General features: G+C 39.5%; 166 protein-coding genes, 1 rRNA gene, 1 other RNA gene and 2 pseudogenes. 87 read left to right on the plus strand and 83 right to left on the minus strand.

The features are described from left to right. Positions 1 to 210 precede the first annotated feature (210 nt). Positions 211 to 1,008, minus strand: a complete 798-nt coding sequence (locus ABN236_RS05825) for an energy transducer TonB (protein ID WP_349473566.1) — start codon at positions 1,006 to 1,008, stop codon at positions 211 to 213. A gap of 171 nt (positions 1,009 to 1,179) precedes the next feature. Between ABN236_RS05825 and ABN236_RS05830 the strand changes: the two genes are divergently transcribed. The 5 genes from ABN236_RS05830 to ABN236_RS05850 all read left to right on the plus strand — a co-directional run bounded on the left by ABN236_RS05830 (position 1,180) and on the right by ABN236_RS05850 (position 10,158). Further along, on the plus strand, positions 1,180 to 1,728 hold the full coding sequence (locus ABN236_RS05830; protein ID WP_099074135.1) for an RNA polymerase sigma factor: 549 nt from the start codon (positions 1,180 to 1,182) through the stop codon (positions 1,726 to 1,728). Next, entirely contained in the window at positions 1,718 to 2,746 is a 1,029-nt protein-coding gene (locus ABN236_RS05835; RefSeq protein WP_227718950.1) for a FecR family protein, read from the plus strand. The genes ABN236_RS05830 and ABN236_RS05835 overlap by 11 nt, the downstream gene beginning before the upstream one ends. Positions 2,747 to 2,849: 103 nt before the next feature. Continuing rightward, positions 2,850 to 5,597, plus strand: coding sequence for a secretin and TonB N-terminal domain-containing protein (locus ABN236_RS05840; protein ID WP_349473567.1), 2,748 nt, complete (start codon positions 2,850 to 2,852; stop codon positions 5,595 to 5,597). Positions 5,598 to 5,660: 63 nt separating this feature from the next. Then, entirely contained in the window at positions 5,661 to 7,370 is a 1,710-nt protein-coding gene (locus ABN236_RS05845) for an ABC transporter ATP-binding protein/permease (protein ID WP_349473568.1), read from the plus strand. After that, the gene (locus ABN236_RS05850) at positions 7,360 to 10,158 is read left to right on the plus strand and encodes a M16 family metallopeptidase (protein WP_349473569.1); all 2,799 of its coding nucleotides are present in this window, start codon (positions 7,360 to 7,362) and stop codon (positions 10,156 to 10,158) included. The genes ABN236_RS05845 and ABN236_RS05850 overlap by 11 nt, the downstream gene beginning before the upstream one ends. Positions 10,159 to 10,284: 126 nt before the next feature. Here ABN236_RS05850 and ABN236_RS05855 read toward each other — a convergent pair whose 3' ends face one another. Further along, positions 10,285 to 10,701 (minus strand): DoxX family protein, encoded by a 417-nt coding sequence (locus ABN236_RS05855; protein WP_075671373.1) that lies wholly within the window; start codon positions 10,699 to 10,701, stop codon positions 10,285 to 10,287. Between the two features lie 269 nt (positions 10,702 to 10,970). Here ABN236_RS05855 and ABN236_RS05860 point away from each other — a divergent pair, with 269 nt between their 5' ends. After that, entirely contained in the window at positions 10,971 to 12,989 is a 2,019-nt protein-coding gene (locus tag ABN236_RS05860) for an oxidoreductase (RefSeq protein WP_349473570.1), read from the plus strand. 114 nt (positions 12,990 to 13,103) lie between these two features. On the opposite strand, the gene sstT is transcribed toward ABN236_RS05860, so the two are convergent. After that, positions 13,104 to 14,357, minus strand: a complete 1,254-nt coding sequence (gene sstT, locus ABN236_RS05865) for a serine/threonine transporter SstT (protein WP_349473571.1) — start codon at positions 14,355 to 14,357, stop codon at positions 13,104 to 13,106. Positions 14,358 to 15,093: 736 nt separating this feature from the next. Between sstT and ABN236_RS05870 the strand changes: the two genes are divergently transcribed. The 5 genes from ABN236_RS05870 (at position 15,094) to ABN236_RS05890 (ending at position 17,601) form a co-directional block, all read left to right on the plus strand. Beyond that, positions 15,094 to 15,753: a DedA family protein gene (locus tag ABN236_RS05870; RefSeq protein ID WP_088493778.1), complete on the plus strand. Its 660-nt coding sequence runs from the start codon at positions 15,094 to 15,096 to the stop codon at positions 15,751 to 15,753. Between the two features lie 262 nt (positions 15,754 to 16,015). Beyond that, positions 16,016 to 16,321 carry an ElaB/YgaM/YqjD family protein gene (locus tag ABN236_RS05875; RefSeq protein ID WP_088493779.1) on the plus strand — a complete coding sequence of 102 codons (306 nt, stop codon included), beginning with the start codon at positions 16,016 to 16,018 and terminating at the stop codon, positions 16,319 to 16,321. Positions 16,322 to 16,327: 6 nt separating this feature from the next. After that, positions 16,328 to 16,738 carry a phage holin family protein gene (locus tag ABN236_RS05880; protein ID WP_088493780.1) on the plus strand — a complete coding sequence of 137 codons (411 nt, stop codon included), beginning with the start codon at positions 16,328 to 16,330 and terminating at the stop codon, positions 16,736 to 16,738. Beyond that, complete coding sequence (locus ABN236_RS05885; RefSeq protein WP_270754392.1) at positions 16,719 to 17,024, plus strand: YqjK-like family protein; 306 nt, start codon at positions 16,719 to 16,721, stop codon at positions 17,022 to 17,024. Before ABN236_RS05880 ends, ABN236_RS05885 begins: the two co-directional genes overlap by 20 nt. Positions 17,025 to 17,208: 184 nt before the next feature. Further along, a complete protein-coding gene (locus tag ABN236_RS05890; protein WP_088493781.1) occupies positions 17,209 to 17,601 on the plus strand; it encodes a DoxX family protein in 393 nt (130 codons plus the stop codon). An 87-nt stretch (positions 17,602 to 17,688) separates the two neighbouring features. Here ABN236_RS05890 and ABN236_RS05895 read toward each other — a convergent pair whose 3' ends face one another. After that, positions 17,689 to 18,591: a LysR family transcriptional regulator gene (locus ABN236_RS05895; RefSeq protein ID WP_036933024.1), complete on the minus strand. Its 903-nt coding sequence runs from the start codon at positions 18,589 to 18,591 to the stop codon at positions 17,689 to 17,691. A 113-nt stretch (positions 18,592 to 18,704) separates the two neighbouring features. Between ABN236_RS05895 and ABN236_RS05900 the strand changes: the two genes are divergently transcribed. Next, positions 18,705 to 19,409, plus strand: coding sequence for a pirin family protein (locus ABN236_RS05900; protein ID WP_194951799.1), 705 nt, complete (start codon positions 18,705 to 18,707; stop codon positions 19,407 to 19,409). 67 nt (positions 19,410 to 19,476) lie between these two features. On the opposite strand, the gene rnpB is transcribed toward ABN236_RS05900, so the two are convergent. Both rnpB and rsmI read right to left on the minus strand, forming a co-directional pair. Then, positions 19,477 to 19,852, minus strand: an RNA gene (rnpB, locus tag ABN236_RS05905) — RNase P RNA component class A. Between the two features lie 60 nt (positions 19,853 to 19,912). After that, positions 19,913 to 20,791 (minus strand): 16S rRNA (cytidine(1402)-2'-O)-methyltransferase, encoded by an 879-nt coding sequence (gene rsmI / locus ABN236_RS05910; RefSeq protein ID WP_194951798.1) that lies wholly within the window; start codon positions 20,789 to 20,791, stop codon positions 19,913 to 19,915. Positions 20,792 to 20,852: 61 nt separating this feature from the next. On the opposite strand from rsmI, the gene ABN236_RS05915 reads away from it, so the two are divergent. The 4 genes from ABN236_RS05915 (at position 20,853) to dolP (ending at position 24,281) form a co-directional block, all read left to right on the plus strand. After that, complete coding sequence (locus ABN236_RS05915; RefSeq protein ID WP_349473572.1) at positions 20,853 to 22,622, plus strand: penicillin-binding protein activator; 1,770 nt, start codon at positions 20,853 to 20,855, stop codon at positions 22,620 to 22,622. A gap of 80 nt (positions 22,623 to 22,702) precedes the next feature. Beyond that, positions 22,703 to 23,080, plus strand: a complete 378-nt coding sequence (locus ABN236_RS05920) for a YraN family protein (RefSeq protein WP_194951796.1) — start codon at positions 22,703 to 22,705, stop codon at positions 23,078 to 23,080. Between the two features lie 22 nt (positions 23,081 to 23,102). Continuing rightward, positions 23,103 to 23,693, plus strand: a complete 591-nt coding sequence (gene diaA, locus ABN236_RS05925) for a DnaA initiator-associating protein DiaA (protein ID WP_088493786.1) — start codon at positions 23,103 to 23,105, stop codon at positions 23,691 to 23,693. Positions 23,694 to 23,702: 9 nt separating this feature from the next. Further along, positions 23,703 to 24,281 carry a division/outer membrane stress-associated lipid-binding lipoprotein gene (dolP, locus tag ABN236_RS05930; RefSeq protein WP_036933029.1) on the plus strand — a complete coding sequence of 193 codons (579 nt, stop codon included), beginning with the start codon at positions 23,703 to 23,705 and terminating at the stop codon, positions 24,279 to 24,281. 110 nt (positions 24,282 to 24,391) lie between these two features. Here the strand turns inward: dolP and ureG are convergent, their stop codons facing one another. Genes ureG through ABN236_RS05965 form a run of 7 tightly spaced genes read right to left on the minus strand, consistent with a single transcriptional unit; the run spans position 24,392 to position 29,428 of the window. After that, complete coding sequence (ureG, locus tag ABN236_RS05935; protein ID WP_006535303.1) at positions 24,392 to 25,009, minus strand: urease accessory protein UreG; 618 nt, start codon at positions 25,007 to 25,009, stop codon at positions 24,392 to 24,394. A 9-nt stretch (positions 25,010 to 25,018) separates the two neighbouring features. Then, on the minus strand, positions 25,019 to 25,684 hold the full coding sequence (locus tag ABN236_RS05940) for an urease accessory protein UreF (RefSeq protein ID WP_194951795.1): 666 nt from the start codon (positions 25,682 to 25,684) through the stop codon (positions 25,019 to 25,021). A 24-nt stretch (positions 25,685 to 25,708) separates the two neighbouring features. After that, a complete protein-coding gene (gene ureE, locus ABN236_RS05945; protein WP_088493788.1) occupies positions 25,709 to 26,206 on the minus strand; it encodes an urease accessory protein UreE in 498 nt (165 codons plus the stop codon). Between the two features lie 26 nt (positions 26,207 to 26,232). Next, a complete protein-coding gene (gene ureC / locus ABN236_RS05950) occupies positions 26,233 to 27,936 on the minus strand; it encodes an urease subunit alpha (protein ID WP_349473573.1) in 1,704 nt (567 codons plus the stop codon). Then, entirely contained in the window at positions 27,933 to 28,259 is a 327-nt protein-coding gene (locus tag ABN236_RS05955) for an urease subunit beta (RefSeq protein ID WP_088493790.1), read from the minus strand. Before ABN236_RS05955 ends, ureC begins: the two co-directional genes overlap by 4 nt. An 8-nt stretch (positions 28,260 to 28,267) precedes the next feature. Beyond that, entirely contained in the window at positions 28,268 to 28,570 is a 303-nt protein-coding gene (locus tag ABN236_RS05960) for an urease subunit gamma (RefSeq protein WP_023582851.1), read from the minus strand. Between the two features lie 21 nt (positions 28,571 to 28,591). After that, complete coding sequence (locus ABN236_RS05965; RefSeq protein WP_349473574.1) at positions 28,592 to 29,428, minus strand: urease accessory protein UreD; 837 nt, start codon at positions 29,426 to 29,428, stop codon at positions 28,592 to 28,594. Positions 29,429 to 29,922: 494 nt separating this feature from the next. On the opposite strand from ABN236_RS05965, the gene ABN236_RS05970 reads away from it, so the two are divergent. Beyond that, positions 29,923 to 30,813 (plus strand): AraC family transcriptional regulator, encoded by an 891-nt coding sequence (locus ABN236_RS05970; protein WP_194951791.1) that lies wholly within the window; start codon positions 29,923 to 29,925, stop codon positions 30,811 to 30,813. A 2-nt stretch (positions 30,814 to 30,815) separates the two neighbouring features. Here the strand turns inward: ABN236_RS05970 and mtgA are convergent, their stop codons facing one another. From mtgA to arcB, 3 genes are all read right to left on the minus strand, one after another. Continuing rightward, positions 30,816 to 31,517 (minus strand): monofunctional biosynthetic peptidoglycan transglycosylase, encoded by a 702-nt coding sequence (mtgA, locus tag ABN236_RS05975; RefSeq protein WP_194951790.1) that lies wholly within the window; start codon positions 31,515 to 31,517, stop codon positions 30,816 to 30,818. Positions 31,518 to 31,536: 19 nt separating this feature from the next. After that, complete coding sequence (elbB, locus tag ABN236_RS05980) at positions 31,537 to 32,187, minus strand: isoprenoid biosynthesis glyoxalase ElbB (RefSeq protein ID WP_311755446.1); 651 nt, start codon at positions 32,185 to 32,187, stop codon at positions 31,537 to 31,539. A 237-nt stretch (positions 32,188 to 32,424) separates the two neighbouring features. After that, complete coding sequence (arcB, locus tag ABN236_RS05985; RefSeq protein WP_088493795.1) at positions 32,425 to 34,761, minus strand: aerobic respiration two-component sensor histidine kinase ArcB; 2,337 nt, start codon at positions 34,759 to 34,761, stop codon at positions 32,425 to 32,427. A gap of 672 nt (positions 34,762 to 35,433) precedes the next feature. On the opposite strand from arcB, the gene gltB reads away from it, so the two are divergent. From gltB to ABN236_RS06015, 6 genes are all read left to right on the plus strand, one after another. Then, positions 35,434 to 39,894, plus strand: coding sequence for a glutamate synthase large subunit (gene gltB / locus ABN236_RS05990; protein ID WP_349473575.1), 4,461 nt, complete (start codon positions 35,434 to 35,436; stop codon positions 39,892 to 39,894). Positions 39,895 to 39,903: 9 nt separating this feature from the next. Beyond that, complete coding sequence (locus ABN236_RS05995; RefSeq protein WP_349473576.1) at positions 39,904 to 41,301, plus strand: glutamate synthase small subunit GltD family protein; 1,398 nt, start codon at positions 39,904 to 39,906, stop codon at positions 41,299 to 41,301. A 509-nt stretch (positions 41,302 to 41,810) separates the two neighbouring features. Beyond that, positions 41,811 to 43,085: a C4-dicarboxylate transporter DcuC gene (gene dcuC / locus ABN236_RS06000; protein ID WP_088493797.1), complete on the plus strand. Its 1,275-nt coding sequence runs from the start codon at positions 41,811 to 41,813 to the stop codon at positions 43,083 to 43,085. Positions 43,086 to 43,099: 14 nt separating this feature from the next. Continuing rightward, positions 43,100 to 44,368 (plus strand): amidohydrolase, encoded by a 1,269-nt coding sequence (locus ABN236_RS06005; RefSeq protein WP_088493798.1) that lies wholly within the window; start codon positions 43,100 to 43,102, stop codon positions 44,366 to 44,368. Between the two features lie 436 nt (positions 44,369 to 44,804). After that, positions 44,805 to 45,344 (plus strand): hypothetical protein, encoded by a 540-nt coding sequence (locus ABN236_RS06010; protein WP_349473577.1) that lies wholly within the window; start codon positions 44,805 to 44,807, stop codon positions 45,342 to 45,344. Between the two features lie 93 nt (positions 45,345 to 45,437). Then, positions 45,438 to 45,608 (plus strand): hypothetical protein, encoded by a 171-nt coding sequence (locus ABN236_RS06015; RefSeq protein ID WP_349473578.1) that lies wholly within the window; start codon positions 45,438 to 45,440, stop codon positions 45,606 to 45,608. Positions 45,609 to 45,719: 111 nt separating this feature from the next. Here the strand turns inward: ABN236_RS06015 and sspB are convergent, their stop codons facing one another. From sspB to zapE, 5 genes are all read right to left on the minus strand, one after another. Continuing rightward, positions 45,720 to 46,229 (minus strand): ClpXP protease specificity-enhancing factor, encoded by a 510-nt coding sequence (gene sspB, locus ABN236_RS06020; protein ID WP_349473579.1) that lies wholly within the window; start codon positions 46,227 to 46,229, stop codon positions 45,720 to 45,722. 6 nt (positions 46,230 to 46,235) lie between these two features. Next, the gene (sspA, locus tag ABN236_RS06025; RefSeq protein ID WP_023582862.1) at positions 46,236 to 46,877 is read right to left on the minus strand and encodes a stringent starvation protein SspA; all 642 of its coding nucleotides are present in this window, start codon (positions 46,875 to 46,877) and stop codon (positions 46,236 to 46,238) included. Positions 46,878 to 47,533: 656 nt separating this feature from the next. Then, positions 47,534 to 47,926: a 30S ribosomal protein S9 gene (gene rpsI, locus ABN236_RS06030; RefSeq protein ID WP_004245284.1), complete on the minus strand. Its 393-nt coding sequence runs from the start codon at positions 47,924 to 47,926 to the stop codon at positions 47,534 to 47,536. Positions 47,927 to 47,941: 15 nt separating this feature from the next. Continuing rightward, on the minus strand, positions 47,942 to 48,370 hold the full coding sequence (gene rplM / locus ABN236_RS06035; protein ID WP_006535327.1) for a 50S ribosomal protein L13: 429 nt from the start codon (positions 48,368 to 48,370) through the stop codon (positions 47,942 to 47,944). A gap of 434 nt (positions 48,371 to 48,804) precedes the next feature. After that, positions 48,805 to 49,920 carry a cell division protein ZapE gene (gene zapE / locus ABN236_RS06040; protein ID WP_349473580.1) on the minus strand — a complete coding sequence of 372 codons (1,116 nt, stop codon included), beginning with the start codon at positions 49,918 to 49,920 and terminating at the stop codon, positions 48,805 to 48,807. Positions 49,921 to 50,123: 203 nt separating this feature from the next. Between zapE and zapG the strand changes: the two genes are divergently transcribed. The 3 genes from zapG to degS all read left to right on the plus strand — a co-directional run bounded on the left by zapG (position 50,124) and on the right by degS (position 53,428). Next, positions 50,124 to 50,528 (plus strand): Z-ring associated protein ZapG, encoded by a 405-nt coding sequence (zapG, locus tag ABN236_RS06045; RefSeq protein WP_075671429.1) that lies wholly within the window; start codon positions 50,124 to 50,126, stop codon positions 50,526 to 50,528. Positions 50,529 to 50,758: 230 nt separating this feature from the next. Then, on the plus strand, positions 50,759 to 52,150 hold the full coding sequence (gene degQ / locus ABN236_RS06050; protein WP_088493801.1) for a serine endoprotease DegQ: 1,392 nt from the start codon (positions 50,759 to 50,761) through the stop codon (positions 52,148 to 52,150). Between the two features lie 207 nt (positions 52,151 to 52,357). After that, the gene (degS, locus tag ABN236_RS06055) at positions 52,358 to 53,428 is read left to right on the plus strand and encodes an outer membrane-stress sensor serine endopeptidase DegS (RefSeq protein WP_349473581.1); all 1,071 of its coding nucleotides are present in this window, start codon (positions 52,358 to 52,360) and stop codon (positions 53,426 to 53,428) included. A 26-nt stretch (positions 53,429 to 53,454) separates the two neighbouring features. On the opposite strand, the gene ABN236_RS06060 is transcribed toward degS, so the two are convergent. The 9 genes from ABN236_RS06060 to mlaF form a co-directional block, all read right to left on the minus strand. Beyond that, positions 53,455 to 53,700, minus strand: coding sequence for a CPCC family cysteine-rich protein (locus tag ABN236_RS06060; protein WP_349473582.1), 246 nt, complete (start codon positions 53,698 to 53,700; stop codon positions 53,455 to 53,457). Between the two features lie 33 nt (positions 53,701 to 53,733). Further along, positions 53,734 to 54,795 carry a DUF2157 domain-containing protein gene (locus ABN236_RS06065; protein ID WP_349473583.1) on the minus strand — a complete coding sequence of 354 codons (1,062 nt, stop codon included), beginning with the start codon at positions 54,793 to 54,795 and terminating at the stop codon, positions 53,734 to 53,736. 193 nt (positions 54,796 to 54,988) lie between these two features. Continuing rightward, positions 54,989 to 56,251: a UDP-N-acetylglucosamine 1-carboxyvinyltransferase gene (gene murA, locus ABN236_RS06070; RefSeq protein WP_349473584.1), complete on the minus strand. Its 1,263-nt coding sequence runs from the start codon at positions 56,249 to 56,251 to the stop codon at positions 54,989 to 54,991. Between the two features lie 48 nt (positions 56,252 to 56,299). Continuing rightward, positions 56,300 to 56,554 (minus strand): BolA family iron metabolism protein IbaG, encoded by a 255-nt coding sequence (gene ibaG, locus ABN236_RS06075; RefSeq protein WP_006535338.1) that lies wholly within the window; start codon positions 56,552 to 56,554, stop codon positions 56,300 to 56,302. Between the two features lie 140 nt (positions 56,555 to 56,694). Next, positions 56,695 to 56,988 carry a lipid asymmetry maintenance protein MlaB gene (gene mlaB / locus ABN236_RS06080; RefSeq protein WP_088493806.1) on the minus strand — a complete coding sequence of 98 codons (294 nt, stop codon included), beginning with the start codon at positions 56,986 to 56,988 and terminating at the stop codon, positions 56,695 to 56,697. Between the two features lies 1 nt (position 56,989). Then, positions 56,990 to 57,619: a phospholipid-binding protein MlaC gene (gene mlaC / locus ABN236_RS06085; protein WP_075671443.1), complete on the minus strand. Its 630-nt coding sequence runs from the start codon at positions 57,617 to 57,619 to the stop codon at positions 56,990 to 56,992. A 96-nt stretch (positions 57,620 to 57,715) separates the two neighbouring features. Then, on the minus strand, positions 57,716 to 58,252 hold the full coding sequence (gene mlaD, locus ABN236_RS06090; protein ID WP_349473585.1) for an outer membrane lipid asymmetry maintenance protein MlaD: 537 nt from the start codon (positions 58,250 to 58,252) through the stop codon (positions 57,716 to 57,718). Positions 58,253 to 58,255: 3 nt separating this feature from the next. Further along, positions 58,256 to 59,035 (minus strand): lipid asymmetry maintenance ABC transporter permease subunit MlaE, encoded by a 780-nt coding sequence (mlaE, locus tag ABN236_RS06095; protein ID WP_075671447.1) that lies wholly within the window; start codon positions 59,033 to 59,035, stop codon positions 58,256 to 58,258. Between the two features lie 3 nt (positions 59,036 to 59,038). Beyond that, a complete protein-coding gene (mlaF, locus tag ABN236_RS06100; protein ID WP_072063774.1) occupies positions 59,039 to 59,851 on the minus strand; it encodes a phospholipid ABC transporter ATP-binding protein MlaF in 813 nt (270 codons plus the stop codon). A 239-nt stretch (positions 59,852 to 60,090) separates the two neighbouring features. Between mlaF and ABN236_RS06105 the strand changes: the two genes are divergently transcribed. From ABN236_RS06105 to rnk, 12 genes are all read left to right on the plus strand, one after another. Continuing rightward, the gene (locus ABN236_RS06105) at positions 60,091 to 61,071 is read left to right on the plus strand and encodes a calcium/sodium antiporter (RefSeq protein ID WP_098941209.1); all 981 of its coding nucleotides are present in this window, start codon (positions 60,091 to 60,093) and stop codon (positions 61,069 to 61,071) included. A gap of 18 nt (positions 61,072 to 61,089) precedes the next feature. After that, positions 61,090 to 62,064 carry an arabinose-5-phosphate isomerase KdsD gene (gene kdsD / locus ABN236_RS06110; RefSeq protein ID WP_075671453.1) on the plus strand — a complete coding sequence of 325 codons (975 nt, stop codon included), beginning with the start codon at positions 61,090 to 61,092 and terminating at the stop codon, positions 62,062 to 62,064. Positions 62,065 to 62,091: 27 nt separating this feature from the next. Further along, the gene (gene kdsC, locus ABN236_RS06115) at positions 62,092 to 62,649 is read left to right on the plus strand and encodes a 3-deoxy-manno-octulosonate-8-phosphatase KdsC (protein WP_088493809.1); all 558 of its coding nucleotides are present in this window, start codon (positions 62,092 to 62,094) and stop codon (positions 62,647 to 62,649) included. A gap of 16 nt (positions 62,650 to 62,665) precedes the next feature. Then, positions 62,666 to 63,244 carry an LPS export ABC transporter periplasmic protein LptC gene (gene lptC / locus ABN236_RS06120; RefSeq protein WP_075671457.1) on the plus strand — a complete coding sequence of 193 codons (579 nt, stop codon included), beginning with the start codon at positions 62,666 to 62,668 and terminating at the stop codon, positions 63,242 to 63,244. Continuing rightward, complete coding sequence (lptA, locus tag ABN236_RS06125; protein ID WP_075671459.1) at positions 63,225 to 63,758, plus strand: lipopolysaccharide ABC transporter substrate-binding protein LptA; 534 nt, start codon at positions 63,225 to 63,227, stop codon at positions 63,756 to 63,758. Before lptC ends, lptA begins: the two co-directional genes overlap by 20 nt. A 6-nt stretch (positions 63,759 to 63,764) precedes the next feature. Continuing rightward, positions 63,765 to 64,490 carry an LPS export ABC transporter ATP-binding protein gene (gene lptB / locus ABN236_RS06130; RefSeq protein ID WP_006535352.1) on the plus strand — a complete coding sequence of 242 codons (726 nt, stop codon included), beginning with the start codon at positions 63,765 to 63,767 and terminating at the stop codon, positions 64,488 to 64,490. A gap of 59 nt (positions 64,491 to 64,549) precedes the next feature. After that, positions 64,550 to 66,031, plus strand: a complete 1,482-nt coding sequence (gene rpoN, locus ABN236_RS06135) for an RNA polymerase factor sigma-54 (RefSeq protein ID WP_318620108.1) — start codon at positions 64,550 to 64,552, stop codon at positions 66,029 to 66,031. Positions 66,032 to 66,054: 23 nt separating this feature from the next. Further along, entirely contained in the window at positions 66,055 to 66,342 is a 288-nt protein-coding gene (gene hpf / locus ABN236_RS06140) for a ribosome hibernation promoting factor (protein ID WP_036913954.1), read from the plus strand. 149 nt (positions 66,343 to 66,491) lie between these two features. Continuing rightward, complete coding sequence (gene ptsN / locus ABN236_RS06145) at positions 66,492 to 66,959, plus strand: PTS IIA-like nitrogen regulatory protein PtsN (RefSeq protein WP_023582879.1); 468 nt, start codon at positions 66,492 to 66,494, stop codon at positions 66,957 to 66,959. A gap of 79 nt (positions 66,960 to 67,038) precedes the next feature. After that, positions 67,039 to 67,893: an RNase adapter RapZ gene (gene rapZ, locus ABN236_RS06150; protein ID WP_023582880.1), complete on the plus strand. Its 855-nt coding sequence runs from the start codon at positions 67,039 to 67,041 to the stop codon at positions 67,891 to 67,893. Beyond that, the gene (gene npr / locus ABN236_RS06155; RefSeq protein ID WP_006535359.1) at positions 67,890 to 68,162 is read left to right on the plus strand and encodes a PTS phosphocarrier protein NPr; all 273 of its coding nucleotides are present in this window, start codon (positions 67,890 to 67,892) and stop codon (positions 68,160 to 68,162) included. Before rapZ ends, npr begins: the two co-directional genes overlap by 4 nt. 175 nt (positions 68,163 to 68,337) lie before the next feature. After that, positions 68,338 to 68,748, plus strand: coding sequence for a nucleoside diphosphate kinase regulator (gene rnk / locus ABN236_RS06160; RefSeq protein ID WP_075671465.1), 411 nt, complete (start codon positions 68,338 to 68,340; stop codon positions 68,746 to 68,748). A gap of 117 nt (positions 68,749 to 68,865) precedes the next feature. On the opposite strand, the gene pmbA is transcribed toward rnk, so the two are convergent. Further along, positions 68,866 to 70,194, minus strand: a complete 1,329-nt coding sequence (pmbA, locus tag ABN236_RS06165; RefSeq protein WP_311755440.1) for a metalloprotease PmbA — start codon at positions 70,192 to 70,194, stop codon at positions 68,866 to 68,868. Between the two features lie 187 nt (positions 70,195 to 70,381). On the opposite strand from pmbA, the gene yjgA reads away from it, so the two are divergent. Beyond that, positions 70,382 to 70,942, plus strand: a complete 561-nt coding sequence (yjgA, locus tag ABN236_RS06170) for a ribosome biogenesis factor YjgA (protein ID WP_088495963.1) — start codon at positions 70,382 to 70,384, stop codon at positions 70,940 to 70,942. Between the two features lie 73 nt (positions 70,943 to 71,015). On the opposite strand, the gene ABN236_RS06175 is transcribed toward yjgA, so the two are convergent. From ABN236_RS06175 to mreB, 10 genes are all read right to left on the minus strand, one after another. Beyond that, entirely contained in the window at positions 71,016 to 71,297 is a 282-nt protein-coding gene (locus tag ABN236_RS06175) for a barstar family protein (RefSeq protein ID WP_088493812.1), read from the minus strand. Next, a complete protein-coding gene (locus ABN236_RS06180; protein WP_088493813.1) occupies positions 71,297 to 71,797 on the minus strand; it encodes a ribonuclease domain-containing protein in 501 nt (166 codons plus the stop codon). Before ABN236_RS06180 ends, ABN236_RS06175 begins: the two co-directional genes overlap by 1 nt. An 86-nt stretch (positions 71,798 to 71,883) precedes the next feature. Further along, the gene (gene tldD / locus ABN236_RS06185; protein ID WP_349473586.1) at positions 71,884 to 73,329 is read right to left on the minus strand and encodes a metalloprotease TldD; all 1,446 of its coding nucleotides are present in this window, start codon (positions 73,327 to 73,329) and stop codon (positions 71,884 to 71,886) included. Then, positions 73,326 to 74,186 carry a deaminated glutathione amidase gene (nit1, locus tag ABN236_RS06190; RefSeq protein WP_088493815.1) on the minus strand — a complete coding sequence of 287 codons (861 nt, stop codon included), beginning with the start codon at positions 74,184 to 74,186 and terminating at the stop codon, positions 73,326 to 73,328. Before nit1 ends, tldD begins: the two co-directional genes overlap by 4 nt. Next, positions 74,183 to 77,983 (minus strand): AsmA2 domain-containing protein YhdP, encoded by a 3,801-nt coding sequence (gene yhdP, locus ABN236_RS06195; protein WP_349473587.1) that lies wholly within the window; start codon positions 77,981 to 77,983, stop codon positions 74,183 to 74,185. Before yhdP ends, nit1 begins: the two co-directional genes overlap by 4 nt. Before the next feature lie 45 nt (positions 77,984 to 78,028). Next, positions 78,029 to 79,498 carry a ribonuclease G gene (rng, locus tag ABN236_RS06200; RefSeq protein ID WP_088493817.1) on the minus strand — a complete coding sequence of 490 codons (1,470 nt, stop codon included), beginning with the start codon at positions 79,496 to 79,498 and terminating at the stop codon, positions 78,029 to 78,031. Beyond that, a complete protein-coding gene (locus tag ABN236_RS06205; RefSeq protein ID WP_088493818.1) occupies positions 79,495 to 80,082 on the minus strand; it encodes a Maf family protein in 588 nt (195 codons plus the stop codon). Before ABN236_RS06205 ends, rng begins: the two co-directional genes overlap by 4 nt. Before the next feature lie 52 nt (positions 80,083 to 80,134). After that, positions 80,135 to 80,623 (minus strand): rod shape-determining protein MreD, encoded by a 489-nt coding sequence (mreD, locus tag ABN236_RS06210; protein WP_088493819.1) that lies wholly within the window; start codon positions 80,621 to 80,623, stop codon positions 80,135 to 80,137. Positions 80,624 to 80,628: 5 nt separating this feature from the next. Next, a complete protein-coding gene (gene mreC / locus ABN236_RS06215; RefSeq protein WP_349473588.1) occupies positions 80,629 to 81,681 on the minus strand; it encodes a rod shape-determining protein MreC in 1,053 nt (350 codons plus the stop codon). Between the two features lie 91 nt (positions 81,682 to 81,772). After that, positions 81,773 to 82,816 (minus strand): rod shape-determining protein MreB, encoded by a 1,044-nt coding sequence (mreB, locus tag ABN236_RS06220; RefSeq protein WP_023582893.1) that lies wholly within the window; start codon positions 82,814 to 82,816, stop codon positions 81,773 to 81,775. 688 nt (positions 82,817 to 83,504) lie between these two features. Between mreB and acuI the strand changes: the two genes are divergently transcribed. From acuI to accC, 4 genes are all read left to right on the plus strand, one after another. Then, positions 83,505 to 84,479, plus strand: a complete 975-nt coding sequence (acuI, locus tag ABN236_RS06225; RefSeq protein WP_349473589.1) for an acrylyl-CoA reductase (NADPH) — start codon at positions 83,505 to 83,507, stop codon at positions 84,477 to 84,479. 430 nt (positions 84,480 to 84,909) lie between these two features. Next, positions 84,910 to 85,353, plus strand: a complete 444-nt coding sequence (aroQ, locus tag ABN236_RS06230) for a type II 3-dehydroquinate dehydratase (protein WP_006535378.1) — start codon at positions 84,910 to 84,912, stop codon at positions 85,351 to 85,353. A gap of 33 nt (positions 85,354 to 85,386) precedes the next feature. Then, positions 85,387 to 85,857 (plus strand): acetyl-CoA carboxylase biotin carboxyl carrier protein, encoded by a 471-nt coding sequence (gene accB / locus ABN236_RS06235; RefSeq protein WP_075671489.1) that lies wholly within the window; start codon positions 85,387 to 85,389, stop codon positions 85,855 to 85,857. Positions 85,858 to 85,869: 12 nt separating this feature from the next. Then, the gene (accC, locus tag ABN236_RS06240) at positions 85,870 to 87,219 is read left to right on the plus strand and encodes an acetyl-CoA carboxylase biotin carboxylase subunit (RefSeq protein ID WP_088493822.1); all 1,350 of its coding nucleotides are present in this window, start codon (positions 85,870 to 85,872) and stop codon (positions 87,217 to 87,219) included. A 73-nt stretch (positions 87,220 to 87,292) separates the two neighbouring features. Here accC and ABN236_RS06245 read toward each other — a convergent pair whose 3' ends face one another. Then, the gene (locus tag ABN236_RS06245) at positions 87,293 to 87,751 is read right to left on the minus strand and encodes an Lrp/AsnC family transcriptional regulator (RefSeq protein ID WP_088493823.1); all 459 of its coding nucleotides are present in this window, start codon (positions 87,749 to 87,751) and stop codon (positions 87,293 to 87,295) included. 343 nt (positions 87,752 to 88,094) lie between these two features. Here ABN236_RS06245 and ABN236_RS06250 point away from each other — a divergent pair, with 343 nt between their 5' ends. From ABN236_RS06250 to ABN236_RS06285, 8 genes and pseudogenes are all read left to right on the plus strand, one after another. Then, positions 88,095 to 89,318: an aromatic amino acid transport family protein gene (locus ABN236_RS06250; protein ID WP_370992967.1), complete on the plus strand. Its 1,224-nt coding sequence runs from the start codon at positions 88,095 to 88,097 to the stop codon at positions 89,316 to 89,318. Positions 89,319 to 89,346: 28 nt separating this feature from the next. Next, positions 89,347 to 90,549 carry a MalY/PatB family protein gene (locus tag ABN236_RS06255; RefSeq protein ID WP_349473590.1) on the plus strand — a complete coding sequence of 401 codons (1,203 nt, stop codon included), beginning with the start codon at positions 89,347 to 89,349 and terminating at the stop codon, positions 90,547 to 90,549. A gap of 332 nt (positions 90,550 to 90,881) precedes the next feature. Continuing rightward, positions 90,882 to 91,130: a YhdT family protein gene (locus ABN236_RS06260; protein ID WP_088493826.1), complete on the plus strand. Its 249-nt coding sequence runs from the start codon at positions 90,882 to 90,884 to the stop codon at positions 91,128 to 91,130. Next, positions 91,120 to 92,565, plus strand: coding sequence for a sodium/pantothenate symporter (gene panF / locus ABN236_RS06265; RefSeq protein ID WP_088495964.1), 1,446 nt, complete (start codon positions 91,120 to 91,122; stop codon positions 92,563 to 92,565). Before ABN236_RS06260 ends, panF begins: the two co-directional genes overlap by 11 nt. A 23-nt stretch (positions 92,566 to 92,588) precedes the next feature. Next, positions 92,589 to 93,470 carry a 50S ribosomal protein L11 methyltransferase gene (gene prmA / locus ABN236_RS06270; RefSeq protein WP_088493827.1) on the plus strand — a complete coding sequence of 294 codons (882 nt, stop codon included), beginning with the start codon at positions 92,589 to 92,591 and terminating at the stop codon, positions 93,468 to 93,470. A gap of 321 nt (positions 93,471 to 93,791) precedes the next feature. Next, positions 93,792 to 94,763 carry a tRNA dihydrouridine synthase DusB gene (dusB, locus tag ABN236_RS06275; RefSeq protein WP_349473591.1) on the plus strand — a complete coding sequence of 324 codons (972 nt, stop codon included), beginning with the start codon at positions 93,792 to 93,794 and terminating at the stop codon, positions 94,761 to 94,763. 20 nt (positions 94,764 to 94,783) lie between these two features. Further along, positions 94,784 to 95,080: a DNA-binding transcriptional regulator Fis gene (gene fis / locus ABN236_RS06280; protein ID WP_004245342.1), complete on the plus strand. Its 297-nt coding sequence runs from the start codon at positions 94,784 to 94,786 to the stop codon at positions 95,078 to 95,080. Between the two features lie 99 nt (positions 95,081 to 95,179). Beyond that, a pseudogene (locus ABN236_RS06285) lies at positions 95,180 to 95,413 on the plus strand (DUF3307 domain-containing protein); the annotation flags it as partial. Positions 95,414 to 95,417: 4 nt separating this feature from the next. Here ABN236_RS06285 and ABN236_RS06290 read toward each other — a convergent pair. Next, positions 95,418 to 95,945, minus strand: coding sequence for an SMI1/KNR4 family protein (locus ABN236_RS06290; protein ID WP_349473592.1), 528 nt, complete (start codon positions 95,943 to 95,945; stop codon positions 95,418 to 95,420). A gap of 137 nt (positions 95,946 to 96,082) precedes the next feature. On the opposite strand from ABN236_RS06290, the gene ABN236_RS06295 reads away from it, so the two are divergent. From ABN236_RS06295 to ABN236_RS06305, 3 genes are all read left to right on the plus strand, one after another. Beyond that, positions 96,083 to 96,838, plus strand: a complete 756-nt coding sequence (locus ABN236_RS06295; protein ID WP_349473593.1) for a hypothetical protein — start codon at positions 96,083 to 96,085, stop codon at positions 96,836 to 96,838. 341 nt (positions 96,839 to 97,179) lie between these two features. Next, a complete protein-coding gene (locus ABN236_RS06300; protein ID WP_194951766.1) occupies positions 97,180 to 98,418 on the plus strand; it encodes a hypothetical protein in 1,239 nt (412 codons plus the stop codon). Between the two features lie 250 nt (positions 98,419 to 98,668). Next, entirely contained in the window at positions 98,669 to 99,862 is a 1,194-nt protein-coding gene (locus ABN236_RS06305; protein ID WP_088493833.1) for a cyanate transporter, read from the plus strand. A gap of 95 nt (positions 99,863 to 99,957) precedes the next feature. Here the strand turns inward: ABN236_RS06305 and ABN236_RS06310 are convergent, their stop codons facing one another. Together ABN236_RS06310 and ABN236_RS06315 are read right to left on the minus strand one after the other, a co-directional pair. Further along, the gene (locus ABN236_RS06310) at positions 99,958 to 100,905 is read right to left on the minus strand and encodes a carbamate kinase family protein (RefSeq protein WP_349473594.1); all 948 of its coding nucleotides are present in this window, start codon (positions 100,903 to 100,905) and stop codon (positions 99,958 to 99,960) included. 323 nt (positions 100,906 to 101,228) lie between these two features. Beyond that, a complete protein-coding gene (locus tag ABN236_RS06315; RefSeq protein WP_088493835.1) occupies positions 101,229 to 101,963 on the minus strand; it encodes a glycerophosphodiester phosphodiesterase family protein in 735 nt (244 codons plus the stop codon). A gap of 174 nt (positions 101,964 to 102,137) precedes the next feature. Here ABN236_RS06315 and ugpB point away from each other — a divergent pair, with 174 nt between their 5' ends. The 5 genes from ugpB to loiP all read left to right on the plus strand — a co-directional run bounded on the left by ugpB (position 102,138) and on the right by loiP (position 107,589). Continuing rightward, positions 102,138 to 103,445: a sn-glycerol-3-phosphate ABC transporter substrate-binding protein UgpB gene (gene ugpB, locus ABN236_RS06320; RefSeq protein ID WP_194951762.1), complete on the plus strand. Its 1,308-nt coding sequence runs from the start codon at positions 102,138 to 102,140 to the stop codon at positions 103,443 to 103,445. Between the two features lie 62 nt (positions 103,446 to 103,507). Further along, the gene (gene ugpA, locus ABN236_RS06325) at positions 103,508 to 104,392 is read left to right on the plus strand and encodes a sn-glycerol-3-phosphate ABC transporter permease UgpA (RefSeq protein WP_088493837.1); all 885 of its coding nucleotides are present in this window, start codon (positions 103,508 to 103,510) and stop codon (positions 104,390 to 104,392) included. Beyond that, positions 104,392 to 105,240, plus strand: a complete 849-nt coding sequence (gene ugpE, locus ABN236_RS06330; RefSeq protein ID WP_088493838.1) for a sn-glycerol-3-phosphate ABC transporter permease UgpE — start codon at positions 104,392 to 104,394, stop codon at positions 105,238 to 105,240. Before ugpA ends, ugpE begins: the two co-directional genes overlap by 1 nt. 1 nt (position 105,241) lies before the next feature. Then, positions 105,242 to 106,342, plus strand: coding sequence for a sn-glycerol-3-phosphate ABC transporter ATP-binding protein UgpC (ugpC, locus tag ABN236_RS06335; RefSeq protein ID WP_349473595.1), 1,101 nt, complete (start codon positions 105,242 to 105,244; stop codon positions 106,340 to 106,342). Between the two features lie 494 nt (positions 106,343 to 106,836). Continuing rightward, positions 106,837 to 107,589, plus strand: a complete 753-nt coding sequence (gene loiP / locus ABN236_RS06340) for a metalloprotease LoiP (RefSeq protein WP_088493840.1) — start codon at positions 106,837 to 106,839, stop codon at positions 107,587 to 107,589. Between the two features lie 50 nt (positions 107,590 to 107,639). Here loiP and ABN236_RS06345 read toward each other — a convergent pair whose 3' ends face one another. Continuing rightward, a complete protein-coding gene (locus ABN236_RS06345; protein ID WP_088493841.1) occupies positions 107,640 to 108,110 on the minus strand; it encodes a MarR family winged helix-turn-helix transcriptional regulator in 471 nt (156 codons plus the stop codon). Positions 108,111 to 108,226: 116 nt separating this feature from the next. Between ABN236_RS06345 and ABN236_RS06350 the strand changes: the two genes are divergently transcribed. The 4 genes and pseudogenes from ABN236_RS06350 to ABN236_RS19335 all read left to right on the plus strand — a co-directional run. Beyond that, positions 108,227 to 109,414, plus strand: coding sequence for an MFS transporter (locus ABN236_RS06350; protein WP_349473596.1), 1,188 nt, complete (start codon positions 108,227 to 108,229; stop codon positions 109,412 to 109,414). Positions 109,415 to 109,425: 11 nt separating this feature from the next. Beyond that, positions 109,426 to 109,833 (plus strand): aspartate 1-decarboxylase autocleavage activator PanM, encoded by a 408-nt coding sequence (gene panM / locus ABN236_RS06355; protein WP_349473597.1) that lies wholly within the window; start codon positions 109,426 to 109,428, stop codon positions 109,831 to 109,833. Positions 109,834 to 109,983: 150 nt separating this feature from the next. Next, complete coding sequence (locus tag ABN236_RS06360) at positions 109,984 to 110,271, plus strand: type II toxin-antitoxin system TacA family antitoxin (protein WP_349473598.1); 288 nt, start codon at positions 109,984 to 109,986, stop codon at positions 110,269 to 110,271. Between the two features lie 61 nt (positions 110,272 to 110,332). Beyond that, positions 110,333 to 110,578 (plus strand): annotated as a pseudogene (locus ABN236_RS19335) (hypothetical protein); the annotation flags it as partial. On the opposite strand, the gene ABN236_RS06365 reads toward ABN236_RS19335, so the two are convergent. From ABN236_RS06365 to ftsY, 7 genes are all read right to left on the minus strand, one after another. Continuing rightward, on the minus strand, positions 110,565 to 110,840 hold the full coding sequence (locus ABN236_RS06365) for a type II toxin-antitoxin system YafQ family toxin (protein WP_349473599.1): 276 nt from the start codon (positions 110,838 to 110,840) through the stop codon (positions 110,565 to 110,567). The pseudogene ABN236_RS19335 and the gene ABN236_RS06365 sit on opposite strands and share 14 nt — an antisense overlap. Beyond that, positions 110,840 to 111,097, minus strand: coding sequence for a type II toxin-antitoxin system RelB/DinJ family antitoxin (locus tag ABN236_RS06370; RefSeq protein ID WP_088493845.1), 258 nt, complete (start codon positions 111,095 to 111,097; stop codon positions 110,840 to 110,842). Before ABN236_RS06370 ends, ABN236_RS06365 begins: the two co-directional genes overlap by 1 nt. 209 nt (positions 111,098 to 111,306) lie before the next feature. Next, positions 111,307 to 112,470 carry a glycerate kinase gene (locus ABN236_RS06375; RefSeq protein ID WP_349473600.1) on the minus strand — a complete coding sequence of 388 codons (1,164 nt, stop codon included), beginning with the start codon at positions 112,468 to 112,470 and terminating at the stop codon, positions 111,307 to 111,309. Positions 112,471 to 112,564: 94 nt separating this feature from the next. Then, entirely contained in the window at positions 112,565 to 113,419 is an 855-nt protein-coding gene (rpoH, locus tag ABN236_RS06380; RefSeq protein ID WP_023583733.1) for an RNA polymerase sigma factor RpoH, read from the minus strand. A 365-nt stretch (positions 113,420 to 113,784) separates the two neighbouring features. After that, entirely contained in the window at positions 113,785 to 114,762 is a 978-nt protein-coding gene (gene ftsX / locus ABN236_RS06385) for a permease-like cell division protein FtsX (protein ID WP_349473601.1), read from the minus strand. Continuing rightward, complete coding sequence (gene ftsE, locus ABN236_RS06390; RefSeq protein ID WP_023583735.1) at positions 114,755 to 115,420, minus strand: cell division ATP-binding protein FtsE; 666 nt, start codon at positions 115,418 to 115,420, stop codon at positions 114,755 to 114,757. The genes ftsX and ftsE overlap by 8 nt, the downstream gene beginning before the upstream one ends. A 5-nt stretch (positions 115,421 to 115,425) precedes the next feature. Continuing rightward, positions 115,426 to 116,940, minus strand: a complete 1,515-nt coding sequence (gene ftsY / locus ABN236_RS06395) for a signal recognition particle-docking protein FtsY (protein WP_349473602.1) — start codon at positions 116,938 to 116,940, stop codon at positions 115,426 to 115,428. Between the two features lie 228 nt (positions 116,941 to 117,168). Between ftsY and rsmD the strand changes: the two genes are divergently transcribed. Together rsmD and ABN236_RS06405 are read left to right on the plus strand one after the other, a co-directional pair. Then, positions 117,169 to 117,753, plus strand: coding sequence for a 16S rRNA (guanine(966)-N(2))-methyltransferase (gene rsmD / locus ABN236_RS06400; protein WP_194951750.1), 585 nt, complete (start codon positions 117,169 to 117,171; stop codon positions 117,751 to 117,753). A 17-nt stretch (positions 117,754 to 117,770) separates the two neighbouring features. Continuing rightward, the gene (locus ABN236_RS06405) at positions 117,771 to 118,073 is read left to right on the plus strand and encodes a DUF1145 family protein (RefSeq protein ID WP_075672964.1); all 303 of its coding nucleotides are present in this window, start codon (positions 117,771 to 117,773) and stop codon (positions 118,071 to 118,073) included. A 74-nt stretch (positions 118,074 to 118,147) separates the two neighbouring features. On the opposite strand, the gene ABN236_RS06410 is transcribed toward ABN236_RS06405, so the two are convergent. Beyond that, positions 118,148 to 118,534, minus strand: a complete 387-nt coding sequence (locus tag ABN236_RS06410; protein WP_349473603.1) for a DUF2500 domain-containing protein — start codon at positions 118,532 to 118,534, stop codon at positions 118,148 to 118,150. A gap of 147 nt (positions 118,535 to 118,681) precedes the next feature. Here ABN236_RS06410 and ABN236_RS06415 point away from each other — a divergent pair, with 147 nt between their 5' ends. Beyond that, positions 118,682 to 119,308 (plus strand): lysoplasmalogenase, encoded by a 627-nt coding sequence (locus ABN236_RS06415; protein WP_194951748.1) that lies wholly within the window; start codon positions 118,682 to 118,684, stop codon positions 119,306 to 119,308. A 180-nt stretch (positions 119,309 to 119,488) separates the two neighbouring features. Next, entirely contained in the window at positions 119,489 to 121,900 is a 2,412-nt protein-coding gene (locus tag ABN236_RS06420) for a zinc/cadmium/mercury/lead-transporting ATPase (RefSeq protein ID WP_349473604.1), read from the plus strand. Between the two features lie 87 nt (positions 121,901 to 121,987). Here the strand turns inward: ABN236_RS06420 and tusA are convergent, their stop codons facing one another. Beyond that, complete coding sequence (gene tusA, locus ABN236_RS06425) at positions 121,988 to 122,242, minus strand: sulfurtransferase TusA (protein WP_036933135.1); 255 nt, start codon at positions 122,240 to 122,242, stop codon at positions 121,988 to 121,990. A 205-nt stretch (positions 122,243 to 122,447) separates the two neighbouring features. Between tusA and ABN236_RS06430 the strand changes: the two genes are divergently transcribed. The 3 genes from ABN236_RS06430 (at position 122,448) to ABN236_RS06440 (ending at position 125,796) form a co-directional block, all read left to right on the plus strand. Beyond that, a complete protein-coding gene (locus ABN236_RS06430) occupies positions 122,448 to 123,122 on the plus strand; it encodes a 7-cyano-7-deazaguanine/7-aminomethyl-7-deazaguanine transporter (protein WP_088493853.1) in 675 nt (224 codons plus the stop codon). A gap of 365 nt (positions 123,123 to 123,487) precedes the next feature. Continuing rightward, positions 123,488 to 124,591, plus strand: a complete 1,104-nt coding sequence (locus tag ABN236_RS06435) for a glycerol dehydrogenase (RefSeq protein ID WP_349473605.1) — start codon at positions 123,488 to 123,490, stop codon at positions 124,589 to 124,591. A gap of 59 nt (positions 124,592 to 124,650) precedes the next feature. Then, complete coding sequence (locus ABN236_RS06440; RefSeq protein WP_270756875.1) at positions 124,651 to 125,796, plus strand: phosphoenolpyruvate-utilizing N-terminal domain-containing protein; 1,146 nt, start codon at positions 124,651 to 124,653, stop codon at positions 125,794 to 125,796. A 180-nt stretch (positions 125,797 to 125,976) separates the two neighbouring features. On the opposite strand, the gene glpC is transcribed toward ABN236_RS06440, so the two are convergent. The 3 genes from glpC to glpA are packed head-to-tail and all read right to left on the minus strand — an operon-like array spanning position 125,977 to position 130,122. Next, entirely contained in the window at positions 125,977 to 127,170 is a 1,194-nt protein-coding gene (gene glpC / locus ABN236_RS06445; RefSeq protein WP_088493856.1) for an anaerobic glycerol-3-phosphate dehydrogenase subunit GlpC, read from the minus strand. Beyond that, positions 127,167 to 128,474, minus strand: a complete 1,308-nt coding sequence (gene glpB, locus ABN236_RS06450) for a glycerol-3-phosphate dehydrogenase subunit GlpB (protein WP_349473606.1) — start codon at positions 128,472 to 128,474, stop codon at positions 127,167 to 127,169. Before glpB ends, glpC begins: the two co-directional genes overlap by 4 nt. Then, on the minus strand, positions 128,464 to 130,122 hold the full coding sequence (gene glpA / locus ABN236_RS06455; RefSeq protein ID WP_171455253.1) for an anaerobic glycerol-3-phosphate dehydrogenase subunit A: 1,659 nt from the start codon (positions 130,120 to 130,122) through the stop codon (positions 128,464 to 128,466). Before glpA ends, glpB begins: the two co-directional genes overlap by 11 nt. Positions 130,123 to 130,502: 380 nt before the next feature. Between glpA and glpT the strand changes: the two genes are divergently transcribed. From glpT to ABN236_RS06485, 6 genes are all read left to right on the plus strand, one after another. Next, positions 130,503 to 131,855 (plus strand): glycerol-3-phosphate transporter, encoded by a 1,353-nt coding sequence (gene glpT / locus ABN236_RS06460; protein ID WP_349473607.1) that lies wholly within the window; start codon positions 130,503 to 130,505, stop codon positions 131,853 to 131,855. Positions 131,856 to 131,990: 135 nt separating this feature from the next. Further along, a complete protein-coding gene (gene glpQ, locus ABN236_RS06465) occupies positions 131,991 to 133,070 on the plus strand; it encodes a glycerophosphodiester phosphodiesterase (RefSeq protein ID WP_349473608.1) in 1,080 nt (359 codons plus the stop codon). A 299-nt stretch (positions 133,071 to 133,369) separates the two neighbouring features. Further along, positions 133,370 to 133,927: a LemA family protein gene (locus tag ABN236_RS06470; RefSeq protein ID WP_088493860.1), complete on the plus strand. Its 558-nt coding sequence runs from the start codon at positions 133,370 to 133,372 to the stop codon at positions 133,925 to 133,927. A gap of 51 nt (positions 133,928 to 133,978) precedes the next feature. Further along, positions 133,979 to 135,052: a hypothetical protein gene (locus tag ABN236_RS06475; protein WP_227718952.1), complete on the plus strand. Its 1,074-nt coding sequence runs from the start codon at positions 133,979 to 133,981 to the stop codon at positions 135,050 to 135,052. Positions 135,053 to 135,061: 9 nt separating this feature from the next. Next, the gene (locus ABN236_RS06480) at positions 135,062 to 135,604 is read left to right on the plus strand and encodes a LemA family protein (protein ID WP_088493861.1); all 543 of its coding nucleotides are present in this window, start codon (positions 135,062 to 135,064) and stop codon (positions 135,602 to 135,604) included. Next, positions 135,601 to 136,014, plus strand: coding sequence for a hypothetical protein (locus ABN236_RS06485; protein WP_088493862.1), 414 nt, complete (start codon positions 135,601 to 135,603; stop codon positions 136,012 to 136,014). Before ABN236_RS06480 ends, ABN236_RS06485 begins: the two co-directional genes overlap by 4 nt. 45 nt (positions 136,015 to 136,059) lie before the next feature. On the opposite strand, the gene epmA is transcribed toward ABN236_RS06485, so the two are convergent. Then, positions 136,060 to 137,037, minus strand: a complete 978-nt coding sequence (epmA, locus tag ABN236_RS06490; RefSeq protein WP_349473609.1) for an elongation factor P--(R)-beta-lysine ligase — start codon at positions 137,035 to 137,037, stop codon at positions 136,060 to 136,062. Positions 137,038 to 137,980: 943 nt separating this feature from the next. On the opposite strand from epmA, the gene frdA reads away from it, so the two are divergent. From frdA to frdD, 4 genes are read left to right on the plus strand one after another with little or no spacing between them, the layout of a single operon-like run. Further along, complete coding sequence (frdA, locus tag ABN236_RS06495; RefSeq protein WP_088493864.1) at positions 137,981 to 139,777, plus strand: fumarate reductase (quinol) flavoprotein subunit; 1,797 nt, start codon at positions 137,981 to 137,983, stop codon at positions 139,775 to 139,777. After that, the gene (locus ABN236_RS06500) at positions 139,770 to 140,507 is read left to right on the plus strand and encodes a succinate dehydrogenase/fumarate reductase iron-sulfur subunit (RefSeq protein WP_075672948.1); all 738 of its coding nucleotides are present in this window, start codon (positions 139,770 to 139,772) and stop codon (positions 140,505 to 140,507) included. The genes frdA and ABN236_RS06500 overlap by 8 nt, the downstream gene beginning before the upstream one ends. Positions 140,508 to 140,521: 14 nt before the next feature. Beyond that, entirely contained in the window at positions 140,522 to 140,914 is a 393-nt protein-coding gene (gene frdC / locus ABN236_RS06505) for a fumarate reductase subunit FrdC (protein ID WP_088493866.1), read from the plus strand. Between the two features lie 14 nt (positions 140,915 to 140,928). Continuing rightward, on the plus strand, positions 140,929 to 141,288 hold the full coding sequence (frdD, locus tag ABN236_RS06510; RefSeq protein WP_088493867.1) for a fumarate reductase subunit FrdD: 360 nt from the start codon (positions 140,929 to 140,931) through the stop codon (positions 141,286 to 141,288). 65 nt (positions 141,289 to 141,353) lie between these two features. On the opposite strand, the gene sugE is transcribed toward frdD, so the two are convergent. The 4 genes from sugE to hydN form a co-directional block, all read right to left on the minus strand. Next, the gene (gene sugE, locus ABN236_RS06515) at positions 141,354 to 141,668 is read right to left on the minus strand and encodes a quaternary ammonium compound efflux SMR transporter SugE (protein WP_069368216.1); all 315 of its coding nucleotides are present in this window, start codon (positions 141,666 to 141,668) and stop codon (positions 141,354 to 141,356) included. A gap of 131 nt (positions 141,669 to 141,799) precedes the next feature. Beyond that, positions 141,800 to 142,090, minus strand: coding sequence for a hydrogenase maturation factor HybG (gene hybG / locus ABN236_RS06520; RefSeq protein ID WP_036933156.1), 291 nt, complete (start codon positions 142,088 to 142,090; stop codon positions 141,800 to 141,802). Between the two features lie 8 nt (positions 142,091 to 142,098). Further along, positions 142,099 to 142,440 (minus strand): hydrogenase maturation nickel metallochaperone HypA, encoded by a 342-nt coding sequence (gene hypA / locus ABN236_RS06525; RefSeq protein WP_088493870.1) that lies wholly within the window; start codon positions 142,438 to 142,440, stop codon positions 142,099 to 142,101. Positions 142,441 to 142,512: 72 nt separating this feature from the next. Continuing rightward, a complete protein-coding gene (gene hydN / locus ABN236_RS06530; protein ID WP_349473610.1) occupies positions 142,513 to 143,070 on the minus strand; it encodes an electron transport protein HydN in 558 nt (185 codons plus the stop codon). 417 nt (positions 143,071 to 143,487) lie between these two features. Here hydN and ABN236_RS06535 point away from each other — a divergent pair, with 417 nt between their 5' ends. Together ABN236_RS06535 and ABN236_RS06540 are read left to right on the plus strand one after the other, a co-directional pair. Next, positions 143,488 to 145,101, plus strand: a complete 1,614-nt coding sequence (locus ABN236_RS06535) for a sigma 54-interacting transcriptional regulator (protein WP_194951738.1) — start codon at positions 143,488 to 143,490, stop codon at positions 145,099 to 145,101. Positions 145,102 to 145,268: 167 nt separating this feature from the next. Further along, a complete protein-coding gene (locus ABN236_RS06540) occupies positions 145,269 to 146,156 on the plus strand; it encodes a 2OG-Fe dioxygenase family protein (RefSeq protein ID WP_349473611.1) in 888 nt (295 codons plus the stop codon). 20 nt (positions 146,157 to 146,176) lie between these two features. Here the strand turns inward: ABN236_RS06540 and ABN236_RS06545 are convergent, their stop codons facing one another. The 4 genes from ABN236_RS06545 to fdhF form a co-directional block, all read right to left on the minus strand. After that, positions 146,177 to 146,953, minus strand: coding sequence for a MurR/RpiR family transcriptional regulator (locus ABN236_RS06545; RefSeq protein ID WP_088493874.1), 777 nt, complete (start codon positions 146,951 to 146,953; stop codon positions 146,177 to 146,179). A gap of 109 nt (positions 146,954 to 147,062) precedes the next feature. Next, positions 147,063 to 148,424, minus strand: coding sequence for a 6-phospho-alpha-glucosidase (locus ABN236_RS06550; protein WP_099660037.1), 1,362 nt, complete (start codon positions 148,422 to 148,424; stop codon positions 147,063 to 147,065). A gap of 14 nt (positions 148,425 to 148,438) precedes the next feature. Further along, positions 148,439 to 150,016, minus strand: a complete 1,578-nt coding sequence (locus tag ABN236_RS06555; RefSeq protein WP_311755423.1) for a PTS transporter subunit EIIC — start codon at positions 150,014 to 150,016, stop codon at positions 148,439 to 148,441. Between the two features lie 300 nt (positions 150,017 to 150,316). Beyond that, positions 150,317 to 152,461: a formate dehydrogenase subunit alpha gene (gene fdhF / locus ABN236_RS06560; protein ID WP_194951734.1), complete on the minus strand. Its 2,145-nt coding sequence runs from the start codon at positions 152,459 to 152,461 to the stop codon at positions 150,317 to 150,319. 531 nt (positions 152,462 to 152,992) lie between these two features. Here fdhF and eptB point away from each other — a divergent pair. Beyond that, entirely contained in the window at positions 152,993 to 154,684 is a 1,692-nt protein-coding gene (gene eptB / locus ABN236_RS06565) for a kdo(2)-lipid A phosphoethanolamine 7''-transferase (RefSeq protein WP_349473612.1), read from the plus strand. A gap of 83 nt (positions 154,685 to 154,767) precedes the next feature. On the opposite strand, the gene ABN236_RS06570 is transcribed toward eptB, so the two are convergent. The 7 genes from ABN236_RS06570 to ABN236_RS06600 all read right to left on the minus strand — a co-directional run bounded on the left by ABN236_RS06570 (position 154,768) and on the right by ABN236_RS06600 (position 165,251). Further along, positions 154,768 to 155,964 (minus strand): lactate oxidase, encoded by a 1,197-nt coding sequence (locus tag ABN236_RS06570; RefSeq protein ID WP_270756858.1) that lies wholly within the window; start codon positions 155,962 to 155,964, stop codon positions 154,768 to 154,770. 122 nt (positions 155,965 to 156,086) lie between these two features. Next, positions 156,087 to 156,710 carry an isochorismate family cysteine hydrolase YcaC gene (gene ycaC / locus ABN236_RS06575; protein WP_023583682.1) on the minus strand — a complete coding sequence of 208 codons (624 nt, stop codon included), beginning with the start codon at positions 156,708 to 156,710 and terminating at the stop codon, positions 156,087 to 156,089. 380 nt (positions 156,711 to 157,090) lie between these two features. Continuing rightward, positions 157,091 to 157,768, minus strand: a complete 678-nt coding sequence (gene narI / locus ABN236_RS06580) for a respiratory nitrate reductase subunit gamma (RefSeq protein ID WP_088493880.1) — start codon at positions 157,766 to 157,768, stop codon at positions 157,091 to 157,093. Continuing rightward, complete coding sequence (gene narJ / locus ABN236_RS06585; RefSeq protein ID WP_193775133.1) at positions 157,765 to 158,490, minus strand: nitrate reductase molybdenum cofactor assembly chaperone; 726 nt, start codon at positions 158,488 to 158,490, stop codon at positions 157,765 to 157,767. The genes narI and narJ overlap by 4 nt, the downstream gene beginning before the upstream one ends. Then, entirely contained in the window at positions 158,490 to 160,043 is a 1,554-nt protein-coding gene (narH, locus tag ABN236_RS06590; RefSeq protein WP_088493882.1) for a nitrate reductase subunit beta, read from the minus strand. The genes narJ and narH overlap by 1 nt, the downstream gene beginning before the upstream one ends. Next, the gene (locus ABN236_RS06595) at positions 160,043 to 163,804 is read right to left on the minus strand and encodes a nitrate reductase subunit alpha (protein ID WP_349473613.1); all 3,762 of its coding nucleotides are present in this window, start codon (positions 163,802 to 163,804) and stop codon (positions 160,043 to 160,045) included. Before ABN236_RS06595 ends, narH begins: the two co-directional genes overlap by 1 nt. Before the next feature lie 52 nt (positions 163,805 to 163,856). After that, a complete protein-coding gene (locus tag ABN236_RS06600; RefSeq protein WP_194951730.1) occupies positions 163,857 to 165,251 on the minus strand; it encodes a NarK family nitrate/nitrite MFS transporter in 1,395 nt (464 codons plus the stop codon). A gap of 297 nt (positions 165,252 to 165,548) precedes the next feature. Between ABN236_RS06600 and narX the strand changes: the two genes are divergently transcribed. Together narX and narL are read left to right on the plus strand one after the other, a co-directional pair. Then, positions 165,549 to 167,354, plus strand: coding sequence for a nitrate/nitrite two-component system sensor histidine kinase NarX (gene narX / locus ABN236_RS06605; RefSeq protein WP_088493885.1), 1,806 nt, complete (start codon positions 165,549 to 165,551; stop codon positions 167,352 to 167,354). A gap of 25 nt (positions 167,355 to 167,379) precedes the next feature. Further along, positions 167,380 to 168,033: a two-component system response regulator NarL gene (gene narL / locus ABN236_RS06610; RefSeq protein WP_082239485.1), complete on the plus strand. Its 654-nt coding sequence runs from the start codon at positions 167,380 to 167,382 to the stop codon at positions 168,031 to 168,033. On the opposite strand, the gene ABN236_RS06615 is transcribed toward narL, so the two are convergent. Beyond that, the gene (locus ABN236_RS06615) at positions 168,030 to 168,932 is read right to left on the minus strand and encodes a LysR family transcriptional regulator (protein ID WP_023583674.1); all 903 of its coding nucleotides are present in this window, start codon (positions 168,930 to 168,932) and stop codon (positions 168,030 to 168,032) included. The genes narL and ABN236_RS06615 overlap by 4 nt on opposite strands. Positions 168,933 to 169,042: 110 nt before the next feature. Here ABN236_RS06615 and ABN236_RS06620 point away from each other — a divergent pair, with 110 nt between their 5' ends. Next, a complete protein-coding gene (locus ABN236_RS06620) occupies positions 169,043 to 169,483 on the plus strand; it encodes a PACE efflux transporter (protein ID WP_194951727.1) in 441 nt (146 codons plus the stop codon). Positions 169,484 to 169,521: 38 nt separating this feature from the next. Here the strand turns inward: ABN236_RS06620 and ABN236_RS06625 are convergent, their stop codons facing one another. The 7 genes from ABN236_RS06625 to ABN236_RS06655 form a co-directional block, all read right to left on the minus strand. Further along, positions 169,522 to 169,752, minus strand: a complete 231-nt coding sequence (locus tag ABN236_RS06625) for a hypothetical protein (RefSeq protein WP_075672928.1) — start codon at positions 169,750 to 169,752, stop codon at positions 169,522 to 169,524. Positions 169,753 to 169,855: 103 nt separating this feature from the next. Continuing rightward, entirely contained in the window at positions 169,856 to 170,653 is a 798-nt protein-coding gene (locus ABN236_RS06630; RefSeq protein ID WP_088493887.1) for a sulfite exporter TauE/SafE family protein, read from the minus strand. A gap of 202 nt (positions 170,654 to 170,855) precedes the next feature. After that, positions 170,856 to 172,601 (minus strand): acetyl/propionyl/methylcrotonyl-CoA carboxylase subunit alpha, encoded by a 1,746-nt coding sequence (locus ABN236_RS06635; RefSeq protein ID WP_349473614.1) that lies wholly within the window; start codon positions 172,599 to 172,601, stop codon positions 170,856 to 170,858. 16 nt (positions 172,602 to 172,617) lie between these two features. Next, the gene (locus ABN236_RS06640) at positions 172,618 to 174,195 is read right to left on the minus strand and encodes a 5-oxoprolinase subunit B/C family protein (protein ID WP_349473615.1); all 1,578 of its coding nucleotides are present in this window, start codon (positions 174,193 to 174,195) and stop codon (positions 172,618 to 172,620) included. Between the two features lie 14 nt (positions 174,196 to 174,209). After that, a complete protein-coding gene (locus tag ABN236_RS06645) occupies positions 174,210 to 175,016 on the minus strand; it encodes a putative hydro-lyase (RefSeq protein ID WP_349473616.1) in 807 nt (268 codons plus the stop codon). Further along, positions 175,009 to 175,803, minus strand: coding sequence for a LamB/YcsF family protein (locus ABN236_RS06650; protein ID WP_349473621.1), 795 nt, complete (start codon positions 175,801 to 175,803; stop codon positions 175,009 to 175,011). The genes ABN236_RS06645 and ABN236_RS06650 overlap by 8 nt, the downstream gene beginning before the upstream one ends. A 13-nt stretch (positions 175,804 to 175,816) precedes the next feature. Then, entirely contained in the window at positions 175,817 to 177,067 is a 1,251-nt protein-coding gene (locus ABN236_RS06655) for an NRAMP family divalent metal transporter (RefSeq protein WP_194951722.1), read from the minus strand. 468 nt (positions 177,068 to 177,535) lie between these two features. On the opposite strand from ABN236_RS06655, the gene ABN236_RS06660 reads away from it, so the two are divergent. Continuing rightward, positions 177,536 to 178,195, plus strand: a complete 660-nt coding sequence (locus ABN236_RS06660) for a GntR family transcriptional regulator (protein ID WP_088493892.1) — start codon at positions 177,536 to 177,538, stop codon at positions 178,193 to 178,195. Positions 178,196 to 178,322: 127 nt separating this feature from the next. On the opposite strand, the gene rrf is transcribed toward ABN236_RS06660, so the two are convergent. Then, positions 178,323 to 178,438 (minus strand): 5S ribosomal RNA (rrf, locus tag ABN236_RS06665). Positions 178,439 to 178,604 lie beyond the last annotated feature (166 nt).

Below are 178,604 nucleotides of genomic sequence, written 5' to 3' on the forward strand. Positions count from 1 at the left end.
CTGTTATATTTTTAACATGATAATCTTATTTCGTTGGTGGGGATAAAAGAGGCGGCAATCTTCCCCGCGACGCTGAAAAATCGCGATGCCGACGAACACAAAGATTAAAACTAAAAAACCACCTTACGGTGGTTTTTTAGTTTCTGTTTCTTTAAATTATTTATTTTTAATAGTTAGTTCATTATGTAGTAAATAATTATAAATAGTAACTTAACTCTCTTGCCTATAATCAAAACTTAAAGGCGCTGTAAATGAAATATTCCCATTAACTAAACGGTAGCTCTCAGGTGCAGGAAATGGCGAAGCGCGTTTAATTGTATTTAAAGCCTCTTTATCAAGAAGGCGATTACCTGATGATGTTTCCACTTTCGCATCTAATAACTCACCTTTTGCATTTAACACAATAGAAACTTGTGTCACGCCCGTTGCTTTAAAGCGCAATGCTGTTCGAGGATAGCGTTTATAGGCATTAATATGGCTATGAACCAAGCTTTCCCATCCCATTTGCCCACTTACAGAAGAGGAAGATAAACTATTAAATTGAGCACTACTGCTTGTATTAGAGCCAGAAACAGGTGCGCTTGTTACATCTGATGGCGCTTCTGAGACAGGAAGATCATCAGGGACTTTTACCGCAACCGGTTTGGGTTTAACCACGGGCTTTACTTTCGGTTTTTCTGGAATGCGCTCATAAGTGCCTTGTGCTACTACTGGCATTTTAGGCAAATCTAACACTTCTTTGATAGGTTCAGGTTCTGTCTCTGCTGGCTCAGGAACAGACATCACTTTCTCAGGCCCAACAGGAACTTCTTTTGTTTCTGCCTGTGCTAATTGATAGATTCCGAGATCCATTGTCATCGCGGGTGGTAAAACGCCATGGCGTTCATCTTTAGATGTTATCCAGCCAATAGCAACAACAACTAACGTTGCATGAAATAAAATACTGGCGGTTAATCCACCAATAGAAAATGAACCACGGCGTGAAAAAGTCGCCGACATACTACTCATAATTCTTGCCTCTGATTTTCTTTCTTGTGAATTATAGGCATAATATAAACACAAATGATATTGCTTATTATTAATAATACAATAAAAAATTAGCTTGATAATTATCATAACTTGTTCGCATGAGAAGCAGTAAGAGCTTATTATTTCACTCTTTTTTAGACACCAGAGATTATGGCTAGCGATAAATCATTGGCACAAAAAATTAGTTGTGCCTATCAATCAACCTATGGACAACTTGTGCGTTTTTTCCACAAACGTACGGGTAATTACCATGACGCAGATGATTTGTCTCAAGATGTGTTTACACTATGGCTAAACAGAAAAGAACAAACACCTGTACAAGAACAGCGTGCTTTTCTGTTTAAAATAGCGAACCACGTTTTGATTGACCATTGGAGAAAAAATCAAAAGCAAAAAGATATCTATCAGGATGATTGTGAACTAGATGACGCCGCTCAAAGCTATACCACGGAGCTTGATCCGGGATATGTCCTTGAGCATCAACAGCGTTTAGATCTACTTAGCGAAGCAATTGAAACATTACCTCCACGCCGTCGAGAAGCATTTGTTCTTTATCGTTTTGATGGACTATCACAAAGCGAAATTGCAGAGCAAATGGAAATCTCAATCAGCATGGTGGAAAAACATATTGCTGCTGCCCTATTACATTGCAAAAGATATGTCGATGCAGGACAGGAGAAATGCACGAATGATGAGTAAGCCGGAGAAAAACATACCGGAAACGAAACCTCACACAGATGAGGATCTAGACTCCCATTTTTTGGAGACTAATGATGAATTACTCAATGAATCGACTGATGAGCAAGCAGCCCTTTGGTTCACCCGACAACACAGCCAAAGGATGACTCCCAAACAACGCCAAGCATTTAAAATATGGATAGAAAATGATGTAAACCGGCAAGCGTATCAAGATATTGCGGGGATCTGGCGTCAATGCGATGCATTACCACGACCAACGATAGCCACAGTTGAAAAGAAAAAACGCTCTCCTTGGCGTCCAATGATCCACACCTCTGCTACTCTTTGTTTGCTCACTGTTTTATATCTTCCTTATAGTCATTTACCTGCATTACTGATGGATAATATGACGCTTGCAACCAGCGACTTACCAAAAGAAATGACCTTAGCTGATGGCTCTAAAGTCTATTTAGACAGAAACACACAGGTAAGAGTGGCTTATGTGCAAGAAGAAAGACGGCTATGGCTAGATAAAGGACAAGCCTATTTCAAAGTTAAATCAAATCCTTATCGCCCTTTTTATGTTCATGCGGATACTCGATTAATTAAAGTTGTCGGCACTGAATTTGAAGTTAGTCGCTATGATAACCACCAAGTTAACGTTGCTGTCCATGAAGGGATTGTTGAAGTAAAAGCAGCACCAAAATCTTCCCCAGCCTATTTGTATGCAGGCTCTCAAGCCACCAGCACATTAGCAAATGACAGTTTTGTTATCTCTTCGGTCAACATTGATTCCGTGGGAAGTTGGCGTTTTGGTCAACTGCATTTTTTTGAGCGTCCATTGAATGAAGTGATAGCCAAACTCAAACCTTATCTTGATATCAATATTCAAATTTCCTCACCCGAAATTGCCAAAATGAAAGTCTCGGGGATCGCTAATATAAATAATGCCAAAGACTTTATTACCGCAATTCCACTTATATTGCCAGTTAATGTCGTTTTTACCGATAAAAATAATGCGTTAATTATCAACAAGTAAAAAGAAATATGAAAAATATTCTTTTTTACAGGTGAGGATAATTCTCATTTCACCCTCTTCCCTAGTAACAACAATTATTAAGTTAGTGAATGGGATTGGTGAAATGAAAATGAATAACAAAAAAGGGACCCTTAAGAGGTCTCTACTAGCATTGCTAATAAGTACGACTATTGCCGCACCTTGTGCTTATGCATCTACAGTTTCGGTGGCTTTACCAGAACAGTCTTTGGCTGATTCATTAAGTGCCATTGCAAAACAAGGGCAAGTACAAATTTTATTTGATGCAAGTTCGGTCAAAAACCTGCGTGCTCCAGCACTTTCAGGTCAATTTGAAACTCAAACTGCATTACAAAAAGTCTTAATTGGTAGCGGGTTAGAAATTATTCCACAAGGTAGTGGATTTGTTATTCGTCCCCTTGCAACAACTAACGCGATTGTTATTCCTGAAGTTAAAGTCACAGGTGTTGGTAGTACTTATCACCCAGCTACCGATGTCGTTTCCGCACCACAATACATCACCGCAGAAGAGATAAAACAGCGTAATACCGGTGATGGAAACGTAACTGACTTACTGAAAAGTAACCCTGCTGTTCAATTTTCCAATAATGACAGCACATCAATGAATCAGGGTGAAATTAAACCTTCACGTATTTCTATTCATGGCTCTAGCAGTTATCAAAACTCTTATAAGCTTGATGGTGTCAGCTTTAATAATGACTTTGACCCAGCAAACTCAGGTAATGGAGAAACCAACACTCGTATTAGTAGTGATGAGCAAGGTATGTATCTTGATAGTCGCTTAATTGATAGCGTCGCGGTTTACGATAACAACATTCCTGTTGAGTTTGGTGGTTTTACTGGCGGGACTGTCGAAGTACAAAGCCGTCGCTGGTCAGGCGAAACTCATGCCAATGCCTATTACCGCACAACACGCTCAAGCTGGAACAATATTTTTACTGATCCAAAGCTGAATTTTGATACAGCTAATAATGATTTTAGTAACCCTGCTCGTTTCCAGAAAAAATATGATAAACAAAACTTTGGTGGTTGGTTTGAAACGAGTCTAACTGACAATACGGGGCTAATTTTCTCTGCATCACGTCGTGAATCAACCATTCCGATGATGATTAGTGCAGAGGGTGGAATTATCCTTACGCCAGATGGCCAGTTAGAACAAGTTGAACAAACTCCACATTATCGCGACCAGACCCGTACTTCCGATAACTATTTTATTAAATATTCATGGGATATTTCAGAAAAACAAACCTTTGATTTATCAACAAATATCGCACGATACAAAAGCTATTTATTCTCAGGTTCAGTCTATAACTCAGGCTATGATAATGAGCATAATGGTTTAAGTTTTACTGCACTCTATAAACATCAGCTTGATCTTGGTTCATTAGAATTAACTGCAGGTTATCAAAACCTTGAAGACAAGCGTTCTAATGATCAAGACTACTTTGTCACCATAAAAGACTATACCGATTGGCAAAACCCACAGCAGATAAGCAGTGGTGGTCAAGGCGATTTGAAGAGCAAACAAGAAACCTACAATGCCAAAAGTATCATGCGATTTAACCCAATTGAATGGGGCTCGGTTAGCCATCAGCCAACAACAGGTTTTGAAGTTAGCCGTACTAAAGGCTCTTATGTTCGAGATAAAACCTATTACAACCATACCTATACTGGCTCCACATGGGATGATCAGTGGATGGGTTCATTACAACAAACAACCCGTTTCTTAGCGGGTACACATGATGCTTCATATACCAACTACGCAATTTATGTTGACGATAATCTCCAATATAAGCGCTTAACTCTGCGTCCAGGTATTCGTTTAGATAGAGATGATTTTGTTCAAAAAAATAATATCTCTCCACGTTTAAGTGGTACCTATGATATTTGGGGTACAGGTAATACCTTAATTATTGGTGGTATAAACCGTTATTATGGCCGTTCAATGCTGACTTATGCACTTTATGGCGCACAGAACGCAGGCTTACAGCATTGCTACTACTCTTGTGATAACGATAATCCAAATGATTGGGAAAACCGTACCGACTTTGAAGGTGTTGATTCACTAAAAACACCTTATAACGATGAGCTGACACTAGGCTTGCAACAAGAAATTGCATCAACCACTTGGCGTTTACAATACGTTCATCGTGAAGGTCGTGATGAAGTTCGTAGTGATACCAAATATCCAAATGACAAAGATAAAATAAGAATTCGCCATTTTAATAATAATGGACGCAGTACTCACGATACCTTAACGCTTTCTGTGAAAAACAGTCAGCCTTGGGAACTAGCACACGCCGATCATGTTTTTAATGCCTCTATTAGCTGGCAAAAAAGTAAAACAAATACGCCTAAAGACTCTGGTTATGCCAACTTCGATCCTAGTGCACAAGGGATGAACTACGACAAAGTATGGTATGACGGAAAAATCATCAATGCCAAAGACTTACCTTCTGGCAATTTTAACTCACCATTAAAAGTTACCGCTGAACTTACCAGTGTTTGGGATGATTTGGATTTGACTTGGTATAACCGTCTTCAATGGAATGGCGCTCGTTCACAAGCGGAGAAAGCCAATAATGGCTCCCCAAGACCAAGTGAATATGGCCCATTATTCGAATACAAAAAACGTAATTACAGCAGTCGTTTTTCTTGGGATACCAAATTGGGTTGGAAACCTGAATTTGCTTATGGCGTAGGTATCTCTGTTGAAGTGAATAACGTCCTTAACACTAAAAATGTAACTGACTACTTCACTTATCAAGATAAAGATTACAAATCGTATGAACCAGGTCGTCAGTTCTGGTTACAAGTCAGCTACGACTATTAATAAATTGACGAAGTTAATGTGAGCAACCAAGTCGATACACAATAAAAATATGACCAATAAGCAATGAAAACAATAAAACAATTTTTCTATTTAGTTTCACCTTTTTGGGGGCGGCGTGCCGCCCTTTACTGCTGGTTTCTATTGATTGTCTCTTTGACCTTAACCCTGTCATCCGTCTGGTTTAACGTCAAAATGAATGAATGGAATGGTGGTTTTTATAACGCATTACAACAACTTGATGGGCAAGCGCTCTACAAGCTTCTTCAACAATTTGTCATTATCATTGCGGGATTAATTACTGTTGTGGTAATGGGCGATTTCTTACGCCAAAAAATGGTTATTCGCTGGCGAGAAGGTATGACTGAACAAGTGCTTGATCGCTGGTTATCAAAAAACAGTAAGCACTACATGTTAAGACTAACTTCTCAAGAGCCTGATAACCCGGATCAGCGTATTGCAGAAGATATTCGTTTACTGATTGAATCAACAATGCGTTTAACCGTGACATTTTTGCACTCGTTACTCACGCTTATCTCTTTTGCTACCATTCTTTGGTCACTGTCTGGCGCTATCTCTTTCACATTAGGAGGTAGCGAGTGGACAATTCCTGGCTATATGTTCTGGGCTTGTATTATCTATACCATTATCGGGATCACCATTACGCAATTAATTGGTTCACCATTGCGTAAAATTAATATGGATAAACAGCGCAAAGAAGCTGATTACCGTACTGCGCTCATCACCCGAAAACAACATGGCGATGCGATTGCAGGTCAACGTGGCGAAATCAGTGATCGCAACGAATTAATGAGCCGTTTTCTAGGGGTTATTCATAACTGGAATAACCTTATTCGCTACGAAAGAAATCTCGCATTCTTTACGGTGGGCTATCAACAAGCTACTGCAATGGCGCCAATTATTTTCGCCTTACCTAAATTCCTTGCTGGTGAATTAATGCTAGGGGGATTAATGCAGTTGAGACAAGCATTCTCTAGTGTTGCAGGTGCATTGAGTTGGTTTATTTTCTCGTATAAAGAGATTGCCGCATGGCAAGCAACAGTGACACGTCTTTATAATTTTGTGGTGCTGTTAGAACACGATCATGAACCGGAAGTCGCTGATTTAAATGATAAACAGACTAAATTAAAAGCCAATCTTTCCCTATTTATGCAAGATGATAGCTTGTTAATCCAAGACATTAACTTCTCGGTAAAAGCGGGTGAGTTAACTGTTATTGAAGGTTGCTCTGGTTTAGGCAAATCAACACTGCTTAGAGCATTAAGTGGACATTGGCCTTATTTCAAAGGGGATATTCAACGCTCGCCAAATGTATGTTGGGTCCCACAACGTATGTATCTGCCTTTTGCACGTTTAGACAGTTTGCTCGCTTATCCTTGTCAGCCTAATCAGTTCTCCGCCAAAGAGTACGAAGAAGTGCTTCATTTAGTGGGCTTAGACAAAATAAAAAATCAACTTTCACTAGAAACTGATTGGACAACACGCCTATCCGGTGGTGAACAACAACGCCTTATTTTTGCTCGTTTATTACTCAATAAACCTGAACTTATTTTATTAGATGAAACCACTTCTGCACTTGATGAACAAAATGCATTAAACATGTTGCGGTTACTAAAACAACATCTGCCAACCGCAGGTATTGCCTTAGTCAGCCACCAGCGCTTTACACATGTGATTGCAGATAATGTGATTTCACTTAAAGCCCCTACCGTGTCCTCCTCTCAACCTGCTGGAGCTACCGAATATGTATCGTAAATTACTGATTGTTTCAGTCAGTCTTTCACTTTTAGGGTGTGCAGCAAGCACCCCTAATCAAAATGACAAGAATACGCTATTACTGCGCCCTGATGTTCGCCATTTTACGCTAGATAATGGTTTAGACGTCTACTTACTACAACGCCCACAAACCGGTGTTGAAATGCGCCTCCTAGTAAAAAGTGGCTCGGTTCAAGAAGATGAAAAACAGCTCGGTTTTTCACACTTTACTGAACATATGGCATTTAAAGGTACAACCCATTTTCCGGGTACAACGGGCTTTAAACAGCTTGAAAGCCTAGGCATGAAATTAGGTAGTCACGTTAATGCCGCGACAAGTTTAAATGCGACAACGTATAAACTGTCATTACCGAATGCAAATCCGATCCAAATTAAAACAGGGTTAAAAATCTTATCAGACTGGGCTTTTGAAATGACATTTGACCCGATTGAGTTTGATAAAGAGCGTCCAGTTATTGTTGAAGAATGGCGATTACGTCAAGGCATTGGTTTTCGTATTAATCGCCAGTTAGAAGAATTGCGTTATTACGGTAGCCGTTATCTGGATCGTGATCCTATTGGCGATTTAGAAATTGTTAAACATGGCGATGTGAAAGATGCAAAGCGTTATTACGATACTTGGTATCAACCAGAAAGAATGGCATTAGTACTGGTCGGTAACTTTAATCAGGGCGATGCTATTGCTGATATAAAGCAATTGTTTAATGCTAAAAATAGCGAGAATAAAGGGATTGATGATCCATCTTGGCACAACTTTATCGATCATAAAGATCTACTGGTCAAAACGATTTTCGACAAAGAGCAAGGTTCGCGTATTTTACAGTTCACCTTGCAACGTACTTTGCCAGCCCCTTTAAATAGTCGCCAAGGCCAATATGAAGATTTAATGGATTCATTATGGCTATCTATTTTAAATCAACGTTTCTCCACTATCGTTGATAATGGATTAATGGCTTCTATTAGCGCCAATGCTCAAGGTGCAATGTTAGACTCTCGCCGTTCACAACAATTGATGATTGCGCACCCTAAAGGTAATGATTACCAAGGTGCATTAGATATCTTATTTACAGAAGTTCAACGCCTCGCTTCCGTTCCAGTAACTCAAGAAGAGTTAGATAATGCTCGCAACGCGATGCTAAAACGTCTAAGCCAACAAGCAGCTGGTGAAGAGCGTTACGAGCACGATTATTTAGCCAATCAAATCACAACAGCTATTGAATTGGATATGCCAATTCAAACGAAAAAACAGGCGCTAAATTTAAGCTATCAATTAATCAATAAAGTGACTCCTGAAACATTGTCAGCTTATTTTGCTCAATATCTAAAACAATCATCACCACGAGTTGCTGTGATTGGCCCTGATAATGATGCTAATGTGTTTAATGCAACTAAAGCTGCGCAACGTTGGCAAGAAATTAGACAATCAAATCCGGGTGCATTTACCCTAGAAACGCAAGCCGTTGTACTCGATATTAAACCTGAGCTCACAGGTTCAGTCGTTTCAACGCAATCACTTCCGATTGAAAAAACGCAAGAATGGACACTGAGCAATAATGTAAAAGTGATTGTGAAAAATGACAGTTATCTCAAAGATAATATTCAAGTTTCACTGCGTATTCCGGGTGGCTCTTCACTTGAAACAAACCAAAGCTTAGGCATGGTGCAATGGGCATTAAAATTACCGGAAGTAAGCGGATATGGTAATTATAATGCGCGTGAATTAGCGTTATTTACCAAGCAACACCAGATCAGTTTGCACCCTTATAGCGAACTGTTATTTCATGGTTTTCGTGGTGAAGCGCCAATTGATGAATTAGAAACCTTGCTAACACTGATGCATCTAAAAATTACGTCGCCACAGTTTAACGGTGAGAAATTAGAGCAACAAAAGCAAGCCATGGCATTAGGTATTTCAAAAACACCTGTTGAACGTACTTTCTTGGATAATATCAATAAAGAAAGCTATCAAAATGGTGATCGCTTAGTGGTTTCTCCACAAGGTGCTTGGAAACAGTTTACTGCTCAACAATTACAGCAAACAAACCAAATGATCTTAGGTCAACCTGCTGATATGACATTAGTTATCAGTGGTCCTGTCAATCTAAATCAAGTTAAACCTCTGGTTGAACGCTGGATTGCGAGTCTGCCAACACGTTCAGAGCAACGCTTATTTTGGGCAGATCCCGCCATTAATCCTAAACTCACTTCATTTAGCAAAACATATCCTATTGCAAGTAGTGATAAGAGCATGATTAGCATTCAATATGCGGCACCTGCTCAATGGTCACAGCAACAAGTATTAGCGCTAAATTTACTGGATACGGTGATCAGCCAACGTTTAAGACTCAACCTACGTGAAAGAGCAGGCGGTATTTATTCACTTGGTTTCTCTGAAATGTTAACGAAAGTGCCTACAAGCTACTATACTGGTCGTTTAAACTTTACAGCATCACCTGAACGTGCAGATGAATTAATCACTCTCGCTCGCAAAGTCGTGAATGAAGTTAAGCAATCAGGCATTACAGATAAAGAGTTACAAGAGGCTAAAAATATCTGGCTAACTGAAAATTCACAGGTAAATGATAGTGCAAGTTATTGGACAGAGGCTCTTGCTCAAGTTGCAACGGATGACCAACAGTATCAGCGTTTACTCACTGATCCTGCCATTATAAAAACATTAAGTGTTAACGATATAAACCAAGTAGCTCGCCAATGGTTAGGTGAAAATGAAAAGGTCTTTAAGTTAACGCCAGCAACTCAAAAATAAGCCATCAAGTTGCTTAAAATAAAACGCCCAGATCGAGTCTGCATATAGCGTGAGATCTGGGCGTTTATTCATCTATTTTAATCAAGTTACAGCAATAATATTCAAATTTATTGATTATTAAATTTATTAATCTTTTTTCACTGCAAAACGGCCACTACCTAAAAACATCACCGCAATCGCAGCAAATAGGTAAAAACCAGCGCTTTCTGGTGCCCATCCCCCTGTTTTAGGATTTAATGCAAATAAATCACCAGAGTGAACCATTAAGACAGCAACAAACATTGTACCTGCTAAAACAAGTGCTGATGCACGAGTAAATAGACCTATAATCAGTAAGATAGGTGCAACCACTTCCCCAATCACCGTACCATAGGCAATAAAGGCAGGTAGATTAAAATTAGCCAACATGCCCTGAATACCAGCTAATCCGCCCGGTTCCATTTTATGAAGCCCATGTAATAACATTAAAACGCCAAGAGAAACACGTAATACAAGTTTACCCAAGTCAGAACAGTCAACAAGTTGATTAAATTTATTAATCATAACGTCTCCAAATTCAAAATAGTGATGTATGTTTTTAATACGTATTAATAGGTACACTACATTATATGATGAAATATTATGAATGAGTGTGATTTTTATTATCACTATTTGTTCTCATTAACTAATCACTTAGATTATTATTGCTTTATAACGTGCTATTCACCTTTTCCATGATTAAGATCACAACTTTTTAACATAATAAACTCTTAATCACTCACTTCTCGTTATGCTATAGATATCTCATCTGACCAGTCTAAAAAGGGTATCTGATGGCACATTATTCTCATCTATTTTCGCCGCTTGATTTGGGGTTCACTGTACTTAAAAACCGTATTCTTATGGGCTCTATGCATACTGGACTCGAAGAAAATATAAATGATGCTCCAAAACTTGCACAGTTTTATGCCCAACGTGCAGCAGCAGGTGTTGCACTAATAGTGACTGGAGGGATCTCTCCCAATAAACAAGGTGTGTTATTACCACATGCTGCGACATTGATGTCCGAAAGCCAACTGGCGACTCATCAGCTTGTTACTAATGCAGTTCATCAGCAAGGAGGTAAAATTGCTTTACAGATCTTGCATACTGGTCGTTATAGTTACCAACCGAACTTAGTTGCCCCTTCTGCTATTCAATCTCCAATAACCCCTTTTATGCCAACAGAAATGAGTCATGAACAAATCGAACAAACTATCGATGACTACATTCACTGTGCTCAATTAGCCCAAAAAGCGGGCTATGATGGCGTTGAGATAATGGGCTCTGAAGGCTATTTAATTAATCAGTTTTTAGTCAGACATACTAATCAGCGAGACGATCAATGGGGTGGAAATATTGAAAATCGTTGTCGTTTCGCTTTACGTATTCTTGAAGGTATAAAAAAAGCAGTCGGTGAGCAGTTTATTATTATTTACCGTCTTTCTATGTTGGATTTAATTAAAGATGGCTCAGATGCATCAGAGGTACTTTATCTTGCCAAAGCCGTAGAGAAGGCAGGTGCTACAATGATCAATACAGGGATCGGTTGGCACGAAGCGCGAATTCCAACTATTGCCACGATGGTACCAAGAGGTCAATTTGCGAATGTAACACGCGAATTAATGGGAAAAGTGAATATCCCTCTTATTACATCAAACCGCATTAACACACCACAAACCGCAGAAGCTATTTTAGCAGAAGGCTGTGCTGATATGGTTTCTATGGCTCGCCCTTTTCTTGCTGATCCTGAATTCGTACTTAAAGCACAACAAGGACGTGAAGATGAAATCAATACTTGCATTGCTTGTAATCAAGCGTGCCTTGATGAAATATTTTCAGGTCAAACAGCCTCTTGTTTGGTTAATCCTTTTGCTTGCCGAGAAACCGAACTTCTGGTTATTCCAACCCAACAGCCTAAAAAATTAGCGGTTGTTGGTGCTGGTCCTGCGGGATTATCTTTTGCAGTAACTGCTGCGAAACGTGGCCATCATGTCACGCTGTTTGAAAAAGAAGATGTTATTGGTGGGCAACTGAACATTGCTAGCCAAATCCCCGGTAAAGAAGAGTTTCAAGAAACCCTACGTTACTTTAAACGGCAACTACAACTCACGGGTGTCATTGTTAAAAATAATACTGAAGCCACTCCTCATCATCTTAAAAACTTTGACGAGGTTATTTTAGCCAGTGGTGTTACTCCTCACAGCCCAGACATTGAAGGGCAAGATAATGAGATAGTTAAAACTTACCTTGATGTTTTAAAACACCATCAACCTGTGGGTAAAAATGTGGTGATTGTTGGTAGCGGAGGTATTGGCTTTGATACTGGTCTTTATCTTACGCAAAAAGGGCAATGCAGTAGCTTAAGTCCTTGTGCTTTTAACAAAGAATGGGGCATTGATCCGACGCTTTCATCTCGTGGTGGCATCAAGCCCGCAGATCACTTTAAAGACGATACTAAACACATTGTGATGACACAGCGTAAAGCCGGAAAGATAGGTTTAAGTTTGGGTAAAACAACAGGTTGGATACACAGGCTAACATTAGAGAAAAAAGGCGTTAAATTCTTAACACACTGTCATTATCAAAAAATTACGCCAGAAGGTCTTGTGGTTGAACAAGATGGCAAACAACAACTTCTTATGGCTGATAATATTATATTGTGTACAGGACAACGCGCTTATCACCCTTTATTTTCACCTTTAGAAAAAGAAAACAAAATAGTTCATCTTATTGGCGGAGCGAAAGATGCCAGTGCATTAGATGCAAAACGCGCTATTAGACAAGGAACTGAGCTAGCACTCGCCATTTAAATCGTGAACATGACGATAAAATAGCAAAAAGAAACCCCACATAAATGTGGGGTTCTATTTTTTATTATTGATTATTATTTTTACAGCATCTTCCTGTCTTACTACTTACCCTTTTTACCCATTATTTTTTTCAGTTAATGGATTATCTGAAATACGATTATCTTCAGCAATACAGACTGTTGCAGTAAAGAGAACGTCTGTTGATGAGTTAAGTGCCGTTTCTGCTGAATCTTGTAATACACCAATCATCACACCTACTGCAACCACTTGCATAGCGATATCATTGCTAATACCGAACATGCTACAAGCCAGTGGAATTAACAGTAAAGAACCCCCAGCAACACCCGATGCACCACATGCACAAATTGCAGCAACAAGGCTTAATAACAATGCAGTTGGTACATCAACAGGCATACCCAGTGTATTTACTGCGGCTAATGTCAAAATAGTGATAGTAATCGCCGCACCACCCATATTGATGGTTGCACCTAATGGAATTGAAACAGAATAAGTATCTTCGTTTAAATTCATACGACGACACATTGCCATATTCACAGGAATGTTTGCTGCTGAGCTACGTGTAAAGAAGGCTGTTACACCACTTTCCCGCAAACATGCCCACACTAATGGATATGGATTACTGCGAATTTTCCAAAATACAATCAATGGGTTCACGACTAAAGCAACAAACAGCATACAGCCAAGTAGTACCACAAGAACTTGTAAGTAACCTGCGAGAACTTCAAAGCCTGTTGTTGCGATAGTTGATGACACTAGACCAAAAATACCGATAGGTGCTAAACGAATAACAACACGTACTACGTTCGTTACTGCGTCAGCTAAATCTTGCGTTAAGGCTTTAGTGGTATCTTTTGCGTGGCGTAATGCTAAGCCCAGCCCGATAGACCACGCTAGAATACCCATATAGTTACCATTGATAAGTGCATCAACAGGGTTTGCGACCACATTAATTAATACGCCTTTAAGCACTTCAGCAATATTTTCAGGTGGTGACAGTTGTGATTCATTAACAACCAGCGTTAAAACGGATGGGAACATAAAGCTTGCAACAACTGCGGTTAACGCAGCAAAGAACGTTGCTAACAGATATAAAATTAATACTGGGCGAATATTCGATTTTTGCCCTTGACGGTGATTAGCAATCGAAGCCATAACCAGTACCCATACTAAGACAGGTGCTACAGCTTTCAATGCACTAATAAACAGGGTACCTAGTAAGCTCATCATCTTGGCAGCTTCTGGTGCTAACCAAGCAAGTAAGATCCCTGCAACTAAACCAATGAGTATTTGTTTGACGAGGCTTCCCTTAAAGAACAGGCTGAAGACTCTGGATTGTTGTTTATCCATAGCTATTCCATTACTTAAAATAATATTTAAAAAAGGCATTATTGAGTGTTTGCAATGCCAGTATAAGGAATTGAATCGCGCTGAAAAGCTGATTATGCAAAATATACAGCATTAACCGTTTTTGTTAACAATAAAATAACATAACTGTGATCATAATAGGATTTTGTTCTTTTTAGCATACCAACGCGAAATGAAAGAAATTATTATTATCAGTAAGTTATACTTCGTTATCTTACTTACTTTTTATTTTATTTCTTTTCTTTTTGGTTTTTTTAATCAACTGATAGTCTTTTTTGTTAACATTATAACTAACAATTATCCGCTCTAATCACCCTTGTTTTGAATAAATAATAAACAGTAAAAGACGAACAATATAAACAAGATAACGTTTTATTTTCTCTCAATTAATATTAAAAATTTATCTTTTATCATCTAACTAAGACATGAAACGCCGTTTTTTATTATCCATTGTCTTAAGGTTTTCTTTTAAAAAATTCCCTACCCTGAACTCAAAAAGAGATTAGATGTCTATTTTTGAAGACTCAATACCTATATGTAACTCGTGTAGTCATCGAGTTGAAAAATTTTCTGTCTAGTTTTTCCTGATTTTGTTAGAGTGTTGCTGTTTTAAACAATGAAAAATAGACCCTATGAAGTAGAAAACGGGTAAATAGATTACAACACCTATTGATTTTATATTTACCCCCAAATGACTCAGTTTTAGGAAGCCTTTTATATGGAAATCGTAAGAGAGCTATTCTTGGCGCTATGGCATCAAGATTACGAAACCTTAGCTAATCCTTCATTAATATGGATTATCTACATTTTATTATTCACCATACTATTCCTAGAAAACGGAGTATTGCCCGCAGCTTTCTTACCAGGAGATAGCTTATTAATTTTAGTGGGCGTGTTAATTGCTAAAGATACAATGGATTTTCCATTGACCTTACTTATTTTGACCGCAGGAGCGAGCCTAGGTTGTTGGTTGGGCTATCTTCAAGGGCGATGGCTTGGAAATACGAAATTAGTACGCAGTTGGTTATCGCATCTACCTGAACATTACCACCAACGCGCACATGGGCTTTTTCATCGTCATGGCTTAGCTGCATTACTTATTGGTCGCTTTTTAGCGTTCGTTAGAACATTGTTACCAACAATTGCTGGCCTTGCGGGGTTAAATAATACTCGCTTTCAAATTTTCAATTGGTTAAGTGGACTTTTATGGGTCGGTATACTGACCACATTGGGTTATATATTAGGTAACAGCCCACTATTTCGTCAGTACGAACACCATTTAATGAATATCCTTATGCTATTACCTGTTTGCCTATTAGTGATGGGATTAATTGGTAGCATCTGGGTTGTTATTAAAAAGAAAAAAGCGAAAGTGTAAAATCTTCAAATAATATAAAGATATTCCGACTACCATAAAAAGCAGTAAGAAAAAATGACAAAGGCCTGTTTCATTTAATTGAACAGGCCTTTATTTTATTTCGCTATACACTCGCCTTAACCCCCTCTCACTCTTTTAACTGCGGATATCTATTAAGATTTATCTCTTTTTTTTACCAATAAGTCGTTATTTAATTTCATTAAGCGGTAAAATTAGTCTATTGTTATAAGTATCACATCTATCTCTATTAAAGGAGTTAATTATGTCTCATCAACGTTCAAATGAAGATCTGCGCGGTGAATTAAAATCTCTTGCTGATACTCTAGAAGAAGTGCTGAACTCCTCTGCAGATAAATCCAAAGAAGAAATCCAAAGCCTGCGTGCAAAAGCAGAATCGGCGATAAAAGGCTCTCGTGCAAAACTTAGCGATGCAGGTCGAGAAATTGTCGATAACACCAAAGAAATTGCCGGAAAAGCGGATAACTATGTTCGTGAAAACCCATGGACAGGTGTCGGTATTGGTGCGGCTGTTGGTGTTGTTCTTGGTGTTCTACTAGCAAAACGCTAATTTATAATGAGTGATACTCAAAGACCACAGGGCCCCGCATCCGGGGTTCTGAATTCTCTCAGTAAAATTGGCGCTATTATGATAGGCATGGTTGAAACTCGCCTACGACTAATCGCCATTGAACTGGAAGAAGAAAAAACGACCCTGATCCAGCTTATTTTAATGGCTGGTGTCACACTGTTACTCACCGCCTTTGGCCTAATGAGCCTGCTTATACTGATTTTTTGGGTTATTCCACCTGAATATCGAGTCTATGCTTTAGCCATCACAACCGCTACTTTACTTTTCTGTGCACTGATTGGTGCCATCATGACATTAAGAAAAGCACGAAATTCCACCTTGTTGGGCGATACTCGCCAGCAATTGGAATTAGATAAACGTCTTTTGGAGCAATATCATGATGAACAGACAAAATAAGCAAGCGATCCTCGCAAGACGTAAAAAGCTGTTGTTGAATAAAATTCAGCAACAGCGCTCTGATTTAGGGCAAAGCACACAAACTTGGCTTGATGTGACAGAACCTTATGATAAAGCGTGGCGAATTTTAGTCTCTTTAAAACCCGTATTTCTAGTCGGTGCGAGTGTTATCTCGCTTTACAGTATTAAACACCCTAAAAAAATCATACGGTTGGGACAACGTGCCATCGGTGCAATTGGCCTCATTCGAGCAATACAGAAGTCCTTCAAAAAAACCTCAGATTGAACATCAATTTTTTTGTCTAAGAATGTTAATTCTTCTTAATATCCTCTTTTTCAGTTTGCCATTATTGTATATCTCACACCGTAGCCGTGGTTATTAATTCTAAAAATAGAAAATTAACCAACGAAAATACAAATATAAACAAATATACATTGCAGATAATAGAGTTTGATTAGGAATAAACATCATGAAAAAATTTGAAGACATTGCGTTATTAGTTGCCCGTATTTTAATGCCGATTTTATTTATCAGCGCAGGCTACGGAAAAATTGGTGGTTACGAAGGTACACAGCAATATATGCAAGCAATGGGCGTTCCCGGTTTCTTATTACCACTAACTATTTTATTAGAATTAGGCGGTGGATTAGCCATCTTATTTGGTTTCTTAACTCGCACCACAGCAATCTTTACCGCGGTCTTTACTCTCTTAACCGCATTACTGTTCCACAGTAATTTTGCTGAAGGCATGAACCAATTAATGTTTATGAAAAACATGACAATTGCAGGCGGATATTTATTACTGGTTGTGACAGGTCCGGGTAAATGGAGCTTAGATCGTATTTTCAATAAAAACTGGTAATAACGAATTTAGAAACAAAAAAGATCCCCTAGGGGATCTTTTTTGTTTGCTTAAAATAAAACTTACTCATTATTTATATTTTTTTAATTATTTTTTATCGCTTGCAAAGAGTTTAGGTATTTCACGCAGACACCACGATTTAGCTTCGCCCATGCTATCTCTTCGCCATGCCATAATAATATTATTTTCATGGTGATATTCAGGGCCAACAACACGTAAGCGCCCTTCTTTGATATCATCTTCAATTAAATCAATCGGCATTGTCGCCACACCTAAACCTGCAATTAATGCTCGGCGTTTGTCTTCAATAGAACTGACCGTCAAACGGCGCTGTTTATCTAACAGCAATACTGTCAATACAGGGCGTTCTCTTGCTGTATCTGCAATCGCGATACCCCGATATTTTAAGCGAGTTTCTTCTGCTAATGGCTCTGGTTCGTTATGAATTGGGTGATCTGGGCTGGCAACGTAAACACTGGTGGTATTGTATAAAGGGCGAAAATTAATTTCAGACGAGGTACGAAAATGCATATCCGGTGAAATCACAATATCACATTTACCGCTTTCTAAGCTTTCCCATGCGCCCGCTAAGACTTCTGTTACTAAAGAGAGTTGCGTATTGGATTTTTCAGCTAATTTATCGACCAACGGAAAGAGTCGAGATGCAGGAGTGAGCGCTTCACAAACAATCGTGATATGTGGCTCCCAACCTCTTGCTAAGGCTTCTGCATCTGACGTTAATTTGTCAGCAGCCTCAAGTAATATGCGCCCTCTATCAAGAAGCATTCTGCCAACATTGGTAAATTTAGTTCTATGGCCAGAACGGTCAAAAAGGACAACATCTAAATCTTCTTCTAATTTTTGCATGGTATAACTGAGTGCCGATGGAACTCGATTTAGTTCATCAGCCGCAGCTGCAAAACTCCCTCTACGATCAATGGCATCCATGACTCGTAAAGATTCCAACGTAATTGCTTTGTCTTTACTCATTATACTTATCTCTATCAAATAATTTGATTATAGGCACCAGATTAACTTGCTAACAATAGACAGTCCATACCTCTATGATAAATATATTGATAATCTACTCGAAAATTACCGCTATGATAAAATACAGAACAGCACAACAATGTGGTAAAGCGGATTATGGTTGGCTACAAGCTCGCTACACATTTTCCTTTGGCCACTACTTTGACCCTCATTTTTTAGACTATGGCACGCTAAGAGTACTCAACCAAGAAGTGCTTGCCCCAAATTCTGAATTTAAAGCAAAGACCTATCCTCATGTGGATGTGGTTAACCTTATTCTTCAAGGGGAAGCAACATACCTTGATAATATGGGGCGTACAGTAACGGCAAAAGAAAATGAGTGCTTACTTATTTCACCCCATAATACTGATACGTATATAGAGAAAAACAGTAGTCCTGATACGCCATTAACTCGTATCCAGTTGTGGTTAAATGCGTGTCCACAACAAGAAAGCGTCGCCTCACAAAAATTGGTATTAGATGAAAATTTAAAATATCAATTATTAGCCTCACCTACCGGTGATGATGGCTCGTTAATGTTAAGGCAAACCATCTGGCTTTATCATATTCATTTGCAAGCAGGTGATGAAATTACACTGCCAATAAAAGGACAGAAAGGCTTTTTGCAATCCATAAAAGGTGGCACCTATTTGCAAACATCAACACAAGAAAATGGGCAAATTCAGTGTGGTGATGGGGCTTTTATTCAAGATAGCCATAGTATTACATTGAAAAGCTCGGCTGAGTTTCGTGGCTTATTTATTGATATTATCTCGTGATAATCAATTTAGATGGGCTTAAAAACAGAAAACCCTCGAAACACAATGTGAATCGAGGGTTTTTTATGAGGTGAGTTGACCGTTAAGCCGGGTTCTGTCGTGGACAACCATTCATCTAGGCCAGAACTTGCGCGCTGGCTCCAGCAACCTACCCGGGTTCAATGCGGGCCGCACCATAAGAACCCCTATTTGGTCTTGCTCCGGGTGGAGTTTACCATGCCACAAACTGTTACCAGTTGCGCGGTGCGCTCTTACCGCACCCTTTCACCCTTACCTGATCCTGTAAACAGGCCATCGGCGGTTTACTCTCTGCTGCACTTGTCGTAGGCTCGCGCCTCCCAGACGTTATCTGGCACCCTGCCCTGTGGAGCCCGGACTTTCCTCCCCTCTATCCGTCTCCCCCGAAGGGACAACGATAAAGCAGCGGTTGTCTAGTCAACTCAGGGTGCGGATTATAGGGATTTTGGTAGAAAATGTATAGCAAAAGAAGCTAAAAAATCACTTTACTCGTCTTGAGCTTCACCATTTTGCTCAATGACATGTTTATAGAGTGCGTTTTTCTTCACGCCATAAATCTCAGCTGTGACTGCGGCTGCTTTTTTCAGTGGTAACTCTTTTTGTAAAATCGCCAATGTCCGTAATACTTCTGGAGAAAAATCGTCATCAACAGGTTTGTCATAACCCTCAACAATTAATACCATTTCACCTTTACGGCGGTTTTCATCTTCAAGAACCCATTTAAGTAATTCACCAACAGGCATGCCTTGAATAGTTTCCCACGTTTTTGTGAGCTCTCTCGCTAATACTACATAGCGATCTTCACCCCAAACTGTCACCATATCAGCTAAACTATCTAACAGCCGATGTGTTGATTCATAAAAAATCAATGTACGAGGCTCTTCTGATAATGCACGTAAACAGTCCTGACGACTTTTGGTTTTTGCAGGTAAAAAGCCTTCGTAGCAGAAACGATCTGAAGGAAGCCCAGCAGCAGACAGTGCCGTAATAGCTGCACAAGCGCCGGGTAATGGCACGACATTTATGCCATTCTTACGACATTGATTGACTAAATGATAGCCAGGATCGTTAATTAATGGTGTACCTGCATCAGAGACTAATGCGATACTTAGCCCCTGTTGTAATTTGCTAATTAATTGATCTGCTTTTTGCTGTTCATTATGATCATGTAACGCATACAAACGTGCGTTAATGGCAAAGTGCTGTAATAGAAGCCCTGTATGACGGGTATCTTCTGCAGCAATTAAATCGACATGAGACAGCACATCAAGTGCCCGCTGGGTGATATCGCCCAGATTACCAATAGGTGTGGGTACTATGTACAGTGTGGATGTCGTTACCGCTGCTCGATTAGGTTGATTCATTGTTTATTCCGAATGACCGATTTAAAATTGAGCATAATTATAAAACATCACTGGGTACAGTATGCTTTCCTCAATTTTTGTGCGTTTTAAAACAGGTTTATCCTATACTGCGATACTCTCTGCGCTGATTATGTCAGGTTGTACCCTGACGGGGCAACAAGAACAACCTCTCACTCCCGCTGCAAAAGCAGAAATGGAGATGAAACAATTTCAAAAAGTGATTGATGACGCTCAAGGGCTGGCATCTTTAGATGTTATTAGAGCCTATATTGGGTTAGAAACATTAATTACTGATCCTCAACTGCATCAGAAAAATATTGATGATACATGGCTCACGCTAACCAAACTTACACCAGAACAACGCCGTGGTGTTGTTATCAAAGCAGATGAAAATACGCTGCAAGGTTGGTTAGACTTACTGAATACCTATGAATACAACAAAGACGATGCTGATAAGTTATCAACAGCGGTCAGAGAGTGGCAAACTCGCTATCCTCGTAATCCAGCTGCATTAACACTTCCAGCATCATTATTACGTCTTTCACAGCCTTCTGTGAGTGCAAGTAGCCAAATCGCATTATTGTTACCTTTAACTGGGCAAGCGAAAGTTTTTGGTGAAGCTATTCGTCAAGGCTTCCTTGATGCGCAAAGTGGTTTACCACAGCCTCAAGCAATGCCAGCGCCACAAGCGCCTAAAAATGACGATAGCCTTAATTCAATTTTAGAAGAATTAGGTATCAAAAATACTGAAACACCAACAACTGATACAGCAACAACAGATACGGCAAAAGAAACAACAGAAAATATGCCAGCGACTCAAGATCAAGAAAAAGAGAGCTCAACATTTTCTGGTGATACGACATTACGCTTAGATCCTGTTGCACAAAACTCTCGCCAAGTGATTGTTTATGATACCAATAGCCAATCTATCGACGTTTTACTGAAAAAAGTACAGCAAGATGGTGCTAACTTAATTGTCGGCCCTCTGCTAAAACCTGAAGTCATGAAGACGATTGAACTTCAAAGTGGCTTACCTGTATTAGCATTAAATGAATTAGACAGTGTTCCTTCAGCAACAACTGTTTGTTTCTTCTCTCTTTCACCAGAAGATGAAACCCGTAATGCGGCACAACATTTACGTCAGCAACAAAAATCAAATCCATTAATTATTGTTCCTGATAATAAATTTGGTCAAAGAATGGCACAAACATTTGCTGATGAGTGGCAACGCACTGGTGGTGGCACCGTTTTACAACAAGCTTTTAGTTCTGTTGAAAGCTTAAAAGCCTCTATCAACCGTGGTGTAGGTATTCGCATGACAGGTACGCCTGTTCTACCAACGGCTAATGCACCTTTACCATTAGAGACTCAATCTATTCCATCAGCAGGTGGTGCCATTGATTCTGTTTATATCATTGCGACTAGCGATGAATTAACCTTAATTAAGCCAATGATTGATATGGCAATCAGCACCAAGAAACGTCCACCAATTTATGTGAGTTCACGCAGTAACCAAGGTGGAACAGGTCCTGATTTCCGTATGGAAATGGATGGTATTCAGTTTAGTGATATTCCATTGATGACTGGTGCTAATTTGCCGTTAATGCAAAAAGCATCAAGCAAATTTGCGAACGATTACTCATTAATGCGTCTTTATGCTATGGGAATTGATGCATGGTCATTAGCAAACAATTACAATGATCTGACAAAAGGCACATTGCGTTTTAATGGTATTTCAGGCTCATTACGTGTTGAAAATAACTGTACTGTTTATAGACAACTTCCTTGGATGCAATTTAAACAAGGTAAGATTGAACCTGTTGCACAGTAATGCACGCATTTAGTTATCATTAAAATAAACCGCCATTATGGCGGTTTATTTTATGAGTGAGATAAAGAAGGAAATCATGGATGATTTTTTCTAAAAGCCCTTATTTTTTAGGGCTATACTATGAGCAAAAAGCGCTAAAATATTTGCGCCAACAAGGATTAGTATTGATTGAGCGTAATGTCCGATTTCCCTGTGGAGAAATTGATCTTATTATGCAGGAAAAGAGGACATGGGTATTTGTTGAGGTTCGTTTTAGACGTAACATCTTATTTGGTGATGCAATAAGCTCTATTACCACCTCAAAACGGCGTCGCTTATGGCGTACAGCAAAATATTGGTTAGCACAACGCCAAGAAAGCATCGAGACATCAGACTGTCGTTTTGATATTTGTGCATTTAATCAACGCCAGTTAATATGGTTAAAAAACATTCTCGATTATACGGAATTTATTCGTTAAATTAGATTATATAGGTCTTAACGTGCTTGATAGAATCAAAGTCTGCTTTACAGAGAGTATTCAAACTCAAATTGCAGCAGCAGAAGCATTACCAGATGCCATTTCCAGAGCCGCCATGATGATGGTTCAATCTTTGTTAAACGGCCATAAAGTATTAAGCTGTGGAAACGGTAGCTCAGCAGCAACAGCACAGCGATTTGCCGCAAGCATGATCCATCGTTTTGAAACAGAGCGCCCAAGCTTACCTGCATTATCGTTAAACACAGATAGCGTTGTGATGACTGCAATTATGGGGAATCAGCAGCACGATGAAATCTATGCAAAACAAGTGCGTGCATTAGGACAAGCTGGAGATGTGCTACTTGCTATCTCAACTCACGGTAACAGTAGAAGTATTATTAAAGCCGTTGAAGCCGCTGTTACACGAGATATGACCATTGTTGCATTAACAGGCTATGATGGCGGAGAGCTTGCCGGATTATTAGGCCCTCAAGACGTTGAAATTCGTATTCCATCTCAACGCACCGTCAGAATACAGGAAGTTCAGATGCTAACAGTCAATTGTCTCTGTGATTTAATTGATAATACATTATTCCCACATCAGGATGACTAAGGAGTTACTATGAAATTGCTTCCTATCACCGCAGTGCTGTGTTCTGCACTTTTACTGCAAGGTTGTATCGGCGCAGCGGTTGTCGGCACTGCCGCAGTTGCGGGTAAAACTGCAACCGATCCTCGCTCATTAGGGCAACAAGTTGACGATGGTACCTTGGAAGCACGTGTTTCTGGTGCTCTAAACAAAAACGAACAGATCAAGAAAAGCAATTCACGTATCGTAGCTACGGCTTATCAAGGCAATATCCTGTTAACCGGTCAAAGCCCTGATATGTCTGTTGCGAATACTGCAAAACAAGTTGCAAGTAAAGTTGAAGGCGTAAATAACGTCTACAACGAAGTGCGCCAAGGCGAGCCTGTGACATTAGGTACAGCATCTTCAGATACATGGTTAACAACCAAAGTTCGCTCTCAGATTTTAGGCAGTGATTCAGTAAAATCTTCTTCTGTAAAAGTGATCACTGAAAATGGTGAAGTGTTCTTATTTGGTATTTTGACTCGCCAAGAAGGGGCCGCGGTTGCGAAAATTGCCAGTGAAACCAAAGGTGTAGTAAAAGTAACCACTGCATTTACCTACCTTAACTAATCTGATTACTAATATCGTTTTTATATTATCCTGACAGTATCGGTCTTTATTAAATGACCGATACTGACTGTTTCTTTCTTGATTAAAACTCGCCTTTACTCAGCAAGCTATTAGCGTCTTAGCATGCCTTTATCAATGATAAAATCGATAATAGTTTCCAAGCCAACTTTTTCTTTTAGATTTGTGAAAACATAAGGCTTCACTGGACGCATTCTTGCTGTGTCTGCTTCCATCACTTCTAATGATGCGCCAACATAAGGTGCCAGATCGATTTTATTAATGACTAATAGATCTGAGTGTGTAATACCGGGGCCACCTTTACGTGGAATTTTTTCCCCTTCAGCCACATCAATCACATAAATGGTTAAATCAGCAAGCTCTGGGCTAAATGTCGCACTTAAGTTATCACCACCACTTTCCACAAAAACGATATCAAGATTTTTGTGGCGCATTGCTAATTCTTCAACCGCGGCAAGGTTCATTGATGCATCTTCACGAATAGCAGTATGAGGACAACCGCCCGTTTCAACACCAATAATACGATCCGCATCTAATGCCTCAGCACGCGTTAAGATCTTGGCATCTTCTTGAGTATAAATATCATTAGTCACAACCGCGATTTCATAGGTGTCGCGCATCGCTTTACAAAGAACTTCTAACAGTGCCGTTTTTCCTGATCCAACAGGGCCACCAACACCAATACGGAGTGGTTGATTATATTCTTGCATATAGATTTCTCATGAACGAAAAAGTCGAGTGTATTGTGTTTCATGGCGACTACTGGCAATAATTTGCGCAGGTGTAAAACTTCCAATATCTTCAGTGGGCCAATGTGCGGATTGCTCAACAATTACAGGGATCTGCTCTGCTAATGTAAACAATATTTTCTGTCCTGCACTTTGCCCTAAAGGGATCAGTTTTACTCCTGACATCACCGTATTTTCAAGCCAACCCCAAGCGTAAGCACAACATAACTTCTCAGCAGAAATATTCCATTTCACAGCAGCTAACGCAAATGCCATGAGTTGTGTCTGTTTTACACAAGCTTGTAAGGTTTCATCTAACTCAATATCTAATTGAGGAAGTAAACGAGCAAAAGCAATACCTCGTTGGCGCTCTTCTTGTCGCAACTCTTTAGTTTCACGGCTTGCGACAATAAAATCACACCAATACTTCACTTCACTCATTTTGGCTTGAGCCAAATTTTCTTGTAATCGCCGTAAGATAGGGAGCTCTAACGTTGCTAAAGTGCCGGCCATTTGGGTACTTAGCCAGTCCGCTAATGTTTGAGGACAACAAACCCAGCCCTTTTCAATCGCCCACTCTAACCCTTGAGAATAAGTAAACGATCCCACTGGTAAAGAAGGACTGACTAATTGATATAAGCGCAGATCTGCAAGCATCAATAAGCTCCCTTGTTCAAATAATTAGTGATGATGGTGATGATCGTCATGAGAGTGATGATGATGACCACCTGACGATCCACCATAAGCGCCCGGCTCAGGCTGGTATTTCTCTAACTCCACAACCACATTGGCGCCTAAACCTCTCGCCATATCATCTAAAACATGATCGTGAAAATAACGACACCAACCCGCTTCGATTTGTAATGGAACATGACGATTACCTAAGTGGTAACAAACACGAGCCAACAACAGCGGATCGTCACTATATACTGTTGAAACTTGCTCTTTTGCCGCTTCAATTGTGACTAGCGTATTATCTTCTGACAGTAAGATATCACCCTCTTTTAGCACCGTACCGCGAGGCAAAAATAGCCCTGCTTCTTGTCCATCACTTAACGTCACTTTTAAACGACTTTTGGTTCTTTCATCCATCGTTAGGCATAAAGTAAGAGCCTGTGTTTCTGGCGTTACTATTTGAAGTGCTTTTTGCTTATCAATAAGTTGAGTAAATCTTTTCATTCTCTACAGTCTCGGTAAAACACTAATCAAAAGAGGAAATAGCGTTGTGCCATTGGTAATTGCGTTGCAGGTTCACACACTAATGGCACGCCATCAGCTTTCACAATATAGGTTTGAGGATCAAGCTCGATATGTGGCACATAGCTATTGTGGATCATCGAAGCTTTAGTGATATTACGACAGCCTTTAACACGACCAATTAAACTCTTTAAGCCTAGTTTTTCAGGTACACCTGCGTCGATACCCGCTTTTGACATAAAGATCATCGACGTCTGATATTTCGCTTTACCTAAGCAAGCATACATTGGGCGATAATGCACCGGCTGAGGTGTTGGAATAGCCGCATTAATATCACCCATTGGCGCATAAGCCACCATGCCACCTTTCATGATCAACGCTGGTTTCACACCAAAGAAAGCCGGGTCCCATAAAACCAGATCCGCTAATTTACCTTTCTCAATAGAGCCGACTTCGTGTGCAATACCATGTGCTAAAGCAGGATTGATAGTGTATTTCGCCACATACCGCTTAATGCGATGGTTATCACTTTCAGCGGTATCACCTTCTAATGTGCCACGCTGTAATTTCATTTTGTGCGCACATTGCCAAGTACGAAGAATAACTTCACCTACGCGTCCCATTGCCTGTGAGTCTGACGACATAACAGAAATAGCACCCATATCATGTAAGATATCTTCTGCTGCGATGGTTTCACGGCGAATACGAGATTCAGCAAAAGCCACATCTTCAGGAATAGACGGATCAAGGTGATGGCAAACCATCAACATATCAAGATGCTCATCAACGGTGTTAATGGTATAAGGCATTGTTGGATTAGTGGAAGCAGGTAGAATATTCGGCTCACCAACTGACTTAATTACGTCAGGTGCGTGCCCGCCACCCGCGCCTTCTGTATGGAAAACGTGGATCACACGACCTGCTATCGCTTTCACAGTTTCTTCGTAGAAACCACCTTCATTTAAGGTGTCAGAGTGAATAGCGACTTGCACATCCATTTCATCGGCAACATTAAGGCAGTTATGAATTGCCATTGGTGTTGCGCCCCAGTCTTCGTGAATTTTTAGACCAATAGCACCGGCTTCAATTTGCTCGCGAACCGCTTCAGGTTTACTCACACAACCTTTACCGAATAAACCCACATTGATAGGTAATTCATCAACGGCTTCTAACATGCGGTGCATGTTCCAAATACCCGGCGTTACTGTGGTTGCATTTGTTCCTGCAACGGGTCCTGTACCACCACCAATAAACGTGGTGACACCAGACACTAAACCTTCTTGTGCTTGTTGAGGGCAGATAAAGTGAATATGCGTATCAACGCCACCCGCGGTAACAATTTTGCCTTCACCCGCAACTACTTCTGTGGCAGGTCCCACAACGATATCCACATTAGGTTGAACATCAGGATTACCCGCTTTACCGATACCCACAATGCGACCATCTTTAATACCGATATCTGCTTTTACGATACCCCAATGATCTAAAATAATCGCGTTTGTGATAAGCACATCGACACATTCAGCATTGACGACTTGACTTTGCCCCATACCATCGCGAATAACTTTACCGCCACCAAACTTGACCTCTTCGCCATAAGTGGTGAAGTCTTTTTCAATTTCAAGAAAAAGCTCAGTATCGGCTAATCGCAGACGATCACCCGTTGTTGGGCCAAACATATCTGCATAAGCTTGACGTGAGATAGTTTTCATTTTTTCTCACTCTCCAATTTACCCATCACCTTGCCATGAAAGCCGTAAATTTCACGCTTTCCAGCAAAAGCCACTAATTCAACAGTACGGCTTTGCCCCGGTTCAAAACGAACCGCCATGCCCGCTGGAATATTTAAACGAAAACCTAATGTGCCTTCTCGTTCAAATTTCAGCGCCTCATTCACTTCATAAAAATGATAATGAGAGCCGACTTGCACGGGTCTATCGCCATGATTGGCAACCTGTATTGTTTTTGTTTCTCGACCTGCATTAAGTTCGATATCGCCTAATGCTTGGTTAACTCTAATTTCACCGGGTATCATGTTATTACCTACACAATAGGATCATGAATAGAAACAAGTTTTGTACCATCTGGGAATGTGCATTCCACTTGGATGTCTTTGATCATTTCTGGCACACCTTCCATGACTTGCTCCGCCGTCAAAACAGTGCGCCCTTCACTCATCAATTGGGCAACGGTTTTACCCTCTCTCGCCCCTTCCATAATGGCGCAACTGATAAGTGCAACCGCTTCAGGATAATTAAGCTTGAGCCCTTTCGCTAAACGTCTTTCAGCAACAAGACCCGCTGTAAAAAGCAGTAATTTATCTTTTTCTCTTGGTGTTAATTCCATTTCTGCTCCTAAAATTAACGATTATGTCGCCCATATACGAGGCGGCTCAGGGCAATACCCTAACCAGTGTTGTCTGACGGTTTGCCAAACTTGAGCAAAACACGCCATCATCGGCTCTGTTTGCGAGCCTAATAACCGTAAAACTAAAATACCGTCTACATCCGTTAAACCATATTCGATATCATGATCGTAAGAAGCTGAGAAAGCCTCGATACTTTGTTGAATAAGGCTTTTTAATTCGTCCGTTGCGGGATAAATATAAAGTGATCCCAGCATCGGAAACTCACGCATGGCTGCCGATCTTTTTTGTAAACCATCGACAAAAAGCGACTCCGTTAATGTCAGTTTTTCATCAATATAGAAATTTAAACGTCCTTTTACATTGCCATCTTCAAACCATTCATTTAAAACGGGACGACCAAAACATTGGATTTCCCAACCTATAAATCTGGCAGTAGGTGCAATATGAATATGTGTTTCTAGGCGAACTTGGGCTTCAGGAAAAAAGATATTTTCTTGAGGTAACCACTCTAAAAAACCATTATCTGCCACTTTTAAGGTTTGAACTTGTCGAGCAACACCGCCAGCACTACGGTAAAATTTAGTGGCTCCGGGTGTTGTGAGCAATGCATGTGCTTGGGGTTGCACATCAATATTAATCAATAGGTTATCGCCACCGACCACACCACCAGGGGGGTGAAGCAAATAAGTGTGTGCAATACCTTGCTCAGGATAAAAAGGACGCTGAACCATTAATGGGCCGATATGGCGCTTTTCTGTAAGACGTGTTATTTCTCGTTTTACTTCATAACGTAAAACGATTTCAGCAAGCCAACCCTTCCCTGAAAAGTCAGACATACTCACTCCTGCCAACTCGGCAAAATTATCAATAAATCAGGAAAATACGTGAATACATACAGCGCTATCCATAAGATTGAGTCATTCAAAATCAAATAGAAAATAAGCTAATGAATGTTGGATAGGGTGTGGATAAAAGACAAACAGTGATATCCTAAGAACAGGATAATCTCCTTCGTCTGTGACGCGCGATTCTACACCTTATTACGAAAAATGCGTTTTGAATAAATAACAATTTATTTAGAAAAAATGACACTGTTTAAAATAAATGTAAAAAATGAGCAGATATCTATATTGTCATGTTTTACCAACAAGATTATATTCTGCTTCACTCTCATTCTGCTTTGCATGACAACACTAATTTAAATTAGAATAATCTCTCTATTTATTATTCTAGACGTGGCTTATCAGTTTATACAACAAATGAGCTAATTTTGAGTATTGTTCATTTAAGCAAGATTAATGCTTAACTTGCCTACGGTATATCGGAGATCATGGAATACAAACACATCCTGTCCTCTAACCAAATGTCTTTAAAAACGTTTTACATCGAAAACCCGATGATAGCGATGGTTAGTGGCGCAAAAGGTACGATTAGCATCAATGGACAAACTATTGATGTATCTAGCCATTTAACGCTTATTATTCCAAAATACAGTCAAATCTCTTGCGATATAGTCAGCCAATTTACGCATAAATCGATTGAACTACACACGCTTGTTTTATGTGAAACAGAGCTTCAATCTGTTTTCTCTTTACTAAAGCCTTTAATTAAATCTAGTTCACCACTAACAAGCCACCTTCCTGCTTACCATTTATCGACTCCTGAAGTGATAAAAAGCAATTTTGGAATTTTAAAACAGTGCTTACCACTTCCACATGGCTCTCCATCTCAAGAAACCATGTTTATGCAGCAATGTTTATTTTTTATTTTGATGGCGGTGTATCAAGAAGGTATCGATATTTTAAATATCTTCCGATTTAACTATGATGAGCCTAAAAATCAGGCAATTACACATTTAATTACGCAAGATCCGCAAAGAAAATGGCATTTAGAAGATGTGGCTAAAACGCTTTTTACAACGCCATCAACGTTACGTCGGCATTTAAGTAAAGAAGGTGTCTCGTTCTGCCAGCTATTACTGGATGTCAGAATGGGGATTGCTTTAAATTACCTGACATTTTCCAATTACTCTGTTTTTCAAATAAGTCATCGCTGTGGTTTTGGCAGTAATGCCTATTTTTGCGATGCTTTTAAACGTAAATACGGCATGACGCCTTCACAATTTCGTATTCAGTCTCGCCAATCTAACGATCCCTCTGCGATAACAAAACTATCAGAGAAGATTGCTGAGCCTAATAGAAAGATATTTCAAACCTTATAGAGTTATGACAAATTATTTTTCTTTAAGAAGCTAATTCCCCCCATTAGCCGCATCTGATTTAAGATCCACTGTTGCCGCTTTAGGGTATAAGCAGAAGGTTTATTTACGTGATAAATATGCGGATTAGGTAATACTGCGGCTAATAGTGCAGCCTCATGACTTGTGAGTTGTTTCGCTGGCTTTCTAAAATAGTGTTGGGAAGCCTGCTCTACACCGAAGATCCCATCACCAAACTCAACAATATTCAGGTATACAGTTAAAATACGCTTTTTTGACCAAATAAGCTCGACAACGGGCGTCATTCCCGTCTCAAGCCCTTTTCTTATCCAACTACGACCATCCCATAAAAAAAGATTTTTAACCGTTTGCTGAGAAATAGTCGATGCGCCACGTAATGTTTTCCCGTTGTTATGATTTTTTTTGAAAACTTTCTCAATAGCATCAAAATCAAAGCCCCAATGTTTGGGAAAATTTTGATCTTCAGAAGCAATCACGGCTAAATACATCACTGATGCTATCTCTTTTTCGCTCACCCAAGTGGAATGTGATACATAAGAGAAATCAAACTCACTCCAAGCAGAAATTTGTCTCTGAACCATAACAGCAGAAAAAGGTACAGGTAAAAAAGAAAACAGCACAACTGTTAACAGCCATAAAGCAATTAAAATAATTAATAGTTTCTTTAACTTTCTCACCAGTACCATCTGCTGTTTTACCTACTATTTATGCCATCTCAAGGACTTTCTTAACCAGTTTCTCAATACCTACCTGTGCTTGTGCAATAGATTGTGCAAGCATATACGCAGGAGTTGTGACAACACGATATTTTTCATCAACAACAATATCATCAACAGGGCAATCCACATGGATGCCACCCATTTTTTCGATTGCATGTGCTGTTTCTGCGTCATTTCCAATTGTTAATTTTACTGGAGAATTTAACATTTTTGGTAACATTACAGGTGCAATACATATTAGTCCTAATGGTTTATTTTGCTGATGCATCGCTTGTACAAATCTTAAGAGATCTTTGTTAATTTCACAGTCACTCCCTTTTGTTGCGAAATTGCATAAATTCTTCGCCGCACCAAAGCCACCAGGAATAATGACAGCATCAAAGTTTTCAGCCTTTGCCTCTGATAAAGGGGATATTTTTCCACGAGAAATACGAGAAGATTCTTCCATCATATTCCTTTTTTCTGATTTTTCTTCCCCTGTAATATGATTAATTACAGTTGGTTGTAAATCATTAGGTGAAAAATAATGAACTTCAGCATTATTTTGGCTTAAAGCAAGCATTGTGAGCACTGATTCATGGATTTCACTCCCATCGAACACACCACAGCCACTTAAAATTACCGCAATTGATTTCATATCTTTCTCCGTTTGTAGTAGATTACTAGTTACCCATTTATAGGTGTAAACACCAATCGGCATCACATATTTAAATGTTTCTTGTAACAAAAAAACTTATCTTTGCTATTTTGTTGCTTGTATGATGTATGGAATAGTTTCATCCTATTCGCCTATGTAATGAGAATCAAAAAAAGCGGATAGAAAAGTTTCCCTGGTGTTGGCGCAGTATTCGCGCACCCCAACCTTCGGTTGGGGTTATTTTTTTCTAGTGTCTGATAACCAGTTTCTTAAACTTTCCACATCCTTTCTCCAATCTCTTTCTAGCTCATCCACCCACTCTTGCACATTGTCCCACCAAGCAGGTAATTCTGATGATTGGATCTGTTTAGCGAGTTGCTGTAAATGTTTTAAACCAATAGAACCCGCTGCACCTTTAATTTTATGTCCCTCCTCAGAAATCCCCTTCTCATCACGAGCTGTTAGGTTAGATTCAAGGACTGACATATAACTTGGCATCATCTTTTCAAAAACATCTAGACCATCAGTGATTAATTGAGGTCCGACAAGTTCGATGTATTGATTCAGCATGTCTATATCTAATAATTCTTCATTTTTATTCAACAATTCCGATGACTCATTACATGGTACAGAAACCGCACCATCACCCCAGAATTTATTGATAATCGCGGTAAGTGCATCCACAGAAAGTGGTTTACTTAGCACATCATTCATTCCCGCATCCAAATACTCTTTTTTGTCTTTCAAAACATTTGCTGTTAAAGCGATAAGAGGAGGTAGTTCATTACTGTCGAATTCTTGACGTAATTTTCTTGAAATGTCGAATCCTGTCATATCCGGTAATTGAATATCTAATAGCACTAAGTCATATTCATCAGGCTTAAACATCGATAACGCTTCTTGCCCTGTCATTGCTACATCAACGGTATTGCCCAGTTTTTCTAAAACAGAGCAAGCAACAATTACGTTGAGCTCAATATCTTCCACAAGCAGAATATTTAAAGCTGGTAATAAGAGCTCATCATCATTTTCGATATCGTGATGCTCTTCAATCGCAGGAGCGACGATAGAGAGAGTAAAGGTAGAACCCTTACCTAACTCACTCTCAACACGAATATCACCGCCCATATGCTGTGCTAGGCGTTTTGAGACGGCAAGTCCGATACCCGTTCCCGTTGCAGAACGACCACCTTGACTATCATTGACTTGATAGTACATGGCAAAGATCTTCTCCAGCTCACTTTTTGGAATACCAATTCCGCTATCTTTCACTTCAAAGAACAACTTATCTGGCGCTTCTTGCCAAATACGCACTTTGATTTCGCCTTCTTGGGTAAACTTCACGGCATTACCAATGAGGTTCCATAAGATCTGGCGTAATCGAGTTCCATCAGAGGTTATTTTATGCGGTAGCGTTTCTTCTGCTTCCAGTGTGAATTTCAATCCTTTTGGCTGTACTAACAGTCCAGACAGGTTTTCTAAATCAGAAATAAATTCAGTAAAGTCAATTGGCTGGTTATCTAACTGAATTTTTCTACGCTCAATTTTATCCATTTCAATCACGTCATTAAAAATATTCCCTAACGTAATCGCACTCACATGGATGGTTTTTAAGTAATTGAGTTGTTCTGGCGAAAGCTCGGTATCCAATAAGATACGGCTTAATCCAACAATACCATTTAGCGGTGTACGCAATTCGTGGCTGATTGTTGAGATAAAGGTGGTTTTATCACGGCTCGCGTTCTCTAACGCGTCTTGATAGCGTTTACGCTCTGTAATGTCACGTCCAAAGCCCATTAAGCCATGACGTTTACCAATACGATCATAAAACGGCACTTTGCGCAGTTCAAAACAAGCCTTGCGCCCATCAGGATAAACTAACCACTGCTCATAAGTGAGTGACACATTATGACGGAAGACTTTCTCATCTGTTTCCATCACTTTTATCGCAATATCTTCGTCATACACATCAAGTGGTGTTAAACCGATAAGTTGCTTCTCGCTTTTACCTGTTAGTAATTCAGTCGCGCGGTTACATCCTGAAAATTCATTATCTTCATTACGGTAATAAACTAAGTCAGGAGAGGCATCAAGGAATGAGCGTAAAAGTGAGGATTGTTGTTCAAGCTCGATTTGTGTCAATTCACGACGCTTCATTTCGCTTTTTAGTTTTTCGAGTAGTTCAAGATGCGCTTTTTCAACTTTTTCACGCTCTTGAATTTCCAAGTTTAATTGCTCAATATTCTCTTTTAATTGAGAGTTAAGCTCTAAGTCGCGCTGTCGCATTACACCCAGTTTATCCACCATACGAGATAAACGGCGTCGTGACTCTTCAAGTTGTTCAACCACAACAGAAAGAAAATAGACAGCCCAAGGCGTAATAATCAGCCCAAAGAAAATAGAGCGAACAAGGTCAATACTGGTAACATCACCTGCAAGCAAGAATGTCACCGCCATTTGAACAACCATCGCTAAAACAACTAATGCAGAAGCCAACAATAATGAGAAGCGAATTAGTCCCAGCCTCATCATTAAGTCAACGTAGTATTGGGCAAGCCCTTTGAGCAATTTCATTGAAAACTCCAATATATTGAATCTATGGAATGATAACCCAAAAATGAATTGGCGCAGTGGCGAACATTCAGAAATCTTGCTAAGAGTGGTTATTTCTCATTACTTTGTTTGATTTAACCCTCTATTTTCTCTCAACAAGAACCTCTCCGATATATGTATTCATAAAAATAATACAAAACCTAATTGCATAAACGATAGCGATATCAACGATAAATAGACCTTATTAGAAAAAATTCAATTTGTCTTTTTTTATACAAATTGTATAAAAACAATAAAAAACTAAATTTGTTATAATCATTAGAATAACTAACTACTCGTTTTTATCATTAAAGGATGTGATAAAGCGAAATGGCTTAAATAAAGTGATATAACTCACACTAAAAATAGGTATCCACCTCCTAACAAAATAGGATATTTTATTTATTTATCAATAAATTAAAATAAAAAATTTCTTATTCATCTTATTCTAGTCAAATCTCCTCATACATTGACCTCATTTTTATTTATCGATAAGTTGAAAAGGCATTGCGTAGCAATATAAAAAACACTCCAAGCTAGGCAAACACAACATCACCCGATGAGCACCCATAAATTTACCTACATACTTTGAGCCAAAACGTCCCTTTTGCGCTCTGTTTTGAGGTGCCCAGTAAACTAAGTAGGAAGCAAAAAATGCTCTATCAAAAGACACAGGAAAAAGACAATTGTGGATTTGGGTTGATCGCGCATATTGAAGGGCAAGCCAGTCATAAAATTGTCAGAAACGCGATCCATGGCCTCGCCAGAATGCAACATCGAGGAGCCATTCTTTCTGATGGTAAAACAGGCGATGGTTGTGGATTACTTTTACAAAAACCCGATCGTTTCTTCCAATTGGTTGCTGAGGAAAAAGGCTGGCATTTAGCTAAAAACTACGCTGTTGGAATGCTATTTTTAAGCCAAGATCCTAATATCGCGGCACAATGTCGCCTTATTATTGAAGAAGAGCTTCAACGTGAAACACTCTCTATTGTGGGCTGGCGTAAAGTTCCTATTAACACCGATATTCTAGGCAGTATCGCCCTTTCTTCTCTTCCTTTAATTGAACAAGTCTTTGTTAATGCTCCCGCAGGTTGGCGGATAAGTGATATTGAAAGACGACTCTTTGTTGCTCGTAGACGTATTGAAAAACGTATTACTGATAGTGATTTTTATATTTGCAGCCTTTCTAATTTGGTGACGATTTATAAAGGCCTTTGTATGGCAATCGATCTGCCACGCTTTTTTACCGATCTCGCTGATCTACGCATGGAATCTTCAATTTGTTTGTTCCACCAGCGTTTTTCAACTAACACCACTCCCAGATGGCCTCTTGCACAACCTTTTCGTTATTTAGCGCATAACGGTGAAATTAATACCATTACCGGCAATCGCCAATGGGCTAGAGCTCGTGCCTATAAATTCCATACACCTCTTATTCCTGATCTACAAAGTGCCGCCCCTTTTGTGAATGAGAGTGGCTCAGACTCAAGTTCACTCGACAATATGCTAGAACTTTTTCTTAATGGCGGAATGGATATTGTTCGTGCAATGCGGTTGTTAGTACCACCTGCATGGCAAAATAATCCACAGATGGATGATGACTTACGAGCATTTTTTGATTTTAACTCAATGCATATGGAGCCTTGGGATGGCCCTGCGGGCATCGTGTTATCAGATGGTCGTTATGCTGCGTGTACGCTAGATAGAAACGGTTTACGTCCTGCTCGCTATGTTATTACCACAGATAACATCATAACTTGTGCTTCTGAAATTGGTATTTGGGATTATCAGCCAGATGAAGTCCGAGAAAAAGGACGCGTTGGTCCCGGCGAGCTAATGGTTATCGATACTCATCATGGACGTATTCTCCACTCTGCCGAAACCGATGAGGATTTAAAAAGACGCCATCCTTATAAACTATGGCTAGAGCGCAATGTCAAACGCTTAACACCGTTTGAAGAGTTGCCAGAGCAGCAAGCCACAGGACAACGCGCCTTTGATGACACCTTATTAGCTACTTATCAAAAACAATTTGCATATAGCCAAGAAGAGCTTGAAAGCATTTTGCATGTGCTTGCAGAAAATGGGCAAGAAGCAACAGGTTCAATGGGCGATGACACCCCATTTGCTGTACTTTCTCAACGTCCTCGCCTTATTTATGACTATTTCAGACAAAAATTTGCGCAAGTCACAAACCCTCCCATAGATCCATTAAGAGAAGCCCATGTCATGTCTTTAGCGACCTGTATTGGACGCGAGATGAATGTGTTTTGTGAAGCGGAAGGTCAAGCACATCGGCTGAGTTTTAAATCGCCTATTTTGCTTTATAGCGACTTTCAACAGCTTATTAATCAAGAAAGTCCTTATTACCGTCCCGTTCATCTTGATATCACTTATCAACCAACAGAATGCAACTTAGAAACTGCGTTACGCCAATTATGTGCAAAAGCGCAACAGGAAGTTCGTAGTGGTGCGGTGTTATTGGTTTTATCTGATAGAAATATCACTAAAGAGCGGCTGCCTATTCCTGCCCCTATGGCAGTTGGTGCAGTACAAAAAGCGTTGGTAGATAATAATTTACGCTGTGATGCCAATATCATTGTCGAAACCGCTAGCGCCCGTGATCCACACCATTTTGCTGTATTACTTGGGTTTGGTGCTACCGCTATTTATCCTTACCTTGCTTATGAATCTTTAGCTCAACGTGTTGATAGAAAAATTCTGCAAGCAAGCTATGCCCAAGTGATGCTTAATTACCGCAATGGCATAAACAAAGGGTTGTATAAGATCATGTCCAAAATGGGCATTTCAACCGTAGCGTCTTACCGTTGCTCTCAACTTTTTGAAGCGGTCGGATTAAACGATAACGTTGTTAATCTCTGTTTTGCGGGCGTTGATAATCGGATTAATGGTGCTGATTTTAGCGATTTTGAGCACGACTTATTTAATCTATCAAAACGAGCTTGGTTAACTCGTTATCCTTTAGAAACAGGTGGATTATTAAAATATGCCCATAAAGGGGAATACCACGCTTATAATCCTGATGTCGTTCAAGCGCTACAAAAAGCTGTAAATAGTGGGGAATATACAGACTATCAGCATTACGCAAGCCTTGTGCAACAGCGCCCAATCACCACCTTGCGCGATATGTTAGTTCTCAATAACAAAACAACGCCTATCTCGATTGAAGAAGTCGAACCTGAAACCGAGTTATTTAAACGCTTTGATACTGCCGCTATGTCAATTGGGGCATTAAGCCGAGAAGCTCATGAAGCTCTTGCGCAAGCGATGAATACATTGGGAGGTTTTTCAAATTCAGGAGAAGGAGGCGAAGATCCAGCTCGTTACGGTACAGATAAAGTCTCACGCATTAAACAAATTGCCTCTGGTCGTTTTGGCGTAACACCTTCTTATTTAATGAGTGCGGATGTTTTACAAATCAAAGTCGCACAAGGGGCAAAACCCGGCGAAGGCGGACAACTTCCCGGCGATAAAGTGACACCTTATATTGCGCAACTGCGTTATGCCGTACCCGGTGTTACCCTAATATCACCGCCTCCTCATCACGATATCTACTCTATTGAAGATTTAGCACAGCTTATTTTCGACTTAAAACAGATCAATCCAACTGCATTGATTTCTGTAAAATTAGTGTCAGAGCCCGGTGTAGGTACTATTGCTACGGGTGTTGCTAAAGCTTACGCAGACTTGATCACTATTGCGGGTTATGACGGTGGTACAGGTGCAAGCCCTTTAACTTCCGTAAAATATGCTGGTAGCCCGTGGGAATTGGGCTTAGTTGAGACTCAACAAGCATTAGTGGCAAATAATTTACGCCATAAAATTCGCTTACAAGTCGATGGTGGATTAAAAACAGGTCTAGATATTATTAAAGCGGCGATTTTAGGCGCAGAGAGCTTTGGATTTGGTACTGCGCCAATGGTGGCGTTAGGCTGTAAATATCTACGCATCTGCCATTTAAATAATTGCGCGATGGGTGTTGCAACCCAAGATGAAACACTTCGTCGTAACCATTATCATGGATTACCTGAACGTGTTATTAACTACTTCCGTTTTATTGCGCAAGAAACCCGTGAATTAATGGCACTACTCGGCGTGAAAAAAATCACCGATTTAATCGGTCGAACTGATCTGCTTTCATGCATTGAAGGTGTTAGCAGTAAACAGCAAAAACTCTCTTTAGGTGGATTGTTAGAAACAGCAACGTCACCATCAGGTAATGCACTTTATTGTCAGGAAAATAATCATACTTATGATAAAGGCGAGTTAAATCAACAAATTGTTACTCAAACTTGCGATGCTGTTAAACAGCAAAAAAGCCAAATACACTATTTTGATATTCGTAATACAGACCGCTCTGTGGGAGCAACATTATCAGGGATTATCGCCAAGAAATATGGTGAAAGTGGCTTATCTACCACACCAATTAAACTTTATTTTACGGGAACCGCGGGTCAAAGCTTTGGTGTATGGAATGCACAAGGCGTTGAATTAACCTTAGTGGGTGATGCCAATGATTATGTTGGTAAAGGTATGGCAGGAGGTCGCATTGTAATTTCGCCTCCTGTTGGCTCTGCATTTAAAAGTCATCACGCAACCATTATGGGAAATACCTGCCTTTATGGCGCAACAGGCGGAAAACTTTATGCTTCTGGCTTGGCTGGGGAGCGCTTTGCTGTCAGAAACTCCGGTGCAATTGCTGTTGTTGAAGGCGTTGGCGATAACGGTTGTGAATATATGACCGGTGGTATTGTCTGTGTTCTGGGTAAAACAGGGATTAACTTTGGTGCAGGAATGACGGGGGGATTTGCCTATCTATTAGATGAAGATCTCACATTATCACAACGGATCAACACTTCATCAATCGAGTTGCTTCCTGTTGCATCCTTTGCCATTCTCGCTGAACATCTACGTGGCATGATCGCAGAACATGTCAGACTAACTGGTTCACAACAAGGTGAAAGATTACTTTCACAATGGGAATATTGGTCACAACATTTCAAATTGGTAAAACCAAAATCCAGTGATGTTAATGCGTTGCTTGGTCATCCTCGTCGTTCATCTGCTGAATTACGCGTTCAGGCACAATAGGAGAATATTATGAGTCAGAATGTGTATCAGTTTATCGACTTAAATCGTGTTGAGCCGACCAAAAAGCCATTAGCAATCCGCAAAATTGAATTTGTTGAAATCTATGAAGCTTTTTCACCGCAACAAGCCTCCGCACAAGCCGATCGCTGTTTAGGCTGTGGTAATCCTTATTGTGAATGGAAATGCCCTGTTCATAATTACATTCCTAATTGGCTAAAGCTGGCAAACGAAGGACGTATTATTGAGGCTGCTGAGCTTTCTCATCAAACAAACAGTTTGCCTGAAATCTGTGGTCGCGTTTGCCCTCAAGATAGGCTGTGTGAAGGCGCTTGTACGCTGAATGATGATTTTGGTGCTGTCACAATTGGCAATATTGAACGTTACATCAATGACACCGCCTTAGCACAAGGATGGCGTCCTGATCTTTCTCACGTCACAATGACCGATAAAAAGGTCGCGATTATCGGTGCAGGTCCCGCAGGTCTTGCCTGTGCAGATGTTCTTATTCGACAAGGTGTGAAACCCGTTGTTTATGATAAACATCCAGAAATTGGGGGATTACTTACGTTTGGGATACCCTCTTTTAAACTCGAAAAATCACTGATGATCCGACGCCGTGAATTATTTAGTGAAATGGGTATCGAGTTTTGCCTCAATACAGAAATAGGCAAAGATATCTCCCTAAATACTCTAATAACACAATATGACGCTGTATTTCTAGGATTGGGCACTTATCACAGTTTAAGTGGCCATTTTCCTAATGAAAATGCTAATGGAGTTTATAGCGCACTACCTTATTTAATTGGGAATACACGTTATTTAATGGATTATGATGAAGATCCTCAAGCGCCTTATAGCGATCTTAAAGATAAAAATGTGGTGATATTAGGAGGAGGAGATACCGCAATGGACTGTGTACGCACTGCCATTCGACAAGGTGCAAATAAAGTCACTTGTGTTTATCGCCGTGATGAAAGCAATATGCCGGGTTCAAAACGTGAAGTAAAAAATGCCAAAGAAGAAGGTGGAGATTTTTTATTTAATCTTCAACCTATCGATATTGAAGTCGATAATCAAAATAAAGTGGTTGGTATTCGCGTTATTAAAACTCAAAGCGATAAAACATTAATGCCGATTGAAGGAAGTGAACATGTGTTATCTGCTGATGCAGTTATTCTGGCATTTGGTTTTAAACCTGCACATTACCCATGGTTAGATGAAAATAATATTGAATATGCCTCTTCAGGCAGAATTATTATTTCAGATAATCAAGAAATACAAAATCAAACAACAAACCCTAAAGTATTTGCAGGGGGTGATATTGTACGAGGCTCTGATCTTGTTGTTACTGCAATAGCAGAAGGAAGAGAGGCAGCTGAAGGCATATTGCGATATTTATCATGTTAAATATTTTTTATTTTCGTTATTTAAAATAACAATTTCTCTTGTTTATTATCCCATTTAATTTAAGTGGGATAATTTTTCAATATTATCTGTGAAATTAATAAATAGTATTTAAGGATCATCAATATATCTGACTAAATAATCATTCTCATTACCATTTAATGTAATTTCTAGAATAATAGTTTGATAAAAATCGATATTCTTTTTTGTATCAAAATAACACTCTTGATCTATAGTAAATATAATTTATTTTCGTATTTTTTACTTTATCTCTTTTTATTTAACCTTTCCGTCATCTTTTAATGATAATTGTTTTACAGCATTTGTTAATAACATCACAGTCTAAAAAAATAGATTTTATTTCGGCTATTAAATTTGATAACAATCAAATATTGTCAACCTACCAACTTCATAATGGAGTCACCTAATAACTTTACAGAAAAATATAATTTATTGATGTTAGGTTCGTTTTCACAATTAATAGTATTGTCATAATTAACTAGGGGATCACTATGGTGATGCAACTTATAGCAGTAGCCGTTATTATCGTAACTGTCTATTTGCTAATAAAAAAATATGAAACCCGAATGGTGCTAATTGGTGCGGGCTTATTACTCTGTATTTTAAGCCTAAGCCCATTAGATGCGTTTGCCGCATTTAGTGAGCGCATGGTGTCTTCATCATTAATTCAAGCAATCTGTTCGAGTATGGGTTTTGCTTATGTTATGAAATACACCAAATGCGACATGCATCTGGTTCATGTTTTATCAAAAGTAATGACTCGTCTGGGTTTCTTCCTTATTCCAGCCACTGTTGTCGTAACATACTTTATTAATATCGCAATCCCATCAGCAGCAGGTTGTGCGGCTGCGGTAGGTGCAACACTCATTCCGTTATTAATCGCAGCACGTATTCACCCAGCTATCGCAGGTGGTGCAGTGTTATGTGGTACTATCGGCTCAATGCTAAGCCCTGGTATGTCGCATAACGCCTTCGTTGCTAACATGGCAAATATGGAAGTGGTTGATTTAATCGCTCGCCATAGCCCATACAGCTTAATGGCTGGTGGTATCGCAGCAGTTTCACTTGCCGTTGTCGCTTTAGTGAAAAAAGAGTTCAAAATGGCTTCTGCTACGGGTGATGCATCATCTTCATCAGCACAAGCAACGCCAGAAGCTGTTCGTCCTAACTATTTATATGCAACAGCACCTTTCATTCCATTAATCCTGTTAATTCTGCCATTCTTCGAGACTTTCAGTACATTTAAACTGTCTGTTCCTGCGGCAATGTTAATCGGTTCTATCTATGCCCTGTTCATCACATTAACTAACCCTGCTCAAATTACGAAAGAGTTCTTTAAAGGTATGGGTAATGCTTATGGTGATGTATTAGGTATCATCATTGCAGCTGCAGTATTCGCAGCAGGTCTGAAAGCATCTGGTTTAATCGACGCGTTCATCAACTTCTTAACTCATTCTCCTGAATTTGCTCGCTGGGGTGGTACTTTAGGGCCATTCTTAATGGGTATTATCACAGGTTCTGGTGACGCAGCAGCATTCGCATTCAACGAAACAGTAACACCTCATGCTGCACAATTCGGTTATGAAATCCCTGATATGGGTATGGCAGCGGCATTATCTGGCGCGTTAGGCCGTACTATGTCACCACTGGCAGGTGCAGCGATTGTTTGTGCTGGCCTTGCAAATGTTAACCCTATGGAAATCGCAAAACGTACTGCACCAGGTATGATTATCGGCGTCATCGCTGTTGCGTTATTCATGTTATAAGTGGAGAAATGAATATGTCAGCAATTACACTAGAAAAATTAATTAAATGGCGTCGCGAGTTTCACCAATATCCAGAAATTGGTTGGTCAGAATTTTTAACCACAGCAAAAATCGTTAAAGAATTACGTAGCTTAGGTTTAGAAGTTAAAGTTGGCCCAGACGTTATCAATCAAGAGTTTGCTTTTGGTCGCCGCCGTCAAGTCGTTGAAAAAGGTCTAGCTGTTGCAAGAGAGCATAAAGTTGATGAAGCTCTGCTTGACGAAATGAAAGAGCTAACGGGTTGCGTGGCTATCTTTGATAGTGGCAAAGCAGGTCCAACCGTAGCACTACGTTTTGATATCGACTGTGTTGGTGTTAACGAAGCAACCGAAACTAAACACCGCCCTCATGCTGAGAACTTTGCTTCTTGTCATGCTGGCGAAATGCACGCTTGTGGTCACGATGGACACATTTCTATCGGTTTAGGTGTTGCTCACTGGTTGGTTGAGAATAAAGATAAAGTCGTTGGTAAAGTTAAAATCTTATTCCAACCAGCAGAAGAAGGTGTTCGTGGCGCTCGTGCGATGGCTGAAAGCGGTATCGCTGATGATGCAGATTACTTCTTAGGTGCGCACTTAGGCTTTATTGCAAATAGTGGTGAAATTGTTATCAACCCAACACATTTCTTATGTACCACTAAATATGATTTCCGTTTTAAAGGTGCGCCATCTCACGCAGGTGCAGAGCCTGAATTAGGTCGTAATGCGTTAGCAGGTGCTTGCCATGCAGCAACACAAATGCTGGGTATTTCTCGTCATGGTAAAGGGATGTCACGTATCAACATCGGTGTATTAAAAGCCGGTGAAGGCCGTAACGTCACCCCAGCTAATGCTGAGATGCAAATTGAAGTTCGTGGTGAAAACGAAGAGATCAACAGCTTTATGGCTGCAAATGCAGTACGTATGGCTGAAGGCGCAGCACATAGCTTCCAGTTAGAAATGGAAAGCGAGATCATGGGTGAAGCCGTTGACCTGACAAATGACCAAGAACTGATTGATGTTATGACCAAAGTTGTTGGTAAACATTCTGAGCTAACTGCGGTTGCAACGCGCCCATTCGGTGGTAGTGAAGATGCGACAGTATTAGCAAAACGTGTACAACGTTGTGGTGGTAAATCACTGTACTTCGTTGTTGGTGCGGACAGAACGGCTGGTCACCACCAAGCAGGCTTTGATTTCGATGAAAAACAATTAATGACTGCGGTTAATCTTTACACTGGATGTTTAGAAGAACTACTGAAATAATTTATCGGTAACATAATCCAATAAAGCGCTCTATAGCAATATAGGGCGTTTTTTTTGTATAAAATTTTAATTGTGTAGAGAGTGGTGATCCTAAAATACAGGAAATCACCCATGATATTCTGCTTATCGGAAGATGATTTTTTTCGAAAGATAAATAATGGAAGAAGTTGAACAATATTTTTACATCTCAATTTTGACAAGAAAATATTATTAATTTATTTAAAAAACAGAATAACAAAAAGAAAAAAACATATTTATATCATATGATTAAATTTAATTTCATTCATAATAAAAATAAAGATACTTTGTTTTTCACAAAATATCATTAGTAAGTTTGATGTATATCTGATTTTATAAGTTTTCTATAAATTACTTTTTGAGAGATATTTTGACTATGGTAGTTTTCCTGACCACTCATGTATAAGGAAAATCTATTTTGTCTACAAAATTAAACTTAGATGAAACTATCCATTTTTTACAAGAGTTTATTAATAAAGCTCAATTAAAATTAAAAGTAAGCGTTCTATCAGAAAGTGATTTTGAATCAATAGCTAAAGATAATCGTTCGGTATTGAATTGGAGAAACAAATTTTCACATTACCTTCATGAAAATAGTTTTCATATGGGCTTTAAACTATGTACAAATGCCAGTATTGATGGAGCAATGCTTGGTGTTTACGCCACTTTAAGTGGAGATTTACATATTTTTCTTATTGAATCATTTATTAGACATAATAAAAACCATCCTCTATCTGAACGGTTAACAACTTTAGTTGTTATCGCTAGTATATTTTTCTTATCCCAATATACTGATAGTAGAGGTGTTTATATTGTTGAACCACATAAAGAGCTTATTTCTCATTATAAAAAATTCGGATTTGAATTACTGGATGATCATTTAGCCATGTATGCTACATTTGAAACTTTGCAAACAATACAGTTGTCATTAATGTCAAAATTGCTAAATAACGAATAATACTCGACCCAGTAAGCCCATTTATCTGGCTATTTAAAGTTGTTTCTATATTGTTTATAATATAATCAACTGAATAAAATGAGGAAAATACCAATGAAACCAATGAATAATAACAATGTTAGACGGTTATCACCTCAAGAAATGCGTACCCTCTTACTGACTAATATAGAAGTGCTGATGTCAGAGCGCTTTAAGTCGAAGGCACCTGAGTTAACAGGCCAAAGAAAAGTAACTAAGCAGTCTAGCACAAAAAATTCGCTTTAAATTGCCATTACTATATTCACTATTTTCACAGCAAACTGATAGATCAAATATATACAAAAAAGCCCAGTTCACTTGAACTGGGCTTTTCATTCATACTAATAAGATAATCTCTTATTTCACAACGCGCAGTGCTGGACGACCCGTTGGGCGAGGTGGTTCTGGATCATCATCTGGTGAAGAGGTATCAGCTTCAACAGCTTCATCAGTGACGAGAGACAAACCTTCGCTAGCCAGAGCTATATCGCTCTCTTCACTATCATCTTCAGCAAACTGTAATGATGCACCAGATTCATAAGCAGGCTCTGGCTCAAACATCATTCCCGCACCGTTTTCTCTCGCATAAATAGCCATAACAGCAGCCATAGGCACTCGTACTTTACGAGGTATGCCACCAAAGCTTGCACTAAATAAAACCTGATACGGCGTTAACTCTAAGTTATCTACTGCACGAGATGAAATATTTAGTACAATTTGACCATCGTGCGCATATTCCATTGGGACTTGGACACCAACGATATTCACATCAACAACTAAATGTGGTGTTAAATCGTTTTCGATGATCCAATCATAATGCGCACGTAATAAATGCGGACGACGCGGAGACATATCCATAATCTCCATACTTTATTACCCTCTTGAAGGTAAGCGCATCTCACGCTCTGCTTCGGTTAATGACGCGAGGAAAGAATCACGCTCAAAAACACGTTGCATATAAATTTGTACATCTTTAGCGCCAGCGCCACTTAAATCTACACCAAGTACTGGTAAACGCCATAACAGAGGAGCTAAGTAGCAATCTACTAAGCTGAACTCTTCACTCATAAAGTAAGGATATTCTTTAAACACAGGAGATACAGCCAGTAATTCTTCTGCTAACTGTTTACGAGCAGCATTTGCTTGCTGTTCTGTTCCTTTCTCGATGGTGTTCATTAAAGAATACCAATCATGCTCGATACGATGCATCATTAAACGGCTGCTACCACGAGCAACAGGATAAACTGGCATTAAAGGAGGATGAGGGAAGCGTTCATCAAGGTATTCCATGATGATGCGTGAATCATACAGAGTCAGCTCACGATCAACCAAAGTCGGTACACTTTGGTAAGGGTTTAGATCGATAAGATCCTGTGGAAGATTACCAGCTTCAACCTGTTCAATTTCAACACTGACACCTTTCTCCGCTAGGACAATTCTGACCTGATGGCTGAAAATATCAGTCGGACCGGAAAACAAAGTCATTACCGAACGTTTGTTGGCAGCGACAGCCATGAAAACCTCCAAGTTAATCAATTAAAGAAATGAATTAGCACAATGCCCCTTCCATTTCCCCATTCCTAAAAGACAAGCACACAAACGCAGTAGACCTAAATAAACATTTAAGTTATTAACTGCATTGGGTAACTACCTGTATAACAGTGTTATCGTGGGATAATCATATTTTACAGGGTTAAAAACTCACCTGTCTTTGCGGCACATATCATTATCAAGTAATACCAAAATAATCATTCAACAATCATTATTGTCATAATAATTTTGGTATGACTTTTAAACTCATTACAGGTATTACTATCGATATACCCATTGGCAACATTGTGAAGTCATAGAAAGAAAGACACCAAAGCTCGCTATTCTACCAGAATTCATGTTACTTAGGGGGGCTAATGCAAATAATTCAACACAATATGCCACACTACCTTAAAACTAAGATTATAATATCAAAAAATGAAATTATTTAGAGATAACATCTAAAAAATACGCTTTTTAATACTAGCGTTATCTTACATAAAGCCTGTTTTATGAGTAACAGCATCATGCTTTAGCAACATTATGTTTTTATTATTAATAAACACAAATAAGTCAAAAATAAAAAACCCGCCTGTGAAGACGGGTTTTCAACATCAAATTGATATCTAAAAGATAACAAATTAACGTTTAGAGAACTGTGGACGACGACGTGCTTTACGCAGACCCACTTTCTTACGTTCAACAGAACGCGCATCACGGGTTACGAAACCAGCTTTACGCAGATCAGAACGTAGAGTCTCATCATATTCCATCAGTGCACGAGTGATACCGTGACGGATCGCGCCAGCTTGACCAGAAATACCACCACCTTTAACAGTGATGTATAAATCTAATTTACCCAGCATATCAACTAATTCCAGCGGTTGACGAACAACCATACGTGCTGTTTCGCGGCCGAAGTAAACTTCTAGGCTACGTTTGTTGATTACGATATTACCGCTACCTGGCTTAATGAAGACACGTGCGGAAGAACTTTTGCGGCGACCTGTGCCGTAGTATTGATTATCAGCCATTGCCTATTATCCCGATTAAATGTCCAGAACTTGCGGTTGTTGTGCCGCGTGGTTGTGCTCAGATCCTGCGTAAACTTTCAGTTTACGGTACATCGCACGACCCAGAGGCCCTTTTGGCAGCATGCCTTTTACCGCGATTTCGATTACACGCTCAGGACTACGGGCGATCATCTCTTCGAAAGTCGCTTGTTTGATACCACCTACGTGACCAGTATGACGGTAGTAAACTTTGTCAGTACGTTTATGACCAGTTACCGCTACTTTCTCAGCGTTTAAAACGATGATGTAATCACCAGTATCAACGTGCGGAGTGTATTCCGCTTTGTGCTTACCGCGTAAACGGCTAGCAATTTCAGTTGCTAAACGGCCTAAAGTTTTGCCGTCTGCATCAACAACGTACCAGTCGCGTTTTACGGTTTCTGGTTTAGCTGTAAAAGTTTTCATTATTGAAAATTACCCAATGTTTAGTTACACGTTGGTGAACGCTCGGTTCAAATACTATTGAGGTTCACACGACTCTTGTGTCCAGCAAACCTACCCCTTCGAGTAGCACTGCTGACTCTAAAATGCGAGTTTTTTGGGAAATAAAAAACTTGCTGCAACGTGGGGTCGCAAGATTATAGAGAAGTCAGAAAAAAAAATCGAGTCATAATTGAAAAACAATTGAATTCTTTTTCAATATTTCAGCGAAAAAAACGAATCTGGCACTTTTTTCTGATTTGACTGATAAATTCTTGCTACCTGAAGAGAAGAATTGTTCCTTTCCAGAGCGCTTGTAAGCTGCTTAATACTTTCTATTTTCATAGAAAAAAACATCAAGCAACTTAACCTGCGCCATCCTATCATAATGAAAGATGACTTTCTTCAAGAATTAAAAATTAAGCGAGATGAGGTTGCACTAAATATTCTTCACTTTGCATCTCTTGTAAACGAGATAGGCAACGTTGATATTCAAAACGTAAAAAATCACCTTGGTAAATCTCGTTCATTTCTACATTTGCATTAATAATAAGTTTCACCTTACGCTCATAAAACTCATCAACAAGCGCTAGAAACCGACGCGCAACGTCTTCATGCAATGTCCCCATTTGTTCCATGTCATATAGCAAAACAGAGTGGTAATGCTTAGAAAGCTCAATGTAATCAAGCTGACTACGCGGCTCCATACACAAGGTTGAAAAATTAACAGCGAGCACACCATTAGATGTTTTTCTTACTTTCATAGGGCGATGATTAATGGTTAAGGTACAATCAATTTGCGGTTCGCTGGTTGCCAAGTGCATGAAAATTCTATCCATCTCCTGGCGATTTTCATCGTTAAGCGGAGATAAAAAAAGATGCGCTTGCGTTAATGTTCTAAGACGGTAATCAATACCTGCATCTACATTTAAAATGTCACAATGAAGTTTGATTTGTTCTATTGCAGGTAAAAAGCGGGAACGTTGTAATCCATTACGGTAAAGCTCATCAGGTGGAATATTTGATGTTGCCACTAGCGTGATACCTCTGGCAAATAACGCTTCAAGCAAAGTACCTAAAATCATTGCATCAGTAATATCAGAAACGAAAAACTCATCAAAACAGAGGACATCGGTTTGTACTTTAAACCCATCAGCAATAATTTCTAACGGATTTTCATGCCCTTGTAAGTTTTTTAGCTCTTCTTGAACACGTAACATAAAGCGATGGAAGTGTAAGCGAAGTTTTCGCTCTGTTGGCAAGCTTTGATAAAACATATCCATCAACCATGTTTTACCTCGTCCAACACCGCCCCACATATATAAACCACGTTCTGGTGCAACAATCTGTTTTTTTGTGCGAATTCGCCCGAATAATCGCTGTGTTAGCGAATTTTTTTCTGGTGGAGTCTCTTTTAATAATGCATGGTATATCTGTTGAAGGTGGAGAACCGTTTTTCTCTGAACATCATCGGGTTGATAATCACCTTGCTTCAATGCGGCTTCATAAAGTGATAACGGCGTACTAACAGTCATGAATGCCCTCTTATCCTTAATTTTCTGACATACTGATTTGTGTCTGTCGAATGCCTCTATTATAAGCATTAAGAATTGTTTTAACATCAACGTAACACACGAATTTTATATTAAGCTTAAGGATATTATTCCACCCATGCCTTTTAGCGGTTATGATGTTATAAGAATCCATCGTCCTCACTATTAGATGAAAAGGAGTTGCCATGGTTTGGGTTTATGCACTGATTGGATTAGTTGTCGGTCTTATTATCGGCGCACTTGCAATGCGTTACGGTAACAGCACCCTTCGCCAACAAGATGCTATCAAAGCAGAGTTAGACACGAAAAAAGAAGAACTTGATACTTATCGCAATGAACTTGTCAGCCACTTTGCTAGAAGTGCTGAACTATTAGATAACATGGCGAGAGATTACCGTCAGCTTTATCAACATATGGCAAAAAGCTCTAATGAGCTTATGCCTGATATGCCTGCTCAAGAAAATCCATTTAATTACCGATTAAGTGAGTCAGAAGCAGCTAATGATCAATCTCCAATAAAAATGCCACCTCGTGATTACTCCGAAGGGGCATCTGGATTGTTCAGACCCACAGAGAAAAAAGACAGTTAATATTAAAACGCCACATTTATTGTGGCGTTTTTCTTTCTACTAAATATCATAAAATGACAATTATTTGCTATGGTTTTAAAGATAGCTTTTGTCTTGTAAATCCGTGTAAAAGGAAGCAAAGCACATCATGTCTTAATGAACTTTCCTTTGTCAGTACAGGTCTTAGTGACATCGAGCTCATTTTGAGCAATAACTTTTATTTTGATAACTGTATCAAGAGACTCTAATTCATGTTGACTAAAAAAAGAAAATTATTACTTAGTGCGTTAGCAATGAGTGTCGGACTTTCACTCTCTACTATTCCAGCAACCAGCATGGCGGCACTGCCAGCGGTTATGCCATCAGGCGAACAACTGCCAAGCCTTGCACCGATGTTAGAAAAAGTGTTACCTGCTGTTGTCAGTGTGCACGTTTCAGGAACACGAGTACAAAGCCAGCAAGTACCTGAAGAGTTCAAATTCTTCTTTGGTCCAAACTTCCCATCACAACAACAAAGTATTCGCCCTTTTGAAGGCTTAGGCTCAGGTGTCATTATTGATGCACAAAAAGGCTACGTATTAACAAACAACCACGTTGTTGATGGTGCAGATAAAATTCAACTGCAAATTAATGATGGTCGTGAATTTAGTGCAAAATTAATTGGTAGCGATCCACAAACAGATATCGCATTACTGCAAATTGAAAAACCAACTAACTTAACCGCAATTAAAATGGCAGACTCTGACCAATTACGTGTTGGTGACTTTGCTGTTGCAGTAGGTAACCCATTTGGTTTAGGCCAAACAGCAACATCCGGCATTATTTCCGCATTAGGTCGTAGCGGTTTAAATCTTGAAGGTTTAGAGAACTTTATCCAGACTGATGCTTCAATCAACCGTGGTAACTCTGGTGGTGCGCTCGTTAACTTAAATGGCGAATTAATCGGAATTAACACCGCTATTTTAGCACCGGGTGGTGGCAACATTGGTATCGGCTTTGCTATCCCAAGCAATATGGCGCGTGATCTTAGCCAGCAACTGATTTCTCATGGTGAAGTTAAACGTGGCATCTTAGGTATTCGTGGTACAGAAATGAATTCTGATCTGGCGAAATCCTTTAATATTGATGCACAACGCGGTGCTTTTGTTAGCGAAGTCATGCCAGATTCATCCGCTGCAAAAGCAGGCATTAAACCCGGTGACGTTTTAATTTCAGTTGATGGAAAACGTATCAATAGCTTTGCTGAATTGAGAGCTAAAGTGGGTACTACACCGCCGGGTAAAGAGATCCTAATTGGCTTGATCCGTCAAGGTAAACCAATGGATGTTAAAGTGACATTAGAGAAACAATCGGCAGATGCAACTCGTGCAGATAACTTCTCTCCTGCACTACAAGGTGCCACATTAAGTAACTACTTAAACAAACAAGTTAAAGCAGTCGCTGTTGATTCTGTTGAGAAAGATTCTGCGGCTGCGGCATCTGGTTTACAGAAAGGCGACCTTATTATTGGTATCAATAATACGCCAATTACCTCACTAGGCGATTTACGTAAAGCAATTGACGCTAAACCGCCTGTTCTTGCATTGAATATTCAGCGTGGTAATGAAGAAATTTACCTGCTGTTACGTAATACACCGCGCTAAGAAGTAAGCTTTTCACCTATCTAATTTATTGATTTCTTTAGCCCTATAATTTCCATTATAGGGCTTTTTTTATCCCTATTTTTGATAAGAGTCATTGGCTTAAAAGGGGATTTTATGCGCTGAGCGATGCTTTCATAAGTTAAACTATGCTATTCTCACCGCTCCTACGCGAATAATTTTACAGTCAGACATAAATACAGGATTTTTATGTTAACTAAGTTACTGCGATCAACACTCATTGGTCTTCTCACAGCAGCAATTCTCTTGATTGCAGTCCCTTCAATTCGCCCTATTTTTATTGAACGCCTACTTAATGGTGATTTTCTCAATGCGCCTTTTAGCTATAACACTGCGGTACGACGAGCTGCCCCTGCGGTTGTTAATGTTTATAGCAGTACGATGGGAAGTTTTTCTCAAGAAGGTCGTGAACTGACATCTTTAGGTGCCGGCGTCATTATGGATGGTCGTGGTTATATTCTGACGAATCAACATGTTATTAATAATGCGGATCAGATCCTTATCGCGCTCCAAAATGGTGATCTTTATGAAGGCTTACTTGTTGGCTCCGATCCGTTAACCGATCTTGCAGTATTAAAAATAGATGCCGATAAACTCCCGACAATCCCCATTAATACTAAACGAATTTCTCATATTGGTGATGTTGTACTGGCTATTGGTAATCCATTTAATATTGGGCAAACTATTACGCAAGGGATCATCAGTGCTACGGGTCGCGTTGGATTAAGTCCAACACGTTACCAAAATTTCCTGCAAACAGATGCCTCGATTAATGAAGGTAACTCAGGTGGAGCACTCATTAATACAGAGGGCGAACTTGTGGGGATTAATACTATGACGTTTGACTCAGGAACCTACAATGGGTATCGCCCGAGCGCTGAAGGTCTCGGCTTCGCTATTCCGACCGAACTGGCTGTAAAAATCATGAATAAACTTATTCGTGATGGCCGTGTTATCCGTGGATTTATTGGTATTACAGCAAAAGAATTACCACGAATTCGCTCATCGAATACCGATATTAAGCAAATTCAAGGATTGCGTATTTTTAGGATCACCCCAAATGGTCCTGCAGATAAAGCGGGGATCAAAACAGGCGATATCATCCTTAGTATTAATCATGCGCCAGCGACTTCTGCGATGGAAATGATGGACTATATTGCAGAAACGCGCCCCGGTACGGTATTACCTGTCACGGTATTACGCGAAGGCAATGAGATCAATGTTGATGTGACTATTTCTGAATACCAGCCTGAATCATAACTAACAAAAAATCTCCCTATGCTTAGCTAGTAGGGAGATTTCATATAAAACGTCGCACTTTGTAAGCAATTTTCTTTAAAGCTTTCAGTGTTGCGATAGTCCTCTAATGTGCTGTAATTACAACCGCTATATTGTCCTTCTTTAGTACCATCATTTTGCCAACCACATACAGGGCAGATCTCAAAAAATGCCTCATCTTTATCTTTGAAAACAAAATAATGGCACGCAACACAACTCACTTCTAAAGGAAGATGACAACTTCGCTTTTCCATAGGATGGGCTCTCCTATCACATTATTAATGATACTATTCGCTCTTACTCTCTTTATTGGCAACTGAGTTATTTTCAACAGTATGCCAAATCTTTTCCGCTTTTCGTCCAATAAAAATCAGTGAAACCGCCAAAATAAAGAAGAAAATCGCACTGTGTAAACTATCCCAGAAATATTCAAAGAATCGGGTATAAAGGTTGATACCAAGGAATGTTAGACCAAAACCTCTTAACATACCGTCATCGGTTTTAAGGCTAATATAAATACAGATAACTGAAACGACAGCAAATAACAGTGCCCAAGGTAACAAATTCACACTTGAAGTACGATACCAAGTATCAGGATCGTAATTACCAAAAATAGACATTATCCATAACGCAATAAACAGATAAGTCAGCCCCATTATTTTTGTCATGGTAAATAAACGACGGTGTGCCAACACATTTTGTAGGAAATAACAGCCTGCTAATAACACCGCGCCAAAGAAGACAAAACGGATAGGATAGTTCATTCCTAACCAATAAGCGCCCCAACCAGAAACATAGCCTGTTTCAGCACCAAACCAATTTCCTAACATCAACAAGAAGAATAACCACACCAATGAGGAGCGACTAATAAATCCAATTGCACCATAAATGACACAGCCAATTAAAAAGAGAGGTGCAATATGGCCACTTCCTGTATCCAGCAATTCTCCCAGTTGCCAAAGAAAAATAGCCGTAAACATCACACCTAAAAAGAGAATAAACTCAGTACTGTAATGCCATTGTGTTTCTTTTCGCTGACGTTTAAATCCCCAAAAATAAAGTGCTGAAGCAATCAGTGCAGGAGATATCACTCGCATAATTTCAGAAACACTAAAAATCTCAATGAGATAATAAATTAATGCACTATCACTAAAGATACTGCCAGCAGCAATAATCAAGCACACCATTGCTATCCAAAATGCATAGCGACTCAACCGTTTCCAATCAAAGGGAATTCGGTGCAATGTACTTCCTAATTGCTGATATTCTTGTTCTGAAATTTCACCGGATTGTTGCCATTCATCCAGTGCTTGACGAACTAGGCGCTCTTGTTTCCTTGTTACCTGCATATATGTTCTTTCCTTTTAGCTCATAGTGATTTTTATAACACAGGTCTGTTTTTCTTACTGTATCTTGCCACGAAAGAAATGCCTTATGAATTATCCTATTCTATTGAGAGCCCTATTAAAATAATGTGCAAAAAAAACCATAGCACAACAATATGCTATGGTTTTAAAGGCTAAAAAGGGTGACTAAAATAAATTAGTCATTAGAGCGCAAACGTTCTATTTTTGCCCCTAATCCTTGTAATTTAGCTTCAATATTTTCATAACCACGATCGATATGATAAATACGATCAACAATGGTTGTGCCTTCAGCAATACAACCTGCAAGTACTAAGCTTGCGGAAGCACGTAAATCCGTTGCCATTACTTGTGCGCCTGAAAGTTTTTCAACACCATGGCATAACACAGTATTACTTTCGATTTCAGCGTGAGCACCCATACGGATTAACTCAGGAATGTGCATAAAACGATTTTCAAAAATAGTTTCAGTGATCATTCCTGCGCCTTCAGCAACTAAGTTTAAAAGGCTGAATTGTGCTTGCATATCGGTAGGGAAACCTGGATGTGGCGCAGTACGCAATGTCACCGCTTTAGGACGTTTACCATGCATATCAAGGCTTATCCAATCTTCACCAATTTCAATATCAGCGCCTGCTTCACGTAATTTTGCCAACACTGCATCTAATGTGTCAGGTTTAGCATTACGGCAAACAACACGACCACGAGAAATCGCAGCAGCAACTAAGAAAGTACCTGTTTCAATACGATCAGGTAGGATTTGATAAGTACCACCACCAAGACGCTCTACGCCTTCAATAGTAATACTATCTGTGCCTGCACCGCTGATTTTGGCACCTAATGTATTAAGGAAGTTTGCAGTATCTTCAATTTCAGGCTCTCTTGCCGCATTCTCAATGATGGTTTTGCCTTCAGCTAATACCGCAGCAGTCATAATAGTGATAGTGGCACCCACGCTCACTTTATCCATGACGATATGTGCGCCTTTTAAACGTCCATCAACGCGTGCTTTCACATAACCTTCATCCAGCGTGATCTCAGCGCCTAATTGCTCTAAACCTGTAATATGAAGATCAACAGGACGAGCACCAATAGCACAGCCACCCGGTAAAGAAACCTGACCTTGGCCAAAACGCGCCACCAGCGGACCTAAAGCCCAAATAGAAGCACGCATGGTTTTTACTAATTCGTAAGGAGCGCAAAATTCATTAATGTTACGAGCATCAACGAAAACAGAGCCATTGCGTTCAACATTAGTTCCTAAGCGATTAAGTAACTTAATCGTGGTATCAATATCTTTTAATTTAGGAACATTCGTTAATTCTACTGGCTCTTCGGCAAGGATCGCAGCGAACAGGATTGGTAGTGCGGCATTTTTTGCGCCTGAAATAGTGACCTCACCTGATAAACAGGTTGGCCCTTGTACTCTAAATTTATCCATCTGTAGAACTCTCTTTTTTATTTTGCTGTACGCTGTATACCTACTGAATCAAAGCCCGTTAAGTTTACGATCTCTCTTCCACTCTTCAGGTGTGTAGGCTTTAATAGACAAAGCGTGAATACGGTTATCTGCGATATATTCCATCAAAGGGGCATAAATGGTTTGTTGTTGTTTTACTCTGCTCATTCCCTCAAACATTGCGCCAACAACGACAACTTGAAAGTGACTACCATCACCATTGACGATGACTTCATCTAAAGACAGGCTGTCCATTAATACTTGTTTGATTTCATTTGTATCCATAATTGCTCAATCTCAACGTTAAAATAATAATCAGTCGTCTATCCTAATGGAATCCGCTCTACTCTTAAACCATCAAAAACCCCCTTAATGATAAAAGTATCACGAAGGGGGCTTTTTAATACCTTTACTCAAAATCTGTATTAGGCAATATTCATAATTTCATCAAGATCATAGAGTGTAATTAAGGTCTGAAAACGCTCACTTACACCTTGAATAATAAATTGACGATTTTGCTCTTCCATTTCTGCTTTTAAGTGAACAAAAAGTGCCAACCCAGTTGAATCAATATGTCCTAAGGCAGAAATATCAATGATATTAATATCAGCTAATAATGTTTTACGTTTCTGCCAAACAGGCAATAACGTTTCACGATCTAGCGTTCCTTGGAAATAGAGGACACCCTCCTTTTTTTCCCAATTTAACGAAGCTGACATGTTATTTTTTCTCATCCAGTGTAATTGGTGTTTTAGCACTGATTTCTAACTGTTTTGTTAAACCATCAACACCTTTAGAATTTAAAATATCTGACCATTCATTCTGTTTTGTAGTGATCATGCTGACACCTTCAGCAATCATATCATAAGCTTGCCATTCGCCTGTTTTGCTGTTTTTACGCCATTGGAAATCAAGGCGAACTGGTGGGCGACCATTTGTATCAATGATAGTGACACGAATAGTTAGCGTTGATTTATCTGCGAAAGGTTTTGCAGGTTCAATACGGTACTCTTGGCCTTCATACATCGCTAATGCTTGACCATATACTTGAGCTAGATACGCTTCAAATGCAGTGAAATAAGCATCACGTTGTGCAGGTGTTGCATTACGATAATGCGGTCCTAACACTAATGCACCCGCATATTTAATATGCACATAAGGCAATAATTCTTGCTGAACAATTTGACGTAAAACTTCAGGGTTTTTACGAATTTCAGGCTGTTCATTTTTTAATTTACTAAAGGTCTTTTGCGCCGCATCTTCCATCAATGCGTAAGGATTAGTTTTATCTACTGCCATTGCAAAAGGCGTTATCACTAATAGTGCGACCATCAATAAGCGTTTAAACATACGTTCGCTTCTCCTCAAATAGGGTTTCAATAATACGATGCATTTATGACGCTAGATCTAGCTAAATGTATAAGTGCATCGTATAGGAATTAATGATTAAGGTAATGCAGAGTGTTCTTGCGTTGGTTGAGTTTCAGATTTTGCTGAATCATCACCATCACCCGTTTTATAAAGGAATTGACCAATAAGATCTTCTAGTACCATTGCTGAATTGGTGTTTGTGATCCGTCCTCCGTCTTTGAGCAGAGTAGAATCTAATGCTTCATCATAAAAACCTAAATTCAATGCAAGGAACTGTTCACCTAATAAACCCGATGTACGAATAGACAGTGAGCTACTTTCTGGAATGTGGTCATAAATGCTCAAAATATCGAGCGCGACTTCAGGTCGATAGTTCCCTTCATCTTCTTCTTTTAAAGTGATAGAAGAAACACGACCAATCACCACACCACCAATCTTAATTGGGGAACGTTCTTTTAACCCACCAATATTACCGAAGCTGGCATAAACACGATAAGTCGGTTGATTACCCATTTCTTTAATATCAGCTACTTTAAGGCATAAGAAAATCACGGCAGCTAACGCAATCAGAACAAATAGACCAACCCAAACTTCAATTTTTTTACTTTGCATGACTTAGTTCCCAAACATCAGTGCTGTTAGCACAAAATCTAAACCCAATACGGCTAACGATGAATGAACAACGGTACGTGTTGTTGCTCTGCTAATCCCTTCTGATGTTGGGATTGCGTCATACCCGTTAAAGAGCGCTATCCAAGTGACGGTAATGGCAAAAACGACACTTTTAATAAAGCAGTTTACTAAATCGAGTCGCCATTCAACGGCACCTTGCATAGATGCCCAGAAAAAGCCTTCATCGATCCCTTTCCAATCCACACCCACAATTGCACCACCCCAAATACCGATGGCAACAAAAATAAGTGAAAGCAATGGCATACTAATAAGACCTGCCCAAAAACGAGGCGCAACGACACGTCTTAAAGGATCGACTGCCATCATTTCTAAACTAGAAATTTGTTCTGTGGCTTTCATCAAGCCGATTTCAGCTGTTAAAGCAGAGCCCGCACGACCCGCAAATAATAATGCCGTCACGACTGGACCTAATTCTCTTAATAATGAAAGTGCGACCATCATGCCAAGACTCGCTTCAGCACTAAAGGTTGTTAAAACAAGATAGCCTTGTAATCCCAACACCATGCCAATAAATAAGCCAGACACCATGATAATTAATAAGGATTGAACGCCGACGTTATACAGTTGCTTCAATAATAGAGGCCACTGTTTACGAAATTCAGGCTTACCGACTAATGCTCGAAAGAGCATAATGCCTGCTCTACCGAAGGTTGCAAAAATCGCTAACGCTCTAACGCCAATGCGAGATAATAAATTTACCACGTACTAATTTCCTCGTCCTAATAGGTCGTCCTGATAATCTCCCGCAGGAAAACGGAATGGTACAGGGCCATCAGCAATACCATCTAAAAACTGTCTTACTTGCCTATTTGGATTGTCCTGTAATTCTTGTGCGCTACCTTGAGCAATGACTTTCTGCTCTGCAACAATATAGGCGTAATCGGCAATACTTAACACTTCAGGCACATCATGGGAAACCACAACACAAGTTACGCCAAGCGCATGATTTAATTCATCAATTAATTTAACAAGTACACCCATGGTGATAGGATCTTGCCCAACAAATGGCTCATCAAACATAATCAGTTCAGGATCAAGCGCAATCGCTCTTGCTAATGCAGCCCTTCTCGCCATGCCTCCTGATAATTCAGAAGGCATTAAACTTGCTGCACCACGTAAACCCACGGCTTCAAGTTTCATCATCACCGTTGTACGGATCAATGCTTCAGGTAAATTTGTATGCTCTCTTAGTGGAAATGCCACATTTTCAAACACATTCATGTCTGTAAACAGTGCGCCTGATTGAAAAAGCATACTCATTTTCTTTCTTGCCTGATACAACGCAGAGCGTGATAGCGCAGGAATATTGTCGCCATCAAACCAAATTTCACCACTATCTGGAAGGATTTGTCCTCCCATTAGGCGTAACAAGGTTGTTTTACCAATCCCTGAAGGGCCCATAATCGCAGTCACTTTTCCTCTTGGTACAACAAGATTGATCTCAGAGAAAATCTTTCTGCTACCGCGAGTGAAGTTCATATTGCGCACTTCAATTAGATTGTCAGATTGTGCGTTCATGAATAAAACATCCTCAAGCCTGTCTGCATAAACGAATTTTTACGCTATTTTGGCAGGTCATTCGTTATGTTACAAAGAAATCACCACTATTTAGCAATTTATTGCACGGTTAATTTTACTTTTCGTGCTTGGCTAGTCAAAATATGGTTAATTAGCAAAACCTTTTGACAATATGTTTTTTTATCAGCCCTGTCTTATTGGTTTTTTCTTTATTCGCTCATTGTTGGAAAACTGATGGCATGTTGATTACTTTGTCTCTTTTAATTTTTGGGTTGATGTTACTCGTTTATGCATCAGACCGATTAGTTTATGGTGCGAGCGTTTTTGCGCAATCGTTAAAAATCCCACCTGCCGTTATCGGTATCTTAATTGTAGGCACAGGTACTTCACTGCCTGAGCTTTTTGTTTCAACCGATGCTGCTGTTCATAATTTACCTGATATTGCTATCGGGACAGCCATTGGCTCTACACTCACCAACCTTCTCCTCATCGCTGGTATTGGCGCGATGATTTATCCTATGAACATTCAATCCGCAGTGCTAAAAAAAGAGCTTCCCTTGATGATTATAGTCATCATGCTTGTTGGCATTATCGTTTCTAGCGGAAACTTAGGGCTTAGAGAAGGCACTCTGCTCTTTTTTATTGGTTTTGCATCCATCTTTCTAATGATAAAAACGATGCATAAAACACTAACACAAGAGCGTCACGTATTACCTTTAGAAACCTTAACGCGTTTTGAATTACAGACAAATCCCCGTAATTCTGTTGCACTTTTTTGGGTTGTTATTGCTTTACTTATTATTCCAGTTGCAACCCAAATGATATTGGATAATGTCTTTATTTTAATGCAACAGTATCATCTTAGTGGCTTTTTTGTTGGTTTAACCTTGCTATCGATTGGAACAAGCCTACCTGAATTAGCAACAACTATTGTGGCAGCACTAAGACGCGAGAATGAATTAGCATTAGGGAATATTATAGGTGCTAATATTTTCAATCTCACTTTTGTGTTAGGAATGCCTGCATTACTCTCACCAAGCACATTTAATATCAACACATTTTATTTTAGCTTTGCTGTACTTGGTGTCGCCAGTTTACTGTTTTCTCTCTTTTCATTAGGGCGTAAACGACGTCTTAATCGAGGAAAAGGGATATTCTTGTTAGTTTGCTTTATTGTTTATATTACGGTGTTGTGCGTCGCACATTCTCTCTTAACCTAAAATAAATGGTACAAAAAAATGACCGAGTTTGATTTTCAGCAAGCGGGTAAAAAAGTCCTTCATATTGAACGTGATGGGTTAGCTGAACTAGAACAATACATCAATGATGACTTCACTCTAGCCTGTGAAAAAATTTTCCACTGCCAAGGTAGAGTCATTGTTATGGGTATGGGTAAATCTGGCCATATTGGACATAAAATTGCGGCTACATTCGCCAGCACAGGAACACCTTCTTTCTTCGTTCATCCCGGTGAAGCAAGCCATGGCGACTTAGGCATGGTGACAGAAAAAGATATTGTTTTGGCGATTTCAAACTCGGGTGAAGCCAGCGAAATCCTTGCGCTGATCCCAGTACTTAAACGTAAACAGATAACACTGATTTGTATGACACGCACTCCTCAAAGTACAATGGGGAAAGCGTCTGATATTCATCTTTGTATCAAAGTACCTAAAGAAGCCTGTCCTTTAGGTCTTGCACCAACAACCAGTACAACGGCAACCTTGGTAATGGGGGATGCACTAGCAATAGCACTGTTACGTGCCCGTGGTTTTACTGCTGAAGATTTCGCGCTCTCTCATCCTGGAGGGGCATTAGGTCGTAAATTACTCCTTCATGTCAGTGATTTAATGAATAAAGAGGCAGATATCCCTCGCGTCACTAAAGATGCCACTTTACGTGAAGCACTTGTCGAGATAACCCGTAAAAAATTAGGTATGACCGTCATTTGCGATGATAGTATGCTGATCAACGGTATCTTTACTGATGGTGACTTACGAAGAATATTTGATTTAGGGATAGATCTGAACAATGCCAAAATTTCAGATGTTATGACAAGAGGCGGTATTCGTATTCGCCCAGATTGTTTGGCAGTTGAAGCACTGAATTTAATGCAAGCAAAACATATCACCTCGCTATTAGTAACAGAACAAGATAGTGATATCCTGTTAGGTGTTTTACATATGCATGATTTATTACAGGCTGGTGTTGTATAAGATAGTCATAACGTTCGAAGGATAAAAATGAATACAATGATAGAAACTTGTTATGGTGCAGTAAGCGAGCAAATCATCAAAAAAGCAGAAAAAATCCAATTGCTGATTTGTGATGTTGATGGTGTGATGTCGGACGGACTCATTTACATGGGTAATAATGGCGAAGAATTAAAAGCCTTTAACGTTCGTGATGGGTATGGCATCCGTTGTTTGCTTACATCCGGTATTGAGGTTGCTATCATTACAGGTCGTCAGTCTAAACTGTTAGAAGATCGTGCTAAAACCCTTGGCATTACATATCTTTACCAAGGTCAGCATAATAAGCTTTTGGCGTATCAACAACTGTTAGATACACTAAACCTTAAACCTGAACAAACAGCCTATATTGGTGACGACCTGATTGATTTACCTGTAATGGAAAAAGTAGGACTTTCTGTCGCCGTGGCTGATGCTCATCCATTACTTACACCTCGTGCTAATTATGTAACCCGCATTTCGGGTGGTCGTGGTGCAGTACGAGAATTGTGTGATTTAATCCTTTTAGCGCAAGGTCGGCTTGAAGAAGCTAAAGGTCTTTCGATATAACGTATAACGATACAGAATGAATAAATTAAAATCCTGGTTTACCTTAATTCTTGCCATTATCGCCCTTGGGCTGATTGGCTGGAACTATACTAATAACACTGAATTCGGTGATGGTGAGATTGTTGATGATGGTCAGCCAACCTATCAATCCAAATCATCGATATCTTTTGTTTATGAACCAACGGGTATACTCGGATATAAACTTGTTGCTGATGATGTCAAAAACTATGCTCAGCAAAAGTTTACATGGTTTACTAACCCTGTCTTAACTACCTATTCACCGACAGGGGATGCAACATGGACAGTACGCGCAAATAAAGCCAAGCTAACAAACAGTAAAATGCTCTATCTTTATGGCGATGTTCAAATTGATAGCTTAACGGATGATTCTCAACTACAGAGAATAAGCACAGACAATGCTATCGCAAATTTGGATACACAGGATGTTTCCTCTGATGATGAAGTGACTATTATCGGCGTCGGACTGAAATCAGTCGGCTTAAAAATGCGAGGCAATCTGCGCGAGAAACGTGCAGAGCTGATTGAAAAGGTAAACACCTATTATGAGATCCCTAATGAATCAAAAAATCCGTAATACACTGATTATCGGTACACTTTTAGCGATAAGTGTACCTGCGATGGCGCTTAAAGATGACACGCAACAACCTATTGTTGTGAATTCAGAGAAACAGTCGCTTGATCTAGAAAAAAACGTTACAACCTTTACACAAAATGTTGTGATTAAACAAGGTTCTATCGATATTCGTGCTGATAAAGTTGTTGTCACACGCCCGGGTGGTGACTCCAAAAGGATCGTAATAGAAGCGTTTGGTAACCCTGTGACTTTTTATCAGTTACAAGATGATGGCAAACCAATCAAAGGTCGTGGCGAGAAAATGACCTATGAAATGGATAAAGAGTTAATGACCTTAACGGGTAAAGCCTATCTTGAACAATTAGACAGTAATATCACCGGTGATAAGATCACTTATCTCGTCCCAACTCAGCAAATGGAAGCGTTTAGCGGTAAAGGTAAACAAGTGACTACTGTTTTACTGCCTTCCCAGTTGCAAGAGAAAGGCCCTGGTGTTAACAACAAAGGTAAGTAACACTTTATGGCGCTGTTAAAAGCTGAAAATTTAGCGAAAGCATACAAAGGGCGCACCGTTGTCGGTGATGTGAGCCTGAACGTTAATTCAGGTGAGATTGTCGGCTTACTTGGACCTAATGGTGCAGGTAAAACAACCACATTCTATATGGTTGTTGGCATTGTAGCTCGTGATGCAGGTAGTATTACAATTGATGATGAAGACATTACGCTGTTACCGTTACATGAACGAGCACGTAAAGGCATTGGCTATCTTCCTCAAGAAGCGTCTATTTTTAGACGCTTAAGCGTTTATGACAATATTATGGGGATCTTAGAAATCCGCCATGATCTAACGCCTGAAGAACGAAAAGACCGTGCAGAAGAGCTACTAGAAGAGTTTAATGTCAGCCACTTGCGTAACAGCTTAGGGCAATCATTATCAGGGGGTGAACGCCGCCGTGTTGAAATCGCACGGGCATTGGCAGCAAACCCCAAATTCATTTTATTAGATGAACCTTTTGCGGGTGTTGACCCTATTTCGGTATTAGATATTAAAAAAATTATCCAGCATCTACGTGATTATGGATTAGGTGTACTGATTACTGACCATAACGTTCGTGAAACATTAGATGTATGTGAACGTGCTTATATTGTCAGCCAAGGTCACCTTATCGCTCATGGTTCACCAGAAGAAATTCTTGAAAATGAGCAAGTTAAACGTGTTTACTTAGGTGAAGGCTTCCGCCTGTAATCTTTGATTCACTTTTACTCTGTCATGGATGACAACAGCAAAGGACTCATCGCATTATTATGAAACAAAGTCTGCAACTTCGTCTTAGTCAGCAACTGGCAATGACGCCACAGCTACAACAGGCTATTCGTTTGTTGCAACTTTCGACGCTTGAATTACAACAAGAAATTCAGCAAGCGCTTGAGTCTAATCCACTTCTAGAACAAGACGACGATCAACAAGATCCCGTTTCAGATGATACTTCTCATACAGAAAATCAGTCAGACTCTACAACAGAAACAACAACTGAAAACGAAGTTGAAGAGTTCGATACGCTGGATGCTTTAGAGCAAAAAGAGATGCCTGATGATCTCCCTTTAGATACTCAATGGGAAGAGATCTACACCGCAGGCACACCTTCTGGCACCAGCAATGACTATACTGATGATGAACTTCCACTGTATCAAGGCGAAACAACGGCTTCATTGCAAGATTACCTGACATGGCAGGCTGATCTCACTCCATTTTCAGAAACAGACAGAGCAATAGCGATAAGTATTATCGATGCGATTGATGAAACAGGATATTTAACTGTCACAACAGATGACATCCTTACTGGAATGGGCGATGATGAGTTAGAGCTTGATGAAGTCGAAGCCGTATTAAAACGTATCCAACGCTTTGATCCTATTGGTGTTGCTGCGCGTGATTTAAAAGAGTGTCTTTTGATTCAGCTATCCGCTTTTTCAACAGAAACACCTTATCTTAAAGAAACGCAGTTAGTGATCAGCCAATATTTAGAGTTGCTAGGTAACCGTGACTTTCGCCAATTGATGCGTCAAACGAAGTTACGTGAAGAGACACTTAAATCGGTTATTGAGATGATCCAGTCTCTTGATCCTAAGCCCGGATTAAGTATTGATACAGGCGAGTCAGAGTATGTTATTCCAGATATACTGGTAAAAAAATCAGGTGAGCGCTGGCAAGTTGAGTTAAATACAGATAGCATTCCTCGCCTACGAATAAATGAGACCTATGCAGCATTGGGTCAATCCACTCAAAATGAGAGCGATGGAAAATTTATTCGTGACAATTTACAAGAAGCCAAATGGCTGATAAAAAGTTTAGAAAGCCGTAATGAGACATTATTAAAAGTCGCTCATTGCATTGTTGACACACAGCAGGCATTTTTCGAATTGGGTGAAGAGCATATGAAACCCCTTGTGTTAGCAGATATTGCTGAACAGGTTGAAATGCACGAATCCACCATTTCTCGAGTGACAACGCAAAAATTTTTGCATTGCCCAAGAGGAATTTTCGAATTGAAGTATTTTTTCTCTAGCCATGTGAATACTGATAGCGGAGGCGAAGCCTCTTCAACAGCAATCAGGGCTTTAGTGAAGAAACTAATCGCAGCAGAAAATCCAGCGAAACCACTTAGTGATAGTAAACTGGCTGATATGCTCGGAGAACTTGGAATACAGGTTGCTCGACGCACTGTTGCGAAGTATAGAGAGTCATTATCCATCCCGCCTTCAAATCAACGCAAAGAGTTGGTTTGAGCATAATTGAGAAGGAAGACACTATGGAACTTCAAATCACTGGTCATAATATTGAATTAACCGATGCTCTGCGTGATACCGTCAAAGCAAAAAGCGCGAAATTACCTCAGTTCTTTGACAAAATTAATAACGTTCAGGTGATCCTGAAAGTCGAGAAAGTTAATAAAATCGCGGAAGCGACCATTCAAGTTAACGGCGGTGAATTGCATGCCTCTGCAGAAGCAGAAGATATGTACGCAGCAATTGATGGATTAATGGATAAACTGGCTCGTCAATTAACCAAACACAAAGATAAACTGAGACAACATTAATTCATTTCCCATTGTAAAATGGGGATACAATCGGCGAAGTTACTGCGTTGTTTATGACTCGGTTTAAGCCAACGCCTAATCAATATCAGTAACAAAAAACCAGATGTCACCTTGTGGCATCTGGTTTGCTGGTCTAAGTGAATAAGACAATGAACAACGATACAAAGATGAATATTAGCGACGTACTTTCTCTGGCATGTACGCATAATGATGTACATTGCACGAGTAAAAAGCGCGCGTTAGAAATTATCAGTGAAAATGCAGCTAAAGCACTTAATTTACCCGAAACACTGATATTTGAAGCTTTATTAACGCGTGAAAAAGTCGGTACAACAGGGATTGGGGGGGGTTTAGCTATCCCTCATGGACGTATTGAAAGTGATGAAACAGAAAAAGTAGTTGGTGTGTTTCTTCACCTAAGCGAACCTATTGCCTTCGACGCTATTGATAATCAACCTGTCGACTTGTTGTTCGCATTACTCGTTCCTGCGACACAATGTAAGGAACATTTACACACACTGTCTTTGATTGCAAAACAGTTGGCAGACAAAAATTTATGTCGCCGACTACGCTCCGCACAAAGTGATGAAGAGCTTTATCAGATTATCACAGAATAACCCCTACGGGTTTAGTAGGACGCGAATAGCATACAGTGGAATGATATTCATCACTGGGAAATTATAGGGGAGCTACCTCATGGTGCTGATGATAGTCAGCGGACGCTCTGGTTCAGGTAAGTCAGTCGCTTTGCGTGCGCTTGAAGATATGGGATTTTATTGTGTTGATAACTTACCTGTTGATCTTTTACCTGAGCTCGCAAAAACACTGGCTGAACGTGATGCTTCTGCTGCCGCAGTCAGTATTGATGTCCGAAATATGCCAGAGTCGCCGGAGATCTTCGAAAAAGCGCTGGAAAGTTTACCCGCTGAATATTCTCCACAACTCTTATTTTTAGACGCAGATAGAAATACCTTAATTCGTCGTTATAGTGATACTCGACGTCTTCACCCTCTTTCGACCAAGAACCTTTCGTTAGAAATGGCAATTGATACCGAAAGTGATCTGCTTGAGCCATTGCGATCACGCGCTGATCTCATCATTGATACTTCTGAGATGTCAGTTCATGAGCTCGCAGAAATGCTGCGTACTCGCTTATTAGGTAAGCGTGAACGTGAGCTGACGATGGTCTTTGAATCGTTTGGCTTTAAACATGGTATTCCTATTGATGCAGACTATGTTTTTGACGTGCGATTCTTACCAAATCCACATTGGGATCCTAAACTGCGTCCAATGACAGGTCTTGATCGCCCTGTCGCGGCATTTTTAGATAGACACACTGAAGTTCATAACTTTATTTATCAAACTAGAAGCTACCTTGAACTTTGGTTGCCGATGTTAGAAACCAATAACCGTAGTTATTTGACGGTTGCGATTGGTTGTACGGGAGGTAAACACCGTTCTGTTTATGTTGCAGAGCAACTCGCAGATTATTTCCGCTCTAGAGGGAAAAACGTACAATCACGTCACAGAACACTAGAAAAACGCAAATGACCCAATATCGACAAGTTGCGATTAAAAATCGACTCGGTATGCATGCAAGACCTGCAATGAAGTTGTTTGATTTAGTAAAAACATTTCAATCAACCGTCATTTTACGCAACAACGAAGGGGTTGAAGCACAAGCGGATAGTGTGATTGCTATGCTGATGTTAGATTCAGAACAAGGCAGTCAAATTGATATAGAAGTTACTGGTAGTGATGAAAATGAAGCTATTGATGCTATTATCGCATTATTTGAATCGGGGTTTGATGAAGAATAATCGTAATAGAAAACAATAGATTAGCATTTCTTAACTAAATAACCCGAAAGAGACTGTGATCACTGTCTCTTTCTTTTTTATACAGAACCGCCTATTATCTCTTATATGAGTTTAACAACACCCCCACCTCACCCGTGGGGGTGTTGTTTTGCATTGGAATAAATTGGAGTGTGGTATGACAAAGCCAACAATTATCATCAACGAACTTGATGCAGAACGTTTAGATTCATTACTTGAACAACCGGCATTTGCAGATAGCCCGATTGCTGAAGCATTGAATGAAGAGTTAGATCGTGCTGACATTGTTACACCAGCTGATATCCCTGCTAATATTGTCACAATGAACAGCAAAGTCCGTTTTATGGACTTAAAAAATAATGAAGAGCGTACTCGTACATTAGTGTATCCTGCTTCATTAAAAGACAGCACTACTGAACTTTCCGTTATGGCGCCAATGGGTGCTGCGCTACTGGGTTTAGCGATTGATGATGAGATCAGTTGGAAGCTGCCAAATGGCCTTGAAACTAAGGTTAAAGTATTAGAAATTCTATACCAACCTGAAGCTGCGGGTGAATTACACCGTTAAGCAGAGCTGAAGGTTCGCGTCTTATTTTTATCTTCTCAAATTGAAAAGCACACTGATAAACGCGATATCTCAGCCCATTGCGGGCTGAGATTAAAGGTTGCGATCAGTATCTAGAATTTACTCACCAGCAATACTCATTTCTGGTAATAACAACGATCCACACTGAACATTACTGCGCATCTCGATATCATCACCCATAGTGGCAATATTTGCCCACATATCTTTTAAGTTACCCGCAATAGTGACTTCACTTACAGGATATTGAATTTCACCGTTTTCAACCCAAAAACCGCTCGCGCCACGAGAATAATCACCTGTTACTGTGCTGACGCCTTGTCCCATCAATTCTGTAACAACTAGCCCTGTTCCCATCTCTTTTAACAGTGCATCAAACGATAAACCTTGCCCTGGGATATACCAGTTATGAATACCACCAGCATGACCATTACTTTTTAAGCCCAGTTTTCTTGCTGAATAAGTGGTTAATAGCCACTCTTGTAACACGCCATCTTTAATGATTTCGGCATCGGTTGTGCGCACACCCTCGCTATCAAACGGTGTTGATGCTAGACCTCTCATTAAGTGAGGACGCTCTTGAATATTTAGCCATTGAGGGAAAATTTGCTTACCTAAGCTATCGAGTAAACAAGAAGATTCACGATAAATCATGCTACCACTGATTGCCGCCACCAAATGACCAAAAATACCTGTCGCAACATCGGCTGCAAAAATAACAGGGGCTTTCATGGTTGGGAGTTTACGAGGTGCAAGGCGAGATAAAGTACGACGAGCACACTCTTGGCCTACCCATTCAGGTGATTCTAGATCATCAAAACGACGACTAATGGTGTAGGCATAATCGCGCTCCATATCGTCACCATCACGAGCAATAACACAACTCGACATAGAATAGCGTGAAGATGAATAGCTTTTTAATAAGCCAAGGCTATTACCAAATACACGGGTTCCACTGTGGCTATTAAAGCTACCCCCTTCTGTATTAATAATACGGCTATCGCTATCTAAAGCGGCTTTTTCTGCTCTTGATGCTAACTCAATCGCTTTATCTGCGGTTACCTCGGTAGGATGGTAAAGATCAAGGAAAGGCGCATCAAAGGCTAATAGCTCTTGATCAGCAGGCCCTGCATAGGGGTCAACTGAAGTATAGCGTGCAATATCCACAGCGGCCTGTACAGCACGCTTAATTGCATCAGGACTTAAATCTGTTGAAGATGCACTACCTTTACGTTGTTGTTGGTAAACCGTAATGCCTAAAGCACCATCACTGTTAAATTCAACATTTTCAACTTCACCGTAACGCGTACTCACACTAATGCCCGTCGATTTATTAATAGCGACTTCAGCACTATCACACTGTTTAGCAGCCAGCTCTAATGCAAGCGAGACGGCGTCTTCAAGCTGTTTTACCTGATCTGAATTATTCATTGAGAACCATTTTTCCTAAGGAGAACACCACTTTTTACTTATTTTTAGCAAAGTAAATCAATTGACAGGTGGTCAACAAGCGATTTTCCCAGTTACAATAGAAGATATATGAATGTTATCACCCGTCGGGCTTTTGGTCATTCACCAAATCACACTCCCGGCTTACTCTGCAACAGGAATTTTTATTATGGCAAAGCAGCCTGAAGAGTGGCATTACCTCAACCCTGAATTTGACGATACATCGTCAGAAGAGGAAGAAGAGGACGAAATCATCTGGGTCAGCAAAAGCGAAATTAAACGTGATGCTGAAGCACTCAAAAAACTGGGTACTGAATTAGTTGAATTAAGTGCGCAAGAATTAGAGCGCGTGCCATTAGATGAGAAATTATTAGCCTCTATTCAATTAGCACAAAAAGTACAGCGTGAAGCACGCCGTCGCCAAATTCAATATATTGGAAAACTACTGCGCAATGTGGACGAAGATCCTATCCGCCAAGCGCTTGATAAACTGAAAAACCGCCATAACCAACAGATCTTAGTGTTACATAAACTTGAAGATCTGCGAATTCGCCTTGTCGAAGGTGGTAATGAAGTGATTGAAGAAGTCGTGGCGCTTTATCCAATGGCAGATCGCCAACAATTACGCACACTTATCCGTAATGCGAAAAAAGAAAAAGAAGCGAATAAGCCACCAAAATCATTCCGCTTACTATTTCAATATCTAAAAGATTTATCAGAATCAGCATAAAACCTGATCATCCTGAAAACGCAGTGTAAATTCAGTATCACTGCGATTTTCAGGGCGTACTTTTTGCGCTTAATTACTTTTTCGCTTTGTGCTCACAATGAAAGCTCAATGCCTCTTTACCAAGTTCATTCTGTGCTTCTTGCATCACTTCCACTAAAGGCTGAAAATCACGGGAATGATGAGGCAGATGCTTAAAAACAATACTGACAGGCAATTCTATTTCTCCCACTAACGCATCCCACAATGCATCTAGGTTATCGCCAAAATTATCATCTAACTGAAATTGCAGTGCAAAATCCTGATAAAAAGCATCTCTATCTACTAGCGTCTTAAAATCGAAGATAACCTGTTTCATTAAGGAGCAACCTTTGTCATTGTGCGATAATGATCAGTGGTGACATAAATCAACCCATCATTCGAATAGAGCAATCTGTCGCTACCACGATGACCACAGTGATAATTCACATCAGCTTCATACCACTGGCGTCCTGCTTCTTCTGGTAGCTGTTTTTCACGGTTCATAAAGCGATCACCACCAATTGCTCTTCCCGGCAAAACTTCACATAAGTTACCTTCTTTCGCATTCCAACCTTGTTCTCTTGCCTGTTTTTTAGTGAGATAAAAACTTGGTAGCTGTTGATGACGTTGTAAATAATTAGCCACTGCATTGGCTTGTGTTTTTTCATCAATAGAAAGAGGAAGTTGTGCTGGTTTATTGCTGCTATTACTTGATGATGTTGGAACAGAAACTGGCGATGAAGAGGACGATACATTCGCTTCAGGAAGTAAACCTTTATAGAGAACACCAAATAAAACAGCAATAACAATAATAACTGGTAATAAACGTTTACCCATAAATTAGCACCTTCACTGTCGCTGAGATAAAAAACTCCATCAAAAGATGGAGTTTAATTAATACGTATAAATAACTATAACAAAGATTAAGCAGTACCGCCTACGGTGATCTTATCAAGCTTCAACGTAGGTTGCCCCACACCAACAGGGAGGCTTTGTCCTTCTTTACCACAAACGCCAACTCCTTTATCTAAAGCGAGATCATTACCCACCATAGAGACCTGTTGCATAGCTTCAATACCTGAACCAATTAGAGTTGCCCCTTTAATTGGTTTTGTTATTTTTCCATTCTCGATTAAATAAGCTTCTGAGGTTGAGAAAACAAATTTACCCGATGTAATATCAACCTGACCGCCGCCAAAGTTTGGTGCGTAAATACCGCGATCAACGCTGGCAATAATCTCTTCAGGTGAAGATTTTCCTGCTAACATATAGGTGTTTGTCATACGAGGCATAGGAAGATGCGCATAAGACTCACGACGTCCATTTCCTGTTGGTGCAACACCCATTAAACGAGCATTCATCTTATCTTGCATATAGCCTTTTAAGATGCCATTTTCGATTAAGACATTGTATTGACCCGAAACACCTTCATCGTCGATAGCAACAGAGCCTCGACGACCTTCAAGAGTGCCATCATCAACAATAGTACAAAGCTCGGAAGTGACTTTCTCACCAAGGCGACCAGAAAATACAGAGGTTTCACGACGGTTGAAATCACCTTCTAAACCATGACCTACAGCTTCATGCAATAATACACCCGGCCATCCTGCGCCTAATACCACAGGCATTGTTCCCGCTGGCGCTGCAATCGCTGATAAATTCACTAATGCCATACGTACCGCTTCACGAGCATAAGTAACTGCATGGCTTTCACCATCTGCTTTAGTTAAAAAATAGTCATAACCAAAGCGACCACCGCCACCACTTGCGCCACGCTCACGTTTGCCATCTTCTTCCACCAGCACACTGACAGAAAGGCGAACTAAAGGACGTACATCAGCGGCTAACGTACCATCGGTTGCTGCAACCAACACATGCTCATAAACACCCGTTAATGACGCATTAACTTGTTTAACGCGTTTATCTTCAGCACGAGCGGCTTTATCTACCTCATGCAATAATGCAATTTTCTCTTCACGAGAGAGGCTTTGCAGAGGATCATTTAAGCTGTATAGCGGAGAATGTTGAATAGCACCTAAAGTATGGATACGACCATTACCTTTAGCCTGAACAATACTTCGTGCAGCATGAGCACTTTGGTTAAGTGCGTTAAGCGTTAGTTGGTCAGCATAAGCAAAACCGGTTTTTTCACCATAAATTGCTCTAACGCCAACACCTTGATCAATATTGTAAGAGCCATCTTTAATGATCTGGTCATCGAGGATCCAAGCCTCGTGATAACTTGACTGAAAATAAAGATCACCATAATCAATTTGACGCTGTGCAAGCTGCTCTAGTGTTGATGCTAAATCATCTAAACTAAGTTTGTTTGCTTCCAACAGACTTTCGCTGACAACAGCTAAACTCATAATTCTTCTTTATCCTTAACTTTTTTGATTAAGTGGGTCAGTTTCGGGCGAAAACGGTTATGTTTTACAACTCGGATCTGTTCACGCATACCGTGTAAACTTTCGACGCCAACATTCAGCGTTAGCGCACTGACAGCATCTGGGTTCTTTTTCAAGACTTTACCCCAACCATCAATCGCCATGGTATGGCCCCAAGTCCGGCGCGTATCATGTGTACCCACTTGTGCTGGCGCTAAGATAATACACTGATTTTCAATGGCACGAGCACGTAATAAAGGTTCCCAGTGTGCTTTTCCTGTTAAACGGGTAAAAGCAGCTGGCACAGAGATTATCTCTGCTCCTTTTTCTCTTAATGCTTGGAAAATACCCGGGAAGCGTAAGTCATAACAGATAGTTAAGCCTAATTTTCCAACGGGAGTATCAACGACGGTTAGGCGCTCACCGCGTTGATAAATAGAAGACTCGTTATATTCGCCTTGCTCATCATCAATACTGACATCAAACATATGGATTTTGTCATAACGAGCGCGAATAACACCTTCATCATCAAACACCAAGCTACTGCTGGTAATTTGATCTGGAGAGTCTCGACTAATCAATGGCATAGAACCGACTAAGATCCATACTTTGTAACGCTGAGCCATTTTAGCGATAGCATTTTGTAAAGGCCCATCGCCCTGAATTTCAGCGTGTTTATGGTAATCTTTAGAGTTTGAAAAAAGTAACGCATTCTCAGGTGTTAATACAAGCTTCACTGAATCGGGTAATTGCTTAATCTGTTGCTCAATTTGCGCCAAATTATTTTTTGTGTTTTTACCGCTACAAAGTTGCAAAAGTGCGACATTAACTTTTTTCATAACGCCTGATTCTCCTTAAGCTGACGCAGTACTTCGTCAATTTTGGGTTGTTCCATAGTTCCGGTCACATGATAACGGATAACTGAAATCTTACTCCAAAGTGGCCCCAGAACCTTTGATGCCGCAAACACTGCGGCGCCTGCAATTGGGTTTATAGCGAATGCAGTAGCAACACCAACTGTTGCTGAAATCTCTGGCGTTACCACAACTTGTAGGTCCATTTTACGTTCAAGTAAATCAACTTTCCCACTGATTGCAATATCGGCAATAACACCATCAACTCGGACACTATCAGCATTCATAATACCTTGATTAATCGTAATTTCACTCTTAATCGAGTCATACTCAAAATGCTCGCTGAAAGTATCTCTAAAATCAAACTGTAATTTACGTAAAAGTGCATCGAAACTCACAAGGCGAAGTAACTTACCGGCTTGTCCGACATTCACTTCTTCTATCCGCCCTTTACCTAAAGTAGATTTGATATCGCCATTTAAGGTCGCAAGATCAAAATTCCACGGTGTATTATGCCATTGTAATGAAAAATCAGCAGAAAGAGGAGATTGCAAAATAGGAACGATATAACCAAAGTAAGCTGCCATTTCATCAATTTCATCTGCTTTTAGCTTACCCTGTAGCTTTGTGGTGTTGTTTCCTGCGATATCGTCCGACCATTCGCCATTAACATGTAGCTCACCGCTACTATTTACTAATTTACCGTTAGTTAAAAGCAATGAGCCATTACTCTGCTTTAATGAACCTTGAATTTGTCCTAAAAGTAGACCATTTACCCAACATTCTCGACATTCAAAATCAATAGAAGGGATATTTTTTACAGAAAATTTCAATGCATTAGGATCAGTAGTGTTCGCCATTTTTAACGTTTTTTCTTCTTGGGTAGAAGAGACACCATTAAAATAGAGATAATTAATATTCACTTGCCAAGGTGTTGATGCTTCAGGAATAAACACATCGCCTCGTAATTCATTTCCTGAAAATGCAAATTTTACACCTTCACGAATGCGCATAATTTCAGTTTGAGGATCACGCCATTTTTGCCCTGCAAAATTTAAATCAGGCAAACTGATATGCACATTATCAGGAAAAGTGACTTCATTTTCAGACGGCGTTAAAGACGAAAAAGCCATTAATGTTGGCAACCATTTATCACCTTCTAATCCTTTAAGGGCAATAGTTAAGCGTTGTTGTGAACTCAATTCTGGCAATTTAAGAGAAGAAGAAACAAGGTTACCTTGTAATAATCGTAACTGTTTTCCTAATGCCCACTGACTATTAAGCTTCCACTGTTTCTCAGCACTTGCATTCACGCTTAAGGTTTCACTGTTACCCTTTGCAGAAATGACAATAGGCGGTGAATTTTTTAAATCTAGTGTTTCAGGCGCAGTTAATTTGCTACTTAATGCATTGATATTCCCGGTTAAATCAACTTGATAATCAACATCGCCTTTTTCGGGGATCTTAACATTAACGTTGCCACTCCAAGGAAATACACCCCTAAATTTCTGTTGAATATCGCTAGGCAATCCTTGAATTTTTTGAATGTCCCATTGCCCTTTCAAGCCGACATCGACCTGATAATTATCCGTATCATTGTGACTTGTAAATGAGAAAGCGAGAGGCTGCCCGAACCAATTAGCCGTTAATGTATCACTCTCAAGTTTGTCATTGTGATAACGAAATTGTCCACTAACGTCTTTTAAGGTGGTATCCATAAAATTCAATGTGACATCATTATTTTTTAAATTAATATCACCTGAAGCAACCACATCTTCACCACCAAAAGGAATATCTAATTTCAATGTACCATTGATTTTTCCTGCGACTTTAAGCTCTTCAAGTGTATGACCAATACTTGCCATTTGAGAATCTAAGAAATACTCTTTCAGCTCGTCGCCTGTGGCTTGAATATCCGCATTAATTAAGATCTTCTCTTGTCGATAGCTCTCAATCACCGCACTTAAATTTGTGGCAGTGGCTTTACCCACTTTCGCTTGTGCAGAAGACATCCATAGCCCATCATTTTTAAAATCTAAATTAATATCTAGATCGAATAATGCAGGCCATTCGCTATCAAATTTAAAGGTGGCGTGTTTGACAGGAGCATAAACTTGGAACCACCCTTTGTGATTATCAAAAGGAAAATCGGCGGGATCGCCATGGAAAATAAAGGTACCATTATCGATATTACCCGCAATAATCGCCTCTGAGAGGTATTGTGTCAGCTCTTTACCAACATACTCTTCTGGCAAATAACGCCATGCATCTCCTGCATTTGTAACTCTTACACCTGAGAGTATAGAAAGGCGCTGATCTTCACCTTGTTTCTCATAACGAAAATCACCCGCAACCCATGCTGATGTAGCTTGAACATCTAATCCTTCACTCCAAAGAGATAAATCATCTCCAGAATGAGTCCAATAAACTGCGCCTTTCCCTTTCTCAATATTCAGCGGTGCTTTAAACAATTCGCCAGTATCTATTTCACTGTTTGCTAGAGTGAAATTAAGCTCACCGCGTTGCATACTGCCTTTTAATTGCCCACTGAAATGTTGCACTGAAGGGATCTCTTGCCAACGCTTCCAACCCACATTTTCCCAAGAGAGATTAATCGCGCTTTGCTCGAAATGCTCAGGAGTGAGATCTAATGCAAAATCATTAACTACCCCAGAGAATTGGCGATACTGCCATTGACGAACAAAATCAGGTGTTAAAAAAGAGAATAATGGCAATACAGCATATAGCCTATCTAACTCAATATTTTTGGCACGAATACGCCATGCTTCGTCATGTTGTTTTTCTTTTGGTTGATAAAGAACCGCTAAATAACCATCAGGCCACTCTTCACCATCCATTACAATTTTTCGAGTATAAGGAATATCTGCAAGCCAACCATTTTCTTGCCTTCTCATCCGCAATATTAAATCTTCAACTTTTAATGCATGCGAGGTTCCATCACTACTCCAGTCCATTTCACCTTGATGGATTTGCAACTGACTTCCGGTAATACGCCCTTGCGTAATTTCAATCCAGTTAGATAAACTCGCTTTGGCTTCGCCTACCCCACTATTATTTTTTACCCACTGACTAAGCCAAGGAGAGATATCAATATCATCTGCGGTAAGAAATACCTTTCCGTTATCGATTAAACCGTTCTCTGAGGTATAGAGATCAAGACGTACCTTTAAGCCACCATAATGATTAATCGGTGTATCAAGAGTGACTTCGCCTTGAGCACGATGACGATTTTTTTGATTTAACCACATCAATTCAGGCACATGTAATGTACTGGTGTCTCCTGAAGGGGTTAAAAAAACAAAACGGCTTTCAATCAGTTTAAAGCGATCAAACTGTTCAAGGAAAATGGAAGAAATATCATCAGGTTCAGTTAACGTTATATCCCCACTTTGCCCAGTAAAAATAGGGCTATGGTAATTAACATATAACTGTTCAAAGGTCAGTTCACGAAAATGAAGGCGAAAAGCGAATAATGAACGCCAAACGTCAAAAGAAAAAGTCACTTTTTCTGCCGTAACGTTCACATCTTTATTGGTAATATTCAGTCCTTCAACTTGAATATCAGGACCAAAATTCTGCCACTCCCCCATGATTTTTGTCATGGAAACAGGGCTATTGAGTTGCTTCGTAAGATACGATTCTATTTCAGGACGATAACTATCTAAGCGAGGCAGAAAGTAACGAAATCCGCTTAATACCAAGGCAAAAACGATGAGGCAAAAAACTGTTATCACTAACAGGTATTTAGGCAGCCGCTTCATTTTTGTCTCCTTTCTGCCATCATATTCATTAGGAAGGCGAATCCATTACATCATCACCACATCAAATTGCTCCTGACTATAGAGTAGCTCAGTTTGCACTTTCACTTGTTTACCGACAAAAATTTCAACCTCTGCTAATGCATGTGATTCATCGCCTTTTAATGTGTCTGCCACTGCTGAAGAGGCGTAAACCAAGAAGCGATCTGCATCAATCGTTTTATGCACGCGCACTATTTCACGTAAAATCTCATAACAAACCGTTTCAACTGATTTTACCGTACCTCGCCCTTGGCAAGTTGGGCAGTCATCACAAAGAACATGTTCGAGACTTTCTCGAGTTCTTTTACGAGTCATTTCCACTAAGCCAAGTTGAGAGAAGCCATTAATCGTTGTTTTCACTCTATCTTTACTTAGTGCTTGTTCAAGTGATGCTAATACTCTGCGTTTATGTTCATCATTATTCATATCAATAAAGTCAATAATGATGATACCGCCTAAATTACGTAACCGTAATTGACGAGCAATGGCTTGGCTTGCTTCAATATTAGTATTAAAAATCGTTTCTTCTAAATTTCTATGACCAACAAATGCCCCTGTATTGATATCAATAGTGGTCATTGCTTCAGTTTGATCGATAATTAAATAACCACCTGATTTCAATTCAACTTTGCGCTCTAAAGCCCGTTGAATTTCACTTTCTACACCATAGAGATCAAAAATAGGCTGATTGCCTTGGTGTAATTCAAGTTTAGCGGTTAATTCAGGAATATATTCACCAATAAATTCCTGCAATTGATTGTAGGTTAATTTAGAATCAACTCGTATGCTATCTAACTCAGAACCCGCGAAATCACGTAAAATACGCTGTGCTAAAGCCAGTTCGCCATAAATTTGAATGCGAGTTTTATTTCTTTTCTTACGCTCGATGATTTTATTCCATAGGCGTTTAAGAAAAGCGGCATCTTGCTTAATTTCATTCTCGCCAACGCCTTCAGCGGCTGTTCGAATAATAAAACCGCCATTTTCATCGCAATACTCTTCAACGAGTTGTTTTAAACGCTCACGCTCTTCTTCACTGTCAATTCGCTGAGAAACGCCCACATGAGATGCACCAGGCATAAACACTAAATAACGAGAAGGCAATGTAATATCAGTGGTAAGGCGAGCGCCTTTAGTTCCTAAAGGATCTTTAACCACTTGTACAATTAAGTCTTGTCCTTGATGCACCAATTGCGCAATATCACGAACATTAAATTTTTTCTGCTCTTCACCCGCAATGCATTCCGTGTGAGGCATAATATCAGAAGCATGTAGAAAAGCGGCTTTATCCAGCCCGATGTCAATAAATGCAGCTTGCATCCCGGGTAATACGCGACTTACCCGACCTTTGTAGATGTTTCCGACGATACCTCGTTTTGCTTCTCTTTCGACATGAATTTCTTGAAGTATGCCTCCACGAATATAGGCAACACGAGTTTCAGATGGCGTCACATTCACTAATAACTCAGCTGTCATGAAATCTCCTTCTCATTAGCTAGAGACGAAAATTGAGCTATCAACGCTTCGGTTTCAACAAGAGGCAATCCGACAACAGCATGATAACTTCCCTCAATCCGTTGAACAAAACGGCCTCCTTTTCCTTGAATACCGTAAGCGCCAGCTTTATCCATTGGCTCTCCTGACTCAATATACGCGCTAATCTCACTCTCTGTCATCTCTCTAAAAGTGACGTGTGTGACGACTAATTGACTCAATGTACGTGTTCTATTAGAGATAGCAATTGCTGTCATCACTTGATGTGTTGCGCCTGAAAGTGAACGTAGGATTTGCGCGGCATGAGTTTTATCACGGGGCTTTTCAAGAATATGACCATCATGAACCACAATCGTATCAGAGCCCAAAACGGGATAATCATGAGGTGCTTGTCTTACACCTTCTTGTGATTTTTCTTTTGCCAAACGAAGAACATACTCTTCTGGTTTTTCACCTTGTTGCCAAATTTCATCAATTGCTGGCGTGATAATACTAAATTCAATATCTAATAACGCGAGAAGTTCACGTCTTCTTGGTGAGCTGGAAGCAAGGTAAAGCGTGGTCACAAATAATGTCCTCATGACGGTAACGCAAAAGTGACCGCCATGATCCAATAACTTAGTGAACTAAAAACTGGTGACGGATTTTGCGAAGCAAAAAATAAAGCCATGGCCAAAGAATACCACTGACTGGGCTATTCCAGAATACTTGAGGGTGAAAAGTCACAGGTGAAAGTAAAAATTCCGCCCAAAATACAGTAAGATCAACAACGACAACACTTAACATCACCACTAAGGCTTGTTGCCATAACGCTAAATTACAAAAAAGCTGATATTTAAAGGCGATGACATAACTCACTAAAGTATAAGCCAGTGCATTGACACCCAAGGTCGTTCCTTGGACTAAGTCCATAATCATACCCAAGACAAATGCAGTTCCGACACTGACACGATGAGGGATCGCGGTTATCCAATAAATAAGAAACAGCATAGGCCAAATAGGTCGATACACTGCTAACTGTTCTGGCCACGGCATAATTTGTAAAACTAATGCGACAAGAAAAGAGAGCCAAACTACCCAACGCCCACGACTTTGATATGGATTCATCGTGTCTACCTACTTCTATTGGTATTTGCAGGTGTATTTGTTGCAGCAGGCGTTATTGCTGGTGTCTCAGTTCCGTTAGTTCCTTCAGCCGTATTATCTAACGGCTCTTGAGACATAGAACGAGGAAGCGGTGGCCCTGCTTGTTCATAATTAGGTAAAACTTGAGGCATCAGTTGCATTAAACGCTCATTGGCGGCGTGATAAACCTCTGAAGGCAGAGGAGGCTCTCCCGTTTTATCTGATGCATTCCATAATAAAAGCAAATAGCGTAAACGTTGTAGCTCAGCTGACGGACGAACATTAATCACGGAATAAGCCCGTTGATTATCCACTTTAACGGAAGATACCACACCAACCGGATAACCTTCTGGGAAACGACCGCCCAATCCTGATGTCACTAAAACATCGCCTACACGAATATCAATATTGGCAGGTAATGCTTCTAACAATAAATCATCAGCACAACCCGCACCAGAAGCTATAACACGAATATCGTTACGTAAAACTTGTACTGGTAATGCATGAGAAGTGTCACATATTAATAGAACACGACTCGTAAGCTCACTTACGGCAATAACTTGTCCTACAACACCTTTATCACTAATAACAGGTTGTCCTTCATAGACGCCATCATTGGTTCCTTTATCAATAACCACTTGATCTCGATAAGGCGTACTATTACCAGACAGCACTTGTGTCACTGTCATTTGTTCATTTTGGCGCAGTGGTGAACCAAGTAATTCTCGTAAACGGGCATTCTCTTGCTTAAATTGTTCAAGTAATTGGCTTTCTCCGCTACGAACTAACAACTCTTTTCTTAACGCTTGATTCTCAAATTGTAAACGCTCACGCGTGGCAAATGTTTCTGAAATTTGATCAAGGAAACGGCGTGGACCATTTGCAAGAAAATAGAAGGGGCTAACAGCAGTATCAAGATACTGGCGGACTTTAGAAAATGCGCCAATACGGTTATCTGCAATCAATAAAGAGATAGCGACAACCACGGCGATTATTAATCTTAGTTGCAGGGAAGGGCCCCGGCTAAAAATTGGCTTCATAAACTCTAAGATCACTCACACGGAGAAGTAAAAGAACAGGTGTTAATATTCTCACCAAGGGGGAATCCATTCTCCCTTGTTAGAATTAATCTCAATCTTCGCTAAACAGATCGCCACCGTGCATATCGATCATTTCTAATGCTTTACCACCACCACGTGCAACACAAGTCAGTGGATCTTCAGCCACAATCACCGGAATACCTGTTTCTTCCATTAATAAACGGTCTAGGTTACGTAATAACGCACCACCACCGGTTAATACCATGCCGCGCTCTGAAATATCAGAAGCCAACTCTGGCGGGCATTGTTCTAATGCAACCATGACTGCACTTACAATACCTGTTAATGGTTCCTGTAAGGCTTCAAGAATTTCATTAGAGTTTAATGTAAAGCTACGAGGTACACCTTCTGCAAGGTTACGACCACGAACTTCAATCTCATTGACTTCATCAGAAGGGTAAGCTGAACCGATATCGTGTTTGATACGTTCTGCGGTTGCTTCACCAATCAGTGAGCCGTAGTTACGACGCACATAGTTAATGATAGCTTCATCAAAACGGTCACCGCCGATACGAACAGAAGAAGAGTAAACGACACCGTTTAATGAGATCACGGCAACTTCTGTTGTACCACCACCAATATCAACCACCATTGAGCCTGTTGCTTCAGAAACAGGTAAACCTGCACCGATTGCCGCAGACATAGGTTCTTCAATTAAGAACACCTCGCGAGCACCTGCACTTAATGCTGATTCACGGATAGCTCTGCGTTCTACTTGAGTTGCCCCTACTGGTACACAGACTAATACACGAGGGCTTGGACGCATAAAGCTATTGTTATGAACCTGTTTTATGAAGTGCTGAAGCATTTTTTCGGTTACATAAAAATCAGCAATCACACCGTCTTTCATTGGACGGATAGCAGCGATATTCCCAGGTGTACGCCCTAACATCTGTTTGGCTTCATGCCCTACAGCTGCAACACTTTTTGATGTGCCAGCGCGATCTTGACGAATAGCGACAACGGAGGGTTCATCGAGAACAATACCCTGTCCTTTGACATAAATAAGGGTATTGGCGGTACCCAAGTCAATAGACAAATCGTTGGAAAACATGCCACGAAATTTTTTAAACATACGAAAGGATAATCCTGCAAGCCGGGACGGAAAAATCCGTCTACTCTATCAACCACAATAAGCAGCGACAAGGCGCGATTCACTACTTAAATTAAAGTGGACACGTAAATAATCATAAAGGCACAATATTCTACGTTACTTTTCCCAATTGGAGCAGAAAAAAACTGCATAAAAATGGGCTAATTAGAACGATTAACGCATAATTTCGATCCTACGCTGTTCATATTTAAGTTATGTAACAATACAAACAACGTTCACATCAATAAAGAAAAATCTCACTTCGTTGCCAAACTGTGACTCAAAAGTCTCGTTGCAAGTTCAAATAAAATTTATTCATTTGAATAAGCACAATCACTCTATTGATATTAAATGGTGTTTCACCGGCAGAATTTGACTGAGATAACAACCAGAGTACCCACCTCGAATACTTCTAAGGCAACACATTATCTTTATTTCGAGCAATAAAGAGAAATGCTAATTTTTATCCAATCGTAAACCATTAACGGTGTTATCTAATAACCAAGATATAAAACTCAGAATAATCTCTGCACCAATAAACGTAGAACCCCCGTTTATACACTAAAAAAGGATTATTTGTCTCATTATTACAATAGATATTGTGCACAATCACGACGAGATCTAAAAAATCACCTATCATGACACAAATAGAAATCGATGAGGGGTCAAGATGAAAGCATTATTAGTAGAACAAAATGACAACAAACTCAGTGCCAGCGTACAAAGTGTTGATGAGAAAACACTGCCTATTCATGAGGTTATTATCGACATCCATTACTCAACGCTTAACTATAAAGATGGACTCGCGATCACAGGTAAAGGAAAAATCCTGCGCCAATTCCCAATGGTGCCGGGTATTGATTTTTCTGGTGTTGTTCATCACACCGAAGATCCTCGCTTCCATATTGGTCAACATGTTTTATTAACTGGCTGGGGTGTAGGTGAAAACCACTGGGGTGGTCTTGCACAAAAAGCGGGGGTAAAAGGTGATTGGCTAACTGTAGTGCCAGAAGGGCTCTCTTTAAAAAATGCCATGACAATTGGGACTGCCGGTTTTACTGCCATGCTTTGTGTAATGGCATTAGAACAAGGCGGTATCACTCCTGAAAGCGGTGATATTTTAGTCACAGGAGCCAGTGGTGGTGTCGGAAGTACCGCTATTAGTTTACTAACGGCATTAGGCTACCAAGTTACCGCATTAAGTGGCAGAGCAAGTAACCATGATTATTTACGCAAACTCGGTGCCAAAAATATTATCACTCGTGAAGAGTTTGAACCTGCTGGTAGAGCTTTAGATAAACAACGCTGGGCGGGTGCAATTGATACCGTAGGTGGGCAAATTCTTGCCAATATTCTGTCACAAACAAACTATAACGGAACCGTAGCGGCTTGTGGATTAGCAGGTGGTTTCTCTTTACCAACGACAGTCATGCCTTTTATTTTACGTAATGTTCGCTTACAAGGTGTCGATTCTGTTTATTTTCCAGCAGAAAAACGCGCTCAAGTTTGGCAACGTTTATTAAAATTACTGCCAGAAACGTTCTATCAACAAGCGACAACAGAAATTACGCTTGATGAGGTTCCTCGTTATGCCCAAATGATTATGGATAATCAGGTAACAGGTCGAACCTTAGTAAAGCTCTAATTTTCGGTTTTTATCTGCTTATTTCTGGCATTAACTCACCTTATTTAGTGCCAGAATAAGCTTCTTTGTGTGTGAAAGTGATATTGAATTGTGATGTAGATCACATTTATGATATATATTGATGACTAGTCTCAAAGAAGCTCAGATTTCCAGTGACATCAATAAATAACGTAGTGTTATGATTATTTTTTAGACACCTGTTTATTTTGCTTTCTCGCGTTTACAATCTTGTAAAAACTTTTAACTTTTCATCAAAATAAACCCTTCATTCCCTGATTAGACCAGTATTTTGCTGTTATCTTCTGTGAAATGTCTATAATGTCGGACTTTGTGATATGTATCGTAGCATTGGATACAATAAAAGATGACAAAACGAAAAGCACAGGTTATTTTGTCATTTCGTTGACGAATTGACGGAGATAGAAGCATAATGTCGGAAAATTTTCATATTTTGCTCCTGAATGGTCCGAATCTAAACCTGCTTGGAACAAGAGAGCCGGAAACTTACGGACACTTAACTCTGGATGATATCGTTCAAAGTTTGTCAGCAGATGCTCAGGCATTAAATGTGAAACTCAGTCATTTTCAGTCTAACGCTGAATTTGAGCTGATAAATAAAATTCATGCAGCTCGGGGTAATGTCGATTATATATTAATCAACCCTGCAGCTTTCACGCATACCAGTGTTGCACTGCGTGATGCATTATTAGGGGTGAATATTCCATTTATTGAAATTCACCTGTCCAATGTCTACAGTCGGGAGCCTTTCCGTCACCATTCATATCTCTCTGATATCGCAACAGGCGTAATCTGTGGATTAGGTGCAGAAGGTTATCGGTTTGCTTTACAGGCAGCGGTCAGCCGCTTGTCTTAATAAAAAACATCAAAAAGAGTACGGAATCAACTCATGGATATTCGTAAAATTAAAAAACTGATCGAGCTAGTCGAAGAGTCTGGCATTTCTGAACTGGAAATCTCTGAAGGTGAAGAGTCAGTACGTATTAGTCGTAACTCTGGTCTTCAGGGTCAAATGGCTCCTCAGCAATATTTTGCGGCACCAGTGGCACCTCAACCTGCATTAGCAAATGCAGTTGCGCCTGTAGCGCCAGAAACACCAGCAGCTACACCAGCGCAAGAAATCAGCGGTCATGTTGTTCGTTCACCAATGGTCGGAACGTTCTACCGCTCACCAAGCCCTGAAGCTAAGAAATTTGTTGAAGTCGGTCAGCAAGTCAATGTAGGCGATACTCTGTGCATCGTTGAAGCAATGAAAATGATGAACCAGATTGAATCTGACAAAGCGGGTGTTGTTAAATCTATCCTTTGCCAAGACGGCGACAACGTTGAGTTTGACGCTCCACTCTTTGTTATCGAATAACGAGGCAGGTCCATGCTAGAAAAAATCCTCATTGCCAACCGTGGTGAGATAGCACTGCGTATCCTAAGAGCATGTAAAGAGCTTGGGATTAAAGCAGTCGCTGTTCACTCCACGGCAGACCGTGATTTAAAACACGTTCTGCTGGCAGACGAGACTATCTGTATTGGTCCCGCTGCTTCAGCAAAAAGTTACCTAAATATCCCTGCAATTATTGCAGCGGCTGAGATCAGTGGTGCACAAGCCATTCATCCAGGATACGGTTTCCTGTCTGAAAATGCTGATTTCGCAGAGCAAGTTGAACGCTCAGGCTTTATTTTTATCGGTCCGAAAGCTGAAACCATCCGCCTAATGGGTGACAAAGTTTCTGCTATTGAAGCGATGAAAAAAGCAGGTGTTCCTTGTGTACCAGGATCAGACGGTCCTTTAGGTAACGATACTGCGAAAAATATTGAAATTGCTAAACGTATTGGCTACCCAGTTATCATCAAAGCCTCTGGTGGCGGTGGTGGACGCGGTATGCGAGTTGTTCGTTCTGAAAAAGATCTAGAACAATCCATTACAATGACGCGTGCGGAAGCAAAAGCGGCATTTAGCAACGACATGGTATACATGGAAAAATACCTTGAAAACCCACGCCATGTTGAAATTCAAGTTATGGCTGATGGTCAAGGTAATGCAATCTATTTGGCTGAACGTGATTGCTCAATGCAACGTCGTCACCAAAAAGTGGTTGAAGAAGCACCAGCACCGGGTATTACCCCTGAGATCCGTAAAAATATCGGCGAACGCTGTGCGAACGCATGTATTGAAATCGGCTATCGTGGTGCAGGTACATTCGAATTCCTGTATGAAAATGGTGAATTCTACTTTATTGAGATGAACACCCGTATTCAGGTTGAACATCCAGTAACAGAAATGATCACTGGCATCGACTTAATCAAAGAACAGTTACGCATTGCATCTGGCTTACCTTTATCAGTAACGCAAGATCAAGTTAACGTTCATGGTCATGCAATTGAATGTCGTATCAACGCAGAAGATCCAAAAACCTTCATGCCAAGCCCGGGTACAATCACTCGCTTCCACTCACCAGGTGGATTTGGTGTACGTTGGGAATCGCATATTTACGCTGGTTATACTGTTCCACCTCACTATGATTCAATGATTGGTAAATTGATCACTTACGGTGAAACACGCGAAATCGCGATCTCTCGCATGAAAAATGCGTTGGCGGAACTTATCATTGATGGTATTAAAACCAATATTGAACTGCACCAGTTCATTATGAATGATGAGAATTTCCAAAAAGGTGGTACAAACATTCACTACCTTGAAAAACGTTTAGGTTTAGCTGAGAAATAATCGTTCTCGCTTAACAAGAAAAGGCATAGTTTATTCACTATGCCTTTTTTATTGCAGATTTTCTGATGAGTATTTATTTAATTGGAAACCCTTTAAAAGGTTTTATTTCTCGAATACTAAAACTGGTGTTCATCTCTTTAATATTGCCAATGGCGCGCACTTTCATCATTGAAACGTTATGAAAATCTTCCATATCTTTAACGACCAGTTGCAGTATATAGTCATATCGTCCTGAGATATTATGACAAGAAATCACATTATCAATTTTCATTATTTCTTGTTCAAAATGCGCCATATTATCTTCAGAATGCAGATCTAACGTGATATTCATAAATGCATAAAAATTAAACCCTAAATGCTTAGGTTCAATTATTGCTCGATAATTCTTTATCACTCCCTTTTCTAATGCCTTAAGTCGCTTCCAGCAAGCCGGTGGGGATAAAAAAACACGCTTAGCAATTTCCGCATTATTTAATCGCCCTTCTTCTTGTAACAACTTAAGTATCCCCATATCCGTTTTGTCAAGATCCATCCTATTTGCACCTCTGTGACATTAATCAAAATAACGTTTTTATCAAAGATAATTAATTTATAGCTCAATTTTAGCGAATTTTATTAATAAATAAGTCTGTATTGCTTCCAATATGAAGAAATAATTAATCACACTAATTGCTAAAATCATCCTCGAAGTATCGTTATTCAGCTAATACAAAATGATTAGAAATCATGTTCCAAAAATAAACTTAACAAAACAAATACTATAAATTTTACTTTCACATGGGATTACATGTATGACCTTATTAGAACAAAAAGTTGATAGGGCCTCTCTCTCAAAAGAAGAATGGAAAAAATTAACTCGATTTGATAATACCGATATGGGGTGGATTATTATCAGTATCGGTATGGCAATTGGTGCAGGTATTGTTTTTTTACCCGTACAAGTTGGCTTAATTGGGTTATGGGTATTTTTACTCTCTTCTATTATTGGTTACCCTGCCATGTACCTCTTTCAACGCCTGTTTATCAATACCCTTGCCGACTCTAAAGAATGTAAAGACTACCCAAGTGTTATCGAAGGCTATCTTGGTAAAAACTGGGGAATGTTTTTAGGTTTACTTTATTTCTTAATGTTGGTGATATGGATTTTTGCTTATCCGACTGCACTTACCAATGATACTGCCTCTTATCTACACACCTTTGGTGTCACAGAAGGATTACTGTCAGAAAATCCATTCTATGGCCTAATTCTTATCTCATTTCTCGTATTAATTGCATCGCGAAGCGAAGAGCTGTTATTTAAAATCTCAAGCTTTATGGTGTTATCTAAATTATTGGTTGTGTTTGCGCTGGGTGTCATGATGATCAGCATGTGGGATCTGTCGAAAAATATCGATACCTTCCCGCCTTTTAGCTTATTAATTAAAAACGCGATTATTACCCTACCTTTTACACTCACTTCTATACTCTTTATTCAATCCCTTAGCCCAATGGTAATTTCTTATCGTGCTAAAAATAAGTCGATTGAAGTCGCTCGCTACAAAGCCTTAAGAGCCATGAATATCTCTTTTGGTACACTATTTTGTGTTGTCTTCTTCTATGCCATTTCTTTTACTTTTGCCATTGGACATGATGAAGCAGTTAAAGCCTATGAGCAGAATATTTCTGCACTAGCGATCGCGGCACAATTTATTGAAGGTGATGCGGCTAAATACGTGACTCCCGTTGGTGTGGCACTCAATATATTTGCATTAATGACCGCATTCTTTGGAGTCTATCTTGGCTTTAAAGAAGCAGTACAAGGCTTAGTCATGAATGCTCTTACTCGTATTATTCCTGCAGAAAAAATCAATCAGAAAGTCCTCTCGCTCTGTATTGTCATTTTCACTGTCGTTATTGCGTGGGGAGCTATTGTTCTTAATCTTCCAGTATTGATGTTCACTTCAATATGTAGCCCTATTTTCGGGATTGTAGGTTGTCTTATTCCCGCTTATTTAGTTTACAAAGTACCTTCATTGCACCGCTATAAAGGTGGATCACTGTATTTAATTATTTTTACGGGCATCCTGCTTTGTATTTCTCCTTTCTTAAAATTTATTTAATTAAATTAGATGTATTAAAGGCTTAACCATGAAATATAACTTTGATGAAATTATAGATAGAAAAGATACCGATGCTTTAAATTATGATGGTTGGCGTCAGTATATTTTTAAAGCAGAGAAAGACGCTCAATTTGCCTTCGCTGATAATGAGTTTATTAGAATGTGGGTTGCAGATATGGATTTCTCTACTCCACCTGAAGTGCTTGATGCCATTAAAGCGCGCCTTGATAGAAAAATATTAGGTTATACCAAAGTGTATGATGACGAGTATTACCAAATATTTAAAGATTGGTGCCAAAGACATTATGATTGGGAAATTGATCCGCATGAAATCGTATTATCACCGGGTATTATTCCTGCACTAAATCGTCTAGTGCCTTTATTAATAAAAGAAGATGAAAGTATTCTTATTCAAACACCTTCTTATACACCCTTTAAACAAGCGGGAGATTATAACTCTCGCCAAGTGATCTACTCTGATTTATTAGATAAAGACGGTGATTACGCTGTTGATTTTGCCGATATGGAACGCAAAATTAAAGATAACTCACTTAATATTAAGCTCTTTATTTTATGTAATCCTCAAAATCCAACCGGTAAAGTATGGACTGAAGAAGAGCTAATTAAGATGGGGAAACTCTGTATTGAAAATGATATTTGGATGATATCAGATGAAATACATTGTGATTTATTACGTAACGGTGTGATGCACACCCCTATCGCTAAACTCTTTCCTCATTATGAGAAAATTGTTACCTGCATGGCTCCAAGCAAGACATTTAATCTTGCAGGTAATCTGATGTCTCATATTTTTATTAAAGATGCAGAAGTAAAAAAAGAGTGGCTTCGTCTTTATGATGACTTTATTTCACCATTAAGTTTAGTTGCAACAAAAGCGGCTTATTCTCAATGTGATGAATGGTTAAAAGAGCTAAGAAACTATCTCGATGATAACTTTAAATTAGTACAAGAATTTACTCAGACTCATTTTCCAAAAGCAAACTTTAAAATACCTGATTCAACCTATTTAGCATGGATTAATTTGGCAGATTATTTACCTGAAGATGTCGATAACCAACAACTTTCACTCTATTTTGCTAATAAAACAGGCATTTTATTAGAAGGTGGAAATATGTTTGTAAGTAATGGCGATAACTATATTCGTATTAACCTTGCTTGTCCTCGCGCCATTATCAAAGAGGGCTTAGAAAGAATAAAGAATGCACTTTAATTTTTAATTTATGAGATGAGTAAAACAAAGAAGAGCACCACTTTTGATTAATTTATTTCAGTGTCTGTTCTTCTTTTCTCCTATTTCCATTATCTTAAACACCCTATTTGTGGCGATTATTTCAACAGTTTATTGGTTGAATAATATAAAATTTCATCTCTATTTTTATTATTCCATTAAATAGAAACCCATCACTAATCCTTTTAAAACAATAAGATAATCTATTTTTAATACTCCCTTATGACTTTGTGATTAATTTTCACTGAATCAATACTCACTTTCCCGTACAATCCTCCCATTCATTTTTAACCCTATTAAGATTGGGAGAACAGATGGACAAACGTTTTGTTCAGGCCCACAAAGAAGCCCTTTGGGCCCTAATTTTAACTTTTATGTATTTGTTAGGTTGGTTAATGACCGCCTATTTACCTGATAACACACTGGGCATTACTGGTTTACCTCTTTGGTTTGAGCTTTCATGCTTATTCCTACCTGTTTTGTTTTTTCTGTTGTGCTATCTGATGGTGCGCTACTTTTTCAAAGATATGCCGTTAGGAGATGAGCATGACGATGCAAACTGAGGTCATAGTGCCACTGATTGGCTACCTTCTTCTGGTCTTTCTGCTATCGGCTTATGCTTATCGTAAGCGCGAAAAAGGCGAGTTTCTTAACGAATATTTTCTTGGTAACCGCTCAATGGGTGGCTTCGTGCTAGCCATGACTATCACTGCCACTTATGTCAGCGCCAGCTCCTTTATTGGCGGACCGGGTGCTGCCTATAAATACGGTATTGGTTGGGTATTACTTTCGATGATCCAACTTCCCGCTATTTGGCTCTCTCTGGGTGTTTTAGGGAAAAAATTTGCCATTTTAGCGCGCCGTTATAATGCTGTTACCTTAAACGATATGCTTTATGCGCGTTACAAAAGCCGTTTTCTGGTCTGGTTTGCCAGTTTAAGCCTGTTAGTCGCTTTTGTCGGCGCGATGACAGTGCAATTTATTGGTGGAGCGCGTTTATTAGAAACCGCGGCAGGCATTCCCTATGAATTCGGCTTACTGATCTTTGGGATCTCTATTGCACTGTACACTGCAATTGGTGGATTTAGAGCCAGCGTGTTAAACGATGCCTTACAAGGCCTTGTCATGCTACTTGGGACATTTATTCTCTTGTTTGCCATTATCTATAAAGCAGGCGGATTAGATGTTGCAATACAAAAACTCAATGCTATCGATCCTGCATTAACATCCTCACAAGGGGCAGATGGTATTTTAAGTGGTCCATTTATGGCTTCATTTTGGGTACTGGTCTGTTTTGGTGTTATCGGCTTGCCACATACTGCGGTGCGTTGCATCTCTTACAAAGACAGTAAAGCCATGCATAAAGGGATCATCATTGGCACCATTGTGATGTCATTATTGATGTTTGGTATGCACTTTGCTGGCGCATTAGGTCGGGCGATCATTCCTGATCTGACTGTTCCTGATCAGGTTATTCCAACACTGATGGTTGAAGTATTACCGCCTATTGCAGCAGGTATTTTTCTTGCGGCACCTATGGCTGCCATTATGTCAACGATTAATGCGCAGCTGTTACAATCGTCAGCAACGTTGGTCAAAGATCTCTATCTCAATATCGTCCCACATGCGATCACAAATGAGAAACGTATCTCTCGTTTATCGAGCCTTTCGACCTTGATTTTAGGCGTGTTACTGCTGTTTGCAGCATGGAACCCACCATCAATGATTATTTGGCTTAACTTACTGGCTTTTGGTGGCTTACAAGCGGTTTTCTTATGGCCTTTAGTTCTTGGGCTTTATTGGGAAAAAGCCAACCGTTATGGCGCGATTGCGGGCATGATCACTGGTGCCACACTCTATGCCACCCTTGCGACATTTAATATCCAGATAGCTGGATTCCACCCCATTGTTCCATCACTGTTATTGAGCTTAGTTGCGTTTCTTGTGGCTAATCGATTTGGAGAGCATACTCTGCCCCAATCAGCATCATTACAGTGAATTCGTTTTTAAAGAGACTAATTATGCCTTGGATACAATTAAGACTTAATGCAACCGCCGCTAATGCAGAAGCTATTGGTGATGAATTGGTTGAAAGCGGTGCCGTTTCAGTGACTTTCCAAGATAGTCACGATACCCCTATTTTTGAACCTTTACCGGGTGAAACTCGTCTTTGGGGGGATACTGACGTTATCGGTTTATATGATGCAGAAACTGACATGAAAATCGTTGTGGCGATGTTAGAAAATACGCCATTACTCGGTCAAGGTTTCCTGCACAAAATTGAACAACTCGAAGATAAAGATTGGGAACGTGAATGGATGGATAACTTCCACCCAATGCGTTTTGGCGAGCGTTTATGGATTTGCCCAAGCTGGCGTGAAGTACCTGATCCTAACGCTGTTAACGTCATGCTAGACCCTGGTCTTGCATTTGGTACAGGTACCCACCCTACCACCTCATTATGCCTTCAGTGGCTTGATGGTTTAGATTTAGTGGGTAAAACGGTTATCGACTTCGGTTGTGGCTCTGGCATTTTAGCTATTGCGGCATTAAAACTGGGTGCAGCAAAAGCGATTGGTATTGATATCGATCCTCAAGCTATCCAAGCAAGTCGTGATAATGCACAGCGTAATGGTGTTTCTGACGCGCTCACACTGTATCTTGCAAAAGACCAGCCTGATAACCTCAGTGCTGATGTTGTAGTCGCCAATATTTTAGCGGGTCCATTACGTGAACTAGCACCTGTTATCAGCACACTGCCTCGCCAAGGTGGACATCTGGGTCTTTCAGGTGTGTTGGCGACACAAGCAGAAGGTGTAGCAGCCGCCTATGAAGGATTATTTAACTTAGATCCTGTTGCTGAAAAAGAAGAGTGGTGTCGTATTACCGGTGTGAAAAAATAACACTGAACAAATATTAACCAAAATGAGATGATCTCATTGCGTTAAAATTTCACTTAATTATTGTTTATCAGGCATTAATCACATTTTTGCCTGATAAACTCTACTTAGTTTCACTTGTTTATCAATTCTATATCATCAATTTTTAATTTTTTAAAAATACATAACATTATGTTTTTATTGATTAAATAATGAATTTATAAAAAATCAAGTGTAAAAAAGTAACTTTTTTTCGCAATTTGGTTAAACTTTGTCCTTTCATATCTGGCAAAAAATGCGTAATATACGCGCCCTTGCAGTCACAGTTTGGCCCTCTTTTCATCTATGCGAATCGGACAGTATCAGTTAAAAAATTGCCTTATCGCGGCTCCCATGGCTGGCGTTACAGACCGACCTTTTCGGTCGCTTTGCTATGATATGGGTGCGGGTATGACAGTTTCTGAAATGCTTTCTTCCAACCCTCAGGTTTGGCAGACAGACAAGTCTCGGTTACGAATGGTACATAGTGATGAATTGGGGATCCGCTCCGTACAAATTGCAGGAAGTGATCCCGTTGATATGGCGGCAGCTGCGAAAATAAACGCAGATAGTGGCGCTCAAATTATCGACATTAACATGGGTTGCCCTGCAAAAAAGGTGAATAAAAAGCTAGCCGGTTCAGCACTACTTCGTCATCCCGACCTTGTCGCAGAGATCCTCTCTGCTGTGGTTAACGCGGTAGATGTTCCTGTTACTCTCAAGATCCGTACTGGCTGGTCACCTGATGAACGTAACTGTGTAGAGATTGCCAAATTGGCTGAACGTTGTGGTATTCAGGCTCTTACTATTCATGGGCGTACACGCGAGTGTTTGTTCAAAGGGGAAGCCGAATACGACAGCATTCGGACAGTTAAGCAGAGTGTTTCTATTCCCATTATTGCGAATGGAGACATAACAGACCCGCTAAAAGCCAGAGCAGTATTAGACTACACTGGAGCCGATGCTTTGATGATCGGTCGCGCTGCTCAGGGAAGACCCTGGATCTTTCGGGAAATCCAGCACTATCTGGACACAGGTGAACTGTTGCCCCCTCTGCCGGTTGCAGAGGTACAACAAATAATGCAAAAGCATGTGCGTGAGTTGCACGACTTTTACGGTCAAGGCAAAGGAACTCGCATTGCACGCAAGCATGTCTCTTGGTATCTCAAGGAACATGCCCCTGATGACCAGTTTCGGCGCTCCTTCAACGCCATAGAGGATGCCAGCGAACAGCTGGAGGCGTTGGAAGCATATTTCGAAAATTTTTTGCGTAAATAAATAAAAGAGCTGACAGAACTATGTTCGAACAACGCGTAAATTCAGACGTACTAACAGTTGCCACCGTAAATTCACAAGATCAGGTGACCCAAAAACCTTTACGTGACTCAGTTAAACAAGCACTGAAGAACTATTTTGCTCAATTAAACGGTCAAGATGTTAATGACTTATATGAGCTAGTATTGGCTGAAGTTGAACAGCCATTGTTGGACATGGTAATGCAGTACACCCGTGGCAACCAAACGCGTGCAGCGCAAATGATGGGCATTAACCGCGGCACACTGCGTAAGAAACTGAAAAAATACGGCATGAACTGATCCTAGTCAGTTAAGTCTATTTTTATAAAAAGCCTTTTCTGGTTTTCCAGAAAAGGCTTTTTTGTTGCTTATTTTTCATACTTTCTCTATAAAGTTACTATTGGTTATTTGGAAAGAATGCTTATTTTAACTTTCATTCTTTTAAACCAATTTGCAGCAATTGGTTTTTTACTAGCAGCCAAATCTATATTTAGATTTGGTGAGTTACAAAATGACCAAGATAAAAAACTAACAGAATATGTTATGTTGGGTACACTTATTAGCTTTAGCATCTCCATCCTTACTGGGCTTGCCACAACATACCTAGTAACTCAATTACCCATAGGCAAATAACCCATCAACTGTTTGAAATAAACGTTATATTCTCTGATGGAAACCCTGCTGGAAATGACTGACAACGGATTCGTTTTGATAGCACTCCTTCTAAAAACCCTGTCAGATTTTCTGCAATAAATTCTACTTCAGAGGCTCTGGATGGAATAATTGCTATTGTCCATAAACTGCTATCATTGGATGAAACAACCCAAAACAGAGTATCTCCATTATCTGTCACTCCAATAGGCAAAAGTCCATTATCTTTAGGGTACAGATGAAAAGTATAATAATCAGGATCAGCCTGTATTAACGAATCAAAATCCTTAAGGATTGCCTCTTTTTGCTGAAAGAAATTAAGATATTCATTCTCACTAAATGGATTAAATAACGTAATAAAGTTGGCTATGTGCCCTGAACCATATTGCGTGACAAATTCAATATAGTCTTGAGGAAAGGTGTATCGATTATCAATAAGCAGCCATTCCTTATCTTCTCCTCGTTCTATCGGACATAAAGGTATTGGTAGCCACTGATTTAATGTTGTTAACATTCTATCCTCTCTGATTTGATTTCCATTTTATCGCTCAATTTATGGTATTTTATCTTTACCTTATTTTTATCATAACTTCGCTAATTTCTATCACTCTAGATACGTGATAAAAATCCGATACCAACAAGACGATAATCATGACAACACCTTCACATACCATTACATTTATTGATAGCGCTTACCCTAAACCTCATAACATTGAAGAATTTGTCTGGTCTGGGCGATTAGATAAACATGGCCAACTTTGGTTTGATCTGCATCTTAGAAGTGCCAGCTACTATTTAAGTGAAGGTAAGGATTATCCTGATGATATAGATGAAGATGAGCTAGATGATGAGGAAGAATATACCAGCCTTGTTGATTGGCAATCTAGGATTGTCTGGGATAATTATCATCGTTGCACTCTCTCTTCAACATTTTGGTCAGATGAAAAAGGTATTTTACTGAGTACAGGCGAAGTTCCTTTTGATTTTGACAATTTTATCACGCACCAATTTAATGTTGATACTGCACCACAAATAAATCATTCTGAGGATGAGGATGAGCCAACAGAAATCTCCGCATTCAGTATTTATTTATTAGGACATGATGAGTGTAAAAATCATCAAATTCACTTCCAGCGTCAACAAAATAACACTTATCACATTAATTGGAGTGGAAAAATCGCACTAACTTATGGTGGATTTGATGAGTTTATCCATCAATTTATCGCAAGATTAGAAAATATTTCTTTTGATGGTTTTTATTTCCCTAAAACATGGGATTTAGATAAAGCGACGGTTGAATTTAAAAAAGTGCTTTCTCATTTTGAACACTATGAATTCACATTAATTAACCCTAAAAGCCAAATTCAGCAATGGAAATTGAGTTATATAGGTGAACCTCAACCGTAGAATCACCTATGTCTAACACTGGCATCAATATTCTATTTAGATAAACATTCCTTTAATAACAGGCAATGTTTATCTTTATCAATTAGTTATAATTAGCATTATCTTTTATAAGATATACAGAGAATAATCAGTGATATAAAGTCATGACTCACATTTTATCTCTGTTATGTTATTAAAATATTTATCACCTATAATTTTCAAATAATAAAAATTATATTTTATTTATATCAGATATTTATTACTTAAATCATGGTTTAAAAAATACGTAATTAAACAGTATCTATTAAAAGCCAATATCATGTATTATCTTTGCCATTATTATCCTCCCCTTAGGTACTATAATGTCTAGCAATTCAGAAATTGACTATTCCAATAATGAATCAAAAAATATCTGTTTTTATATCATGCTATTAATAGGGGCACCTAGCTTTATCGCGCCAGAGTTTTCATTTATTACTCTACCTATTATCATGTTTTCGTCTGCTGCCTATTTTATCTATTTTCTTATTTCTGAAGGTCATGCATCAGAGATAGTATGGGGAATATTAAAAGGCTTTTTGATCATTATTATTGCCAGCATTATTCCTTTTATTGGCCCGATTATCCTGATTGGCTGGATAATCTATAATATTGCTAAAGCAGTAGACAGTATAAAAAGTCTTTTCCCTGAAGCTGTTTTTAGCATCATTCTCTATGCTTGCTTGGCTTATCCCTTAATTGATTTCTTAGCAACTCGCCATGAAGTTAATTATATTCCTCGTATAATCGCGGGGCTTATTTATGTTGTTGTCGCATTTAACTACAATAATCGATTAAAAAAACAAGCTTCATCAACCAAAGACCAACTCTTTAAACTTTCATTAATGTGGATCTCTGCGCCTCTTATCGCCATATTAATTATCACCATTGTTTCTGCGGTACGTTCAGCCTTTAGAACCGTGATCAGCACAACGACATCACCTATCCGAGTTACCCAAAACGTCTCAGGCTATGTACGTGGTGACACTATTGTCAGTAATTACACTCGTGAAGTCTCCAGAACAATTACCACTACCACAACCTCGATATTGCCGGGGGCTGGCGCGATGACTGCATCTGTTGCAGGCAATCTCACACCTAAACAGCAAAACACCACATCACCAGAGTTACCTGAAGTGACCTATATGTCTCTTGCTAAAGTCACTGAATTTGAAACTAATAAAGACCAGCATTTTTATCATCATAGTGATTTAGATAATAAAAAAATCACCCACTTCTTTCAAAAAGCCATGAATGTGTTGGGTGAGCCTTTATTCAATAAAAATGATATTCGTTACTATTTTGATGAAACGGTTTTTGGTAAAGGTGATCACGGCGTTGTCTTAACTGAAGATGGCGTTTACTGCGTTTTAAGTAAATTATATGACTCCTTTTACCTTCCTTATGATGATATTGAGAATGTAATTGTAAAAGGAAAAATTTCTAAAGAGATTGTTATTACTGATAAAAATAATGAAATTTATACCATTACACTGACTCAATCGAATAAAGGCGCAGAAAAAATAGCGCAACTTATTCGTGAATTTAGCTGTCTTTCATAACTATCGTTATTTTCTCGTTTTCTTATTAAGGCAGTGCACATATTTTAAATCTGTGCATTGCCTTATTTTATGATTGAGCCTCTTTATCTTCGATTAAATACGCTACCAATATTCTGAGTTAATGTTCCTAACAATGCATCTAGCCCACATTCAATCGCAGTAAATAAAACCTAAATTATTAATATAGCCATTTGTTTATACAGATATTGTCTATACAATAGACAATATTTATGTTTATCAGGGAATTACAATGACTGCCTTACCAAGAAAAAAAACATGGCAGATTGTCCTCACTATTATTTTAGTTGGGATAAATTTACGCCCTTTCTTAACCGGTCCCGGTCCTGTTATTGACAATATTATTGCTTCAACAGGAATGAGTTATAGCCAAGTCTCATTACTTACACTATTACCCATGCTTTTAATGGGAATAGGCGCATTAATTGTTCCCTTCTTACAGCCTTATATTCAAGTACGTAAAGGGCTTTTAGTCGCAATGCTAATGCTTCTGATGGGCTCTTTTTCTCGAGCTTATGTTTCTGATGGCAATCAACTATTACTGACAGCGCTCTTTTGTGGTTTAAGCGTCGCCTATATTCAAGCAGTATTTCCCGGCATTATTAAAGGGTGGTTTGGAAATCGAACGCCTATCATGATGGGTTTATATTCCGCTATGCTAATGGGCGGAGGCGCACTTGGGGCACAATTATCCCCTCTTCTTACTGCGAATTATGGACATTGGCAAAGCGCTTTAGCGTGGTTTGCTCTCCCCGCAGGCTTTGCTTTTATCGCTATTCTTTTTTCAATTCAAAACAGTGCCTCATCTGCAAATAAAATATCACTAAATGCCTTAATTTGGCGTCCTAGAACAGGATTGCTTATCTTAGGATTTGGTTGCGTTAATGCAGGTTATGCCTCTGTTGTGACATGGTTAGCGCCATTCTACCAATCTTTAGGAATGCCAAGCGCCCAAAGTGGCTCACTTGTCGCTATTCTTTCTCTTTTCCAAGCTTCTGCCGCTTTAATTATTCCTTTCTTAGCAGCTAAAAATCACGACAGGCGTTTTTGGCTTACGATAACATTAATAAGCCAATTTATCGGTTTCGGCGCAATCATGACTATTCCGATGAGTGCCCCTTATCTTTGGAGTATTTTCTTAGGCTGTGGTTTGGGGGGATGTTTTTCCATGATGATGATTGTCGCTCTCGATCATATTCCTGATCCAGCACAAGCTGGTGCTCTGTCAGCATTAATGCAAGGCGGTGGCTTTATTATTGCTGCTTTCGGCCCATTAATTGCAGTGCTATTACGCCAGCCTGATGGAAGTTTTACTTATGCATGGGCATTTCATGCCATTTTAGTAATTGTGACTATAGGATTATTTGCACGATTAAATCCTCGTCATTATGCGAAAGCCTATCCCGCAAATCATCCTACGCAATAACGCCCTATATTTAAGACTCATATAAAATAAGCGCCTTACTTTTTACAGATAAGGCGCTTATTAAAGAGATAATCGAATATTACTGATGGAGATAATTAAGCAACGATATGCGTTCCAGTTTCACCTTTTAAGGCTGAAGCCAATTTTTCTGGCGTTGTGATAATCACTCTTTTTCCACCAGCAGCTAAAAATGAGAGACTAGCTTCAATTTTAGGAAGCATGCTGCCCGGAGGGAAATGCCCTTCATGCATATATTGTGTCATTTCTTCAACCGACGTTTCACCTAATGCTTTTTGTTCTGGTTTACCGAAATGAATACAGACTTTTTCAACACCCGTTGTGATGATAAGAATATCTGCATGTAATTCTTTTGCGAGCAATGTCGATGACAGATCTTTATCAATAACTGCATCAACACTTTGGTAATTGCCATGTTCATTTTTGATAACTGGAATACCGCCACCGCCTACCGCAATCACAACATAGCCACATTCTGATAGTGATTTAATTGCTTTAGATTCAATAACATGTTGTGGAATTGGAGAGGCAACAACACGGCGATAACCACGACCTGAGTCTTCAACAAAATGCCATTGAGGATTTTCTTGCTTTAATTGCACCATCTCTTGTTCTGAGAAAAATGCACCAATAGGTTTTGTTGGAGAAACAAAATTTGGATCGTTTTTATCGACTTCAACTTGTGTAATAAGGGTGATTGCTTGTTTATTATGTTGAACACGAAGCTTATTCGTTAACGCTTGTTGTATTAAATAACCAATACCGCCTTGTGTATCTGCAACACAATTAGCTAATGGTGTTAACGGTAAACCTTCTTGCACATGCGCCACTTCAGCGCGACGTAAATCAAGCCCTACTTGTGGCCCATTACCATGTGTTAAAACAATATTATACCCTTCAGCCACCATATCACTAATATGGGCTGCAACCTCTTGTACTGCTTGTTCTTGATGAGCGATAGACTGGCTAGCATTGTCTTTAATAATACTGTTGCCTCCTATGGCAACAACAACGAGTTCTTTCATATTTCACTCTCAATTATATTATTGGCAATTAAAGTAGAAATAACACGCCTCTACTCTTAGAGGTTGGGTTGATAAGGTCGCCATATTCGCTAACCATTTTCCCCATTTTTATTTTTAATGAGATAAACATTATTATGTTGAACAATATCTATTCATTAATTGCGCAGGATAATAGCAGAGAATGTAAATAAAACACCTATTACTCAACGATCCTCTTATTTAATTTCTGTAAATGGAATAAGGAAGAAAGGAGATGAGAGGCGTCATCAAACACATCAATAACGCCTTATTCAGTACAAATAAGCGGGATAGTTAGTACTTTTTCATTTTGCTATTTGATAAACATCCGGTTGATAAACATCAGGCATATCAGTAATTAGCATATCAACACCCCATTGCTCAAAATCTTTCACCTCTTCAGGATCATTCGGGGTATAACAATAAATTTCATAGCCTGCTTGTTTTAACCATTGCGCTTGTTCTTGCGTAAGGTACTTGTAATTACAATGCACGCTAAAACCATCAATTGCTTTTAGCGTTTCTAGCGCATTATCAGGGATCTCATCCCATAATTGCCCTCTACGAATAAAAGGCAAATATCGTTTCATAACGATAAGAGCATGTGTATCAAAAGAAGAAAATAGAATTTGCTCATTCGGAATATCTGCACTTTTTATCATGTCAGAAACCGCTAAACATAAACGCTCAACATCATCATCGGGCCACGTTTTCAGCTCAATATTAAGCTTTGTTCCTGAACGCTTAATGAGCTGCAATCCTTGTCTTAAAGAAGGAATTTTCTCACCTTGATAAAGTGAACTAAACCAACTTCCTGCATCAAGGCGATGTAAATCGTCTAAGGTATGAAAACGCACAGCACCTTGCCCATTCGTGCAACGATTAACTGTTTTATCATGAATAAGCACAGGAACATGATCCGCGGTTAATTGCACATCCGTTTCAATCCATTCGCATCCGAAATCAATCGCCATTTTAAACGCAGCCAGTGTATTTTCAGGGGCTTTTCCAGAAAAACCTCGGTGAGCAGCTATCTTCATTTCTCTCTCCTTTTCATTTGTGCCGACATCATGACAACCATTTATGACAGCAATTTGACAGTCATGCCATCAATATATCTTCATTTAATTGTCACCCATTTGTCATAAATAACATCTAGGGTAATTCACAGATTAGATTGCACCTTTAACTTTCGATTAAAAAGGAAATTCTGCATGTCGATAAAATCAATAACAGGTCTTGCTGTTGCGATGGCGTTATTTACTTCTCCTACACACGCAAAAACACAAATTGAATGGTGGCATGCAATGGGAGGCGCGCTTGGTCAGAAAGTCAATCAAATCGCCTCTGATTTTAACGCCAGTCAATCTGAATATGAGATAAAACCTGTTTATAAAGGCACTTACGCTGAAACGATGACCAGTGCTGTGGCTTCATTTCGCGCTAAAAATCAACCCGCTATCGTGCAAGTATTTGAAGTGGGTACAGCCAGTATGATGGGGGCTAAAAAAGCTGTTTTTCCTGTTTATCAATTAATGGAAAAAACTAACGAGCCTTTTGATCCTAATAGTTATTTATCAACTGTCACGGGTTATTACACCACCAGCGACGGCAAAATGATGTCGTTGCCATTTAATAGTTCGACTCCGGTGCTTTACTACAACAAAACACTCTTTAAAAAAGCAGGCATAGAACAACCACCAAAGACATGGAAAGAGATGGAAACCGTGTCTCAAAAACTGCTCGATTCTGGTGTTAAATGTGGATTTACCACTACATGGCAATCGTGGACACAAATCGAAAACTTTGGCGCACGCAATAATTTACCTATAGCGACAAAAAATAACGGTTTCGATGGTTTTGATACCACCTTCTTATTTAATAAGGCACCTTTCGTCGCTCATATTCAACAAATGGCAGATTGGTCGAAATCCGGTATTTTCAAATATGGCGGACGCCAATCAGATGCAATGCCTCTATTTTATACCCAAGAGTGTGCCATGGTGATGGAATCATCCGCGGGCTTTGCGGGTATTAAAGAGAACATGAAAGGTCTTGATATTGGCGTTAGCCAATTGCCTTACGACGATACTCTTGTACAAAAACCAGCAAATACCATTATTGGCGGGGCATCATTATGGGTTATGTCTGGGCGACCAGATGCCGAATATAACGGTGTTGCCAAATTTTTCACCTATCTTTCAAGTCCTGAAGTTCAAGCCGATTGGCACCAAGCAACGGGTTATTTGCCAGTCACTAAAGCGGCTTATGCGTTAACACAGCAACAGGGTTTTTATCAGCAAAATCCGGGAGCTGACACTGCAATATTACAAATGACAACCTCAGAGCCTACTGCAAACTCAAAAGGATTACGCTTTGGTAATTTCCTACAAACTCGAGAAATCGTTGATGAAGAGTTAGAGAAAGTGTGGTCAGGAAAACAGAGTGCTCAAGTTGCGTTAGATAATGCGGTTACACGAGGAAATGAGCAGTTACGCCGTTTTGAACGTACTCAACAATAGTCACTTGTATTAGGCGAGCAAAATAGCTCGCCTTCTATTTTTATCGATTTACTGGATATTGTATGGCTTCTCAATCCATTTATTTCAAACAAAAATGGTTACCTCTAGCGCTGATTTTTCCTCAATTAGCTATCACACTTATCTTTTTTATTTGGCCAGCTGGGCAAGCTTTTTTTCAGTCATTTCAATTAGAAGATGCATTTGGATTGAGTCGAGAATTTGTTGGCTTTGAAAATTTTCAGCGACTTTTTAGCAATCGTTATTATTTTGATAGTTTGATCACGACGCTTATTTTCAGTACCAGCGTTGTATTTTTATCTATGTTATCAGCGCTGGTTTTGGCTGGCATTGCCGAACAAATTTTGCGAGGTAAACTTTTTTATCGCACCATTTTAATTTCACCCTATGCCATTGCGCCAGTTATTGCAGGCTTTCTTTGGTTATTTATGCTTGATCCCACGATTGGCGTATTAAGCCAACAATTAAAGAAAATAGGCATTAATTGGGACCCTGTACTTAATACACATCATGCTATGTGGATGGTGATTTTAACGGCAACATGGAAACAAGTGAGTTATAACTTTCTGTTTTTTCTCGCCGCCTTACAATCTGTACCTAAATCGCTTTTAGAAGCGGCGGCTATCGATGGTAGTGGTCCGATTAAGCGCTTTATAACGATCAGTTTTCCTTTAATTTCTCCTACCACCTTTTTCTTACTCGTGGTTAATTTTGCTTATGCCTTCTTTGATACTTTCGCCATTATTCACGCGATGACGCAAGGTGGTCCCGGAAGTAGCACATCAACACTGGTTTATAAGGTTTATAACGATGGTTTTGTGGGATTAGATTTAGGCTCTTCTGCCGCACAATCCGTTATTTTGATGTTTATTGTCGCGATCTTAACCATTATTCAATTTCGCTATGTTGAGAAAAAGGTGGCTTACTGATGGTTGAACATAGACCTTTATTTCATGCTTTTTGCCACTTTGTTCTTATTGTCGGCATTCTCTCTGTTGCATTCCCTGTCTGGATTGCACTTGTGGCAACAACACATCAAAATACCGAATTTGCTACTGGCTCTCCTCTTTGGTTCGGCACTGAAGGCTTTAATATTTTTAAATCGATATTTTCACAGGCAGGAACCACACAAAATAGCGCCATCTCAATTAACAGCATGTTATTGAATTCATTGATTATGGCGTTAGTTATCACCATAGGGAAATTAACAATCTCGATTTTATCGGCATACGCCGTCGTTTTTTTTCGTTTTCCGGGGAGAATGCTCGCCTTTTGGACTATCTTTTTTACGTTAATGCTACCTGTTGAAGTTCGCATTATGCCTACATTTGAGGTTGTCACTAATCTCAATATGTTGAACTCTTATGCAGGTTTAACCATTCCATTAATTGCCAGCGCCACAGCCACTTTTTTATTCCGCCAATTTTTTCTTACTATCACTCCTGAATTAATTGAAGCCGCTAAAATTGATGGAGCAGGCCCTATTAAATTCTTTTTCACTATCTTACTTCCTCTTTCTCGCACCAATATTGCCGCCTTATTTGTTATCACTTTTATTTATGGCTGGAACCAATATCTTTGGCCGATGTTGATCACAACCGATACTCACTACTACACCATTGTCATGGGCATTAAACAGATGGTTGCGGTTTCTGATGGTGTTGTTGAGTGGAATAAGATCATGGCAACCACGTTAATTGCAATGTTGCCTCCCGTCCTTATTGTCATTTTGATGCAAAGAGCCTTTGTAAAAGGCTTTATTGATACGGAGAAATAACATGACAACCGTCACTCTCACAAATTTAGAAAAGTGTTATCCAAATGGTCACCAAGCTATTTCAAAATTAAATCTTTCTATTGAGCAAGGTGAAATGGTGGTGTTAGTCGGTCCAAGTGGTTGTGGTAAATCGACTTTACTGCGAATGATTGCAGGGTTAGAAACCATTACACAAGGTGATTTATTTATTGATAATTTACGGGTTAATGAGCATGAACCTAGTGAACGTGATATCGCCATGGTGTTTCAAAACTATGCTCTTTACCCTCATATGTCGGTCTATAACAATATGGCATATGGTTTACGTAATCGAAAAACACCCAAAGCAAAAATTGAAGAACTCGTTACCAATGCCGCCCAAATGCTAGAAATTAGCCATTTGCTTAATAGAAAACCTAAAGAGCTTTCAGGTGGGCAACGCCAACGTGTCGCAATGGGAAGAGCCATCGTTCGTGATCCTAAAGTCTTTTTATTTGATGAACCTCTTTCTAACCTTGATGCTAAATTACGGGTGCAGATGCGTCTGGAGATCAAAAAATTACAGCGAAAACTCTCCACAACCTCTATTTATGTAACACACGATCAAGTGGAAGCGATGACATTAGCCGATAAGCTGGTGGTTTTAAATCAAGGAAATATAGAGCAAGTAGGCACACCGTTAGATATTTATGAAAGCCCAGCCTCCGTGTTTGTAGCTACGTTTATGGGCTCGCCAGCAATGAATATCTTAGATACTCCGATTAATCATGGTGTGATTGAAGTCGCTGATGGGCATATTGCCGTTTCATCTCAGCATTTTTCTTATCAAGCTATTAAATTGGGTTTACGTCCTGAACATTTGATTATTAGCCATCAACATCCTCTTTTTCATGTTGATGTGGAATTTATTGAAGCACTTGGTGCAGATGTTTTGATTTATGCCACTACTTGCGATAAACAGAAACAACCTCTCGTTATTCGTGCACCAAACGATCATGGTGTGAAAGTTGGCAATAAAATAGGTCTTACCATTCACCCAGAAAATCTTCATTTCTTTAATCAACAATCAGGGAAGCGTATTAATCGCCCTTTTATGCTCATCAGTGAATTAATGGTGTCATAACGTGCTGATATCGCTTGATTCATTTTCGGTTTAATCTGAATAGCGATGTTTAAACGTCGCTATTTATTTACCATTAAGCAATAAATATTAAAAATATAAAATTTGTCAGAATTAAACAAATAAAAACCATATCTAAACAGACTGTTGCTTTTATATTATTCCAAATAAATTAAAAACAAGATCACTCACTCTTAAAGTAAGTACAATTAAATGATGTATATAATATTTATATCAAGAAAACTTACCTTTCCAAGTTTAACTTATCAATTAATTCTCTTAAATTTAAAGAAGTTAAAATTATTAATTCATTTTTTATTTTCTATTAAGAAGATAAAAAATAATTCAATTCTACTGAAAACCGAAGAATATATATTGAGATAATATTTCTCACATAAAATGCTTATATTGCACCGATAGATAAGCGCTGTTATTCTTCTGCTCGAATTTGATCTGCAATTATATAAACTGCAAAGCAGAAAAGGACTTAATTAAAAATGAAAATTAAATTACTTGCTACGGTGATGGTATCAGCAGCGCTACTTTCTGGTTGCCAAAACATGAATACGGATATGCTAACCAAATCAGGAACTCAACTTTTCCAAGCAGCGACATTAAGTGATGACGATATCAAAGCGTTAACGAATGATGCTTGTAAAGAAATGGATGCACAAAATAAAGTTGCTCCTGCAAATAGCAACTACACCAAACGCTTAAATAACATCGCTAAAGCATTAGGTAATGAAGTTAATGGTACACCTGTAAACTATAAAGTTTATATGGATAAAGAAGTGAATGCATGGGCAATGGCTAACGGTTGTGTGCGTGTTTACAGTGGCTTAATGGATCTGATGACAGATAATGAAGTAGAAGGCGTTTTAGGTCATGAAATGGGTCACGTTGCCTTAGGTCATACTCGTAAAGCAATCCAAGTTGCTCACGCAACAGTTGCTGCACGTACAGCAGCGGCATCAGCAGGTGGTGTAGCGGCACAATTAAGTAGCTCTCAATTAGCAGAAATGGGTCAAAAATTAATTAATGCCCAGTTCTCTCAACATCAAGAATCAGAAGCTGATAATTTCTCTTACGATCTGCTGAAAAAACGCGGTGTGAATACTGCCGGTTTAGTCACAGCTTTTGATAAGCTCGCTAAATTAGGTGGCGGAGAATCAAGTATGTTCTCTTCTCACCCACCATCAAAAGAGCGTGCGGATAATATGCGTAATCGCATCGCTGAAGATAAGAAATAATTATCTTGCCCCTATATCTCATGGTATGGGGGTTTTCTTTTCAGGTTTATTTATTGCGACTGACGAAAACTATCCACAACATCGCTAAAAAAGCGTTTAATTGCCTGTTTTTCTTGCTGATCATATTGCTCAAATAGTGCAGACCATTTTGCTTGAGATTGTTGATGCAACACCTCATGAGCATGAAAAAGACGCTCTCCCTCAGCAGTTAAGATAAAAAATATTTCTTTTTGATTATCTGCTAACTTTATTTTTTCGATAGCTCCCTTCTTTTGTAGACGACTACAAATTTTTGAGACAGCCCCTCGTGTCATAGACATATATTCACTGATGGTTGTGAGATTTCTCATACTCTCTTCGCCAATACAATGGATCACATGCAGTTCAGTAAGTGAATAATTATCTAACCCATTCTCTTCTAATACTTTTTTATGGCTGCTATCTGTGCGCTCATCTTTAAGATGCAAAAAATCACTTAACCCTTTTAGTAAATCTTGTGTTGTTACACTCTCTTTTGCCATTTTGTTTCCTTGGAAAAAATATTTTATAAAATAGTACCAAAAGCATTTACAACAATCAAAATATCGCTATTATCTATTTTGTTTCCATGGAAACAAAAATAATGAGAGGCAATATAATGAAATTATCAATCCGCAGTCTGTTTTATCTTATTTGCTTTAGCGCACTATTAGGCTCTTTGGCACAAAATATCTATACTCCTGTACTTCCCTTGGTCCAGCAGCAATTTAATACCACGTTATCATTGGTTAATTTAACGGTATCTGCATTTACTTTTGCGATGGCTGTTATGCAACTATTTTATGGTTCATTGATTGATAAATGGGGAAGAAAACCGATTTTACTCAGTGGATTAGCCGTTTCTATTGTGGGTGCATTGGGTTGTGTTTGGTCTGATTCTATAAATTTATTAATTTTTTGGCGTGTGATCCAAGCTATAGGTATCGCCGCTATCCCTGTGGTTGCCGCCACTATTCTTGGCGATCTTTATCAAGGAAACGATCGTGCTAAAGCAATGGGATCGTATCAAATGCTATTAGCGCTAGCGCCGGCTTGTGGTCCTTTATTAGGGGGATATTTAGCGCAACATTACCAATATCAAGGCATCTTTATTTTCTTGGCGGTTATAGGTGTCATATTGCTTATTACCCATCTCTTTTATTTACCAGAAACACGTCCTGAGCAAAAAGATCCCTTTAAAAGCTTATCTGCAATGCAACAAGTGCTCACTGCACCTGCGGGTAAATCCGTTTTTGTAATAAGTTTTATGGTGTTTTATAACTATTTTTGCCTCTTGGTATTTTTACCCTTGATTGCCTTTCATCTCTATCAGCTAAACAGTACTGAAATTGGTGGATTATATGTACCAATGTCGATTGCACTTATTTTAGGTAGCTATTTCTATCGTAAAGTTTGCCATCTATTTAGTGTTGAATATGGAGTGATATTCACCTCTTGTATCAATTTGATTATGTTGATGTTATTTGCACTATTTTGGCAAATCTCACTACCGATAATGCTTGGTTTAACCGTGTTATATGGGTTTTCTTTAGGTTTAACCATGCCAACGCACACGACATTATTGACAAGTTATTTTAGCTCGATGAGAGCAACGGCAATGGGGATTTATAACTTTATTCGTTATTGTGGAATGGCTGCGGGACCTATGATTTCAGTCTATTTTGTGACTGACAATAATTATGAATATGTCTTTTATTCTTGTGTGATCTTAACGAGTTTGGCATTGTGTTTCACCATTAAGACCTTAATGTCTTCATTAAAAGAAAAAAAACAAACTGCAAACTAACAGGATATTTAATGAAACTGACCATTGAAAAACTGACACAGCCCTCTGAACAAGACCGTATTGATTTAGGCAAAATTTGGCAAGATGCACGTTATCAATCAGCCCTAAAAAACGAGATCAACAACGAGAATGTACTCTTTGTGGCAAGATTTAACGAACGATTGTTAGCCGCTTGCTGGGTGAAATTATCGAATGAGAAAGCTGTTATCTCTGATTTTATGGTAAGAGAAGTAACACGCCGTCGCGGTGTTGGACATTATTTACTGACACAATGCTTATCTGCCTATCCTGATATTCACCATTGGCAGGCAATAAGCTTATCAGCAGAAGAAAGCGGGTATGATATTGCTCATGCTTTTTTAGCACACCATCAATTTAGTGCATCACCACTGTCAAATATTTATACCCTAAATATTTGACAGTGTTCTTACTCTAAATAATTCAACAACAAGCGAATAAGTCGCTATGTTGGTATCACGCCTGCCAGTAATCTTGCATTTATAGCGTAATAACATTGACATTACACCTATGCATACTTAGCAAAATATGCAATAAATTTGGGGGTTAATATGCCAACTCAAAATGATGTGCCTGTAACACGTTCATCACTGAACTTGAGAATAAAGCCGAAAGATAAAATCCTGATTGACCATGCAGCAAATGCGGTGGGGGAAAACCGTGCTGAATTTGTCCTTGAAGCCGCGCGGCGTGCTACTGAGGAAACATTGGCGGATCTGAGAGTGATTAACGTCAGCTCCGAGGTATATCAAGAGTTTATTAACCAGCTTGATGCCACGCCCGTTAGCAATAAGGCATTGAAGAAAACTATGATGTCTAAATTCTCTTGGGAGAAATGACATTGAAACTAACTGCTCCTCTCAAAATCAACTATTTACTGGTAGGTTTTTCCTCTAGTGAAGAGAGCTGGTCAAAGATGCCTGTCATCGTGTTATTCAGGCCTCTGGGTTAGTAAGCATTCGGGGGGTAGTGGTCCATGCTCTAACTGATGATGCTAAACGATTCTATAAGCACATTGGTTTCGTCCCTTCACCGCTTGACCCCATGATGCTGATGGTAACGCCTGCCGATCTGCAACTCGCAAACTTGTTTGTGGCTTCTCCTGAGAACAAAAAACGCTCTCAGAGGAGCGTTAATAATTACTAAAAATGTCTTGATGCGTACCAGTTCTGGCAAGCCTTAATTCATCACCATCAACCTTATAAATCAGTAACCAGTCACCTTCAATATGAGCATCACGGTACCCCCGCCAGCTCCCTGACAAAGGATGGTCAACATACTCCGGTGGTATATTGTCCTCATTAACCAGTAATTCAATAAGTGTTTTTAACTTCCCCATATCCTTACCGCGTTTCTTTTGTCTCTTTACATCCGACTTAAAGGCACTTGACTGTACAGGGATAAGCATCAGATACCCAAATCATCAAAAAGATCATCAACAGAATCAAAATGCTGACCTTTTCCTGAATCTAATTCAGACATGGCGATTTGCGTTTTTTTATTCGGTGTTTTTACCTCAAAAGGAAGTTTACCCTCGTCAGCAACACGTATCATGACCATACGGATCACATCCGAAGTATTCAGTCCCATCTTTTCAAGTGCCTGTACCGCACGGTCTTTAACATCCTGCGGGATCCGGGCTTTAACTGTGGCATCAGCTATCATAGTAATAACCTCCCAAATAATCAGGAGTTAATACCGAAACTCCTGTTGAATTACAGTTATTGTGCACCCATTGTGGTCACAAATCAACATTCTTAACATTAGAAACCGATACAGAAACCCCGACTTCGATTCTGCTCCTGTCGCTGAATCTAGTGTGTCAGCCGTTCTGCTAGGAGCATACATAAGTATGTGACTAGTGCGAGTGAATATTAGTCAACAACGCTACAACTTGAAGTATGACGAGAACGAATAGTATAAAATCTAGCCACATTATAAGCCGTCTCACTAAGATTCTTTTGCGCATTATGAAGTGCATCAGCCAGTGTAGAAACACCCGGCACAATAGAGAAAACAGCATCAATACCCTGCTGATGAACTACATCATAATCGGGTAAATAACCACCAACCAAAGCAATGACAGGAAGATGGTATTTTTTTGCGAGCAAGGCTACACCCGTTGGGGTTTTACCTTGTGCCGATTGGCTATCCATTCGACCTTCACCAGTTATTACCAAATCCGCATCAATTAACTGTTTTTCTAATTCAACAGCATTAGCCACCAATTCAACACCTTGAGAAAGTGTTGCTTGCGTAAATGCAAGTAAAGGCAAAGCCAATCCACCTGCAGCACCACTTCCTACAATATTGATAAGACTACGTTGCGTCATTTTCTCAAGATAAGTACCAAAATGATGTAATGCGTTATCAAGTTGCGTAATATCATCTTTAGTCGCTCCTTTTTGAGGACCAAAAATAGCGGATGCCCCTCTTTCTCCACACAACGGATTTGTTACATCACAGGCAATCTCAATTTCAACATTTTTTAGTTTAGGATTAAGGGCTGTCATATCGATAGAGTGAAGTTGTGCTAAGGCAAGTCCCCCAAACGGCAGAGATGTACCAAACTTATCTTTAAGACCTAGACCAAGCGCTTGCATCATTCCTGAACCCGCATCATTTGTGGCACTTCCGCCTAATCCCAATATGATTTTTTTAACGCCCATTTCAAGTGCAGCATTAATTAATTCACCCGTACCATAACTGGTCGTTAAATTGGGATTGCGTTGAGATGAAGGAATAAGATGAAGACCAGAAGCTTGTGCCATTTCAATCACGGCAGTGGTGTTATCCCCTAAAAGCCCCCAAGTTGCGGTCACTTGTTTACCTAAAGGTGAACACACTTGTGTCGATATAAAACGGCCTTGCGTTGCATCCACCAGCGATGTCACCGTTCCTTCGCCACCATCAGCCATAGGAATACAACAATATTGCGCATTGGGTAAGTAACGTGAAAAACCCTGTTTTATTGCCATCGCAACGTCTTTTGCACTTAAACTTTCTTTAAAAGAATCAGGGGCGATAACTATTTTCACATTCTTTTCTCCAAGCAATAAAAAAGCGATATTTTCATATCGCTTTTATAACATACTCTACTTTATGAGAGAGTGTGCTTGGTCTGAAATGTGATTAATCTTCAATCGCTAAACGCAATTTCTTCATCGCATTTTTTTCTAATTGGCGAACACGTTCAGCAGAAACACCGTATTTTGTCGCCAAGTCTTGCAATGTCGATTTGTTATCATCATCTAACCAACGAGCACGAATAATATCTTGGCTACGTTCATCAAGGGTTTCAATTGCTGACGTTAGTTTATCCGTTGCATGATTATCCCAGTTATCTTCTTCGATGCCATCGGCAAAGTCAGAAGATTTATCTTCTAAGAAGAGTACAGGGGCGATAGGATGTGAATCATCACTATCATCAGCAGTCATATCAAATGCCATATCTTGTGCTGACATTCGTGATTCCATTTCTCGGACATCACTTTCTGATACGCCTAATTCTCTTGCAACAAGTTCCACTTCATCTTGATTAAACCAACCTAAACGCTTTTTATTTTTTCGCAGATTAAAAAACAGTTTACGTTGCGATTTTGTGGTCGCCACTTTCACGATACGCCAGTTACGTAGCACATATTCGTGAATTTCAGCTTTGATCCAATGCACAGCAAAAGAGACCAGTCGAACACCCACTTCTGGGTTAAAACGACGAACCGCTTTCATCAAACCAATATTACCTTCTTGGATAAGATCAGCTTGTGGTAAGCCATAACCTGAATAGCTGCGAGCAACATGAATAACGAAGCGCAGATGTGAAAGGATAAGCGTTCTTGCCGCATCCAAGTCACCATCGTAATGCAGCCGTTCAGCGAGTTCCTTTTCTTCCTCTGCGGTTAACATCGGATAGGAATTGGCTGCACGTATATACGCTTCGATGCTGCCTTGCGGAACCAATGCTAAGGATTGCATTTCTTTTGTCATTCAAATCCTCATGAAAATCAAATAAATAATTAAAATTATCGCTGTAAGGGAAAGTAGATGAGCCTTCTAAATATAGCTTAAATAGGAAGTCAGTTAAGGTTTTTTACGATGTATTTTTATCATAACGACTATTCGACCAGCATAAAGACTAAAGGTTCATCTCGCATCTATGTTTACATATCTTTGTACTTTTCTATCACTGAAGCAAATATGACAGTTGCCTTACTGTAGAAAAGAGTGCGCGCATTATTATGCCAGAGACGGGGTGTTGATAAAATGGCTGGGTGACGATATTAACGTAACCCAGCCTGATAAAAAATATCTTCTCATTATTTAGAGGATAAGTACAAAAGTGCTCTAATTGATTATTCTGGTGTGAATTGACGTAAATGTTGCATTGTCGTCAACCATGCCGCAAGCCAACCAATTGTCATAGCAACAAGAATAAGAATGATAGATTCATCAAAACCTAATCCTGAAATAGAAAATGAAGTCCCAAACACGGTCGCGGCTTGAGTAACTACATCAGAGAGTTTCCACACCAGTAAAGCTGAAAAAATTAGGGCAAACACGGCGCCAATAAAGCCTAGAATTAATCCCCAATTCAGGAAAGGACGCATAATAAAACCGTCAGTTGCACCAATAAGTTTCATAACATTAATAGTATCGCGGCGACTGAAAATATTGAGACGCACACTGTTACCAATCACCAGTAACAAAGCAACAACCATCAATGTACCAATCACCAAGGCGATTTGCCCAACTAATGACGTTAACGTTGAAAGCCGAGAAAACCAGCTATCATCCATTCTGACTTCATCAACACCAGGTATTTTCGCTACTGTATCACGCAGATTTACCATTAATTGTTGATCGCTAGGCTCCATAACGGGTGTCACAATCGCCACAGCAGGTAATGGATTTTCTTCTAACATATCTAACGCACTACTAAAGCCAGCCCAAGAACGAAATTCCACCAGCGAATCTTGTCGTGAAAGGTAGTTAACACTTTCGACTTTTTCTAAGGCTTCAATTTTTTTGATTGTGGCTTCAGCTAATGAATCATCAAGAGATTTATCAAGATAAACAGTTAATTGTGGTGTTGGATACCATTGTTCTGCCGCTGTTGAGACATTCTTCCACACAATATAAAAGATGCTAGGCAAGGTAAGAGATATTGCGACAACCATTACCGTTAAAAAAGAGGAGAGCGGTTGGCGTAAAAAATCTGCCATCGTGTTACGCCATGCATAACGCCACTGTTCGCGTCTTCCCCCTTTTAGCGCCTTGGTTTTTGCACCCGGCGTTGGCATTGATTTACGGGAACTTTTTGCTTTAGCCATTTTGTCCTCCCACCATTCTGCCTTGCCCTAATGTAAGAATGCGATAATTTCTACGTTCTATCAGCGACATATCGTGCGTCGCCATTAACACGGTTACGCCAACACGGTTGAACTCTTCAAAAAGGCGCATGATCCCTTCTGAAAGCTCGCCATCAAGGTTACCTGTTGGTTCATCTGCGAGTAAAACAGTCGGTTTATTCACAACAGCGCGCGCAATACCGACACGCTGTTGTTCACCACCAGAGAGTTGAATAGGATAATTTTTAGCTTTATCCAATAGTCCTACTTTATCTAAAGCGGCGGAAACTCTTCGCCGAATATCCTCTTCACTCGCGCCAGCAATAATCAGGGGAAGAGAAACGTTGTCATAAACCGTTCTGTCCATCAATAAGTGGTGATCTTGGAAGATCATCCCAATTTGACGACGCAGAAAAGGGATCTCACTATTTTTGAGTCTACTGATATCGTGACCAGCAAACCAAATAGCGCCATCACTTGGGCGTTCTATTCCACAAATTAACTTAAGCAATGTACTTTTACCGGCACCAGAGTGACCCGTTAAAAAAGCCATTTCACCAGGGCGAAGATGAAAATCAACCCCCTGTAATGCTTGTCTTCCACCTAAATAAGCCTTGCTGACGTGTTCGAAGCGGATCATTAAAACTACTCCTCGCGGGCAAACAGAGCCTCAATAAAATCGTCGGCCTTAAACGGACGTAGATCTTCAATACCTTCACCTATCCCGATATAACGGATAGGAATACTAAACTGATCAGCAATGGAGAAGATAACGCCCCCTTTTGCTGTACCATCGAGTTTAGTCAATGTTAATCCAGTTAGCCCAACTGTTTCATTAAAGAGTTTTGCCTGACTAACTGCATTTTGTCCGGTACTTGCATCTAACGTCAGCATCACTTCATGTGGTGCTTCTTCGTCTAATTTCTTCATAACACGAACGATTTTTTTCAGCTCTTCCATTAAATGGGATTTATTCTGCAATCGTCCTGCGGTATCAGCAATAAGAACATCGACACCTTTTGCTTGGGCTGATTGAATCGCATCAAAAATAACAGATGCAGGATCAGCGCCAGTATGTTGTGCCACAACAGGGATATTATTACGCTCACCCCAAACTTGTAACTGTTCAACCGCTGCCGCACGGAATGTATCACCCGCAGCTAACATGACAGATTTACCTTCAGCTTGGTATTGTCGCGCTAATTTTCCGATTGTGGTTGTTTTACCAACACCGTTAACACCAACCATTAAAATAACAAAAGGTTTTTTACCTTCAATATTTAATGGTTTATCAACTTTACTTAAAATATCGCCCATCTCTTCACGTAATTTACCGTAAAGGGCTTCAGCATCTTTAAGATCTTTATGAGTAGCGTGTTTAGTCAGACTAGTGATGATTTTAGTTGTGGTTTCCATGCCCACATCAGCAATTAAGAGTTGCTCTTCTAACTCTTCAAACAGCTCATCATCAATTTTCTTACCACGAAATAGACCAAGGAATCCTGAACCTAAGTTTTGGCGAGTTTTCAGTAAGCCTTTTTTCAGTCGGCTAAAGAAACCTTCTTTTTTAGGTTTCTCTTGTTCAACAACTTTATCTGCCAGCACTTCTTCGCGTAAAGATTCAATATCTTCAGCTTCTGCTTGCGCAATAGCGAGACGTTCGTTTTCCTCTTCTTGCGCTAAACGTTGAGCTTCGGCCTCTTGAGCCAAGCGTTCTTGCTCTAGGCGCTCTGCTTCTAAACGTTCTTGCTCCGCTTTAAGTTCAGCTTGGCGCTGAGCTTCTTCTTGCGCAAGGCGTTGGGCTTGTGCTTCTTGAGCTAAACGCGCTTGCTCTGCATGTTCTGCCTCTAAACGCGCTTGCTCTGCATCTATTTCTGCTTGTCGCTGGGCTTGTTCTTGCTCTAAACGTTGTTTTTCAGCCTCTTGTGCCAATCTATCTTGCACAACACGTTGCGCTTCTTGGCGCTCTGCTTCTAAACGTTCTTGCTCTGCTTGTAATTGCGCTTGGCGAGCCGCATCTTCTTGAGCTTCTTTTGCCAAACGTTCTTGTTCTAAACGCTCTTCTTCTAAGCGTTGCTGTTCTTTCTCTTGCTCAATATTTTCTTCTTTGTTACGCCCAAAACCGAGCCACGAGAAAAAACCTTTTTTTTCTTTTGCCATTAGCTACTAAACTCCTCGCACTAAATCATGGCGCGATTACATTGACGATATTGAAAATAATAATGAAGTCTATCATTTGATCATGGATAAACGCATCTTTTATACGAATTTTATGGTAAATTATTCCGGATTAAATCAAGGGAAGTCATCGAGATAACAACAGACACGAATTCCTTATTCCAAAAGACACTCCAAAACTCACGTTTAAACGATATAAATCAAAATAATATGGCCAAAAAACCACAAAAAGCCCCAATGGGACAAATCAGAATAATTGGGGGAAAATGGCGTGGTCGTAAACTTCCGGTTCTCGATAGCCAAGGATTACGACCAACAACGGATAGAGTAAAAGAAACGCTCTTTAATTGGCTAATGCCCGTTATCCAAAATGCCCGTTGCCTTGACTGTTTTGCAGGAAGCGGTGGTTTAGGCATTGAAGCCCTTTCTCGCTATGCTCTTGAAACCACGTTTATCGAATATGAACGTGCAGTTGCCCAACAAATTACCGCAAATTTAACCTTACTTAATGCCGAGAATGGGCATGTCATTCAAGACAGTGCATTGTCATATCTTGCTAAACAAGGTTCGCCTTATAATGTCGTTTTTTTAGATCCTCCTTTTCATAAAGGCATGTTGTCAGACACTATCCAATTATTAGAAAATAACGGTTGGTTAGCGCAAGATTGCTATATTTATATTGAGGAAGAAGTTAAAGCACAGACTTATACAATTCCGACTCATTGGACATTACATAGAGAAAAGATCGCAGGGCAAGTCGCGTATCGTCTTTATATTCGCAGTTTATCTGCTTAATTTTTTATGGAGCTGCTATGTTAATCTTTTTTGGCCGATTTTTAATGGTCGGTGTTTGGGGCTTTCTGTTTTTAAATATTATTTCCCCATTTCCTAAGCCTCTAAAATATTTTATGGATATTGCATTGATTTTTATGGTGATTATGCATGGATTACAAATTGTTATGTATAAAGCAGGACAACCTAAAGATCAAAAACCATCAACAGCATTACAATTTCGTATTTTCTTCTTTGGGATCTTTGAGCTGTTAAAAATACAAAAAGAATTACGCAAAGAATACGAAGAAAAACAGAAGAATAAAACTAAACCACAGCCGTAAATATTGTTATATCCTCGCAATTATCTGGGGTCGATAATCAACCCCAGAGGTTGCCAAATAATAAATATTCGGTCTTATTTATTACTTGGCTCATCACTTGGCATATCGGTTTCAAACTTTACAAAACGACTGCCCTGCATAAACAAACGCCCTTTCATTTCAGGTTCGATATCTTGATAAGCTGATTTATCCATTCTTAACACTAAGTCTTTACGATCATCAGTGGTTAAACGAAAGGTCACTTGATAATAATGTATTGTTTCTGGGCCATTTACATCATTTTCTCTTGAACGCCGTTCATTTGCTGCAACTTCTTTTTTATCTATTACTTCAACCATATAGAGTGTAACAGGTGAATTATCGTCACTTATCCGCTGTTTTCTTTGTTCGAAGAAACGATAAGTTGCTGACGCTATAATAATCACCAGTACCGCAATTCCTAAAATAGCCGCTTTATTCATTACATTAATTCCTATCGTTATATGGATTAAAAAACAGTGTGCTTTATATTATTTTAATAAGTCCATCAGTTTCGTCATTAACCGCTATTCTTAAATTAATCTTTCTGTTATGAATAATAAAACAGTTCTGAATATAAGGAAGATATTATGAGTTGGCCTTTTCTCGCCGTATTATTCTCCGGATGGCTTTATATCGACGCCGCATATCGAGGTCCTAATTGGCAACGATGGCTATTCCGTCCTATCACGCTACTGCTTTTATTACTCTGGGCATGGCAAGTTCCCGAGCACAATATTAATAGTTACCTAATTGTAGGTGCATTATTAGCGACTTTGCTTTCTGATATTTTAAGAATGTTTGATGGTAAGTATTTACTACCTTCTCTTGCCTTAGTTTTTCTAAGTTACATACTTTATATGGTGAGTTTTTTATTACCACTCCAACTCTCTTTCTATCTTCCTTTACTTGGGTTCGTGATTCTTGCTTTTATCATCATTCTAGCCATTGTTTGGACTAAGCTCGATAAATTAGCCATTCCAGCTTCTTTAACTTTACTAGCCGCATTTGCTATGTTTTGGATTGCGGGTGAAAAATTCTTCTACTTAAGTAATGATTACAACTTATCAGTGATGATTGGCTCATTATTGTTAGTGATTGCTTACTCAGTATGGCTAATCAACCGCTTCCGCTTCTCATTTTCAGCGTCTAAAGGACTTGTCAGCGCCTGTTATTTTATTGGCCATTTCTTTATTGTCAGAGCTCTGTTCCTTTAGTTTAAATCCAGCCCCTTGTTTTAAACATTTAAATCAAGGGGTTAATTTTTTGACCTAATTCGCACTTTTTGCCAATGAATATGCCTTCGGTATCTTGACTCTGGACTCTACTCCAAGCTGTAAAGTACTTATCAGATAGATAAATTTAGACTTTACTTTGTTGAACAAGGAGAGCCAGTTATGACTAAACATGCTCATCAACACGATAATCATAAACATACCGATGCTTGCTGCTCAAGCTCTCAATGCTGTTCAGGTCACTCAGAGAATAGTACGCACTCACATACTGAAAGTGGACATTCTCACACCAAAATAGATAAAAGTGATCCTGAATGCGAGGATGAGCACCACCACGGACACTCCCACGAACATGATCACCAACATGATCATGATGACCACGACCATAGCCATGATGGGCACAATCACGCTCATGGAAGCTGTGATATCAACGCCCCTGTCTCTAATATTGAGCCAGAAAAGATTGCACAACAGCGTTTTAGCTGGAAAGTGCAAGGTATGGATTGCCCAAGTTGCGCTCAGAAAATTGAAACAGCAGCACTCAAAGTTGCAGGTGTAAAACAAGCAAAAGTCCTTTTTGCCACCGAAAAATTAGTCGTTGATGCTGATAGCGACCTACGTGCAGATGTGATTGCAGCCATTAACAGTGCTGGTTTTGAGCTTTTTGATCTCTCATCCCCCCAATCCCAAAAAATGGTGAAGCAGAGCTTCTTAAAAGAAAGCTCATTTGTGATTGTTCTGGCGCTTTTAATGGCGATTAGCTGGGGTGCTGAGTTTATTGATCCCCAAGCAGGTCGAGCCGCCTTTCTTGCAACAACCTTAATTGGTCTATTCCCCATTGTGAAAAAGTCCTTACAACTTATTCGCAGTGGTACGCCGTTTGCTATTGAAACATTGATGAGTGTTGCTGCAATTGGCGCACTATTTATTAATGCAACCGAAGAAGCAGCAATGGTTATCTTGCTGTTTATGATTGGTGAAATGCTGGAGTCTTATGCCGCAGGGCGTGCTCGTCGAGGTGTGAGCGCATTAATGGCATTAGTGCCAGAAGAAGCAACATTAGTCAAAGACGGTAAAAAACAAATAGTTCCTGTTGCGCAATTACGTCCGGGCGACATTATTGAAATTGCGCCGGGTTCACGTTTACCAACAGACGCCGAACTAGTTAGTGCATTTGCAAGCTTTGATGAAAGTGCATTAACGGGTGAATCCGTACCCGTAGAGCGTTTACAAGGCGAAAAGGTCGCTGCTGGTTGTTTATCTGTCGATAGATCTGTACAGATGAAAGTGGTATCTGAACAAGGGCAAAATGCTATCGACCGTATTTTGCAATTGATTGAAGAAGCTGAAGAGCGTAGAGCCCCAATTGAACGCTTTATTGACCGCTTTAGTCGCTACTATACACCTGCGATTATGCTGTTCTCTGCACTGGTTATCATTGTTCCACCCCTGTTGTTCTCACAACCTTGGGAAACATGGATTTATCGCGGCTTGACTCTATTACTGATTGGTTGTCCTTGTGCTTTGGTTATCTCAACACCAGCCGCCATCACGTCAGCATTAGCGGCGGCAACTAAACGCGGAGCGCTTATCAAAGGTGGCGCAGCATTAGAGCAATTAGGCACAGTTAATACTATTGCATTAGATAAAACAGGCACATTAACAGAAGGGAAACCTCAAGTTACTGATGTTGTGGCTGAAACCGGATTTAATGAAAAAGAGGTACTAACTTTTGCTTCATCCGTAGAAATTGGCTCTCATCACCCATTAGCAAAAGCCATTATCAATAAAGCACAAGATGAAGGTGTACTTGTTGTTGAAGCGGAAGATCGTAAAGCGCTAGCAGGTAAAGGAATTGAAGGTTATTTAAATAGCCAACATATTCTGGTGAGTGCGCCTACTCAATTATCAGAAGCCACATCACTCTCTTCTCAGTGGCAACAAGAAGTTGCGCGCCTTGAAGATGAAGGCAAAACCGTGGTTGTCGTATTAAAAGAGAGTCAGCTTATCGGTGTTATTGCTATGCAAGATACCTTACGCAGTGATGCTGTCGAATCAATGAAGTTATTGAAAAAGATGAACATCAATGCCGTTATGCTAACAGGTGATAATCCAAGAGCAGCCGCGGCTATTGCGAAAAAATTAGGTATGGATTTCCGAGCAGGATTACTGCCTGAAGATAAAGTAACTTCAGTAATGGAAATCAGTAAAACACATAACACAATGATGGTGGGTGATGGTATCAATGATGCACCAGCAATGAAGGCAGCAACCATTGGCGTCGCCATGGGAAGCGGCACTGACGTTGCACTTGAAACAGCTGATGCAGCATTAACGCATAACCGTTTAACTGGCTTACCTGAAATTATTAAGTTATCTCGTGCAACACGTAAAATTATCCGTGAAAACATCACGATAGCACTTGGTTTAAAAGCGATATTTTTAGTAACAAGCTTATTAGGAATTACTGGGCTTTGGGTTGCTGTTCTTGCTGACTCTGGAGCAACAGCGCTGGTAACAGCCAATGCCGTAAGACTGTTAAGAGTAAAAATTAGCGCCTCAAGCAAAGAGTAAGCACGCTAAAATAACAATACCCAAACCTCAGTATGTGGGGTTTGGGTTATTTTTTAGTGCGATGATAAGCAATATTTACAGTATAAATTACAGATTGCTCTCTTTTTTACGGATAAGATAACGATAAGGTGCAGATTGCGTCTCTTGATTTAATAAATCATGTTCCATAAATCGGCAAAAGCCAGGAATATCACGCACTGTGGCAGGATCATCAGCAATCACTAACAACGTCTCACCTAATGCCATATTTCTTATGGTTTTACGTACTAACATCACAGGCTCAGGGCAACGTAGTCCTAGCGTATCTAATGTCTTGGTTGCATCATCAAATTGAGCATTCATTCTATTAACCATTCTTCTTACACTGACAGATTTCGTTATTATATCTCGCTTTCGTGTTCACATCACGGCACATTAAGCACAAAGGTATTCCCCCTAACCTTTGCTTTTGTTGCGCAACAGGCGTATTATGCGCATCCTCTCATTTAAGAGAGAAATCACTGTTTTATTGGGTTCCCTCACCCCAATCACTAAAAAGGTACAATTTATGTATACGTTTACTCCCCGCCAAAAAGCGGTGGCGCTGTTATGGCTTTCTTTGTTCCACATCCTGATAATTACTTCTAGTAACTATCTTGTGCAATTACCTATTTCCATTTTTGGTTTCCATACCACTTGGGGTGCCTTTACCTTTCCGTTTATTTTTCTGGCAACAGATTTAACGGTTCGTATTTATGGCGCACCACTTGCCAGACGCATTATTACCGCCGTTATGCTACCTGCATTAGCGATTTCTTACCTGATCTCAACGCTTTTTTTCCAAGGCAGTTGGCAGGGTTTTGCCTCATTAGCTGATTTTAATATCATGGTGGCAAGAATTGCGACAGCGAGCTTTATGGCTTATGTGTTAGGTCAAATCATGGATGTGTCTGTCTTTAATCGTTTAAGACAACAACAAAAATGGTGGGTAGCGCCAAGTGCAGCAATGTTCTTCGGTAATTTACTCGACACACTCGCATTCTTCTTTATTGCATTTTATCGTAGTACTGACGCATTTATGGCGGAGAATTGGGTTGAAATTGCATTAGTTGACTACGTGTTTAAATTAACCATTTGTATGCTGTTCTTCTTACCTGCTTATGGTGTCTTATTGAATTTTATTTTGCGTCACTTTTTCGCACAAGAAAACAAAAAACAAGATTATGCTGAAATTCGCTCATAATCTGGCACGCCTCGCAAAAAAATAATGACATAAATGTCATAATTCAAACAATAAAGCTTCATAAGTAAATTTTATGAAGCTTTATTCTGATTCGAATAATTTATTATTTTACGTAGATATTTCGCATGGTAATTAATTAGCATGATTAGTTAAACAACTCACGAAATATTGCTTAAATATCATTATTAGGATGTTTTTCACATGCTAATATAAAAAGTCTTAATTATTTACAATAAATTATTTTATTCACCCATTAAACTGTTAATGTATTCTTAGAACGTCTCCATATTGTTATATGTCAGTTGGGATGACGAGTCTCACCATAAGGATTTTTTACTCTCTTTTGCGAATAGTAGGAGTCTATTATGTTAAAAGTTATTCAATCCCCCGCTAAGTATATTCAAGGGCCAGACGCGCTATATCATATTGGTAAATACGCGAAGCCGTTTGGTGATAGAGCACTGATTATTGCCGACAAATTTGTGATGGAACTCGTCGGTAGTACCGTTAAAGATAGTATGTCTCAATATGAAGTTAATGGGCACTTCGAACTTTTTAATGGTGAATGCACACACAACGAAATCAATCGACTATCTGAAATTGCAAAAGCACAAGCCTCTCTTGTGATCATCGGCGTTGGTGGTGGTAAAACACTTGATACTGCCAAAGCTGTTGCTTATAAATGCCAACTTCCTGTCGTTATTTCCCCAACCATTGCTTCCACTGATGCACCAACAAGCGCACTTTCTGTGATTTATACTGAATTAGGCGCATTTGATAGTTATCTTTTCTACCCAACAAATCCTGACGTTGTCGTGATGGATACCAACATCATCGCTTCTGCACCAGCTCGTTTATTAGTGGCAGGAATGGGAGATGCTTTAGCAACCTACTTTGAAGCAAGAGCGTGTAGTCATGCGCAAAAACAGACCATGGCAGGAGGTAAATCGACACTTGCCGCCCTAGCTTTGGCTGAACTTTGCTATAACACCCTTTTAGAAGATGGCTATAAAGCAAAACTCGCAGTAAGCCGAGGTGTTTGTACAACTGCGGTAGAAAATATTATTGAAGCAAATACCTTCTTAAGTGGTATTGGTTTTGAAAGTGCAGGTCTTGCGGCAGCTCATGCCATTCATAATGGATTTACAGCATTAGAAGAGTGTCACAACATGTATCATGGTGAAAAAGTTGCCTTTGGTACATTAGTCCAATTAGTACTAGAAAACAGCCCATTAGAAGAGTTAGAAGAGTTCCTTGATTTCTGTATTTTAGTCGGGCTACCTGTCACTTTAGAAGAGTTAGGTATCAATGCAACAGGCGATGAATTAAATGAAAAAATCATGGCAGTTGCTGAGCTAAGTTGTGCTGAAGGTGAGACAATTTACAACATGCCATTTGATATCGATTCCGATAAGGTTTATGCCGCGATTTTAACTGCCGACCAATTAGGACGGGAATGGCTTTATTAAAGCCTGAGTAAACAGGGAGTGCCTATCTCCCTGTTTGCATTTACAAAAAAGGGTGTTTTATGGTCAGTATCGTATTAGTTTCAAAGAGCCTTACGCTCGCCAATGGTATCAAAGAGCTCGTTAATCAGACTGTAGATCGCCAAGTAAAAATTGCCATTGCGACCAACTATCAAACACCTTCTGATCTTGCTAATGAAGTGTCACCAGAAACCATACTTTCAGCAATTAAAAAGTGTTATAGCAAGCAAGGTGTACTCGTTTTACTCGATACTTATCATTCAGCACAAAATGCAGCACTCGCCATCGCTAATCTTGAGCATAACATTGCCACAAATGTCGCGTTAAGTTCGGCTCCGATTGTTGAAGGCACCTTGGCTGCCGCCAATAGCATTGCACTAGGCGCTTCACTTGAAGAAGCAGAAAAAGCAGCACATAAAACCATTACAATTAAAAAACTGCAATTAGGCGAAAATCTTCCTAATTTTAATATTCACCCTAAAAATACAAATTACGAACCCGTCCGAATTATCACCGCACCTGTTTGGCTATACCCTTATCATCGTTTCGTGATCCCTCGTAAAAAAATATCCTCTCATTTATTGCTTGAAGAGCAAAAACGCCTCATTAAAGCGATTGAGCGATCCAAAAAGGACATAGACTGGTTAACTGAAGAAGCCTATCGCAAGATTGGAGAGCAATATGCCCATATTTTTTCGAGTCATCGCTTCTTATTAGAAAATACCGAATTACAACTGACCGTATGTAGCATGATAAGTAAACATCACTGCAATGCAGAATTTGCCTTACAGCAGACATTTATTGATTTAATAGATACTTACGCGCAAATGGATGATGATAATATGCGTGCTCGTGAAAGTGATTTAGATGATATTTTATCTCGATTACTACGCTATTTAACCTCTGCCCCTCCTCCAATTACACATCCTCCTTATGCAAATGCAATTCTAGTGACAAAACAACTTCACCCTTCAACATTAATGGCTCTCGATACCAACAAGATCAAAGGGATTTTATTAAGTCATGGAAACCCACTATCTAATACCACCGTATTAGCTAATGCATTAGATATTCCAATTATTAACGAGGCGGGAAGACAAGCTCTTTCGCTGACTGATGGGCAAAATATCACACTTAAAAAAGTCCAAAATATTTGGCTTTATCAAAATACCTATATTTCTCATTAAAAATAAGAGTATTTAAATAACCTGTAAACCACAGTGTCAGGTTATTTAATTTCCTTATTATCTTATATTTCATCCCTTTTTTACTAAAAATAAAAAAAGGGAATAAAAGATCCTCTTTTATTCCCTAGCTGCTTGTTATCTTAGTAATCAGTTACTTTTTTATTATCTAATAGGCAATACTTATAATGCTCTTGCCAATAAACTAATGGGGTGTTCACATTTTTTCGTCGTTGACATCTCAATTTGCCATTTACAGGTTTCACAGTCTGTAATCACCAAATCACAGCCACTCTCTTCAATTTGACGGAATAAGCCCGCGCCAATACCTTGAGCAACATCGTAGTTTTCAGATTTAAAACCGTAAGTTCCGGCAATACCACAGCATTGAGAATCTAAAACAATGACCTCAACACCAGGGATACGTTTAATTAAATCAATGGAATAGGCTGTCCATCCCATTTTTTCCATATGACAAGGTGTGTGATACGCCACTTTTAACGGAGTATGTTTCAGTGGTAACTCACGGCCTTCTTCTAATAAACGATAAATATAGCGTGTCGCTAATTCAATATTTTCACGTACTTTTGATGTATCAACATCAAGAATATGTTCATACTCATCACGAATAGTGAAAGTACAAGTTGATGATGTTGCAACGACAGGAATATTGTTTTCAACAATTTTTTCTGTCAGCGATTCAAGGTTTACTGCGGCTTGTTTTTTGGCTTGTTTAACAAAACCATTCGCAATTAATGCAACACCACAGCATTTTTCGCGTTTTAATAACTGAACACCAATCTCCATTTTATTGAATACTTTAACTAAATCTTTCCCTAATTGTGGGTGGTTATAGTTAGCGTAACAACCGTGGAAGAAGGCAACTTGATCTTTAAAACGCGCTTGCTCTTCAACTTGTTTTTTCATCCATGTTCTAAATGTACCAAAAGAGTATTTTGGTAATTCGCGACGATGGTCGATTTTAAGTGCTTTATCCAAGATCTTACGTACAGGTTTTAATCCTGTAATAGTATTTACTATCGGCGCCATCGGCGTTGATAATGTTCCCATTAAATCCGTATGACTTAAAATAGCATCACGAAGTTTTGGTGTTTTCGTATTGTAGTTCAGTTTCGCACGCGAAATGATGTCACCGATCTTCACATCTGACGGACAAGCAACTTCACAACGCTTACAGTTAGTGCAATATTTCAATGCTTCATCATAAAGCATCGGATCTTTTAGACGTAAACGCTCACCATCAGGTCCCGCTTGTTTAGGACCAGGATAAAGTGGATTTACTTTTGCAACTGGGCAGTAAGTAGTACAAACAGTACACTTAATGCACGCTTCAAAACTGTTATCATGTAAACTCATTGTGCTGCCTCCACAACCGCAGATGTGGTCTGTTCTGATGTATTGTGCTGTAAAATTTGTTGCGCTGCATAAAGTGCGCTGAGCATTGAAACACCAGCGCCACAACCTTCATTAAGCGGGTCAAATCCACCTAATACAGCACCTACGGCGTAAACATTCTCTAAGACTTCACCATATTTCATCGGTCTTAATTGGCTATCTGTATCAACACCAAATCGCATATAAGGCTGTTTTGCAAAGACATTTACTTGTGTCCACTCATTGCGTGGTAACGTCTCTAGCAAATCAAGCTCCATCAAAGGTTCATAGACACGATCAAACTCTGCGATTAAACCATTATTGAAGAAACTCCCTGTTGCCAATACAACATATTCGCTACGAATAGGAATATCAGTATGGTTTCGAGTGTGAATACCTGTAACTTTATTACCAATTAAATCAACTTGTTCTGCACGATCGCCCGGCATAATTAAACCGCCAGCTTTTTGGAAACGCAGTTTTAATGCTTGATGTAAGCGAATACCTAATAGTGATGGTGGCAATGTCGGTAATAAACAGATAGGTTTGCCTACAAGTTGTTGAAGTAGCGTCACAGGCTCTTCTGCATCCAGCCCGATACATGCAGGTAAAATAATCGCTTCAACACTGTCATCAATATGTTTTTTCAGCTCTTCTGCTAACGCTTTGGTGTTTTCAGGCTTATCTAGATAGCGCGCAATATTGACTGCTCTAAATTCACTTGGGTTATCACGCAATCTATCTAATAACGGTAAGTGAATATGATAAGGAATAGACTCAACACCTTGCTCATTCAGCGTATTGCTTGCAAATTGTGGCTGAAAATCTAAGAAGCCTTCAATTCCAACAACCGCCAGCTTTTTCCACGGCAGTGCTTGATTAACACCATGAGTTGGCACGCGTTTTGGACTCATCCAGCTCATACGTGAACGCCCAACCGGTGTAATACGATAATGGTTTTCATCACCATTACCTTGATATTCAAGGCCTTTTGTACTAGCCAGTAATGCTTGAGCCTGCTCAATTAAAGTTGAAACCTGCGTTTCACCCATACGGCTATAAGGATGTTTAGGGGCAAGTTCAGCCAATGTTGCTAAGGCTTTCTTAGGCTGAGTCACTAATGAACCATCAGGAAGATGAGTTAATAGATCCAGAGAACCTGATGAGAAATGTAGTGCGCTTTGACCATTGCTGATAATTGCGCAAGACTTACCGGCTTCAGCAAGACGAATACCTGCGGTTAAACCTGCAAGTCCGCTACCTATAATGATGACGTCAAATTTCATTATCTGCCTCCGCTGAAGCTGTTTTTTCAATCATATCAGCATCTAAACCACATAAACCTTGGTAAACCCAACTGGTGAATTCACTTTCACGTAATGCATTACCCCAAGCGATTGGTCGAATACCTTTCCAACGCTCATTTAAGAAATGGGCAAGCTGTTGTTCTGACTCGTGAGGAGTAGTGACTTGTAAACGGTTCAATAAACCCGCTGCACGACAAGCACAAAGTTCACCTTGGCATGTTCCCATACCCACGCGAGTACGGCGACGTAAATCAAGTAAGTTATTGACTGTTAAAGAGTTAACAGCATAGCGAACTTCCCCCGCAGTAACAGCTTCACATTCACAAACTAAACTCTTATCGCTACGCTCATTGCTCAATAATTTATTGGCTAAATCACCATGACGATAAACCGCAGAACCACGAATTGGCGCAGGTAATGAAACAACGCTACGTAATGCTTGTTCTGCTGACTGACGAGAGCCCGGTAAGGCTTCTTCTGCTGTTGTACATTTTGCAGAGACATTTAATTTTTCGCAGATTTTATCTGTTGCCCATTCAGCCATTAAACGGTAAGTCATTAATTTACCGCCAGTAATGGTAATAAAGCCTTCTAATCCATCACGTTGCGCATGGTCGAGTAAAACAATACCACGGCTAACATTACGACCAGATGGATCATCATCACTAGCAACTAAAGGACGCACACCTGCATAAGCACGTAAAATTCGAGTTTGAGCCAGTTTTGGCGCTAACATTGAACCTTCGCGGATAAGAATATCGACTTCTTCAGGAGTCACATACATATTGTCGATTTCATCGTAAGGTACACGTGTTGATGTTGTACCAATCAATGAAATTGTATCGCCAGGAACTAAAATATCGGCATCCGCAGGTTTACGACAACGGTTGATCACCATATTGTTAATACGATGACCTAAAATCAACAATGCACCTTTGGCTGGGAACATACGCACTTTTAATTCGCCATACTCAGCGATTTTTTGTCCCCAAATTCCCCCTGCATTCGCGACTATTTGTGCACGAATTTCATACAGTTTTTTCGCTTGATGATCGTAAACTTTCACGCCTTTAACACGGTCACCTTCACGAATAAGCCCAACGACTTCATGATAAGTCAGTACTTGAGCGCCATGTTCGCGGGCATCTAACATATTTGCAGCAGTTAAACGGAAAGGATCGACAGTACCATCTGGCACTTTAACTGCACCGATTAAATTAGGGTTAACAGAAGGCTCTAAGCGAATAGCTTCTTCGGGTGAAATCGCTTGAGCATCAATACCTGCCGCTTGGCAAGATTGAATAAAGGTCTGTTGAAACTCTAAAGAATCTTCAGGTAGGGTAATAAAAAGGCCATCCGTTTTTTCAACACAATGACGAGCGACCCTTTTTAAAATCATGTTTTCTTCAATACACTCACGCGCTGACTCAGGATCTGTTACTGCATAACGCGCACCACTGTGTAACAATCCATGATTTCGACCGGTTGCACCGGTTGCAATATCATGTCTTTCTAGCAGGACGCAACGTAACCCACGGCGTGCACAGTCTCTTGCCATGCCAGCACCGGTTGCTCCCCCGCCAATAATAATGACATCAGTTTCTGTCACTGGTGAACCGCTCATCATAGAGATGCCCTCTCACATTACATTCAGCAAACGCTTATTTATTCTTTAGCGTTAATTATAGTGTATAAGATACACAAAAAATGTGGTTAATGTTTGATAATGAGCAAAAACGAAAGAGAAACGCTCACGAGTGAAAAATTAAAACCACATCTGTGATACTAATCACAAATTATTTAACAAAAAGTATTTGATAAAGTTAACATATCACTCAAAATTGCACATCTTGAAAAATTATTCGACAACTGAGTAATACCTCACAGTAAATTTGATTGTATAAGTTTACTATTAAGTTCGTTAAAGAAAATTTTTTGATAACTTCACTGTTCGTTTTGTCATTATTTAATATCAACATATTAAAATAAAAGCCATCGGAGGCTAATATGTTAAGTCTGTTTAGACCTGCGCCACATAAAGCGCGTTTGCCAAAAGAGCAGATAGATCCTGTCTATCGTCGTCTGCGTTGGCAGATCTTTATGGGGATTTTCTTCGGTTACGCTGCTTATTATTTAGTAAGAAAAAACTTTGCGTTAGCAATGCCTTACCTTGTAGAAGAAGGGTTTTCTAAAGGTGACCTAGGTTTTGCTTTATCAGGGATCTCGATTGCTTACGGTTTCTCTAAGTTTATCATGGGCTCGTTCTCTGACCGCGCTAACCCTCGTTATTTCTTACCCGCAGGTCTTATTTTAGCGTCTTTAGTGATGCTATTTATGGGCTTTGTACCATGGGCAACTTCGAGCATTATGGTAATGTTCGTTCTGTTGTTCCTTTGTGGTTGGTTCCAAGGTATGGGTTGGCCTCCTTGTGGACGTACCATGGTGCACTGGTGGTCACAGAAAGAACGTGGCGGTATCGTTTCTATCTGGAACTGTGCGCATAACGTCGGTGGTGGTTTACCTCCATTACTATTCTTATTAGGTATGGCGTGGTTTAACGACTGGAAAGCAGCGTTATATATGCCAGCATTTGCGGCAATCTTAGTTGCAATGATTGCATTCGCATTAATGCGCGATACCCCTCAATCATGTGGTTTACCTTCAATTGAAGAGTACAAAAACGACTATCCACCTGATTATAAAGAAACTGACGAACAAGAACTGACTGCAAAAGAAATCTTTATGAAGTATGTGTTCCCTAACAAACTTCTGTGGATGATTGCAATCGCGAACGTGTTCGTTTACTTACTGCGCTACGGCGTACTGGACTGGTCACCGACTTATCTGCGTGAAGTAAAACACTTCGCAATGGATAAATCATCATGGGCTTACTTCTTATACGAATACGCAGGTATTCCGGGCACACTGCTGTGTGGTTGGATGTCGGATAAAGTGTTCAAAGGTAACCGTGGTGCAACTGGTGTGTTCTTCATGACCTTAGTAACTATCGCAACTATCGTATTCTGGATGAACCCAGCGGGTAACCCGAATGTTGATATGGCGTGTATGTTAATCATCGGTTTCTTAATCTACGGTCCTGTTATGTTGATTGGTCTGCATGCTCTTGAGCTTGCACCGAAAAAAGCAGCAGGTACAGCAGCGGGCTTTACCGGTCTATTCGGTTACTTAGGTGGTTCTGTTGCGGCGAGTGCTATCGTAGGTTACACCGTTGACTACTTCGGCTGGGATGGTGGCTTTATGGTCATGATCGGCGGTAGTGCACTGTCTGTTGTGTTATTACTTATCGTGATGATTACTGAAACCAAACACAAACGTGAAATGCTTCAGAAGTACGAATAATCGCTAACTGATTATTTATGAAATTAGTTAAATCTCATCTCTAAAAACCAAGCCACATCAACTGTTTTGATGTGGCTTTTTTATTGCCAACTGTACATAACTTTGTTGTACGTAGAATTAAAATGGAGCAGCTTTATGAGTACATCTTTTAGAATAAAACCGTTAGTTGCAGGCGTTCTTTTAACTCTATCTTTAAGTGCAATCACACAAGCGGCAAGTGATAAGGTCGTTATCGCTCACCGTGGTGCAAGTGGTTATTTGCCTGAACATACGCTTCCTGCCAAGGCATTAGCTTATGCCCAAGGCGCAGATTATCTAGAACAAGATTTGGTGATGACCAAAGACAACGAATTAGTTGTTTTACATGACCACTATCTTGATCGTGTAACAGATGTGGCCGATCGTTACCCTGATAGAGCAAGAAAAGATGGCCGTTACTACGCTATTGACTTTACCCTTGAGGAAATTAAGGGACTGAAATTTACCGAAGGTTTTGACATTGTCGATGGTAAAAAAGTCCAAAGTTATCCAAACCGTTTCCCTATGGGTAAATCGGATTTCCGTGTACATACTTTCCAAGAAGAAATTGAATTTATCCAAGGTCTAAACAAATCAACAGGCCAAGATATTGGTATTTATCCTGAAATCAAAGCACCTTGGTTCCATGAACAAGAAGGTAAAGACATTACCACCAAAGTACTGGAAGTGCTTAAACAGTACGGTTATACGAAAAAAACCGACAATGTTTATCTACAATCATTTGATGCTAACGACCTAAAACGCATCAAAACAGAATTGATGCCAAAAATGGGCATGGATCTAAAACTTGTTCAGTTAATTGCTTATACCGACTGGAATGAGACGTATGAGAAACAGCCTGATGGTACATGGACAAACTACAGCTATGAGTGGATGTTTAAGCCAGGTGCAATGAAAGAAATTGCAACTTATGCTGATGCCATCGGCCCTGATTACCATATGTTAGTTGAAAAAGATTCAACACCAGAAAAAATCACCTTAACTGGTATGTCTGCTGATGCTCATGCTAATAAACTGACCATTCATCCGTTTACTGTTCGTATTGATAAACTACCTAAATACGCAAAAGATGGTGATCAGCTTTACGACATCATTTATAACCAAGCAGGTGCTGAAGGTGTCTTTACAGACTTCCCTGATTTAGGGGTTAAGTTCTTACAAAAACAGGCTAAATAATTCATAACATTTTATTTATGCTCTAAATAATTCAAGGTGCAGCTAGGCGACAAATGAATGAGACTCTAGAAGCATACATAAGTATGTGACGAGTGCGAATGAATACGGTCAACAACGCTGCAACTTGAAATATGACAAGTATCCTGCTCTTTCTTGCAAAAGAGTAGGATAATTGCGCCCTTTCTGATTGTATATTTCTTCATCTTTCTCTAACTTACCCTGATAATTTAATTAAAAATCATAATTACTTTTTAATTTAGCTATCATTATTTATTAAATATTTAGAGGAAGGGATCGCTATGACAATAATGGCTATTATTTTACTTATTCTTATCGTTCTTTTTATTGGTTGGGGAATTTCAATTTACAACCGTCTTATTGCGACACGTAATCAAGTAAGTAATCAGTTTGCGAATATTGACGTTATTTTAAAACAGAGAGCAGACCAAATTCCTCAATTAATGGCGGTAGCTGAAAAAGCAATGGAGCACGAAAAAAGTGTATTTATTGCATTAAGTGACGCAAGACAACGCTATTTTAAAGCACAAAATATTAATGAAAAAATTAGCGCTACAAATGAGATGAATACAGCACTACGAGGCATGATTGCCCTTGCTGAAAATTATCCGACGTTAATTTCAGGTGAACAACTCGCATTACTTCAAACAGCTGTTAGTGACGTAGAAAATAAAATTGCTCAACGTCGTGAAGGTTTTAATGATGCAACAACTCACTACAACACTGCGATAGAGATGTTTCCTGATAGCTTAATTGCCGGTCTTTTCCGCTTTGAACGTATGCAATTACTCGAAATACCAAAAGAAGAAATGAAATTTGAAGGCATCAAATTTAAATAACAAGAAGTTAAATAACAAGAAGTTAAATAACCGCATTAAGGATAAATTGCAGTGTTAATTTATTTTTTTATCGGCTGTGCTGTGGGCGCATTAATCTATTTTTTACGCAGTAAACGCTCTCAAGAAAAGAAGAACAATTTAGGTATTGTTCCCTTTTTAGGGATTGCTTTTGCTGCTGGAAATTATCTGTTTTTTTCGCGAGGAAATGACCTTTATCCTAGCGGTGAAGACTCTGTTGTTAATCTTATCTCCTGCATTGCATTCGCTGTCATTTTGATATTTTCCTATGGTATTTCAAATCATATTGGAAATATTGGTGAAAAGGCGATAAAAAATTATCATCAATTACAAATGGAAGGTGAGTCTAAATTTTCGGCACTTGTTAACACCGTATTTATTAGCCTTTTGCTACTCTTTTTAAGCTTTGGCTTTTTTATTGACCATAGATTGTTCTTTTTAAGTTTCGTTTTAATGTTCGTTTATCAAATTGCCAAAAAAACACCTGAAAAGCGTTTTTTACGTTTTCAAAAAATTCTAGCGACATCTAAAATTCGTTCTTTAGCCATTGGGCTTGTTGAAATTGAAGGCAAGATAACTGCGGGTAAAAAACTAACAAGTCGCCTAGGCAAAAAAGAGTGCTATGGCTACTGCTATTATGAATATGACATATCCACAAATAAAGAAGGTAAGAAAAGCTATCGCCAAACACTCTGTGACAAAAAGATCAACAATTTCACGATGACAGATGATACCGGTTCGGTTCAAATTCTTGCAGCTGACAAACCTTTAATTCATCTTGGTATCGATCCTCACCAAGATCTGGAATATAACAATAAACGTTTTAAGGAGTACATCTTAGAAGCTGATACCACTTATTTATTAATTGGGAATGCAGAACCTATCAATGATGAAGTTGTTATCACACACAGTGCTCCTCACTATCTATTAGGTTTATCACCACAAGATTATGTTGTTAGTTGGAACAAAGCACGCCCCTTTCGTCGTAACTCGGCCATCATCGTTATTATTGCTCTTTTTGTTATCTTATCCATTCTCGTGATACCAATGGATTACCAAAACGGCATACTAACACTTTATTTTAATAGCACCTCTTCATCTTGGTAATTGATTAATATGGAATGGCTTATTTTCATCATTTTTATTCTCGCTTTGGTTTATTTTTTAATACGCCAATTAGTGATGATTTATAACAACATGGTGATGCTAAAGAACAATTGCTATAAAGCCTTTGCAAATATTGATGTTTTATTAAAAAAACAAGCCGACTTGATCCCCATGTTGATAGTGATTACACAAAAAGCGATGGATCATGAGAAAGTCTTGTTTGAAAAATTAGCTGAAAATAGAGAACACTATTTGCGCGCAGATGTATTAGACCAAAAAGTTGATTTAGCTAACCAGTTGTTACCTCAAATAAAAAAATCACTTATCATTGCTGAAAAATACCCAGAACTTATCAGCGGAAAAAACTTACACGTATTACAAGCACAAGCTAAAGAATTAGAAGAGTGTATTGCAGATAGACGAGAGTTTTTTAATCAATCCGTCACACTCTATAATACCGAAATACATATTTTTCCTAATGTATTGTTTAAATTGATTTTTAATTTTAAAGACATCCCTCTTTTCTATCCAAGTAGGGAGGCAACTTTATGATAGAAATTCCTTTTTCATTTTTTGGTATCACCGATTGGATATTAGGTCTTGGTGATCCCATCATGATTATTATGCTTGCCACATTTGGTACGTTATTTTCAATGGCGATTATTTTACCATTAATAAGTATCACTCCTTTAAAAAAATATATGCCACAAATTGCAGGCGGGTTATTTAGCTCGGTATTTGTCAGCTTAATGGTCTTGATTAGTTTTAATTTAATACTCGGTGTTAATTCTGCATTAAAACTACTCTTAATCTGGTGGGTTATTTTATTTTCATGTATTACATATTGGTTTATTAATTATCGCTATATGAAAGACGTAACAGGGAATAAATTTGCGAAGTTTCAAGAAAAAGCGCTTGAAGCAGAAGAAAAGCGAAGACAAAACCGAAAATCAAAAAAATAAAAGAGAGCCTAGGCTCTCTTTTTTAATTCTCATCGATAGATGGACTTATGCCCTGTAAACAGGAAACGCAATTATATTGCTAATATGCTCTAAACCAAGCGCCAACATAATGAGACGATCAACCCCTAAAGCCACACCAGAACACTCTGGCAATCCTGCTTCAAGCGCCGCTAAAAAGCGCTCATCAATAGGTTGCTCTGGTAATCCCATTGCCACTCGCTGACGATTATCACGTTCAAAACGATGGCGTTGTTCTTGTGCATCCGTCAGCTCACGAAATCCATTCGCTAACTCAACACCTTTAAAATAAACTTCAAAACGCTCTGCTACACGATGATCTTCAGAGCTAATTTCAGCTAATGAAGCTTGTGACGCAGGGAAATGATAGATAAAGGTTGGCTTTTCTAAACCGATATGAGGTTCAACCCCAGAAACAAATAGCAACTGAAGTAACGTATCTTTATCTTCTTCAGTATCTGCAATATTTGATAAATCCAGTTTTGCAGCCACTTCACGTAATTTTTCTTTATCAACAGATAAAGGGTCGATATCGAGATAACGCAGGAATGCTTGTTGATAAGAGAGTGACTCTGATGCATCACAATCTAAGACTTCTTGCAGTAGATCATCGACTTCATTCATCAACCGGTACATATCAAAACAAGGGCGATACCACTCTAGCATCGTAAATTCCGGATTATGATATCTACCGGCTTCCTCATTACGGAAGCAACGCCCCATTTGATAAATTGGCCCACTATTTGCGGCTAATAAACGCTTCATGTGGTATTCAGGGCTTGTCATCAAATAAAGTTTTAGCCCTTGAGAAGCACCAGGCCCCACAAATTGGGTTTCAAATGGGTAAAGATGAACATCGGTAACGGTAGCCTGACTCATCATAGGTGTTTCAACTTCTAACACACCACGATCAGCGAAAAAACGCCTAATATTACTGACTATTTTCGCCTTTTTTAGCAAGTTGGCGATTGAGGCGCTTGGCTGCCAATCCGCGATTTCACTCATGAACGAAAAACTCCAACAGAAAACAAAGCATGCAGTTTACTCGCATCCTCTTCAACAGACAAATTTCCCCTAATAAAGAGAGGTTTTATTTTATATTTTTTCACCAATCTTTTCTTTTTTTAAGTAAAAACACATAAGACAAATAAATGTAATTCTACAAAACATCTATTTTTTGGCACTTTTTATCGTTTAAATAAACACCAATTCAAAGTAAGAAACTCAGTGATTTTTCGCTATTTTTATAATAAGAGTTAATTGGAATAATTCTTTTTCTCAATTACAAATAACAATAAACTAACACTATGCTTATATTTAAATAGCCAAATTCATCTAAACTTCAAAGTTAACTTTCTATTTAAATCTACGTATTTTGATTAGTATTAAAAACCTTTAGAAATATTATTAATATTTTATTAACAATTAACAAGACAAACCGATTTGTTTTAGATAAATAGTAAAAAATTTATTTTAAAATTTGGAATGTGTTTTTATTAATTTAAATTAGACTTAAGAAAGATAAAAACATTTACCCTTTAAAATCAACATTTAATAAAAAATCATTGTCATTTTCAATTAAAGTTATCTATACTTTCAAAACAGGTTATTCATTACTATTTATAATTTTCAATTTAGAAAAATATATTCTATTTGATCTTCAAGTTTCTCTGGCAGCTTATTATCAAAACCCAGAATTCTTGGTGTGGATCACACTTTTTTTGCGAAATACGGGAAAACCATCATTCATATCAAATTTCGGTGCCCTACATTTCGTTATACTAAAATTACAGTCAATGATAATAAAGATGTTATCAAGCGCAGTCACAAGGCAGTGAAACAATTTCGTTACGGATAGCTTAAAAAAATAGCATTACAAATTAATAATGTCAGTGAATTGAATTCTAGACAATTATTCCAATTTTCACTTGAACAATGGAGAAGCGCAGTGCAAACCTTTAATGCCGATATAGCGATAATCGGAGCCGGGGGCGCAGGCTTACGAGCAGCAATAGCTGCAGCGGAAGCGAATCCTCAACTGAAAATTGCTCTGATCTCAAAAGTTTACCCAATGCGTAGCCACACCGTGGCAGCAGAAGGCGGATCAGCAGCAGTGACTCAGGCTCACGACTCCTATGATTTCCACTTCAATGATACCGTTTCAGGCGGTGACTGGTTGTGTGAACAGGATGTCGTAGATTACTTCGTTGAGCATTGTCCAACAGAGATGACTCAACTAGAACTCTGGGGCTGTCCTTGGAGCCGTAAAGAAGACGGGTCAGTCAACGTCCGACGTTTTGGTGGGATGAAGATCGAACGGACCTGGTTCGCAGCCGATAAAACCGGCTTCCATATGCTACATACCCTGTTCCAAACATCCTTAAAATATCCACAAATTCAACGTTTCGACGAACATTTCGTTCTCGATATTCTTGTTGATGAAGGTCACGCTCGTGGTCTTGTTGCGATTAATATGATGGAAGGTACGAAAGTTCAAATTCGTGCTAACGCTGTCATTATGGCAACAGGTGGTGCAGGACGCGTTTATCGTTTCAATACCAATGGCGGTATTGTTACTGGTGATGGTATGGGTATCGCTTTACGTCATGGCGTTCCACTGCGTGATATGGAATTTGTTCAATATCACCCAACTGGCCTACCAGGTTCAGGTATCCTGATGACCGAAGGTTGTCGTGGTGAAGGTGGTATTCTGGTTAATAAAGATGGCTATCGTTATCTACAAGATTACGGCCTAGGACCAGAAACCCCATTAGGTAAACCAGAAAATAAATACATGGAATTAGGTCCTCGCGATAAAGTTTCTCAAGCTTTCTGGCATGAGTGGCGCGCAGGCCGTACCATCAAAACACACCGTGGTGACGTTGTTTATCTTGATTTACGTCATCTGGGTGCGAAAAAACTTCATGAACGTCTGCCATTTATTTGTGAACTGGCAAAAGCGTATGTGGGTGTTGACCCAGTTAATGAACCAATCCCTGTTCGTCCTACTGCTCACTACACGATGGGTGGTATCGAAACTAACCAACAAACTGAGACTCGTATTAAAGGTCTGTTTGCGGTGGGTGAATGTTCATCTGTTGGCTTACACGGCGCTAACCGTTTAGGTTCTAACTCACTGGCAGAACTGGTTGTATTCGGTCGTCTTGCAGGTGAAGAAGCGGTTCGTTGTGCACAAGAAGCGGCGCCTGCTAACGCATCAGCATTAGATGCTCGTACTCGTGATATCGAAGATGGCCTGAAAAAACTGATGAACCAAAAAGGTTCTGAAAGCTGGTCACAAATTCGCGATGAAATGGGTGAATCAATGGAAGAAGGTTGCGGTATCTATCGTACACCTGAATTAATGCAAAAAACCGTTGATAAACTGGCTGAATTAAAAGAACGTTTCAAACGCGTTGAAATTAAAGACACCAGTAGCGTCTTTAATACAGATTTACTGTACAAAATTGAGCTTGGCTTTGGTTTAGATGTCGCTGAATGTATGGCTCATTCCGCAATCAATCGTAAAGAGTCTCGTGGTGCACACCAACGTCTTGACGAAGGTTGTACTGAGCGTGATGACGTGAACTTCCTGAAGCATACTCTGGCGTTCTATAACCCAGAAGGTGCCCCTCGTTTAGAATATAGCGATGTGAAGATCACGAAATCTGCTCCTGCTAAACGTGTCTATGGTGGTGAAGCGACTGCACAAGACAAGCAGAATAAGGAGAAAGCGAATGGCTGATGACATGAAGCACATTAAAATGGAAGTCATGCGCTATAACCCAGAAACGGACGAAGCGCCTCATTTCGTCACTTATGATGTTCCTTATGATGAGCAAACCTCATTACTGGACGCATTGGGTTATATTAAAGACAATTTAGCGCCTGATCTTTCTTACCGTTGGTCTTGCCGTATGGCGATTTGTGGCTCTTGCGGCATGATGGTCAACAAAGTGCCTAAATTAGCTTGTAAAACGTTTATTCGTGAATATCCAGACGGTGTAAGAGTTGAAGCACTGGGTAACTTCCCAGTTGAGCGTGACCTTGTTGTCGATATGACCCACTTTATTGAAAGCTTAGAAGCGATTAAACCTTATATCATCGGTAATGATCGTAAGCCTTCAGAAGGGACGAATAAACAGACTCCTGCTCAAATGGCGAAATACCACCAATTCTCTGGTTGTATCAACTGTGGTCTTTGCTATGCAGCATGTCCGCAGTTTGGTCTAAACCCAGAGTTTATTGGCCCAGCAGCGATTACATTAGCTCAACGTTACAACACAGATAGTCGCGACCATGGGGCAAAAGAGCGTATGCCTCAGTTAAATGGTGAGAACGGTGTCTGGTCTTGTACCTTTGTTGGCTACTGTTCTGAAGTCTGTCCAAAACATGTGGATCCTGCTGCCGCTATTCAGCAAGGTAAAGCAGCCAGTGCGCAAGACTTTGTCATTGCGATGCTGAAACCACGTTAAGGAGGAAACAAGACATGACAACAAAACGTAAGCCTTATGTTCGTGGCATGCAACCAAACTGGTGGACGAAACTTGGATTCTATCGTTTCTATATCACCCGTGAAGGAACTTGTCTTCCACAACTTTGGTTCAGTCTGGTTGTACTGTTTGGTGTATTCGCACTGAAAAATGGACCAGAAAGTTGGGCAGGTTTCGTTGGATTCCTGAGCAACCCAATTGTAATGCTGATTAACATTGTGACCCTTATTGCAACGGTCTTCCACTCTGCGACTTGGTTCAAACTTGCACCAAAAGCAGTGGTTATCGTTGTTAAAGATGAAAAAATGCCACAAGAACCTATCGTTCGTGGTTTCTGGGGTGTCACTATCGTTGTTACTGCCGCTATTCTGGCAGTGGCGTTAATTTAACCCAGGAGGAAATAATGAATCAGAATCAACTTCCTAAGCGCTCTGATGAACCTATTTTCTGGGGATTATTTGGTGCAGGTGGTATGTGGAGTGCGATTGTTTCTCCAGCAATCATCATCCTGCTCGGTATCCTAATCCCTATGGGTATTGCGCCAGAAGCATTTACTTACGAACGTATTATGGCATTTAGCCAAAGCATCATTGGTCGTCTGTTCTTACTGCTAATGATTGTTCTACCAGTTTGGTGTGCATTACACCGTATTCACCATACTCTGCACGATTTTAAAGTGCATGTACCTGCAAGCAAATGGGTATTTTATGGTGGTGCAGCAATTATCAGCGTTATCGCTATCATTGGTGTATTTACACTGTAATTGATTAATACGTAAGATAAAAAGCCACTCAATTGAGTGGCTTTTTTATGGAAAACTGATGATAATCAACTCGCTAACTTCAGTCCAATAATACCGAAAATAATCATGGCTAAACTGAGTAAACGATAGATATTCGCAGACTCACCAAAGACCAAAATACCAAAGATTGCGGTACCCACTGCACCAATACCCGTCCAAATTGCGTAAGCTGTACCCGCAGGTAAGCCTTTCATGGCATAAGACAACATCCCCATGCTCACAACCATAGCACTAATGGTAATAATACTGGGTGTTAGGCGCGTAAAACCGTGTGTGTACTTAAGACCAACAGCCCAAACGATCTCTAATAAACCCGCGATAAAAAGAATAATCCAAGACATAACTTCCCCTACTCGATAAGTTGGGGTCGTCCCCTGAATACAAAGACAAAAAGCTGGGTCGTCCCAGCTTTCGAAAGATGAAGGTCAAGTATAAGAAAAAGAAATTAATCGTGCAATAGTACAAAACTAACTCAGTTTTTCTTCGGCGCGCCCTCTTCACCATAAAGAAAAGCAGAGACATCATCTTCCACTTCGCCCATTGCCATCAAAGCATCCAGAGTCTCTTTTGCTTCTTCCTCGTTGACAATACTCATGGCAAAACCAACATGCACCAGCACCCATTTGCCAATCATCGTATGAGGCTCACCTTCGCAGACTAGCGCAATATTCACTTCTCGTTTAACGCCACAAACATCGACCATCGCATTTTCAGTGATTGTTTTTCCAACTTCAACAACCTGACCTGGAATACCAAGACACATAACAACCCCTATTCGATCTCTATTTGCTTTATTCGCATTGCATCGTCATTTTCAACGCGCATATTCTGACTACCACAAGATGGGCAACCTGCATTAAAGGTTGAAACAGTGACAACTTGATGACAATCCCAACACCATGCTTTTGCGGGGATAACCTCAATATGTAATTCACAGCCTTGGGCAAGGGTGTCTCTGCAAACAATATCAAAGCAAAATTCAAGTGCGCTGACTTCAACACAAGATAATGCGCCAATTTCCATCCATACGCTTTTTACTTTTTTTGCATTATTTAATTTAGCTTGAGAATCTATTATCTCAAATGCGCTCTGGCAAAGCGTGATTTCATGCATGTCGATACCTTATTGAAGCAGGATAAATAATAGCAACTATAGTATCAGTACATAGTTGCTTTATTATTGATCTTAGAACAACAATTCAGCACCGGTGTCAAAAGCAGCTTTACGACGACGCTCTTTAACCATTTCTTCAAGTACATCTCTATCAATACACACTAAAGCGTGAGTTGGGCAGACTTCAATACATGCAGGGCCCGCTTCACGGTGGTGACATAAATCACATTTGTTTGCTTCTGCTTTAAATGCTTCAATCGCATTAAGTGCAGTTGATTTGCGCATAACAGGACGAGAAACCACTTCCATCGTGCCATAAGGACAAGCTAGTACACAGGTTTTACAGCCGATACATTTTTCCTGATCGACATAGTAATAATCTTTGTTATGAATAATAGCGCCATTTGGGCACACATTGGCACAAGGGGCATCTTCACATTGGTGACAAACAACTGCTGTACTGATTGAGAATCCTTTGATCACATGAATTCTAGGTTGGAAATTTTGCTCACTAATTTGGTCAATGGCTAAATTATCTTGGTCTGCTTGCTGATGTGACACAACACAAGCCACTTCACAAGTATGGCAACCAATACATTTTTTAGGGTCTGCAATGATGAAACGGTTCATCATATTCTCCTGCTTTTTGTTATATATAGCTGTTATATATAGCCGTTATATATGGCGATAAATGCAACGCGTTATTCTAATTAAGAGTAATAATTAGAGTATCAATAGAATGAATCTAGCACGGTTCATGCCAATATATTTTTGATGTAACTATTCCTTATTTTTCAATTAAATAATTTTCAAATAAAAATGATTATTAATTAATAAATAAGTCACTTCGTCAAATTATTCGACAATTTTGACGATAAAATAAATCGCTATATATTTAATTATATAGTGATTTGATACGTTTATATTCTTAAGTTTCATTACATATACAAAAATAGCGGGTTGGATCAAAAATGATTCAGTCATTGATATAAATTTATTATAAACCTACTACAATATAGCTAATTTTTTAGGGCAATCGGTGGTGTCATGAAATTAAGCAGTAACAATGCTGAAACTATGGAGAGCCTTCGTAATGAGCGTAACCAATATCGAATATTGGTTGATATCACAAATTCTGTATTAGCTCATCTAGACATGGATGGTCTTATTTCTGAAGTCTCTAAAGAAATACATCGTTTTTTTGGACTGAACCATATTAGTCTTATGTTATGCCGTACCTCATCACAAAATAGTCATGAAGGTATTCTTTATTCTAGTCGTTATCAGACTGGGAAATCTGTCATTCGTCAACAACGTAAATTTAGTAGCGCGAATAACAAAGCCGAAGAAATTATTAATCAGAATAAACCTGTCTTAATTGATATTAATAAAGAAGATCAGGAAGATGTTTTGATTAAGCGTCTAGTTAAGCAAAATATGCAGACGGCTTTGTTATTGCCACTGGCTTTTAATCATAAACCTCTCGGTTTATTAATTTTAGCGCATGAAATAGGAAGTGTTTTTACTAACGATACTTGCCAATTGCTTCAACAAATTGCGGCACGTATTGGTATTGCCATTGAAAATGCCGCCGCTTATGAAGAGATAACGCACTTAAAAGATAGTTTAAAGAATGAAAATATTTGGCTTAATGAACAGATAGATAATAATGCATGCTTTAGTGAGATTATTTATCAAAGCGATGCTATGCATAATGTGCTCGAACAAATTGAGTTAGTGGCACAAAGTGATAGTACCGTTCTTATATTAGGTGAAACGGGTACTGGTAAAGAATTAATTGCACGCGCTATTCATCGTCTAAGTCAGCGAAAAAATAAGACGATGATAAAAATGAACTGTGCAGCAGTACCTTCTGGTCTTTTAGAAAGCGATCTCTTTGGTCACGATAAAGGTGCATTTACAGGTGCAACAAATACGCATATTGGTCGATTTGAAATGGCGGATAAAAGCACGCTATTTTTAGATGAAATTGGTGATATGCCCATTGAATTACAACCTAAATTGCTTCGTGTACTTCAAGAGCGTGAAATAGAAAGATTAGGTGGTAATAAAGTTATTCCTGTGGATGTTAGACTTATCGCGGCAACCAATAAAGATCTCCATGATTTAACGGATGAAGGTGAATTTAGAGAAGATCTTTATTATCGCCTTAATGTTTTTCCTATTATTATTCCTCCCCTAAGAGAGCGACCTGAAGATATTCCGCTTTTAGCAAAACATTTCACGCAAAAAATTGCGCGAAGAATGGATAGAAAAATAGATTGTATTCCAGCTAATGCATTGGAACAATTAACACTTTATCCATGGCCGGGTAATGTTCGTGAACTTGAAAATATTATTGAACGCGCAGTTATTTTAACGCGAGGATCAACATTAAATCTTCAGTTAAAAGAGCTTCATATTAATAAGCCCTCTCGTTTAAAACAGGTGCTATCTCAACCTTCATCTATTGAAAAGCGTATGCAAACTAATGCGCCAGAAAGTGATGATGAGGAGCGAGAAAGGATAATTCAAGCATTGAGAGAAACCAATGGTGTGGTTGCTGGTGCTAGAGGCGCTGCTTTAAAATTAGGATTAAAAAGAACAACGTTATTATCACGGATGCAACGTTTAGGCATTTCAATTCCAGAAATACTTTAATTCTGAAATAATTACTTATTTAAAAAGAGTGTAATAAATTAATTACACTCTTTTTTTTCATCTATTTGAAACTTATTAATCTCTATCTATAATCTAGTTGATTATATTTTATTAGTTATTCCTCTAATTAATTATTAATAATATAAACCATCAATGGAGCATATTATATGAATAGCCTGCTTATAAATAAAATTAGTGAAATAAGAAAAGAATACAAAAATAATAAATATGTTTTTATTCCTCAAGATATTGTCATTGATTTAATAAAACAATTAGGTGCTGAAGAAAAAGATATTAATGCACTAATGGAATATGGTGACTATTTAGCACAAGATCCAACGCTTTCATTTCGTCACTCTCGAACTGGACGCTACCTTTTTGATAATGATATAGCAACGATCTCCAGACTAGAGTATCAACCTTTTTTGCTCACTGAAGAAGATGGATTTATTCGTGAAGATAGTGGCGCTCAACGGCATTTTAGAGCGCTTGATGATCGCTGGCAGAGCAATACAGCTTATCAAGCGTTATTAAAATTAAAAATGCTATTAATTCAGGGTAATACATTTACACCACGTCACTTAACAGATCAAAATTCGCCTAAATCAATATCTACTGTTTTCCATTTAAGGTTAATTGCCCAACCAGATTCTTTAAGTGAACTTTCAATTGAAGGAGTTCATAAAGATGGCGTTGATCACACCATGATTGTGATGATGAATAAGAATAACGTTAAAGATAATACAGGGGCTTTACGTGTTCATTCACCGAAAGAAGCCATAGGAACACCTTGGCAAGAAATTAACCCTGAAAATGTGCTTTATGAACACAATAATGCGCAATATCTTGATGTTCTATTAATTGCAGATAATGAATTAAATCATAGCGGTACACCTATTTTTACTCATGATAATAAAAATCAGGCTTACCAAGATTTTATCGTTTTGTTATCTCGCTATCCAACCGTTGATTCTCACCCATCACATAAATTTGATTCGATGAATTCACATCCTGACTTACCTTTAACGCTTTATTTAAATCAGTCAGTCGCTTAATTAAAGCATCATCGCATAAATTAAAATCGTTGAGCTCGGCTGAGTAATAAATCAATCATCAAGACAAGGTTTGATTCAAAAGACGAGCTCTCGATAGTGTCACAATGATAATTCACTGCATCGTCATAAATGGGGAAATGAATATCAGCAAGTTCAGCCAACGGATTGGCACTTGCTCGAGTAAAGGCAACAATCTTCATACCAATACTTTTGGCTATTCTCGCCTTTTCAACAACTTGTTCTGTCTCTCCGCTACGAGATATCGCAATAAAAACCGTATAGCGTGACGCATTATTAATAAAGATATTCTTACTGTCACTCAGTCCAGAAAGAAAAGCATCTTTACCAATCAACTGTAACCGCTTACTGATATATTCTGAAAATATATGAGAAAAACCTGCACCATAAATAAAAAATGAGTTCTTACTGTTAATTAAATCAGCAAAAGCTTGTCTTCGTTCATCTGAAATTAAGGTGAAAGTTTTTAAATAGTTCGCCAAAAACTGATCAAAAAGAGGCTCTGCTACCTCATTTTCATCACTTTTCAGTTGATGGGATTTTTCAGCCGTAGATAACAACTGTTTGCAGTAATACACCAGCTCACTATAACCAGAAAAACCTAATTTCTGGCAAAGACGCATAATAGTGGTTGTCGAAACAAAATTGGCTTGTGCAAGTTCTCTAATGGTCAGCTTGCCGACTTGTGTCGGATTATCAATTAGATAGGAAAGGATGCGATATTCTGCACGGGTTAATTCTGCTGCTCTTGATAGTAAAGATGATAATCGTGCCGACATACCTGTTACCTTAATTGATACATCGTCCTTACCAACATAAAAGGAAAATGCTGTTCTGGTGATAGAACAGCATTCTTATTCAATTACTCATTAACAGCAAGTCTTGAGATCAAACACGCTTACCATTTACATAAGCTTTACGTAATTCAGGCCAATACTCACGATTTGCTTCAATCATATCATCGAGGATCTTCTTAGCGTGGATCACACTTGGCACTGTTTTATTCAGTGTGAACGCCTCAAGTGCTTTCTCGTAGCTACCTTCAAGGGTTGCTTCCACTAACAATTGCTCTGATGCCAATTGTTGCTCTAACAAAGTACGATGGAAACGCGGGATGTCGCCAACACGAATAGGCTCTGGTCCGTGAGAAGTGATATATGCTGGCACTTCGACCATTGCATCATAAGGTAAATCTGCAATCGCACCTTTATTTTCAACAATCACTAAATGGCGCTGACGTAAATCAAAGGCTAAAGAACATGCCACATCAACAATAAAGGCACCATGAACGCCAACGTGGAAAGCATCAGGTAAAATACCGGTCTCTTTGTATTCACGCGCAGCTTCAAATAAGCGTTTTTCACGACCATCCATCACTTCATTCGCACGGGTGTAATCTGGATCTTGATGCTCAACGATATAATTTGGCATCAAGTAATACTGCAAATATGGGTTTGGAATATATTCAGGGAATGCTTCCATTAATGGCTGAATATGACGCCATGTTTTCACCCATGATGGATCAGAGTGTTGTGGATCAGTTTGAGCTGCATCTTCAGTTAAAAGACCAAATTTAGCGATATGTTCACGTAATTCAGGCAGTTTCTCTTCACCTTTTACACGTACAGAAGTGAACCAACCAAAGTGATTTAGACCAAAATAATCCACATCTAAATCATGGCGATCAACGTTTAATACGGCTGCCATATTACGCATCGCCGCAACAGGCATATCACAGATATTCAATACTCGAGCATTAGGACGTAAACGACGTACACCTTCAGCAACAATCGCCGCTGGGTTTGAATAGTTTACAATCCATGCTTTAGGAGAGGCATATTCCTCAACTAAATCAATTAATTCAACCATAGGTAAAATAGTACGTAAACCGTAAGCAAGCCCGCCAGGTCCACAGGTTTCTTGCCCTACAACACCATGACGTAATGGAATTTTTTCATCCTGCTCACGCATTTTGTATTGACCCACACGCATTTGAGCAAACACAAAATGAGCACCATCAAATGCCGTTTTTGCATCCGTTGTCACCGTAAATTTAATGGTATCACTATGATCACGGATCACTTTTTCAACGACAGGGGCGATGGTATCTTGGCGCTCTTGATCGATGTCGTATAAACGAATTTCACTTAGTGGGAAATCCTCTAAACGTACCATTAAGCTTTTAACAATTCCCGGTGTATAGGTGCTTCCGCCGCCTGCAATACTTAAGATAAAGGGTGATTTAGTCATCTTTCTTTCTCCTATTAAAGTGCGGCTTCGACCGCTTCACGCATTTTTTTCACATGTAATCCATAAACCACTTGAACATTATTACCGTGGCGCACAACACCTTTAGCACCGGTTTTCTTCAAGATATCTTCATGAATTGCATCGACATTTTTAACAATGACTCTTAAGCGGGTATAACAATTATCAACCACTTCAATATTGTCACGTCCACCGAGTCCTTCAATAATCTCTTCACCTAACTCATTGATAGTTTGAGTGGTTTCTTCAGAGGCAGTGACTGCTTCTGCTTTTTTCTTGTAATCTTCTTTGCTGTATAAACGCGTCTCTTCATCATCATCTTCACGGCCTGGTGTTTTAAGATTAAGTTTTAAAATCAAGGTTCTAAAGATAACGAAATAGAGAACTGACATAATCAAACCCACCACGATATACATAGGCCAATTTGATTTTTCAGTGCCTAACGGCAGGTTATATAGAATGAAATCAATGACACCGTTCGCACCAATCGCATGAACACCTAATAGGTAGAACAGCATCATGCCAATACCGGTTAATACGGCGTGAACTAAAAACAAAACAGGGGCAACAAATAGGAAGGAAAACTCAAGAGGCTCTGTTACACCAAGTAAGAAAGAGGTCGCAGCCGCAGGAATTAAAATCGCCTTCGCCATCTGCTTTTTCTCTTTTTTAGCCACAGAGATCATGGCAGCTGCTGCGGCAGTTAAGCCGAACATTTTAGCAATACCGCGCGCGTCCCAAATCACAGTGCTGCTGAGTTGTTTAACTTCAGGGCACGCCATTTCAGCAAAGTAGATATTTCTTGCACCTTGGTAAGTTGTACCGCAAACATCAGCAACACCGCCTAGTTCGGTATACAAGAATGGGGTATAGACTAAATGGTGTAATCCAGTTGGGATAAGAATACGTTCTAAGAATCCATAAATCAGTGCACCAAAAGCACCAGAATCATGAATAACAAGTGCCATCTTAGTAATACCTGCCTGAGCAAAAGGCCAGACTTCACACATTAAAACAGCAAGTGCAATGGTGAATGGAATAGCAATAATGGCGACAAAACAGTGACCAGAGTAGATAGCCATAATGCCGTTAAACTGACGACCTGAGTAACGATTATAAAGCCACCCTGATATTGCCCCAGTTAAAATACCGGCAAATACGCCCATCTCTAGGACTTGGACGCCTAATACCATGCCTTGACCAGCAGCTCGCATCTCTTCTGCGCTAACCAGTTTACCTTGTAGTGTTAGCGTAATATTCATGGCATTCGTGAAAATAACAAACACCACTAGGCCAATTAAACCAGCGTAGCCTTTGTCTTTTTTCGCTAAACCAACGGGAATACCCACAGCAAAGATCAGTGCTAAATTGATTAAAATAGCAACAGATGATTTTGCGAGTAATTGCCCAATACTTTGAATAACCGGGTGATTTAAAAACGGAATATATTCCGCAAGATTGCCATTGCCAAAGACATTACCTAAAGCGATATATAAACCGACAATAGGCAATATCAAGACTGGCCCATATAAGGATTTACCAAACGCTTGTAGGGCATTAATGAGTTTTTTCATACGGTATCTCGTTGTTGTTTTCTTACACTCATTTCCATGACAGCATCCTGCGCTGGCATTAAATAAAAAGCAATTTATCCACTTGATTTAGAAACGGATTACGTTAAAAGTAACATGTTACTTTTTTTATTGTGAGCCAACTCATGGTGAATATTCAGACAAAAGTTTAGTGATTTTTCGACGATAAGCAGAAGAGAAAAAGTCCAGACAACAATAAAAAATCATAAAAAAACCGAGCTTACTAACACAAGGTTAATAAACTCGGTCTTAAGGCAGAAAAACAATACTAATTAGGTCAGATTAGCCCTCGGCGGCTTCTCTTAAACGACGTTTAATATTGCTATATTCCGTTTTCACATAGTGTTCTGCCTGAGCCTGTTCCTTGATTGGCTCAACACATACTGCACAATATTTATACTCAGGTGTTTTAGTAATTGGGCTTAAGTTTTCTGCAACGAGTTCGTTACAAGCACCAATCCACCACTGGTAAGTCATATATACCGCGCCTTTATTTGGTCTATCACTGACCGCAGCACGCGTAATCACTTTACCTTGACGAGAGCGTATCCAAACTAACTCTTGATCTTTAATACCCAGTTGTTTGGCATCTTCAGTATTTAACTGAACATAACCTGGCTCATCTGCTAATGCTGCCAATGCTTTACAGTTACCTGTCATTGAACGGCAAGAGTAGTGCCCAACTTCACGGACTGTTGCCAGTACCATTGGGAATTCATCAGACAGTTTGTCAATTGGTGGTGCCCACTCACAAGTAAAGAATTGACCTTTACCGTTAGGGGTATCAAATTTACCGCCTTCGTACAGATATTGTGTACCTGGGCTATCTTCTGTTGGGCAAGGCCATTGAATATAAGCCAAGTCCGCCATTTTTTCGTAAGTCGCACCATAATAAATTGGGCATAACTCACGCAACTCATCCCAAATTTCTTTGGTATTGTTGTAATGCATTGGATAACCCATTGCTGTTGCCATCAGACTGATGATTTGCCAGTCTGTTTTCACATCACCAACAGGTTCAACCGCTTTATAGAAACGTTGGAAGCCACGGTCTGCCGCAGTATAAACACCTTCATGCTCACCCCATGATGTTGCAGGGAAAATAACGTCAGCAATCGCTGCTGTTTTGGTCATAAAGATATCTTGTACTATCAGTAGATCCAGTTTTTCAAACGTTCTACGGATGGTTGCTAAATCAGGCTCAGTTTGCAGTGGATCTTCACCCATTACATAGTGAGCTTTTAATAAGCCGTGATCGATATTATGAGGGACTTCACTTAACGCATAGCCCACTTCATCAGGCATGGATTCAATGCCCCAGAATTTAGCAAATTTCTCACGCGCTTTTTCGTCAGTAACGTACTGATAACCCGGCAGTGTATTAGGTAATGCACCCATATCACACGCACCTTGTACGTTATTTTGACCACGAACAGGGCCAACACCGACATATTTTTTACCTAAATTACCGGTTAATAATGCCAAGCTAGTCAGTGAACGAACAGTTTCAACACCTTGGTAGAACTGAGTGACACCCATTCCCCAAAGAATTGTTGCTGTTTCTGCTTTTGCGTACATACGCGCAGCTTCACGAATAATTTGAGCACTTAAACCTGTTGTTTCTTCAACTGATTCAGGTGTATAGCTTTCAACTAATTTACAATATTCTTCAAATTGCTCGGTGTGATTTTCAATAAAGGATTTATCATGCAATCCTTCTTCAATAATCACATGCGCAATTGCATTTAATAGCGCAATGTTAGAGCCATTTTTTAAGCCTAAGTGTAAATCGGCTAAACGTGCTGTTTCGATGTAACGAGGGTCACATACAATAATTTTGGCACCCTTTTCTTTCGCCTTAACAATACGGCGAGCAACAATAGGATGCGAGTCTGCGGCGTTATAACCGAAGACAAATAGACATTTGGTATCCTCAATCTCAACGATTGAGTTGCTCATAGCACCATTACCGACCGAACGCTGCAGACCTGCAACCGAAGGGCCGTGTCAGACACGAGCACAGCAGTCTATATTATTATTTCCGATAACCGCACGAGCAAATTTCTGCATAACGAAGTTAGCTTCGTTACCTGGGCCTCGTGAAGAGCCGGTTGTCATAATAGATTTAGCACCGTATTTCTCTTTGATAGCAAGAAGTTTGCTACTCGCAAACTCAATCGCTTCTTCCCAAGAAACCGATTCTAATTTTCCGCCTCTTTCACGACGGATCATAGGTGTTTTAAGACGTGGAGTCAGTATCTTAGTATCATGGATAAAATCCCATCCATAATACCCTTTCAGACACAGCTCACCTTGGTTTGTTAAACCATTGGCTCCTTCAGCGCCAATGATTTTACCGTTTTCCACCTTCAGGTAGATTTTGCATCCTGAGGCGCAATACGGACAGACCGTGATGACTTTTTTCATCAACATTGCTCCTGTGTTCATCAACTTTCAGGTTATTACCTGATTCTCTCCTCTATCTATGCAGAGAGTGTGCCAAATAAGCACGCTTTTTTACTTTTCTACAACGCAATGAAAAATAAAGAAAAATAAAAAACATTGAGTGAGTAAGAAAACAATGAAAACTAAAACAATAGGAAGTGCTCGACACTAATGACGATATTTATGTCGATTTGTGTTTCTATCAAAATTCGTTATAAATTAAGACTTATAACGTAATTATACTTGTTCATTTCATCTGAGAAATCAAAATAATAAATACGCTTTCTTATCTGCCTTTATCAGAGTCTTACCGTATATAATGATGACAACCTGCTAATATTTCTATCAATATTCCTATCTACTAGAACTATTTAAAATTAATAATTTTGATATTAATGCTATTCAAATAAAAAATTTTTAAACTTCAATAAAAAAAAGCACATAATACTGAACCTGAAAATAACTTCGCGGTCTTAAAGACCTCTACACCATACATTTTGATAATAATTGAACATGCAAAAATTAAAGTTTTTAAGGTTTTCGAAAGAAAACATTGCCCTTTTTTTAGCTGTCTACCTTGGTTTTTTTCTTAATCTTTCCGTTTACATTGGCCGATACGGCACACAGAATACAAACAACCCCCTCATTGATGCATTATATATTCTAGGTGAAATTGCCGTTAATATTGCCTTTACCTTCTTTCTATTACGACTACTCTCTTTCTTCGGCACTCTCTTCTTTAAAATAGTAGCCTCCTTTATTCTCGTCGTGAGTGTTTGTGCTAGTTACTATATTTCTTTTTATGACGTTGTCATTGGATACGGCATTATCATTTCAACACTCACTACCGATACGGATTTATCTAAAGAGCTAGTTAGCCCAAATGTCATTATTTGGATTATTGGTTTGTCTGTTTTGCCATTGGCGCTTATTTGGCTATGTAAAAAACCAGAGAAAAATCTAACGACTCAACAAAAGAAAAAAATCTGGATAAAAAACACTGCCAAAATGCTGGTGATTGCGCTGGCTGTTTTTGCCTATTTGAAAACACTCGATTCAAGACAAAAAGCCTATGAAATAAAAAATAATTTGGATTTGCCAAGTTATAGTGGTGGCTTAAGTTATGCTTATTTACCTACAAATTGGATTATTCCATTATTCCAATATGCAATAACGCAATATGACGATACGTTTAATAACCAGAATATTTTTAATCCTGCCGATCACTTCACTTATCAGCCCTCAAAGGCTAATGAAGATGTATATGTCGTCTTTATTATTGGTGAAACAGCAAGATGGGATCATATGGGATTGTTAGGATATGAACGTCAAACGAATCCTCTTTTAAGCCAAGAGAAAAACCTCGTAGCCTTTAAAGGTATTTCTTGCGATACCGCAACAAAGCTCTCTTTAAAATGTATGTTTGTACGAGAAGACGGAACAGAAAGTAACGATCAGCGGACATTAAAAGAGAACAATATTTTCTCAGTATTAAGCCAACTAGGTATGTCATCAGAACTCTTTTCAATGCAAAGCGAATTGTGGTTTTACAATAAGCTTGATTTAGATAACTACGCAATGAAAGAGATGATGACCGCCAAAAACAGCAACTTTGGTAAAGAGCTTGATGATACTTTATTAATTGCTGAAACAGCGAATGCGGTTTCTCAGCATCCAAAGGGAAATCATTTAGTGATTTTACATACTAAAGGCTCCCACTTTATGTATTCACAGCGTTACCCGGAATCATTCAAAAAATACCAACCTGAATGTTTAAATGTGGATGATGAGTGTACTAAAGAGCAGTTAGTAAATGCTTATGACAACTCTATTCTTTATACCGACTATTTTATTGATGGCATACTCGACACATTACGCGATAAAAAAGCCATTGTTTTTTATACCTCTGACCATGGTGAATCTATTTCAGAGAAAGGTGGTTTACACGGAACACCAAAAGAAATTGCACCACCAGAACAATTTAAAGTACCTTTCTTAGTTTGGATGTCGGATAGTTATTTAGCAGAGCCTGAAAATAAGCAATTATTTGATAACCTAAAACGTAATCAAGATGCAGAGCGCACGTTCTATCATCATAATATTTTTGATTCGATGTTAGGTTGCTTGGGTTATTCCTCTCCAGATGGCGGTATTAATAATCAAAATAATCTCTGTTTTGGTGAAGCACCATCAACCCAAAATTAAATTTTTGTAATAACCAATAGACAAAACCCCATGCTCAATATCAAGCATGGGATTTTTTATTATTCTTAACTTAAATAAACTAATTATTGATTAAAACTGGCATCAGTATAAAGTTGAGTGGCTTGAATATCTTTTACTGTTTTCGCCCCGCCTAACATCATATTAATTTTTAATTCTTTATTTAAATGTTGGATAACTGAATTTACACCTTCAGCGCCCCCTAAATTTAATCCATAAAGAATTGGACGACCAACAGCGACAACATCTGCACCACTGGCTAATGCTTTAAAGACATGTGAGCCACGACGTACACCACTATCAAAAACGATAGGAACACGTTTATTTACCACTTTAGCAATTGCAGGTAAGACATCAATCGTTGCTGGTGCACTGTCTAATTGACGACCACCGTGGTTAGAAACCCAAATAGCATCTGCGCCTGCTTTAATTGCCATATCTGCGTCTTCAGGTGATTCGATACCTTTTACAATCACAGGTAAACCAGACATTTTTTTCACATACTGAATATCTGCTGGTGTGAAGGCTTGTTTAGCTTGAGCATAAATTTCGCTAATACCCGCACCTTTACCTGTCTTAGATTTATCATCGCTAATTTTTGCAAATGCTTCTAAGTTGGCAAAACCTAGTGGGAACTGGAAGCTATTTTTAATATCATCTTCACGATAACCACCGACAGGTGAATCAACAGTTAAAATGATACCTTTAGCGCCATACTGTTTTGCTTGAGATAAAATATACTCGTTAAAGGCATCATTTTTACTCATATACAACTGGAAGAAGAAAGGATAACCCGGTTGAGCATCTGCCACTTCTTTAATGGTTTTATTACCATAAGTACTTAATGAAAAAATAGAGCCTGCTTTTGCCATACCTTTTGCTGTGGCGACTTCGCCTTGTTGATGTGCAAGCCCTTGAGCTGCCATCGGTGCCTGAATAATAGGCGTATCTAATTTAATACCCAAAAATTCTGTTTTTAAATCTAAGTCAGAAAATTCGATGCCTTGTAATGAACGAGGCATAATATATTTTTTATCAAATGCCGTTGTGTTTGAACGTAAATTATTTTCGTCTTCAGCACCACCACGAATATAACCGAAAGCCCCTTTGTCCATATTCGCTTGAACTTGTGCTTCCATCGCTTTTAAGTTAACTATTTTTATTGGGCCTTCTGCGGTACTTGCTTTATATTCAGCTGCTTGTGCAACACCCACACTTAATGCCATCGCAATAGCAGTGGTTTTTAATATTTTACTTTTCATTTTAGATCCATTTATTAATTAAGGGCTTATATCTATAATTTAATAAACTCAAAATTCAATTAAACTATATTTATCGAAAAATAATATAAGCCCTATTTTTAGATAAAACTTAAATTAACCGCTTACTTTTTTGTTAAAGTATTATAGCTTGTCATAAGATTACGATAATCTGGAATATGATTTGCAAAGAGCGTACCTAATCCTTCGACATCATTACGCCAATCACGGTGTAATTCACAAGCTAAACCAAACCAGTTAATTAATTGTGCCCCTGCTTTTGACATTCTATCCCATGCAGAGTCACGAGAAATGGCATTAAAAGTTCCTGAAGCATCGGTTACCACGAAGACTTCAAAACCTTCTTCAAGTGCAGATAATGCAGGGAATGCGACACAAACCTCAGTCACGACACCCGCAATAATCAGTTGTTTTTTACCTGTTGCTTTAACCGCTTTGACGAAGTCTTCATTATCCCACGCGTTGATTTGACCAGGACGTGCAATATAAGGCGCATCTGGAAACATTTCAACAAGTTGAGGCATTAGAGGACCATTAGGGCCATCTTCAAAAGAGGTGGTCAGAATGGTAGGTAAATTAAAGTATTTAGCGGCGTTAGCTAATGCTAATACATTATTATTGAATTTATCAGGCTCGATATCTCTGACTAAAGAAAGTAACCCAGCTTGATGGTCTACCAACAGAACAGCAGCATTATTTTTATCGATACGATGATATTTAAAACTCATAATAATCTCCGATAGTATAATAGAGGTAAGACTCAATTAAATCATAGCACCAAATTTATATGACAATACTCAGAACCTTTTAAATTTACATTTGAATGTATTTATTAATAATAAATAATCGATTGTAAATTTTTAAATTTAATTAAATATCACGATATTTAATTAACTGCTTATTTGCTTATATAAATTTATTCGTTTTGTTGAAAAGAATTATAAGTACAATCTTTCTTAAATGAATCTAAAGATTATTGTTTTAACCATTCAAAAATTTTGTTGATGTTTTAGAAGAGGAAAAAGAGATAAAAAAAACCCCCGCGGGCGGGGGTGAGATAAGCGCAACTAAAAGGTCTCTAAGTTACTATCAGGAGATCGAGCAGTCATTAATGACGATTACGCACAATTTGATAGCGACGAGTTAAATACTCAATTGGCACACTCCAAATATGAACTAAGCGACAGAATGGGAATAATAAGAAAATCGTCATTCCTAAGAAGATGTGCAATTTAAATACCCATGCAACACCTTCAAGGTTTGCTGAAGCGCCACCGTGGAATGTCACAATAGATTGTGCCCAAGCCACCAGCTTCATCATTTCACTACCGTCCATATGTTGGGCCGAGAAAGGAATCGTCAGCAGACCTAACGCAACTTGAATAACCAGCAGCGTTAAAATCATGATGTCACCAAATGAAGATGTGGCTCTTACTCGTGGGTTGGTTAAACGGCGTTTTAATAGCATTACACCTCCCACCAGCATTAACACACCACAAGTACCACCACCGACCATCGCCATAATTTGCTTATATTCAATCGGCAAGAAAGATTCATACATCCAATGCGGTGTTAACATCCCCAGAAAGTGGCCAGCAAAAATACCGAGGATACCCACATGGAATAAGTTAGAGGCAAGGCGCATGTTTTTCTTGTCTAACATCTGGCTAGAGCCAGCACGCCATGTATATTGACCATAGTCATAACGTAACCAGCTACCAATAATAAAAACGGCACCAGCAATATAGGGATAGATATCAAAAAATAACATATTGATGTAATTCATTTTTGTGCTCCCGTATCCAACGAATTCCCCACGTTGAGATATTGAACTGCGGTCTCTTGTGCAAAACGACGCTGATGTTGGCTGATCTTGCCACTACCACATTGCGTACCTTCTCCAAGAAACGTCACTTGTTCTTCTTCCCACACAGCATCTAATGCAGCAGGTGTATCATCTAAAGGCTCTTTCTCTACTTGAGCGGTCAGTTGTGATGCTTCTAATCCACTTTGTGAGAGACAAAGCAACACATCAAAGAGAGCGTGATAATCGCTGCCTCGCTGTTTTAAACGCTCACCTAACAGAGCCAAAATAGGCGCAATGTTATTTAGCCCTTCAATACACTCCGTTGTAGGTAAAAGCGTTAAGTACTCAAGGTAAGTAGGCAAATAGTCAGGAAGTTCACGACTACTTAATGTGATCCCTGCTTGTTGATATTGATTGAGTAGATCAACCATTGCCTGACCACGATCGCGAGACTCACCATGAACGTGTTCAAATAACAACAGTGATCGCGCCCGACCTCGATCAAAAAGTTCGCTGTAATTGGATTGCGCATCTAACAACTCTTGTTGCGTTAAGGCATGAATAAATGCCATTAATTTAGCAACTTGAGTCACAGGAAGCTCATCGGCTTCCTGTAATGCATTGAGCAGTTCGCCTCGGTTATCCCACAATTCTTGTGTGGGATAATCTAAGAGATGGGAAATGATTTTCAGAGAGATCATTATATTTTCTCCTCTGAACGACGCTCATCCTGAGGTGTTCTTGATGTGATATCAATCGCATCAATACGATGACTATTAAACAAATTAAATTTGCTATCACTACCATGACAACCGTCACCAAAGCTAAAACCACAACCATTACGTTCTGGGAAAGCTTCTCTTGCGAGTTCGCGATGACTTGATGGAATAACAAAGCGATCTTCGTAATTTGCAATAGCCAGATAGCGATACATCTCTTGTGCTTGTGCTTCAGTCAAACCGACTTGCTCTAATGCACTTAAGTCTGTTTTTCCTTCTACGGTTTCAGCGCGTTTGTAATGACGCATCGCAAGCATTCGTTTTAATGCTAATAACACGGGTGCTGTATCGCCCGCTGTCAGTAAGTTAGCTAAATATTGAACAGGAATACGTAAGCTTTCTACATCAGGCAATACACCGGTATGCGGTAACACGCCCGCATCGGCAGCTGACTGAATAGGTGACAAAGGTGGCACATACCAAACCATTGGTAAGGTGCGATATTCAGGGTGCAGTGGTAATGCCAGCTTCCAATCCACCGCCATTTTGTAGACAGGTGAACGTTGTGCTGCATCAATCACACTTAACGGAATACCTTGCTCTTCAGCGGCTTTGATCACTTCAGGATCGAATGGATCTAAGAAGATATCTAACTGGCTTTGGTATAAATCTTTTTCATTATCCGCACTGGCGGCTTGTGAGATTTTATCTGCGTCATATAACATCACACCCAGATAACGAATACGTCCTACACAAGTTTCTGAGCACAGTGTTGGCTGACCTGCTTCAATACGTGGATAACAGAAAATACATTTTTCCGACTTACCGCTTTTCCAGTTGAAGTAGATTTTTTTGTATGGACATCCTGTTAAACACATACGCCATCCACGGCATTTATCTTGGTCGATAAGCACAATACCGTCTTCAGCACGTTTATAAATTGCACCACTTGGGCATGTCGCAACACAAGCAGGATTTAAGCAGTGTTCACATAAACGAGGTAAATACATCATGAATGTATTTTCAAACTGCCCATACATCTCTTTTTGCATGTTGGCGAAGTTTTTGTCCGCTGCACGTTTACTAAATTCGCCCCCTAAATCGTCTTCCCAGTTTGGGCCTTTTTCGATTTTGGTCATGCGCTGACCTGTGATCAACGAACGAGGACGTGCAGTCGGTAACGAGCCTTCTGGAGCATTTTTTAAATGCTCGTAGTCATAATCAAAGGGCTCATAGTAATCGTCTAATGCAGGAACATCAGGGTTGGCAAAAATTTTCGATAATAGACCAACACGGTTACCCATTCTTGGTACTAATTTACCTTTGATATTTTTGATCCAACCACCTTTCCACTTCTCTTGGTCTTCCCAATTTTGTGGATACCCTGTACCCGGTTTTGTTTCAACGTTATTGAACCATGCGTATTCAACACCTTCGCGACTAGTCCAAACATTTTTACAGGTTACTGAACAGGTATGGCAACCGATACATTTGTCGAGGTTCAGTACCATACCGACTTGTGAACGAATTTTCATTATGCCTTCTCCTGTCCATTCAGGGTCTGTTGATAAGCATCACCTTCACCATCAAGCCAATCAATCTGTTTCATTTTACGCACCACAACAAACTCATCACGGTTAGAGCCCACAGTACCGTAATAGTTAAAGCTATAAGCTAATTGAGCGTATCCACCAATCATATGCGTTGGTTTAGGGCAAACACGCGTCACTGAGTTGTGAATACCACCACGCATTCCTGTTATTTCCGATCCCGGCAGATTTATTTGGCGCTCTTGTGCGTGATACATATAAATCATGCCATCAGGAATACGTTGACTGACAATGGCTCTTGCTGTTAACGCACCATTACTGTTGTACGCTTCAACCCAATCGTTATCGCTAATTCCCATCTCTTTAGCATCATCTTCACTCAGCCAAACCACAGGGCCACCGCGACCTAGCGTTAACATCAGTAAGTTATCGCTATACGTTGAGTGAATACCCCATTTTTGGTGAGGAGTCAGGAAGTTCAGTGCTTTCTCAGGGAAACCATTTGGTTTTTTACCTTTAACGGCATCAATAGCTTTGGTATCAATCGGTGGACGATAGACCACTAAACTTTCACCATAAGCACGCATCCACTCGTGATCTTGATACAACTGCTGGCGGCCACTTAAAGTGCGCCAAGGGATCATCTCGTGAACGTTGGTATAACAGGCGTTATAAGAGACATGTTCATCTTCAAGACCAGACCATGTTGGGCTTGAAATGATCTTACGAGGTTGAGCAACGATATCGCGGAAACGAATTTTTTCGTCTTCTTTCACTTTGGCTAAGTGAGTGTGATCGCGACCTGTCACTTTACTGAGTGCATCCCACGCTTTTACAGCAACCTGACCATTAGTTTCAGGTGCTAAAGAGAGAATAACTTCAGCTGCATCAATCGCCGTTTCAATAGCAGGACGACCTTTTGCCACACCATCATGACGGACACGGTTGAGTTTTTTCAGAAAATCGACTTCTGTCTGTGTATTCCAGCTGATCCCTTTACCGCCATTACCTAATTTGTCCATCAGAGGGCCAAGTGAGGTAAAGCGAGCATAGGTATTTGGATAATCACGCTCAACAGGAATAAGGTGTGGTGCTGTTTTACCCGGAATAAGGTCACATTCACCTTTTTTCCAATCTTTCACATCAAAAGGCTGTGCCATTTCAGCGGCAGAGTCATGCTGAATAGGCAATGTCACTAAATCCGTTTCAACCCCTAAATGACCAACACACAATTTAGAGAAAGTTTTAGCAATGCCTTTATAGATTTCCCAGTCTGTTTTAGATTCCCAAGCAGGATCAACCGCGGCAGTTAATGGATGAATAAATGGATGCATATCCGAAGTATTCATATCATCTTTCTCATACCATGTAGCGGTTGGTAAAACGATGTCGGAGAAGAGACAGGTACTTGACATACGGAAGTCTAAAGTCACCACTAAATCAACTTTACCTTCGCCGCCTTTATCTTGCCATTCCACTTCTTGTGGCTTAACTTGGCCTTGCTCACCTAAGTCTTTACCTTGTAAACCGTTTTCAGTTCCCAGCAAGTATTTCAGTAAATATTCATGCCCTTTACCCGCAGAGCCTAATAAGTTAGAACGCCAGATAAATAAATTACGTGGGAAGTTCTGTGGATTATCCGGTTGCTCAGCTGCAAAGCGAATTTCACCTGATTTCAATGCATTAACCGTGTAATCAACGGCACTAATACCCGCTTCTTGCGCTTTTTTCGCAATAGACAAAGGATTTAGATTTAATTGAGGCGCTGATGGTAACCATCCCATACGCTCTGAACGCACATTCATATCGACCAAACTACCGCTAAAGCGAGATTTATCGGCTAATGGTGATAACAGCTCTGTTGGTGATACGGTTTCATAACGCCACTGACTTGAGTGGTTATAGAAAAATGATGTGCTGTTCATATGGCGAGGCGGACGTTGCCAGTCAAGACCAAAGGCTAATGGCAACCAACCAGTTTGTGGACGCAGTTTTTCTTGTCCAACATAGTGTGCCCAGCCACCACCACTTTGACCGACGCAACCACAGAAAATCAGCATATTGATAATGCCGCGATAAGTCATATCCATGTGGTACCAGTGGTTAATACCAGCTCCCACAATCACCATCGAACGACCGTGTGTTTTTTCTGCGTTATCCGCAAATTCACGTGCAATACGAGCGATATCTTGGCGACCTACACCTGTCACTTTTTCAGCCCATGCTGGTGAGTATGCTTTGATTTCATCGTAGTTTGATGCACAGTTTTCATCATTTAAACCACGATCTACGCCGTAGTTAGCTAACAATAAATCATAAACAGTTGTGATGTATTTCTCTTCACCATTCGCAAGTGTAATACGCTTAGCAGGCAGTTTATGAACAATCACATCATCAAGGGCAACACCTTCAAAGTATTCACTCTTGATCCCACCAAAGTAAGGGAATGCTACATCAACAATATCATCGTGGTTATCTAAAAGACCTAATTGTAAAGTGACATCTTCGCCACTTTTGCCGTCTTTAGGCTCAAGGTTCCATTTAGCTGCACCTTCCCAACGAAAGCCCATAGAACCTTGAGGAGCAACCAATTGCTGTGTTTTTTCATCAATAGCAACAGTTTTCCACTCTGGATTTTTCTCTTGATCCAGATTGTTCACTAAATCAGAAGCACGCAACATACGACCTGCAACTAGCTTGCCTGAGTCGTGTTTATCTAACATCACCAACATTGGCATGTCAGTGTAAGTGCGCACGTAGTTACTAAAGTATTCAGTTTGGCGTTTAACGTGGAATTCGTTAAGAATAACGTGTCCCATCGCCATTGCCATCGCGCTATCAGTACCCTGTTTTGGATTTAACCATTGGTCACAGAGTTTCGCGATTTCAGCGTAATCAGGTGTTACCGCAACGGTTTTAGTCCCTTTATAACGAACTTCTGTAAAGAAGTGGGCATCTGGAGTACGTGTTTGCGGTACGTTAGAACCCCATGCAATCAGGTAAGAAGAGTTATACCAGTCTGCTGATTCAGGAACGTCGGTTTGCTCACCCCAAGTCATTGGCGATGCAGGTGGTAAATCACAATACCAATCGTAGAAGCTTAAACATGCGCCACCAATCAGAGATAAATAACGCGCACCCGCAGCATATGAGACCATCGACATAGCCGGAATTGGCGAGAATCCGATAATACGATCAGGGCCAAACTCTTTTGCTGTAAACACGTTAGAAGCAGCAATGATTTCATTCACTTCTGACCATGACGAGCGAACAAAACCACCACGCCCACGTGCTTGCTTATAGCTTTTAGTTTTTTCTGGTGAACTAACAATAGAAGCCCAGGCATCAACAGGATCGCTATGTTGTGCTTTTGCTTCACGCCATAATTTAATTAGGCGTTTACGTACCATTGGGTATTTAACGCGGTTCGCGCTATATAAATACCATGAATAGCTTGCACCACGAGGACAGCCACGAGGCTCATGATCTGGTAAATCAGGACGTGTACGTGGGTAATCCGTTTGTTGGGTTTCCCATGTCACTAACCCATTTTTGACGTAAATTTTCCAGCTACAAGAGCCGGTACAGTTTACACCGTGAGTAGAACGAACAATTTTGTCGTGTTGCCAACGACTACGGTAACCATCTTCCCAATCACGGTTAACATTTAGCTCTTGGCCATGATCCTTTGAAAAGGTATCACCAAGTTGCTTAAAATAGCGGAATCTATCGAGAAACTTACTCATCAGATACTCTCCCAATGCGCGCGAGCGCTCTCACATTGCGTATAATTCGTCATTATTGTTTATTGTGTTTACGTCCATAGACCAACCAAGTGATCAAGACGCAGGCGATATAAAATAGAACAAAGATTTTCATGGCACCGGCAGGAGAGCCAGTCATAGCCAATGATGTACCGAAGGCTTTAGGAATAAAGAAGCCACCAATTGCACCAATTGCAGAGATAAAGCCAAGCGCCGCTGCACTTTCAGTCACCGCTTCTTTTTGAGCGGCTTCGTCTGAGGCACCTTGTGCTTTCATGCGATCAATCGTGATTTTTCTAAACACCACAGCAATCATTTGGAATGTAGAACCACTTCCTAAACCAGCGGTTAAAAACAGCACCATAAAGACACCGAAGAAGGCGATAAATGAGCCACCAGCACCATTGATAGGCAGTGTTAAGAAAAGCAGAGCAGAGAAAATTGCCATGATGATAAAGTTGATCAATGTGACTCTAATACCACCAAATTTATCCGATAACGCACCACCTACAGGGCGAGCTAAAGCGCCTAATAAAGGCCCAAAGAACGCATAATGTAGAATGACGATATCTGGAAATTGGGTTTTAGAAAGCATTGCAAAACCCGCAGAGAAACCAATAAATGAACCAAAGGAGCACAGATATAAAATACTTAATAACCAAAGGTGACCCCGTTTTAATACGGGTAATTGCTGGCTTAAAGAGGCTTTGTTAGCCGCCAGATCGTTCATGCCAAACCAAGCAGCAAAGGTCAGAATAAGTAAGAAAGGAACCCAAACCCATGCCGCATTTTCTAGCCATAAACGTGAACCATCAGGCTGAACAACACCGGGGCCACTAAACATAGCAAACACGCCAACACCAACCACTAATGGCGCAACCAATTGCATAACGCTAACACCCAGATTGCCTAATCCGCCATTTAATCCTAATGCACCACCTTGACGTGCTTTAGGGAAGAAAAAGCTGATGTTTGCCATACTGGATGCAAAGTTTGCGCCTGCAAAACCACATAGCAGTGAAATCACAATAAAGGTTGAGTAAGACGTTGTGGTGTCTTGCACTGCAAAACCAAGCCAGATACAAGGAATGATGAGAAAGACAGTACTGATTGCTGTCCAGCGACGACCGCCAAAAATAGGAATAACAAAAGAATAAGGAACGCGTAAAATAGCACCTGAGACTGAAGGCAGTGCAGTCAGCATAAACAGCTGATCTGTGGTAAAGTTAAAACCTACTTTGTTCAAATTTACTGCAACGGCACTAAAAAGCATCCATACACAGAACGATAAAAGTAAACAAGGAACAGAAATCCATAAATTGCGTGAAGCGATCTTTTGACCAGTCTTTTCCCAAAAAGCTTTATCTTCAGGATGCCAATCTTCGATCACCCCTTTTCTCATTTTTTCTGGGTGTTGAGTGAGTGCCATAACAACCTCGATTAACGGTTAGATTGGCACCTTTGTACGATTAGAATTGTTAATTAGTCATGATCTGCATCAAGCAAAGATTTGTTTGATTTTTAAGCTAAAGTCACTCTTTACACCTAAGTATTAATAGGATTATCCTTAATTTTTCATTTTAAATTAATGAGTTAAATTAAAAGCGCTATAATTTAGAAGTGAAATTACCTCCGTCAGATATTTAGAGGTAATACTTTAGTGGTATATGACATTTGGTGTCTTTTTAAGGCAATATAGCGCCAGAATAAATTTGGAAAAATAACGATGAGTACAAATAAAATCCAATGGCACTACCGTTTTTCAATTATTAATCAGATAGCGATATTAATGTTACTTTTCACTCTATTGGGTGTGGTAGGAATGGCGATTTCTAACCATATTATTTTGAGTGTACAAGGTAATGCTCATGCGATTAATAAGTCTGGATCGCTACGGATGCAAAGCTATCGCTTGTTATCTGCTTTACCCCTAGATGAGCAACATCGTTATTATCTTCACGAGTTAGAAACCGACTTAGACAGTGGTGAGTTACTTCAAGTCCTAAGCAATGAATCACTGCAATCACAATATGCTCAATTAAATACTTATTGGAAAGATACTTTAAAGCCCACTTTGCTTTATGCGCAACAACGCGATGAAGCCAAACAAGAAGTTGCCTTTTTTGTTTCACAGCTAGATAAATTAGTATTAAGTATCGATCAACTTACAGAGCAAAAAATCAGGCTGGTGGCTTATACCCAGCTTATTTTCACGGCACTGACACTGTTATTGCTGTTTGGCTCTGTTTGGCATTTCCGTCGCCGTTTATTACATCCTTGGCAACAACTTATGGCAATGGCAAATTCGATTGGTCATGGTAATTTTTCAGCCCGTTTCCACCAGCGTACACACCATGATGAAATTGCCACATTGGGTATTGCACTCAATACCATGTCAGAAGAGCTTTCTACGCTGTATAGCGAATTAGAAAAAAGAGTGGTTGAAAAAACACACGACTTACAACAGAAAAATAAAGTGCTCTCTTACCTCTATCATTCAAGCCAACAATTACACTCTCCTGCGCCACTTTGTGCCCGATTAAGACAAATATTATTTGAGCTTCAACAAATCATTCCTGATGCCTATTTGCAGATACGTTTATATGAAGATAATCATCACACACTCTTTAATGAGATCAGTTTAGAACCTCAACCACGCCCTGAACATTGTCCTGATCCACAATGTGAACGTTGTGATGAAACCGCTTCAGCCACTATTCCACTACGCAGTGAACTATTGCATTGGGAATTAGCCGATCAGATCCATCGCTATGGATTATTTGTTATGCAATTACCTGAACATACCGCCCTAACGGATGAACAGAATAATTTAATGCTATTACTGACAAAACAGATTTCAGCAATGCTGGCAATGGAACAGCAAAACGAACAACAACAGCAACTTTTGTTAATGGATGAGCGTTCCGCGATTGCACGCGAATTACATGACTCTATTGCTCAATCGCTCTCTTGTTTAAAAATGCAAGTTAGCTATTTACAGATGCAGTCAGAAACCTTACCGGATAATTGCCAAAAGCTACTAAAAGAGATGCGAGAAGAGCTGAATGTCGCTTATCGCCAATTAAGAGAACTGTTAACCACATTTCGCTTAAAACTCACTGAGCCAGGTTTACTTGCCGCGTTAGAAAGTACACTGACTGAATTTAATCAACGCCTTGGTTTCTCTATTAATTTTGACTATCAATTACCCGCAAAATGTGTGAATTCACATCAAAGCATTCACGTTGTTCAAATCGTCCGTGAAGCATTAAATAATATTTTGCAACATGCCAATGCCAATTGGGCTGAAGTCTCTTTATCTCTAAATAATGGCATGGTCGAACTAAAAATTAATGATAATGGTGAAGGAATTAGCCCTAATCCTGAAAAATTAAATCATTATGGCCTTATTATTATGCGTGAACGCGCAAATAGCTTAAATGGTTCTTATACTATAAAAGTACGCGAGCAGGGCGGTACTCAAGTGTTTGTTAAATTTCCATTAATAACTACTCATAAAGACCCTGTCTAAATTGGAGCAAGTCGTAATGAATAATATGGGATCCCCCACAGAAAAAGCGACAATTTTACTCATTGATGATCACCCGATGCTACGCAATGGTGTAAAACAACTTTTAAGTCTTGATACAACACTAACTGTCGTTGGGGAAGCGGGAGATGGTATTCAAGGTGTGAAGCTAGCTGAAGAATTAGATCCTGATTTAATTTTGCTGGATCTGAATATGCCAGGAATGAATGGTTTTGAAACACTCGATCAACTGCGATTAAAGTCGTTGTCAGGTCGGATCGTTGTTTTCAGTGTATCAAATTATAGTGATGATTTAGTCACAGCATTAAAACGTGGTGCAGATGGTTATCTTCTAAAAGATATGGAGCCTGAAGAATTACTTGCGGCTCTAAAACAGGCAGCGGCCGGAAAAATGGTCGTCAGCCCTGCATTAACCCCTATTTTAGCCGAATCCTTACGTGAAGATCGTTCTGAAGGTGAGCGTGATATTGAACAACTCACCCCGCGTGAACGCGATATCTTAAAACTGATAGCACAAGGATTATCAAATAAAATGATCGCCCGTAAGCTTGATATCACAGAAAGTACAGTCAAAGTACATGTAAAACATCTACTGAAAAAGATGAAGCTAAAATCTCGTGTTGAAGTTGCTGTTTGGGTTCATCAACAACGCGTCGATTAATTAAAGTTAGGTACGATGGGCTGGTGGGTACTCATCAGCTCAACTAACTCTTTTGCTCCTTTCTGTAACGACTCCCCTTTTAGCCACATGGCATGAATAGGCAATCGTAATTCATTTTTCGTATTCTTAAACTGAAGCTGTTTTAATTTACCTTTTTGCAATTGAGTATAAATCAACGAATACGGTAAATTACCCCATCCCATCCCTGCTTCAACCATACCCAACGCCATTTGAAAGCTATCTGTTTGCCAATAATTCGTCGCCACTAATGAGCGTTCATCTCTTAGCTCTTTAGTGTGGCTTGCGATCATAATTTGGCGAACATTCACAAGATCTTCAATAAACACACTTGCAGGATGTGCCAATGCAATATGACTTGCTGATATTGTTGCGACCAATGACTCAGAGCCTAGATATTGAAATTGCTCATCGCCATTCACATACAAGCCACCATAAACTAGGCTTAATTGAATTTTATGTGAATGCAACATCTCAATAATGTCATCTTGTGCCGCGGTTATCACATTCACATTAAGTAATGGATAACGTTGCGTTAATTCAGATAGCGCAGGTAATAGATAATCAGGATTAATATCAGCCGCAACACCTATATTTAAGACACTTTCGAGATCCATTGAAAGCTCTTGTGCATGCACTTGTAATAATTTTAATTGCTCTGCGATCATTCTGGCATGAGGCTCAAGTGCTTTGGCTTTTTCAGTTGGCTGAGGCTCTCGTGATGAACGTTCAAAAAGTGCATAACCTAATTCAGCTTCCATATTAGCAATCGCCATGCTGACTGCTGATGGAACGCGTTTTAATGAACGTGCAGCCGCAGAGAAAGATCCCTTATCCATCACGGCTAAAAATATCGCAATATGTTCACTTGAGAACTGCATGTTCACTCCTGATGTTTCAGTCAAATTGATACTAGCTAACTTTTTCTATCATTCTTGCTGATTTATCTTACGATGCTTAACGACACAGATCCACAGAAAAAGAGAGCACAATGCAAGGTATCAAACGAAAAATTGTCTACGTAACAGCTTATGAAATTTTTGGCTGGATTATTTCATCAGTCGGGCTTGCACTTTTGGCTGATAGCTCAACAGCAGTAACAGGTCCATTAGCTCTGGTGATCACAACAATCGCAGTAAGTTGGAATTTTATTTATAACTGCATATTTGAATTTTGGGAGAGTAGGCAGGTTTCAAGAATTCGAACATTTAGACGCCGTCTAGTCCATGCAATTGGATTTCAGCTAACACTGGTGCTCTATTTAATTCCACTGATTGCATGGTGGCTTAATGTTTCATTGTGGCAAGCGTTAGTTATGGACTTTGCGCTGATCATCATCATCCCTTGTTATACCTTCGTTTATAACTGGGTATTTGACAAAATTTTTGGCTTACCAAAATCTGCATTACCTGAGAATGCACCCGCAGCCTAAGCGACAAATTAAGTAAGGAGAGTGATCCCAATAACGGATCACTCTTTAACAGGATAGATATCTTCTAACGCAAACTGCTCAATACCGCCTTCTAACTCGCAACGACCTAATCCAATATTTTTGTCATCAGCCGTTGTTCTTCTTAGTAATTTACCCGTCACTTGAGAAAGTGTTGAATCAATTTCAATCACACGGTAATACTCTTTCATATAGCTCTCTTCACCCAGCGCCATATAAACCAAAAACTCATCACCTGTTTTAATATTCATCTCGTTATACTTACTCTTAGTAGTTAATCTAATGATGATAGAATAAGTTTAGTCTAACCAAAGGCAATAAGAGAAAGATTGACTCACTCGATATTCCATTACGTTAATTTATTAACTTCCAACTCATCATAATGATGCTGATCAGAATAAAAGACAGTGTTAAATATTGGAAAAAACGCTCTGATAAATACACAAGTAAATAGCGAGCTAATGGAATGGAGAGTAATGAGCCTAAGCAGAGAATAAGTGCTGTGTGAACATCGGTATAACCACCAGCACTATAAGCAATAGCAGAGCCACCAGAAAGGATCGTGGTAATAAAAATAGATGTGCCGATTGCCTCTTTAATACCCATTTGTGCAAAACGCATTAACACAGGCAACACCACTAACCCCCCTCCAACACCCGTCGCACCAAGTACAAAACCTGCACTGACTCCCGGTACAAATAGGGAAGAAAAAGTCACTGAAGAAGGCGGAGGTAAAGAAATTAAGGGATCTGAAATTGCTGATCTTCTTACCATTCGCTGTAAAAACAAGATCAATGAAAATACGATAGCAACGATCATTAAAATATTAATCGCTGATTCAACACGATCGTAATATTGAGGTTGCGATCCCAACCATGTCACACCATAACTCGCTAAAAATGTTGCCGGAAACATTATCCCTAAGATCAATAGTGCGGGTTTTAATGGGATATTACCTAACCGAAAATGAATATAAGAAGATGAGAGCTTCATTAGCATCGAGAGTAAATTTGCTGTCGCAACCGCAGCTAATGCATTCATACCAAAAAGATAAATAAGAACAGGTAATAAAATAACACCACCACCTACACCGGTCGTTGTAATAACTAACCCGATTGCAGCGCCGATAAGTAGTTGTGTTACAAGCAACATCTTATTTCCTTTTGGGTTAAAATTTAACAAGCTTCGATTATAGGCAAAATAACTTATAACCAAAAGGAATTAGATATAACAAATAGGAATATAAATAACGTTATTATAAAAAAGCCCCTTAATATGAAATTACCTCATATTAAAGGGCCGATATTAATGATAGATATTATTCTTATTAATCAATATGATACTTTTAATATATTTAATTTATTTCAGCTAAGACCGATTCTGCTGAAAAATAATCACCTGTTTTCGCTTTTTGCAGTAGTACTCCGTCACAAGAAGCTACTACCTGAACTTCCATCTTCATCGCTTCCATAATAGCAATAACATCACCTTCTTTGACTTTATCGCCATCAGCTAAGATCCAGCTATGTAATACGCCAGAGATGGGTGCCGTGACGGCTTTTTCATTCTCTTCTTTCTCATGACTGGCATTAATTGCTGTTGGTATTACCGCGGAGAGTGACAGTAATTGAGCTGGTAAAGCAAGTTCATGACGACGACCATCAATTTCAATAAAAGTACGAACAAGCTCTTCATTTTTTGCAGGCGTGCTACGAGGAAAATGGGTATTTTTTGCCTGAAAATCTGTTTCAATCCAACGGGTATGCACTTTGAAATCTTCAGTAAAATCGGCATGCTCCATCATTTCACAATGGAAAGGTAATACACTTGCTACCCCTTCAATTTTAAATTCAGATAATGCTCGACGAGCTCGGGCAATAGCTTGTTCACGAGTTGCACCTGTCACTATCAATTTTGCCATCATAGAATCGAATTGGCGTGAAACCTGATTATTTTCGGCAACACCACTATCTACACGAACTCCAGGGCCTGAAGGCTGAGAGAAATGTGTAATTAAACCTGGTGTAGGTAAAAAACCTTTAGCGGGATCTTCTGCATTGATCCTAAATTCAAAAGAATGCCCTCGAGGAACAGGTGTTTTATCAATACTTAGCGGTAAACCTTCAGCAATACGTAACTGCTCGATCACTAAATCAATACCTGCCGTCTCTTCAGTAACAGGGTGCTCTACTTGTAAGCGTGTATTCACTTCTAGAAATGAAATAGTGCCATTTGCACTTAATAAAAACTCGACGGTGCCTGCACCCACATAACCCGCTTTCGCACAAATATCTTTAGCTGATTGGTGAATACGTTCACGTTGTTCGTCTGTCAAATAAGGTGCCGGCGCTTCTTCAATAAGCTTTTGGTTACGTCGCTGTAACGAACAATCTCGTGTTCCGACAACAACAACATTGCCCAGTTTGTCTGCGATAATTTGCGCTTCGATATGGCGAGGTTTATCTAGGAATTGCTCAACATAACATTCACCACGACCAAATGCAGTTACGGCTTCTCGTACAGCAGAATGGTAGAGCTCTTCAATTTCTTCCATTTTATGTGCGATCTTCAACCCCCGCCCACCACCACCAAAAGCGGCTTTAATGGCAACAGGTAGACCATGCTGTTTAGCAAAATCGATAACCTCTTTGGCGTCATTAACGGGATCAGACGTACCATTTACAAGAGGTGCACCAACAGATTGTGCAATTTTACGTGCTTTCACTTTGTCACCAAGCACTTCAATCGTTTCTGGGTTAGGGCCGATCCAAATAAATCCTGCGTCTTGTACCGCTTTTGCAAAATCAGCTCGCTCGGAAAGAAAACCGTAGCCGGGATGGATCATTGTGGCATTAGCTTTATGGGCAATATCAATAATTTTCTTAATATCTAGATAGCTTTCTTTCGGCAGATTACCATTGAGTCCATAAGCTTCATCAGCAAGACGGACGTGTAGTGCATCAATATCATCATTAGCGTAAATGGCAATCGAAGTCGCACCATGATCCTGACAAGCACGAATAATACGAACCGCAATTTCACCTCGGTTTGCAATAAGTACTCTATGCTTCACTCGTTGTTTTTGGTTAATTGTTGTCATGAGTGGCATTCTCCTATCAATATTCTTGAAATTCGGTAATTGGATTAAAACGAATTCTAGCGTTAACAGGGATCTGCCCTGCAAGTGGTAAGTGATATTCAGCAACAGCGCCGATAACAGGATATCCTCCTGTTAATGGGTGATCGTTAAGAAACAAAACAGGTTGCCCATTAATCGGAACTTGTATTGCGCCGATGCAAGTGCCTTCACTCGATAGCTCTTGTTGTTGTTCTCGAGCAAGAGGGGTTTCGCCCAGTAAACGCAACCCAATACGGTTAGATTGTGGTGTCACCTGCCATAATTGAGAGGTTAATGTTTTTATAGCTTCAGTGGTAAACCAGTCAGTGCGGGGACCTAAAACAACATCAAGCGTGACGATATCACCTTGTTTTGGCAATGTTGATGTCGGCAGTTCATCCGCAAGAATACCGTTTGAGGTGCTTTCATTATTTAAATGAAGTACATCTCCTTCTTGCAAAGCATTAGGGCCAATTTGTGCCAAGGTATCAAATGCATAACTCCCTAACACCTTGGGTAATTCAAACCCACCTCTCACGGCAAGATAGCTACGTACACCTGTTTTTGGCATACCTAAAATAATTTCATCGCCACAGCGAACATCGATAGGTTGATAACCAGATAAGAATTCAGTCTCACCCGACTCATGTTTTAGCGTAATGGAACAATCCGCCCCAGTTAAAGCGATCACACAATCTTGTCGTGCTTTAAGTGTTAGTCCACCTTGTGTTATCTCAAGTGCAACAAAGGTTGCAGGATTACCCACTAAACGATTAGCCGCATGTAAAGCGGGTTTATCAAGTGCGCCTGAAGCAGATACTCCCATTGATGCAGCACCAATACGCCCTTCATCTTGAAATAAAGTTTGTAGCCCTGCTGAAATAACATATAGCCCTTTATCATTCAATGAGAGCGAGGAAGCAACTACGGCTTTTTTCTCCGGTAGTGAAACAGTTATCGGTGACTTTTGTGCATCAACAAAATGCACTTCATTACCCGGTAATAAAAAAGCAGGTTGTTCACGTGAGAGATCCCACATCTTTATTTCTGTAATACCAATAAGTTGCCAACCACCGGGGCTTTGTTGCGGATAAACACCACTAAACTCACCAGCTAATCCGACCGATCCTGCGGGGATACGTGTACGAGGTGTTTTCCGACGAGGCACATAAAGCTGGGTTTCATCTGCAATCAAATAAGCAAAACCTGGAGCGAAACCCGTGAATGCAACTTGATAGGTTTGTTCTGTGTGTCTGCGGATCACTTCACTGGTAGCGATCCCTAATAATTCAGCGACCTCATTAAGATCCTCACCTTGATAATGAACGGGGATCGTTAATGATTGTATTTGACGTGCTGATACCGCTTTAACTTCTAACTGTCGAAGCTGAAGCACAAGCTCTTCAGCTGTGATTAGCCACGGCGTATAGTGAATTAAGAGTGTTTTCGCCGCAGGTACAATATCTTGAATAGCAGCAATATCCGCTTGTTTAACGGATTCATACAATGCGAGCGTCTCTTTTAAAGAGGAAAGCTCAACAAGTAAATGAGATAGGTTAACGGGTAAAAAGCGCAAAGTATCTTCCTCTCTTATACGTGATAAGCTGCATCAGGCACATCGGTAATAAACATATGCCCCGGAGCATGGCTAAGTGCGAAAGGAACACCTGAACGCATCACTGCCGCTTGAGGCGTCACACCACAAGCCCAAAAGACGGGGATCTCGCCTTTTTCAATTCTCACTGGTGAGCCAAAATCTGGCGACATAATATCTTTAATACCCAAAGCGTCGGGCGAGCCAATATGTACGGGAGCACCATGTACAGAAGGGAAACGACCACTGATCATCACCGCATCAGCGACTCTATCGGCTGGAATAGGACGCATTGAAACCACTAATTCACCTTCTAATCGTCCTGCTGGGCGACATAAACGATTGGTTTTATACATCGGAACATTGCAGTTATCTGTGATATGGCGAATTTCAATACCCGCTTCTAACATGGGTGTTTCGAAAGTAAAACTACAACCAATAAGAAACGTCACAAGATCGGGATGTTGTGCCCAAATTTTGGTGGCATCCGTAATTTCATCCGCTAATTTGCCATTTTCCCAAACACGATAAAGAGGAATGTCAGTACGCAGATCGGCGTCTTTCGCTAAAACAGTGCGATAACTACCTGATTCGCAAACATCTAATATTGGGCAACTTTTCGGGTTACGTTGAGCATAGAGCAGAAAATCAAATGCCCAATCACGAGGTAAACTAATCATATTAGCTTGCGTCATACCTTTAGCCATACCGGCGGTTGGTATGGCTAAACCATTGCGAATAGCTAATCGAGCTTCTTGTGCATTAGCAATTGCATCCGCGGTTGCTTGCATTAAATTAGTCATTTTGAACCTCCTTTTTAAGTGGCAGAGGTGCAAAAGGCTTAATGCTAACACCATGATTAATTAAAATTTCTTTTACACTTTTAGCGAGAGCTACGGCATCTGGGCTGTCACCATGAACACAAATAGAATCAGCTTGTATCGTTGTAAAAATGCCTTCTATGGACTCAACACCACCTTCTTGCACAAGCCGCAACATACGTTGAGCAACACGTTCAGGATCATGTAAAACAGCTCCCTCTTTTTTACGAGAAACTAGCGTACCATCAGCATGATAAGCTCTGTCAGCAAAGGCTTCTGCGATTACTCGAAGACCTTTTTCTTTCGCAAGTGTAATCAAAGGTGATCCCGCTAAAGCAACTAATGTCAGTTGAGGATCTACAGCAAGTATCGCCTCAATAACAGCAAGTGCTTGACGTTTATCATGCGCAATTGTGTTGTAAAGCGCACCATGAGGCTTAACATAGGTCACACTTAAACCCACTGCTTTAGCCAATCCTTGTAAAGCACCTATTTGATAAATCACATCTGCGGTTAATTCATCACTGGCAATATCCATATTACGACGACCAAAACCGACTAAATCAGGATAAGCAACATGCGCACCTATCGCGACATTACGTTGTTTCGCCGCTTTTAATGTTTTTAAAATTCCATCCGGTGAACCAGCATGAAAACCGCAAGCGATATTAGCGCTACTGACAATTTCAAGCACCGCATCATCATTGCCCATTGTCCATTGACCGAAGCTCTCACCTAAATCACTGTTTAAATCGACTGTTTTTATCATCATTATTGTTCTCTTAAGCAATGTTGAGGTAGTTGAAAATAGCACCCACGGACATAATGCCCATATACCAAGTCAGCGCACAGACCAAAATACCTGACCACAGTAACCATGCAGGATATTTATAGCCATTCATGAGATCTTGGCGACGCCATGCAACAAAAATAAATAGTGTCATACCAATAGGTAAAATCAGACCGTTAAAACCACCGGCGAAGACTAATAATGCAGCCGGCGCTGTTCCCATAACCATATAAATGACAAGTGAAATAGCGATGAAAATAATGGTTGCGATATTACGTTGACGCTCAGTAACACCTTTTTTAAATACTGTAATAAATGACATTGAGGTATAAGCAGCACCAATTACACTTGTTAATGCAGCTGCCCATAAAATAAGACCAAAGATGCGTAATCCAGTTAAACCTGCCGCGTGTTGAAATGCTTGAGATGCAGGGTTAGCCGCGCGACTAGAAATATCTAATGTTACGCCACTGGCAACTACGCCCAAAATGGCAAGGAACAGGATATAGCGCATTAATCCAACCACTAAAATTCCTTTTGTTGCAGCGCTTGATACAGCATCAATGTTCTCAATACCCGTAGTTCCTTTATCAAGAAGACGGTGAGCTCCGGCATAACAGATATAACCGCCCACAGTACCGCCGACAATTGTAGTGATCGTTGCGAAGTTAATCGCATCAGGTAAAACAGTTTGTCTTAATGCTTCACCTACTGGAGGATTAGAGGCAAACATCACAAAAACAGTCAGTAAGATCATGACAATGCCAAGAACGATAATCATACGATCGATAAAGTTACTGGCTTTGCGTGATGAGAAAATATAGATCGCAAGTAAAGCACTTAAGATCCCACCCCATTTAGGATCAAGACCCACCATTGCATTAAGCCCCAAACCAGCACCGGCAATGTTACCCACGTTAAACACTAAACCGCCAAAAATAACTAATACCGCAAGTAAGTAACCGCTACCGGGTATTGCTTTGTTAGCAATGTCTGAAGCTCGCATATTGGTAACTGTGATCACTCGCCAAATACTTTGCTGAACAACATAGTCGATGATGATTGATGCCAAAATACCGAATGCAAATGCTGCCCCCATAGTGGCAGTAAAGGTTGCAGTTTGAGTAATAAAACCCGGACCAATAGCTGATGTCGCCATTAAAAAAATGGCAGCTATCAAGGAAGAGCGTCTATTTTTTATAAACGAACTTGATGTTGTGTTTGCAGAATCTTGTGTAGCCATGAGCTACCCCCTTTATCATCATTATTTTAATTATTATTACTAAGGCAATTAGCATGCCATTGTTGAGCATGAATACGTAATTGTTAATCACCTGATATTAGATTGTTGAACAATTAATAATAATAGATGAATAAATAAGCAAATAGATTTAAATATGGGATGATAAAAGTGCAGTGAAGATCGCATTTTTAACATTTTATTGACAATTATTATTAATTAGTAAGTAATGAATATGCACCTAAATGCAGCATAAAAAGATGAGATGCACAAAAATAGTGCACAAGATCGAAGGAAAAATAAGTTTAATCACTAAAATATCGTGATAAAAAATTAAGTTTTTTTGATGGAAATAAACAGAAAGTCATACTTCATACAGTGAGAAGTACGACAGAGTGACACAATAGAGGTTATATATTACAAAACACACTGATAGAATAGGCGCTTCTATTAAGCTAATAGCAGAAGATAATGCAGAAAAAAACATCTCCACAAATTCTTTCTCAAAAAGTCGCAAATGTTATTCGGCAAAAAATCACTATTGGAGAATTACCTCCTGGTGAAAGATTGTCAGAAACTGCATTAAGCGAAACGCTAGAGATATCGCGTAATACTTTAAGAGAGGTTTTTCGCGTTCTTACCCAAGAAGGGCTTTTAACTTATAAACCTAATCGTGGTGTTTTTGTTTCTGTGCCAGATATGGCAAGTATTATGGATATTTATCGTGTAAGACGATTAATTGAATGTGATGCTCTGCGACATTCTTATCCTATGCATCCAGCTATTGTTAGAATGCAAGATAGTGTTAACCAAGCAAAAGTCTTTCAAGAACAACAAGATTGGAGTGGTGTAGGAACCTGTAATATGCATTTTCATACCGCGATTGTTGAGCTTTCAGATAGTCCTAGATTGTTTAAACAATACCAACTTATTTTAGCAGAGTTACGTTTAGCCTTCGGTTTATTAAACGATCCTCAATTACTACATGCACCGTATATTGAGAAGAATGAACAGATTTTAACACTTTTAATGGATGGAAAAGCCCAAGAAGCAGCAACAGCAATGGAAGACTATTTAGAAATATCAGAAAGAACAGTCCTTGCTGCATTTTCTCGTCATAATTTTTGCTAAAAGATCATAAAAGATGCCCTAAATTAGGGCATTTTTGTATTTAGAATTTAGTATAGTACTTAAAATTCACTAAACTCCAAACGCAAAAAAGCCAACCCATTGGGTTGGCTTTCTCGTCTTAATTAATGCCTGGCAGTTCCCTACTCTCACATGGGGAGACCCCACACTACCATCGGCGCTACAACGTTTCACTTCTGAGTTCGGCATGGATTCAGGTGGGTCCGCTGCGCTATGGCCGCCAAGCAAATTCGGTTTTATTACCCGTTATTGTGTATCTCTACGCAATAACCAGCAATATTCAATCTTAAACAAGCCTACTTCATCTACTGTTTGTCTCTCAGACAAAACACCTTCGGTGTTGTCAGGTTAAGCCTCACGGTTCATTAGTACTGGTTAGCTCAACGTATCG

Source organism: Proteus sp. fly-1013 (genome assembly GCF_040140245.1).
GTDB lineage: Bacteria > Pseudomonadota > Gammaproteobacteria > Enterobacterales > Enterobacteriaceae > Proteus > Proteus mirabilis_B.

Coding starts and splice junctions, on each gene's coding strand:
- ABN236_RS05825 (WP_349473566.1), bottom strand. CDS start 1,008: ATGAGTAGTATGTCGGCGACTTTTTCACGCCGTGGTTCATTTTCTATT.
- ABN236_RS05830 (WP_099074135.1), top strand. CDS start 1,180: ATGGCTAGCGATAAATCATTGGCACAAAAAATTAGTTGTGCCTATCAA.
- ABN236_RS05835 (WP_227718950.1), top strand. CDS start 1,718: ATGATGAGTAAGCCGGAGAAAAACATACCGGAAACGAAACCTCACACA.
- ABN236_RS05840 (WP_349473567.1), top strand. CDS start 2,850: ATGAAAATGAATAACAAAAAAGGGACCCTTAAGAGGTCTCTACTAGCA.
- ABN236_RS05845 (WP_349473568.1), top strand. CDS start 5,661: ATGAAAACAATAAAACAATTTTTCTATTTAGTTTCACCTTTTTGGGGG.
- ABN236_RS05850 (WP_349473569.1), top strand. CDS start 7,360: ATGTATCGTAAATTACTGATTGTTTCAGTCAGTCTTTCACTTTTAGGG.
- ABN236_RS05855 (WP_075671373.1), bottom strand. CDS start 10,701: ATGATTAATAAATTTAATCAACTTGTTGACTGTTCTGACTTGGGTAAA.
- ABN236_RS05860 (WP_349473570.1), top strand. CDS start 10,971: ATGGCACATTATTCTCATCTATTTTCGCCGCTTGATTTGGGGTTCACT.
- sstT (WP_349473571.1), bottom strand. CDS start 14,357: ATGGATAAACAACAATCCAGAGTCTTCAGCCTGTTCTTTAAGGGAAGC.
- ABN236_RS05870 (WP_088493778.1), top strand. CDS start 15,094: ATGGAAATCGTAAGAGAGCTATTCTTGGCGCTATGGCATCAAGATTAC.
- ABN236_RS05875 (WP_088493779.1), top strand. CDS start 16,016: ATGTCTCATCAACGTTCAAATGAAGATCTGCGCGGTGAATTAAAATCT.
- ABN236_RS05880 (WP_088493780.1), top strand. CDS start 16,328: ATGAGTGATACTCAAAGACCACAGGGCCCCGCATCCGGGGTTCTGAAT.
- ABN236_RS05885 (WP_270754392.1), top strand. CDS start 16,719: ATGATGAACAGACAAAATAAGCAAGCGATCCTCGCAAGACGTAAAAAG.
- ABN236_RS05890 (WP_088493781.1), top strand. CDS start 17,209: ATGAAAAAATTTGAAGACATTGCGTTATTAGTTGCCCGTATTTTAATG.
- ABN236_RS05895 (WP_036933024.1), bottom strand. CDS start 18,591: ATGAGTAAAGACAAAGCAATTACGTTGGAATCTTTACGAGTCATGGAT.
- ABN236_RS05900 (WP_194951799.1), top strand. CDS start 18,705: ATGATAAAATACAGAACAGCACAACAATGTGGTAAAGCGGATTATGGT.
- rsmI (WP_194951798.1), bottom strand. CDS start 20,791: ATGAATCAACCTAATCGAGCAGCGGTAACGACATCCACACTGTACATA.
- ABN236_RS05915 (WP_349473572.1), top strand. CDS start 20,853: ATGCTTTCCTCAATTTTTGTGCGTTTTAAAACAGGTTTATCCTATACT.
- ABN236_RS05920 (WP_194951796.1), top strand. CDS start 22,703: ATGATTTTTTCTAAAAGCCCTTATTTTTTAGGGCTATACTATGAGCAA.
- dolP (WP_036933029.1), top strand. CDS start 23,703: ATGAAATTGCTTCCTATCACCGCAGTGCTGTGTTCTGCACTTTTACTG.
- ureG (WP_006535303.1), bottom strand. CDS start 25,009: ATGCAAGAATATAATCAACCACTCCGTATTGGTGTTGGTGGCCCTGTT.
- ABN236_RS05940 (WP_194951795.1), bottom strand. CDS start 25,684: ATGCTTGCAGATCTGCGCTTATATCAATTAGTCAGTCCTTCTTTACCA.
- ureE (WP_088493788.1), bottom strand. CDS start 26,206: ATGAAAAGATTTACTCAACTTATTGATAAGCAAAAAGCACTTCAAATA.
- ureC (WP_349473573.1), bottom strand. CDS start 27,936: ATGAAAACTATCTCACGTCAAGCTTATGCAGATATGTTTGGCCCAACA.
- ABN236_RS05955 (WP_088493790.1), bottom strand. CDS start 28,259: ATGATACCCGGTGAAATTAGAGTTAACCAAGCATTAGGCGATATCGAA.
- ABN236_RS05960 (WP_023582851.1), bottom strand. CDS start 28,570: ATGGAATTAACACCAAGAGAAAAAGATAAATTACTGCTTTTTACAGCG.
- ABN236_RS05965 (WP_349473574.1), bottom strand. CDS start 29,428: ATGTCTGACTTTTCAGGGAAGGGTTGGCTTGCTGAAATCGTTTTACGT.
- ABN236_RS05970 (WP_194951791.1), top strand. CDS start 29,923: ATGGAATACAAACACATCCTGTCCTCTAACCAAATGTCTTTAAAAACG.
- mtgA (WP_194951790.1), bottom strand. CDS start 31,517: ATGGTACTGGTGAGAAAGTTAAAGAAACTATTAATTATTTTAATTGCT.
- elbB (WP_311755446.1), bottom strand. CDS start 32,187: ATGAAATCAATTGCGGTAATTTTAAGTGGCTGTGGTGTGTTCGATGGG.
- arcB (WP_088493795.1), bottom strand. CDS start 34,761: ATGAAATTGCTCAAAGGGCTTGCCCAATACTACGTTGACTTAATGATG.
- gltB (WP_349473575.1), top strand. CDS start 35,434: ATGCTCTATCAAAAGACACAGGAAAAAGACAATTGTGGATTTGGGTTG.
- ABN236_RS05995 (WP_349473576.1), top strand. CDS start 39,904: ATGAGTCAGAATGTGTATCAGTTTATCGACTTAAATCGTGTTGAGCCG.
- dcuC (WP_088493797.1), top strand. CDS start 41,811: ATGGTGATGCAACTTATAGCAGTAGCCGTTATTATCGTAACTGTCTAT.
- ABN236_RS06005 (WP_088493798.1), top strand. CDS start 43,100: ATGTCAGCAATTACACTAGAAAAATTAATTAAATGGCGTCGCGAGTTT.
- ABN236_RS06015 (WP_349473578.1), top strand. CDS start 45,438: ATGAAACCAATGAATAATAACAATGTTAGACGGTTATCACCTCAAGAA.
- sspB (WP_349473579.1), bottom strand. CDS start 46,229: ATGGAGATTATGGATATGTCTCCGCGTCGTCCGCATTTATTACGTGCG.
- sspA (WP_023582862.1), bottom strand. CDS start 46,877: ATGGCTGTCGCTGCCAACAAACGTTCGGTAATGACTTTGTTTTCCGGT.
- rpsI (WP_004245284.1), bottom strand. CDS start 47,926: ATGGCTGATAATCAATACTACGGCACAGGTCGCCGCAAAAGTTCTTCC.
- rplM (WP_006535327.1), bottom strand. CDS start 48,370: ATGAAAACTTTTACAGCTAAACCAGAAACCGTAAAACGCGACTGGTAC.
- zapE (WP_349473580.1), bottom strand. CDS start 49,920: ATGACTGTTAGTACGCCGTTATCACTTTATGAAGCCGCATTGAAGCAA.
- zapG (WP_075671429.1), top strand. CDS start 50,124: ATGGTTTGGGTTTATGCACTGATTGGATTAGTTGTCGGTCTTATTATC.
- degQ (WP_088493801.1), top strand. CDS start 50,759: ATGTTGACTAAAAAAAGAAAATTATTACTTAGTGCGTTAGCAATGAGT.
- degS (WP_349473581.1), top strand. CDS start 52,358: ATGTTAACTAAGTTACTGCGATCAACACTCATTGGTCTTCTCACAGCA.
- ABN236_RS06060 (WP_349473582.1), bottom strand. CDS start 53,700: ATGGAAAAGCGAAGTTGTCATCTTCCTTTAGAAGTGAGTTGTGTTGCG.
- ABN236_RS06065 (WP_349473583.1), bottom strand. CDS start 54,795: ATGCAGGTAACAAGGAAACAAGAGCGCCTAGTTCGTCAAGCACTGGAT.
- murA (WP_349473584.1), bottom strand. CDS start 56,251: ATGGATAAATTTAGAGTACAAGGGCCAACCTGTTTATCAGGTGAGGTC.
- ibaG (WP_006535338.1), bottom strand. CDS start 56,554: ATGGATACAAATGAAATCAAACAAGTATTAATGGACAGCCTGTCTTTA.
- mlaB (WP_088493806.1), bottom strand. CDS start 56,988: ATGTCAGCTTCGTTAAATTGGGAAAAAAAGGAGGGTGTCCTCTATTTC.
- mlaC (WP_075671443.1), bottom strand. CDS start 57,619: ATGTTTAAACGCTTATTGATGGTCGCACTATTAGTGATAACGCCTTTT.
- mlaD (WP_349473585.1), bottom strand. CDS start 58,252: ATGCAAAGTAAAAAAATTGAAGTTTGGGTTGGTCTATTTGTTCTGATT.
- mlaF (WP_072063774.1), bottom strand. CDS start 59,851: ATGAACGCACAATCTGACAATCTAATTGAAGTGCGCAATATGAACTTC.
- ABN236_RS06105 (WP_098941209.1), top strand. CDS start 60,091: ATGTTGATTACTTTGTCTCTTTTAATTTTTGGGTTGATGTTACTCGTT.
- kdsD (WP_075671453.1), top strand. CDS start 61,090: ATGACCGAGTTTGATTTTCAGCAAGCGGGTAAAAAAGTCCTTCATATT.
- kdsC (WP_088493809.1), top strand. CDS start 62,092: ATGAATACAATGATAGAAACTTGTTATGGTGCAGTAAGCGAGCAAATC.
- lptC (WP_075671457.1), top strand. CDS start 62,666: ATGAATAAATTAAAATCCTGGTTTACCTTAATTCTTGCCATTATCGCC.
- lptA (WP_075671459.1), top strand. CDS start 63,225: ATGAATCAAAAAATCCGTAATACACTGATTATCGGTACACTTTTAGCG.
- lptB (WP_006535352.1), top strand. CDS start 63,765: ATGGCGCTGTTAAAAGCTGAAAATTTAGCGAAAGCATACAAAGGGCGC.
- rpoN (WP_318620108.1), top strand. CDS start 64,550: ATGAAACAAAGTCTGCAACTTCGTCTTAGTCAGCAACTGGCAATGACG.
- hpf (WP_036913954.1), top strand. CDS start 66,055: ATGGAACTTCAAATCACTGGTCATAATATTGAATTAACCGATGCTCTG.
- ptsN (WP_023582879.1), top strand. CDS start 66,492: ATGAACAACGATACAAAGATGAATATTAGCGACGTACTTTCTCTGGCA.
- rapZ (WP_023582880.1), top strand. CDS start 67,039: ATGGTGCTGATGATAGTCAGCGGACGCTCTGGTTCAGGTAAGTCAGTC.
- npr (WP_006535359.1), top strand. CDS start 67,890: ATGACCCAATATCGACAAGTTGCGATTAAAAATCGACTCGGTATGCAT.
- rnk (WP_075671465.1), top strand. CDS start 68,338: ATGACAAAGCCAACAATTATCATCAACGAACTTGATGCAGAACGTTTA.
- pmbA (WP_311755440.1), bottom strand. CDS start 70,194: ATGAATAATTCAGATCAGGTAAAACAGCTTGAAGACGCCGTCTCGCTT.
- yjgA (WP_088495963.1), top strand. CDS start 70,382: ATGGCAAAGCAGCCTGAAGAGTGGCATTACCTCAACCCTGAATTTGAC.
- ABN236_RS06175 (WP_088493812.1), bottom strand. CDS start 71,297: ATGAAACAGGTTATCTTCGATTTTAAGACGCTAGTAGATAGAGATGCT.
- ABN236_RS06180 (WP_088493813.1), bottom strand. CDS start 71,797: ATGGGTAAACGTTTATTACCAGTTATTATTGTTATTGCTGTTTTATTT.
- tldD (WP_349473586.1), bottom strand. CDS start 73,329: ATGAGTTTAGCTGTTGTCAGCGAAAGTCTGTTGGAAGCAAACAAACTT.
- nit1 (WP_088493815.1), bottom strand. CDS start 74,186: ATGAAAAAAGTTAATGTCGCACTTTTGCAACTTTGTAGCGGTAAAAAC.
- yhdP (WP_349473587.1), bottom strand. CDS start 77,983: ATGAAGCGGCTGCCTAAATACCTGTTAGTGATAACAGTTTTTTGCCTC.
- rng (WP_088493817.1), bottom strand. CDS start 79,498: ATGACAGCTGAGTTATTAGTGAATGTGACGCCATCTGAAACTCGTGTT.
- mreD (WP_088493819.1), bottom strand. CDS start 80,623: ATGAATCCATATCAAAGTCGTGGGCGTTGGGTAGTTTGGCTCTCTTTT.
- mreC (WP_349473588.1), bottom strand. CDS start 81,681: ATGAAGCCAATTTTTAGCCGGGGCCCTTCCCTGCAACTAAGATTAATA.
- mreB (WP_023582893.1), bottom strand. CDS start 82,816: ATGTTTAAAAAATTTCGTGGCATGTTTTCCAACGATTTGTCTATTGAC.
- acuI (WP_349473589.1), top strand. CDS start 83,505: ATGAAAGCATTATTAGTAGAACAAAATGACAACAAACTCAGTGCCAGC.
- aroQ (WP_006535378.1), top strand. CDS start 84,910: ATGTCGGAAAATTTTCATATTTTGCTCCTGAATGGTCCGAATCTAAAC.
- accB (WP_075671489.1), top strand. CDS start 85,387: ATGGATATTCGTAAAATTAAAAAACTGATCGAGCTAGTCGAAGAGTCT.
- accC (WP_088493822.1), top strand. CDS start 85,870: ATGCTAGAAAAAATCCTCATTGCCAACCGTGGTGAGATAGCACTGCGT.
- ABN236_RS06245 (WP_088493823.1), bottom strand. CDS start 87,751: ATGGATCTTGACAAAACGGATATGGGGATACTTAAGTTGTTACAAGAA.
- ABN236_RS06250 (WP_370992967.1), top strand. CDS start 88,095: ATGGGGTGGATTATTATCAGTATCGGTATGGCAATTGGTGCAGGTATT.
- ABN236_RS06255 (WP_349473590.1), top strand. CDS start 89,347: ATGAAATATAACTTTGATGAAATTATAGATAGAAAAGATACCGATGCT.
- ABN236_RS06260 (WP_088493826.1), top strand. CDS start 90,882: ATGGACAAACGTTTTGTTCAGGCCCACAAAGAAGCCCTTTGGGCCCTA.
- panF (WP_088495964.1), top strand. CDS start 91,120: ATGCAAACTGAGGTCATAGTGCCACTGATTGGCTACCTTCTTCTGGTC.
- prmA (WP_088493827.1), top strand. CDS start 92,589: ATGCCTTGGATACAATTAAGACTTAATGCAACCGCCGCTAATGCAGAA.
- dusB (WP_349473591.1), top strand. CDS start 93,792: ATGCGAATCGGACAGTATCAGTTAAAAAATTGCCTTATCGCGGCTCCC.
- fis (WP_004245342.1), top strand. CDS start 94,784: ATGTTCGAACAACGCGTAAATTCAGACGTACTAACAGTTGCCACCGTA.
- ABN236_RS06290 (WP_349473592.1), bottom strand. CDS start 95,945: ATGTTAACAACATTAAATCAGTGGCTACCAATACCTTTATGTCCGATA.
- ABN236_RS06295 (WP_349473593.1), top strand. CDS start 96,083: ATGACAACACCTTCACATACCATTACATTTATTGATAGCGCTTACCCT.
- ABN236_RS06300 (WP_194951766.1), top strand. CDS start 97,180: ATGTCTAGCAATTCAGAAATTGACTATTCCAATAATGAATCAAAAAAT.
- ABN236_RS06305 (WP_088493833.1), top strand. CDS start 98,669: ATGACTGCCTTACCAAGAAAAAAAACATGGCAGATTGTCCTCACTATT.
- ABN236_RS06310 (WP_349473594.1), bottom strand. CDS start 100,905: ATGAAAGAACTCGTTGTTGTTGCCATAGGAGGCAACAGTATTATTAAA.
- ABN236_RS06315 (WP_088493835.1), bottom strand. CDS start 101,963: ATGAAGATAGCTGCTCACCGAGGTTTTTCTGGAAAAGCCCCTGAAAAT.
- ugpB (WP_194951762.1), top strand. CDS start 102,138: ATGTCGATAAAATCAATAACAGGTCTTGCTGTTGCGATGGCGTTATTT.
- ugpA (WP_088493837.1), top strand. CDS start 103,508: ATGGCTTCTCAATCCATTTATTTCAAACAAAAATGGTTACCTCTAGCG.
- ugpE (WP_088493838.1), top strand. CDS start 104,392: ATGGTTGAACATAGACCTTTATTTCATGCTTTTTGCCACTTTGTTCTT.
- ugpC (WP_349473595.1), top strand. CDS start 105,242: ATGACAACCGTCACTCTCACAAATTTAGAAAAGTGTTATCCAAATGGT.
- loiP (WP_088493840.1), top strand. CDS start 106,837: ATGAAAATTAAATTACTTGCTACGGTGATGGTATCAGCAGCGCTACTT.
- ABN236_RS06345 (WP_088493841.1), bottom strand. CDS start 108,110: ATGGCAAAAGAGAGTGTAACAACACAAGATTTACTAAAAGGGTTAAGT.
- ABN236_RS06350 (WP_349473596.1), top strand. CDS start 108,227: ATGAAATTATCAATCCGCAGTCTGTTTTATCTTATTTGCTTTAGCGCA.
- panM (WP_349473597.1), top strand. CDS start 109,426: ATGAAACTGACCATTGAAAAACTGACACAGCCCTCTGAACAAGACCGT.
- ABN236_RS06360 (WP_349473598.1), top strand. CDS start 109,984: ATGCCAACTCAAAATGATGTGCCTGTAACACGTTCATCACTGAACTTG.
- ABN236_RS06365 (WP_349473599.1), bottom strand. CDS start 110,840: ATGCTTATCCCTGTACAGTCAAGTGCCTTTAAGTCGGATGTAAAGAGA.
- ABN236_RS06370 (WP_088493845.1), bottom strand. CDS start 111,097: ATGATAGCTGATGCCACAGTTAAAGCCCGGATCCCGCAGGATGTTAAA.
- rpoH (WP_023583733.1), bottom strand. CDS start 113,419: ATGACAAAAGAAATGCAATCCTTAGCATTGGTTCCGCAAGGCAGCATC.
- ftsX (WP_349473601.1), bottom strand. CDS start 114,762: ATGGCTAAAGCAAAAAGTTCCCGTAAATCAATGCCAACGCCGGGTGCA.
- ftsE (WP_023583735.1), bottom strand. CDS start 115,420: ATGATCCGCTTCGAACACGTCAGCAAGGCTTATTTAGGTGGAAGACAA.
- ftsY (WP_349473602.1), bottom strand. CDS start 116,940: ATGGCAAAAGAAAAAAAAGGTTTTTTCTCGTGGCTCGGTTTTGGGCGT.
- rsmD (WP_194951750.1), top strand. CDS start 117,169: ATGGCCAAAAAACCACAAAAAGCCCCAATGGGACAAATCAGAATAATT.
- ABN236_RS06405 (WP_075672964.1), top strand. CDS start 117,771: ATGTTAATCTTTTTTGGCCGATTTTTAATGGTCGGTGTTTGGGGCTTT.
- ABN236_RS06410 (WP_349473603.1), bottom strand. CDS start 118,534: ATGAATAAAGCGGCTATTTTAGGAATTGCGGTACTGGTGATTATTATA.
- ABN236_RS06415 (WP_194951748.1), top strand. CDS start 118,682: ATGAGTTGGCCTTTTCTCGCCGTATTATTCTCCGGATGGCTTTATATC.
- ABN236_RS06420 (WP_349473604.1), top strand. CDS start 119,489: ATGACTAAACATGCTCATCAACACGATAATCATAAACATACCGATGCT.
- tusA (WP_036933135.1), bottom strand. CDS start 122,242: ATGAATGCTCAATTTGATGATGCAACCAAGACATTAGATACGCTAGGA.
- ABN236_RS06430 (WP_088493853.1), top strand. CDS start 122,448: ATGTATACGTTTACTCCCCGCCAAAAAGCGGTGGCGCTGTTATGGCTT.
- ABN236_RS06435 (WP_349473605.1), top strand. CDS start 123,488: ATGTTAAAAGTTATTCAATCCCCCGCTAAGTATATTCAAGGGCCAGAC.
- ABN236_RS06440 (WP_270756875.1), top strand. CDS start 124,651: ATGGTCAGTATCGTATTAGTTTCAAAGAGCCTTACGCTCGCCAATGGT.
- glpC (WP_088493856.1), bottom strand. CDS start 127,170: ATGAGTTTACATGATAACAGTTTTGAAGCGTGCATTAAGTGTACTGTT.
- glpB (WP_349473606.1), bottom strand. CDS start 128,474: ATGAAATTTGACGTCATCATTATAGGTAGCGGACTTGCAGGTTTAACC.
- glpA (WP_171455253.1), bottom strand. CDS start 130,122: ATGATGAGCGGTTCACCAGTGACAGAAACTGATGTCATTATTATTGGC.
- glpT (WP_349473607.1), top strand. CDS start 130,503: ATGTTAAGTCTGTTTAGACCTGCGCCACATAAAGCGCGTTTGCCAAAA.
- glpQ (WP_349473608.1), top strand. CDS start 131,991: ATGAGTACATCTTTTAGAATAAAACCGTTAGTTGCAGGCGTTCTTTTA.
- ABN236_RS06470 (WP_088493860.1), top strand. CDS start 133,370: ATGACAATAATGGCTATTATTTTACTTATTCTTATCGTTCTTTTTATT.
- ABN236_RS06480 (WP_088493861.1), top strand. CDS start 135,062: ATGGAATGGCTTATTTTCATCATTTTTATTCTCGCTTTGGTTTATTTT.
- ABN236_RS06485 (WP_088493862.1), top strand. CDS start 135,601: ATGATAGAAATTCCTTTTTCATTTTTTGGTATCACCGATTGGATATTA.
- epmA (WP_349473609.1), bottom strand. CDS start 137,037: ATGAGTGAAATCGCGGATTGGCAGCCAAGCGCCTCAATCGCCAACTTG.
- ABN236_RS06500 (WP_075672948.1), top strand. CDS start 139,770: ATGGCTGATGACATGAAGCACATTAAAATGGAAGTCATGCGCTATAAC.
- frdC (WP_088493866.1), top strand. CDS start 140,522: ATGACAACAAAACGTAAGCCTTATGTTCGTGGCATGCAACCAAACTGG.
- frdD (WP_088493867.1), top strand. CDS start 140,929: ATGAATCAGAATCAACTTCCTAAGCGCTCTGATGAACCTATTTTCTGG.
- sugE (WP_069368216.1), bottom strand. CDS start 141,668: ATGTCTTGGATTATTCTTTTTATCGCGGGTTTATTAGAGATCGTTTGG.
- hybG (WP_036933156.1), bottom strand. CDS start 142,090: ATGTGTCTTGGTATTCCAGGTCAGGTTGTTGAAGTTGGAAAAACAATC.
- hypA (WP_088493870.1), bottom strand. CDS start 142,440: ATGCATGAAATCACGCTTTGCCAGAGCGCATTTGAGATAATAGATTCT.
- hydN (WP_349473610.1), bottom strand. CDS start 143,070: ATGAACCGTTTCATCATTGCAGACCCTAAAAAATGTATTGGTTGCCAT.
- ABN236_RS06535 (WP_194951738.1), top strand. CDS start 143,488: ATGAAATTAAGCAGTAACAATGCTGAAACTATGGAGAGCCTTCGTAAT.
- ABN236_RS06540 (WP_349473611.1), top strand. CDS start 145,269: ATGAATAGCCTGCTTATAAATAAAATTAGTGAAATAAGAAAAGAATAC.
- ABN236_RS06545 (WP_088493874.1), bottom strand. CDS start 146,953: ATGTCGGCACGATTATCATCTTTACTATCAAGAGCAGCAGAATTAACC.
- ABN236_RS06550 (WP_099660037.1), bottom strand. CDS start 148,424: ATGACTAAATCACCCTTTATCTTAAGTATTGCAGGCGGCGGAAGCACC.
- ABN236_RS06555 (WP_311755423.1), bottom strand. CDS start 150,016: ATGAAAAAACTCATTAATGCCCTACAAGCGTTTGGTAAATCCTTATAT.
- eptB (WP_349473612.1), top strand. CDS start 152,993: ATGCAAAAATTAAAGTTTTTAAGGTTTTCGAAAGAAAACATTGCCCTT.
- ABN236_RS06570 (WP_270756858.1), bottom strand. CDS start 155,964: ATGAAAAGTAAAATATTAAAAACCACTGCTATTGCGATGGCATTAAGT.
- ycaC (WP_023583682.1), bottom strand. CDS start 156,710: ATGAGTTTTAAATATCATCGTATCGATAAAAATAATGCTGCTGTTCTG.
- narI (WP_088493880.1), bottom strand. CDS start 157,768: ATGAATTACATCAATATGTTATTTTTTGATATCTATCCCTATATTGCT.
- narJ (WP_193775133.1), bottom strand. CDS start 158,490: ATGATCTCTCTGAAAATCATTTCCCATCTCTTAGATTATCCCACACAA.
- narH (WP_088493882.1), bottom strand. CDS start 160,043: ATGAAAATTCGTTCACAAGTCGGTATGGTACTGAACCTCGACAAATGT.
- ABN236_RS06595 (WP_349473613.1), bottom strand. CDS start 163,804: ATGAGTAAGTTTCTCGATAGATTCCGCTATTTTAAGCAACTTGGTGAT.
- ABN236_RS06600 (WP_194951730.1), bottom strand. CDS start 165,251: ATGGCACTCACTCAACACCCAGAAAAAATGAGAAAAGGGGTGATCGAA.
- narX (WP_088493885.1), top strand. CDS start 165,549: ATGAGTACAAATAAAATCCAATGGCACTACCGTTTTTCAATTATTAAT.
- narL (WP_082239485.1), top strand. CDS start 167,380: ATGGGATCCCCCACAGAAAAAGCGACAATTTTACTCATTGATGATCAC.
- ABN236_RS06615 (WP_023583674.1), bottom strand. CDS start 168,932: ATGCAGTTCTCAAGTGAACATATTGCGATATTTTTAGCCGTGATGGAT.
- ABN236_RS06620 (WP_194951727.1), top strand. CDS start 169,043: ATGCAAGGTATCAAACGAAAAATTGTCTACGTAACAGCTTATGAAATT.
- ABN236_RS06625 (WP_075672928.1), bottom strand. CDS start 169,752: ATGAATATTAAAACAGGTGATGAGTTTTTGGTTTATATGGCGCTGGGT.
- ABN236_RS06630 (WP_088493887.1), bottom strand. CDS start 170,653: ATGTTGCTTGTAACACAACTACTTATCGGCGCTGCAATCGGGTTAGTT.
- ABN236_RS06635 (WP_349473614.1), bottom strand. CDS start 172,601: ATGACAACAATTAACCAAAAACAACGAGTGAAGCATAGAGTACTTATT.
- ABN236_RS06645 (WP_349473616.1), bottom strand. CDS start 175,016: ATGACTAATTTAATGCAAGCAACCGCGGATGCAATTGCTAATGCACAA.
- ABN236_RS06650 (WP_349473621.1), bottom strand. CDS start 175,803: ATGATAAAAACAGTCGATTTAAACAGTGATTTAGGTGAGAGCTTCGGT.
- ABN236_RS06655 (WP_194951722.1), bottom strand. CDS start 177,067: ATGGCTACACAAGATTCTGCAAACACAACATCAAGTTCGTTTATAAAA.
- ABN236_RS06660 (WP_088493892.1), top strand. CDS start 177,536: ATGCAGAAAAAAACATCTCCACAAATTCTTTCTCAAAAAGTCGCAAAT.